Source organism: Gilliamella sp. B2717, from assembly GCF_026536675.1.
GTDB classification, from domain to species: Bacteria; Pseudomonadota; Gammaproteobacteria; order Enterobacterales; family Orbaceae; genus Gilliamella; species Gilliamella apicola_I.
On sequence record NZ_JAFNNQ010000040.1, the window covers coordinates 1 to 181,482 of the forward strand.

A 181,482-nucleotide genomic window follows, 5' to 3' on the forward strand; every position below is an offset into this window, starting at 1 on the left:
GATGAAGCAAAACGTGATGCATATGTTAGTAAGATGGACGCAAGCGAACAAGAATCAATAAAATAAGGCTTAGAACAAGAAAAAATATTAACGCTTTGCTAAAGACGAGTTCCCTGTATACACAGGGATACATCATCAACAAAATCAATAAATTCTATAATTAACTATTTTGATGCAACAATAAAAGGTTATTTTTAGCTTGTAATCACTCTTAATGATTAACCCTTTTTATTCTGCAAATTTATTTTTGTGATCGTAACGATCATAGTGAACATCATCGCTAATCAAATATTGATAAATATCATCCACAATTTCGATCCCATTTTTAATATAATCTGCTTCCCGTTTTTTTCCTCTTTCACCAGGGAAGAATACTTCACTATTGCCTTTTGCAGGTTTTACCTGTTTCAATTGATCTAACATCGCAGACATGCTTTTTTTGAATACTTCAAGCCCAACAAAGTATTCTGGGTTAATGACAATATGTAAATGCCCTAGATCACGTCCTTTGGATAAATCGGCATACATCGAAGACACGTTTTTACCAAATGGTACACCAAGCAAAATTCCAGATAACACATCAACCATCATCATTAATCCATATCCTTTTGCATCTGCAATAGGTAATAAGGCATTGACTTTATAAGGATCGGTAGTGGCTTCACCTTGCTCATCAACAGCCCAAGTAGGGGGGATTGCTGCACCTTTAGAGCGAGCATACAATACTTTACCCCAAGCTTGTACAGTCGTTGCCATATCAAATGATACGACTCTTTCATCAGCAGAAGGGGCGGCAAAGGCGATAGGATTAGTGCCAAAAAATTCTTCGGCACCGCCAAAAGGTACCGCCATCGGATCAGATTGACACATTGAGATAGCAACAAGATTATGAGCGGCTGCCATTTCAGTAAAATAACATAATGAACCACTGTGTGACATGCGTCGAATACCGACAACGGCAACGCCATTTTTTTTGGCTAGTTCAATCGCTTTATCCATACCAATTTTTGCGCCAACCAAACCACATCCATTATCAAAATCGAGAATCGCACTAGCTGGCCCGGTTTCTTTATAGGTCATATTGGGATTTGTGGTCATGCCGCCTTTGGCTATCCGCTCAGAATAGTATTCAACTCTTACCGCTCCATGTGAGTGTATTCCCCTTGCATCAGCAAAGGCTAGTGCATCGGCAGCAATATCAGCATGTTCTTTGCTTAATCCTGCTTTATGTAGTTTTTTCGCAATTAAATTATGTAATGTTTTTCGGTCTACTCTCATGTTTGTACTCCTCTGAATGGATTCTATTTATCCATGGAATGGTTTTTTATTACGGTTCCTTTTTGACCTTTTAATAAGGATTCAATATCTGTTAGGGTACCGATATAAGCTGTATTCCCTGTTTTTTCGACAAATTCAATGACGGATTTGACTTTAGGGCCAATAGCACCATCATCGATAGCAAGCGGTTTTAGGCGTTCAGTATCAACATGATCAAGTGCTTTTTGTTGTGGTGACCCCCAGTTTTCATAAACGGCATCAGCATCGGTTAATATCATTAGGTGATCAGCTTGTAGCTGTATGGCTAATTGCGCAGCAGACAGATCTTTATCAATGACCGCTTCCACTCCTTGGTAGCCATGGTCAGTGCTGATAACAGGAATACCACCACCCCCATTACAGATCACGATAGTATTGTCATTCAGCAATTTTTGAATGGTTGCAATTTCCAAAATTTTTTTGGGTTTAGGGGAGGGGACTACCCGTCGAATGTATTGACCGTCTTGTTTAAATATCCAACCATATTGTTGTTTGAGTTGATTTTGTTGTTCGGGTGGATAGACTGGCCCTATAAATTTTGTCGGGTGAGTAAACGAAGGATCATATTTATCAACTTCCACTTGCGTAAGTAACGTGACCACCTGGGTAACATTAGGTTGTTGCTGTAAACTTTGACCTATCATATATCCTAGCATGCCTTGAGTTTGCGCAACTAATATATCAAGCGGATAAGCCGGTACCTTTGAATAAGCTGCATTTTGCAAGGCTAAAAGTCCCACTTGCGGACCATTACCATGTACAATGACTAATCGATATTTACCTGCTAATTTGGCAATTAATTTGGTTGTAGAATGAATATTTTGATATTGATTCTCAACCGATAAAGGTTCATTACGTTTGGCAATTGCATTACCACCTAAAGCAATGACAATCAGTTCCATATGGTTTCCTTGATCATTTGTTAAAGTTATTGGATTTATCCGTTTTTAAGTTTACGTTGTCTTATTATCGATTGATTAGATAGCAACGTCTCGATGACAATCTTTAGAATAGATATAACTTAAAGGCACTTTACCAACGGCATAACAGGCTTGTAAGGCATAGGCACCCATAAAAATATAGTCATCTTTCTTAACGGGGATCCATTCATTATCAAGTAGGTACATCCCTTCACCACTTAGCAGATAAGCACCATGTTCTTGGACATGGGTTTCAATGTACCCATGACTGGCGCCGGGATTGAAGGTTAAAATATGGAAATTCATATCAAATCCAAGTTCTTTAGGTAATAAGTCTTGGATAAATACGTTATCCATATTTTCATAATTTAAGCTTTCTAACTGCTGAACGTGATTGGAAATAATGCGAGTTTGATAATCTGCTAAGGGGATATAACGTCTTTTGTAGAGAAATAATCGTGAACTTTCGGCATGATTGTGTAGATATAATTTTACCCCAGCAGGACAATATAAATAGCCACCAGTCTTTAATCTAAACGATTGACTATCTGCGGTGGCGGTAATATATCCACTAAGGACATAAACAAAAAGTTCAATCCCTTCGTTGCCAAAACCTTGTACATTTTTTGCGTCTTGATGCATGGTGACAAGATAATCTACGAAGGATGCACCTAACTTAGGTGTCGATAAGATAGTGATATCACAATTTTCGAATCCCGGAATGACATTTTTGACTAATCCATCAGGTGGAATAAGCGCATAATTTTGTCGTTTGATGATGGCTCTGGAAGCCAGCAAATCTTTTGGATAACCAGTATTGTGATTGAAGTACCCCATATTTATCTCCTTGAAAAATAATAATCTTATACTTTGCTGTTCGTTTTTTTTTTAGGGTAAAAGGCAACTAGCCTGTAAAACAGCATCGTTTTAAAGCAATATAGTTATTGCCGACTACCGCAATGGATCGGCAATGATTGATTTGTTAATTGGTGATATGTTTACGCATGTTGATTAGGAAAAAAAGCAGCGTAGCGATGATTAAAATGCCGATTGCCACGTAAAATCCTGTCATTTTTGTTCCGGTCAGATCAGCTAAATAACCGGTTAATGGCGGTGCAATTACCGATGAACTCATACCAAAAAAGTTAAATACTCCAAACGAAGTGCCATAATTTGTTTTCGGTGCTGTATCAGCCACGTGTGAGATGAGGATAGGCTCTACCGCCAATTTACCAAACAGTCCATAAAAAATGAGCCCACCTAGCAATAACGTGATGGTTGTTGCTTGTACGGTCGTTAACAGGGTCGCTGCTGCAATTAACTCAAGTACAATAATGAAAAACAGCCGTTTATTTTGGTATTTATCTGATATTTTACTGATGATTAACGCCCCGGGTATGGCAGCAAAGGCAACCAAAGACGATGCAGATCCAATGTTTCCACCCGTAAAGCCACGCTCGGTTTCGAGAAAGTTAGGTAACCAACTAACTATCATGTAATACCCATAGCAGGTTGCAAAATACATAATATAAGAAGCCACCATTTGACTACTAAAAAATCGGTGTTTGGCGTTCGGTTCGTCAGCGGATGTGACCGCTTCTTTTGCTGACGATGATTGACTTTGATTTTGTTTTTGTTTTGGCGTTTCCTTAATAATCAGGGCAAACCCTGCCACTAAACAAAGTAATAAGGCTGCAATGATGTATAGCATATACTCCCAAGGCATTCCCCATGATTTGACCAAAAAGCTGGTGGCAAGTAGACTGATCCCCATTCCTAATGCTGAACCAGTATTAATAATGGCAGAAGCAAAACCGCGATGTTGCGAAGGAATGTTTTCAGCAGAAAGTGACCAAGCTGATCCATAATAAGAGCCACATCCTAATCCAGCCAATAAGCTACCGACATAAATCATCATAATTGAATGTGCATTACCAATGATTAATGCCGCTATGGTAAAGAGTAAAAATCCTGGAATCACCACGGCTTTTTTACCGAATCGATCGACAAGAATGCCTGCCGGAATTTGCATTGCGGTGTAAGCAAAAAAATAGCAACTTGCAATAAGTCCAAGTTCTGTATTGGATTGAGGGCCTATAGTTTGTTGAACTTCAGGAAAGATAGCGGTTAGCACAGGGCGATAGATCCACATCACTGTCCAACCCAGACATAATAATACGACGATTTTATGCCAATATTGAATACCGCCTGTTTTTTCTGTCGTGGTCATATTGATTCCTCTTACTCTTGATAAGCTAGTTTATATAAGGCATAAGTGAGCGCTTTAATGCCTTCAACTAAATCTTCGGTTTTGGTATCTTCGGCAATATTGTGACTAATGCCTTTTATACTCGGCACAAATAGCATTGCTGTTGGAACACGAGGCGCGAAAATCTGTGAGTCATGACCTGCACCGCTATGCATTACCCGATAACTTAATCCTTCTTGATCACAAATTTCTTCTAGCAGATGAATTAATTTAGTGTCCATAGGAATGGGATCTTCATCCATCCAGCGATTGATTTCGATCTCAAGATTAAGTTGATGGGCGATTCGAATCATATCTGCTTCAATCTCTTCGGTGAAGGCGACGAGTTCCGCTTTATTGGTATGGCGACAATCCATCGTGAATAGCACTTCACCCGGCACGACGTTTACAACATTCGGTTTAGGTTCAACGTGCCCAAAAGTCAGGACTAAGGGATCACCCACTTTTATGGCTTTATTAATTGATTGATAACAGATTTGACTAAAGGCATAAACTGCGTCTTTACGATAACCCATTGGTGTTGTGCCGGCATGGTTAGCTTCGCCAATTAAGCGGATGTTATAACGGCGCTGACCAACTATGCTTGTCACCACACCGATACTTTTTTGTTCTTTTTCAAGCACGCCACCTTGTTCGATATGAATTTCTAGAAAAGCTTTAATGTCGGTGCGTGCAGGCTGAGTTTTGAAATTAAATCCACATGCTTTCATGGCATCAACAAATTTGATTCCGTCACTATCTTCAATGTCATTAACATCACGATGATCGGCAATGGCAAACACATTTTTACTTCCCCAAAAAACATACGGAAAACGGCTACCTTCTTCTTCTGCCATTGAGATGAGTTCTAGTGTTCGTAACGGTTGACCATAATGTTGATGTAAGTATTGCATGGCAAGTAACGCAGCAATAATACCAAGTTGCCCGTCAAGTTTGCCACCGTTAACAACGGTATCAACATGCGATCCAGACATAATGACTTCATCCGGATATTTGCTACCTTTGAATCGTCCATAAAGATTGCCTATTTCATCAAAGTCGCTTTCCATACCGAATTGCGTCATTCTGTCTTTTAAGGCATTTTGGGCGGTCAGCCATTCTGGTGTATATAGCAGTCGGGTGGTACCGCCTTGTTCAAGCCCGCCAAAACTTGATATCCATTTAACTGCATTAGCCACATCATCATACAAGATATTCATAAGCATTTACCTGTCATTAACCATTCTTTTAGAAAAATTGCTTTAACTCTTTTTAACTATTCGTTTTTAATTAGTTTTTTAGTTCTGGAACAAATTCGATAATTGTTTATTTGCCGTTTAGACTATCTATTAATAGCAGAGAATAATGTGATCAAACTAACTATTTTAGATTTATAAAATTTAATTAAATTAATGGGTTATTATTATAAAAAATTTTTTAATAATAATTTATCTTCATGATTATATTCATATTTATTTAATGATATAGATGATTGTTTTGTGACTTATGACCTATTTATTCCGCTTTTTTTACGTAATATATAAATATAGTCTGATAGTTAGATTTAATAGGTTAACGCAATATTGTTGTTGTAAAACAGATTCAAAGCGGATAGTAGGGTATGACTGAGTAGGATAATTTATCGCGTCAATGAAAATGTCTTTTAACATCTAGCAAGCGCATATCTATTTATTTCCAATTACCATTACAGCATTTATTACAATAATTTAATAACTGAGAGGTCCAATTCTCATGATTCAATCTTTCATAAAAAAAGGTAGTTTTCAGGATTCTGTTAGCCTCATGTTGATATCTAAAAAGCTGAGTAACCTTGAAGAAGTCGATGAAGTTTCCGTTATGATGGGAACACCAGCCAATAAATCATTGCTTGTAGCCACGGGATTTTGGAGTGATACTTTCAATCAAGCAACGCCTAATGATATCTGTGTAGCAATTAAAACGCATGATGATGCTAGCGATGCCATAGATTTAATTCGTTCACAACTTGAAGAAGCTTTAAAAAATATTGCTCAGCAACAGCAAGGGGGCAGTAAATTACTAAAAGCAAGACGTTTGGCAACCGCTAATCGAAAACTGCCTGATGCTAATTTGGTGCTTATTTCAATTGCCGGTGAATATGCAGCAGAATTGGCAGAACAAGCGTTAGATGAAAATAAAAATGTCATGATATTTTCCGATAATGTGTCGCTTGAAGATGAAATCCGTTTGAAAAAAAGCGCAGCAGCAAAAGATCTTATTGTCATGGGGCCGGATTGTGGAACGGCAATCATCGCTGGGGCGCCATTGGCATTTTCTAACGTGATACCTAAGGGTAATATTGGGGTGATTGGGGCATCGGGAACCGGCATTCAAGAAGTGATTTCACAAATTGCATTACTCAATCAGGGAATTACACAAGCAATTGGACTTGGCGGACGTGATTTATCGCAAGCAGTAGGGGGGATTAGCGCATTAACCGCATTAACTATGCTAGCGGCTGATAAGCAAACGCAAGTCATTACTTTTATTTCCAAACCGCCAGCTGAAAGTGTCCGTATAAAAGTGATTAATGCAATGAAGCAAATAGCTAAACCTATTGTGGCGCTCTTTTTAGGTTCCCGTATTGATAAACGGCAAGACGATAATATTTTTTTTGCCAGCACGTTAGATGAAGCAGCTAGATTAGCTTGTTTATTAGCCAAAGTTGAAAGTGCGATGAGCACGTTGCCTAGTGTGGATCATCAAACCATTATGGGATTATATACCGGTGGTACATTAGCATCGGAAGCCGCAATGTTGCTGGCTAATCAACTCAATCTTTTGCTCAGTGATAACCACGACAAAGGTATCATGTTCGATCAGCAAGGTCATAAAATTATCGATCTGGGCGATGACTTTTATACCGTTGGGCGCCCACATTCCATGATTGACCCATCCATACGTGAACATGCAATAGCACAATTGGGCGAGCAAACAGGGGTGGGGGTATTGTTACTGGATCTGGTCATAGGCTATGGCGCAAATGCGAATCCGGCTGAATCAATAATCTCAGGTTACAACAAGGCTATCGCTCAACGATCTTCTCATCATCCCTTAATTGCTATTGCCACGGTGACAGGATCTGAATCCGATCCACAATGTCGTAGTAAGCAAATTGCAGCACTTCAATCGGCAGGTATTACCGTAATGGATAATTTACCTGAAGCCATTTTATTAGCCACAAAATTAATTACGCCAGCAAATAAGATTGATTGCTTAAAACCTTACCCTTTACTTGATCATATCAGTGTGATTAATGCCGGTTTGCGGAGTTTTGCTGAAGATCTGCAATCATCAAATATTCCTGTGGTGCATTATCAATGGGCACCGATAGCTGGTGGCAATCAAAAATTAGCGGCTATTTTGAAAAAATTAAACTAAGAGGTTGTAACAATGAACTCATCAATTAATGAAGCAAATCAGGCCATTATTGAAATAATTAAAGTGGCAAGACCGCATTGGGTTGGTGTTATTGCTGCTAAAGAAGCGATCCCGACTTTGGCACAAGGTTACAAATTATTACATGCAGGCCCACCGATTATATGGCCGGACATGACTGGACCAATGCAAGGTGCCTGTATTGGTGCCTGTTTATTTGAAGGCTGGGCGCAAAATGAAGAACAGGCACTAGCTTTGCTAACGACAGGTAAAGTGGAATTTATACCTTGTCATTCGGTTCATGCTGTTGGCCCTATGGGTGGGATTACTTCGGCAAATATGCCTGTTGTTGTGGTTGAAAATATTACTCATGGCAACCGAGCTTACTGCAATTTGAATGAAGGTATTGGGAAAGTCATGCGTTTTGGTGCCTATGGGCAAGAGGTGTTAAATCGTCATCACTGGATGAAAACGTCATTAGCGCCGGCGCTTAATGAAGCATTAAAATTATTTGAAAAAGGAATCGACTTAACCGCACTGATGGCTCAAGCCATTTCAATGGGGGATGAGTTTCATCAACGCAATATTGCTGCATCGGCATTATTACTTCGTACCTTATCACCTAAATTAGCTCTGCTTAATCGTAGTAAAGAAGAAATGGCGAAGATTTTTGATTTTTTAAGTGTCACCGACCAATTCTTTTTGAATTTGGCCATGGCATATTGTAAATCAGTTATGGATAGCGCAGCACAGATCCAAGCCGGCACTATTATTACTGCGATGACACGTAATGGTAAAGATTTTGGCATTAAAGTCAGTGGACTGGGTGATGAATGGTTTACTGCACCCGTTAACACACCACAAGGACTTTTCTTTACCGGATACTCCCAAAAGGATGCGAACCCCGATATCGGTGATAGTGCAATTACGGAAACATTTGGTATTGGTGGGGCGGCAATGGTTGCTGCACCAGGTGTAACCCGTTTTGTTGGCGCAGGTGGCGCGGATGTTGCATATGAAGTATCAGAAGAGATGAGCGAAATCTTTTTAGAACATAATATGCAACTACAAATACCGTCTTGGAACTTTCAAGGATGTTGTATGGGATTAGATCTACGTCTGATTGTAGAAACCGGTATTACGCCCTTAATTAATACAGGAATTGCCCATAAACAAGCAGGTGTGGGTCAAATTGGTGCAGGAACGGTGCGTGCGCCGTTAGCCTGTTTTGAAAAAGCGCTTGAGGCATTAGCGATAAAATTGAAAGTGTAATTTATGAATCAGGAACTTGCAGATTGTCATCGTACCGATAAACAAGCTGAAAATCAGCAATGGCTCTCACCATTCTCTGCCGATTTTAATCGGCAGGGAGTTTGCCATACATCAAAACGTATTACGCAATCTATAAAGCCATTGCTTAAAAGTGCCCATGTACCAATTACTGTGAGTGATTTAACACTATTTAGTCTGCATGAACATACCATTAATCTGATTAATAATGCAAAGCAGCTTATCACTTTACACCGTTATGGTCACGGTTTGTCGCCAATGGGTTGGGTACTAAAAAGTGCTCAATTTGATTTAATCAAACAGACACTAACTCAACGTCATAAACCAATCGAACAATTAGCAACGGGTGACTTAATTATCGGACATATTCAAATTAGTGCAAAAACACACATCTGCTCTTTGCAATTACTTCCTTATCCGCTTACCAATTATGATAAAAATGGCGTTGCTCAATTATTCAAGCAGATCAATAATCCTACAGGATTGTTTGGCGAGTTAAGACAAAATATTACTGAAAAAAGGGCGCCTGAATTGTGCCAGTTTTGTGACAAAATTGACGCATTATTAAATGGATATTCTGATGATATTACCCCTTTTATTGGTCTAGGAGCAGGATTAACCCCCAGCTTTGATGATATTTTGATTGGCATGATTGCAGTACTATTAAGTGATCAGCGTTTTTATCGTCGATGTAACTTGTTACAACGTGCCATACTTAAGCTTGATCTGGATTCTTTAACGACAACTATTAGTGCGACTTTTTTACGTCATGCCCTGCAAGGAAGATTTTCATTACAAGTACTGCAAGTTATAACCGCACTCAATCAACAAAAATATCAACATCGATCTTTGGCTGAGATATCAAATTATGGTCATACTTCAGGGGCTGATCTGTTGCTTGGTATTTGGCTTGGTATCGATCGTTTTGTCATAAGGGATTGAAGTATGTTAGATACAGAAACCATGCGCACTTTTACTAAAGTTGTTGAGTGTAACAGTTTTTCTAAAGCCGCAAAGTTATTATATAAAACCCCAGCCGCAATTAGCTATCGAATAAAATCATTAGAAGCTGAACTCAACACTCAGCTATTTGAACGAACCACTCGAACCGTTTCACTTACGCTTGCCGGTCAACACCTTTATGAGCACTGTAGTCAGTGGTTATTATGGTTAAATTCAATGCCCGAAGAGTTACAACAAATTCGTGATGGCGTTGAACGTAGAGTCAATTTAACCATTAATAACCTATTATATGACAGCGACGCTATTACAGAACTGCTAGATTATCTACTGGAAAAATTTCCTTTTACCCATTTTACGTTTAATCGCCAAGTTTATATGGGGGTGTGGGATTCATTGTTACATGGAGAATGTCATCTTGCTATTGGGGCAACAGGCACGGAATCACTGGATAATATGATTAATATCTTCCCATTAGGCGAAATAACTTGGGCATTTGTAGCAGCTAAGCATCATCCTATCACTCGTATAGATACTCCTTTATCAAATGATGCACTGCGTAAATATCCTGCAATCAATGTTGAAGACACCTCTATTCACATGAATAAACGTGTGGCATGGTTATTGCCAAGTCAGACCGAAATCATCGTACCGGATATTTCAACTAAATTGGCTTGTCATTTAAAAGGGCTTGGTATTGGATTTTTGCCTCGCTCTTTGTGTCAACCCTATTTGGAGACGGGGGAATTAATTGAATGCAAAGTGATTAATGAACGCAAACCCTCACCACTTTCGTTAGCATGGAAAAAATCGAATATGGGTAAAGTGATGAATGAAATCGTCAATTTGTTTAAATATCATCATCCTATTGCGCTACGTTTTTTAAAAAATATTGATAAAAAAAGGTAATCCAATTCGTTCTTAAAGTAGACATTGTTAATTAACAAATTTGATATTAATAAAGGAAAAATAATATGTTAGACCTAGATAAGTATGATCAAATTAATCCGCCAATGCGTTTACTCATGGGACCGGGGCCAATTAATGCCGATCCAAGAGTGACCCGTGCTATGGCTGCGCCATTAATTGGTCAATTTGATCCAGTTATGACGGATTATATGAATCAAACAATGGCACTGTATCGAGATATTTTCAAAACCACCAATGAGCAAACTTTTGTGATTGATGGCACAGCACGAGCAGGAATTGAAGCGGTCTTAATCTCAACTATTCGTCCGGGTGATAAAGTTTTGGTACCGGTTTTTGGTCGGTTTGGATTATTGCTATGCGAAATTGCCCATCGTTGTCGAGCACAAGTCCACACGATTGAAGTACCATGGGGTGAAGTGTTTGATCCTAATGTGATTGAAGATGCGATCAAAAAAGTGAAACCGAGATTATTACTTTGTGTTCAGGGCGATACTTCGACAACGTTACTTCAACCGCTTGATAAAATCGGTGAAATTTGTCGCCGACATGGTGTGTTGTCGTATGTTGATGCGACTGCTTCAATCGTCGGTAATACTTTGGAAGTGGATAAATGGCAACTCGATGGGGTATCAGTCAGTTTACAAAAATGTTTAAGTGGCCCACCGGGTGTTGCACCATTAACCTTAAGCCCGGCAATGGTCGACGTTATTCAAGCTCGCAAATGCGTTGAATTAGGCATTCGTGCAGAGGGTGATACCAGTGGTAATGACGAAATCATCTATTCTAACTATTTTGACATCGATATGATCATCCGCTATTGGGGGGCGGAACGCATTAATCATCATACAGAAGCTACTTCGATGCTTTACGCCGCAAGAGAGTGTGCCCGTATTGTATTACAAGAAGGACTAGATAATGTCGTTGAACGTCATCGTATTAATGGCGAGGCAATGGTCGCAGGTTTGCAAGCGATGGGGCTTAAACTTTTTGGCGATCTTAAATACAAAATGAATAATGTGGTTGGGGTTATGCGTCCTGAAAATATCGACGACCAACAAGTTCGTAACCTAATGCTGAATGATTTCGGTATCGAAATAGGGGCATCTTTTGGCCCACTTAAAGGGAATGTTTGGCGCATTGGCACAATGGGATATAACGCCAGAAAACAGTGTGTTTTACAAACCTTGACCGCATTTGAAGCCGTGTTAAACCGTCTTGGCTTTAAAACCATACAAGGTGCTGGTCTTCAAGCTGCCTGGAACATTTATCAAAATTCGTAATATATCGTCATCGTTATAAAGCTCACTAAGGTGAGCTGATCTTATGACTATTAAAAGTATTAGATACACCATTTATATCGAAAAGTAAGTTAGTTGTTATTGGTTGCAATAAAAGCAGATTATCAAATTAGCGTCTAAAAGCGTTGTGATTCGTTGCTCATTGATTTGAGTGATGGAGGACAATAGCCTAATTATACTTAAGGAAATGCTATGAGTATCTTAACAAATAATAAGCCGACATCGGGATATCATCCTAAAAAGTGGAAAGGTCGTTATAGTGTCCTGTTGTTATTATGGTCTGCTTGGTTAGTATCATTTCTCGATCGAATGGTGATGAATGTATCGCTTCCCTTTATAGGTGACGATTTAGGGTTGGATAAAATAGAACAAGCATCAATTATCAGTGCTTTTTTTATTGGTTATGCCCTTTTTCAAATACCGGGCGGGTATTTATCCGATAGATTTGGATCCCGTAAAGTCATGGCATTCGCCATCGTTTGGTGGTCAGTTTTTACTTTTTTCACAGGTTTAATCTATATTCTGCCTTTAATGTTATTAGTCAGATTTCTGTTTGGTCTAGGAGAAGGCGGGTTTCCTGCTTCATCATGGAAAACCATTGCCACTTATTTTCCTACTAAAGAACGAGGTCGAGCCACTGCGATTCAATCTTCTGTCAATACATTAGGGCCTGCTATTTCGGTCATCGTTGCGGTGACAATTATCGAATGGTTAGGTTGGCGTGCCGTTTTCATTCTGTTGAGCCTGCCCGGATTAGTATTAGGTTATCTTATCTACCGTTTGATACAGAATCATCCTGCTGAAAATCCCTTAATCAAGCCTGAAGAACTGCATGAACTACAAGAATGCAATGACAATTTTAATCCCCCTAATCATAACGTCAATTTGCGCAATAATAGCCAGTCGCTAGCGGATGTGTTGAAAATGCCTTTATTATGGAAGCTGTCGCTAATTTGGTTTTTATTTGATATTACTTTTTGGGGATTTACGACTTGGTTACCCAGTTATTTACTGGAAGCAAGAGGATTATCGTTATCCAAAACTGGGATATGGGCCGCTATCCCATTTTTATTTGGTGCAGTAGGTACCTTGATCGGTGGCTATCTTGCCGATAAATTTGTACAACGACTCAAAATTATTTATGGTGTTACCGCAATCTTATCTGCTAGTTTTTTATTTCTTATGTTTAACGTTGAAAATCTTGATGCAGCCATTGCTTTTCAATGTATTTCAGCGTTGTTTATGTTTATTGCCTTTGCTATTTTTTGGGGAATGTTAATGCAACTTATTCCAACGGTCATTATGGGTAAAGCTTCCAGTATCGTTAATTTTGGCGGACAAGTTGCCGGAATCATTTCACCCTTTATCATCGGTTTTTTAATTGAAAAATCAGATGGTGGATACCAAAGTGGTTTTTTATTTATGGTGCTATCACTGATTGCATCGGCAATTTTAACGCTATTCATTCAAAAAATAACACGTTAAAAAAGTAGAGCAATGCTCTGCTTTTTGTTATTGCTATTCAATTAATTAATATGGTTGCCATAAGGTTTGATTAAACAAGTGGAATAAAAATAGTCAGAATAACTAAGAAGAAATCTATACGATTAACCTAATCGAAAAAGTAAAATTATTTTATTTTCTCTAAAAATCATCGTATTGTAAAAGAGATAAAAGTATCTGCGAGATTTATTGATTACAATTTGATTCAAAAAAAGTCAGGTTAAAGTCACGCATTAATTAGTTAACCAATGAAAATAGGATAATTATAAAAGGAATGTTAGCGATATTTTTGAACGTGAATAAAAAAACCGTTCCAAAGAGAACGGTTTTTATTTAACTAAAACACTAGACTAAGCTTTATATTTTTTCATGACAATTGAAGCATTAGTCCCACCAAATCCAAAGCTATTCGACATGACTGTCGTTAATTCACGCTCGGTTGGTTCAGTGATAATGTTCATGCCAATAGCGGCTTCATCCAGTTCATCAATGTTAATACTTGGCGTAATAAAGCCATGTTCTAACATTAATAATGAATAAATTAATTCTTGTGCACCTGTCGCACTTAACGAGTGACCCGTCATTGATTTAGTGGATGAAATCGCCGGGATATTATCACCAAATACTTGCTTGATAGCCCATAGCTCTTTAACGTCACCAACAGGAGTTGAGGTACCGTGTGTATTGATATAATCAACAGGCACATCTAAATCTTGGATCGCAAGTTGCATACAACGCATTGCACCTTCACCAGATGGGGCTACCATGTCATAACCGTCAGATGTAGCAGCATAACCAACCAGTTCACCGTAGATATGGGCACCACGAGCAAGCGCATGCTCTAACTCTTCAACTACAACCATACCAGCACCGCCGGCAATCACAAATCCATCACGGTTGGCATCATAAGCACGAGATGCTTTTTCAGGTGTATCATTGTATTTAGTTGATAACGCACCCATTGCATCAAATTCACATGACATTTCCCAACAAAGTTCTTCACCACCACCAGCAAAAACAATATCTTGTTTACCGAGTTGAATCAGTTCAGCAGCATGACCAATACAGTGTACAGACGTTGCACAAGCTGACGTCATAGAATAGCTAATCCCTTTGATTTTAAATGGTGTTGCTAAACAAGCTGAAATGGCTGATGACATTGATTTTGTCACCGCATAAGGCCCCACGCCACGTAATCCCTTTTCTTTCATACCTGCAACGACGTTATATTGAGTTTTGGTTGAACCACCATAGCCCGCAATTAAACCAGTTCGAGGATTTGAGACTTGTTCAGGAGTCAATTTTGCATCGTCAATAGCTTGTTGTAGAGCAAGATAACCATAGATAGAAGCATCATTCATAAAGCGCACGATTTTGCGATCGATAAGCCCTGTAGTATCTAATTTAACATTACCGCAAACATGGCTTCGCATTCCGCTATCTTTCATTTCTTGAGAAAAAGTGATTCCACTACGACCCACTTTTAATGATTCTAAAACCTCTTTAGTATTGTTCCCAATACTCGAAAGAATACCTAATCCGGTAATAACAACTCGTTTCATGTAATATTCTGCTCCTAAATTAACTGGCTTCATAAGAAAAATTGATGTGATTATAGCGTACACTTGTAAGCTGAACAATACCTAACGAAGCTATTTTATTTATAATATTAAATCGAGTAATTTCGAAAGTAAAAAATATATCAATTATCCTTTAAATTATATTAATTATTATGTTTTATTAACAATAAACCTCATACTTTGTTAAGTACCTAAAATTACACTTTTCTGATTGTTTATTTACTTGCTAATTAAAAAGTGATTAGTATAATACTGTTTGTTTATACAGTATAAGGGGGTTAGCAATGAATGAAAAGATGATATCAAAGCTTGAAATATTAGCTGAATCAGCAAAGTATGATATTTCTTGTGCTTCAAGTGGCTCATCTCGAACTAATAAAAATAAAGGGATTGGCAGTGCGCATCGTTGTGGAATATGTCATTCATTCACTGCTGATGGGCGTTGTGTCTCTTTGCTTAAAATCATGTTAACCAACTATTGCATGTTTGATTGTGCTTATTGTATAAATCGCCAAAGCAATGATATTCCCAGAGCTGGATTTACGCCTAAAGAATTAGCTGATTTAACCATTGAATTTTATCGTCGTAACTATATTGAAGGACTTTTCTTAAGTTCTGGCATTGTCAGAAGCCCTGATCATACGATGGAAAAAATGATTAGAGTGGTAAAAATATTACGTAATGAACATGGATTTAATGGCTATATCCACATGAAAGCCATTCCTGGTGCCAGTAATGATCTTATTGTTCAGGCTGGTTTGTTGGTTGATCGAATGAGTGTGAACTTAGAGATCCCGACAGAAAAAAATCTAAAGTTATTAGCGCCCGATAAAGATCATCAAAGCATTTATCAACCAATGCGCCATATTCATCAAAACTTACTTGAAAACATAGAAGATCGAAAAAAAATTAAATCTACGCCAAAATTTGTACCAGCAGGGCAGAGCACTCAAGTCATTATTGGGGCGACAGATGAGACAGACAGCCAGATTTTACAACTAACGGCTAAACTCTATAAACGACCAAGCATGAAGCGTGTTTATTATTCAGGGTTTATTCCTGTTAATGGTTATGATAAAAGATTACCCGTATTGCAAGAAGTACCAAGAGTGCGAGAAAATCGCCTTTATCAAGCTGATTGGTTATTACGATTCTACGATTTTAGTGTCGACGAAATTGTCAATGATCAATATCCTGATCTTGATTTAACTGTTGATCCTAAACTGGCGTGGGCTATTCGAAATCCCCAATTCTTTCCGGTAGATATAAACCGTGATAGTTATCAAAAAATTTTACGGGTACCGGGTATTGGTGTTAAATCGGCAAAATTAATTGTTTTAGCAAGGCGACATCGTAAATTAAATTTAGAAGCTTTAAAACGAATAGGCGTTGTTCTAAAAAGAGCCCAATTTTTTATTATTTGCCATGAAATGCGAAAATTTAAATTATTAGACTCATCCGAGCAGTATATTCGGCTTTCTTTGCAAGAAAAACCGTTGATTGAAGTCAAAAATGATAATATTCCTCAGCAATTAGTGATGGGTTGGTAAATCATGTTAGCTTTTCAATATGATAAAAGTTTTGAAGGATTGCTATGCGCAGTGTTTGATGCGTTTGAGCAAAAAAAGATGCCCGATTGTTTGTTGGCGCATAATGATCTTGTGCCTTTGTTAGTACCCGATACGCATCATGTGGAAGTACGTAATAGTAAATATGAACGGGTTCAAGTAGCTTTGAATAAAAAGTTATCTCACGTTGCGCTTAATCAATTAAAGTATGTTTGGCTTTCTGAATTACCAGAAAGTGATTTCATTATTTTTCGTTATATCTGTAAAGTTTTCAAATCAAAGCATCCTATTGAAACGGATTTTGGTGATCCTGATGTACTAACCGTTCACGACATTGCTAAAAAAGTAAGTCGGGAACGGCATCATTTAATGCAATTTGTTCGTTTCAATACTATTGAAAACCCAATTGATAACACAAATGACGGACAAAATGAAAAGATCTATTTTTCGGTTATTGCTCCTATCTATAACGCATTGCCTTTAGTCTTAGATTTTTTTAAAGATCGTTATGCCGATCAGAAATGGGCGATTTATGATGAAAAACGTAAATATGGCTACTTTTATGATCTCGACAAACTTGAAAAAATTTCACTTGTTGATCATGAGGAGTTGATCGTAGATAACAAAGTCAATCAACGGTTTTTAACGAAAGATGAACAACTATTTCAAACCCTATGGCATCGTTACTTTAATGCTTTATCTATCAAAGAAAGAGAAAATCCTAAATTACAACGTCAACAGATGCCAAAACGGTTTTGGCACAATTTACCTGAAATGAAAGGCAAATAAAAAACCGCTATTGAAGCAGCGGTTTTTTATCTATAAATCATGATAAAACAAGTTATTGTGAATCGATATCATTAATAAAACTATTGATGCTTTCTTCACGTTGTTGCTGTTTCTTTTCATCGACTTTACCGCCAGAAGCAATAAAATCATTTCGTTGGAAATAAGCATTACGCATAAAGTTATAAGGATCGTCACTGTTTTTAATCAGATCTTCGTATTCAATCGCCACCGCACGAGCCTCAATACCGTCGAACACGCCTCGTACTAATGCCCATTTCCAATTTAACCAAGCTAAAGGTGGATAAAGCGTATCAACTAAGGCACCGCCTTCCTCTCTAAGCGTTGCTGAACCATAGAAAGGTAAAACCACATATGGACCATACGGTACGTCGTAGTGACCAAGCACATCACCAAAAGTATGCCTATTGCCTTTTTGTAATTGTGGGTCAGCTAAACTGGCAACATCAAATAATCCTGCAACACCAAAAACAGTGTTTAAAAAGAATCGTGCTAAGTGTTTTCCGGCTTGGTGGACATTTCCTTGTAAAAGATTATTCACCATCGAAGCAGGTTCAGAAAGGTTAGAAGAAAAGTTCACGACACCTTTACGAAGTGGTGTTGGTACATAATCTTTCCAAACGACAGCAGCTGGACGCAAAACATACGGATCTAATGCATAATAGTTAACATTAAACATTGCTTTATTGAATCCAGATAAAGGATCACTGTATGAATTGCTTTCAGGATCATATGAAGCGCAACTTGTTAGCGCCATAACAGAGAACAGCATACCAATTATTCTTTTTTTCATAGGATTTTCAACTAAACAAAATTCAGATTATTGATTTTTTAATTGTATCATGTTTACACATAATACAAAATTTTTCATTATTTAAATGGTATTATTTTTTTAAATTTATTAAAATGGGCGCCCCCGATGACCTCATAGTTAAATGGATATAACGAGCCCCTCCTAAGGGCTAGTTGCAGGTTCGATTCCTGCTGGGGTCGAATGATAATATATATTCCAGTCATACATAAATATAAATCATAGTCTAAAGAATATACCATTTTCAATCTTAGAATTTTTTGAGATACAAAAAAATTATCTGAATCTTGTGCATAATTTTCCTTAATTGACTTAACCACTACACTAAGACATTTTTAAATATAACTTTAAGTTATAAGCATCTAAATAATCGTTATTTATCCCCCCAATACTTTATTGATAAACTTAAAACCCTATTAAGTCCAAAGGGGGATAATAACAATGAAATTTTTTACTAAGTCACTGTCGGTAGCTGCATTAATCGGTTCATTATTGGTCGCAAGTTCGGTTTATGCTGATCGTCTTGATGATATCGAAAAAAAAGGGGTAATTAAAATTGCGGTATTTGATAGTAATCCACCCTTTGGATTTGTTGATGAAAAATCGCATAATATTGTTGGGTTAGATGTGGATTATGCCAATCAAATCGGTAAAGCTTTAAAGGTAAAGGTTGAACTTGTACCGACTAACCCTGCCAATCGTATACCATTATTAACTTCACAAAAAGCCGATTTAATTGTGGCTAATTTCACCGTAACTGAGGAGCGTGCCAAAGCGGTTGATTTTAGTTTGCCTTATTTTGCTACCGGACAAAAATTTGTGGCAAAAAAAGGGGTATTAACATCACCGGATGATTTGAAAAATCTTCGTATTGGAGCTGATAAAGGGACAGTAATGGAAATTACTCTACGTGAAAAATATCCTACCGCTAAAGTAATTTCGTATGATGATACGCCGTTTGCGTTTGCCGCTTTACGTAATGGGGTGGTGCAAGCTATTACGCAAGATGATGCTAAATTAATTGGTTTACTTGCCAACGTACCCGAAGAGCAACGTGCTATTTTTGAAATCTCACCCTTTAGTATTACCCAAGAATATCAAGCGGTTGGCATTCCTAAAGGCGAAACTCGTTTAAAAGATAAAGTGAATCAAATCTTGTTAAATCTTGAAACAGACGGTGAAGCGGTGACGATTTATAATCGTTGGTTTGGACCCGAAACGACGTCAGCAATGCCTCGTGGTGATTTTAAAATCGGTAAAGGTCAATAAATAGATGTTTGAGCAATTACTTGAACCACGATATTTGTGGTGGTTGTGGGACGGTTTTTTAGTGACGCTTGCGATTTCGTTATTCACCATAATATTGTCAACTGTGCTGGGTTTTTTGTTAGTGATTGCTCAACAAAGCCATATCAAAATCATAAAAGGTTTGGTGACATTCTATAATGCAATTTTTCGTTATTCGCCTTTACTGCCTCAACTGTTTTTTTGGTATTTTGGTGTCGGTAATTTATTACCAATTGAATTTAAAGTGTGGTTATTTAATGAACCCCAAATTCAACTCTTTTTTTTAACGTTAAAAATGCCTTCTTTTGAGTTTATTATTGGTTTGATTGCTTTAACGTTTTACTCCAGTGCTTTTATTGCTGAAGAGTTTCGGGCTGGTATTTTAGGTGTGGCGAAGGGACAACAACAAGCGTCTTTAGCGTTGGGGTTAACGTGGTGGCAAACTATGCGGTTTATCATTTTACCACAAAGTGTGCGCATCGCTTTTCCGCCATTAATTGGGCAATATATGAATATTATCAAAAATTCATCATTAACCATGGCTATTGGCGTGCTTGAACTTTCTTATGTTTCTCGGCAAGTCGAAACGGAATCCTTAAAGACGTTTCAAGATTTTGCTATTGCAACCTTGTTATATATTTTAGCCATTGTAATAGTAGGAACGGTTGGCAATATTTATCAAGCAAGTCGGTTGCAAATAAGTAAAGGTTAGTCAGTTATGGATCTTATGGGATTTGCTGTTATTTGGAATAATCTGGGTTACCTGATGTGGGGTAACTTTCCTGGTGGCATGTTTTTAACGTTATTAATGAGTGTTGTTGCAATTGTTTTTTCAACTATTTTAGGCATAGTAGCCGGTGTTGGTTTAACCGTGCTAAAAGGGGGAGTGCGTCAGTTACTCATCACGCTTCTTGCTTTTTTGCGAGCAATTCCAGTCATTATGTTAATTTTTTGGACTTATTTTCTATTACCCGTGATTTTTAATGTCGATGTACCGGCTGTTGCTACCGTGATCTTTGCTTTATCATTAATTGGAGCAGCTTATATTGGGCATTCTGTTCATGCCGGTATGAATGCAGTTGGTAAAGCTCAGTGGCAAGCGGCTTATTCATTGGGGCTGAATAAAGCGCAAGTGATTATCGCAATTATTTTACCACAAGCATTAAAGATGATGTTGCCGTCGTTTATTAATCAGTGGGTTTCACTCATTAAAGATACTTCCTTGGCCTACATTGTTGGTGTTGCCGAGTTTACCTTTGTGGCAACACAAATTAATAATCGTAGTATGGTTTATCCGACTGAGATTTTTTTATTTGTCATTGTGGTTTATTTTTTCATTTGTTGGTTGCTTGATATTACGGTTTCATTTTTGGCAAGATGTTGGTTGCATTATGGCATCGACCACAAATAAACATGTCTAACTTTTCAGTATTTAAATTAAACCCGTATAACGATAAGTCACTCATGTAAAATAGATTAAAGGGGTTATTAAGGTTTTTTTAAGGTTAATAGGTTACATTTTTGATATGAATAATTCAGTCTGTTCAACTTTTGATGTGGTATGATATTAATACTAAACTCTTTTTATTGATTAATGCTTCTGATCAAGCATCAAAATCTTTTATCTATTTTGCAATCTTTTGTGCTAATTATTTAATGTTTTTTCCAATTATCATGTTAGCTGGCTATTGGTTTTTGAAGCCCGATTATCGACAATCGATTGTTAAAATTATGGTTAGTTTAGTGTTAGCGCTATTGATTTCTTTTGTGATACGTCATCTATTTTATTCGCCTCGCCCTTTTGCGCTTGATGTTGGAACCCATTATCTGTATCACGAAACCAATAGTTCGTTGCCAAGCCAACATGCTGTTTTTGTATGGACACTGTTTTTTTCGATTTTTTTCAATACAAAGCAGCAAGTTAAAAAATTATATTATTGCTGTTTTATTGTTGCGTTATTGGTTTGTTGGAGCCGAATTTATTTAGGTATTCATTGGCCTTTAGATATTATTATCAGTTTTATTGTCAGTCTTTTATCGGCTTATTTTGTGTCTAAATCTTGGGTTGCTTTTCTTAAATGATTGAGTGTATTAATCGTTAATTCAATAAAGTTGAGTCAATAAATCCAGTAATTGAATTTTTTCGATATCACTATTTTTACGTTAATTAAGGAACATTTAATATGAATGTCCAATCGACAATAGGATAACATTTAATGAAAATACTTATTGTTGAAGATGATAGCCTTCTTCAAAAAGGACTCTATGATGGCATTACTTCTAACGGTTATGTGTGTGAAGTGGCATCTAATGGTAAACAAGCTGAGCAGTTTATTCAATTTGGTCAATTTAGTCTGATAATATTGGATCTGGGTTTACCTGATTGTGACGGTTTAGATTTGCTAACGCGTTGGCGTAAAAAACAGATAGATACCCCAGTGCTTATTTTAACCGCTCGAGATACCATTGAAGATCGAGTTGAAGGATTAGATCATGGTGCCGATGATTATCTTATTAAACCTTTTGCTTTAACTGAACTTTTAGCCAGAGTGAGAGCCTTAATTCGCCGTAATCAAGGCACTGCTGATAATCTTATTTGCTTTGGTTCAATTACCATTGATATTAAGCAACAAATTGTCACTCAACATCAGCGTGAAGTAACATTGACGCCTAAAGAGTTTATTGTTCTTTCTCGACTGATGTTAAAAGCCGGCGAAAAAGTACACCGTGATTTATTGCAAAATGATCTATATGATTGGCAAAGTGATCCAAGTTCTAATGTGCTTGAGGTTTATATTCATGGATTACGAACTAAATTAGGTAAAAGTTTAATCAAAACTGTACGGGGCTATGGTTATCAACTCAATAGCGACCATTAAATTATTATTTTTCTTTATTGAATGAAAAACATGATGATCTTTAAATCGTTAAATAATATTCGTCAAAGTATTCGTTGGAATCTTTTTTTTACTTTGGGGGCGATTATGCTCATTTGCCAGATCATTACGGTGTTATGGTTATGGCATGAAAGTAAAGAACAGATAGATGTATTGGTAAATTTGACCTTAAGTCAAAACAAAATTGATGAAGTGGTTGAACATGAAGAACTAGAAGCTATTTTTGCCTTATTTTGTTCTGCTTTTTCAATGATGTTAGTCACTTTATTCCTTGCGTATAAAGCCATTAAATGGATTACAAAACCCTTAGAAGTGTTAGAAAAAGATTTAAATGAACGAACCGAAGATAATCTGAGTCCTATTGATCCTATTAGTAATAAGCGAGAAATTAAATCCATTACCACCGTTTTAAATAAGTTGTTTGTCCGATTAAGTAGTACACTTGCTCAAGAGCGTCTTTTTACGGCTGATGTTGCGCATGAAATGCGAACACCATTAGCCGGTATCCGTTTGCATTTAGAGTTATTAGAAACAACACATCATATCGATTGTCATGAATTAATTGATCGTATTGATCGTTTAGTTAATACCGTCGAACAGTTATTAATGCTTGCCAGAGCTAGTCAAAAATTTACTGTTGGACACTATCAAAAAATTAATTTTCATGATGATATTATGTTGCCGCTTTTTGAAGAGTTATCCGAGCAAGCATTCCATAAGCAACAAGCGATTCAATGGAACATACCTGATAAAAAACTGATGTTTGAAGGAGATACCACTTTAATTAGATTATTGATTCGAAATTTGGTTGAAAATAGTAGTCGTTATAGTCCACCCAATACCAAAATTGTCGTTAATTGTTTTAAAGATGCCGAAGGCATTATTATTAATGTCGTCGATGAAGGTAGCGGTATTGATGAGTCTAAAAGCGAAAAATTAACTCAAGCCTTTTTCCGTATGGATCGAAAACATGATGGAATAGGGCTTGGATTAAGTATTGTGAATCGTATTTCAAAGTTGCATCATGGATCGTTCACTTTAGAAAATCGTCATGATCATCATCAAGGGACCGTTGCTCAACTACGTCTTACTGATTTACCTCATCAATTAAATTAGCCACCAGTGGATTATGCCAATTATCTTTGATGATTGATTTTAAAAAACGTTGCCATGTGCGCTCAATCTTCGATTTTGCAAAATAGGGTATATAGTTGGCAACCGGAATAAAGGTCGAATTACCAATATTATCTATAATGACAAGCCGATTTTTTTGTTCTGAAAGATGTTGAAATAATATATTTTTGCTTTTAATGGTCATCGTAATGATACGATTGTCAAGCAATGTCGATTTTAATGCTTTTAACAAAACAATTAATTCATCATAGTATTGTTGTGTTAATTGTTGGTCAGCAAGATATGTTTCGAGTGGTGTAGCGGTTTTGCCACCATAATTACGAATTAATTCGAAAAGATGACCTTCACCAAAATTTGTTTGCACAGGGCCATAATATTTGGCTAACGCATCCCACGAGATATTGCGTTTAATAAGATGTTTGTAATAGGCAATTTCGCGGTTAGTTTCTTGTTCTGCCCCATCATTATAGTTGACTTTAATACATTGATCGGGATTAGTCGGATGGTGATAGCACTTCCTATGTAAGCCTTTACTTATATAATCTTTATCGGTAAGTTGAATTATCTGAGTCATCTAAAATAATATGATTGAGTAAAATTAGTTTTAAGTTTAACAGCAAGCGTTTTTACTTGCTATAATTTTTTATGACAAAACCTAGCACTTTTACTATATTTCTGTATAATATTGCAACCCACGTTACAACAGTGTTCTTCCCAACACTGTTTTCGGTTGTCAAGGTTAATATAACAACTCGAAGGGGTTAGTTACTTAATCATTGCAATCAAAAAGTGTAAATAAATCGTTTGATTTATTAACGTGAGATTAATTAAAAATTGGATAAATACGAATGAGTACTTTTTCAGCTAAACCAGAAACAGTTAAACGCGACTGGTATGTTGTTGATGCAGCAGGTAAAACGTTAGGTCGTTTAGCTACTGAGATCGCAAGCCGTTTGCGTGGTAAACATAAAGCAGAATATACACCACATGTAGATACAGGTGATTATATTATCGTTATCAATGCAGAAAAAGTTGCTGTAACAGGCAAAAAACGCACTGATAAGATCTATTATCGTCATACTGGTTACATCGGTGGACTTAAAGAAGCGACTTTTAAAGAAATGATTGAACGTCATCCTGAACAAGTCATCGAGATTGCTGTAAAAGGCATGTTACCGAAAGGTCCTCTTGGTCGTGCAATGTACCGTAAACTTAAAGTTTATGCTGGTAGCGAGCACAATCATGCGGCACAACAACCGCAAGTATTAGATATTTAAGGGGATAGAAGATGGCTGATAATCAATATTACGGTACTGGTCGCCGCAAAAGTTCTGCTGCTCGTGTGTTTATCAAACCAGGTAGTGGAAACATCGTTATTAACAAACGTTCATTAGAGCAATACTTTGGTCGTGATACTGCTCGTATGGTTGTTATGCAACCTTTAGAGTTAGTTGAAATGACTGACAAACTTGATCTTTACATCACTGTTAAAGGTGGCGGTATTTCAGGTCAAGCGGGTGCAATTCGTCACGGTATTACTCGTGCATTAATGGAATATGATGAAACTTTACGCTCTTCATTACGTCAAGCGGGCTTTGTTACTCGTGATGCACGTCAAGTTGAACGTAAAAAAGTGGGTCTACGCAAAGCTCGTCGTCGTCCACAATTCAGCAAACGTTAATTGCAGACTTTACAAAAATATTTCAAAAACCCAGCACTGTCTGGGTTTTTTTTATGACTAAAATTTATCACACTTCCAATTACCAAAGTCTTTTTTTCATTTCATCGAATTATTTAATTGTGAGCCAACTGTTATTGATAAATTGTATCGGTTTTAATTGACTTAAACATGGTAAATTGTCAAAGTTTTTCACAATTAAAACGATTATTTGAAGAAAGATGATAAGAAAATTAATTTTTTTTAACAATTTTGTTATCCAATTTGCTAGAATAGAAACTCTCTAAACCTATTTTAAATTTTGCATATTTGGAGTGAACATGGTTGTTGCTGTTAATAAACGTTCTGTAATGACATTATTTTGTGATACAACAGATATCTATGGTCATCAGATCCGATTTGTGTTGGCAGAAAAAGGTGTGACTGCTGAAATTGAGTTTGTAACTGCTGATAATTTACCTCAGGAGTTACTGGATCTTAATCCTTATGGTTCAATTCCAACGTTGATTGATCGCGATTTAACACTGTATGAGCCTCATATAGCGTTAGAATATCTCGATGAACGTTTCCCTCATCCACCATTAATGCCTGTTTATCCGATTGTGCGTGCTAATTCTCGATTAACGATGTATCGCATTAAAAGAGAATGGTACAGTGCCTATGAAACCATTATCGCCGATCCAAATAGTGATGCCGCTAAAGTCGCACGTAAAAATCTTCTTGATGATTTAGTCTCAATTTCTGTCATGTTTAAAGAAAAAGACTTTTTTATGAGTGATGATTTTACGCTATGCGATTGTTATTTCGCACCTCTACTATGGCGATTGCCAATACTTGGTATAGAATTACCTAAAGTTGCGGAAAAAAATTATTTAGCCTACATGGCAAGAATTTTTGAACGCCCAGCTTTTATCAGTTCATTAACTGAAGATGAGAGAAAAATTAGAGTATAATAATTTATCTGCTCTAATTTATTATGTGATTTTAGAAGGTAATCTAAATGGATCCAAACCAAATGACTGCTCGACGCCCTTACTTATTTAGGGCGTTTTATGATTGGATTGTTGATAATGAACTTACTCCTTATATCGTGGTAAATGCTTCGGTATTCGGTGTTCTTGTACCGCAAGAGTTTGTGAAAGATAATCAGATCGTGTTAAATATTGCGCCACATTCCGTTGCGCAATATATGGCAACAAATGAAAAAATTGAATTTAATGCGAGATTTTCGGGTGTGCCACAACATATTATTGTGCCGATGTCAGCCGTAGAAGCCATTTATGCTCGTGAAAATGGCGTGGGCATGGGATTTGAAGACGAACCCGAATATAAACAGCAACGCGAAACCGATATTCAGCAATCTGATAAAACCGAGAAGAAATCAACAAACCCATTCCGAGTAGTGAAGTAATAATTTAACCTAAAACGTGATAATAAATTCAGTTGAACAGTTGGTTAACTATAGAAAGTGATGATCAACTGTTTATTCCCACCTAATAGTGTATATTTATTTCATTAATCGGGATATGATATAGCAAATTAAATCATATTCCCGTTTAAATTCATGAGTAATGAAATTGAGTTAAAATTCCAGATAAATAATTGTGACATTGCTGATCTACAATCTTTTTTAAACCAATGGGCAAGTAGTGATGAGCTTGAGTTTTCGAGCTTATCGAACAATCAGCGTACATTTTCAACCTTATCTTTGTGTAACTGTTACTATGACACAGCGGATAATTATTTGCGAAATCATCATTGTGGATTAAGACTTAGAGTAACTGAAAGCAACGAAAGTAAACAGTACGAAATGACGTTAAAACGTGATAGTCATGCTATCGCCGGTTTGCATGAACGCACTGAATATAATGTTGATTTAAGTTGTCCACAACTCGATTTATCTCTATTTCCTGTAGGCGTATTTCCTAACAATTGTGACATCGAAAAGTTACAGAAAAATTTACAACCACTTTTTACTACTAACTTTACCCGTCAAGTGTGGTTAATCTCGTTTGCGAATAGCGAAATTGAAGTTGCTTTAGATTTAGGCAAAATAACCTCAAATGGTAAATTTAAACCAATACAAGAAGTTGAACTCGAAATAAAACAAGGCAATAAACAAGATTTGATTAACTTTGCGATTGAATTAAGTCGTTTTAACTTACATCTTTTTTCGCAGAGTAAGGCCTCAAGAGGTTACCGTTTATTATTAAATAAACCTGTTACTTCTGAACTCTTTTCTGCACAAATTGAACAAGATTTACCAAATTTACTCAACTTTTGGCAACAAAATGAAGAATATGCTTTAGAAAATAATGATTTCATTTATTATAAACAGTTACTTATTCAAATAAACGAAGTATTAATAAACCTAAATCTTCAAATTGAGCCAGATTTTGAGCAGTGGCAAATGGCGATACAACGTATTGACTCGATTGCAAAGTTTGCTTATAGCGAGGTAAACACAAAACTTAAACTTAAACTAATTTCTGAAATAAATGGAATATAGGTATAACAATGAAATTGGACAGGACTTTTTTTAAACTACCACTATTATTAGTTTTATTTTATTGGTTATTTAATATTTTATATATCATAGTCTATGTTACTGGATTTGATGATTATCCTTTATTGTCAGATATGACAAATAATCAATTTATTCGGTATGTAACTAGGCAAGTCGTAATCAACTTCTTCTTCCAAATACCTTGTTCGATTGTTTTATTTGTTGTTTCCATCGTATTATTTAATAAATACTCCATTCATCAAGTCAATTCGAGAAATATTATTAATACTTTACTTGTTGCTATTTTATTTGCCTCAATGGAGGTTGCAGGACGATCGCTTTTCTACAGTGATATCTTTTTATGGGTTAGATCTAAACTTAATTATTCAAATTCTGTTATCTCTTCTTCGTCTCTAACTTATGAATTGATTAATTTTGTTAACATATTAATTAGTTATATTTTTATAACACTGTGGACTTATCTTAGTATCAAATTGTTTAATAAAAATTTTATTCGCAGCAATGACGTATTAACTCAATCTGAAAGTCAGCGGTTACATTTTGGGTTATTTATTTCGCTTTATAATTGTTATTTCAGCACGTTGTTATTTCCTCTAATTTTTTTCGGTTATTATCACAGTTTAACAAGTTCAATTATTAATCTAACAATTTTAGTTCTATTTTTATTCATGACTAATTTGATAGGCTATTTTTTGTTGAGAAAATGTTTTACAGGCGTAACAGAAATTTTAAACCTGAAAAAACTTATATTTAGTTCGATATGTATATTTATTTTCAATTGTATCTTGGTTGCAATAATTTTTTGGGTATCTGTTTTTCTGTATGAATATTTACAAGCATTCTATAGATTCTCCAATAACTTTTTATTGTGTTATACATGGATAACGATAGCAATGGTGTTTATTTTAAGTTCGATACTGGTTAGAATTATGACTAAACTGTTATTTGATTCAAAAAAATAACATTAATATCACGCCATAATACAAGTTGTTATAGATGTATTGGTGAAAATGAGTTTTAAAGTAATATATAGATTATGTTTTCGGTTATAGTAAATGGCGTTGATGCAATGATCTAACAAATCAAACCCGATAATACCTTGTGTGAGACAGAAAAATGCCCCAATCTAATCTTTTTAAAGATCAAAAGCAAAGCGTTATCAATCAGCTTCAACATTGCGATCCAGTACTGGTACAAGCAAACCTTGATATTTTAGTGCAAAGTAATTTTCTTGTTGAGGCATTTTCTCGTTTTCCACATTGGCTTGCTGATTTTGTACAAAACCCACCACTGGCAGATGAAAGACAATATTATCAATCTTGGTTGAATGAACAGTTAGTTTCAGTCATAGATGAAGCCTCGTTAATGAAAATATTAAGGCAATTTCGCCATAAAATGCTAATTCGTCTGGCATGGTCTCAATTAATAAAGGCAAGCAGTGATGAACAGATTTTGTTACAACTCAGTGAATTGGCAGAAATAATTGTTGTAACGGCTCGTGATTGGCTCTATTCATTAAGTTGTCAAGAATGGGGAACGCCAAGCAATATGCAAGGTAAACCCCAACCGTTATTGATTTTAGGTATGGGTAAATTGGGTGGCGGCGAGCTAAACTTTTCGTCTGATATTGATTTGATTTTCACTTATCCAGAACATGGACAGACACAAGGCGGACGTCGAGAATTAGATAATGCGGTTTTTTTTACGCGTTTAGGACAACGTTTAATTAAAACGCTTGATCAGATTACTGAAGATGGATTTGTTTACCGTGTTGATATGCGTTTACGCCCTTTAGGGGATGGTGGTCCATTGGTTCTTAGCTTTTCTTCTATGGAAGATTATTATCAAGAACAAGGTCGAGATTGGGAACGTTATGCAATGGTGAAAGCAAAGGTATTAGGTGATCAGCATGATACTTATACCCAAGAACTCTATCAAATGCTTAAACCTTTTATTTATCGCCGTTATATCGATTTTAGTGTTCTACAATCACTGCGAAACATGAAAAGTATGATTGAACGTGAAGTCCGTCGTCGTGGCTTAAAAAACAATATTAAACTTGGCGCTGGTGGCATTCGGGAAATTGAGTTTATCGTTCAAGTCTTTCAACTTATTCGAGGTGGTCGAGTGGTTGGATTGCAGACACGTTCGTTATTAAGTGCTTTGCAGGTTATTGAACAAGAATCATTACTGAAACTCAGTGAAGTGATTTTACTTCGAGAAAATTATCTTTTTTTACGTCGTTGTGAAAACCTTTTACAAGCGATTAATGATGAGCAAACCCAAACTTTGCCAGACAATGAACTAGATCAAATGCGTTTAGCAATCAGTATGGGGTTTGACAATTGGGAAAATTTTGAACAAGACTTGGCAAAAAGAATGTTGATCAACCGTGAAATATTCAATGAATTAATCGGTGATGAACAGTCCGAATCCATCCAGTCTAAACAATATAATGATAAGTTTGATGATTTATGGGTACCAGACTTAGAATTAAGTGATGTCAAAGCGGTGTTACCTAACTATTCTGATCAAACGGCAAATCAGCTTTGTCAATTGTTGTTACAATTTCGCAATGATATTGGTAAACGGACAATAGGTGTGCGTGGGCGAGAAATCCTCGATCAACTTATGCCGAGATTATTAGAAATACTCTGCAATGAAAAAAATGCCTTAATTGTGTTAGCAAGAATTTTTCCTTTGTTAGTCAATATTGTTAGCCGTACCACCTATTTAGAATTATTACTTGAATATCCTACCGCATTGAAGCAGTTAATTCGGTTGTGTAGTGCTTCCCCGATGATTAGTGATCAGTTGGCACATTATCCGATCTTGTTAGATGAACTCATCGATATTCATTCACTTTATCAAACGGTTGCCCCTAACGAATATAAAAGTGAACTTTACCAATATTTGCTTCGCATTCAAGTTGATGATGAAGAACAACAACTTGAAGCGCTCCGCCAGTTCAAGCAGATGCAGTTATTGCATATCGCTGCTGCTGATGTGGCGCATGTTTTAACCACCATGAAAGTCAGTGATCATTTAACGTTTGTGGCCGAAGCTCTCCTTGATTTTGTTGTTCAAATGGCATGGAATCAAATGATAGCTCGATATGGCAAGCCAGAACATCTTACTGATGATCATAAAGGTTTAGTGGTTATTGCGTATGGTAAGTTGGGCGGTTGGGAGCTGGGTTATGGGTCGGATTTAGATTTAGTTTTTTTACATGACTGCCCTGTTAACAGTATGACTACGGGTGAAAAACAGATAGATAGTCGTCAATTCTATCTTCGCTTAGTTCAGCGTATAATCCATTTATTCAATGTACGTACCAGTTTTGGTATTTTGTATGAAGTTGACATTCGTTTACGTCCGCAAGGGGAAGCGGGTTTATTAGCTTGTAGTTTAGCTGCTTTTGAGGACTATCAAATGCATGAAGCATGGACTTGGGAGCATCAAGCATTAGTCCGCGCCAGAGCCATTTATGGCGAAGTTGAACTTATTGAGCATTTTAAACAAATCCGACATAAAGTACTTTGTAAAGTACGTGATGAACATCAATTAAAAACCGAAGTTAGAGAAATGCGTGAAAAAATGCGTACTCATTTGGGGTCAACTCAACCAGATTTATTTAATTTAAAAATTGATCAGGGTGGAATAGGGGATATTGAATTTTTATCACAGTATCTTGTGCTTAATTACGCACATCATTATCCTAAAATGACAACTTGGAGCGATAATGTTCGGATATTAGAATTAGCCGCTAATTATCAGATTATGGAACAGGATGAAGCCCAAAAGCTCACTCAAGCTTATATAGATATGCGTAACGAAATTCATCAATTATCATTACAACTATTACCCAGCACGGTTGATAACTCCTGTTTTGTTGAGGAAAAACAAATCGTCAATCAGAGTTGGTCTAAATGGTTAATAAATTGAAAAATATTAATGTTGATAATCAATTTAAAATTTATCGATCGAGTAATCGATTGAATGTTATCAGTGAGTTAACGCTATCAAAATTGACGCAAAAATGATATTTTAGATTTGTTATCCCACTAAAGTGTTTAGTGGGATAATTTTACAAGATAGCGATAATATATAGATTTATTTAACTTCTTTCCATAAGATCATGTCTTGATCTTCAAGGTCGGATGCATCAAATCCAATCGGTTGGGGCATATCTTCATGATCAAATGCTATATCTCCTCCATCAATTACATGATCCCCCTTTTTAATTCCTTTGAAATCAAAAAGTGAGGTATCACAAAGATGCGATAGAGTAATATTTTGGGTTGCACGGAACATGGTTTCAATGCGTCCGGGATATTTTTTATCCCATTCATTAAGCATCTCTTTAATCACTTGACGTTGTAAATTGGGCTGTGAACCACAAAGGTTACAAGGAATTATTGGAAATTGCTTAATTTCAGCATATTTTGCAATGTCTTTTTCTTTGCAATACGCAAGCGGACGAATGATGATATGCTCACCTGAATCATTCATTAATTTGGGTGGCATTGCTTTTAGTTTACCGCCGTAGAACATATTTAAAAACAAGGTTTCTAAAATATCGTCACGATGATGACCTAAGGCAATTTTTGTGGCGCCCAGTTCGGTTGCGGTGCGATATAAAATTCCACGGCGCAGACGTGAACAAAGCGAACAAGTTGTTTTACCTTCTGGTATTTTTTCTTTGACAATACCATAGGTATTTTCTTGAACTATTTTATATTCAATGCCTAACGACTCAAGGTATTGCGGTAATACATGCTCAGGAAATCCCGGTTGCTTTTGATCTAAATTAACGGCAATAAGATCAAAATTAATAGGCGCACTGATCTTTAAATTTAATAAAATATCAAGCAAGGTATAACTATCTTTACCGCCTGATAAACAGACCATAATACGATCGCCTTCTTCGATCATATTAAAATCAGCGATCGCTTCACCAGTAAGGCGACGCAATCGTTTATGGAGTTTGTTTTGATTATAGGTTTTCATGACAAATTAATACGTTATTCTGATCGTCCCATATAACGACGTTCGGCGATATGAATTTTGACCTTTTCATTGTTATCAATATATTCTGGAACTTGAATAACAAGTCCTGTTGATAATGTAGCTGGTTTAGTGCGAGCACTTGCTGATGCCCCTTTGATACTTGGTGAGGTCTCAATAATTTCTAGATCAACCGTTTGTGGTAATTCCAATGCAACGACTTCGCCATCAGCCATGAGTACTTGAATGCCGTTCATGCCACCTTCTGGAATAAAAAGAAGTTCTTCTTCAATTTGTGCTTTTTTGAAAATAAATGGCGTATAGTCTTCATTGTCCATAAAGACATATTCATCACCATCGATATAGGAAAAGCTGACTGGACGTCGAAAAAGTTCAATGGTTTCGATAATATCGTCACCTTTAAATCGCTCTTCAACTTTACCGCCTGTCTTGACATCGGTAAAACGCATTTTATAGAGTGTACTTGCACCACGGGCACTTGGACTTTGAACATCAATGTCTTTAACCAGTAATAATTTGCCATTATAAGTGACGGCATCGCCACGTTTTATTTCATTTGCTTTTGCCATAATAGTTTCTTTGTAAGGTTTTAAAATTGAATTTAAAATTTAGCTCGCTATTTTACCGCTATCTTGCTATTGTCACCATCAAAATTTATCGATGTTCCTTAAATTAAAGGAATCTTATGACAGAATTGGTTAAATGTCGTCAAAATTGTGGGGCCTGCTGTATTGCACCTTCGATCTCGTCCATTATTCCCGGAATGCCCAATGGCAAGCCTGCCGGCGTGCCCTGTATCCATTTAGATAGTCGTTTTCAATGTCAACTCTTTGGACAATCCTCCAGACCAAAGGTTTGTTGTCGATTAAAGCCATGTATGGAAATGTGTGGCAATGATCGTGAACAAGCTTTAGATTATTTAACTCAATTAGAACAGGTCACTAGCGCCTAAATATTGCTAATATTTAACAAACTTGCGCTATTATTAGAATTATTTATCTCGTGTTGTTTTTTTTTTGATACACTTCACCGCATTTCATTATTTAATGATAAATATACACAATAATTAAGATAAATAGTGTTTTCTATCAATTTGTTAAAATAACCGATTGGAAACTGAAGTTTTCTTAATTACCTTTACTCTCTTTAAAAGAAGATTTTTGTTATGAAAAATAAATTAAAACGGGATTTAAAGGCTCGCCATTTAGCCATGATTGCAATCGGTGGTTCAATTGGGACAGGGCTTTTTGTTGCATCCGGTGCGACAGTTGCACAGGCAGGGCCTGGCGGTGCTTTGCTTTCCTATGCCATTATTGGTGTAATGGTGTACTTTTTAATGACCAGCCTTGGTGAACTTGCAGCATATTTACCTGTATCTGGGACATTTGCGACTTATGGCGCGCGTTATGTTGACGAGGCGTTCGGATTTGCGATTGGTTGGAATTATTGGTACAACTGGGCAATTACCGTCGCGGTCGATCTGGTTGCTGCGCAGTTGGTGATTTCGTATTGGTTTGATGCCGGAGCGTATAGTTGGCTTTGGAGTTTGCTATTCTTAAGCATTATCTTCTGTTTAAATTATATTTCTGTCAAAGGTTTTGGCGAAGCTGAGTTCTGGTTCTCATTAATTAAAGTTGTGACTGTTATCATTTTTATTGCAGTTGGCTTATTAATGATTGTCGGTATTTTACGTGGGAGTGAAAGCACTGGTTGGCAAAATTGGACTGTTGGTGATGCGCCTTTTGTTGGTGGCTTTTCTTCGATGATTGGTGTTGCTATGGTGGTTGGTTTTTCATTCCAAGGCACAGAACTCATTGGTATTGCAGCCGGTGAATCAAAAGATCCTGAAAAAAATATTCCTAAAGCCATGAAACAAGTTTTTTGGCGTATTTTGCTATTTTATATTTTTGCAATTTTAGTCATCAGTTTAATTATTCCTTATACCGATCCTAATTTACTTCGTAATGAGGAGACCGATATTAGTGTCAGCCCATTTACATTAGTATTCCAACATGCGGGCTTATTATCGGCAGCAGCCATAATGAATGCGGTTATTTTAACGTCAGTCTTATCCGCAGGTAATTCTGGTCTATATGCCTCGACACGTATGCTATATGCCTTAGCAAAAGAAGGAAAAGCACCTAAAATCTTTTCAAGATTATCTTCAACGGGGGTGCCTCGATTTGCATTATTAGCCACAACATTTGTTGCTATGTTATGTTTTTTAACATCAATGTATAAAGATCAAGAAGTTTATTTATGGCTTCTTAATATGTCGGGGATGACCGGATTTATTGCTTGGCTTGGGATTGCGATTAGTCATTATCGATTCAGAAAAGGATATATGGCTCAAGGTTTTGATGTGAATAAATTACCTTATCGTTCAAGTTGTTTCCCTTTTGGCCCTATATTTGCTTTTGTACTTTGTCTCACCATCACCCTTGGGCAAAACTATGAAGCATTTTTACAAGATACCATTGATTGGAATGGTGTAATAGCGACTTATGTTGGTATCCCGTTATTCTTTATTATTTATTTGGGTTATAAGATTGTGAAGAAAACTAAATGGGTGAAATACGAAGATATGGATTTTTCTCAAACGGATTAGTTTGAGAAAGTTGGTTAAAATTTTCTCTTCCGTCGACATTTATGTCGACGGAATTTTATTAAAAAAGAGAAAAATAACCCATAAGGTTAATTAATTTTTAAATAACAAGTTTGATAACGATATTAGCGACTACGGAAGATGATACGTGCTTTAGAAAGATCGTAAGGCGTCATTTCAACAGTAACTTTATCGCCAGTTAAAATACGAATATAGTTTTTTCGCATTTTGCCAGAAATATGTGCAGTAACGACATGACCATTTTCAAGTTCAACACGAAACATCGTGTTAGGAAGAGTATCAAGTATGGTACCTTGCATTTCAATGTTATCTTCTTTTGCCATTGGGGCCTCTTAATAATAAAAACAAATTAACTATACACAACTCGTTTATGATATCCCTTTTATTTTTGAGGGAAAGAAAAGTCAACTTTGGATGCTTTTCTTAAATGACTAGTTCAGTATTTTATCATAAGATAAAATGATAGTGTGTATAAACATAAAAAAGCTCAACTTACAACATATAAGTATCGCCGCAAAATAATGCCGAAAAAACTCCCAGAAGTAAAGTCATTTCTAAATTTTCTTTGTCTGGTAAAGACCTTGTTGGTGGATATATTGCCAAACTTTTAGTGGTAATAGACCTTCACAACTTTGTTGATTCTTAATTTTTTGCCTGATTTGCGTTGCTGAAATATTTTCTAAAGGCGTATCAGAAAAATAGATACATCCTTGAGCAGAATCATGCAAATTTTTTATATTAGTCGTACGATTTTTATCAATCCATTGTTGAAATTCAACGTTATCAGTTCTTGCGGCATAATTTGGTCGCTGACAAATAATCAAATGGCAATAATCGAGTAATGATTGCCATTTATACCAACTGGGCAAATTCAGTAATGAATCTTGCCCCATAATGAATGCAAGTGATGCGGTTTTCCCGTTTTCATGACGCCATTGCTTTAAAGTATCGATGGTATAAGAAGGTCGATTTACAGTGCTAGGAACAATTTCACGGTTGTCAATGGTAAACAAAGGTAAATCTTCAATGGCTAATGCTAACATTGCCAGACGCTGTTGTGTGGTTGCTTCTGGTTGCGCTTTATGTGGTGGTATTTTATTGGGTAATAAAACTATCTGTGTCAAACCCACTTCTTGCGCTAATGAAATTGCAGTGCGTAGATGACCATAATGGATAGGATCGAACGTGCCACCAAATAAAGCGGTTAGCATTGATTTAATCCCATAAATTGCATCATTAAACTGGTCAAATTGTCCCAAATTTGCAATTGGCTATCGTGCTTTAAACCGATCTCAATATCGGTCAATTTTGCCAAAGTGGTAAATAAATTTTTGATATCACAACGCGTTAAATAGGCGGTATATAAAGCTCTTTTGTTTTGCCATATTTTATATTCATCAAACGCTTGTTTAAGCGATTTTTTTTCTGAAGATTTTTTTAAATTAATAAGTAGAATTAGCTCTCGTTGAAAAATTCGCATTAAAATCAGTGGTTCCAAATCATTCATTTTTAGTTGGTGTAATATATGTGTTGCACGTTTAGATTTATTGGCAACCATGGCATCAATCCAATGATAAGGCGTAAATACAGCCGAATCATTAATGTTATTTTCAACTTGATCATAACTAATGGTATGATTTGGATATAGTAATTTTAATTGTTCAATAATTTGTGTTAATGCGAGTAAATTACCTTCATAATAATAACAAAGTAGTTCAATCGCTTGTGGTTCGATGCTTATTTGTCTGTGCTGAAGATGACTTTTTATCCAATGAGGTAATTGTAAGGTATCGGGCGTGACGCAATTAACGACAACAAGTTTATCGTTTAACGCTTTATACCATGTTGCGTTTTCCTGGGTTTTAGTGATTTTGTTTAAACTGATTATTAGCGCAATTTCAGGGGTTAAAACGTCACTTAGTGTATTAAGCTTTGTTACTAAGGCTGTATTTAATGCATTATCACCAAAATCAAGAAAGATAAGCGTGTTATTCGAAAATAGATTTAATGCCTGACAACTGTCATAAATTGCTGACCAATCGGTTTGATTGTCTATCGTATATGTCAGTTGCTCATCGAATCCTTTCTGTTTAAAAGTATGACGCAATTGAGTTTGTGCATAATGTTGCAGATAGGGATCACTTCCTACTAATAAATAATAGGGTGATCCTAGGTGATTAGTAATTTGATCAGCATTGATTTTAATCATAACATCGTTATTTTTTGGCATCTACAGATTTTAATTTACCTATAATCTGTTTTGCTGCTTGCCTATACATTTCGTCTTCGATTAAATTTTGCTCTGCTGTTTTGGATAATGGCGTTGACGGATTATCAAAGAATGTACGGAATATCCGTACATTAATTGGATATATTTGCTTACCATTGATTACGGCTTGAGCATGGACGGTTAAAACTAATTGATATTCAGCAGCTTTACCGTCTTGATAAATCGATATGGTATTACGATCAATATTTTCATTGGTGATATTCAGTGTCGGATATTTGCCTGAAGCATCATCATTGACTAGTGTGATATGATTATCATGCAAGAGTTCTTTAACATATCTTGATAATTTACCGTAAGGATCATAACTTACGTAAGACATGGTTTTAAATCGTGCAGGAATTTCAGTTTCATTTTGCAAATGAAATCCACACCCTGTCAGTGATATTGCCATTAGCATGATTAAGACGATATATTTTTTCATAAGTATTACCACCAATTTTCGTTATTAACAATATTAACCAACAACCAAATTCAATAATTTACCTGGTACATAAATGACTTTACGAATAGTCACATCTGCCAAATATTTTTGTATATTAGGTTCTTGTTTAGCTTGTTCTACAACAAAATCTTGCTCAGCATTAGCAGGTACAGTGAATTTGCCCCGAACTTTACCATTAATTTGTACTACGATAAGTTTTTCATCTTCAATCATCGCTGATTCATCAGCAATCGGCCATGTTGCATCATCGATTGATTCACTATGCCCTAATGCTTGCCACATAATAAAACAGACATGCGGAATCATTGGATAAAGTAAACGAACAATCGCGTTTAAAGCTTCGTTCATTAATGCATAATCTTGATCGTTTTCTAAAGGTGCTTTTTGTAGACGATTCATAAACTCCATGACAGCAGCAATTGCCGTATTAAATGTTTGTCGACGTCCAATATCATCACTGACTTTGGCAATGGTTTTATGAAGTTCACGACGCAATGTTTTTTGTTCAGAATTCAATTGTGTCACATCTAATTTGACACTTTTACCTTGCTGCGCATATTCATACACTAAACGCCAAACACGTTTAATAAAACGGTTAGCCCCTTCAACACCTGATTCTTGCCATTCAAGCGTCATATCAGCAGGCGAGGCAAACATCATAAATAATCGAACTGTGTCAGCACCATATTTTTCAACCATTTCTTGTGGATCGATGCCGTTATTTTTCGATTTCGACATTTTAGTCATACCTGCATGCACAAGTTCATTGCCTTTGCTGTCGATTGCTTTACAAATGCGACCTTTTTCATCACGTTCAATGGTGACTTCGGTCGGTGATACCCAAATGCGTTCGTTTGTTGGACTGGTATAATAAAATGCATCAGCAAGTACCATGCCTTGACAAAGTAATCGTTTAGCTGGTTCATCAGAGCTGACTAAGCCAAAATCACGCATTAATTTATGGAAGAATCTAAAATAAAGTAAATGCATAATGGCATGTTCAATACCACCAACGTATTGATCGACAGGTAACCAGTAATTCGCTGCTTTTTCATCTAACATGCCCTTGTCATAGTGCGGACAAGTATAACGTGCGTAATACCATGATGATTCCATAAAGGTATCAAAGGTATCGGTTTCTCGTAATGCCGCTTGACCATTAACAGTCGTTTTTGCCCAATTTGGATCGGCTTTAATTGGACTGGTTATTCCATTCATTTCGACGTCTTCAGGTAAAATAACCGGTAATTGGTCTTCTGGCGTCGGAATGGTGGTTCCATCTTCAAGGGTGACCATTGGAATTGGTGCGCCCCAATAACGTTGACGGGAAACACCCCAATCACGCAAGCGATAATTGACTTTACGCTCACCAATACCCAATGCAGTCAATTTGTCGGCGATCGCATTGAATGCTTGCTCAAAATTAAGTCCATCAAATTCACCCGAGTTAAATAGCTTACCATGTTCTGTATAAGCATTTTCAGACAGGTCAGGAGCTTGCCCATCTTGATTTAAGATAACTGGTTTAATTGGCAGATTATATTTTGATGCAAACTCATAATCTCGCTCATCATGTCCCGGTACAGCCATCACAGCACCAGTGCCATATTCAATTAAGACAAAGTTGGCAATCCATACCGGCACTTTATTACCCGTTAACGGGTGAATAGCATAAAATCCAGTAGCGATGCCTTTTTTCTCCATTGTTGCCATATCGGCTTCTGCCGTTTTGGTATTTTTGCATTCTGCAATAAATTCAGCAATTTTCGGATTATTTTTCGCTGCTAAATGTGCTAGTGGGTGCTCAGCGGCAACTGAGACAAAACTTACGCCCATTAAGGTATCAGGGCGAGTTGTATAAACACGCAATTTATCATTGTAGTTTTCTACAGCAAAATCAAATTCGACCCCTTCAGAACGACCAATCCAGTTTCGTTGCATTGTTTTAACTTGTTCTGGCCAATCCTCAAGCGTATCTAAATCATTGAGTAGCTCTTCGGCATAGTCAGTAATTTTGATAAACCATTGTGGGATCTCTTTACGCTCGACAGGGGTATTACAGCGCCAACAGCAACCTTCAACGACTTGTTCGTTCGCCAGTACAGTTTGATCGTTAGGGCACCAGTTAACTGCTGAAGTCTTTTTGTAAACTAAACCTTTTTCATAAAGTTTAGTAAAAAACCATTGTTCCCATTTGTAGTATTCCGGTCGGCAAGTGGTGACTTCACGATCCCAATCATAACCAAAACCTAATAATTGTAATTGCTTTTTCATGTAAGCAATATTTTCGTAAGTCCATTTTGCTGGTGCGGTATTGTTTTTTACTGCCGCCCCCTCAGCGGGTAAACCGAAAGCATCCCAACCTATTGGTTGTAATACATTTTTACCATTTAGACGTTGATAACGTGAGATCGTATCACCGATTGTATAATTACGGACATGACCAAGATGCAAACGACCTGAAGGATAAGGAAGCATTGACAAGCAGTAATACTTCTCTTTAGATGCATCTTCAGTAACGTGAAATGTTTTGTTCTCTAGCCAATGTTGTTGAACTTTGGCTTCAATCTCATCTGGGCGATATTGTTCTTGCATGACGAATTAATGTCCTATCTATTATTGCTAATAAAAAATAATTTGCTAATTGTATTGGTTATTGGCACGTTTTACAAACGATATATGAAACAAGGAGAATGATTTGATACCAATATTTATAAGAATTAAAATCAATAGAGTTAACAAAATAAAAGAAATAAATCTTTGCTTCTCAATATATTTAAAAAAACTTAAGATATATTTCTAAAAAATATAAGGAATAGCTTATGGAAAATCGTACATTTGGATTTCGTTGTTTCACTCGTCGCTCATTTATTGTTTTAGTTATATCAGTTATTAGCTTTGCTTCATTTGTCGCAGGTTATCTCATTTTTTTATTTACCTCTGATGCTGTCATGCCTTTGATCCCCAAACAATATTTTATGGAGATTCTTTTTGGTGGAATCCTTGTGTTGAGCTTACTTTCTGGCGTTTTGTTTGCTATAAGTATTGTGAGTTTATTCCGTAAAAAAATGACGTTTAATGTCAATTCATATTCGATTAATATTGATGACCATAAAAAATTGAATCAAATGTTTCAATGGTCAGCATTACAAAAAGTAATAATGTTTAAAGTCGAAAACGCTGTTTGGATTAATCAGACACTTATCCTGGAATTTGACAATGAGCGTATTAATATGCAGATAGTAAAGGGAAGAATTCCACTATTATCCAAAAAAGATATCGATCAATTTTTTGAATTTACACAATATCTTCATGAACAAGTTCTCAAACCAGATTTTACATTATTCTCGGTGGATAAAACTTTATCATCTAAAACAGCTGAATTTCTAGTGGATGTTTCACATGATTTAGAATATCGTTACCTTTATATCAGAAAGTAGCTAATGCGCATATGTTGTTTGTAAATTAGTGATAAAACAATGGCTATTGAATGGTTAAATAGCCATCAACTGTTTTGATAAACGTTAACTGTCTTTTAATTGGTCAATATAATAGCTATCATTAAACACACTTAAGATACGAGAAAGAATGATTTTTCTCTTCAACCGGTATATTTTCGAAATTGGTTTAAATAAGTTCATCGACTTTTGGGGCTTCAATCTCATCTAGGCAATATTGTTCTTACGTGATGAATATATGTCCTATCTATTATTGCTAATAAAAAATAATTTGGTAACTCTATTGGCACGTTTTATAAACGATGTAAGAAACAAGAAGAATGATTTGATACCAATATTTATATGAATTAAACACAATAAAGTTAACAATATAAATAAAAAGAAATAAATCTTTTCTTCTCAAAGTATTTAAAAAAAACTTAAGATATATTTCTAAAAAAATATAAGGAATAGCTTATGGAAAATCGTACATTTGAATTTCGTTGTTTTACTCAGCGCTCATTTAAAAATTTAATGATACTCATTTGTTGCTTTGGTGTTTTAGTCCTTGGTTGTCTCATGTATTTATTTTTCTCTGATGCGATCATGCCGATGATTCCCAACCGGTACTTTGAGGTCATTTTTATTGTTGGACTGCTTGTTCCGGAATTATTTTCTATCTTTCTATTTGCTATATGTATTGCTCGCTTGTTTCGTAAAAAAATGACGATTAATGTCAATTCATATTCGATTAGTATTGATGACCATAAAACATTGAATCAAACGTTTCAATGGTCAGCATTAAAAACAGTAATAATGTATAAAAGTACCGTAGTGCTATATCAAACGATTATTTTGGAGTTTAACAATAAGCTTATTAATATGATGATGGCAAAAAGTATATATTTATCCAAAAAAGATATTGATCAATTTCTTCAATTTATACAATATGTCGAAGAACAAATTATAAAGCCAGATTTTACATTATCCTCATCGGATACAACTTTATCAACTAAACTTACCCAAGAACTAACAAAAGCATTAACAAATATAAATGATGATCATGGAGTATACCGTTATTTATATGTCAGAAGATAACGAGGCAATGTTTCTTGATCATAAAATACTAATATGGCTATTTAAACAATTAAATAGCCATACTCGATTTTATACAAATTTGGATATGAAGTGATTAATGGTTAATTAGCCGCCATTAAAGACGCTAGTAAACCGTGAAAAGAATGACTTTTGTTGCTCTTTGGGTATGTTTTCAAGATTAGCTTGAATAAGTTTATCAACATTTTCGACTTCTGCCGTTAAGCCTAATTCTTGATAAGCATTGCGCATTAACAAGAGAGCAGATTTTGTTGAATCTGTATCGGGAAATAGGGATAGCATTTGTGTCACACGATTAATGACAGCGACATACGCCCCACGTTTGGTGTAAAATTCAGCCACTTTTAACTGATAACGTGCTATTCTATTTTTTAAAAAAACTAATCGTTTTTGTGCATCAGCGGCATAATAACTTGATGGAAAACTGGAAACGAGGTAGGAAAAATCTTTAAAAGCCGTGATCGCATATTGGGAATCGCGATCTGAACGATCAACATTGAACCAACCCTGAATCATATTGTCATCTTGAGCCATATTAGATAGGCCACGCATATATATCACCCAATCAACATTTGGATGAGTCGGATTCAATTTTAAAAAACGGTCTATTAAGGCTACAGCTAGTGGTAAATCTGCAGTTTTGTAATATGCATAAATTAAATCAAGTTGAACTTGTTGAGAATAGGGACCAAAAGGGTAACTTTTATCCAATGCTTCTAAAACAGTAATACTTGATTTTAAATTACCACTATTAAGTGCATCTTGTGCTTTACTATGGAGTTCAACCTCTGATACATTTTCAACATCAGGCTTTGTTGATGTACAACCAATAAGCACACCACTTAATGCGATAGCCAATAACGAGTGTAAGCGTAATTTCATTCAGTTTCCAATCCAAAAAATAAACAATAACCGTTATGATTAGTATATAATACTCTAAAACATATCAGCTTAAAATAGATAAATTACATATGCAAGAATTAAAATTATCAAATCAAATTGAGTCAACTCAACTTGGGATGCGTTTAGACCAAGCATTATCAGAACTTTTCCCCGATTATTCTCGCTCAAGAATTAAAGACTGGATTATCAATAATAAAGTATTAGTAAACGATGTGATAGTTAATAAACCCAAAGAGAAAGTATTGGGTGGTGAAAAAATTATTATTCATACTGAGATTGAAGAAGAGACTTATCATCAACCAGAAGATATTAAATTAAATATTGTTTATGAAGATGATGATATTTTAGTGATAAATAAACCACGAGATTTAGTTGTTCACCCAGGTGCAGGTAATCCAAATGGCACAGTATTAAATGCGTTATTACATTACTGCCCTGAAATTGCTCGCGTTCCACGTGCAGGTATTGTTCATCGGTTGGATAAAGACACGACCGGTTTGATGGTCGTTGCTAAAACTATCGTTGCCCAAACGCATTTAGTCGAATCGCTACAATTAAGAGAAATAACCCGTGAGTATGAAGCGGTAGCTATGGGTATTATTACGGCGGGAGGAACGATAGATCAGCCGATTACCAGACACCCTACCAAACGAACTCATATGGCTGTGTTTCCGACAGGAAAACCTGCTGTAACACATTATCGTGTTTTAGAAAAATATCGATTGCATACAAGATTGCGTTTACGATTAGAAACTGGACGAACACACCAAATTCGAGTACATTTAGCACATATTGCTCATCCTTTGGTCGGTGATCCTCTTTATGGCGGACGTCCAAGACCACCAAAAGGGGCCAGCGAAACACTTATTAACACATTACGAGAATTTGATAGGCAAGCATTACATGCAACCATGTTAAGGTTATATCATCCAATAACGGGTGAGCAAATGGAATGGCATGCGCCTATACCACAAGATATGCAAAGACTAGTTGAAGCATTACAAGAAGATACAGAATTATATAAACATGAGCTGGATTGGTGAAAGAAAAATGATTAAATCGATTTATCCTTACTGGTTTGCGCCGAAAAATGTTCGAGCGTTGACCACAACACGAATGGGCGGTGTCAGTATGCCGCCATTTGAAAGTTTAAATATGGGAGGGCGTACCGGTGATAATATAAATGATGTTGCAGAAAACCGAAAACGCTTAATTACCGCTGAACAAATACCCAGCGAACCTTATTGGCTTAATCAAACTCATAGTACTGTCGCCCTTGATATTTCACAAATAAAATTACAACCCCCCACTGGAATCGTTAATAATAAACAAATATTTGAAGCTGATGCGGCTTATACTCATCAAGCAAAGCAAGTGTGTGTTGTGTTAACAGCCGATTGCATGCCTTTATTATTTTGCTCTTCGAAAGGCGATGAGGTCGCGGCAGCGCATGCGGGGTGGCGAGGATTGTGCAATGGAATTTTAGAAGAAACTGTTAAAAAATTCTCCTGTAAACCATCCGAAATTATGGTTTGGATGGGACCAGCCATAAGTGCCAAAAAATATGAAGTAGGGGAAGAAATAAAAAAACAATTTGAGGCCATCGATCCAGAAGCAAAAAGTGCATTTAAATTAATCAATATACCAGAGCAAAAATATTTGGCCGATCTCTACTTAATTGCCAAACAACGTTTGAATTCAATAGGTGTAAATAAAATATTTGGTGGTGATTATTGTACTTATACAGAACAAGATAAATTCTTTTCTTATCGACGAGAAAACCGAACAGGAAGAATGGCATCAATGATTTGGTTTGAGTGATATTTAAAAAAATGGTGCAAACATTCTCAGATTAGCTGGCAAATAAAGAAACCAATCATGACGTTCCTCAGTTATTCTATTTTGGTGACTTAAAATATAAAACTTCTCTTCTGCCAGCTAAATAATCATTCTTACGTGTTTAACTTAGTGAAGTTAAGTTAATTTTCATTAAAAATTTATCTTTCATGTTTTGAGCAAGTTAATCTTGGCTAATAGTATGCAAAGTTCAAACATGTTATTCTTATTTTCGTAACAAAAACTTTATTAAATTATTAAGTTATATAACTATCACAATCGTTCAGGGCAAAATTATGAGCCGTTAACGGTAAACAGATGTGCTTTTTCGTGATTAATTATTCAATATTAGCAAATTTATGCGTTTGAATATTCAGTAACCATTTATTTTCAATACGATTTTGATTAATTTGTCCAAGTAATATGATTGTGTCATGCATGTTAAACTCGCCATTTCTTTCACAAGGCGATAAGTAATAGCGTTTAGCTTGAATATTTTGTTCAATATATTGGCAAAACGAAATGAAGTCAGGATGATTTTCAGCAACGATTTTCACTTCATTAGCAATTGACTGAACTATTTTTTGATAACGTGATTGATAGCAAAACTTAGGACTGAGAGCGATATAGTCAATTAAAGCATCGACTTTACCTAAACCATTACTTTCAATAGCAATAAAATAACCCGCTTGTTTAAGGGGTAAGAGTAATTTAGATAGATCTTTAACTAAGGTTGGCTCGCCACCCGTAATAATGATATTTTTGCTTTTATACTGTTTCACTTTGTCGAGAAGTTGATCTAATGTGAAACGGGTATATTGGCGAAAATTGGTATCACACCAACAACAATTTAGATTACAACCTGCCAAGCGAATAAAAATGGCGGGCATACCGGTATTATAACCTTCGCCTTGCAGTGATTCGAAGATTTCAACAATACGAAACTCAAGCATAGTTAACCCCGTTGATACTCGCAGTATGAGCTTGGGGTTTCCCACAGTTTAATCTTGGATATGGGTAAATAGTTCGATAAACAATCAAAAATGTATTGACTCATTCCTTCAGCGGTTGTTCGACACGGAAAAGCAAATGTTTTTCGATCCATTTCTTGCAATAAGTTAGCAATACGGCATTCATTAACATTATTTTGGTGGTAAAGATAAGCATGATCGAGCGGATCAATAATATGTTTTTTTACAATGGATTTGAGATCAGCGTAATCCATTACCATATCTTCGCTGGAACCCTTATTAATGAGTTCACCACTAATTTCGACGACTAATCGGTAAGTATGACCATGCAGGTTATGACATTTTTTGTTATGCCCGTCTAACATGTGACAAGCATCAAATTGGAACTCTTTGGCAATTTTGAACATTTTACATTCCTAGTTTTTTTTCGTGGGATGGATCACGAACCACGGTTAGATAACCTAACAAAAGAAAGCGGTTAATATAATAGATATCAAGTTATTTGTCACCTTTCAATGATTATCTGAAACTAGATATTCTATTTAGGATGCGATTGTAAATATATTTAAATTTATCATTTTTAGGTCTAAAATGTTTTGCGCAAGTTAATTTTTATTATCTGTAAAAAAATTCTTGACAAGCTCTTGAAATTTTTCCTTCCACACTCATTTAGTCATTATGCAAATGGAATAAGTGTTTAATCATTTATGCCAAATTTATTGCTAAGGAGATAGATAATATGAGGTTAGATAAACTCACAGACAAATTTCAACAAGCTTTAGCTGATGCGCAGTCTTTAGCATTAGGTAAAGATAATCAATATATAGAGCCTATTCATGTACTCTCAGCAATGCTTAATCAAGAAGGCAGTAGTGTTAATCCATTATTGGCAGCTGCTGGGGCAAATAATGCCATTTTACAACAAGAATTAAATCAATCCATTGACCGATTACCTCAAGTGCAGGGTGTCGGTGGCGAAGTTATCCCTTCTCAAGATTTAATTAAAGTTTTAAATTTATGCGATAAATTATCTCAAAAAAATGGAGATAGTTATATCTCTTCAGAGCTATTTATATTAGCTGCATTAGACGAAAAAGGGAGCCTTGGCGATATCCTAAAAAAATCGGGTGTCACTAAAGATAAATTTCTTCAAGCAGTCAATCAATTAAGAGGAAGCGACAACGTGAATGATCCAAATGCAGAAGATCAACGTGGTGCGTTGAAAAAATACACTATTGATTTAACACAGCGTGCAGAACAAGGTAAACTCGACCCGGTTATTGGACGTGATGAAGAGATTCGCCGTACGATACAAGTGTTACAACGTCGTACCAAAAATAACCCTGTGTTAATTGGTGAACCGGGTGTGGGTAAAACTGCGATTGTTGAAGGATTAGCACAACGTATTGTGAATCGTGAAGTTCCCGAGGGATTACGTAATAAACGTGTCTTATCCTTGGATATGGGCGCCTTAATTGCTGGTGCTAAATATCGTGGTGAGTTCGAAGAGCGTTTGAAAGCTGTCCTTAAAGACATCGCTAAAGAAGAAGGTCGTATTATTCTGTTTATCGACGAAATTCACACTATGGTCGGTGCAGGTAAAGGCGATGGAGCTATGGATGCCGGAAACATGTTAAAACCAGCATTAGCTCGGGGTGAATTACACTGCGTTGGGGCAACAACACTTGACGAATATCGTCAATATATTGAAAAAGATCCTGCATTGGAACGTCGTTTTCAAAAAGTTTATGTGGCTGAACCGACTGTTGAAGACACCATTGCCATTTTGCGTGGTTTGAAAGAGCGTTATGAATTGCATCATCATGTTCAAATTACCGATCCAGCCATTGTGGCTGCAGCAACCTTATCGCATCGTTATATTTCAGATCGTATGTTGCCAGATAAAGCCATTGACTTGATTGATGAAGCTGCATCGAGTATTCGTATGCAAATGGATTCTAAACCAGAATCATTAGATCGTCTTGAAAGACGTATCATTCAACTTAAACTTGAGCAACAAGCGCTTAAAAAAGAGTCGGATGATGCCAGTAAAAAACGACTTGAGATGTTAAATAATGAACTTGCTGAAAAAGAAAAGGATTATGCGTCACTTGAAGAAGAGTGGAAATCAGAGAAAGCTGCACTTTCGGGTACTCAGAATATCAAAGCAGAGTTGGAAAAAGCTCGCACTGAGATAGAACAAGCTCGTCGAGCTGGGGATTTAAACAAGATGTCGGAATTGCAATATGGCAAAATTCCGGAACTTGAAAAGAAACTCGCAACAGCTACGCAATTAGAAGGTAAAACCATGAAATTATTGCGTAACAAAGTGACCGATAACGAGATTGCCGAAGTATTATCGAAAGCGACGGGTATTCCTGTTTCGAGAATGCTTGAAAGCGAAAAAGATAAATTATTACACATGGAAGACGCTTTACATAAACGTGTTATTGGGCAAGATGAAGCCGTTGTCGCTGTAGCAAATGCTATTCGTCGTAGCCGTGCTGGTCTTTCTGATCCGAATAAACCGATTGGGTCTTTCTTATTCTTAGGTCCAACAGGTGTGGGTAAAACCGAACTTTGTAAAGCATTGGCAAACTTTATGTTTGATAGTGAAGATGCAATGGTACGGATTGATATGTCTGAATTTATGGAAAAACATTCCGTTGCTCGCTTAATTGGTGCGCCTCCTGGTTATGTTGGTTATGAAGAGGGCGGATATTTAACCGAAGCCGTACGACGTCGACCTTATTCAGTAATTTTACTGGATGAAGTGGAAAAAGCGCATCCGGATGTCTTTAATATTTTATTACAAGTCTTAGATGATGGTCGCTTAACTGACGGACAAGGTCGTACAGTGGATTTCCGCAATACGGTTATCATCATGACATCTAACTTGGGTTCTGATTTAATTCAAGGACAAGTTGAGCTTAGTTATGACGAAATGAAAGCATTAGTTATGACCGTGGTAACTAAACATTTTAGACCTGAATTTATCAACCGTATTGATGAAACGGTGGTCTTCCATCCACTGGGTCAAGAAAACATCAAAGCGATTGCTAGAATTCAATTGGCACATGTTGAAAAACGCTTAGATGAGCGAGGTTATGAAATGGATATTTCTGATGCAGCGTTAGAACATCTTGCTAAAGTTGGTTTCGATCCAATTTATGGTGCAAGACCGTTAAAACGCGCTATTCAACAAGAAATTGAAAACCCATTAGCACAACAAATATTGTCCGGTAAATTAGTACCAGGTAAAACCATTCATTTGGATTTAGTGGGTGATAATATCGAAGCTAAACAGTAATCAACAAATAAACCGACCTTAATGGTCGGTTTTTTTTATTATACCGATCCGTCACTTTAACAGTGTATATTGCGGTAGATAAGTCATCGTCAATTTTAGATCTCTCAATAATCAATCGATCCATTTTCGTTTTAACTCATTTGCATTAATAATAACTTTAACATATTAATAATATTGAGTATTTCCTAATAGAAAAACATCAATAGAATTTAAATGACTTCATTTTTTGTGATCATGATCTCATCCTGAACGATTACAATATTGCCAAATCGATCATAAAGCATCATAATCAATCATATCTTGATTGATTAAATAAAATGGCAATGAGAAAGGATAATAAAATGATTAAATTGATCATAAGTGATCTAGATGGGACATTTTTAAATAGCCAAGGTGATTATGACCGTCAGCTATTTTCTCAAGTGTATGCGCTTATGGCTGAGCAACAAATTCATTTTGTCGCTTGTACCGGTAAACAATGTGAACGGGTTGAAGAGCTATTTGGTGATTACAGCGACAAAATCTGGATAGTCGGTGATAGCGCAACGACCATAAAACATAAGGGTGAATTTATTTATCGTTCATTCATACCTAACGAATTAGGACAGCGTATGATAAAAACCTTGGAACAAGTTAGTAAAGCGCACGTTATCATTGCTTGTACTGCTCAAGGAGCCGTCATCAAAGCCCATTTACCTGAACGATTAAAAGCTAAAGTCCGAGGTTCATATGCAACAATAATTGAAGTGGATGATCATGCTCTTATTGGTGATGACTTTATTAAAATCACTGTATATGATGAAAAAGGGCAATGTTTACAAACTCGACAGCATTTAACTCCTTTTGAAAACCAAGCTTATATTGTGGTGTCTGAAGCTTCATGGATTGATATCACTCAGCATGATGTTCATAAAGGGAATACTATCAAAAAATTACAACAGCTACTTAAGGTAAATTATCATGAAACCATGGCATTTGGTGACGGTTACAACGACATAGAATTACTTGAACAAGCGGAGTATAGTTTTGCAATGCGTAATGCATTTGAAGAAACCAAAGCTGTCGCTAAATTTATCACCGGTTTCAATGATGATAGTGCGGTACTGAATACGATAAAGCAACTAATTGAATTGCAAAGCAAATGATGGCATGCTCAGATTGAGTTGATGACAGCTGAATCTATTAAGCGATTTTTATTTTGAGATTAAAATCTTCAAAGCCCTCAATTTTGCTATCTCGACTAGCGATAATGATATCTATATCTTCACAAGTGGCAACTTTATAGCGAGCAACTTGTTGCATTTTGTCGGCAATCACTGCGGCTATAACCTCATTGCTTTGCGTAATGACTTCTTTTTTGAAGCAGGCATCATCATAATAAACTGCGCTTAACCCCGCATGCGGGTCAAGTCCACAAACGCCAATAAAGGTTTGATCAAAGACCATATTTCGGATTTGATTAACGGTATCAGCGCCCATTGTTCCCCCCGTTAACGGATTAACTTTGCCACCTAATAAAATGAGCTCGCCATTGGTACGGCTACTTAAGACCGAAGCAATTTGAGGAGAATTGGTGACAATCGTTAATGTCAAATTTTGTGGGATATAACTTGCCATTGCTAAATAGGTGGAACCAGTATCAATAAAAATGCAGGAATTATTTTTGATTAATTTTGCACATTTTATTGCTACTGAAGATTTTTCGTCTACACATTGATTAATACGAGTTTCAAATGTGGCTGATTGTTTTAAATGGCTAACTGCTCCACCATATACACGCTTGCAAACACCGTCACGGGCTAGTTTTTGTAAATCTCGACGAATCGTGTGTTCTGAAACCCCTAACAATTTAATTAAATCAGCACTGACAACACGCCCTTTTTCAGTCAAAAGCTGCCGGATAAAAGATTGGCGTTGTTCAGGGAATGCATTATAATCAATCATCTAATATCCTTTAAAAAATTATGCTGATTTCTAAAAATATCTTTAATGATCATACCGTTTTTAAGCGAATTATCCTATGATTTTTTAAAAGGATAAATTACTTATGCCCCCGAATTTTTTAATTAACTTATTGATTGTGTGGTTTTTTTGTATTAAAACTTGATTAACCTTTCATATTTTATTTGTTATTATTTAGAACAGAAATTAAAATATCTTTTTTTACCTGAGTTAGGTTGGAAGTAATGTCTATTGCTGTCGTTAATGTTAATCGTCAAGCTATTCTGCATAATATTGAGTATGTGAGACGAAATTCACCTAATAGCTCCTTAATGGCTATTCTTAAAGCAAATGCTTATGGTCATGGGATTGCTGGCATTGCTCAATTATTATCCGATAAGGTCGACTACTTTGGGGTTGCAAGACTTTCTGAAGCGCTTTTGTTACGGCAAATTGGGATTATTACCCCCATTGTTTTGTTGGAAGGTTTTTTTCCACATGATGAAATAACGGATTTAATTGATTTTAATTTGCAAACTGTGGTTCATTCAAGTTGGCAAATTGATGCGTTAAATGCGATTAAAATTGAAAATCAAATCACAGCTTGGTTCAAAATTGACACAGGTATGCATCGTTTAGGGTTTCGGTTTGATGAGGCTCAAGGTGAATTTAATCGATTAGCAAGTTGTTGCGTTGTGCGTAAACCATTAAATATTATCAGTCATTTTAGTTCTGCTGATGATTTTTCTTCCAACCAAACGTCAAATCAATGTTTGCTGTTGGACGAATTTGTTGAATCAATTTCTAACAAATCATTGCTTGATAAGCAATCTATTGCTGCTTCTGGCGGTATTCTTGCTTGGCCAAATTCACATCGTGATGTGATTCGATTAGGTATTGCTTTGTATGGCGTTTCTCCTTTTGAGAATCCCATTGCCGAATTACACCCAGCTATGACGTTTAAGTCAGAGCTAATTGCAGTAAGAAAGCATAAAAAGGGTGAATCTGTGGGCTACGGGCAAATTTGGACAAGTCATAAAGAGACAAAATTAGGTGTTGTTGCAATGGGGTATGGTGATGGATATCCTCGCGGTATACCCGAAAATACGCCTGTGTTAATTAATGGTAGACGTGTTCCTATTGTGGGGCGTGTTTCAATGGACATGATTATTGTTGATCTGGGACTGAATAGTTCGGATAAACCAGGCGACGAAGTCATTTTTTGGGGAAAGGAGTTGCCGGTAGAAGAAATTGCTAAATATACAGGTATCAGTGCATATGAATTATTAACGCGCTTAACTACACGAGCTAAGGTTCACTATATAGATAAATAAGTTATGATTAAAAAAATATTTTTATACACGTTTTTGGCAATAATTTTAGTTGTCACCGCTTCGCTTGCGTTGGGTTACTATTTTTTACAACAGTTTTCTAAACAGCATATTCATGTTAACGATGATAATAAAGTGTTTATTATCAAAAAAGGAACGTCAATACATCAGTTAGTTGAACAAATAGATCAAGCAAATTTAATGGATAGGGCTTATCTACTTCCTTATTTGTATAAATTAAATCCTGAATTAAGTTCTATTAAAGCAGGGGGATATAAGTTAGAACCCCATATGACTGTTGATGAGTTTCTAAAATTATTAGTGTCAGGGAAAGAAAGCAGTTTTACGCTAAGATTTGTAGAAGGGAAGCGAGCCAATGATTGGTTAAATACCATGAAAAATACTCCTTACATTCAACAAACTTTGGTTGATAAATCAAGCGATGATATTGCAAAAATTTTAGGTATTGAGGGGCCTCTTGAAGGGTGGCTTTCGCCAAATACTTATCTTTATACGGTCGATACCTTAGATATTAATATTTTAAAACGTGCTCATCTCACTATGAAAAATAACCTGCAAAGAGTGTGGGAAAATCGTGATAGTGGGCTGCCATATAGCACGCCGTATGAATTACTTATTATTGCCTCAATTATTGAAAAAGAGACTAGTCTTAGTTCTGAACGTGCGAATGTCGCATCTGTTTTTGTTAATCGATTAAAAGCAAAAATGAAGCTGCAAACCGATCCTACAATTATTTATGGTTTAGGTGATAAATATACGGGTAAAATTAGACGTATTGATATGACCGATAAGACTAATCCTTATAATACCTATGTCATTAATGGTTTACCACCTACGCCTATTTCAATGCCAAGTTTAGCGTCGTTAGAAGCTGCGGCACACCCTGCTGATACCAAATATCTGTTTTTTGTCGCTAATGGTAAGGGCGGACATACGTTTACGACGAATTATAATAGCCATTTAAAAGCGGTCAATGAGTATCGAAATAAGTTAAAAAAATAAAAATTGTATTTTTTATTAAATTACCGCGGGCAGAACGCGGTAATTAACTTCTCAGATCTATTCAATATCACTTTTTCATATGTTTAAGCCACCATTAACTATTTGGATTGGGTCAATTCATCAAGTTGTTTTATCAGATCTAACAAATGGTCAATATTTTTCTCTGACTCTTTTAACGCTTCTTCAAAATAGGGGTGTAACGCAAAGGGGGGAATAACCGAATTGGCATCAATTATAGCTCGAATTCGGGGTATAAAAATCCATTGTAGCCATTCGTATGACTTCATGGTATCAAGAGCAAAAGGTTGTTGACTTAAAAAAGCATCCTGACTGGGTGGCAAGGCTTGCCATAAATCTATTTTTTTTAACGCTTGCTCAATTCGTTCTAATTGATCTTTAATTAAGTTAGCTTGCATTTTATTAGCAAGCAAATGCCTATAATATTGCCAATCAAAATAAGGCCCAGGATCTGTTTTACGTTCTGGTGCAATGTCACTGTGTCCGGTGATATTGTTAAGTGGATAAGTTTGTTGTAGTAGAAGGGTGACTTTTGCCAGTTGTTGATATTGCACTTCGGTAAATTTTTCACTATCACATCCTTCCAATTCGATTCCTATTGAAAAATCATTACAATTTTCTTGTTCTTCAAATGCTGATATACCTGCATGCCATGCTCGTTTATCAAAAGCTACAAATTGAATTATCTCACCGTCACGACGAATAAATAGGTGACTTGATACCTGCATTTGATAGATATCGGCAAAATAAGGGTGTTCATTTGGATCAAGCTGACCTGTGAACAGCTGTTCTACATAAGGGCCACCAAATTGATTGGGCGGAAGGCTTATATTATGAATCACTAATAATGAAATTGGTTTATCACTTGGTCGATCATTATAAAATGGTGAAATGACCTGTTTTACACCTTGTAACCAACCATTAACTATCTTTAAGGACATATCGACTCCTTATCTTATAAAACTTTGTTATCAAATGACTGATTTGTGATTTGACTTCCAATAATTTAAATAATGATGAAATCAGAAAAACAATTATTGTTATCCTTTTTCCATACTTGGCATACCGTTATTATTTCATTTTTTTTAAACGCTATAAAGTTGCTTGTGTTTCGTTAGCAATTTAATAACAGAGAATGAATATGAACAAACAATCGGGATTTTCCTTATTTGAACTCATGATAGCAATTATAGTAATTGCTATTTTAACGGCAATTGGTTTGCCTGCTTATCAAGGTTATGTAAAAAAAGCAGCCATGACCGATATGCTACAAGCCATGACCGCTTACAAAACAGCGGTAGAAATATGTGTAATTGAGCAAGGTGGATTAGCAAATTGTAATAATGCAAATAATGGTATTCCAATGACTAAATCAACCAATTATGTCACCTCAGTGACAGTCACAAATGGGATGATTGAATTAGTTGGACAAAATGCCTTATCTGGCTTAACAGTAACGATGACACCGACGCTGAATATAACCCATGGTAGTGTTGATTGGTCACGTACCTGTGTAACTAATCCTGTTGATGTAAGCTTAAATAGTGTATGTGAAGATATCTTTAAATTTTAAATTAATGCAACAATAAAATGGTTTTAGTCATGCAAGAAGATCAACTAGTCGACAGTATTGATAAATTATTGCTTAGAGCTTTAAAAAAACGTGCTTCGGATATTCATTTTGAACCTTATCAACAAAGTTATCGCATTCGTATGCGGATTGACGGTGTATTGCATACCATACTGGCTCCTCCTTTAACACTGGCAAAGCAAATCGTTGCCAGATTGAAAATAATGGCAAAGTTGAATATTGCAGAACAGCGATTACCCCAGGATGGGCAATTAGTAATAGATCGTTATGCTATGCGGATTTCAACCTTACCGGTTATGAATGGTGAAAAAGTGGTGTTACGCGTACTCGATAATCATGATTCACCGCTGTCAATTCACGATTTAGGATTAACGGATCGGGATCTTGCTCAGTTTCAACAAATATTAAATTACCCACAAGGACTAATATTAGTTACAGGACCGACAGGCAGCGGTAAAACGGTAACGCTTTATAGTGGACTAAAAACATTAAACTTGCCTCATTGTAATATCTGTAGCGTGGAAGATCCGATAGAAATACCGGTTGAAGGCATTAATCAAACATCTGTAAATATGAAAATTGGGTTAAGTTTTGCAACCATTTTACGTGCTTTGTTAAGGCAAGATCCTGACGTGATGATGATTGGTGAAATTCGTGATCATGAAACAGCAGAAATAGCCATTCAAGCTGCACAAACCGGACATTTAGTCCTGTCTACCTTACATACTAATTCAAGTATAGAAGCAATAACACGTTTGAATCAAATGGGAATAGAACGATATCTCATCTCTGCTAGTGTTAAATTAATCATCGCTCAACGATTAGTACGTAAGTTATGTTGTCATTGTAAAGTGGTGGCGAGCGAGCTGATTAGGCTAGGACAAAAGCCGATTCCACATTATGTCGCAATCGGATGTGAGAACTGTGTAGGTGGTTACTCAGGACGAATAGGGTTATATGAATTTTTAATTATCACCCCTGAAATTCAACACCAAATTTTAAATCAACAGGTTATAACACCTTCAAATCAAATTTCTTTAAGGCAATCAGCTGAACAATTAATACAGCAAGGGATAACGACCTTAGCAGAAATAAATAGAGTATTAGGTGAAACATGAAAAGGCTCTATTATTGGTACGACATCAATTTTGTAGAACATAAAATTATAGCGGCTTCACAAAACGATGCGCGACGGCAATTATTATTGCAAGGTGATATCGCCATAAAATTCAAGGCAGGTCACTATGTATTTTCAAGTGGTTTTAAGCGTATTGAATTATTTATCTTGACAAAACAACTGGCTACCATGCTAAAAGCTGGGTTACCTTTGCTTGAAATTTTGCATTTACTTGCGCATGAACACCCTAAACAGCATTGGCAATGTTTATTGACGGAAATTGCAGGGCAACTAGCTAAAGGAGAACGACTATCAACAGTACTAACTCAACATCAATCTGTCTTTCCACCACTTTATGCTGAAATTATTGCAACAGGGGAATTAACAGGACAACTTGATTTGAGTTTTGAACAATTGGCTTTTCAAATAGAGGCATCAATTAATTTACAAAAACGACTAAAAAAAGCATTGCGTTATCCATTATTCCTTTTGTTTATGTCAGTTGTTGTAACACTAATTATGTTATTGATAGTATTACCTAAATTTGTAGATATTTATCAAAGTTTTGAAGCTGAACTTCCCTTTTTTACATTATTAATTATTGATTTGTCTTACTATATTCAGAATAACTATGGGAAATGGGTCGGCATGATTGGTTTGTTTTGGCTTATTTATCATTATCACTTAAAAAAATCTTACGCCCCAAAAATGGATAAATTAATATTGAAATTACCATTCTTGAATTCGTTAATTCATACTTTGCATTTAACCCAAATATTTCAGACTCTTTCTATAACTCAAATAGCAGGTATTCCTATATTGAGTGGGTTGAATGCGGTTGCAACAATTATGCAAAATTACCATTATCGTCATGTTATTTATCAAATTATCGCCGGAATTGAACAAGGCTATTCATTCAGTGCTGTTATCGAGCAGCAAAGTTTATTACCTCCATTGTGCAGTCAATTGATCTTGGTTGGTGAAGAGTCAGGTACATTAGATTTGATGCTACAACAACTAGCAGAATATTATCAGGAACAACATCAAACGCTGACTGATAATATGATACAGCTGTTTGAACCGCTATTGATGTTAATTCTAGGTTTGATTATTGGTGGCTTAATTATTGCCATGTATTTACCGATTTTCCAATTGGGGGATGTTATTCATTGATGATTTGGTTAATTATTGGATTGGGAATGTGTTTGGGAAGCTTCATTCATGTGGCTTACTGTCGTTTTAAGCCTATCTATTCAGGGTATGAATATTTAATTGCTATTTCTTTTCATCGCTCTCGTTGTCCACATTGTCACAAACAACTTAGATTTTGGCAACTGTTTCCTGTTTTTTCATGGCTATTACTGAAGGGACAATGCTGGGCGTGCAAAGGGAAAATTCATTATCGCTATATCGTATTTGAGATTTTATTTGCGGTTATTTTTGCTATTCTATTTTTGACAAAAGGCTGGACTTTGAATACGATTTTATTAATGATATTAGCGTGTTATTTTGTCTTATTGGCAATGATAGATCTAAAATATTATTTATTGCCAGATCTATTTACTCAACCCCTACTATGGTTAGGGATTTTAGCTGGCTATTTTAATCTGTTTGGCATTACGTTAAATAAAGCGATCACTGGCATTATTTGGGGTTATTTTTTATTAATTGTCCCTAAAGAATTATTTTATTTGCTGACCAAAAAACAGGGACTAGGGCAGGGTGATGTTAAGTTATTGGCTGCTTTAGGCGCATGGATATCTTATGAAGATCTTCCCTTGTTGTTAGTTTTTTCATCATTTTTAGCTATCGTTTATTATCTTATTTTGCGTTATGAATTAAGTGATCAATCAATAACTGTAATTCCATTTGGTCCGTTTTTGTTAATGTCGGGTTATTTGATTTTGTATTACTATGTGTGAGTTTTTTCAGTTATATACTGTTTTCAAAGCCGTTTTAATGTTTGATTGAAAATAGAGGCGTTTAACTAGTTTTAAATGTGAAACTTATAACCAAAATTAATAATCATAGTAAAATTAGTTATTTTTATTAAGAATGATATCGTATTATAGTTGCTATTAATTCGAGGTATAACTGGTAAATCAATTAGTCAGAAAGGAATAATTAATGGACTCAATTACACAACTAAAAAATGAGATGATCTCATGGCGTCACTATATTCACTCTCATCCCGAAACTGCATTTGAAGAAACTAATACCACTCAATTTATCATTGAAAAGTTGAAATCATTTGGTATATCAGAATTATACACTGACTTTGCACCCACAGGGGTTGTTGGCATCATAAAAGGTAATAAAGAAGGGCGGATGATTGCTTTACGAGCTGACATTGATGCCTTGGATATTACCGAAGTGAATAATATTGATTATTGTTCAACAATACACGGAAAAATGCACGCTTGTGGTCATGATGGTCATACAGCAACGTTATTGGGAACGGCAAAATATTTGAGCCAGCATCGTGATTTTAGTGGAACGGTAGTTGTCATCTTCCAACCAGCCGAAGAAAACGAAGGAGGTGGCCGTGTAATGGCGGAAAATGGGCTATTTGATAAATTGCCTATTGAAGCAGTATATGGAATTCACAATCAGCCCAATATGGCATTAAATCATTTCTATATTAATCACGGTGCAATAATGGCATCTTATGATGTCTTTGAAATTAATGTGACAGGTGTTGGCTCACATGCAGCGGCACCGCATCTGGGTAAAGATACAATTTTAACTGCAACACAAATCGTCAATGGATTACAAAGTATTGTGAGCCGTAATGCCGATCCTCTTAGCTCCTTAGTTGTCAGCGTAACACAAATTCATAGTGGTGATACTTGGAATGTATTACCTCAACAAGCTGTAATTCGAGGAACGGTTAGAGCATTTAGTTCCGATGTTCAGGACATGGCTGAATCAAGAATCAAACAGATAGCGCAGTGCATCGCATCAACTTTTGACGCCAAAGTGGAAGTCAGTTATCAGCGCCGATATCCTGCTACCATAAACTATGCTAAGCAGGCGGATATAGCCATTAGCGCTGCAAGAAAAGTGGTGGGCGATGATAATGTAACGATTGATCCTCCTCCTTCAATGGGATCTGAAGATTTTGCCTTTATGTTACAAAAGGTTCCTGGTGCTTATGTTTGGTTAGGTGCAGGGCAAGGAGCAAATTTGCATAATCCTGCTTATAATTTTAATGATGAGCTATTAACAACGGGTGTAAACTATTTTGTGCAAATTGTTTATCAAGAGTTAGGTAAGGGATAATTAAAGATTTCATTGATAGCTAGAACATATTTATCTATATTCTAGCTATTCTTATCAATTCAAATTGTTTAATTTTAATGAATATAAATTGAAAAATCGATATCGTTTTTAATTGGAATGATTAATAGCAACTAATTAATCAATGAAAATTTAGCTTGCTTGTTGATTGTCCTTTAATTCTAAAGTCAGTATTGATATCTATACCATTAGGTAGTACAACTTGTACATACACATCATGATTTTGATTAAGTTTTAGTGCTGCTAACACTTTCCCCCCTTCTCGCCAATTTCCTTCTATTTGATATTCTATCGTATCACCAATGATAGGTAGTACATCACTTTTGCCAGATAATAGATAAAGTCCACGTTTATTAGTGCCACGAAATTGCGCTCTAGCAACCATTTCTTGTCCGCAATAACAACCTTTATCAAAACTAATGGCATTATAGAGTTGTAAATTACACGCTTGCGGTAATAAACTTTCTGTATTTTCACTATCAATAATGGCATAGCCTGCTTCTAAATCAAGTTGTAACCATTTATTGCTTGGTTGTAAATGACTTTCAATAGGCTGTGGTGTAATGACAATGATTCGGGGGTGAGGTAACATTAATTTAATATAAGTAGTGTCATTATCATTAACACAATTATCATCATTGAATTTTGATAGTATTTGCGCTGGTAATGCATCAGCCATAATCCCATACATATTTAAATCTTGTTCCTTTTCAATCGTCACTTTGGAAAAAATAGCATATTTTTTTAGTTCGGTAATTTGCTTTTCTGCAACACTTTTACGCAATAAATAATATATCTCAGCACCGCGCATAAATAATAATAGATTACTCCACATTCTCCCTTTAGCATCACAATGAGCAGCAAACAATGCTGAGTGCTCGGAAAGATTTTTCATATCAATAGTCACTTGACCTTGTAAATATTTAAGATTGTCTTCTCCTGTCACTTTTACTAATTGCCAATCAGTAAGCGAGATAGGTTCCAAAGAATAATTGCTCATGATAATACCTTTTAGGAATAATATGTCGGGTTTAGATAAGACTTAAATAGACTTTTCCAAAGTGTATAGAAAAAACATAAAAATAACAATAAAACACAAAAATTATATTTTGCGTTAAATTTTTTAACAATATGTTTTATATTGACTTTTATTAGCATTTGTTAACGCTGTTATCGTATAAAGAAAATTAATAACCTTATACAGTTTATTGATTTAATGTAGTAGTTAATGCAAAATAAATGACTAATTTGTAATATTGGAGGCAACAACGATGGCAAAACTGTCAGGCGCAGAAATGGTCATTCAATCTTTGATTGATCAAGGAGTAAAACAGATATTTGGTTATCCCGGTGGTAGTGTTCTTGATATCTACGATGCAATTCATACTTTAGGTGGCATAGAGCATATATTAGTTCGTCATGAACAAGCCGCTGTACATATGGCTGATGGTTATGCTAGGGCTACAGGTGATGTTGGTGTTGTACTCGTAACATCAGGGCCTGGAGCGACCAATACCATTACTGGTATTGCGACTGCCTACATGGATTCTGTGCCATTGGTTGTTATTTCGGGTCAGGTAGCAAGTAACTTGATTGGCAATGATGCCTTCCAAGAGTGCGACATGGTCGGTATATCACGCCCGATAGTCAAACATAGTTTTCTAATAAAAGACAGTAAAGACATTCCTGAAATTATTAAGAAAGCTTTCTATATTGCGTCAACAGGTAGACCTGGCCCGGTTGTGATTGATCTGCCAAAAGATATTGTTAATCCTGCAAATAAATATAATTACCATTATCCTAAATCTGTCTCAATGCGTTCATATAATCCAACTATTCAAGGACATAAAGGACAAATTAAAAAAGCATTAACGACATTATTGGCAGCTAAAAAACCCGTTTTGTTTATTGGTGGCGGAGTAATTAGCGCCGGTGCAAGTGATGCAATTAAACGTTTAGCCGAAAAATTGAATCTCCCTGTTGCGTCAACATTAATGGGGATAAGTGCTTTTCCTGGTACAGATAAACACTATTTAGGCATGATTGGAATGCATGGGGTGTATGAAGCCAATATGGCGATGCATAATGCCGATGTAATATTTGCTGTTGGTGCCAGATTTGATGATAGAACAACCAATAATGTTGAAAAATATTGTCCGAAAGCAAAAATAATACATATTGATATTGATCCAACATCAATTTCAAAAACAATTTCTGCCACTATTCCTGTTGTGGGTGATGCTAAAGTAGTGGTTGAAACGATGTTATCCGAACTTAATGAATTGCAAGCTGATCGTGATCTTGATGCATTAGTGGATTGGTGGAAACAAATTGATCATTGGCGTTCACGTCACTGTTTAGCTTATAGTCATGAAGGTGAAAGCATCAAACCACAAGAAGCAATCGAAGTTTTATATAAATTGACTCAAGGTAACGCATTTGTCACTACTGATGTAGGTCAACATCAAATGTTTACTGCTTTGTATTATCCATTTGATAAACCTCGTCATTTTATTACTTCTGGTGGTCTAGGTACCATGGGGTTTGGTCTTCCGGCTGCGCTTGGGGTGAAACTTGCTTTTCCAGATCAATGTGTCGTTTGTGTAACCGGTGATGGTAGTATTCAAATGAATATTCAAGAACTTTCTACCGCTTTACAATATGGTTTACCGGTTATTGTTTTAAATCTGAATAACCGTTTTTTAGGCATGGTTAAACAGTGGCAAGATATGATTTATGCTGGGCGACATTCTTGTTCGTATATGGAATCATTGCCTGATTTTGCAAAAATAGCGGAAGCTTATGGTCATGTTGGTATGGTCATTACCAAGCGTGAAGATCTGGAAACAAAACTTAAAAAAGCCTTGTCAATTAAAGATCGATTAGTCTTTATTGATGTCATGACCGATGCAACTGAACATGTCTACCCAATGCAAATACGTGGTGGAGCAATGAACGAAATGTGGCTGAGTAAAACGGAGAGAACCTAATGCGATATATTTTATCAATTTTAACAGAAAATGAACCCGGGGCTTTATCTCGAATTATTGGTCTGTTCTCACAACGTGGTTTTAATATTGAAACCATTACGACAGCACCGACAGAAGATCCGACCATGCACAGAATGACCATTCAAACAACAGGTGATGAACATGTACTAGAGCAGATTCAAAAGCAGCTTCATAAACTTGTCAATGTTTACCGTGTACATGATTTAACCGAAGGGCCTCATGTTGAACGAGAAATTATGTTAGTGAAAGTGGCTGCTAAAGGGTCTGATGCACGAGATGAAGTTAAACGTTGTGCCGATATTTTTAGAGGCTCGATTGTCGATGTTACCGCAACGCATTACATTGTTCAATTATCGGGTACAAGTGAAAAACTAGATTCTTTCTTAGCGTCGATACGTGAAACTTGTCATATTGTCGAAATGGTTCGATCGGGAATTATTGGATTATCGCGTAGTGAAAAAACAGCAAATCACTAAATAAAAGAATCAGATTGACCAATTTTATCAGTTAAATATAACTATAATAATGTTTCATAAGGAATAAGTCACAAAATGAATATATTTGGTTTAATATTAGTCATTCACATTTTGGTTTTGATCGTTTCGTCGATTAGAAAAAACTTCAAAAGTAACAAAAAAAAGAAAAAGTTAATTGAAAAAAACTATATTGTTGATCTTAGGCCTATTAGGCAATTGTCCACACTAGAAGAACGTCTTATAACACCTTATCTAAAAACAACAAAACATTTATCTTCAGAGGTAAAAGAATCGTCATTAATAAATTCAGATGTAATATCAATATCTGGCAAATTAGTCAAACAAAATATCAATCACTATGTTGGCGAAACACTTTTTTATAAAATTAATAATATTGATGTCATTATCCCCTATGATATGGATCGTTTTATCTTAGATGATAATGTGGCTGAAGTAGTTTTCACTGAAGATTATGCCATTGTGATTAGGTTAAATGATCACGATATTCGTTATGCAGCGCATCAAAATATCATCAATGAAAAAAAATTAGAAAAAGATGATATGGAGTATTGGGCAAGTGAATTGTTTGATGTTCAACATCCAGAAAATTATAATCATAATCATGACAATGAGACTATAAACAATCGCATTGAAAATCAACAAAAATTTGGTTATGAAATTTTAATGACACGGCAAGAAACACCGTTAGAATCAGCGTATCGGAATAAAAATAATAAAGGGATAGTTGCGGTATTTTTTTGCTTTTTAACAATTAATTATTTTTTAGATTATTGGCAAAGTAATGAACTATTTGATCTGTTTTTATTTGGCATAAATTTACTAGCAGTTATCTATTTTTATTGTCGTAAACCAAAGTCTAAAGTAAAAATTCAATTTGTTAATCGAATAAGAGGAAAAGTTAAAAATAAAAACGCTAAAACGAAACAAATTACTGTTGGTCATAATTCTATTTTAAATTATCCTGATAATTGGCAAGCATATATACCCGAACATACATTAACTAATGTTGAGCTTGATGTTACTTTTGAGGATAAAAAAATAATTCGTTATGGTTATACATTGTCAGTTTCGAAAGAGATTGAAAATTTTGGACCACCAAAGTTTGCGGGACGTAATTTATGGCTTTTTCTTGTAGGTATTATTTTGACATTTATTGTTTATGCAAAATCCAATGTTAAAGATAATATCTTTTATATGTATCACTTTGCTAATCATGACCTGAAAAGTTGGAATTTTGATGATAGTTCACAATTATTAACCAACAATCTAAAAGAGGGCGATTGGGTAAATGTTACCACGGAAGGGGCACTTTGTGATAAATATAACAAAAAGGTGAATAGTAAGTGCGGAAAAGTAGAAATCCATAATCAAACCGATAATGTTTCTTTCTTCATTACGCTGAAAAATAAGTTTTTTAACGAAACAGATAGCAAAGACCAAGAGGATTTAGAATCTAATCGGGTTTCGAATTCAACTTTTCAAAATAGTTTGAATAGCCAATCGGGGCGAGTCAATTTTTCTGGATTAGTCTCAGATATTTATTATCGAGATGATAATTCTATCTCAGGATTTACGATTAATCCTGACATTAGATATCAAATTAATGAACAAGACAGGTGGTTACCCATTATTTTAAGTATCTCTTTATTTGCTTTTTTTGCATTAAGTACGATTTTTAATGGTTTAATTTTCATTTGGAAACGGATACAAAATCGAGTTCGAAAAAGTAAGATTAATAACTTTTATGCTAATCTTACAGTTTAGATTGATTGTCGAAGATAATTCTGTTTTCAAATTAAAGTTGATTAGATTGAGTAGCATTAAATCTATCTAATCAGCTTAATTAAAACATCTGTTAAAGATAATTATTCAATTGTGAGCAAGGTCAGATTCTGTTATACTATTTTCCCGTCTGATTTATCGTATATTGTGTTGCTTTTATCGTTTGAAAACGACGCAATATTGTTCTTATAAATTAATAATGGTCTGGTATTAATGGTCACGAATTATATTTTTGTTACAGGCGGTGTCGTTTCTTCTCTTGGTAAAGGCATTGCCGCAGCATCACTCGCTGCAATTTTAGAAGCCCGCAATTTAAAAGTCACCATGTTAAAACTTGATCCCTATATTAATGTCGATCCGGGTACAATGAGCCCGATTCAGCATGGTGAAGTTTTTGTGACGGAAGATGGGGCAGAAACGGATCTTGATTTAGGTCATTATGAGCGTTTTATTCGCACTAAAATGACTCGCAAAAATAACTTCACAACAGGGCGTATCTATTCCGATGTATTACGCAAAGAACGTCGTGGGGATTATTTAGGTGCAACTGTTCAAGTCATTCCCCATATTACCAATGAGATTAAATCTCGCGTTATTGCAGGAGCTAAAGGCTTCGATGTTGCTATTGTTGAAATCGGTGGCACAGTTGGGGATATTGAATCACTTCCATTTTTAGAAGCGATTCGTCAATTAGCGGTTGATGTAGGTCGAGAACATACCTTATTTATGCATTTAACCCTAGTGCCATATTTAGCTTCTGCTGGAGAAGTTAAAACAAAACCTACACAACACTCAGTCAAAGAGTTGTTATCTATTGGTATTCAACCTGATGTGTTAATCTGTCGTTCAGATCGTATCATTCCAGCTAATGAGCGAGCAAAAATTGCACTATTTTGTAATGTGCCTGAACGTGCAGTTATTTCATTAAAAGATGTCGATTCAATTTATAAAATACCTGCTCTTTTAAAATCACAAAATTTAGATACTTTTGTCTGCAATCGATTCCACCTTGATTGCGTTGAAGCAGATCTATCAGAGTGGGAACAAGTGATTTATGAAGAGGCCAATCCTGTTGGTGAAGTCACAATAGGTATGGTGGGTAAATACACTGAATTACCCGATGCTTATAAGTCTGTAAACGAAGCATTAAAACATGGCGGGTTGAAAAACCGTTTAACTGTTCATATTCGTTATATCGATTCTGAAGATCTCGAATCGCGTGGTACGGATTTACTTTCAGGCTTAGACGCAATACTTATTCCGGGTGGATTTGGGTATCGTGGCGTTGAGGGTAAAATCATTGCTGCACGCTATGCGCGTGAAAACCAAATACCTTATTTAGGTATTTGTCTTGGAATGCAAGTTGCCATGATTGAATATGCTCGTAATGTGGCTGGAATTAAAGACGCAAATTCTACAGAATTTGTTAAAGATTGTGCGAATCCAATCATTGCGTTAATCACTGAATGGAGTGATGAATCGGGTAATGTTGTGCAACGTAATGAAAATAGTGATTTAGGTGGTACTATGCGACTTGGTTCTCAGATATGTCATTTAGAACCAGACTCATTAGTATTTGATATGTATAAAAAAGAGTCAATCACTGAGCGTCATCGTCATCGTTACGAAGTGAATAATAATTTATTACCTGAAATTGTAAAAGCAGGATTAAAAGTAACAGGACTTTCAACTGATAGAAAATTAGTCGAGATTATTGAGGTTCCTAATCATCCATGGTTTGTTGCTTGTCAATTCCATCCGGAATTTACCTCGACACCACGAGATGGGCATCCACTGTTTAGTAGTTTTATAAAAGCTGCCAAGGAGTATCAGCAGCTACAACAAAAATAGTTTTAAAGTTTTACATTTGTAATATATCTGTCATATAGAGGAAAATAACATGGCAAAAATCGTTAAAGTACATGGTCGTGAAGTCATCGACTCTCGTGGGAACCCTACAGTTGAAGCTGAAGTTCATTTAGAAGGTGGTTTTGTTGGTCTAGCAATCGTTCCATCTGGTGCATCAACTGGTTCGCGTGAAGCATTAGAACTTCGTGATGGTGACAAATCTCGCTTTTTAGGAAAAGGTGTTTTAAAAGCAGTTGAAAACGTAAATGGACCAATTGCGAAAGCAGTTGTGGGTAAAGATGCGTTAGATCAAGCGGCTATCGACCAAATCATGCTTGATTTAGATGGAACTGATTTTAAATCTAACTTGGGTGCAAACTCAATTCTTGCAGTATCATTAGCCAATGCTAAAGCAGCAGCAGCAGCAAAAGGTGTTCCACTATATCAACATATTGCTGATTTGAATGGTACGCCAGGTCAATATTCAATGCCATTACCGATGATGAACATCATCAATGGTGGTGAACATGCGGATAATAACATCGATTTACAAGAATTTATGATTCAACCAGTTGGCGCGAAAACAGTACGTGAAGCAATCCGTATGGGTTCTGAAGTATTCCATAACTTAGCGAAAGTTTTACATGCTAAAGGTATGAATACTGCTGTAGGCGATGAAGGTGGTTTTGCCCCTAATTTAGATTCAAATGCTGAAGCATTAGCTTGTATCAAAGAAGCTGTAGAAAAAGCGGGTTATGTACTAGGTAAAGATATTACTTTAGCGATGGACTGTGCTGCTTCTGAATTCTATAACAAAGAAACAGGTAAATATGTATTAAAAGGTGAAGGTAATAAAGAGTTTACTGCTCAAGAATTTACTCACTATTTAGAAGGTTTAACTGAACAATATCCTATCGTATCAATCGAAGATGGTTTAGATGAAAGCGATTGGGACGGTTGGGCATACCAAACTAAAGCATTAGGTCACAAAATCCAATTAGTGGGTGACGATCTGTTTGTAACTAACACCAAAATCTTCAAACAAGGTATTGAAAAAGGCATCGCTAACTCAATCCTAGTTAAAGTTAACCAAATCGGTACATTAACTGAATCTATCGCAGCGGTTAAAATGGCAAAAGATGCAGGTTATACTGCTGTTATCTCTCACCGTAGTGGTGAAACTGAAGATTCAACTATTGCTGATTTAGCTGTTGGTTTAGCTGCTGGTCAAATCAAAACGGGTTCTATGAGCCGTTCTGATCGTGTTGCTAAATACAATCAATTAATCCGTATTGAAGAAGCATTAGGTGCTAAGGCTCCATTCAACGGACTTAAAGAAGTGAAAGGACAATAATTGAGTTTATAAAAACTGAATAATTGTTTAATAAGAAACGGTGACCAGTTCACCGTTTTTTATTTTCTTTTCTTATAGAATAAGATGGCAAAGGTTGCGTTGATTTATGTTGTATTGTACTCTTTAAAGTTGGTATTTATGACTAATCTTTGATATCTATTGATATTTTATAATTTAGCCACATATAAATTTTTTATAAATTAACTAACTCAAATTTATTTTTTCTGCTTATGAATAATATTACGAATATGTCCCAGCCAAAAAGCAAATGGCAACTTTTTAACTGGCTATGTACCGGTAAACTTCCGCTAAATGAACTTTGGCTTAATCCGACTTATCGTTATAAATTTTTTTTTAGAACCTTATTTTTAAGTCCTATTACACTAAAATGGTTGGATAAATTAAGACAATATCCATTACTTGGCTACTATTTTTCTTGCCAAACCAATTTACCGTGTAAATTACAAAGACCGTATTTATCATCAAGTTTGTCGCAACAAGAGCGTTTTGATGCGTTAGCATATCACTATGATTTTTTAGCGAATCAGCCTGATAGCATGACTAAGGCTTTTTATAATCCTAAAACTCCATATGTATTGGCTAACCTAACAGCAAAAAATGAAGCTAATATTCAAATTGCGATTCAAGCGCGTAACAAGTTTGCTCGAGAAGGCGAAATAAGCCTTTATTTTTATGATAATGACGGTATTGATTTAGCAACATTAACTTTTTCAATCATTCAATATCAACAAAAAACGACTTTATTTATTGCAGGGTTGCAAGGTACCGGTCATCATGAAGCGCGAGTTCGGGTACAAAAAGCGACTAAGCAATGTTATGGATTATTTCCAAAACGAGTCGCCGTTGAGGCAGCATTAATCATTGCGCATTATTTTCAGCTTGAGCAAATTGTGGCGGTTGGAAATAAAACGCATGTGTATAACAATTGGCGTTATAACAGCAGACAAGAACGCATTTTGTCTGATTATGATGATTTTTGGTTAACAATCGATGGTCAACAAGATGATCGTGAGTTATTTATTTTACCCACTGAGATTACACGTAAATCGTTAGAAGATATAGCAAGTAAAAAACGTTCTGAATACCGTAATCGTTATGCTTTGTTAGATCAACTCAAACTGAATATTGAAACACAATTAGCATCATTAATATAATATACTAAAGGTAATGATTATTTACCTAATGTAGTGTCAAATTATCAAAATTGATTACAATCGATATTCAACTTGTTGTTTATCGATTTTTTTAATTAAAGCTCAATAAAATAATTGTCTTAAATTAATTAGTAGGGAATGAAATATGTATTTTGGTATTCTAATAGCACTTGTGCCTTTGTGCATTGGTTATTTAATTAAATGCAAACAAGAAAAATGGATAGCTAAAATTAACCAAATTCTAAGTTGGATGGTTTATTTTATTCTTTTTATTATGGGCGCAGAACTTGCTCATTTAGATAACCTTGCGACTAATTTGCAAAATATTCTATTTTATACTGCTATTATTTTTATCTGTACTTTTGGCGGGAATTTTATTTTTCTAATGTTATTTGACCTATTTTTACCGTGGAAAGCTTCAAGTGTTAATCAAACCTTTGGTTCACGCGTAAAAATGATATTGGAATCATTGCGTGTCTTTATTGCACTTGTTTTGGGATTTATAGTCGGACTTTTTCCATTGTTTGTATGGCAATATACCGAAAACATTATTCAGGTTGTTTTAGTTTTTTTACTCTTGTTAATTGGTATTCAGTTAAGAAGTAATAATATTTCACTTAAACAAATTTTACTTAACAAAGTTGGTATTGCAACAACGCTAATTGTCATTATAAGCACTTTTATTGGTGGAATGGTAGCCGCTTTACTATTAGATCTTCCTTTGCGTATAGGATTAGGTATGTCATCTGGATTTGGTTGGTATTCTTTGTCAGGCATTTTAATGACTGAAGCGCATGGGGCAATTATTGGCAGTGCCACATTTTTAAATGATATATTACGTGAACTTTTTGCCATTATACTTATTCCAACATTAATAAAACGGTATAAATTAACAACACTGGGTTTATGTGGTGCAACGTCTATGGATTTTACTTTGCCTATGTTACAGAAAGGAGCAGGAATAATGATAGTGCCACCGGCTATCGTGCAAGGTTTTTTGCTTACATTGCTAATGCCAATATTTATGACGTTATTTAATTATGGATGATAGATTATCCATTACTTGAGTCAAAAATCATATATTGATGAATTGAACAAAATTGCCTGGATTGCAAATTGGCAATATGATTACCTTATGTTACACTGCCAAAATCCGAATGGTTTGAGTGAATTATGAATACTGGATCGATTGATTATTGTGCGATAGGTCAGCGTTTACGGGCGTATCGTATAGCGGCTTCCTTAAAAGCAGAAGACATAGCACAAAATCTTAGAATTTCAAGAGCTGCGGTTTACCGTCTTGAAAAGGGTGAAATTATCAAAATCGAAACATTAGGACGTTTAGCGACTTTGTTAGATACATCCTTAGCAAGCTTGCTTGGTATTGATACTGAATATTATTCAAGTGGTGAAGGTTTTTTTGAACGTATGCGCCAACTTGAAGAACAATCAACACATATTTATTCTCATTTTGATCCTTTTTCTTTTTTACTCACTTCACCAGATTATCTTTCTCATCTTGCTATGATGCTAGATGAATCGGGCGATTCAATTAATTTAAAAAAATATGCAACAACGTTAGCCATTTTAAAAGAACGACAAACACAATTCTATCAATCAGCGCCTAAAGTCATTAATTTAATTAGTTTACGCAATGTAGAACGTTTTTTACATATTGGTTTAGTCGGTAATTTAAATCTTTCACCGGGTAAAAAGTCTGAACGCATGCTATTAGCTCGCAAAGAAGTCTATCACTTAATTGAATTAATTGAACAACAAACTTATTCGCCAACCATTGCTATTACAGAGCATGCAATTCCATCTATTGCTTTTCAACTATTTTATCAAAATGAAAACCCGATTTCGTTAGCAATGAGCCCGTTTCGATTAGGTGAATTACCGAATGTGACCACAGGGATTGCTTCTATTACCTCTTCTCACGATGCGATTAAGCGATACCGGTTGTTATTTGATAAATTGTGGCAAAATAGTGCTAAAGATAAACAAGCGATTGAATTGTTGAAAGCAACTTTAGATAAATTTTAAAAATCTTAAAAATATAAAGAGAACTATCATGTTATCCCTAACATTACAACCGATAAAAAGATTTAATGGTACGATAAACTTACCGGGTTCAAAAAGTGTGTCTAATCGGGCGCTACTTTTGTCTGCATTGAGTCAAGGTAATACACGTTTAACAAATTTATTAGACAGCGATGATGTCCGTTATATGCTTGATGCTCTTAAAGCATTAGGTGTTACGTATCAATTATCGAATGATCGCACGATTTGTGATATTCAGGGTGTCGGCGGAAAATTACATTCATCCCATGCATTAGAGCTTTTTTTAGGGAATGCCGGTACGGCGATGCGTCCTTTAACTGCTGCGTTATGTCTTGGTGAAAATAATATTGTGCTTACGGGCGAACCACGTATGAAAGAGCGTCCAATAGGGCATTTAGTTGATGCGCTTCGTCAAGGTGGGGCTAACATAGAATATCTTGAAAATGAAGGTTATCCACCACTGCATATTCATGGGGGCTTTATTGGCGGTAATATTCAGGTTGATGGCTCTGTTTCAAGTCAATTTTTAACGGCGCTATTAATGGCATCCCCACTTGCTGATAACGATACTGAAATTACTATTTTAGGGGATTTAGTCTCTAAACCGTATATTGATATCACGATCAAAATGATGGCGATATTTGGGGTGTCGGTCATCAATGATAATTATCAAAAATTTGTTATTAAAGCAAAGCAAACTTATAAGTCACCGGGTACTTATTTGGTTGAAGGTGATGCTTCATCCGCTTCATATTTTTTAGCTGCAGCGGCGATTAAAGGGGGCACTGTTCGCGTCACAGGTGTTGGTAAAAAAAGCTTACAAGGTGATACCCAATTTGCCCATGTACTTGAAAATATGGGTGCTAAAGTAACGTGGGCTGATGATTATATCGAGTGTAGCCGAGGGGAACTTAACGGTATTGATATGGATATGAATCATATCCCTGATGCGGCGATGACAATAGCAACAACCGCTTTGTTTGCCAAAGGATCCACAACTATTCGTAATATCTATAACTGGCGAGTTAAAGAAACTGACCGCTTATCTGCTATGGCAACTGAATTGCGTAAAATAGGGGCAGAGGTTGAAGAAGGTAACGATTATATAACGATTATCCCCCCTAAATCTTTAACACATGCTGAAATAAAAACCTATAACGATCATCGTATGGCAATGTGTTTTTCATTAGTGGCATTATCCGATACGCCCGTGACTATATTAGATCCTAAATGTACAATGAAAACATTTCCTGACTATTTTGAACAATTTAAACGATTGAGTGAATACTAAATGAATACATTAGTTCCTGTTATTGCTGTCGATGGCCCTAGTGGTGTGGGGAAGGGCACGTTGTGTCAAGCGTTAGCTAATCATTTCAATTGGCATCTTTTAGACTCTGGCGCGATTTATCGTGTGCTTGCGTTGTCGGCGCTTAATCATCACATTGCGCTGAATGATGAACTACAATTAACACAATTAGCATTAAATTTACCTTTAACTTTTGATACCCATCATGGCGAAGTCAAAGTGCTATTAAATGGCGTCGATGTCTCTAAAGATATTCGTACTGAAGAGACTGGGGGCGCTGCTTCTAAAGTGGCTTCGCTAAATCAAGTTCGGGCAGCATTATTGCAACGACAAAGAGATTTCAGGCAATTGCCGGGGTTAATTGCGGATGGGCGAGATATGGGGACAGTTGTGTTTACTGATGCACCAGTAAAAATTTTTCTGGATGCTAGCCCGCACTCAAGAGCAGAAAGAAGAATGAAACAGTTGCAAGATAAGCAAAAACATGCTAAATTCGCCGAAATTTTGCAGGAGATAACTGCGCGTGATGAGCGAGATCGTAATCGAGCCGTTGCCCCATTAAAACCTGCAACAGATGCACTAATAATTGATACCACATCACTCTCTATTCAAGATGTATTTAATCAATCTATTACGTATATAAACGAAAAACTTGCGTTGTAAATTTATTTATAACGTGAACAAAGCTCCATTATAAGGACGAGTGGAGTATCATAAACAACCCCACAAGACATGATGTAATGTGGACGTTAATATTAATTTAAGTATATAAATATGACTGAATCTTTTGCTCAACTCTTTGAAGAGTCTTTAAATCAACTAGACACTCGTTCTGGTAACATGATCCGTGGTACTGTCGTTGCAATCGACAAAGATGTTGTTTTAGTTGATGCTGGTTTAAAATCCGAATCAGCAATTCCAGTAGAGCAGTTTAAAAATGCCCAAGGCGAATTAGAAGTTAAAGTTGGCGACGTTGTTGATGTCGTACTTGACTCAATTGAAGATGGCTTTGGTGAAACCATTCTATCTCGTGAAAAAGCTAAACGTCATGAAGCGTGGCTTACATTAGAAAAAGCAGTTGAAGATGCTGCAACAGTTTTAGGTGTTATCAATGGTAAAGTGAAAGGTGGCTTTACGGTTGATCTTAATGGCGTTCGTGCGTTCCTTCCTGGTTCGCTTGTTGATGTACGTCCATTACGCGATACTTCTCATATTGAAAATAGAGAAATCGAATTAAAAGTTATTAAATTAGATCAAAAACGTAACAACGTTGTTGTTTCTCGTCGTGCAGTAATTGAATCTGAAAATAGCGCAGAAAGAGAACAACTTCTTGAAAATCTTCAAGAAGGTTCTGAAGTTAAAGGTATCATCAAAAATCTTACTGATTACGGTGCATTCGTTGACCTTGGTGGTGTTGATGGTTTACTTCATATTACTGATATGGCTTGGAAACGTGTTAAACACCCAAGTGAAGTGGTTGAAGTGGGTCAAGAATTACTTGTTAAAGTTCTTAAATTTGATAAAGACCGTTCACGTGTATCTCTTGGCTTAAAACAATTAGGCGAAGATCCATGGGTTTCAATTGCTAAACGTTACCCAGAAGGCACTAAAGTAACTGGTAAAGTAACTAACTTAACTGATTACGGTTGTTTCGTAGAAATTGAAACTGGCGTTGAAGGTTTAGTTCACGTTTCTGAAATGGATTGGACTAACAAAAACATTCACCCATCTAAAGTGGTTAGCTTAGGTGATGAAGTTGAAGTTATTGTTCTTGAAATTGATGAAGAACGTCGTCGTATTTCTCTTGGTCTTAAACAATGTAAACCTAACCCATGGTTACAATTTGCTGAATCACACAATAAAGGTGATAAAGTTAGCGGTAAGATCAAATCAATCACTGATTTCGGTATCTTCATCGGTTTAGATGGTGGTATTGACGGTTTAGTTCATCTTTCTGATATCTCTTGGAATATGCCAGGTGAAGAAGCAGTTAAAGCTTATAAGAAAGGTGATGATATCGAAGCGGTTGTATTACAAGTTGATGCAGAACGTGAGCGTATCTCTTTAGGTATTAAACAACTTGAAGATGATCCATTTAGTAGCTTTGCTTCAAACTTCAAAAAAGGTTCAATTGTTAAAGGTCATGTAACAGCTGTTGATGCTAAAGGCGCAACAATTGAAATCGCAGAAGGCATTGAAGGTTACTTAAAAGCTCAAGATATCGCACGTGAACGTATTGAAGATGCAACAACTGCATTAAAAGTTGGTGATGAAGTCGAGGCTAAGATTGTTAATATCGATCGTAAAACTCGCGCAATTTCATTATCTGTACGTGCTAAAGATGAAGCTGACGAAAAAGAAGCGCTTGCTGCTGTAAATAATACTTCAACTCAAGAAGAAGCATCATTTACTAATGCAATGGCTGAAGCATTCAAAGCTGCATCAAAAACCGAGTAAAAAATATTCAACTAAAAAGTAAAGAGGGCTTGCCCTCTTTTTCTTTTGTGGTATAAAATGAACAAATTATATATCACATACATAACTTAGGAGTGACCATGAACAGATCAGATTTAGTGGAAAAGATAGTCAACTGGCGGGCACACCTTCCTGTGCAACTTGTTGATGATGCTGTAAGAGATATTATTGAACAGATCGCTTTAGCTATGGAAAGCAACGATCGTGTAGAAATTCGAGGATTTGGTAGTTTCAGCTTAAATTATCGTGCACCACGTAAAGCGAGAAACCCAAGAACTGGTGGTAATGTTGAGGTGAAACATAAATACATTCCTCACTTTAAACCAGGTAAAGAATTACGTGAAAGAGTAAATAATGCCGCTAAAGCATAATATCTAAAATAGTATTTAGTTTAAAAGCCTTTGAGTTAACTCAAAGGCTTTTTTATTAATCCCTCAATTAATATATTGATTAAACATTAAAAAGTTATTTAAAAATAATTAAAAAGTTTGATGACTATTTAAAGTAATTTTAGTCTTAACACCTATCAAAATACATTTATAAATGTTCTTATCATAATGATCGATTTTTAACAAATGCGAATTAAGATTGGAACCAAGATCGCAATATCTATAAAAAGTTTCTGAGCATAATTTGTTGACAGGTTATGCTAACTTATTGTTAATTCGATAGCCTAATTTGAGTCAATGCGGCAAATTTATTCACATGATTTACTTATAATTACATTTTCATTAGGCTGCTTGCCATTAATGTTTATGTCTAAATTACTTTCAAACATATTTTGGTATGCGACAGCTTTTGGCGTGTTGATTATTGTCATTGCGAGTAAATTTCTATTTAGAAAAACGTTGTTACTTATTAGTATATTTATGTTAAGTTTCTTATGGTCGACGGCATATTCTAAACAGTATTTAATCAATATCGATCCTTACATTGACAAAACACTCGTCGTCAAAGCAAAAGTCGAAAGTATCAATATCCGGCATCCATCTCAGCAAATGAATCCTTACTATCTGCAATGGACTATTCTTGAAAGTAATCACCAAGCATCATCAACTCCTATCCCAATTTCAATTTATTGGGATAATGTTAATGTACCTAAAATAGGTCAAATTTGGCAATTAACGATAAAAACGAAAGTAATTCATAGTTATTTAAATGAAGGAGGATTTGATAGTCAGCGTTTTGCTATAGCCAATCGGACATTATTATCTGCAAAAATCAATAATGCTAAATTATTAAAAGATAAAAATGATATTAGACAAACTATTGTTGATCATGCTTTGCCTTATATGTATTTGTTTCATTACCGTGGGATATTATTTGCATTGGCTTTTGGTGATCGCTCTCAACTTGATCATCATTATCGGCAAATTATGATGAATACCGGCGTTGCTCACTTAATGGCGATATCAGGTATGCATATTTTGTTGGTCTTTGGTATGTGTTACAGTCTCGTCAAATTAATGTTATTTTTTATTCCACAGCGATTCAATAATTTATATGTCCCAATCATAATCGGATGGTTATGCGCCTGTTTTTATGCTTGGTTAACAGGATTCAATCCTCCTGCTTTACGTGCAATAATGGCATTAGGGATATGGATTTATTTACGCTGTCAAAACCAACATATCAGCGCATGGCAGAAAATTAATCGAATAATAGCCTTATTATTATTAACCGATCCGTTGATGATTTTGTCTGAAAGTTTTTGGCTATCTTGTTATGCTGTTGTTAGCTTAATATTTTTATATCAATGGGTACCATTATCAAAAAAGATTCAAAATAACAAAACGTGTTACCTAGTTAAATTAATACATCTACAATTAGGTTTAACAGCGTTATTGTTACCAATACAATTATTTGTTTTTCAAGGTGTCAGTACTATGGCTCTTTTGGCAAATTTAATTGCGATTCCAATCATATCGTTACTGACTTTTCCATCAATCTTGATAGCACTCTGTTTTAGTTTTTTTGATTGTTTCTATTTAGCATTATGGTTTTGGTTTATTGCTGAACAGTCACTTGATTATTTATTTTACTGTCTGAAGCTGATTGATTTCCCTTGGTTTACTACTTCATCTGATTTTTATTTATTAAGTATTATTGGATGGCTGGCCATAATTACTCTTAAAACGGAATTTTGGCGTCGTCATACTATAACCCTCTGCATTTTACTCATGATAATAGTGAGTCCATTTTTTAAAAAACAGCATTATCTATGGCGAATGGATATGTTAGATGTCGGTCATGGTCTGGCAATTGTCATACATGATGGGAAATCCGCAATATTGTATGATACGGGGGCGCAGTGGCAAAATAGTTCTGCCGCAGAACGTATAATCATTCCATTTTTACAATGGCACAATTTAGATGTAAAGGGAATTATTATTAGCCATCAACACAATGATCATATTGGTGGACTTTCTCTACTTCAACAACATTATCCCAATGCATGGCTGATGAGTTCATCAGTAAAATTAAAAAATCACTATCACTGTTTATCAGAAAATCATCTGACATGGAATAATCTAAGTTTAACTGTATTATGGCCAACTCATCTAGCCGAATATGCGCAAAACGAAGATTCATGTGTAATACACATTACAGATGGTCAATTTTCAGTATTATTATCAGGTGACTTAGAAAAAAATCAAGAGTATCAATTGATTGAAAAATATCGAAATACACTTAAATCAACAATTTTACAAATTCCTCATCATGGTAGTAACACGTCATCAAGCTATGCTTTTTTAAACGCTGTTAATCCTAGCGTGTCCCTTTTGTCGACTTCCCGTTATAATCCTTGGAAATTGCCTTCCAATAAAGTTATAGCACGTTACAAAGATCGACAATTAAATTTTTATACCACATCTAAATCAGGACAAATAAGTTTAGTTTTTTATCATCATAAATTGGAGTTAAAAACAATGAGGAATGAAATAAATCCGCGTTGGTATCATAATTGGTTTGGTCATTTGCCTGTATATTAACTAAATTTTCCTTTTGAAAAGGATAGATTAATTTCTCCAATCATCTTCTCAAAAAATCTAACACATAATATTTGCTAACGGGAATTCAACACAGTGACTTATTTGTTAATTTTCTGTAATAAAAGCAAACTTATTTTACAAAATAAATTTTTATGCTCTTCTATAAAATCTCAGTAATAGCTTATTTGGCTAATAATATAATTAACTTGAGGATATTGAACTTACTTAAGTAAGTTATTTAAAATGATTCGCCATAATTATTCATGGAATTTTAGGGCGTTAATCGGCGTAAAAAATTGATCTAAAAGTTTCTAATTTATAGTTTAATAAAAGTGCAACATTCATTAAAGCTAATAAAGATAATGGTTTATTATAGTTTTTTTAGATGTTTTTATTTCTAAATAATATTTATTTGGAAATTTTTGAATAAAAAGGTTTCAATTTTTTTAATCAGTATTATAATAAGAATTCATCATATTTTCGTTAAGAAGATTGATGAATATTAATTTTTTATAAAAAATTGGAAAATAAATATAGTTATACTAAATTATGAATGTTTTTATAATTTAGTTTAAGGATGGATAAAGTGAAGTTGAATTCTGTTAAACGATCGATAAGATTTATATTATTGATCCTCTTTGTAATAGTAATAGCTTATGCATATTTTTTTGATGATCTTTTAGAAGCTATTAATCATAATAAAATTATCAATACCGCTATTATTTCAATGCAAATTATTGGTGTAATTTATACTTTTATTGTTTCTGTTTCACTAATGAGTGGAATCAATAGCTGGAAAAAGTTTTTATCAGTAGCCTCAGAAAATCCCAATAATTTTGATAAATTAAATAACTTTCCTTTTAAAGGTGCAGTTAAAGGGTTAAGAGGGCGTGTATCTGATTTGGCACTTTCAGGTCCAGAAATCCGTAATTCTGTTCTAGACAAATTAAAAGATAGCTTTTCCCACCGTGTATCTGGCGCAGATTATTTATCAGGTTTATTAGTTGGTTTAGGGTTATTAGGTACGTTCATTGGATTAATCTTAACAATGGGCAGTATCCGTGAATCAATGGATATTGTTACTAATAATACCAGTGATATTTCAGCTTTACTTGGTGGTATTGCCGCACCTTTAGGTGGCATGTCAGCAGCATTTACTGCATCATTTCTTGGATTAATGGGTTCTTTAGTAATGGGCTTATTAGCGCATTTATTAGGCTCAATAGTTGATAATATCTATTTTTCAGTTGAAGATTGGGCTAAAACGAATGCTAATGATGTAGGCGTTTCTATATCAAGTGTAATTAATGGTTCTACTGAGTCTGCTCTTGCATCACCTTCGGACGTTAAATTGCAAACAACGAATTTAAATGCAGCTTTATTAGATTCATTTAATCAATTTCTTAATTATCAGAAAAAATTCGAAGATAATCAATTACAACAGATTGAAAGCACCAATAAATTATCTAATTATTTTGATAAGCTTATTCAACAGCAAGAGCAGAGTTTTGCCTCACAAAACCAAATATTCAATTCTATGCAATCTGTGTTGGGGCAAATACAAAGTGAGTTAGAAGGTGTCAATTCAATGCTTGCCTCTATTGATGGTCAACAACCTATTTTACGAAGTATTCAAGTCGAATTAGAAACAGCGAATAATGCGTTAAATGCAATTGATGAACATACGGTGAAAATTAATGAGGTTCAAAGTCAAACAATTGAAGTTATTGAAAATGTTTATACCTCAACAGATAGAAATCGTACTGCTCTAGTTGAAGCAATTGGTGGAATGAATGCGGATCGCATACAAATAGTTCAAACATTTAAAGAAGTAGCTGAAACACTGACATGTTTGCAATCTGAAATGGAAGGTGTTCGCCAACAGTTATTAACGATTGAATCCGTTGCTCGTATGAAAACAAGTGATTCCGAAGCAGTAGTACAAGTAGTGCGTCAACAAAATGAACTTTTGCAAGAATGTGTTAGTCAAATGACTACATTAAGAGCATCTGTTCAAAATTGAGTTAATACTTTGTGTAGCACAGTTAATTAACTCTATTTTATTAAAGATAAGATGGAGTTAATTATTTTTAAATAGTTATTTGTTATATGGATTATGTTGTGAAAAATAAAATTATCGTATTAAGTGTGCTTTCGTCCCTTATGATTGGTTGTACTGTTAAACATGAGCTACCAAATACCCAAAATACTTACGAAGCAAATGAAAATATTCTATTAGCTAATAAACAATTACCTAGTATATTGCAAAATGGTTTTGATATTGAATCAAGAGGATTATCTTTAGCAGAAGCCATAGAACTTGCTCAATATTACTCCTTGCGTACTGTTTCTGCGAACTCAAGATTAGAAGAAGCAGATGCAAGAATAGATGAAATGAAAGCAACATACTATCCTAAAGTTAATGTGTTAGCTAAAACTCGCGATAAAGCCTTCGATCGAATGAGCTCGATATCAAGGTCTAATGATGAATATGCTCAAGCTCAGGTCTCTTTTCAATATAACCTGCTTGATTTTGGTCGTACTCGTTATAGTGTAGATAGTGCAAAACAACTTCGTGAATCAGCTAAATATGTTGCTGATTATGAAAAGAATAAAGTTACGTTCAATGTAGTTAAAGCTTACTTTAATGTACGTCGTTACACTCAACAAAAAGATTACGCTCAAGATTATATAAAAGAAATGTCACAACTTGTAAATACTATTGGTGTACAAGTTACAGGAGGGCTTTCACCTCAGTCAGAATTAATCAGGGCACAATTAGCATTAACCAATGCACAAAATGCTTCTAAATCAATTGAACTTCAATTGAAAAAATCGATACAAGAGTTGAATTCTTTGTTGGGTCGTTCAGCGCCAACCCATCCTGTAAAATTGAAAGAAGTATTTATTACAAGTCAATTATATGACCAAATTTTGAATAATGTGTTGGAAAATAACCCTGATATTAAATCTTCTGAGGCTCAGTTAAACAGTGCTCGTTCAGAAATTGAGGTTGCAAAAAGTGCACGATATCCTTCAGTTGATGCTGTCGGATCGTATAGTAAACCTTTCCAACATCCAAGTGATAAAAATGGCAATTTCATCGGTGGTAAAGTGTCACTACAAGTTAGTATGCCTGTCTTAGATGGTGGTATTAATTCATCAAGAATCAGTCAAGCAGTAGCTCGATATAGTTATAGTATGGCTTCTTACAATCAACTGGTACGTGATATTAAAGAGGTTTCAAATAATTTGGTAGAAGATGCGCTTAACTCTACTGATACTTACCTAATACAATCGAAAGCCGAAGATGATGCAAGTAGAACTCGCAAATTATATATGGATGAATTCATTTTAGGTAAACGTAATCTAAACGATTTATTAACCGTAGAAACAGATTACTTTAGTGCGAAAGTAAGTCGATCATCAGCATTATATGATTATTATCTTTCTACACTCGGTTTATATTTACTTGCTGATAAGTTAGATGATGGAATGTTCAAACTTAGCTTAAAATAATGAAAAGAAAGGTATTTCTATGAAATCAAATTCACATTTCTGGCCAGCATATGTTGATATGATGACAGTATTATTACTTGTATATCTTCTAATCACGTTACTTTTTCAAATATTAATGATTATTGCTCAACAAAATGTTGGGATTAAATTGCGTGAGCGTAATCAATTAGTGACTAATGTTTATAAGTATGATCAGGGTGTCAATCCAAATGAATTACGTTTGGATTTTCAGGGGCCTAAAAATCGAAATTTCTTAACAGAAGCAAATAAAGAAAAATTGATTCAATGGATTGATGCGAATAAAGACCAAATCGAAGAAAAAGGTGCTGTTATTTTTGCTACTTCGTCAGATGACGCACAAGTTGGTTTTTCTTTAAGTCTACAATATCAACGAAGTTTAGAAGTGTTTAGTATTTTACAATCTCGAAAAGTTTCCGTTCAAAAAGTAAAAATAGAAAATGCTTCTGTTAATAGGAGTGATATTGGATTTGTATCTATCCGTATATTACGTGATGATGAAGTCAATGTGGTTGAAAATCAGCCTTCAGAGATTCAAAGTCAAAGAATGATACAGAACTAAAATATAGGCGCAATAAATTACTAGAACAGGTAAATTAAAGTGGTCATCGCTGCCAACTGATACCAACAAATTAATGACAATATTTGAATCAAAATGAAAGATAGATTTAGAGAAAAATTTCAAGATGGAGTGGTAGTTTTAAAAAAACTAGCTAACTATATGCCAACAGGAATAGCAGGTAGAACACTACTTGTTATCGTTCTATTTCTAATTTGGATTTCATTATTTAAAGTTGATGTGTTAGTTAAAGGTGTTGGTGTTATTCGTGTCGAAAGTCGAAATATCACTCTCCAACACCCTGAAGGTGGCGTTATTCAACAACTTTTGGTGCATGAAGGGCAGCATGTTACAAAAGGACAATTAATTGCGATTGTTGATAATAGCTATGTTAATGAAAGTTTTGCCAAAAATGAAATTGAACGCAAAGCTTTATTGGTCAGAATAGAACGACTTAATGCAGAATTAAGTAATGAAAAATTTGAACCTAAATTTACGGGTGAAAAATCATTAGATGAAATTATAACAAATGAATTGCATTTATTTGATTCAAGATCCGTAGCTTTACGGGCACAAAAACAAGTCATTAATGCTCAAGTAGAACAGAAGAAAGCGCAAATTTTAGAATTGGTCACTAAAATTGATGATCTTAGCAAACAAGCGGAGTTGGCTAAACAAGAAGTACAGCTTTACAAAAACATGGTAGCTAAGGGAGCAGCAGCACAAGGAGCTTTGCTTCAGAAAAAACTTGAAAATCAGCAAATACAAACCGCACTTAATGAGTCCAGATTAAGAGTACCACGATTAAATAGTGAACTTTCAGAATATGAAGCAAGATATGAACAGATTCAAGCTGACTTCATATCTGATGTTCAAAAACAACTAACTCAAGTTAATATCAATTTAAGCGATGTTGATAACTCGCGAACGCACAGTGAAGGACGACGAGAAAACTCAAAAATTGTCAGTCCTGCCGATGGCGTAGTTCAGCGTCTGTTTGTTGCTCATACAGGTGCAGTTATTCGAGCAGGGGGAGAAGTAGTTGAAATAGCACCTTCAGAAGTCCCTCTCATTGCTGAAGTAAAAGTAAGACCAGAAGATAGGGATCGTATTTGGGAAAAAATGGTTGCAAGATTGCATATCAGTGCTTTTGACGTTTCATATGCTAACACACTAGAGGGAAGAGTATCTGTTATCAGTGCAGATGCTGTTTCAGACGAAAATTTAGGTCGATATTACCTTGTTAGTATTGAAGTTCCTTCTGAGAAATATAATGTAACTATGTACCCAGGTATGAGTGTCGATGCATATTTGCTGACTGGAAAAAGGACATTACTGGAATACTTTTTAAAACCCTTATTGTCAAACAGTTCTCTTGTTTTTTCAGAACCTTAACTTATTTAGATGAATGGATATAAATAGATGTCACAATATAATGAATTACCAATGCCTGCATCATCAGAAACAGCTGTTGTTCCTGTTACCTATGCAGAAAACTATATACCCGTTAATTATAAAGATGTTGAATTATTAATTAATGGTACTGATTTGATTGTTCAGTCTGGTGATAAAAAATTAATATTACCATTAGCGGCTAAACTAGCATCATTAGACCCAAATATATTTACTTTTTCATTTAAAGATGGGGTTACAATCAATGCTAATGAGTTAATTTCCAAGTCTCAATCTATTAATACTGCGCCAAAGTTAACTGAAAATAATGAATCTGATGTTACTGAAAAAAATGAGATGAAGGGGCAAGATGAACATGAAGTTATCGAACCTGTCGCTAATGAATCTGTTGAAATTATCGTAGTCAATAATTTAGACAGTCAATTACAAAAAGATGAAGAGAGTGTTGAAGATCTTGAAAAGCTTATTTCAAAAAATTCTTCATCAACTATCAGTGATAATGATAACAATATTTCAGAAAATATCCCGTATCCATCAACATCCGATACAGCCGAATCTTCAAAGGAAAAATTTATTGCAGAATCGCATGAAATTATCGATATCAATGATAATAATAATAACAATAACGAAGATAGCTCTGATGAAATCGATATTCCTTCAATAAAGTTATTACAAATCAAATCGGTTGTTAATAACTCAAGTAAAATTTGGATAGCGGGTACCGGTAATGACGAAGCAGCTGAATCAGAAAATTTTAATATCCAATATGAAAATATTCATATAGATCTATCGGGAGAAACAGAAAATTGGACAATTTACGCTAATGATGAAACGAAGCTACCTATTGGGCAAATAGGGCGCGTTATAGAAATTAATGATGCAACAAGTGTCGTTTCTGTTACTGGTCAACTCGGAAATATGAAAATCATTACAGCTGATTCGGCACTCGGTAAAGAATTTGGATTAGCTGCAAATCAATTTTTAATTATTTATCCTGAAGGAATAAAATCGTCTTTTAGCCTTGCTTTAAGCTATATTGATAATCAAGGCAATACAGTAAATGAACAGGCTAATTTTGATATTACCGATCACCCAGCAATTATTGTTGATAATACTGGGCATTTTCAACTTTCATCAACCAAAAATAATGTTGATATCACCGCTGGTAGTGGGGATGATACCATTTTTGCAGGCAATCAAAATGGACATTATGATGGAGGTGCTGGTACAAATACAGTTAATTATAGTCAACTTAAAGAATCACTGGTTATTGATTTAAATAATGGAAAAACTGACGCCAAAAATACCCACCATACATTAAAAAATATTCAAAATGTAATTGGAAGTAATAATGGCGATACCATAATTGGGCATAGCCAAGAAAATAATATACTCACTGGCGGTGATGGTAATGATACGATTATGAGTGGTGGGGGTAACAACATTATTGATGGCGGTAAAGGTATCAATACCATTGCCTTTGAAAATGTGACTAGCGGTGTTCACGTTGATTTATCTGCAAATAAAGTTATTAATAACGGTAATGGTGGCACAGACTCTGTTAAAAATATTCAAAATATCACCGGTAGTGATTTTGATGATATTTTAATAGGCGATGATCAAGACAACCTCATTGTCGGTGGTAAAGGTAATGATACTTTATCAGGTCGAGGTGGAAATAATACACTCGATGGTGGTGAGGGAATTAACACCGCTGACTATTCAGACGCTGAATCTGGAATTGAAGTGGATTTAACAAAAGATAATAACCAAGTTGAAGATAATGGATTCGGTGGAAAAGATACACTAATTAATATCCAAGCTATTGTTGGAAGTGATTATGATGATAAATTCATAACAGGTGTTGGCACTACCATTATTGATGGTGGCGCTGGTGATGATCACTTTAAAGTTGGTGGTAATGAAGCGAGCATCACATTTTTAAGTGGAAATAGTGGTAATAACACCTATGAAGCAGGAGCAGGATTTAACAATTATTTAGGGGGAACAGGTTTTGACACCCTTAGTTATGTAAATGCAGCTTATGGAATTAGCATTGATTTCAATAAAAGTATTGTTTATGACAATGGCTTTTCAGGTATTGATATTTTAAAGGATATTAATAAAGTCATTGGAACTAATTTTGATGATTATTTCGTTTTAGGTAATGGCGATCATTCAGTCGATGGGGGTCTTGGTAATAATACAATCATAGCAGGTTCTGGCAACAATAAAATTGATGGAGGAAGTCAAGGCGCAGGTTTCATTAATACTGTTGATTACAGTAATGCAACTTCAGGTCTGGAAATGGATTTAGTAACGGGTGATGTTGCTAAAAATGGCTTTGGTGGTCAAGATAACATAACAAACATTCAAAAAATTATAGCGACTGATTTTGATGATGTAATCTACAGTAGTGCTAACGATCTAAGTATTTTAGCTGGGGCTGGAAATGATACAGTTTACGGCAATTATGGTAATGATATTCTTGATGGTGGAGAAGGTGTAAACACACTAAGATATGATGCTCTCAGTGACGGTGTTACTATCAATATGAGTAACGGCACTGTTACTAAAACCTCTGGTACAGATAATTTTACCAATTTCAATACTTTTATTGGTTCAAAAGGCAGTGATGTTTTCATCGCTGCAGCAGGCAATCAAACAATTGATGGTAGCTCAGGTCACGATGCCATAGATTATAGTGGTATGTCTGAAAGAATGGTGGCTCATCTTGATACTAATCAGATTGATGATGATGTTAAAGATAGACATTTATTTCATCACACCGTAAAAAATATTGATGAAGTTAGATTTTCAAATGCTTCAGGCAATGTTGGTTATACTAAAACATCGGGTTCAACAAAGTTTGTCGGCGGTTCATTAAATGATACCTTCTATATTTTAGGCGGAAATAATGAAATTTTTGGTGGAAGCGGCACAGATATAATCAGCTATCGATACTCTACTACTGGAAAAGGTGTTGTAGTAGAACTCAATCAAAGTGGTACAGGTTATGCAACACAAAATAGCTATGGTGGTAAAGACCATATTGTGGATGTCGAAACCGTTCATGGTACCGAATTCAATGACTATATTAAATCTTTCGCTGAAATGAGAGGATTTTCTGGTAACGATACACTAGAAGGCGTTGGTAAAAATGCGTGGGTTGATTATGGCGATGCATCAAATGTGGATATCGATTTAGAGAAAGGGATTGCTGTAAAAAGTGGTGGGAAAACCACAGGTACAGATAAACTAATCAATATCAATAAAGTTGTAACTGGTTCGGGTGATAGTATTGTTCGAGGCAATGATAACGACAATGTTATAACCGGACGATTTGGAAACGATACATTTTACGCTTCTACAGGAAACGATAGTTACAACGGCGATCGCGGTAATGATACGTTAATTTATAATGAATTAAATAATACTAAAATTGAAGTTAATCTTAATACTAACACAATTGTTAAAACCCATGATAATGGTAATCAAGGTGTGGACAACTATAAAAGTATTGAAAACATCATTGGAACCAATGGTAATGATATATTCAAAATTACCTCATTAGCAGATTTAAATGGCTATCAATGTATTGACGGAGGTCAAGGATTTGATGTTGTTAAAAAATCTGGTCAAACAGATAATTTCTTTTTTGGAAGTTCAACTATTTTTAAACATATAGACAGTTTTGATTTCAAAGACAATAGCATGGATAGAATTTCCATTGATTTATCGACCTTTTTTGATGCTTTGGATACAGATTCAGTTGAGTTTGTTTTAGATAGTAATGACAGTTTAGCATTAATAAATTCTTCTTCTTGGTCACATAGTGTAAATGGTTCAAAAGAAATTTGGACAGATGGCACACATGAATTAATCGTTGACCGAGTATAAATAGAGATAAGAAGTGAGACAAGTTTATGAGTAATACAAATACAGCCTTAACACCGATGGAGCCAGCTCTTTCAATTATTCCTTTTACTTATGAAGACAATAAAATTAATGCTTCATGGGAAAAAGATAAAGTATCTTTATCAATTAATGGTTCGGATTTAATCATTACTACAGGTGACAATCGTAAATTGATTTTAACGATGGGAGCTGAATTAGCTTCTTTAAATGGAGGCGTGCTTTCATTAGCATTTAATGATGGAAAAAAATTAAATTCATATGAAATTATGAGTTTAGCGAAAATTGAAGACATTACACCAGAGATAATTGAAACAAAAGCACCTGAACAACTTACCACTAAAGAGGATGACATCACTGTCGAAAGTGTCGAAGATAAAACGGTTGATCTCACGACAAACATGACAGACAATTTTATTGTTATTGATACAAGTGGTGGTGCGGACACGTCATCAAATGAAATTCAATCTTCACTTGAAAATATGATGGATTTAGACATGCAAGTGAAGCCTGCTAAACTTAAGTCACCTCATGCAGATATTGTTTTTAAGAAGAGTTCATCATCCAGTTCGGATTCAGAAAAGTTTCAATCAAGTATCGATGGCGAAGTTCCAATTGTTGAAAGTAAACCACCTGCAAGTATTACGCCAAAGATGCCTAATGTTAAACTTTATCAATGGGAAGGATTAATTGATAGTGCTCAACATGTTTACGACGTCGGTGGTGGTAATCTAACAGCAAGAACGGATGTTACAGCCAATGCGCAGTATTCAACAACACTGGTTGATCTTTCGCAAGAAAATGCTGATTGGACGGTTAACGTAGCTAATCAAAATTATATTGAAGAAGGTAAAATTCTTCGTATTGTCTCTTTTGATGATGCTCAATCAATAGGTAACATAACAGGGCTTCCTTCTGACTATGAAATTATTCGAGGCGGTACAGCGCAGGGTGATAAATATGGTTTATCGCTCAATGAAATCATTATTTTATATCCAAAAGGTCAGATTAATAAATTCTCGATTTCGGTAACATACACTGATTCAAATGGAAAAACTGTAACAGAAGACTTTAATTTTTCAGTTGTTGATTCCCCTTCATCACTTATTGATATCGATGGAAACATACTGTTATCAAGTTCCGCTAATAATGTTCATGTTGTTGGTGGTGCTGGAGATGATGTCATTATTGCTGGCACAACACAAGATATTTATGACGGTGGAGCTGGAATTAATACTGTAGATTATAGCCAAGTAAAAGGTGACTTAATTATTGATTTACATACGAAAACTGTTACAGGAGCTGTAAATCAACAGGTTGAAAATATTCAAAATATTATTGGTAACAATGGTGATAATACTTTTATCGGAAGCTTAACAGAAAGTAACAACTTGATTGGCGGTGATGGAAAGGATATCTTTTTTGTTGGTGGTGGCAAAGATAATCAGATAGATGGCAAAGGCGGTATTAATACAATAAGTTATGAAACCACTGATAACGGAGTCAATGTTGATTTAACTAAGGGCATTGTTACCGATGCATTTGGTCGAAACGACTCAATTCGAAATATTAATAACATTACTGGTACACATTTTGATGATGTCTTAATTGGAGATGATAAAGACAATATCATAATTGGTAATGGTGGTAATGATATCCTTGTAGGTATGGGGGGTAACAATACGCTAATAGGCGGTAATGGTGGAAATAGTACGGCCAGTTATCAAGAATCCGTAAAAGGAATTAATGTTGACCTTTCTAAAACAGATAAACAAGTTATCAATAATGGCTTTGATGGTTCGGATACTTTAACGAATATTCAATCAATTAAAGGTAGTCAACATGATGATATTTTTAAAACCGCCAAAGGTAGTATAACGATATATGGTGGTGAAGGTAATGATACTTTTTATATTGAAGGTGATGCAATTAGTCGAGCTGTAATTCACGGTGAAGCAGGTAATAATCTTTATGTTGCTGGGCAAGGTTATAACTCCTTTATTGGTGGTTCAGGAATTGACGTTGTAGATTATCATCTAGCGTCTTCGGCCATTGATGTAAATCTTAAAACACGACGTGCCTATTCAAATGGTTTTGGCGGTGCGGATCAGCTAACTAACATAAATGGCATTGTTGGAACTGATTTTGACGATCGTATTGAATTGGCTAATGATACTAATTATCTCATTAGTACAGGCGCTGGCGATGATTATCTTATTGTAGGCAAAGGCGGAATGTCTAATTATTATGATGGTGGAGATGGTGTCGATACTATCGATTATAGTAATGTCGCTAATGGCATTGAAATCAGCCTGAAAAATCAAGTAGCAACAAAGAACGGTACCAAAGATAGCAATGGTCTTGATGGTGTAGATAAGGTCTCAAATTTCGAAAATATTGTTGGTTCAGCTTTTGATGATATCATTGAAGGAAGCGATGCTGATAATATTATTCATGTTGGTGGCGGGTCGGAAAATATCATCTATGGTTCTTTGGGTAATGACCAAATTATCACTAAAGGTAATGGAACGAATACGTTAGATTATAGTCGTTATTCTATTGTTGCACAGAATTCTGGGATTGAGATAGACGCTACTAATGGAACAGTAATAAAAGATATCAACGGACAGACATATCAGGATAGTTTTACAGCGGGTGGATTCGCAAAATTTGTTGGTACGGAATATGATGATACATTCATTATAAACCAGAGTACAACATTTGTTGACGGTAGTGGTGGAACTAACTCGCTTATTTTAGATGAAACAATGCAAGGATCGTATATTGTTGATTTAGAAAACAATCGTATTACAGCTAATAATTATGATGCTGAAATAAAGAATATAAATAATGTGACCATTAAAAATGGTACTTTGCAGTTTTATGGAAACGAAACAGAAGGTAATACCGTTATTGCTGGTGCAGGTGATGATCATATCCATGCTAAAGGTGGTGATAATTTTATAGACGGTGGCGCTGGTAGTGACTGGCTCTATTACGATGATGGAATTCAAGGTGTGGTTGTTTCGTTAGATGCAAACGGTAATGGTACGGCGACTAATGGTTTTGGCGGAAAAGATACGATAAAAAATATCGAAAACATATATGGTTCACAATATGACGATATAATATCAGGAAAAGGAATTTTAATTGGTGGTGATGGAAACAATACATTAATTGGTATTGGCAATAATGCAGTTGTTCAATATAAATCACCAAATGGAATTAAAGCAAATCTTGACACAGGTATAGTAAGCGATAATGGGTATGGTAAAGAAGATCGTATCGTGAATATACACAAAATCATTGGAACTGATAAAGATGATGAATTTTATGGTAGTAGTGTAAGTGATGAAATTCATACTGGTGCTGGAAATGATATTGTTTACGGCAGTAGTGGTAATGATAGAATAGTGAATACTAGTGGTAATACGAAAATAGATTATACTAATTTAAGAGAAGGTATAAGAGTTTATATTACTAACAATAAAGATATGACAGTTTCTAAAGGTAATTGGGGGAGAGATACACTTACTTCCATTACCGATATTTCAGGAACTAATTTTAATGACGAGTTTCAATTCAGTTCGCTTACCGATTTCAATCGATATCACTCAATTGATGGTGGTTTAGGTATAGATAGTGTTACCAAAAAAGGAAGAGCTGGAACATTTGATTTTAGTGTCGTTAATAAAAATTTATTTAAACATATTGATATTTTCAATTTTAAAGATGGGGTCGCTGGTGATTTTATTCTCGTTAATTTAAGTGATTTATTTGAGAATATGGATAATAACAATATTCGATTTGATACCGATAGCACTGATTCATTACAAATTTTAGATAGTGCAGGTACTTGGGTACATTCTGAAATTTCACCGGGTGTTGATCAGTGGACAGATGGAACCCATACATTAACTTGGAATCATGTATAGGTATCAGATATCTTTATGAATAGTGAATTATCTACAAATTCTGGTGATATTTTTCAACTAAAGTCGGTCTTGTCAGAGGCCGCAAAAAAATTATCTTTACCTGTTGGTCAATGGGAATGGCAGGAGCAGATTGAAAAACTAGAGCAGACTGCTAACCGAGAAATGTTGTTTGAGTTGGCACAAAAATATCTTGGTATAGAATTATTTCCTTGTTCCGAAGAACATAATGCTGTCAATAAAGGGTTATACGTTGCTTTTGAAGAACAAACAGGATGGTCTCTGCTTACCGTTCATTCTAATAAGATAAAAAATGAAAAAAATGTTAAATTAGATAAACTGCCAAAGGAGACTTGGCGTGTCTTGCTAACTGAAAGAAAAAATAAATTAAGTTGGCGTTCATTGTTGGTTATGGGGCAAAAAGAAAATAGGATTATCAGTCGTCTTTTTTGGACAACTCTGATAATCAATCTCTTTATCATGCTCATTCCATTATATTTAAATGCAATATATGATCGAGTAATACCCGGGCAAGCTGACTCTTCACTTTGGACACTATCCTTAGGCGTAATGCTGGCTATTTTAGTTGAGTATTACTTTAGAATGGATAGAATAAAATTGGGGTGTGAATATTCATCTTTAGTACAATATCGTTTAGAGCCTAAAATTATTTCTGAACTTATTCAAGTTATGCCTAGCTTTAAAACTCAATGGGGACGCAAAGTAATTGAGGCAATGAACAACTGGAATGTGTTTAGAATGCAGTTTTTAACGTTCTTTTCAAGCACAGTATTAGATCTGGTTTTCAGTCTGCTTTATTTTATTGTTATTGCGATTGTTGCGGGTTGGTTAATAGTTGTTCCTATTTTTATTTTTATATGTGCAATCGTTCGTATTACGCTTTTTTATTTTGAAAATAAATCTATTCCAACGATAAATGCTCAAGTCCCTTTTTCACCGACAACTCTTGAATATTATCAGTCTTCGGTTTCTTATAAAGAAGCGACTTATACCTTTCTAGCCGGTAATGAAAAAGCGCAGCAAAATGAACAAAAACGCTATATTATTCATAACCGCTGTAGTTCTTTTTTAATGGGTTTAACTAGTTTACAAACTGTGCTTGCCGTGATTGTCGCTTTTTACCTAATACAGACAGGTCATATGTCGCCAGCAGGTTTATTTGCGACAATTATTATTGGTGGTCGTTTGAGTCAACCGTTTTTCTCGTTAATGCATATGTTACCCAATCTTGAACGTATGACTAACTCCATGAAACAGATTAATGCGCTTCTTGATAAAGAACAAAATGAAAACGGATTATTAAGTGGCTTCAACGGCCCTAAAAATGGTTGGGGGGCATCTAAAGTCAGTTTCAAATATCATCCTTCTTTACCTTGTTTAGACGATATCAGTTTGCAAATCAAGTCAGGTGAACGAATAGCGATAGTTGGTGGACCAGGATCAGGCAAAAGTACTCTATTAAAATTATTATTAGGTATTTTAGAAGCAGATGAAGGCAACATAACATGGAATGGTTTTATGTTAACTAAATCTATTGCGGATTCATTACGAAGTGAAACTCATTATCTATGGCAATATAGTGGTATTATCGGCGAAACAGTATACGAATATCTAACATTAAATAATAAACCTGACCAAATTTCGCATGATCGCGCTTTAGAAGTATTAAAACAAGTGAATTTGCAAAATTTGTTACCTTTTTTAAATAATGGACTTGATACTTACTGGCGCCAATTGCCTGTTCCGTTAACGATTTTACAACGTCAAAAGTTAGCTTTAGCTCGATTTATTTTATCTCCGCATAGCATATCATTTTTAGATAATCCTAGCGCCGAGTTAGATCCGAATACTGAGCAGTTATTGTTAGCACAACTTGATTTACGTGCAAAACAAGGACAAACAATGGTTATTGCAACAGACAGAACTAATCTTTTGAGCTTTGTTGATCGAGTTATTATGCTTAATGGTGGCAATATTGTTTTTGACGGAAATAAGCAAGATTTCCAACAATATTTGCAAAAGACAGCTCAAGATAAATAAATTTGATTGATTACTGATAATCAATTCATTTTTCAATGATAAAAAAGGATTTGATAAGAATCCTTTTTTATTTGTTGTTTCCCTTCTATATTAAAATTATTGTCAGTAATACTGAATGATTAAAAATTCTCAAATTTAAACTTTTAACATTGGTTTAATCGATTTTAAAATTATAAAATAGGGTAATTTTTTAAAAGGCTTACTTAACTATGCTTTGTTAGATTATTCTCATTGTCTAAATTAAAAATGACTAAAATGATTTGGATTAGTCAATAAACACCAGAATAGATTACAATAGCAAATTTAATATAAAAGCATAATTCAATGGTGAATAAACAATGATTGAAAAATTATGGTATGGTAAAACACATTTTTATTGGTTACTGATGCCATTATCATGGTTGTATGGATTAATAACATTGGTTAGACGCCAACTCTACAAAGCAGGAATATTAAAATCTTGGAAATCACCTGTACCTATCATCGTAATTGGAAACTTATCGGTAGGTGGGAATGGAAAAACTCCACTGGTAATAGGATTAATTGAAGCTTTAAAGACTAAAGGTTTAAAAATCGGTGTTGTTTCACGTGGATATGGTGGAAAAGCAGAAAGTTATCCGCTTATTTTAGATGAACAAACAACCACCGCACAAGCTGGGGATGAACCAATATTAATTTATCAACGAACACATGTGCCAGTTGCCGTTTCTCCCAATCGAAGTCAAGCGGTACAAGCTTTATTAGATAACTATCAATTAGATGCAATTTTAACTGATGATGGCTTACAACATTATGCATTAAAGCGAGATATTGAAATTGTGGTTGTTGACGGTAAACGCTTATTTGGTAACGGTTGGTGGATACCAGCAGGGCCAATGAGGGAGCGACAAAGTCGATTAAAATCTGTTGATATTATTATTATTAATGGCGAAACTAAAAGTCATTTAGCTGAAAAATTCCCCGAAAAAACTTATACAATGCAACTAAAACCGCAATATGCAGTAAATTTATTAACAAAAGAAAAAATAGAATTGCATTCATTAAAAAATATCTGTGCTATGGCCGGTATTGGTGATCCCAACCGTTTTTTTACAATGCTAAATACACTCAAAGCTGATGTGATCAAAACAGTATCATTTGCGGATCATCAAAATTATACTTTGCCATTGTTAGCGAATATTGCTACACAAGATCAAACCCTTTTAATGACAGAAAAAGATGCGGTAAAATGTTTTCAATTTACATTACCAAATTGGTGGTATTTACCCATAGAGGCAATATTGCCTAATCAGGTAACTAATCAAATCTGCTCATTGTTAGAAGAAATAAAATCTAAAAGAGAATAAAAAATGAAAGAAATCCTCCTTAAGGCGCTAGCTTGCCCTAAATGTCATGGTGAACTTCAATATGATACTGAACAAAATAGTCTAATATGTCCAAAGGATAAACTTGTTTATTTAATCAAAGATAATATTCCTGTGTTACTGGAAAACGAAGCGAAAACACTGAATTCTTCGATTTCAGTTCACGAATAGGTAAAAGGTTTTAATTATGAATTTTTCGGTTATTATTCCTGCGAGATATGCTTCAAGTCGTTTACCGGCTAAACCGCTTGCTGATATTCATGGTAAACCTATGATTGTGCGAGTGATGGAACAAGCCAAAAAGTCTTCAGCAAATCGGGTAATTATTGCAACTGATCATCAACAAGTATTCGATGTGCTGAAATCTTATGGCGGTGAAGTAATTTTGACTAGCAATAAACATAATTCGGGTACAGAACGATTAGCAGAAGTCATCAATGCCTATCAATTTTCCGATGATGAAATTATTGTGAACGTACAAGGTGACGAGCCGCTAATTCCACCAATCATCATTGATCAAGTTGCTGAAAACTTAGTACAGTATAAAACAGGAATGGCAACATTAGCTGTTCCAATCGATTCAGCAACAGAAGCATTTAATCCTGGTGCAGTGAAAGTTGTGACTGATAAAGATGGGTATGCACTCTACTTTTCTCGAGCAACCATTCCTTGGGAAAGGGATCGCTTTGCGAAATCTGAAGATCTTTTCAAACCAACAAGTATTGGTGATTTTTATCTTCGACATATCGGGATTTATGCCTATCGAGCTGGTTTCATTCGTCAATATATCAATTGGGCACCTTCTACACTTGAGCAGATTGAAATGTTAGAACAGTTACGTGTACTTTGGTATGGTGAAAAAATTCATGTGGCAGTTGCTAAACAGGCCCCTGCTATAGGGGTTGATACACAAGAAGACTTAGAAAAAGTCAGAAAGTTATTTAAGGATTAAAATATGGCACAATTTTCTGGTTTTACCCAAACAGGACTTAATTTTTTACAAGATGTATGGATTAATAATAGTAGAGCATGGTTTGACGAGCATCGATCAATCTATGATAATGAATTAATCAAACCATTCAGGCTGTTAGTAGAACAGTTAACTCCCAACATGCTGGAAATTGATGAATGGTTTGAAACAAAACCAGCTATTGGTAAAACGATATCTCGCATACATCGTGACACACGTTTTTCGAAAGATAAATCGTTATATCGTAGTCGTTTATGGTTGACATTTAAACGACCAAACCGAGATTGGAAAGAAGCGCCAGCTTATTTTTTTGAAATAGCACCAGATTGCTATCGTTATGGACTTGGCTATTATTGTGCATCAAAGCAGACAATGGATATTTTTCGTGAAGAAGTTCTTAATGACAGTGCAAAATTTTTAGACATGATTCGCTGTGTTAAAAAACCATTTGAACTTGTTGGTGAAAGTTATAAACGCCCACTAATTAAAGATCAAGATCCAAAAATAGCAACATGGTATAATCGAAAAAGTTTAGCAGCAATGGTTACAAACTCCAATATTGAAGATTTGCTAAATGGCGATCTACCTAACAAATTATCAAAGGGTTTTAAACAACTATTACCGCTTTATGATTATTTAATGCGGGTGGAAATGATAAAAAATATTCCCAAATTATGATTTAACACTGTGATTAAATGAGCTAGCCTAAGTAAACGACATTATTATTTATAAACAACTTTTTTAAAATGATTTAGTTTACTAAATATTGGGAAAGCTCATGATTAATTCTTTTACACCATTGATAATAAATTGAGTACCAACACAAACTAATAAGAACCCCATAATTCTTGAAGTCGCTTCAATTCCACTTTTTCCCATAAAACGCATAATACTGCCTGCACTTCGCATACAAAACCAAAGGATAATACACAATAAAAGCGGAACTAAGATTGAAGAAGTATAAACAACCCAACTTGAAATATCATAACCTCCACTTTTTACTGTTGAAGCCATACTGATAATCATTGCAATCGTTCCAGGACCTGCCGTACTTGGCATGGCTAGTGGTACAAAAGCAATATTATTCGATATTTCTTTCATTTTAGCATCGGCTTCTAACGTTCGATGAGAAGGTTGCTGAGGAAACAGCATTCTAAATCCAATAATACCAACAATCATACCACCAGCAATACGCAAACCTGGAATGGAAATACCAAACGTGCTCATCACTAGCTGTCCACCATAAAAAGAAACAACCATAATGATAAAAACGTAAATACAAGTCATCTTAGATTGGTAATTACGCTCTTCATTAGTCATATCACCCGACAAACCTAATAAAAGTACGACAGTAGTTAACGGATTAGTTAAAGGAATAAATAATATTAAGCCAAAGCCAACAGTTTGTATCAGTTCAAACATAACACTATAAAATGAATAAAATTGGTAGGTTATAAGTATAATTGAAATTAAAAAGATAAGAAATATGGGCGCTTAATTACGCCCAATATTTTAAATGGGAGAGAAAAATTAAAAAGGAATATCGTCATCAAAATCCATTGGTGGTTCAGGAGCTTTAGGTTGAGCAACGGGTGCGGCTTGTGGTGCTGGGCGAGCCGCAGCGGCAGGCGCAGTTGAAATATTATTAACACTTTGGCCCCAATTTTGTGAATTATCATCAAAGTTATCATTGCCATTTCGTGAACTTAAAATTTGTAATGTGCCACCGATTGGATTAACAACAACTTCTGTCGTATAACGGTCGTTACCTGTTTGATCTTGCCATTTACGGGTTTGTAATTGTCCTTCTAAATAAACTTGCGTGCCTTTCTTAATATATTCACCAGCAATTTCAGCTAATTTACCGAAAACAACCACACGATGCCATTCAGTACGATCGCGGTTTTCACCTGTTTGTTTATCTTTCCATGATTCCGAAGTTGCTACGCTAAAATTTGCAACAGCGCTTCCGTTTGGCATATAGCGAACTTCTGGATCCTGACCTAAATTACCCACCAAAATGACTTTATTTATTCCTCGGTTTGCCATTATATACTCCTAAAAATTGCTTAAATATTTAATTTGCGTATTGTAACATGAGACAACAGCAACATCACCGTTTTTAATTTAATTCTGGAATATTACTTCTATTTTTAACATTACAAAAATAACTTTAGACATAGGAATTTAAAGATATTACGAGTATAATGCGCCACATTTGTTAATAGAATGTTCTAGAAACTTTCCTGTAAGGGGGCCTTATGATTAATGCGTTTGGACTAAAGAACAAACAATTAGTAAAAGTTAATGAAGGCGACATCAATAATGCGGCTTGGATTGACTTAATTGAACCAGAAGAAGCCGATCGTGATTTTGTTTTAACTCATTTAGGACAAAATTTAGCAACCAGTATTGAGTTAGATGATATCGAGGCCTCTGCTCGTTTTTTTGAAGATAATGAAGGATTGCATGTTCACTCTTTCTTCTTTTATGAAGATGCTGAAGATCGGGCGGGAAATTCAACCGTTGCTTTTACCGTACACAATGGTCGATTATTTACTTTGCGTGAACGGGATCTGCCTGCTTTTCGTTTATATCGTATGCGATCTCGTTATCAAAGCATGGTTGATGGAAATCCTTATGAAATATTACTGGATTTATTTGAAGTCAAAGTTGAACAACTAGCCGATCAAATCGAAAGTATTTATAGCAAATTAGAAGAATTGAGCCAAGTAATTATGGATCGTTCTGCACAAGAGCAATACGACGAAGCAATGACATCGTTAGCTGAACTTGAAGATACGGCTTGGAAAGTAAGATTGTGCTTAATGGATAGCCAACGTGCGGTTAACTACCTTGTTCGCCGAGCAAAAATGCCGGCAGATCAACTTGAGCAAGCACGTGAAGTTATTCGCGATGTTGAATCATTGGTACCACATAATGAATCATTATTTCAAAAAGTTAATTTTTTAATGCAAGCAGCAACAAGCTTTATCAACATAGAACAAAGTCGAATTATTAAAATTTTCTCAGTGGTATCTGTTGTATTCTTACCACCAACTGTGGTTGCATCTGCATATGGTATGAACTTTGAAAATATGCCAGAACTGAAATGGGAATATGGTTATCCATTTTCATTATTACTCATGTTATTGGCTGGTGTTGCACCCTATATTTATTTTAAACTTAAAAAATGGTTATAAATACAGAAGTTGATTAGATGTTAACCTAGACTTTTAAGGTTGTGAATAAAAAAATGCGTTAATTTAAAAAGTTAACAAAGGGAACTGAGTAACTCCACGAATAACTAGGAGACAACGAGGTTGCCTTTTATGCTTTTTAATCTCAATTACCAAGTACAATAAGTATAGAAAGATATTGATTTTAGATCATTAGTAAAATTAGTTTGTCAAAAAAGGGAGTAACATGAGTCAGTACGCACTAGTCACCGACATCGGTGGAACCAATGCCCGTTTTGCATTGTTTAATTTAGTTACAAACGAGTTATCGGCAATCACAAAAATTCTCATTTCAAAAGAAGATATATTACTAACATTAATCAAAAATTATCTTCAAGCGCAATCCGTAAAAATTGAGATTGCGTGTATTGCCATCGCTTGTCCAATTGATGATGCTGACACTGTTACTATGACAAATAACAATTTGTCGTTTTCTCGCCGTGAATTAATCGAAGAACTCAAACTAAAAAAACTTGAGGTCATTAATGATTTTACTGCAGTCTCGACATCCATTCCAAGACTGTCACCGCAAGATTTGGTAAAAATTGGAGGGGATGAACCTAATCTAAATTATCCTATAGCAATTTATGGTGCGGGAACTGGGCTTGGTGTTTCACATTTGATAAAAGTTAATCAGCATTGGGTAAGTTTGTCCGGTGAAGGTGGGCATACAGAATTACCCATGATAAATGAAGAAGAAGATCGCATTTTGGTTCAGTTGCGTAAAAAATTTGGACGAGTTTCAGCCGAACGATTTTTATCCGGAAATGGTATTATTAACATTTATCAAGCCTTACAGCAAATTAATCATCAACCATTAACTGATATCACTCCAGATATCATTGTCAACAAAGCACTAACAAATAGTTGTGATTTATGTTTGCAAACCTTAAATTACTTTTGTACATTTATGGGAAGATTTGGCGGTAATTTGGCATTAACGCTAAATACTCAAGGGGGAGTATATATTGCCGGTGGTATTGTTCCTCGTTTTATTGACTTTTTTAAAGCTTCGCCGTTTAGATCTGCTTTTGAATATAAAGGGCGAATGTCTACGCTGGTCAAAAAAATTCCTGTATATGTGATTACACATGAAGATCCAGGGCTATTTGGTGCAGGTGTTTATTTACAAAATAGCCTTCTAAATATTGATTAAAGGTTTTATTTTATGATGTGGTGTTATATTTATCGTAGTCCAAAAAAAGAAAATTGTTACTTGTATATGAAAAATGAAAATGATTTTTCTGGAATACCTGAAAGAATACTCTCAATTTTTGGTTCTCCGATATTTGTTATGAAAGTATTATTAGATGGAAAAAGACGTTTTGTAGTTGGAACATCCGAAGAAATCGAAGAAAAGATTAAAACGGATGGGTTTTTCTTACAAATGTTAAAAGAAGATGATTTTAAAGCATGATTGAGCCATTTTGGAAAGGTAAGACATTAGATCAACTTAGCGATGACGAATGGGAGCTGCTATGTGATGGTTGTGGTCAATGTTGTCTGAACAAATTAATGGATGAGGACACTGACGAAATCTTATACACTAATGTAGCTTGCAATTTGCTCGACGCCAACACATGCCAATGTAAACATTACGTTAATCGATTCAAATATGAACCCGATTGTATTAAGCTCACTCGAGAAAATTTACTTACTATTGAATGGCTACCTTTGAGTTGTACTTATCGATATTTCCAAAAAAATGGGGATTTACCTGAATGGCATCCACTAATAGTGGGCAACAAAAAACTGATGCATGAATTAAAAATATCGGTTAAAAATCGAATTGTATATGAAAAAGATGTGATTTGTTGGGAAGATCATATCATTTAAAAAGGAGCAACAGCTCCTTTTTAAATCATCTAAAGAATGATCCACAGAGCACCAAAAATTTTGGTGGCAAAATAGTTCATAAACATTAGCACGACAGCCACAATAGCAAACGTAACATCGATCATGCCTATAGGAGGAATAAAACGACGAATTGGTGCCATTAATGGCTCTGTTAATTGGTAAAGAATTTCGTCAGGTACAGATTGCCCACGACTAATCCAACTCAAAACCGCTCTGAATAGCAATAACCAAAATAACAGGTAACCCATAGCATGCAAAATTGCGACCAAAGCAAACCATAAATAATCAACATTAAATGGTAAATTTATGGGGATAAAACTAAAAATAAACAAAATTTTAATTAAGGCAACTAAATACAAAAGTAGCCACGTTGCATAATCAAATTTTCCTACTGAAGGAATAAATCGGCGCAATGGTCCGATAATAGGTTGAGTAACTTTTACAATAAATTGAGTGATTGGATTATGAAAATTAATTCTGACTTGCTGCATCCACAAACGTAAAATTAAAACATACAGACAAAACGTTATAACCGTTTTGCCAAGAAAGTAGATCAATTCCATTGAAAACTCCTTAAATAAAAGTCATTGAGCCAATATATCATAAATACTTTCGCTCGCCAAAGATTGCCGTTCCAATACGAACCATTGTGCTACCAGCTAAAATCGCCGCTTTCATGTCTCCGCTCATTCCCATAGATAATGTATCGACATAAGGAATATCAATTTTTAATTGTTGTAAAAGCGCCGTCATTTTTGAAAAAATAGTGAATTGTTTATCGAAATCATCTTCGACTTCAGGGATAGCCATTAAACCACGTAAACAAAGGTTAGGTAATGTAATAATCTGGTGAGCTAAATCGAACACTTCTTCTGGTTTTACGCCGGATTTGGTAGCTTCTTGACTTATATTAACCTGAATAAGTACATTTAATTTAGCCATATTGGCAGGGCGCTGATCACTTAAGCGCTGAGCGATCTTGAAACGATCAATTGTATGCATCCAATCAAAGTGTTCTGCAACCAATTTGCTTTTATTCGACTGCAAAGGTCCAATAAAATGCCAAATAAGGGGACAATTTGGCATCGCTTTTTGAAAATAATTTATTTTTTCTACACCTTCTTGTACATAATTTTCACCAAATGCGAGCTGTCCTGCGTCTATCGCTTCTGTAATCAATGTAACTGGTTTGGTCTTACTTACCGCAATAAGTTCAATTGTTTTGGGATCTCGACCGCAATTTGAAGCTATTTTCTCAATATCTTTTTTTATAGCCATTAAATTGTCATGTACTGTATTCATGTTTATACCTAATTATCATTAGTATGTCTAAATTAATATTACATTCTTTATTATCGCTTAGTGTAACCCAAAAAGCATCCGATTTGCACCTATCTAGTGGCGAAGTGCCTTGTATGCGCATTAATGGACAACTGCAATTTTTGTCTGTTTCTCAACTATCAGCACAAGTTTTGGAAATAGAATTATTTAAATTACTCAATGATTCCCAGAAAAATCGATTACAACAAAATGGTCAAATTGATATCGCTTATCATCCCGCAGAAATAGGGCGATTTCGAGTAAATATATTTTATCAAATGCGAGGTATTTCAGCTGTCTTTCGTGTCATCAATCACCAAATTCCAAGTTTACAAGAAATTAATGCCCCCAAAATTCTACCTGAATTAACACGAACTCAAAGCGGGATTATTTTAGTTACCGGTGCAACTGGTAGCGGTAAATCAACAACGCTGGCGTCATTGATACAATATATCAATATGACAGCAACTAAACATATTATTGCTTTAGAAGATCCGATAGAATTTATTTATCAAAATAATAAATCGCTTATTCAACAACGCGAGATTTCTGATTTTGGCTCGGCAATTGATAGTATTTTAAGACAAGATCCCGATATTATCATGCTTGGCGAATTACGGCATAAACAATCTATTCAAGCTGCGTTAACCGCTGCTGAGACAGGACATCTAGTCTTTGCAACTTTACATACAAGCTCTGCAATTAAAAGTATCAACCGAATTATTGATGTCTTTGAAAATCATTCACATAATTTTATACGAGCACAATTATCGACAAGTTTAAAAGCGATTATTACCCAAAAATTAGTCACAAATAACCGGCAGCGTAAAGCGTTATTTGAAGTTTTGATTAATACGCCTGCGGTAAGCAACCTTATCAACGAAGGCAAAACTAAACAAATACTTTCATTAATGCAAACGGGTCAACAATATGGTATGCAAATAATGCAAAATGATGATTTGTAATGATCAGTAACACAATAAAATTATCATTATATTAAAATAAAAAATGATTGGATAAAATTTAAAGTTTTCTAAAAAAATAAATTATACTAGTGTTAAAAAGTTCAAATGAAAAAGGGGTAAATAATGGAACAACGCATTGGTTTAATTGGTTTAGGTAATATGGGTAATGCTATCTTACAAGGTATTTTATCAAGTAAAATTGTATCAGGTAATCAAATCAATATTTATGATACCCATCCAGAAAAAGGGATTTCACTTAATCAATCTTTTGGAATTAATAATTTAGATTCAGCCAGAAATGTAGCAAAAGAATCAGATATGGTTATTGTGGCTGTTAAACCCAATGCTATTATTGATGTTTTAAATGATATCCAAAAAGAGTTAAAAAAAAGTACTATTGTTATTTCTATTGCAGCAGGGGTTAGTATAAAAACGATTGCAAAATATGTGGGATATGAACAAAAAATTATAAGAGTCATGCCAAATACACCTGCCTTAGTCAATGCAGCGATGTGTTCAATCACGCCAAATACAGAAGTCACAGAAGAAGAATTAGCTACGGTTCAAACATTATTTAATTGTATTGGTGAAACTGAAATTGTACCTGAATATTTAATCGATGCTGTAGTCGGCGCAAGCGGATCCTCTCCTGCGTTTGTATTTATGTTTATTGAAGCTTTAGCTGATGGGGCAGTAAAAGGCGGTTTATCCAGAAAACAAGCCTATAAATTTGCTGCCCAAACAGTAATGGGATCTGCGAAGATGTTACTTGAAACGGGTAAGCATCCTGGTGAATTAAAAGATATGGTATGTTCACCAGCCGGTACGACCATTGAAGGCGTGCAAATGCTTGAAGAAAAGGGATTCAGAGCGGCGGTTATTGATGCTGTTGAAGCAACAATAAATAAGTCTCAAAGCATGAGTGAAAAATAACTTAGTCTCAAAATTTACATTTGGCAAAACTCTAAAATTAATTAAAACAAAAAAATTAAATTAATTTAACTAATGAATGTAAGTTAGGTTTTGCCTATTAAATAAATTTGTAAAACTTTACAAACAACACTTGCATTAACAATTAATATATGAGTTAATAGTTTACAGCATATAACGTGCAGATTTATTTAGTGACATCTTGATTTAAGCAGTTTGTAGTTTACTTTCTATTTACATTAGTATTAGTTCTCTTCAGCTTTCACGTTTCAGTGTTTATAAGTAGTCCAAGTTTTATGTTTTTTTTAAATTAGCCTTGTTGGCTTAAATTATTTTATAGGAAGATTATTATGTCTAAGAAAACTGGTCAAGTTAAGTGGTTCAACGAAAGTAAAGGTTATGGTTTCATTTCTCCTGCTGATGGTAGTAAAGATGTATTTGTACATTTTTCTGCAATCTCTGGTGAAGGTTTTAAAACTTTAGGTGAAGGTCAACAGGTTGAATTTTCAATTCAAGACAGTGAACGTGGCCCAGCTGCAGCAGATGTTGTTGTAATGTAATTCTGCACCCATCTTTATATTTTATCAGCATATTATAAATATGCTGATAATTTCCTACATCCTATAAAATATTTTATTTGCTTTTCCAAAATCTCTAATGTATTATTTTTTGCGATATTAGATGTGATAAATATACTAATATTATCAAAAAGATATTTTTTAAATCGAAAGGAAAAGTAAATAATGAAAAAAATACTAGTTTCTGCTGTACTTTTAAGCCTATCTTCAGTTGCGATGGCTGATTTATCTGATAGTTGTAAAACTTATTTTGAAAAAGTGGATAAATTAGTTGAATCTTTACCTAAAGATGCAGCAACAAAACAGCAAACTGATATGATGAAACAAAATTTAGAAGCAGGTAAAAAACAAGTTGCTGCTATGTCTTCAAGTGATCAAGAAACAGGTTGTAAACAAGGCTTAGATGCACTTAAACAATTAGAATCTCTTTATCCTGCTTTAAAATAAATTAATAAATTCTTGATGAAAAATCTATTTCTGATTTAAGCGTCGGAATTTCCATGGGGCTATTGGATTTTTATCTTTCCATAGTCCCTTTCTATTTTGTTTAGCTTGCGATTCAAAGGCTATTAATTGTTTATTTTTAGCCACACCTTTATAGCGATATACCCAAGCATATCCACTTGCAACCATTTTCTGATTGATATTAATGCCATTATAAAAAACGGTTCCTAATGTTCTGTTATAAATATCTTTGTTACTTTCTTTAATATAAACAGATTTTCCCGCGATGAGTGAAGCTAGGTATTTTCTAGATGCATTACCGTAGGCTTGTTTGCTTTCTGGTGCATCGATATCAAGTAAACGGATTCGGATTTTTTGTTTCACAGGGGTTAATACATCAATTGTGTCACCATCTATTACTTTAACGACTTTTCCACTGAAATTAGCATAGGCAAAGGTATTGAAAAAACAAGATAAAATAAAAAAAACAACAAAACGATTAAGTAAACTCATGATTAATAAAGACTATAAAAAATTTGCCTCATTATACCTTGAATAGCAAAAAATACGAATGAAAAATCATTAACCTAAAGAAATTTGTATTCAATAGTTAATTTTTTAAGACAATAAAACAGGTGAGAATATATTATTATACAAGGGATAAATGTATCATCAGAAACTGCTTGGATAATCGATATTCAAGGTAGCCTTACCGAATAATGTGTAAGGCTAGTTAAAATCAAAAAAATTAAAATTCGCTGGTATCTTTGAATAACCCAACTTTAAGATCGGTAGCTTCGTAAATCAATTTACCATCTACATAAACTTCGCCATCACCGATTCCCATAATTAACTTACGGTTAATCACACGTTTAAAATGGATTTTATAGGTAACTTTTTTGTTTTTAGGTAATATTTGACCTTTTAATTTTAATTCTCCAACCCCAAGAGCTCGACCTTTACCCTTACCGCCAATCCAGCCAAGGTAAAATCCGACTAATTGCCATAAAGCATCAAGCCCAAGACAACCAGGCATGACAGGATCATTTTTAAAATGACATTTGAAAAACCACAAATCTGGATTGATATCAAGTTCCGCTTCCACATAACCTTTATTAAAGTTTCCACCTTCTTCATTCATTTCGATAACACGGTCCATCATAAGCATTAAATCTGATGGTAAAGGCGGTCCGTCATGACCAAAAAGTTCACTATTTCCTGATTTAATCAGATCTGCTTTATCGTACGAAGATTTACGTTCAAATGTCATAAAAAAACCTTTTATTTTCTGTCATTACTTACATGATTATAAAAATAATTATTCAATAAAATATTATGAATAACCAATACTGTAAAATCCTTTGCCGCTTACTAAAATGTTACATCTCAACCAAATTCGGCTTTCAAGTTTATTGGGTATTACTATTTTTTGCAATATCTTTGCCATTTTGCAAACCAACCATCTTGTTTTTTATCTTGTAATAGCATAGTTTGCATACGTGCATAAATAAGCTTATAAAGACTAATTGCATTATCATCTTTATAAGGAATTCCTGTTAATAAATAAAGTGCATCCGCAATATGTTCAACAGTCCAAATAGAAAACTTTTCTTGAGCTATTGCTTCAATCACATTATCACTCAAGCACAAATGGCGTTGATTAGATGCGGGAATAATAACGCCTTGCTGACCGGTTAACCCCTGATGCTGACAAACAGTAAAAAAACCTTCAATTTTTTCGTTGATACCACCAATTGATTGTACATGACCAAATTGATCTACCGATCCGGTAACAGCTAATTGTTGATCGATAGGCTGACCTGAAAGCGCACTAATAATTGCACATAACCCAGCAAGCGATGCGCTGTCTCCGTCAATTTCATTATAAGACTGTTCAAATACTAAAGAGGTTGAAAAAGGTAATTGATGATTAATAGCAAATTCTGACATAATAAAAGCCTGCATGATCATCATACCTTTAGAATGAATATTTCCTGCAAGTTCAGTTTTGCGCTCGATATCAATTAACTCACCGTCTCCAAAATGAACAAGGCAACTTAAACGCGTTGGCTCACCAATCGCTAAAGGATAGCCAGGATATTCAACAACAGATAAACCATTAATTTGACCAACAACCTGATCTTGAGTATTAATCATGATCTGTTTATTAAAAAACTCTTCATGAAATCGTTTTTTAAGATAATCTTCACGCCATAATTTATTCTTAGTCGATGAAGCCACTGATAACTCATCAATAACCTCATTTTTGGCATAATAACTAGCGTTAACTAATAAACCATGAACCCAATTAATCGCAAGGGGAAGATAAAACTGATCGCCTGTAAAACGCACCGCTTCTTGATATATTTTGTTAAAGGCGGATGGAGCAATACTTGGCAAATGAAATTTATCAGCAATAAATTGTAAATAATCTAGCCACGTAGTGAGCTTGTCAGATGAGGTAATCTGCAATTCATTTTCAAATTCAGCATAGATAGACGTATTATAAAATTCTGGATCAAAATCCTGTAATTCAGCTAAACTTAGCCGATCACCAACCAATATAATTCTTAAATCCAGTGGCACTGAAGGAATAGATAACGGCAATGGATGCGACTCATCAGCTGAAAACCAGTCGAATTCCTGTTTAAATACCATCTGCTTTAATTTAATCAATAAAGTAGGTTGGCTTAATAAAGATCGTAAACCTAAAATTAAAACCCCACCATTAGCCTGATGCACTAAACCTGGATCGAGTTTAATTGGGCTATTTTCTGGTTGTCGAACACAACCAAATAATTTCTCGCCATCAACATAACTTGATGCTAAACAATCATCTAAAATGGCAAAGTTATCCTGCTTGCTTTTGGCCTCAGTCAAAGTGACTTTATTATCATTAATAAAATAGCTGTAACCCAACGTTGAAGAGGACGCATGTAATTTAACTGCTTGTTTTAACAAATCAAAAAATAGTTCACTTTCTGACGCTTTCAGTAACATAAAACGAGGGTGATAACTTGCTCTTTTACTCGGGCATAACATGGATAATGCAGACGAAATCCGAGGTTGCCAAGAAAGAATATTATTTGACTTTTCTATCACAGATTCAGTTTCTGCTTTATTATGGTTAACAAGCGCACTAATCTGAGACAAATCAGGTTGGATTTGATGTATTTTAAGTTGTGAGATAGCCAAAATTATTATCTTTGTTGTTAGCGAATTTAATCCTTAAATTATAACAAGTATCGATTATAACGCCAAGATCATACCAAAATCTTTATGCTAACAAATAAAAAAATTACAGAAAGATTTTTCAAAATCAGGTAAACTGTAAAGTATCTTACAGTAAATATTCTTCATTACTATCGTTACCAATAATAAATATGCTCAAACTCAAAAATAATCATATCAAAGATACCCAATCCTCACAAATTGTAAGCTGGGGACACTGGTTTACATTATTTAATATTTTTGTTGTTATATCTTTGGGTAGCCAATATTTAATCATTGCAGACTGGCCAAGAACATTTATGGGGCGGTTTTATGCAATCATTAGTGCAATTGGGCATTTTAGCTTTTTAACGTTTATTACCTACCTCATATTACTTTTTCCATTAAGCTTTTTTATTCACTCAGCGCGTTGGCATCGAATATTAGCAACCATAATTGCCACATTAGGAATCGCATTACTTTTAGTTGATATTGATATCTTCTCGCATTTTAGAATGCACTTAAATTTATCCATATGGCAGTTATTTACAGCGCAAAACGCCACTTTTTTAAGTAGTGCGTTTATAATCATTCCATTTATTTTATTAATTGAAATATTATTTGCATTATGGAGTTGGAAAAAATTACGCAGCTTAAATAAGCGTAAACGTTATGCAAAACCAGTCGTGGTTATATTTATTCTTTGTTTTGTCTTTTCGCATCTGATTCATATTTGGGCCGACGCAAATTTTTATCGCCCAATAACCATGCAACGTTCAAGCTTACCATTATCCTATCCATTGACCGCAAGACATTTCCTTGAACGATATGGATTTATGCCAGAAAATGATTACCGAACTCGGGTCAGCCAAGAAGGTAATCCTTTTGCTATTGCTATAGAATATCCTCTTGCACGGCTGAGTTATGATGAAAAACAAGCAACCCAAAATATACTAATGATAGTTATTGACGGATGGAATAGTCGTTTATTAAACGACAACATGCCATGGTTAAATGAATTTGCGAAAGAAAACCTTAAATTTACGGATCATTACTCTGCAAGTAACCAAACAAATATTAATAAATTTTCATTATTTTATGGACTCGATCCCAACTATTACAACAGCATATTAGCGGGTCATAAACCTTCAGTACTATTTGATGCTATTAATTATCGTCATTACAACTTAGGGATGTTTTCGTACGATGGATTTGATGAACCATTGTATCGATATGCATTGCTATCCAATTTTTCAATACCGCCGGCAAAAAAAATGACTAATAAACAGGTTACTGATAATTGGATGGCGTGGCATGATGAACAAAATAAATTAGAAAATCATGCACCACTATTTTCACTGGTACAATACTCACTCGGCGTAAAACATAAAAATATACCGCTAAAAGAACTTGAAACAGAAGCAAGAAAATTAGATCAATATCTTGAATCATTAATAGCGTATTTAAGACTAACCAATACCTACGAAAACACCGTAATTGTCATTACCGGAACCAATGACATCACTATAAAAGAAGCGAAAAAAACAGCGATACGTAATGACGACATTAATTACAGCCGAGAATCGCTTAATGTGCCACTGATTATCTCATGGCCAAATAAAGAACCCGCTCAAATCAGCCGACTAACATCGCAAACTGATATTATGCGCACCTTAATGCAAGATGTGCTTTATGTTAACACCTCACCACATTTATATAATCAAGGTGAAAACTTATTTAATAGCAAGTCACGGCAATGGATAGTGGCGGGGAACGAAAAAGAAATCGCTGCACTATACAATGATAAAACAATTGTTTTAGATGGATTTGGACGATCTAAAATTTACGATATCAATAATACACTACAAAAAGAAGAAAAAATAAGTCTTCCTATATTTTTACAAATTGTCACGGCAAACCGTCGATTTATGGTGGTGTCTAATTAATTTAACGACTTAAAACACTAATGTTTAAAGTAGTGGACTTAAAATAAGAATATAACAGTATGATCATCTTTAATGATTGATATTTTTTCTATACAGCACATGTATAACATAGCTACCACAAATTAAAATGGCTAGAAATATCGCTCAAATTTGTTAAACACTAACTATCAATTTTTAACGGCTGGATAAAATCATTCAAATTGGCTTTATTCAGCGCAATAAAAAACCAATAACTCTTCATACAGAACATCTAAAAAAGTAAATTTTTCTAGATGATATTGTCACTTTCTAAACAAAAAATAAAACTCACTCATCCCAACCCCTAAAAAAACCAAATTTACCTAAAATTACTGATTATTTATAATCATAATAAAAAATAAATAAAAATGTTGACTGTTTAAACAAAAGCCCCTATTTTGTAAACTTTAAATTTAATTTATAAAAAATTTACAAAACTTATAAAAAATACATTATAGAGTAAAGAATCAAAAGTAAGGATTTGTGGCATGAATATAATGGATAAGTTGACAAATAGTATTTCTTCACTTAGTGAAAATTTGCCTTTTGCTAGCTCTGCACTGAATAACTATTCCCTTTCAATTGAACGAATTGATGCTTCATCAAATATTTCAATATTATCGATTGAAGGAAAGGAACAAATCAATCAACCATGGCGATACATCATCAATTTAACAAGCCAAAATAAACAGATATCAATTAATTCAGTATTAAGCCAGGCAGCATCGTTGACTTTCCATCCACGGGGTAAATCACTTGAATTAAAACAAATAAGTTCACAAGACATTCATGATAAGCCCAGAACAATTTACGGGGTAATTACCGAATTTAGCTTAGTATCCATGAGCGAAGATCAAGCGCAATATCGAGTAGTGCTTGAACCAAGAATTGCACTACTATCTAACAATTATCAAAGTGCTATTTTTCAGAATAAAAGTGTAGTGAATGTTGTTGAAGAAGTATTACGAAATCATGGATTAACCGGTATTGATTTTCGATTTGAACTAAACGAAACCTATCCAGCTCGTGAATTTATAACTCAATGGCAAGAATCCGATTTAGTCTTTATCCAAAGGCTGCTTGCTGATGTAGGTATTTGGTTCTATTTTGAAACCCATCCAGAACATCACTGTGATGTCATGGTAATTAGTGATTACGAACAAGGGTTTGATAATGCGGGTAGCATCATTATTAGACAACCAAGTGGCTTAAATGATAAGCAATCTCATAGTGTATGGGATCTACAGTTCAGCAGTAAAACAAAACCAAATCAAGTAAGTGTCAATGATTACAACTACCGTATAGCAAACAACTCTCTACATGGTATAGCCAACAGTCAACCCAAAGATATCACAACGCGTGGTGATGATTATCGTTACGAAGAACATCATAAAACACTGGGTGACAAACACACAGTAGAAAGTGGACAATGGTATGCGAATATACGACATCAACACTACATATCTGAACAATTATTTATTTACGGTAAATGCAATAATTACACATTAGTACCCGGTCAACGCATTATCATTGAAGGATGCCCAATTAATGATATAAAAGATGGTATTATCATTCTGACTACAGAGTGTCAGGGTGATCGAACAAATTCATACCAAACTCATTTTACAGCAATCCCCTATGACGTATTAAAACCTTATCGCCCAGCCCCCCTTAAATGGCCTCAAGTTACGGGTACATTACCTGCACGAGTAACGAGCCCGGATGATGACACCTATGGATACATAGATACTAAAGGGCGTTATCGCATCAAATTCAATTTTGACTTAAAAAACTGGAAAAAAGGCGAAGAAAGTTTATGGGTAAGGCTTGCAAAACCTTATTCAGGTAATACTTATGGCTTCCACTTTCCGCTTATTGACTCAACCGAAGTCGCTGTAGCTTTTACCAATGGTAATCCAGACAGACCTTACATTGCTCACGCAATGCATGACAGTACCCATCCAGACCACGTTACGACGATTAACAAACACCGAAATGTTATTCGAACACCAGCTAACAACAAATTACGCATGGATGACAAACGAGGGCAAGAACATATCAAGCTGGCGACTGAATACGGTAAAACTCAGCTAAATATTGGTCATCTTGTCAATGAAAAGAAAGAAAAACGTGGCGAAGGTTTTGAACTACGAACAGATGAATGGGGAGCGATACGTTCGGGAAAAGGGCTATACATAACCACTGAAGAACAAGTTAAAGCCGGTAAAACTCAACTTGAAATGGGTAGCGCAATTGAATCATTACAACAAGCAAGTGAAATGGTCAAACGGCTTAATGAGCTGGCTGAAGCGGCCGAAGCTGAACTAGCTGATTTATCGACGCAAAAAAAACTATTAGAGCAAAGTTTAAATGAATTAAAAGAACCGGCAATTTTAAATTATGCACCTTCCGGTATTGCACACACAACACCAAGTTCAATCCAGCACAGTGCAGGTGAAAACATCATCCAAACAGCACAAAACACGGTAGACATCAATGCTTTCAAGCGTTTTATGGTGACTGCGGGCAATATGATCAGCCTATTTGCAAATAAAATGGGGATTAAAATATTTGCTTCAAAAGGGAATGTCGATATACAAGCGCAAAACGAAGAAATGCATTTAACTTCTAAACAAGATATGAAAATCACAAGTACAGACAGTGAAGTCATCGTATCGGCGAACAAAAAACTGACCTTAAGCTGTAATGGTGTTGCCATCGTATTAGAAAATGGCGAAATAAACTTTTATGCACCAGGTGATGTTAAAGTGAATGCTGCTAGTTTTGGCTTAATCAGTCCAGCGACATTATCCGTTGATCAAACAGCGTTACCATCAGGCAGTACATGTAAGGAAAATGCTTAATGAAACAGCAATTATTAAACCTATTAAATAGTGAAAGCAATCAACAATATTATCGATATTTACTCTTAGATCCACTTGTAGCCGTAAGCGAATTGGATTTTATCAGCCTCAATAATATTAAAGATCATTATGGTGAACAAGCGGTTACCCCTGTAATAAGAACAGACTTAGCCTACGATCTTGATGCGTGTCCACAGCTTGTAATACTTGGAAAACCTGAGCAACCGATTGAAGAACGATTATTAAAATTTAGTTTAATAGAAGCCGAAAGTGAATTATTACAAAGCAAGCGTTATGTCTGTAGTTGGCTAGTGAGCCAACATCCACCGAATATAATAGCTCAAATATTAGCTGACATAGGTAAATATTTAACTCAATTTATTGGCACAAAATTTGTTCCTTTTTATGAACCATTCCGCATGCAGTTATTACATCAAGGTAACATGATATGTACTGAATTTTTAGCGGATGTATTTAACAGTCTAATCAGTTACAGCTATTTAACCACTAATAAAACCATTTCGACAATCAATCGGTTAAATTACAAACCCGATTCATATAGTATTTTTCTTAGTGAGGAAGCAAAATTTTATCAACAACATATAAAAGTCATATTCGACATCTACTTATCTCAAGTTAATATTTATACCAAACTGGGCAAAGATGTGACGCAAATCAACTTAATTCAATTAGCTAATACCTATCAAAAAGCGTGTCAGTATGGATTAACAGATTTAAATGACCAAAAGATTTTTGTATTGATGTCATTACGTTATGGTGATTTGCTTAGTGTCAGCAAAATAAAAAATGCAATCGACCAAGCAAAACAAGATAAAGGAAGTCTGGCAGAAAGATTTCAAGCAATCGATAGGCAACAATTTTTATCAATAAAGCAATAAGATAGATAAATACAGGAATAGAAAAATGGAAAAGCAAGAAACAAACAAAACCACAGAAGAAGAACAACAAAAAAAACGAAAAGAAGAACAAGCCGCTGAACTCGAAGATCGCATTATTTATGCCGAAGCAAACAAAGATGGTAAAGACTCCCGTTCAGCTTTAGCAAATGGCGGTTGTGGCGTTTGTGAACGTAAAGGATTTCCCATTTTTCTAGTTCGAAAAGCCCCGATTAGTACAAGCTTTAGCTTAGCCCAACAAATGGGAGAAGCTATTAAATTTACCGATACAAAGCGTGAGCCACAAGTTGACTTGCTTACCCATAAATACGTTTATCGAACGTTACGAGTTGGTTACGTTTATATCTTAGTGAAACATAAAACCAAAGGATGGGAATTTTTAGGATACGAAGTGACACCATCAGGGGTATTTCGTCATAAAACCATTACTGACTTAAAAGAGCGAAACGTTAAAGAGATCCCCGCAGCGTGTACCAAAGACGGTAATAATCACCATATACCTGGATCCTTTATCAATATTGACATCACGGTATACGAAGGCGAAGCCTACATTGCCTATACCCGTCGAGCATGGTCTCAAGGTGAAAACAGTGCGGTAGAAAAGTACCTAAAATTGATGAATGAATCCTCGATCACAATTGATTTACCATCCAAACAAAATCAAGGAAATGATTCATCACAAAATGGGCAAAATAGTAATACCGAATCAGCAAAACGCAATACCAAAACTATCGATTTAGATACGGCGTTAAAACGGTTTACCAAAATCAATTTAAATCAGGCAGCTTATAAAGATCCCAACCAACTCACTGAAGGGGGTAAACGAAGTTTTGAATTCAATAAATTATTATCAGATAATTCATTATTAGAATTAGCCGCAAAACCGACAACCATCGTGCATAATGAAGGAAATGATGATGAAAATGATAATGATGATAAACAACTAATTGAAAATAAAAATACCTTTATTACAGCTCATAAATTCAACTCGTTACGAGATCGCCATAAAGCAAACAAAAAAGAGTATTTAGATTCTTGCGATGTATTAAAAAACCAAATTAATACATTTGAAAAAGATAAGCGTTTTGTCGTGCCAGTTGTAGTGATTGAAGATCCGTTTGGTATTGCAGAAGAGCTAAGCTTACAAAGACAGCTAAAAATCGAACCCATCACGCAGTTAATTATTCAATCGGAAGAAATCTATGCTAAGAAAATCGATGAAAATTACAAAAAAATCATTGAAGCAAACAAACGATTAGATGAAAAATACAATGCGATATTAAACAATAAAGAGCCTGCACATGATAAAAGTATCTTTGATGACATTAACGAACATCAATATTATGACACCTACCACTCGTTGAGTTCAAATATTATCAGTAAAGAATATTTTAAAGAAGAAAGATTGCATAAACGCAAAACTTTAGCGTTAATAAATGAATACCGCAACCAAATTATCTCGTCTGAAACAGCAAAAGCGAAGGATAAGGTATTTTATGACTATCATATCCTCAGAAACTTATCAGAAGGCTTTCCAATTATTGAAGATTTTCCTAAATCAGAAGGTTATTTAAAGCAAGGCTTTGTCGAAATAGCCATGAGCAAAGAGGAAAAAAGTAAACATTTAGAAAAATTTAAAGGTTTAATGGGCATAACATATCTTGATGTTAGAGCTTTCAGGCAAAATAACACTGCTGAACAAGCCGCAAATGAAAACATAGAAAAACAATTAGAAAAATACAACAGTTTAATCAACACGTCAGAAGAGCAAAATTTTATAGCGAAAGAACAAGCGGACTATAACAAGTTAGTTGGATCAATTGTTAAGCTTTCTCAAGACTACTTTTATTACTTAACCTGGTTATTTGGTTTCAATGGATGTTCACAATATGCCCCTTCGGCAATTAATCAATACAATGATTGTGAATTTTGGTTAATCGAGTGTGATACTAACTGTTCCAATAATCATGTTGGCTACCTAACCGATTTTATAAAACTGATTGATTTTACTTGTCTGGGTAATGTAAAAATGGAAGAACAATCAGCGGTATGGGATACCCTGCTTAACAATGCAGACAGTCTTTTTTATCACCTGATTGACGGTCAACAAGGCAGTTTTTGGGAGTTAGTTTTCAATAAACGCCTGGATATTATGCAAGACGAACTGGCATCACATTCGAGTTTTGCACCACAATTAACGAATAAAACCGAAGATCAAATTAAAGCTTATTTGCAACAGCAGTATGATAACGAACAAGCAGCGAAGCAAAAGCGTGTAGAGCAAACGAAAGTTCTTTTACAAGAACTGGAAGAAGATTTAGGGCAAGGCAAGTTAGCGAATAACTTTTTTGCCGAAAAAGGTGAACTTATGCTAAATCTCTATTTCATGCTATTTGCGCGTGTTTCAGCAGGATTGGCAAACCGCCCGCCAATGCAATCTCAAACCAACCAGAAGCAAGGTACAAAACAAGCTGACGGCTTGCAATTAAAAGTCATGCCATTAATTATTCAGAGTAATCTGGTCATTCATGGTTACTTAATGCTGTATATTAAGCTGCAAAATATCCCGGTTGCAAAATTATCTGAAGTTTTGAATTACTGGGAACCATTTGAAAGCAGTGACCAAGAACTGTCTTATAAAAATTACACCCTGACGGATGATATCCAAGACAGTACCATCGATTGGGATTTGGTGTCTACGTATGCCGATTATGCATCATTCGGATTACAAATAATCGAAATTGGCGCCAATAAAAAGATATTAGAAAATGGTATAGCGCTGTTTTATGCGATTAAAGAGTCGTTAACATTTGCATTAAATCGAGATTGGTTTAATGCAGCATTATCGTTTGGATTTGCCCAAAGCCGAAGCTTAAATATCGTCAACCAGATCAAAATTGATTTTTGTACGAGTATTTTGAAAAATATTAAAGAAACCCGCATAAGTACTCGTTTACCAAAAACAGCCGATATAGCAATCGGTATCGGTAATATGGCAGTCGCTGGCGTACAGTCTTGGGTGGCTCATACGCAATATTTGGAAAATTTGAAAAAATTAGACGATCCCACATTAAGTGAAACCGTTCGCTTTGAAATAAAACGTGATGTGCAATTTGGCTTATGTAAAGTAGCTGCAAACCACGCATCAACAGTTAGTGAAGTGTTATTGTTTCTGAATAAAACACTACCAAGAGTTTGGCGAAGAACATTAAGATTCAATAAAAGTATGAGATTGATTAGCAATAGTGTTCTTAAAGGTTCGGTAGGGGTAACAGCGGTATTAGGCTCAATAACCAGTTTTATCACTATACTCGAAGGGGGCATATTATTTTTAAAAGGTTATGCCAAAGGGGGCGAAGTAGGCACAGCCTATATGATTGCAGGTGGCTTGCAAATGTTCTCGGGTTTTGTTTTTTTGATTCAATCAGTTGGATTATTAGGATTATTTTCTGGCCCGATTGGTGCAGCAATATTTATCCTAGGACTAGTTGCGGGTGTTGCTGCTGCAATTATACAAATGATCTATAAAGATGAAACCGATGACTGGGATAAAATGCAAATCTGGTTTAATTACTGCCTATTTGGATTACAAAAACCAAGTGATAAAGGCGTACCTTATTTAGCCAACTTTGACAGCATGGCATTAGCCATCAATGACTTTATGGTGGCAAGAACAGGACTCTATGCGGTGCTTCAGTTCGACAATAACAAAATATACTATATGGACGAAATGAGGAAAGTAAAAGAAATCATAGAATTACAAAATCAAATGCCAAAAGTTGACGTCGGTTCCTATCCAATAGGCGGTTACGTAAATAATACACCTTTTTGTAAGGAAATATATCTTTCGGTGGGGTTACCTAATTTTGATACCAACATCAGTGATTATGAAGGAAAAATTCGATTTTTAGATAAACATACGCAAGAATTGGTGACGTTAAATATTAGTAATGGTGAAGAGTATCCGATTCTTACCTTTACGCAGGATTCGGTTGAAGATTTACTCATTAAACGAAAGGATCCTTTAAATCCAGTGACAATAAAAAGTAAGTTAGAGAAAAGTAAAGTTGGAAAAGTGGAATCTTACAATGATGCAATAGATGAAGATCAAAAAAAATTGGGTTACTTTCAAATCTTCTATAAAACGGGTGAATGCTATTTTTCGGCTAATAACGAAATCAATTTACAACTCTACTATTGGCCAACGGGCAGAACCACCAAAGATAATCAAGGCAATACAGTCGATGCCAATCCAATTATCATTTCGGATACATATAAAAGGTGATCATTTATGAAGCAAAAAAACAGTAAATTCATCAAACTATTAGCCCTATTGATTGCTGGCAGTAGTTTAGTTGGTTGCTATAATAAAGAAGAATTTAAACGCATTATTCAAGACGGTTTTGACAATGCACGAGCCAAAACAAAAGTAAAAGGCGATTTTTGTTATTACTTAGGAGATCTTCGATTCCCTTATACTGATGAGCCGGTGAAGGAAGACGACACAAGAGGAATGATCTGGAATAAACGTAAGTTGTCAAGGTCATTACCCCTATTTGCCGAAATTGGTTTATTAAGTCGACAACCCGTTGAGGGTCAATCGGGACTGTATCATTATGACTTAACTGACTTAGGTCGAGAATATTGGCATCAATATATTGATAACAGAGGTATAAGAACTAAATACCACAATGAATTTTGTTATGGACCGATCGTGGTGGAACGAGTGACAGATGTCACCAAAAATGAGTACACTCGAGCACAGGGTTATAGCTATAACGAAGTCAATCTTGAAGTAGATTTTGATTATCATGTTATCGAAGTGCCAGATTGGGTAATAAACAATAAAGAAAAACTGAATTCGATATATCCACAATCAGATGTAATGTTACCAAATGAAAGTTATTCGCATACCATAAAATTTTATGTGGGTAAGGATGATAAATTGTATCAAGATAATCTTTCCTATTTTCAATTTAAACCATAAATTCTAAACCATAAATTCAAAGGTTTTAAAAAAGATGAGTAAACTCACCCAACTACTAGCCCTATTGATCGCTGGTAGTAGTTTAATTGGTTGCTATAATAAAGAAGAATTTAAACGCATTATTCAAGACGGTTATGACAAAGCACGAGCCAAAACAAAAGTAAAAGGCGATTTTTGCTATTATTTAGGGGTACTAAAATTCCCCTATACCGATCAGCCAAAATTAGACGAAGACAGTCGGTGGACAACTTGGAATAAAGAAGATCTTGCTGTAAGTTTACCCCTATTTGCCGAAATTGGCTTATTAAGTCGACAACCTGTTGAGGGTCAATCAGGACTGTATCATTATGACTTAACTGACTTAGGTCGAGAATATTTATATCAATATGTTGAAAAAGGTGTTTCAGGACCTCTTCATCATACTCAGTTTTGTTATGGGCCGATCGTGGTTGATCGGGTAACAGATGTCACCAAAAATGAGTACACCCGAGCACAAGGTTATAGCTACAACAAAGTCAATCTTGAAGTCTATTATGAATATCATGTTAACGAAATTCCCGATTGGGTAATAAACAATCAAGAAAAACTTAATGCGGTATATACTCAGATAAAAGCAAGACTACCTGAAAAAACCTATAAAGATATAGTTAAATTCTCTGTAGGAAAAGGTGATGCATTATACCAAAATAGTTTAGGTTATAAACAGTTTAAACCGTAGAAAAGAGACCATAAATAACAAATAAAAAATTTATGAAACAAAAAAATAGAAAATTGACCAAGCTATTAGCGCTATTGATCGCGGGTAGTAGTCTAGTTGGTTGTTATAACAAAGAAGAATTTAAACGCATTATTCAAGATGGTTATGACGAAGCACGCGCCAATACGAAAGTAAAAGGCGATTTTTGTTATTACTTAGGGGTACTAAAATTCCCCTATACCGATGAGCCAAAATTAGACAAAGACAGTCGGTGGACAACGTGGAATAAACGTAAATTATCAAAGTCGTTACCCCTCTTTGCCGAAATTGGTTTATTAAGTCGACAGCCCGTGGAAGGGCAATCAGGACTGTATCATTATGACTTAACCGACTTAGGTCGAGAATATTGGAATCAAGATGTTGAAAAAGGCGTTTCAGGGCCACTTTATCATAATCAATTTTGTTATGGACCGATTGTGGTAGATCGGGTGACAGATGTCACCAAAAAGGAATATACCCGAGCACAAGGTTATAGCTATAACGAAGTCAATCTTGAAGTAGATTATGAATATCATGTTATCGATGTGCCAGATTGGGTAATAAATAATCGAGAAAAATTGAATGCGGTATATAGACAAGGAGATGTGAGATTACCAAATAAAAGTTATGTGCAGACTATAAAATTTTATGTAGGTAAAGATGATAAATTATATCAAAATAGCCAGCCCTATTTTCAACTTAAACCCTCAAGTGAAACAATAGACAATAGCAAATAATTTATGAAGCAAAAAAACAGTAAATTGACTAAACTATTAGCCCTAATGATTGCCGGTAGTAGTTTAGTTGGTTGTTATAACAAAGAAGAATTTAAACGCATTATTCAAGACCGTTTTGACAAAGTACGTGCTAATACAAAAGTGAAAGGCGATTTTTGCTATTACTTAGGGGTACTAAAATTCCCTTATACCGATGAGCCAATACTAATGCTATAAAAGGCATTCAAACAGAAATCTAAGACAAATATGAACCCAATAATTGTATAAAAACTAATGGAATATTAATTAAAGATAATAACTTTAATTTGAATGTTAATTAGCTATAATTAGTTGCAGTATAAACAAATAAAAAAGTTAACAAAGGTAAATAAAAAAGGAATTAAAAATGACTAATTTACGAGGCGTTATTCGTTTAGGTGATGATACTAATCATGGCGGTAAAGTTATTACCGCGTCAACCACAATGAAAGTAATGGGTAAACCTGTTGCTCGAGTCGGTGATTTAGTTAGTTGCCCCATTCATAAGCATGGTGTCAATTCAATTATAGAAGGTGAACCAACAATGACAGATCAGGGTAAAAAAATTGCTTTAGATGGGCATAAAAGTGCTTGTGGTTGTTCGTTAATTTCATCTATCTCTAAAGTAGGAAAAAGCTAATGCCCGTTAATCTAAATGCTATCCCTGACTCACTGCCTAAACAGAAAAAAGGTAACTTTTGGCTTTGGCTTGGTTTTCTTATCTTGTCTGTCGCTTTAGGTGTATTGGGTACTTTAATTTACAGTGTTTTTTATAACCTTTCTAATTTTTGGTTTATTTGTTTTTCGATTATTTTTCCAGTCTCAATATGGATGTTTTGTTTTTTTTATAATCTTTATATTCGTTTTTGTAATGATATATATATTGAAAATTGGAATATTGATTGTGAAATCGAACGCCAAGAGCTAATTGAATTTGCAAGACGAGGTTTATACGTGTTAAGTCATTCTCTTGAAACGCATCATGGCAAACAGGGTAGTGGTGTCGGCGTGGCTAACAATAAAGTGTTATTAAGTTCGATGCCTGTTGTTAGTGGTAGAAAGTCTATTGCATATAGTTCATTAGCTATACCTGAAAGTTTGTTAGGTAACTATATTGAACAACGATTAAAAGCAAAATTTGATGAGTGGAAACTTGAATACCAAACAATATTTAATCGTCTTTCTCCAAAATTAAATATTCATGTACGATTGTTCATTGATTCAGAACCAAGTATTGATAATCTTGAAGATATTTGGACACAAACCTTAGGAAAATTAATTAAACCTACTAGTTTTGAAATAAAAAACCCTAAAAATAGTACTTTATTCACTGAGTCATGGTTGGATCATCGTGATCATGATTCTGATTTATTAATTGTCATTGCTGGTCATCTTTTTCAAATACCTTCTGAAAATGAAGGCGAATTTTTATCGTTCATGTTGTTTGCTGGTGAAGAAGCGATTAATGATCCTTGTCTTTCTGATTTTAGAGAATCAGCTATTAAAGTCTATCGTAGTGAACAAACTCAAACATTAGAAGAAACAATCGACAAGGCATTACTTTGGGGTGATGGTAAAGATAAAGATTATGACGGAATTTGGACAAGTTTTATCAGTGAAGATCAAAACAAAGCGGTATTAAATCATTTAAATATTATTGATTTTAAACCAAATAATTTTTTTAGTGTCGATAATTCAATTGGTAAATCAGGTAATTGTGCTTTATGGTTGGCAACGGGATTGGCTATTGAACAAGCGTTAGATAGTAAAAATAAGCAGTTTATCTTAATTGGTCAACCTGAATTAACTGCTTCTGTTGTTGCTTATCCTCAGCTCAGTTAAAAGTAATGAGTGATGAATGACTTAAAATGTTCTTCATTTAGGCAATGGTATACAGCTTCGAGACGTTTTAACAATTAAAATGAACATAATTGACATTAGTTATTGTTGATTCGCGTTTAAATTATTTAACCATAACATTATGGAATCTAGTTTAAACTTTTTCGAAGCTTTTTAAGCATTCAAGAAATATCCGTAGTTGAAAATTACCGTTTAAAAATGGCGTTACGGTTAAGTAATATAAACATTTAATTTGTCTAACTAGTTGTAATAATTAAAAGTTTGTATATACAGTGACCGCACCGCAAACTTTAACAAATCAATAACATTCGCATATCTATAAAGTCTATGTTTTAAAGCAGAAACGAACTGGTAGCGAAGTGTTAAAACATCTTAGAACCCATCTCCCGTTTTTTTCTTGTGCGAAAACGCCTTTTTTAGAACTGCAAAAACTTATATTTAGTCAAGATCATTTATTATTAATGACTAAAAATAGCAAACAAATTAATTCATATCGATATCAGTCTAAACCAGACGATCAAGATTATTTTGATGAAAATATGGAGTTAAAAAAGAGTTTAACGGAAGCATAAAAAGAGCCATGAAAAACCCATGCATAAAAAAAATTGGAATGCCTAGGCTACCATGTTCATACCTAACTGATACGAAAAAACTGTTTAGAATAAAAAATCATGACAATGTTAACGTCGAAATTCTAAATTTACCAACGATGTTACGCGGTAAAACAATCGACCTAATGGAAAAATTATAATTGATAGGGCTACTTTGAATGCCGTTCGGTAAATTGATTTAAGTTAGATTATTTGTGCTCAGGGTTATCGAGCGCAATAATATGTAGGACTATTTTGCTTAATTGCATTCTAATACTACTTACTATTACATATATTTGTCAAAAAATAAAAAAAAACATGAACATTTAAATAATTACTAATTGTGGCACGAACGAGCATGAGTTATTTAAACTGATTTACTCACGTCAACTATTAGTAAAATCGAGAAAGGAATCGACTATTGGAGCATGAAAACACTATTTTTAAATATTTGGATGGATGTAAATAGACGACGATTTTGTCAAATCCTATAACAAACATTGGTTATTGTAATAATTTTATAGCTATGTAATCTAATTGTTTTTTAGTAAATTATTGTCAATTAATAATATCCAGTGTATATTTAGTGGTCGTATTATTTGTAAATAATGATTGAGAATATTTAATTAGTGAAAGTGTTTGTAATAAATTTGAGTAGTGCAGTAAATAGACGGGATAGAATTTCTAATTTATGTAAAAAATTGAAAATGGATTTTGAAATTATTACAGCGATTGACGGGCGTGAATTAGATGAAAATTTTATTAATGACAATGTTTATGATTATAAAAATTGTTTTTTAACGAAAGGTGAAATTGGATGTGCCCTCAGTCATATAGGTGTGTATAAAGAAATTATAAATCGGAGGTTACCTTATGCACTAATTATTGAGGATGACGCAATCTTCGATAGTAGAACAGTAGATTTTATGAGTGCATTCGAAAAAAAACCAAAAAACGGAATTTTTTTGCTAACTGGTGACGTCGAATACGCAAAAAATAAAAAAATGAGACTTGGCGATTTTAATGTTTTCCCAATAGCTAAGGCTATTCGCGCTACAGGCTATATAATTACATTTAAAACAGCAAAAAAGATGGTTGAGTTTCTAATGCCTATCAGATACGAGGCAGATATGTTTGAAATTTTCAGAACGTGCGGAAATATAAAAACATACTTTACCCTACCACATCTCATTGAAACCAACGATCGCGATAAGAACGATTCCTCACTTGAAGCGGAGCGCAAATTGGTTGTTGCTAATCGAGAAAATTACCGAAAAAAATTATATAGCCTAGAGAAACGACCTAAAGTCAATTTTATTGTTTCGATACTGCAAATGTTTTCAAAAAAAACTAAATATAGGAATTATTTTGATTACTGATTGCTAAACAAACGGTATGAGTTTGCAATATCAACATTATTAACATTAATACGTACTAATAGTAATTGGTATTTTTTACAATTGTGTTCCCTATACATATGGGTATAGATATTTAATAACACAGATTAAATATCTATCCCTTGTCTTTTGAAAATACTTCCCATCAACATTTATCAACAAAATATTTCATCACCCGATTATCGTTAGATAGCTCGGGATGAAATGAGCAGACTAAAATATTATCTTGTTCTGCCATTACACAGTGATCATCAATAAATGCCAGTTGTTTTACTGGGTTACCTGCATGGATGATATAAGGAGCACGGATAAAGATGGCTGGAATGTGCTTGCCAATTGACGCTATATCTAAAAAGGTTTCAAAACTTGCTACTTGCCGACCAAACCCGTTGCGTTCAACGGTAATATCCATTAATTCAAGAAGTTCAACTTCATGATGAGTGGTTGTCATACCACAAAGAACTAAGCCGGCACAGGTGCCTAAAATACCTCTGCCTTGACGGGCAAATTCTTTAATGGGACCAAATAGTCCATTTTGTTTAATTAGTCGGCTAATTGCGGTAGATTCCCCGCCTGGAATAATTAAACCATCTAACCCCGCTAAATGGTCAGGTTTTTTTACTGTCACCGCAATCACATTTTCGATACTCAGCAACATGGTTATATGTTCACTAACTGCGCCTTGCAAGTTAAGCACGCCAATTTTTTTTAACCGTAAGGGTTTGAGTGATTGCATCGTTACCATCCTCGTTCTTGCATTCTTTCGGATTCAAACAATTTACTGATCTCAATACCTTTCATTGCCTCACCTAATCCTTTAGATAGTTCTGCTAAGCGTGGATAATCGTCATAATACGTCGTTGCCTGTACAATCGCTTTTGCAAATTTTTCAGGATGTTGCGATTTAAAAATACCCGAGCCAACAAAAACGCCGTCTGCGCCAAGTTGCATCATCAAGGCTGCATCGGCTGGGGTTGCAATGCCTCCGGCAGCAAAGTTAACAACAGGTAATTTACCCAACTGTTTGATTTGTATGACGAGTTCATAAGGCGCACCGATTTCTTTTGCCAATGTCATTAGTTCGTCTTTAGATTTACTGTTTACCAATCGAATTTGTTCGTTCACTCTGCGCATATGGCGTACTGCTTCAACGATATTACCTGTCCCCGGTTCACCTTTTGTGCGTAGCATGGATGCCCCTTCACCTATACGACGTAGTGCTTCGCCTAAATCACGACAACCACAAACAAAAGGTACGGTAAATTCATCTTTGAGTAAATGGTACTGTTCATCGGCAGGTGTTAATACTTCGCTTTCATCAATATAATCAATGCCCATTGATTCTAAAATACGGGCTTCAACAATATGACCAATACGCGCTTTTGCCATAACAGGAATTGTAACCGCATTCATGACAGCTTCAACAATAGTTGGATCTGCCATTCGGGCAACACCGCCAGCAGCACGAATATCTGATGGAACCCGTTCTAGTGCCATAACTGCGACAGCGCCAGCTTGTTCAGCGATTTTGGCTTGTTCTGCATTCACTACATCCATTATCACGCCACCTTTTTGCATTTGTGCCATACCCCGTTTTACGGTCTGTGTTCCGATAATTTTATTCATCACGTCTCCTGTTTTAAATTAATTAATGCTTAGTTATATATTATTTAAAATTAACGATAGGTAAGATACAGCCAATTGGACTATAATTAGGTCATCCAATTTTTTATGCGTTGTCTGGCAAGGTTTAAAATGTTGAGTAATCGATAACATGTGGAATCATCAGAAATTAAATGCCTATCAAGGCGCACTTTTTAATAAAGTAAGTCAACTAATTGAATATTATATTGAGCAAGGCATATTGATTGCAGGCGAACGATTACCATCAGAACGTGAACTTGCTAACATTTTAAACATCAATCGAACAACGGTGGTTCGTGCTTTGGATAATCTCTCTGAACGAGGACTTTTAATCCGCAGGCAAGGAAGTGGAACATTTGTTAATGATAAAAAATGGGGTGTTCAGGCGTATACTTCAATAAATTGGAGGTTACCAGCACGTTTTTACCAAAATAAACAATCTCGTTATCAACAAAAAGTCGAACTGATACGACGTCAGCAATCTAACATCATCGATCTTGCTAATGGGGACTTACCCACAATTTGGATGCCCAAATTGTTATTACCCAATATCAGCTCAGATGAGCTTATCATGCATGAAAAAAATAGTGACCAATTACAGTTAGGTTTGCCAGCACTAAAAACGCAAATAGCCAATTACATGCAACAACGTTTTGCTATGTCGGTAGAGACATCTCAAATACTTATTACATCAGGCACACAGCAATCACTATTTTTAATTACCCAGGGATTACTTAAATCAGGCGATGCAATTGCTATCGAATCGCCTTCTTATTTTTACTCTTTGCCACTTTTCCAAGCAGCAGGGTTACGCTTATATGGGATTGAGTGCGATAATGAGGGTATTACCTTAGACAGTTTAAGTAAAGTCGTTAGTCAGCAACCCATAAAATGGCTGTTTCTCAATCCTATCTTTCAAAATCCATTAGGTTTTGTGATGAGTGATAAACGCAAAAAAGCAATATTAGCATTTTGTCGTTCGCAATGTATTGGTATCGTTGAAGATGATGCTTATAGTGGTTTAGCATTTAATTCTCAATTATCCATTTCACCCATTAAAAAGTTTGACCATCATAATCAAGTTATCTATTTAGGATCGCTTTCTAAATACATTGGTCGAAATATACGGGTGGGGTGGATGATAGCACCTCGTAATATTATTGAAAATCTAGCGAATATTCGTCAACATATCGATTCTGGGTTGAGTATTTTGCCGCAATTATTGGCAGAAGAATATCTAAAAAATCATTATTTCACTCATCAACACTTTTTGAGTGATCAGCTCAATTTTAAAGCGAATCAATTAATGGTATGGCTCAATAATTATTTTGATGACACAATAAATTATCAAAAACCTTTAGGTGGTTTTCATTTATATGCCCAATTACCTGTTAAATCATCACAACAAGAAATCGCTATTTTAAATCAATTGCTTGCTCAAAATATTATCGTATCACAAGGAAGTGATTATGGTGATAAATTAGGGTGGATACGTTTAAGCTATGGACATTTCAATCAGAATTTGGTTTGATCTTAAAAAATTACTATTATTTTTATGTTATGCAATATTCAACAAAACGCTCAATATCAACCAAAAAACTTTTATTTATTGCCGGTACAGGCTGGCTGTTTGATGCGATGGATGTCGGATTACTGTCGTTTATACTCGCCGCCTTAAAACAAGATTGGGGATTAAGTCCTGAACAACTTAGCTTAATTGGCAGTGTCAATTCTATCGGTATGGCGATAGGCGCTTTTCTGTTTGGGATCTATGCGGATAAAAAAGGACGTAAATCGGCATTTTTATTTACTTTATTAATGTTTAGTATTGCCAGCGGATTAAGTGCATTTGCTTGGGGACTGGCAAGTTTAGTTATTTTACGTTTTTTTATTGGTATGGGATTAGGCGGTGAATTACCGGTTGCTTCTACTTTAGTAAGCGAAAGTGTCGAGCCTGAACATCGGGGTCGAATTGTTGTATTACTTGAAAGTTTTTGGGCTGTCGGTTGGATTTTAGCTGCTTTAATCGCTTATTTTCTTATTCCTATTCCGGCAATAGGTTGGCGAGGAGCGATGATTATTTGCGCTATCCCTGCGTTTTATGCGCTTTACTTACGTTTTAACTTACCCGATTCATCGGCTTTTAATAGTTTGAATGCAAACTCTAAAAATGATTCGGTAATTAAAAAAGTTAATTCATTACTCACTTCAGAGTTTCGCCGTTCGACCATCATGTTATGGATAGTATGGTTTTGTGTGGTTTTTTCATATTATGGCATGTTTTTATGGTTACCTAGTGTCATGATGATAAAAGGATTTTCCATGATAAAAAGCTTTCAATATATTTTAATTATGACATTTGCTCAGTTACCGGGGTATTTTTCGGTTGCTTGGTTGATTGAGCGAGTAGGGCGTAAATGGGTGCTAATCACCTATTTATTAGGTACATTAATTAGTGCCTATTTATTTGGTGAGGCTAAATCTGTTAATCATTTACTCGTGTATGGTGCTTTTTTATCATTTTTCAATTTAGGTGCTTGGGGTGCTATGTACGCTTATACTCCAGAGCAATATCCTACCAATATTCGTGCAACAGGTTCAGGTATTGCTGCTTCGGTTGGACGTATAGGGGGAATATTAGGCCCTCTCATGGTTGGTTTTTTAATGGCTAAAGATATTCGTTTAAGTGTGATTTTTGGGTTATTTAGCTTATCTATTTTAATGGCAATAATGGCTATTGTCCTATTAGGTAAAGAAACAAAGCAAACACCATTAACCTAACTGTTTCCTAAAATGTGAGTTGTATAAATTCAGCGTTGACCTATACTAGTAAAGTCATCCGGTCGCTTCGTGTGATAAATAAATGATAAACATGAAGCGATAACACTGAATTTAACTTTAACGTTGATACCGTTGCTCAAATCTTTTCGTTCTTTATTAATTAATCTTTAGTCATGAATGAGTTTTATACCATTTAAACGTTTTCATTCAAAATGATGAGTATTGCAGTTATCAACATTATCGATTTAACTAATCATTAGGAGGTCATTTTGTATCTTTCAGCAAAAGCTTTCCATTATCTGGGTATTATTGCAACCATTGCTTCACTGGGTATGTACATTTCTTACATTCCACAAATCATTGATAATTTACAAGGTATGAAATCGAATCCTACTCAGCCATTAGCGGCAGCAATCAACTGTTCCTTATGGGTCAGTTATGGTCTTTTACGTGAAAAAAAGGATTGGCCTATTGCGATAGCGAATTCACCGGGGGTGATTTTTGGTCTTATCGCTTTTTTTACCGCCTTATAATTGTCAATGAAAGCGGAAGTATTTGCTTCTGCTCATTTATCTGAAGTCTTTTTTCGTCTATTTAATCCGTCTTAATTTAGCCTAATTTTAACAATTTAATACTTGATTTTTTCTTTAAAATAATATCATTTTTGAGGTCGTTTATTATTTAATCTGAATGATAAATTATTAATAATTAATAAGATAAAGAGTTATCAACAGGTTTGTTAAATACTTATCAAATAGTACAGTGCATAATTTTGATGTTACTCACAGCATCAATAATTATGTTTAAAAGTTTCCGCCTGTTCGATTATTCGTGTACCTATTTGAAAAGGGTATTTGAGTTTATTTGTCTTAAAATCTGCTAAGATAAATATTTGTGCCGATATTGCTGAAAAAATTGAAAATAATGGTGTAAAAACGTCTGACTGTATATTAAAAATTTCACCCACCGATATTGCCGATCAAGTTGAAGGTAAAATTGTCGGATTCTGTGAAGCCGGACAGAAAAAAATTATTTATCTTCGGTTAAATCATGTCTCAGCGGAATTTTTAGATTTATCATCAGAACATCATTCAAGGGTCATTGAATGTACAAAAAGAAGGTGATTTAAAGCAAAGTACAGAAAACAAAATTGAATGAACAGCGTGAATAATTGAAGAAGGATAAAGTTACGTTATGCGGTGATTTAAGCAGGTCATTTTTCTAGTCAGAAGTGAGTAATATCTCTTCTACCATGAAAATAGAAGAGATAATCATTACATTATAATAAATTAGTGTAATTTTGATGAGTTACATCGTTCCAAACACTTGATTGTACTTGCCCAATATGTTTTTGTTGTAAAAGTAGCATCGCTAAACGAGATTGACCAATTCCACCCCCTATAGTTTGAAGTAGATCACCATCCACTAAAGCTTTATGCCACGCATATTGTAAACGATCTTCATCATTGGTTGCTTTTAATTGGCGTTTTAAAGCTTCTGGATTAACTCGAATTCCCATAGAAGAAATTTCAAACGCACTATTTAAAATTGGATTCCAAACTAAAATATCGCCATTTAAACCTTTTGAACCCATTTCATTATCGCTACTCCAATCATCATAGTCGGGTGCACGTACATCGTGTTTTTCATTATTAGACAAATCACCCCCTATACCGATCAGGAACACAGCGCCAAGCTCTTTTGTGATGGCATTTTCACGTTCTTTAGGTGATAAATTAGGATAACGTTTTAATAATTGCTCACTATCGATAAATGTGATCGATTCGGGTAAAAATCGTGATAGATGATATTTATCGGATACTGCACTTTCAGTCGCTTTGATGGCGGCATAGATCTTTTCGACAGTTTGCTTTAAATACCCTAAATTACGATCTTCTGGTCGCATTACTTTTTCCCAATCCCATTGGTCAACATAAACAGAGTGAATAGGGGAGAGATGATCTTCGTCGGGGCGTAATGCTTTCATATTCGTATACACGCCTTCGCCGACAGGAAAATGATGCATACTTAATATTTTTCGTTTCCATTTTGCCAGCGAATGAACAACTTCAAATTGTGATTGAGGAATAGCTTTAACTTTAACTTGAACGGCTTTTTCAGTTCCCGATAAATTGTCTTGTATCCCATCACCTACTTGACTTAATATGGGGGCTTGCACTTCAATAAGCGATAAGTTTTTTGCTAATTGTTCAGCAAAAAATTGTTTTACAAAACTGATACGTTGTTGTTGTTCTTTAAATGATATCGTCATGTTTACTCTTCAATTATTAGTTAATCCAGATAGCTAAATTAAACTAGAAAATAAAAATATGCAAGTTAGAACATATCGGCACTTTTTCAAAAATACTAAGCAAAATAGTTAACGAGTTTACTTTGGACTTTTCATCAATGATAGGAGCCGATATTAAATGTAAAAACTAAAAATTAAAACGCCTAATAAGACAAGATATTAGGCAATATTTTAATAACACCAGAAAAAGATAAATGGGTTAATTATTGATTAATATAGGTGGTAATAATATTCGCTAAATTTGGTTTTTGCCATTTTGCGGTCAGCACAAAATTAGGCACTTTAAATGGATATCGTTTATTTTCAGTAGTCGTAAATTCAAATTTGCTGTTAATCCAACCTTTTTTGAATGTCATATTTGAAATTGATGTCATCGGTATTTGGAGAACATTATAGGTAAAATCTCCTGTTACAGTTAAACCTATTAAAATAATTTTATTGGAATCAAAATAAATAAGGAAATGTTTAATATCTAAAACAGCTAATTCCTGATAAAGTGCAAATTTCCAAAATTTTGGGTTGATACAACCATAAATTACTGATGAGCTGTTAAAATTGGGTAATTCAAATTTTTCAAATAATGCGTTAATGTTTTCTAACTTTAAGCCTTCGTTCATGTTAATATTCCTTATGTATCGAGAATTTATTTTTAGTTATTATTAAAAAAAATTATTTTTTAGTTTATATACTGTTTAATGTTGGTTCTAAGGATTTTCGTATTTTACTCTAATGAAATTTTTCATGATATTACAAAGTAGTGAAATAATTGTTTTATCTTCCGTTTTTCGTCATAGGTAATATTCTTTTTTTCAAAAAAATTTTGCAACGATTTTATAGCAAAAGTTTTAGATTCTGAATCTGTTTTAAAATCATCTTCCATTTCGGCACAATATAACCCGTTTTTTTAAATTTATTATTTCACTTCTTTACCCATAGCCTGTAAATCAGCATGATACGATGAACGGACAAAGGGGCCACATGCGGCATGAGTAAATCCCATATTTAAGGCAATTTGTTTTAATTCATCAAATTCTGATGGTGATACATAACGCTCAACAGGAAGATGATATTTACTTGGTTGTAAATATTGCCCTAAGGTTAACATTGTCACACCATGACTACGTAAATCTTTTAAGACTTGAATAAGTTCTTCATTTGTTTCACCCAAACCAACCATTAAGCCCGATTTTGTTGGAATATCCGGATGTTTTTCTTTAAAGGCTTCTAATAACTTTAAAGAGCCTTCATAGCTAGCACCGGGGCGTATTTTTTTGTATAAACGAGGAATATTTTCAAGATTATGATTGAAAACATCGGGCGGGTTTTGACTTAAAACTTCGACAGCTTCATTTATGCAGCCTCGAAAGTCTGGTGTTAAGGTTTCGACTTTAATAGTCGGGCTTAATGCGCGAATCTCTTTTGTACATGCTGCAAAATGACTTGCACCACCATCTTTTAAGTCGTCTCGGTCAACCGAGGTAATAACCACATAGCGTAATCTCATATCTTGAATCGTTTTAGCAAGTTTAATGGGTTCTTCATGGTCTGGTGGTAATGGTCTACCGTGCGCAACATCACAAAATGGGCAACGGCGTGTACATATATCACCTAAAATCATAAAAGTAGCCGTTCCGTGATTAAAACATTCCGCTAAATTTGGACAAGACGCTTCTTCACAAACCGAATGTAAACCATGTTTACGCATAGTATTTTTTATATGGGCAATATTATCACTGTTAGCGGATAATTTAATTCTCATCCATTCAGGTTTTTTTAAGGGGGCAGAATCTTCCACCGTAATAGTTGGAATTAAACGTGTTTTATCTGCATCACGGTATTTTGAGCTTCGGATTATTGGTTCATCATTTTGCATAATTTTATCTTATTGATTTTGTAACTGGCTAATAAAGTTATCCGTTAATTGTTGTTTAATAACTTTGCGATCGATTGAAGAGACATATTCTTTTAATTGTGTCATTTGCAATCCAGCATAGCCACAAGGATTAATATAAGTAAAAGGAGTGAGATCCATATCAATATTTAAAGCAAGTCCATGCAATGTGCAACCACGTTGAATGTGCAAACCAAGTGAACAGATTTTTTTTGTATCAATATAGACGCCAGGTGCATCAGGTTTGGCATAGGCTATGATATCATAATTAGCTAAAGTTTGTATGATACTGTTTTCCAGATAACTGACCATATCACGAATGCCAAGTTTTGCTCTTTTTAAGTCAAACAAAATATACATAATTTGCTGACCGGGAGCATGGTAGGTGATTTGTCCACCTCGATCAGTTTGTACGAAAGGAATATTGGTTTGTTTAAGTAAGTGTTCAGGTTTACCCACTTTACCTTGAGTAAAAACAGCACTATGTTCGACAAGCCAAATTTGATCTGGCGATTGATTATCACGACGTTGAGTATACTCATGCATAGCTTGATACGTTTGCATGTAAGGTTGTAGGTTCAAATCTTTGATAATGATGTCTTTCTTAGTCATGCTTGTTTTTTTCAATCTCTACGTTGCATTGCTTTAAAATTTACATTTATATATCAGATTTTACTATAGCTTGACAACCTATGCTTGAACAAGGTATAACCATATAAATAATTCTTTAGTTTTTCACTTCTTAAAAACTCTTTTATATCAATAGAATATGTGTTGAAAGTTATATTTATTGGAATAGTTGATTAATTTGATAGGAATTAACATTCTTTTCTAAACTCAGGTTTACTTTACTTTTTTTGTGAAAATGGCAGACTGATATTAGTAAAGCTCCATAGTGCAGAATTGAAGCTAATATATTTAGTTATGCTTTTGTGATAGCTAAGGATAGCAAAAACTGCATTTTTTTTAACAAAAAAGAGGTTTTTATATGTCGGACATGCAAATGAATGATATCGATCCATTTGAAACGCAAGATTGGCTTAAAAGTATCGAGTCAATTATCCGTGAAGAAGGTATCGAACGTGCTCAGTACATTATCGAACAAATAGTCAACAAAGCGAGAGATGGTGGTGTTCCACTACTTTTCGGTTCTTCAACAAGTAATTATATCAATACCATTCCAGTAGAAGAACAACCTGCTTATCCAGGGGACTGGGAGATTGAAAGGCGCATTCGTTCAATTGTTCGTTGGAATGCTATCATGATGGTATTACGAGCATCTAAAAAGGATTTAGAGCTTGGCGGTCATATGGCTTCATTCCAATCGGCAGCCACTTTTTATGAAGTCTGTTTTAACCACTTCTTCCGTGCACGTAATGATAAAGATGGTGGGGATTTGGTCTACTTCCAAGGTCACATTTCACCGGGTATCTATTCTCGTGCTTTCATCGAAGGACGTTTGACTGAAGAACAATTAGATAATTTCCGTCAAGAAATTCATGGTAAAGGTTTACCATCTTATCCGCACCCTAAATTGTTACCAGAATTTTGGCAATTCCCAACCGTATCAATGGGATTAGGGCCGGTAAGTGCTATTTATCAAGCTCGCTTCTTAAAATATTTAAATCATCGTGGACTAAAAGATACCTCTGAACAAACCGTTTACGCTTTCTTAGGTGATGGTGAAATGGATGAGCCAGAATCTAAAGGTGCAATTACGGTGGCAACCCGTGAAAAACTGGATAATCTAGTATTTGTTGTCAACTGTAACTTACAAAGACTTGATGGCCCAGTAACAGGTAATGGTAAGATTATCAACGAACTTGAAGGGATTTTTGCTGGCGCAGGTTGGAATGTTATTAAAGTGCTTTGGGGTGATCGTTGGGATAAATTATTACAAAAAGATAAATCAGGTAAATTGATTCGTTTAATGAACGAAACCCTTGACGGTGACTATCAAACTTTCAAATCAAAAGATGGTGCTTATGTGCGTGAGCATTTCTTTGGTAAATATCCTGAAACGGCTGAATTAGTAAAAGACATGAGCGATGAAGAAATTTTCAGACTCAACCGCGGTGGTCAAGATCCAGAGAAGATGTTTGCTGCCTTTAGTCGTGCTAAAGAGACTAAAGATCGTCCTACCGTGATATTAGCACATACTATCAAAGGCTATGGTATGGGTGAAGCCGCTGAAGGTAAAAATATTGCTCACCAAGTGAAAAAAATGAATATGGACGGCGTTCGTCATGTTCGTGATTTCTTTAACATCCCGGTTAATGATGAATCACTTGAAAAATTACCTTACATTAAATTTGAAGAACATACACCAGAATATAAATATATTCATGAACGTCGCCAAGCATTACATGGTTATGTACCTTCACGATTAACTAAATTCTCAGGCACAGTGTCAATTCCATCGTTAAGTGAATTTGCACCACTTCTTGAAGAGCAATCAAAAGAAATTTCGACCACTATTGCTTTTGTTCGTGCGCTTAACATCATGCTTAAAGATAAAGATCTTGCACCACGTTTAGTGCCAATTTTAGCAGATGAAGCAAGAACATTTGGTATGGAAGGTTTATTCCGTCAAATTGGTATTTATAATCCACACGGTCAACAATATACGCCACAAGACAAAGAACAAGTGGCTTATTATCGTGAAGACGAAAAAGGGCAAATTCTACAAGAAGGTATTAATGAATGTGGTGCAACCGCTTCATGGCTTGCAGCCGCAACATCTTACAGTACCAACGACTTGCCAATGATTCCATTTTATATTTACTACTCAATGTTTGGTTTCCAACGTATCGGTGACTTAATGTGGGCTGCTGGGGATCAACAAGCACGTGGATTTATGATTGGTGGGACTTCAGGACGAACAACGTTAAATGGTGAAGGTCTACAACACCAAGACGGTCACAGTCATATTCAATCTTTAACTATTCCTAACTGTATTTCATATGATCCAGCTTACGCTTATGAAGTAGCAGTAATTATGCAAGATGGCTTACGCCGTATGTATGGTGAGCAAGAAAATGTTTACTATTACATTACCACATTGAATGAAAACTATGCACAACCTGCAATGCCAGAAGGTGTTGAAGACGGTATTCGTCGTGGTATCTATAAACTCGATACGGTTAAAGGTAAAAAAGGTAGTCCAACTGTTCAATTATTAGGTTCAGGGGCAATTTTACGTCATGTTCGTGAAGCGGCAGAAATTTTGGCTAAAGATTACGGCATTGGATCCGATGTATATAGTGTTACTTCGTTCACTGAATTGGCTCGTGAAGGTCAAGATTGTGAGCGTTATAACATGTTACATCCAAGTGAAAAACCAAAAGTACCTTATGTAACACAAATTATGAATAATAACCCAGCCGTGGTTTCAACAGACTATATGAAACTGTTTGCTGAGCAAATCCGTGCCTTTGTACCTGCTGAAAGTTACAGAGTACTTGGTACTGATGGTTTTGGTCGCAGTGATAGCCGTGAAAACTTACGCCATCATTTTGAAGTGGATGCATCTTATGTTGTTGTTGCAGCATTAGGTGAGCTTGCTAAACGTGGTGATATTAAAGCCAGCGTTGTTGATGAAGCGATTAAAAAGTTTGAAATCAATGCTGACAAATTAAACCCACGTATTGCATAAGAGGTAACCAACATGAGTATTGAAATTAAATTACCTGACATTGGCAGTGATGAAGTCGAAGTCACCGAAATCCTTGTAAAAGTGGGAGACAAGGTAGAAGTCGATCAATCATTATTAACGGTTGAAGGCGATAAAGCCTCAATGGAAATCCCTGCGCCACAAGCAGGGATCGTAAAATCTATCTCAGTCAAAGTCGGCGATAAAGTTAAAACTGGTGTCGATATTATGGTATTTGATACCGAGAATGGCGCAGAATCTGCGCCAGCTCAAGCAGAGTCTGCCCCGAAAGTCGATGTTGCTCCAGCGGCTGCAACCGTAAGTCAAACAGTCGATGTTAATGTGCCAGATATTGGCGGTGACGAAGTCGAAGTGACCGAAATTTTAGTGAAAGTCGGTGATACTATATCGGTAGATGATTCACTTATTACTGTTGAAGGCGATAAAGCCTCAATGGAAATACCTGCCTCTATCGCAGGTGTGGTTAAAACGATAACAGTTAAAGTTGGCGATAAAGTGAAGACAGGTTCCAAAATTATGGAATTTGAAACGGCATCCAGCAGTGCGCCAGCTAACGCTGCAACTGCAACGCCAGCGCCGACAGCACCAGAAAAATCAGCTTCAGTTGCTGCACCGGTGAGTAATGTTTCTACTCCTGCTGCAACGGCTTCTACAACGGCAAGTAATGATTTTGTTGAAAATGATGCATATGCACATGCAACACCTTCTGTTCGTCGTTTAGCGCGTGAATTTGGCGTGAATCTGGCTAAAGTATCACCAACAGGGCCTAAAAACCGAATCCTACGTGAAGATATTCAAGCTTACGTTAAAAATGCGGTTAAACAAGTTGAAAGTGGTGCAACAGGCGGAGCATTACCGGGATTATTACCATGGCCGAAAGTTGATTTTAGCAAATTTGGTGAAACTGAAACTTTACCATTAACTAAAATCCAAAAAGTGTCAGGAGCAAATTTACATCGTAACTGGGTCATGATTCCTCATGTTACTGAATTTGACGAAACCGATATTACGGATTTAGAAGCATTCCGTAAACAACAAAATGCCGAAGCAGAGAAGAAAAAACTTGATCTTAAGATCACGCCATTAGTGTTTATTATGAAAGCGGTGGCAAGTGCATTAACTGCTTATCCACGTTTTAATAGTTCATTATCGGAAGATGCGCAAACCTTGATTATCAAAAAATACATCAATATTGGTGTCGCAGTTGATACGCCAAACGGTTTAGTCGTACCGGTATTTAAAGATGTCAATAAAAAAGGCATCGTTGAGTTATCTCGTGAACTTGCCGAAATCTCGAAAAAAGCTCGTGAAGGTAAATTAACTGGTGCGGATATGCAGGGCGGATGTTTTACAATTTCAAGTTTAGGTGGTATTGGTACAACTTCATTTACCCCAATTGTGAATGCACCTGAAGTTGGTATTTTAGGGGTGTCACGCTCAAGTATGAAACCTGTTTGGAATGGTAAAGAGTTTACGCCACGTTTAATGTTACCTTTATCTCTGTCATTTGATCATCGTGTGATTGATGGTGCAGACGGTGCACGCTTCTTAAGCCATATTGTTAACGTCTTATCTGACTTACGTCGATTAGTGATGTAGTTTAGGAGAATAAATTATGAGTCAAGAAGTTAAAACACAAGTGGTGGTTTTAGGTGCTGGTCCAGCAGGTTATTCTGCTGCGTTCCGTGCCGCCGATCTTGGATTAGACGTAACGTTAGTTGAACGCTATTCTACATTGGGTGGCGTATGCTTAAATGTGGGATGTATTCCTTCTAAAGCACTTTTGCATGTAGCTAAAGTCATGGACGAAGCCAAATCACTGACAGAACATGGAATTCATTTTGGTACACCTAAACTTGAACTGGATAAAGTTCGAGGTTGGAAAGAGAAGGTCATTAATCAGTTAACTAATGGATTAGCAGGTATGGCTAAAATGCGTAAAGTCAATGTTATTCAGGGCGAAGCGCAATTTACCGGTAGTCATACTATGGATGTGACATCTGCAAAAGGTATTACTAAAATTACGTTTGATAATGCTATTATTGCAGCTGGGTCTCGACCAATTAAATTACCTTTTATTCCGCATGATGATCCTCGTATTTGGGATTCCACAGATGCGCTTGCTTTGACAACCATTCCTAAAAAATTATTATTAATGGGTGGGGGAATTATTGGGCTTGAAATGGGCACGGTTTATCATGCCTTAGGTTCAGAAGTTGATGTGGTTGAAATGTTTGATCAGGTCATTCCTGCTGCTGATAAAGATGTGATCAAAGTCTTTACAAAACAGATTCAGGATAAATTCACCTTACGTCTTGAAACAAAAGTAACGACGGTTGAAGCAAAACATGATGCGATTTACGTCACTATGGAGAAAAAAGACGGAACCACTGAAACACACACTTATGATGCCGTATTAGTGGCAATTGGACGTTCGCCAAATGGAAAACTAATTAGTGCTGAAAAAGCCGGCGTGAACGTTACTGATCGTGGTTTTATTGAAGTCGATAAACAAATGCGCACCAATGTTCCACATATCTATGCTATAGGTGATATTGTTGGTCAACCAATGCTTGCGCACAAGGGCGTTCACGAAGGACATGTGGCTGCTGAAGTGATTGCGGGCAAAAAACACTATTTTGATCCAAAAACGATTCCTTCTATTGCTTATACTGAGCCAGAGGTTGCTTGGGTTGGTTTAACCGAAAAAGAAGCGAAAGAAAAGGGTATCGATTATGAAGTGTCTATCTTCCCATGGGCAGCATCTGGGCGAGCTATCGCATCGGATTGTTCACAAGGGATGACTAAGCTGATCTTCAATAAAGCAGATAATCGCCTTTTAGGTGGCGCAGTCGTTGGTGCTAATGGCGGTGAATTGCTTGGAGAGATTACCCTTGCGGTTGAAATGGGGTGTGATGCCGAAGATATAGCCTTAACTATTCATGCGCATCCAACACTTCATGAATCAATTGGACTTGCTGCTGAAATTTATGAAGGAACGGTAACTGATTTACCGAATCCGAAAGCAGTAAAAAAATAGTTTATATTCAGTCATTCTATCTATCTTAAAATTTATGCCGTCAATGATTGACGGCTTTTTTTTAATCACTCACTTTTGCAAAACATCCTTTCCCACTATAACTATAATATTTGGCATGATACGCAATAAACACCGATTCCCCTTTATTTAAAGTGAGTACTTCATGTTTTGTTGTTAATGTAATAGCGCCATTTGCACAAAATAGGATTTGAGGGCTGTTGACTTTTTCTTTTCTTAATTGAAGATCACTTTGAATGATTTCAAATTTAAAATCATTAACGGGAACAGGAAAATCAATTTTATTATGATTAATTAACGGATTAATTAGCAATTCACTAGCATCAATACTGCTAAAGTTCGTATTCGCTATTAATGCGTCAATATCAATAAACTTATGGGTTAAACCTGCTCTTAAAACATTATCTGAATTTGCCATCACTTCAAAACCGGTTCCCGATAAATAACAATGCGGTGTTTGGGCATGTAAAAACATCGCTTGAGATGGCTTGAGTTCAATCACATTTAAAATTAAAGGCATAAACAAACCAATATCGTTAGGATAATCTTTTACCAGTGTATGAATGGTTAAAAAAGGCTCTTGATTGAAACTTCTAGTACAGGCTAATAATTGATGAATAGCTTGTAATTTTTGGTCTGGAGAAAGATTCAACAAGAATTGAAAAAAGTGTTTCAGTTGTTTTGGATGAGGATTATTTTGTAATTGTGCTAATTCATGGTTAAAGATAGGGATAGTTATTTGCGAAAAAAATGATAATATTTGCTCAATCGGTCGAAACGAATTCATGGCTTTAAATGGCGTGAGTGCATACAATAATTCTGGTTTATGATTGGGATCTTTAAAATTTCGGTTTGGTGAATGAAGATCGATACCTAATTTATTTTCTTTTTCAAAACCTTTTTGAGCATCAGCTTTAGTCGGATGAACCTGAATTGAAAGGGGTTTATTTGCTGCGAGTACTTTGAATAAATAGGGAAGAGTACCGAAAAGTTGATAAGTATTTTTACCCAAAATCTGCAATGGGTTTTGATTGATAAGCGCATTAAGATTTATCTTTTCGCCATTTAAACCGATAATCTTTGAACAACCCAGAGGATGTATACCCATCCATATTTCAGCCATCGGCTTTTGGCTTGGGTTTTTAATACCAAATAAAGTCGTAATACTATCGATACTTCCCCAATCATAATCTTTAATACAATTTTCAAGTTTCCATATCGTTTGCTTCATATTATCAACCTGTAAAAGAGTGAATGTGATGCGAATATTGATATTTAAGCTTATTCCTTCTTAATAAACGTTATTTAACAGTAAAATCTGTGCCTTAAACCGATCATTTAACATATTTTTAGTTATCTTTTCCTGTATTCATAAAAAGCGTTGAATAAAGTAAAGACCTTTTAACAAAGTAATCAATCAACTGAATTATAGTAACGACTAAGCAAATTTTTGAAAAGATTAAAAAGTGATTTTTGTGAAATGAATAACACTTTTTGAATGTCGGTATTTAAAATAAAATTCTGAGATATTTCACAGCATTATTAATAGTTGCAAGGATGAAAAAGTAGGGAAACTGTATTTTAAAGGCGATTAAGTATATAATGCCCCGCAAATTCATTTATTCACGATTAAAAATAGACTTTTATATGAAACCCTCAATTATCAGTAAGTTAGAAACTTTGCAAGAGCGCTACGAAGAGGTTCAAGCGTTATTGTCTGATGCCTCGGTGATTGCCGATCAAAATCGATTCCGTACTCTTTCTAAAGAATATGCGCAATTAACGGGTGTGGTGAAATGTTTTACAAGTTGGAAGCAGACTCAAGAAGATATTGAAACTGCTAAAATGATGCTTGCCGATCCTGAAATGAGTGAAATGGCTCAAGAAGAGTTAAATGAAGCGTTAAACCGTATCGAAGAGCAAGAAAAGCAGTTACAAGTTTTATTATTACCTAAAGATCCCAATGATGATTATAACTGCTTTGTTGAAGTTCGAGCTGGAACAGGTGGAGATGAAGCAGCAATATTCGCTGGCGATCTTGCAAGAATGTATACAAGATATGCAGAATCCCGTCATTGGCGAGTTGAAATTATGAGTGCCAATGAGGGTGAGCATGGTGGCTATAAAGAAGTCATTATGTTAGTCAGTGGCGACGGCGTTTATGGTAACTTAAAATTTGAATCGGGTGGTCATCGTGTGCAGCGTGTACCTGAAACAGAATCGCAAGGTCGTATTCATACATCTGCATGTACGGTAGCGGTGTTACCTGAAATTCCAGAAGCAGAAATGCCTGAAATTAATCCCGCTGACTTAAAAATTGATACTTATCGTTCGTCTGGGGCAGGGGGTCAGCACGTTAATACAACCGATTCAGCTATTCGTATTACGCATATTCCAACAGGAATTGTGGTTGAATGTCAGGATGAACGTTCTCAACATAAAAATAAAGCTAAAGCGATGTCGGTGTTAGCTGCACGAATCCAAGACGCTGAAACCCGAAAACGCCAACAAGAAGAGGCGTCGACCAGACGTAACCTTTTAGGTACTGGTGATCGTTCAGATCGTATTCGAACCTATAACTATCCACAAGGACGAGTAACAGATCATCGTATCAATTTGACGATTTATCGCTTAGATGAAGTTATGGAAGGCAAGTTAGAAATGTTGATTGATCCAATTGTACAAGAATATCAGGCAGACCAGCTTGCTGCATTATCGGAACAAGATGAATGACTTATTTAGAGTGGCTTAAATATGCATCTCAAACTTTAAGTGAAAGTGAAAGTCCCAAGCGTGATGCGGAAATACTATTAAGTTTTGTGACGCACAAAACACGAACATTTTTAATGGCGTTTAGTGAAACTTCATTATCAGACGATGAGTTAACGCGCCTCAATGCATATTTAGCTCGTCGGCAAGCGGGTGAACCGATTGCTTACATTACTGGGGAAAAAGAGTTTTGGTCTTTAAAATTTAATGTGTCGGACTGTACCTTGATTCCAAGACCAGATACCGAAAAATTAGTTGAGCTGGGATTAGAATACCTACCTAAAATTCCCTGTGAAGTTTTAGATCTTGGAACAGGTACAGGAGCCATAGCCATTGCTATGGCAACAGAACGCCGAGACTGTCTTTTTACTGCTGTTGAAAAAAATCGAGATGCGCTAATATTAGCTCAACAAAATGCGACACAAATCGGTGTAAATAATGTTTATTTTTTACAAGGTGATTGGTATAAACCACTCAAAACCCGTAAATTTTCGATGATAACATCCAACCCGCCTTATATTGAGCCAACAGATATTCATCTATCTCAAGGTGACGTTCGTTATGAGCCAAGAACAGCACTTGTGTCAGACGACGATGGACTTGCGGATATAAAGTTAATTGTCAAAGGGGCTACCAAACATCTGAATCAATATGGTTGGTTACTGATCGAGCATGGTTGGAAGCAAGGCTCTGCAGTACAAACGATTTTCAAACAACATGGATTTCAATTAGTTGAAACCTTCACAGACTATAGTGGCAATGATCGAGTGACGCTTGGTCGTTGGTTCAAACCTTAACTAGGAAACAATTTATGATGAAGCAAAAACAAGTAAAAGTCAGGGATATTACGGTCGCAAATGATCTTCCATTTGTGTTATTTGGTGGTATGAATGTGCTTGAATCACGTGATTTGGCAATGAAAATTTGCGAGCACTTTGTGACGGTCACGGATAAACTCAACATCCCTTATATTTTCAAAGCTTCGTTTGATAAAGCGAATCGTTCTTCTGTTCATTCCTATCGAGGCCCTGGTTTGGAAGAAGGCATGAAAATTTTTCAAGAATTAAAACAACAATTTGGCGTAAAAATCATTACTGATGTTCATACCGAACAACAGTGTCAACCCGTTGCCGATGTTGTTGACGTTATTCAACTACCGGCTTTTTTAGCCAGACAAACCGATCTCGTTGTGGCAATGGCGAAGACAGGTGCCGTCATTAACGTTAAAAAACCACAATTTGTTAGTCCCGGACAAATGGGCAATATAGTTGAAAAATTTGAGGAAGCAGGCAATGATCAAATTATTCTTTGTGATCGTGGTAGCTGCTTTGGTTATGATAATTTAGTGGTTGATATGCTTGGCTTTAATATCATGAAAAAAGCCAGCCATGGTTCACCGGTAATTTTTGATGTCACTCATGCCTTACAATGTCGTGATCCTATGGGAGCAGCATCTGGTGGACGTCGTGGACAAGTGACCGAACTTGCTCGTGCAGGCATGGCAGTGGGTATAGCAGGGCTATTTTTAGAATCACATCCTGATCCAAGCCATGCAAAATGTGATGGACCTTCAGCACTTCCATTAGCTAAACTTGAGCCATTTTTAAAACAGATGAAAGCTATTGATGAGCTAGTAAAAAGTTTTGATGAAATTAATACTGAAAATTAAAATTGATTGATGTGATTAAATCCCTATTAATAAATTAAATTTTATCAATAGGGTTTAATCTCAGTATTAGTAATAAGAATTTTTTGATTTTTCTTTTTTCCCCTCCCTATATTTTCATTTCTGACAAGCAAATTTATTTAAACATAGGATTTATACATCTGAATGCGTTAAGCGATCGTCTGGGTTAGTTCAAAACTTTATTAATCTTTTCTTATTTTTTAATATAAAAAAAGTTGTGATATTTATCGAAAAATTAGAAAAAAAAAGGGGTATTTTGGTGATTCGGATCACGATTTAACAACATTTAATTTGATAACCAAAATATGTTTATGCATTATGAAAACACCTTATTCACAGGAGTTTTAGATTAATTTAGTAAATTTAACCAATTGTTTGTACAGAAGATTGACATTAATTTTGTCGTATTTTATTGATTTTAGGTAGAAAATGATTTTTTGATCCATAAAGATAAGTTGTTAACGGACTAATCTGATCGTTGATTTAAAAAAGTCATTTCAAGGAAGCAGATATGAATTTTTATAACCCCCTATTAACCACTCGTTCACTCAGTCGTATCACTAAGCTCATTTTGTCTTGCTCCATTTTAATCAGTGCGTTGCCTGCACAAGCAGAATATACCCATCCCTTTGTTGAGGATGCTTCATTAACCGGTAATGTCTTTTTTTGGAATCGTGATCGGGAAAGAAAGAATGTCACTCAACATAAATATGAGAAAAACCTAAGGCATACTTCTTTCAATACCAATCTGGATTTTAAAACAGGTTATATAGCCGATATGCTTGCTTTAGAATTGGGCGGCTATGGTGCTTGGGAAGTCAGTAATGGTGGTAATGGTCATCCTAATGAAATCGGTTTTAGTGGTGCCAATAATCGTTGGGACGAAAATTGGAAAAAAGATATTAGTGGTCTTAGTTTCTATAAAGCCCAAATGAACTTCAAACTTGATGAACTATTTTGGCTCAAAGCGGGGTATATTCAACCGTCAGGACAAACGTTGCTTGCTCCACACTGGAGTTTATTACCAGGCACTTATCGAGGCGTTGAATTTGGTACAAAGCTTGATTTTGACTCTGCGGGGGTGTTATCTATGTCCTATATGTGGGCAGATAAATATAAAGCACCTTGGTATAAACGACTTTATGAATTTAGACAATGGCAAAAAGGAAGAAAGATCGATTACTTACATTCTGCTGGTTTGAAGTATGATTTTAAAAATAATGTCGTGCTAGAAGGCGCATTTGGTCAATCCCATAACTATATGAATCAGTTTTTTGGTAAAGCGTCTTATCAATTAGATATTTTGGATAACCCGTTAACAATGAGTTATCAATTTTATGGTGCGAAAGATCAGTCTCATAAGGGAGCTAAAGTATATGATGGTTTAGCATGGTTACAAGCTGCGACGTTAGGTTATCAAATGGGGCCAGTAGGGTTACGTCTTGAAGGTGTAGCAGTTAAAGCACAAGGTGAACAAGGATTCTTCTTACAACGAATGACGCCTGATTATGCTTCCTCAAATGGTCGTTTAGATGTCTGGTGGAATTCACGTTCAGATTTTAATGCCAATGGTGAAAAAGCATTATTTGCAGAAGTTACCTATGATTTAAGTCATCTATCACACTATTTATCTGGTTGGAGAACTGGCGCTTCGTATGCTTATGGCTGGGATGCTAAACCAAGTACTAATAAAGATTTTGACCAAAAAAGACGGTTGATTGAATCAGCGTATAACTTCGATTTAGGTTATACCGTACCACAAGGTTTTGCTAAAAACACCTCTTTCCAGTTACATTATACCAAATATAATAACCACTCAAAAATACCAAGCTGGAGTGAAGGTTATGGCAATATTTTCCAAGATGAACGAGATATCAAATTTATTGTTACCGTTCCATTCACTATATTTAATGCAAAACAAAAATAGGTAAAAAAATAATGAAAAAGCTTAAAACTGCAATACTTGCAACCTCGATAGCCTCTTTATTAAGTATAGGCGTTACACAATCAGCTTATGCAAATCAAAAGACAGTTGATTTAATGAGTGCTCAACTTAATGTTAAATATACTGTTAATGATAATCAGGCAAATGATCATGGTATCAATTGTGCTGCTTTAGGTGCGGACTGGGCTGCATGTAATAAAGTGACTATTTCGTTAACAAATAAAGGTTCAGCAATTAATGATAAAGATTGGGCAATTTATTTTAGTAGTATTCGTATGATTTTGTCCGTTGACAATGATCAGTTTAAAATTACACACCTAACAGGCGATCTTCATAAAATTGAGCCGACAGATAAATTTGTTGGTTTTCCTGCTAAAAGCACTATCGAAATTCCTATGATTGGTGAATATTGGATCTTGAGCGAAAGTGATATTATGCCTCGTTGGTATGTGACATCGACCAATGCAACCCCTAAAATTATAGCAAATACCAATACAGATTCTGATAATTTATCGGCATTTGTGTCGCCAATTAATCAACACTGGAAAAGAACGGCTGATGATCATAATATTTTAATGACACCCGTCAATCGTTTTCAATATAATGCCGATATTGAAAACTTATCGGCAGAAACATTACGTGGGCAAATCTTGCCAACACCAAGTAAAATATCCATTGGAAATGAAGATATAACGCTCGATTCGCAAGGGGTAAATTTAGTTTTAAATGGATTAAATCAAGACAGTTTAGCTGTTATACAGACTGAATTTAAAGCATTAAATATCCCGATTACTCAACAAGGCTTTAAAATACAAGCAACAATCGAACCTCAACAATTTTCCCAAAAGCAAGCAGGGGCTTATCAGTTAGTAATCAACAAAGACAAAGCAACCATTACAGCTTATGATGAGACTGGAATTTTTTACGCGATCCAATCCATTTTATCGACAATTTATGTCGATCATTCTCATACCATTCCAACACTTAATGTCATTGACTCGCCTCGATTTGAATATCGTGGTGTCATGCTTGATATTGGCCGTAATTTTAAATCTAAACAGGCCATTTTGCGTTTATTAGATCAAATGGCAAAATATAAAATGAATAAATTTCATTTTCATTTAAGTGATGATGAAGGTTGGCGAATTGAGATCCCAGGATTACCAGAACTCACCGAAATTGGTAGTAAACGTTGCCATGATCTTACTGAACAAACTTGTTTACTTCCTCAATTAGGATCTGGTCCTGACAGTAATACATCTGGCTCGGGATATTTAAGTCGTCAAGACTATATTGAAATTATTAAATACGCTAAAGCACGGTTTATTGAGGTCATCCCAGAGATTGATATGCCTGCTCATGCTAGAGCGGCGATTGTCTCTATGGAAGCACGTTATAACCGTTTAATGAAAGAAGGCAAAGAACAGCAAGCGAACGAATTTCGTTTAGTTGACCCAACGGATACTTCTAACACGACAACTGTTCAATTTTATAATCGATTAAGTTATTTAAACCCTTGTCTTGACTCGTCTAAACGGTTTGTAAATAAGATTATTGATGAAATAGCTAGCATGCACATCGAGGCAGGCCAACCTTTGACAACTTGGCATTTTGGTGGTGATGAAGCTAAAAATATCCATTTAGGATCTGGATACCAAGATTTACAGCTTAAAGAAAAAGTTGCTTTTAAAGGTATTATCGATCAAAGCAATGAAGACCATCCATGGGCTAAATCACAAGCATGCCAAGCTTTTATATCTAAAGGTATTGTCAAACAAATTGAACATCTACCAAGTTATTTTGCTGAGCAGGTTAGTACTATCATTAAGGAACATGGTATTGACCATATGCAGGCTTGGCAAGACGGCATGAAACATGCCGACAGTGCTAAATCTTTTGCTGTTGATAAAGTCACGGTGAATTTTTGGGATACTCTTTATTGGGGGGGGGCTGACTCAGTCAATGAATGGGCAAATAAAGGCTATCAAGTCATTATTTCGAATCCGGATTATGTCTATTTAGATATGCCATACGAAGTCAATCCTAAAGAAAGCGGTTATTATTGGGCTACACGTTACAATGATGAACGTAAAATATTTACTTTTGCGCCTGATAACTTACCTCAAAATGCTGAAACGTCGTTAGACCGCGACGGCAATCCATTTACCGCTAAAGGTACACTTAATTGGTCGGGCGCTTACGGATTATCTGCGCAAATTTGGACAGAAGATATTCGTAGCGATAATAAAATGGAATATATGGCATTTCCTCGTTTGCTAGCGGTGGCAGAAAGAGCGTGGCACCAAGCCGATTGGGAACTTAGTTATCAAAAAGATCGTGAATTCATACAAGGGAAAACACAGTATGTGGATCAACAAAAATTACGGCAAGATTGGGTACGTTTTGCTAACTTAGTTGGTCAGCGAGAATTAGCGAAATTGGATTTAATGGGAATAGATTATCGATTACCTATCCCAGGGGCTAAAATTGAGAACAATCAGCTCAATGCTAATATTGTTTTTCCGGGATTAATTATAGAATATTCGACGGATAATGGTAAAAATTGGCATCGCTATACTGATCCCGTGACAATTAAAAAAGGTGATGTTGTATCAGTACGTAGTCTTTCAGCTGATCGAAAAAGAATAAGTCGTATTGAGCAAGTTAACGAGTAATCGAAACAGTTTACCATTTTTATCCAATCACCATTGGATAAGAATGGTAAATAATTAGTTCAATGTTTCTAGGCTATTAATGTAACGTTTCATTGTCAAAAACGCTATCATCTAAAATATCGTCACTTCCGTCTTCAAAATAAGTGCCCCAACCGTCATAATTCACATTAAATTGGTGCGCCAACGTCATAATTTGGGCAATTTGTGCATTGATTAAATCAGCACTGAGGGGGCTTTCAGCGATGATATCAAAACCAATAATAACGTTACCAGAATCATCGACATCTTCATCAGGATCTGTTGCTTCATAACCTAATTTATAGGCTTCTACTGCAACTTTTTCAAGTTTATCAAAGTTTTCTGAAGAAATATGATGTTCTATCAAATACAGCGCATGGGGATCACTCCCATCTTCTAAAAGTTCATCAATAATTGATTGAGTATCTTGTTGGGCAAGCAGAATTTGATCTTTCATAATATACCTTTTAGTGGTCACGCAAATTGTGTGGTATATTACACGTTTAAAAATAATTTTCGAGAAAAAAGTGATCGTAGATTTGCATTCTCATACTATAGCCTCTGATGGTGTTCTATCACCAAGCGAGCTGGTTAAACGTGCTGTCGATAACCAAATTGACATATTAGCGATAACGGATCACGATACCATAAAAGGAATTCCTGAAGCGCAAAAGTTGATCTTAACTGAAAATCTTCCGGTTAAACTGGTGAGTGGAGTTGAAATATCAACCGCTTGGAAAAATAATGAAATTCATATTGTTGGATTGAATATTGATATTGAAAATCAACAATTATTAACATTGCTTCAAGCTCAAGAACAAGGTCGGATTGATCGCGCAATGGCAATTAGCTATAAATTGGGCAAGTTACATATTGATGATGCTTATGAACAAGCAAAGACTTTTTCAAAGGGGGATATTGTGTCACGTGCACACTTTGCTCGATTTCTTGTTGCTCAAGGTTTAGTCAAAGATGTGAAAACGGCATTTAAAAAATATCTTGGAAAAAGTGGATATGCTTATGTGCCAGCAAAATGGTGTAGTATTGAAGAGGCAATAACGGCGATTCATGTGGCAGGTGGACTTGCAGTATTAGCGCATCCGACTCGTTATGATTTAACTGGCACTAAATTAAAATTATTAATTAATGATTTCAAAACTTGGGGTGGTGATGCCATTGAAGTTTCGCAAAGCCGACAAACACAAGATGACTTACAGCGATTAGCTAAATTAGCCAACGAATTTGAACTGCTTGCTTCGCAAGGTTCGGATTTTCATGATCTGGTTAACTATTTAGATTTAGGAAAAACGCCCCCTTTGCCAGGCAGTGTCACACCGATTTGGCATAATTGGAAACTAAATTAATATGGACTAAAATTGCTTTAAGTTAACATGCTATCAACCTTCATGATAGCCAATCTGACATTGTAAAAAGTGTTTTAAATTTAATATTAATATAGAAGAACATTATGAGCCAAACTTTTTATATTCATCCGGACAATCCTCAAAATCGATTATTAGAACAAGTTGTTAAAATCTTAAAAGAGGGTGGCGTTATCGCTTTTCCTACTGATTCCGGTTATTCATTAGGTTGCTTGCTTGATAATAAAAATGGTGTTGAGCGTATTTGTAAAATACGACAGCTTGATAAATATCATAATTTTACGTTGATGTGTCGAGATTTATCGGAATTATCTTCCTATGCAATGGTCGATAATATTACGTTTCGACTGTTAAAAAATAATACGCCCGGTAAATACGTTTTTATTTTACCTGCAAGTAAAGAAGTACCACGTCGCTTGATGAATGACAAGCGAAAAACCATAGGGTTGCGTATACCGGACAACAAAATTGATTTAGCGTTACTGGATCTATTAGGGCAACCATTGATGACCACAACGTTAATTTTACCAAATGAAGAGGAAGCGCAATCCGATCCGGATGAAATTGAGGATAGAATTGGACATCTACTTGATGCTGTTGTCCATGGTGGTTATATAGGTCAACAACCTACAACCGTTATTGATTTAACAAATGATTACCCTGATATTATTCGTCAAGGAAGTGGTGATATAAAACCTTTTGAATCGTGATCAAATATTTCAAGAGCTCACTATTAAAAGCATCTGGATTATTTAATCATGGTAGCTATTTATTGGGTGTTTTTGAAATATTGAAGTTCAAATTATGGATAATCTAATGATTTTGTTTGGTAAACACTATCCATTTTTAAGTTAGTCAAGCTGAGCACTAACGTATTAATTGTAATGCTAGTAAAGCAATATGTGTAAATCGTCGTTTTTCACAAAACGAACAAAGATATAGTTAATCTGATACCTGTGAAGGTAGCGAGGAAAATATGAAAAAAGTAAATGACAATACTGAAAAGTTGCAAAAAGTGTTAGCTAATTTAGGTAATGGCTCACGTCGTGAAATTGAGGCGATGATAGCCGCAGGAAAAATTAGCGTTGACGGAAAAATTGCAACATTAGGTGATAGGGTTGATGTAAATGCTAACCCTAAAATTCGAATTAATGGACACTTAGTTCAGCTAAGAAGTAAAGAAAAAACGGTTTGTCGTGTATTAGCCTATTACAAACCTGAAGGGGAAATCTGTTCGCGAAGCGATCCACAAGGGCGAGCAACGGTTTTTGCTCGATTACCGCGTTTAAAAAATGCCCGTTGGATTAATATTGGACGATTGGATATTAATACTTCCGGTTTACTCCTTTTTACCACAGATGGTGAATTGGCTAATCGATTAATGCATCCTCGTCATGAAATAGAACGTGAATATGCGGTACGTGTATTTGGAAATGTGACTGATCAGCAAGTTAATCAATTACGCAAAGGGGTGCAACTTGAAGATGGCCCAGCTTCTTTTAAATCTGTAAAAGCGCAAGGTGGTGATGGTTTAAATCAGTGGTTTAATGTCGTCATAACTGAAGGGCGTAACCGTGAAGTGCGACGAATGTGGGAAGCGATTGATGTACAAGTAAGTCGTTTGCTGCGTATTCGTTATGGCAATATAACCTTGCCTAAAGGTTTATCACGAGGAACTTGGATGGAGTTAAGTATTGATTCGGTTAATTATCTACGTGATATTGTCGGATTAGCAAAAGAATCCAAATCATTCATTGACGCCAAAACGGATAAACGTAGTTTCAGACCAAAAAGAACTAAACTTAACAACTTGTCAAAATCATCAAGACAAGCCACAGCCAAAAAACCAACACGAATCTAAAAACTAAATCACATCCTCAATAAAAAACATCAATTTATTGGGGATATGATGACATCTATCCAATTTTTCTTACATAAACAGTAAACCACTTATCATTAACTTCACTGATTAAGTTGATAAACTTAATTTTAATTTATAAATTATTTGGTCACTCAATTGTTGTTTAGACCTTGTTATTGTTGTTGTAGATTTTCCAAATTTAGACTTAAATAACTTGAAATTAACAAATATAAATAAAGTAAAATGACTACGAAAACATTAACCGTCAAATGTTCACAATGAAGGTGTATTAAGCATATTTCATTAAGCTATATACAACTACCTATAAAAATAAACAATAAAAAATCTTTTTCGTACATTCATAATTAAAAGCCGACATAACGTCGGCTTTTTTGTTTCAATTACTTAATGGCATTAGCAACAATTTGTTGTGCTTCTTCTTGAAGTAAAGCTAAATGCTGATTGCTGATAAAACTTTCCGCATAAATTTTATACGCATCTTCAGTGCCAGAAGGTCGGGCTGCAAACCAGCCATTTTCAGTGATAACTTTCAATCCACCAATTGGGGCATGATTAGCTGGCGCAGAGGTTAAACATTGGGTAATTTTTTCACCCGCAAGTTGATCGGTTGTCAGTTGGCTTGCATCAAGTTTGGCTAGTTTTTGTTTTTCAGCAAATGATGCGGGTGCCTGGATTCTGCCATAATAAGAAACGCCAAATTTATCCTCAAGTTGTTGATATTGTTCTTGAGGGTTTTTGCCTATTTTGGCGGTCATTTCTGCTGCCAGTAGACATAAAATAATCCCATCTTTATCGGTTGACCAAACTTTACCATTCGTTCGTAAAAATGATGCGCCTGCACTTTCTTCACCGGCAAAGCCTAATTGACCATCATAAAGTCCTTGGGCATACCATTTAAAACCGACAGGGTATTCTAAAAATTTTCGGTTTAGACTGTTTGCAACGCGATCTATCATTGAACTTGTCACCACTGTTTTGCCAATGGCAACATCTTTATGCCACTCTGGACGGTGCTGAAATAAATAATTTACACAAGCTGAAAGATAAGCGTTTGGGTTCATTAATCCTTTTGGCGTAACGATCCCATGGCGATCAAAATCGGTGTCATTACCGAATGCTAGATCAAACTTGTCTTTTAAATTTAACAAACCATCCATTGCCCAGCGGCTGGAACAATCCATTCTGATCACTTCGTCGTGATCTAAATGCATAAAACTAAAGGTAGGATCAATTTTGTTATTTACAATATCAAGATTCAGACCATACTTTTCAGCAATTCGGGGCCAATAGGTAATACCTGCGCCACCTAATGGATCAACGCCTATTTTAAGCGATGAAGATTTAATCAATGCAAGATCAACAATGTTTTCCAGATCGTTAATATAATCAGTCTCATATTCTTTGGTATGAATAAATTGTGAATGAGTGGCTTTGTCTAATGAGACCCTTTTCACACCGTCTAATTGCTGTTTAAGGAGTTCATTTGCTCGATGTTCGATTTGTTTAGTGATGTCAGTATCAGCGGGGCCACCATTTGTTGGATTATATTTAATTCCACCATCTTCTGGGGGATTATGGGAAGGAGTAATGACAATACCATCAGCAAGCTGTGATTTTTTATCTTGATTATACGTTAAAATTGCATGTGAAATAACTGGAGTAGGGGTATATCCCCAATCATGTGCAATAACAACAGTCTGTTCGTTAGCAACGAACACTTCAAGCACTGATTTGAGCGCTAATTCAGATAAAGCATGCGTATCTTGACCAATAAAACAAGGACCAGTGATACCATGGGATTTACGGTATTCGGCAATAGCTTGAGCGATAGCGAGTATATGGGCTTCATTGAATGTGCCTTTATTTGAACTACCTCGATGTCCTGAAGTGCCGAAAATCACCAATTGGCTAATATTATCGGTATCGGGTTTAATTCGAAAATAGTTATCTTGTAAGGTTTCCACATTGATTAGATCAGAAGGTTTAGCTAATAATCCCGCTCGGCTATGGTTTGCCATTTTTCGCTCCTCTACATAATTTTTAATCATTTGATAATGGTTACAGCGCTTTTCTGATTAATATGTGACTACAGAAATTTTATTTCACTGATGTTGAAAACACATCTTTAATTTGGTTAATCGTATTTTCTGAAATCCCCATGTCGCTCATGATTGATTCAATGATATAAATTTTTCTTGCCGTATTGGTATTACTGATTACCCAATAAGGTGTGCCAATAATTTCACGAGGTTTAGTATTTTTACCCGAAATCTCTAAAGATTTTTTATCTTTGGCTAGATATTGGCGTTTACTACCATGAAGCGATGTCGCCGCAATGGCAAAAAGTGCTGGATTATAGTTATAAAGCGCAGCGAGTAATAATAAAAAACGACTGATAATCGATTTTTCATTCGTAAAGGTATCGCTGGTTAACAAATCATTGAACATCGAGTAATGACTTTCTAAATGAACTTTGGCGTTTGAGTTAACAGGATCCGCTTCTATTTTTAACAAACGTCGCAATATACTTGATGCATCTTCACCGATGTGTTTTGTTTGCCCTGCAATAAATTTATATAATTCGTCGTCAATTTCGATAGTTTTCATTATGTTAATTATGCCTATTAGATTATCTTACTGGACGCCCTTGTACAGCAATATTGTCAATTTTATGTAAGTTTTTTGTTACGCTATTATTTAAACAATCATTATGAACCTCATCTTGCGGCTTAATGTTTGTTATTACGTCATTTTTTTGTTGTTGATATGAATTATGACAGGCCGATATCATAACTGATAATAATAATTGAAAAAATAACCGTTTCATATACTTATTGTATGTCATATAAACTATTAACTTGAGTATACTCCAACTTAAATGTAAATTGTATTATCTATTGATAAAATAATGAAAAAGATATTGTTGTTATTGTAAAAGAATATTATGCTTAATCTGACAAAAAAAAGTATAACTTCAATAATATATATGGGGAATCAAATATGAAAAAAATTGTTTTGACAAGTATCATAGTTGCTATCCTTTCGGGATGTAGTAATAGTGATATCTATTCTGGCGATGTTTATACAACCGATCAAGCGAAACAAGTTCAACAAGTAAGTTATGGCACTGTTGTTTCAGTAAGACCAGTTAAAATTCAAACAAATGCATCTAATGGACGAAGTGAAAATGTGGTAGGTTCATTAGGTGGTGCTGTGATTGGTGGTGTACTTGGTAACACCATTGGTGATGGAGCCGGTAGAGCTTTAGCCGTTGCAACAGGTGCGATTGGTGGTGCGTTAATTGGTAACACAATCGAAGATAAAGCAAGCCAATCAAATGCGGTTGAATTAGAAATTAAGCAAGCAAATGGTGCAAATATTGTGATTGTGCAAAAAGGCACAACCAAAGAGTTTTATGTTGGTCAACAAGTTAGATTAGTGAGTAATGGAAGGCAGATAAGTGCTTCTCCTCGTTATACTACTTCAACACAATAGTTGTCATTAAAAGTTACTAACCCATTTATTATTAGTTTACATTCCAAGACTTTTGTTTATACCTTGTATAAATAAAAGTCTTTCTATCTATTTTATATGAAAGCGATTTCATACTCTACTTCATCTAAACTACTAAACGTTTTATCACTCGGTTGATAATGTTTTGCCTGCTATGACACCAAAAAAATTTGCGTCACTAAATATGAACATATAAACTCAATATTAATTTCACTAATAAAAAGGAATATTTTAGCAATGCGCATTTTACATACGATGATACGTGTAGGAGACTTACAACGTTCTATTGATTTTTATACTCAAGTTATGGGAATGAAAGTATTAAGAACAAGTGAAAATACAGAATACAAATATTCGTTAGCTTTCGTCGGTTATGATGATGAATCTGTCAGTTCCGTTATTGAGCTAACGTATAACTGGGGAACGCAAGAGTATGACCATGGTAATGCATTTGGTCATATTGCTATTGGTGTTGATGATGTCGCCAAAATGTGTGAAGATGTTAAACTTGCTGGTGGTAACGTAACCCGTGAAGCTGGTCCCGTGAAAGGTGGAACGACCATTATTGCCTTTGTTGAAGATCCCGACGGTTATAAGATAGAACTCATTCAGAATGATCAGGCTGATCAAGGACTAGGTAATTAACGCTAACGCTTTTATATATCGCCGATAACATCGGCGATATGTGTATTAAATAAGTATCAAATGATTAGTACTCAACTATATCAGCATGATTAATAATTATTGTGCGTTAAAAGTTTTGTGAAGAATGATTGATGAATGACTTCTTGTTTATCACGCTCTAAACTTGCAGCAATAATGATAGAATTAAGGGCGTTTAATGAAGTGTTAAAATCATCATTAATAATCACATAGTCATATTCATGATAATGTGAAATTTCAGCTTGTGCTTTTGCCATTCTTTTACGAATAACTTGTTCGGTATCTTGTCCTCGCTTAATAAGACGATGTTCAAGTTCTGCTAACGAGGGCGGTAAGATAAAAATACTTTTGGATTGTGGCATTTTTTCTCTAACTTGCTGTGCACCTTGCCAATCAATATCTAAAAATACGTTAACTCCTTGTAATAAGCTCTGCTCAATTTCTGCTTTCGAAGTACCATAATAGTGATCAAATACGTTTGCATATTCGACAAATGCCTGCTGACTAATCAATGACTCAAAATGGTCATGATCCACAAAATAATAATCTTCACCATGTTCTTCGCCTGGTCTTGGCGCTCGGGTGGTATGCGAAATTGAAACTTTTGCCGGATACTGATTTTTTTGCTCTAAATAAGCCCGAATCAAACTTGACTTTCCTGCTCCACTCGGAGCCGAAATAATAAAAAGTGTACCCGTATACTGGTTTGATATGTTATTTTTCATATAAAATCGATTTTGATTATCTTAAAAAACAATTTAAAGGATTATAACAAATTTACAGGCGGAGTGGTGCATAGTCGAACTATTTATCTTAATAATTACTATTAACCCGATCAAACTACATTACTGAGTGTAATTACGTTAATGTGATCCTTGTTAAAATAAGTGAATATTTTGCCTAGACTGAAAACGCATAACAAACTGGTCAATCATTTCATTTAAAATAAATTTTAAGATTAATCATTTATTGTTTGACAGTACCGTGTTAATAATTATGATGAAGTTTTTATCAAGAGAATGCGTTATGTCACTCACATTTAAAGATGGTGTTTATGCTTGTATTCCAACGTTATTAGGCTACGTTGGTATAGGTATTGCTGCTGGCGTTGTAGGAAAATCGGCAAATTTAACGATTTTAGAAGTAACTCTACTTGCTGTGATTGTTTATGCTGGAGCGGCTCAATTTATCATAGCTGGATTAATGTTAGTTGCTACACCCATTTCAGCCATTATTTTTACTGTTTTTCTGGTTAATTCCCGCCATTTTTTAATGAGCATGGCTACTGCGCCTTCTTTTCGCCGTTTTTCATTACTGGATAATATTGGTATTGGTAGTTTGCTCACAGATGAGAGTTTTGCAGTGGCCATGAATGCAATTGCCAATCATAAACCTGTCAACGCCGTATGGATGCATGGACTGAATGTCACCGCTTATATTGCTTGGATATTATCCTGCTTAATAGGTGCTTTAATCGGTGAGTGGTTACCCGATCCCACTATGTTTGGTCTGGATTATGCTTTAGTGGCTATGTTTATCGGTTTACTATATTTACAGTTGATAGGTGACAAAACAAAAAGTATGTATAACAAGATTCTTGTTATGCTCACTGTTTCAGTACTGCTGATCATCTTAATGCGATTTGTATCCCCTGAAATGGCAATATTAATTAGCACATTTGCTGGATGTTTTATGGGAATAGCGATGGAGCGTAAAGTATGACTACTTATAGTTTACTCATCATTATAGGATGTGGATTGGTAACATGGTTACCTCGAATTATTCCTTTTATACTTGTTAGAAAGTTACATTTGCCTGATATTGTGATTCGATTTTTATCGTATGTTCCACTTTGTATCTTAACGGCACTTTTTGTACAAAACCTATTTATTGCAAAACAAGGGCATTTTCCTGATTTTAAGATCGAATACTGTTTAGCTAGTCTTCCCACTATTTTAGTGGCTTTATTGACGAAAAATCTGATGTGCATTGTTGTGACAGGGATGTGCTTTATGGCGTTGATTCGATATTTTTTATAATACAAAATATTTTATACCTAAAAAAACAGGGCTTGTCGCCCTGTTTTTACGTTCTTTCTTGATCTTTAATTTTAGCCACTGATTCCAGCAATTTATCTGCTTCGACAGTTTGGCCAAGTTGTTTAAGGTAGTTAGCCATTGCTTTTTGATACGCAGTATTATTAAGTATTGCTTTTGGCTGTGATTTCCACCATTTAATTAATGCGAGCGGATCATTATCGGTTGATAACTGTTTGATTCGAGCAATATAAGCAGCTTGTTTAAACTGATCTAATTGAGAATCACTATATGTTTTTACTTTATACATAATAGGTAATAAATCAATAACAGCTTGATAATTACCCATTTCATAATAAAGTTGATCTGCAAGCCTTAATACTTCGGCATTACGTGGCTTTTCATTTAACAAACTTTCAATAATAGTATGAGCATTATCATATTCATGATTCTTAAGCTGTAAGCGAACTTGAACCAATTGGAAAGCAAATTTTTCGCTAGGTTGGCAAGTCGCTGCGGCTGCTTCGAGCATTTGGTTAGCTTGAATCAACTGATCATTATCAATATTCGCTTGTGCCGCTAATAAATAAGATAATGTTGTATTGGTTGCACCCTTAGCACTTTTCATGAAAAGTTTAGCTGCTTGTTGGTAGTTACCTTCAAGTAATAAAAATTGTGCTTGTTCAATTAATTTTTTTGCTTTATGCGGCGATTTTAAACGAAGCCAATTACCGAAAGCTGTTTTAGAATTGAAGATTTTTTTAAATAATCGATCAATCAAATAAAGACAAAAAAGCGCCAACAATAATAAAATAACAAAAGAATTGAAGGACATGCTAATTTTATAATTGGCGATGATAAATACAGCTGAACCTTGATTGAATTGCAATAAAGGCCCTAAAAAGAATCCCCCAACTAATGCTAAGAAAATAACTAATATTTTAATCATTATTATTCTCCTATTTAGCCAACATAGAACGAACACGAGTTTGCATTAACTTCTCAAGTTCACTTAAGCTAGCTAATCTGTCAGGAACACTTTTATTACTAATGGTTTGATTTTGCAAATTATCAAGATCACTTAGGAAGGCTTTAACACTTGGCGAATTATTATCAAAATAAGCATTAACCCAAACTGCAACATCATTAAGCGAACGTTGATAAATCAATTCTTGATGTCGAGGTACAGCTTGTGCGGCTATTAACAGACGGAAACGAATATTTTCACGAAGATACAGTGATTGTTCTAAATTTAGTGGGGTACTTAAAATATGGCATCTAACGATCTGTTTTTCATCTTTGCCTGCTTGTGACAAACAGGTCGCAAAGTTATTGTCATTTTTATCCAATTTTTCAATGGTAATAAATTTTTGCATAAAAGAATCAATGTTTGCCCATAAATTATGTGACCAATCAGAAATTGACGAAGTGACCACATTATCGGAACTTTTAGTTGGGTCAATTTTATTTTCTGAATCAGTATCTGAAGATGCGCTGTGAGAATCACCAACTGGCAAAGCATCATTATACTGCGTTAAGCCAAGATCAATATCATTATAATTCTCAACCAAAGGAAGATCGGTCAACGAATCCGAAAGACTAATTAAATTCAAAACAATACCGTCAGAATCGATAAAACTCAATTCAGAAAGCGAACTGATATCTTTATTAATGGCTTGTCTGGCAGGCAATAAACTGGGGTCATTTGTTTGTGCTAAACTTTCATCTGCATTTCTTAACAACAAACGGGCAGTGGTATAATCTTGATCACTCCAGATTTTTCGAGCGGCTAAATGGACTAAATAGTTAGCTTGCGATATCAGCCAAACATTATTATCAGTGCTCGACATTGCTGATAATCGTTCGTTAAAGTTATGAAGATCTTGTTCATTTAATCTAATTGTGTCATTAATTTGATTGGTTAACTGTTTTTGTAACTTTTGTTGCTCATTTAACTGATTAGTAACACGCTCTTCTAGCGAAGAAAACTGCTGGTCTTGTTTGGTTACTGCATCATTAATATTACTTTCTAAATCCTTAACAATACTCTGCTTGGTAGTTTGTTTTAAATTGGCTATTTCCATTTCGAGCATTGAAATAGTGCTATTTTGTTTTTCAAGTTGTTCATGGCCGTGATAAAAAACAAAGCCACCTAAGCCTAAAGTTAAAGCAATAGCTACAAGCGATAGTTTTGAAATGGGTGCTTTATTGACATTATTTTTGCTGGATGAAGAAGTCGATTTTTTTTCTGTTTTTGGACTTGAATTTGTTGTTATCGTATTTTTATCTTCTTTCATAATATTGTTCACTTGTGTTAGTGCATCGGTTGTAAAAGGTTTGCTAAATGAGGTGGTACTAATCGTTGAACTGGTTGCATTAGCTCCATAAAATCGAATCGGCATAGAAACCTCATTTAGATGATTTTATATAATTGATATTATTATGACATAGACTTATCATTGTTTTAAATAAAATTTGATTATTTGCGCTTTTGGCTAAAACAATATTTTGCCAGTTTAGGCGCTTAGCTTCCTCAAAAATTCTTAGACTGGTCACCACTAAACAAGCTTGTTTTTTATGTTCTGTTTGGCAATACAACTCAAGTTGATGTAAATGTTCAATACTGGTAATGATAACGAGCTGATGCTCAATGGAATTACTCAGTATGTCCAACGGATAGGATATAGCATGACGAGAATAACACTCTACCAGTTTGACTTGGGCTTGTTTGGCACTTAATGTATCGGCAATTAGCTGTCTTCCTGAATCACCGCGTAAAATTAAAACTCTTCGGTTTTTCACCATATCAGCATCAAATAAGGCAAGTAATCCTTCACTATTTTCTTGTTTTGGAAAACTTACCGATTTATGGACTAATTGACGAATCAGTTCCGCCGTTTTATTTCCTATGGCAAAATACTGTAAATGTTTAGGAAAATTAAGATGCGGATTAAATGTGGTAATAACATTTGCGACTTGTGGCGACACTGCAATAACAATATCATTTGGTAACAACTGGTTTAAATTATATTGTAAATTCAGCAGATCCTTACCTGCTGAAATCCTAAATAAAGGAAGATGGGTAGCCTGTAAATTGGCTTGATTTAATAATTTAGTCAATGCTTCACCTTGCGGTGAAGGGCGGGTGACGAAAATCATTCGCTATTCAATTCCTCTAAAATTGCTTTAGCACCAAGCATTAACAATTTATTAGCGACATCTCGTCCTAACTGTTCTGCTTGAGTAATGCTACCGGACAAAGGGACTTTGATTATTGTAGAACCATCTGTTTTGCCAACTAAACCCTTTAAAAATAGCTTGTCATCCAAAATTTGGCTATAACAAGCAATAGGAACTTGGCAACCACCTTGCAATTGTTGATTCATTGCTCTTTCAGCTTGTATGCAAATTCGACTATGTTGGTCATCTAAAGGGGCCAGTAAAGCTAAAATTTGCTTATCATTAGCACGTGTTTCAATACCAATTGCCCCTTGACCGACAGCAGGTAAGATTACATCAGTATCAATATATTGTTTAATACGGTCTTGCAATGATAAACGTTTTAATCCTACAGCGGCTAAAATAATTGCATCATATTCTTGATTGTCTAATTTTGCTAAACGGGTACCAATGTTGCCTCGCAAATCTTTAATATGCAAATGTGGGTAAAGCGCACGTAATTGACATTGTCGTCGTAAACTTGAAGTACCAACCACTGCACCAGAAGGTAACTGTGATAAATTTTCGTAGCGATTTGAAATAAATGCATCTCGGACATCATCCCGTTTGCAGATTGTTGCAAGTGTGAGTCCATCGGGAAAATGCACGGGAATATCTTTTATAGAATGCACTGCAATATCAGCTTCATTATTTAAAATGGCTTCTTCCAATTGTTTAACAAATAATCCTTTGCCACCTATTTTTGATAATGGGCTATCAAGTAATATATCACCTTTTGTCACCATAGGGATAAGCTCTACAGACAAATCAGGGTGAATGGCTAATAGCTGCTGTTTAACATAGTTAGCTTGCCAAAGAGCTAAAGGGCTTTTCCTTGTTGCAATGCGGATTTTCAATGGATGTTCCTATAAATACTTTTAATGTTATTTTATTATTGATGTCTTAAAGGTGAATAAGAATAACCGTTTGTTATTTAATCATAAATTGACATCATTCAATCATGTATTGTGATTCAATATAATCTGAAACATTATTCAATGATGTTTCAGATTATTAACCAACAAAAGATAATCAAAGTTTATCAATAAACGTTGATGCGTAACCAATATAGTTGGCTGGTGTTAACTGTTTCAAACGTGATTTTTCATTTTCTGGTAAATCTAACGAATCAATAAACTGCTTCATTCCTTCGGCATCGACACGTTTTCCTCGCGTCAATTCTTTTAGTTTCTCGTAAGGCTTTTCAATACCATAACGTCGCATCACTGTTTGAATGGGTTCAGCTAAGACTTCCCAGTTACGATTGAGCTCATCCAACAAGTACTCTTGATTCACTTCAAGTTTGCTTAATCCTTTTAAGGTTGATTGATAAGCAATGATTGCATAACCAATACCTACACCAAGATTACGTAAAATGGTTGAATCTGTTAAATCACGTTGAAAACGGGAAATTGGCAATTTGCTACCTAAATGATTCATAATGGCATTAGCTATGCCAAGGTTGCCTTCAGAGTTTTCAAAATCGATTGGATTGACTTTGTGTGGCATGGTTGACGATCCGATTTCGCCAGCTACCGTTTTTTGTTTAAAGTGATTTAGTGAAATATAACCCCAAATATCACGATTAAAGTCGATCATAATGGTATTAAACCGAGCAACACAATCAAAAAACTCGGCAATATAATCATGCGGTTCGATTTGAGTTGTAAATGGATTCCATTGTAAACCCAAAGAACAGACAAACTCTTCACTAAATTGATGCCAGTCAATATGAGGATAAGCCACAATATGCGCATTATAGTTACCGGTAGCCCCATTGATTTTACCCAGTATTTCTACCGATTGTAGCTGTTTTAATTGACGCTGTAAGCGATAAGCAACATTAGCAAATTCTTTACCAATCGTTGATGGAGTAGCTGGTTGACCATGAGTTCTGGAAAGTAAAGGTAAATCACGATACGCTTTAGCCTGATCAGTAATTTTATCAATTACTTTTTTCCAATACGGGATTAAAACACTTTCTTTCGCCGTTTTTAACATTAAAGCATATGATAAATTATTGATATCTTCGGATGTACATGCAAAATGAATAAACTCATTGACGGCATGCAACTCTTCATTCGTTTTCACTTTTTCTTTAAGAAAATACTCAACCGCTTTAACATCGTGATTGGTTGTTTTTTCGATCGCTTTAATACGTTTAGCATCATCTTCGTTAAACTGTTCAACAATTTGATTAAGATGCGCCAAGGCTGATTGGCTGAGTGCAGGCACTTCAATAATTTCGGGGTGTAAAGCTAATTTTTGTAACCAACGAACTTCGACTTGTACACGGTATTTTAATAAACCATATTCGCTAAAAATAGTACGTAATTCTGTCGTTTTATCTCCATATCGACCATCAATAGGCGAAAGGGCGGTAAGTGCAGATAATTCCATCGGGATAACTCCGTTACGATGTTAAAATAGTAATAAAAAATTAAAGTGAATTTGCTTTTTCAATTTCTTGCAAAAGCGCCTGAGCCGTTTTTATTAAGCGTTTTCGTTGAAAAAATAGCTGTAAACGGCTTCCTCCTACTTGGTACCATAAAATAGCAGAACGAATACAACCCAACAACGACGTTCTCACCTTTGCTTGAACTAAAGAATTTTGTAAATACTCAATTTTACCCATCACTTTAATTTTAGTGGTTAATGGGCTAATAATATCGGAATAAATACCGGCTAACGAATAAGACAGATCATCTACATGTGAACTAATCGTTTCTTCATTCATGATAGGATACAATCCCGAAATACGCGTTAAACGCTGGTCAATATTATTTAATGCATCATTATTTTTTATTAATCTACTGGTAATACTTAATGTTCTTAACAGATAGCGAACAACATCCAGTTGTTCTTTTTGCCCTGATGAAAACAGATAAACTAATGTTTGTAAACCCGTTTTAATATTCTGAATACCACCATACACTTCTTCGGTCGTTTGTGGTGAGGTAATAAAAAGGCTATGTATAGTTTGCTCATAAAGTGTTGAGCTACAGACCCCAGTATTGGCTAACTGGGGAACTAAAACAGAACTTTGTATCACACCGGCAAGGGCAATAGTAGTATGGTAATACTTATTCGTCACTCGAACTCTCCTTACTTCGAATAATACGTTCCTCAATAATGCCGCCACCTAGACACACTTCGTCTTGATAAAACACAGCAGATTGTCCAGGAGTGACTGCCGCTACAGGGTTAGCAAAAATCACTTCGATTTTGTCTTCTGATATTGGATTGACCTGGCATTGAATATCTTGTTGACGATAACGCGTTTTCACCGTACAAGTAAAAGGTTTGGTCACAGCTTTTCTATCAACCCAATGTAGTTGTTGTGCAATCAGACCATCTGAAAATAGCGCAGGGTGATCATGACCTTGAGCAACAATAAGTTCATTATTTTTAATATCTTTATCCACAACATACCATGGGGTATCATCGGCTTGCTTTAATCCACCAATTCCCAGCCCTTTACGTTGTCCTAAAGTATGATACATAAGCCCTTGATGTTTACCGATAACCTGTCCGTCCACCGTACGAATTGCGCCAGCTTGAGCCGGTAAATATCGAGCTAAAAAGTCACTAAACTTTCGTTCGCCAATAAAGCAAATTCCTGTAGAGTCTTTTTTAGATGCAGTAGCTAATCCTAGCTGCTCAGCGATTTTACGAACTTGAGGTTTTTCAAGTTCCCCAACAGGGAACAGACTTTGTCTAACTTGGTCTTCGCTTAACGTATATAAAAAGTAACTTTGGTCTTTATTATTATCTACCCCTCGCAATAATTCGACTTTATCGCCAGTGGTACGTTTACGAACATAATGACCAGTTGCAATATAATCGGCACCAAGATCTTGCGCTGCATACTCTAAAAATGCTTTAAATTTGATTTCTTTATTACATAAAATATCGGGATTAGGGGTTCGCCCTGCTTTATATTCTGATAAAAAATGTTCAAATACGTTATCCCAATATTCGGCTGCAAAATTAATAGTATAAAGTTTAATATTGAGTTTATCACAAACAGCTTGAGCATCGGCTAAGTCAACAGCCGCTGAACAGTATTCATCTGTGTCGTCTTCTTCCCAGTTTTTCATAAATAAACCAACAACTTGATAACCTTGTTGCTGAAGTAAATATGCAGAAACAGAAGAATCAACGCCACCAGACATACCGACGACAACTTTTGGGGAAGTATTCATATTTGGCATAATAACTAACATTGTCTATAAAAAAATAATAGCTAATTTTAGCATAAATGACCCCAAAAGCATAAATTTATGCCAATAAGAATTCTGATTGAGAACATTTTTTTTACTGGAACATAGACGGATACTTAAACATTTTTACGTTTTTTTACTCAGTAATCTTTCTAAAATCTAAAGAAAAAAAACGAGTGCCTAAATTTCTTAATAAGTGGTTCTATCAACATTAATCAACAAAACCACATATTTTATATGCCATAAAAAAATACAATCAATACACAATATTGTTAATAAAGATCCTTTAACAGATAAACGACATGACCAATAATTTTAAAATCTTGAGGTTCATTTTTGTCTACAGTTATAGACGGATATTTTTGATTATCACAGAGCAAAGCAATGTTAGAACCCTGATTTTGGATGCGTTTAATACTTATCTGATCATCATATTGCACGGCATAAAGATATCCATCAATCGGTTTGCTATGTGCAGTATTAATAATCAAAATATCATGATTGGATATCGTCGGCTCCATGCTATCACCTTTAGCCCAAACCGCCCGCAAGTCATCATTATCAAAAAGTTGATGTTTAATCAATGTGATATCAAACGGTATTGCCTCGATTTGTAAAAGTGACTTATTATTACCGAATTCATTTAATTTATAAAAAGGGATATAGACAAAACCACGACGTTCAGTATCGGGAAGTAACCGACACTCACCTTTACCTGTTGCTAACCACTCAATAGGGATATCACATTTTTGTGCGATAATTGCTAATCTATTAAGAGAAGGGTAAGTTTTACCAGATAAATAGTCACGAATAACGGCTTCAGACATTCCCACTTTTTTGGCAAAGGCATTACCCGATAAACTCTCTAAAACTAAGGTAAGTCGATGCTTAAAATCGATAACACCTGTTTCCTTAAGAATTCGTGTTTTTTCTTGATCTTCAGTTGTTTTTATGTTGCTTTCTTTCATTTTTATAATCCATTTTGCGTTATTTTTTATTTTTCTTGTTTTAATTCGTTTTTTTATGTGTTATTCTTTTGCTTGGAATTTACACCATGCTAGTGTTGTATACCGATAATCTTTTGGATAGCAATAAAAATAAACTTATAGAGGATCTCATAATGAGCGAACAAGATCAAGACTGGACTCCATCAAGAGTAGTAGGCGAAATTAAAATTAGAGGTGGAAATTTAAGAGGTCTATCTCGTGCGAGTGGCTTGCAAGCTGATACTCTACGAAACGCACTTTATCGTCATTGTCCTAAGTATGAACATATTATTTCAGAATATTTAAAAGTTCCTGCTGAAAAAATTTGGCCTTCTCGATATAACTCAAAATCAAATAAAGTTAAATATAAATAAATTATTTAAGTTTCTATTGAAAGACGCCAATCTGGCGTCTTTTATCTTATTGTTAAGTTTTAAAAAAATTAATTCTTTGCTTTTTCCGCTGCTTTAACAATAGCTGCAAATGCATCTGCTTTTAATGATGCGCCACCCACTAATGCACCATCAATATCTGGTTGAGTAAATAACTCAGCGGCATTTTTATCATTGACCGAACCACCGTATTGAATAATGACTTGTTCAGCTACTTTTGCATCTTGTTTTGCAATATGGTCACGAATAAATTTATGAACAGCTTGAGCTTGTGCAGGCGTCGCTGATTTGCCTGTACCAATTGCCCATACAGGTTCATAAGCAATAACTGCACCATTGAAAGCTTGAACACCTAATGCATTAATCACCGCATCAATCTGACGAGCACAAACAGTTTGAGTTTGACCCGCTTCGTTTTCGGCTTCGGTTTCACCAATACAAAGTACAGGAACTAAACCTGCTTCTTTAATGACTCCAAATTTTTTAGCGATAAATTCATCTGATTCTTTATGATAAGTACGACGTTCAGAATGACCAATAATAATATGCGTGACCCCAACTTCTTTTAGCATGTTGACAGATACTTCACCAGTATAAGCGCCAGATAAATTAATTCCGACATCTTGAGCGCCTAAAAGAATATTTGATCCACCTAATTGGTGTTTAACAAAATCTAAATAAACGACTGGTGGAGCGATCGCAACATCACATTCGACATCCGTTGATAGCTCATTTCTTAGTTCGGCAACTAAGTTTTTAGCCATTTCAATACTACCATTGAGTTTCCAGTTACCCATCACGAGAGGTTTACGCATAATTTTCTCCAACTTAAATTTTAAAAAGGTGTTGATTTTAGAATGAATTCGTTATAATAGTAGACATTATACACCAAGTAAATAAAGTCTGAGGAAAAATATGTCATTAGAAATATTGAATCAATTGGAAAATAAAATCCAACATACTGTGAATACTATCAGTACATTACAACAAGAGATTGCAACGTTAAAACAAGGAAATCAAGAATTAGAACAGTTGATTAATGACAGTTCAGACGAAATGAAAGCACTACGTGATGAAAACGAAAAATTAAAACAAGATCAACAAGTTTGGCAACAACGTATTCAAACTTTATTAAGTAAAATTGGTGAAATAGCACAGTAATATATTTAACTTACACAACGCGACTTAAGTCGCGTTTCTTTTATGCTTCATTAATCTCATTTTAAGATAAGTATAATGCGAGAAAAGTTAAAATCTTTATGGCTTGCTGAAACGATACGCTTGATTGAAAATGAATCAGGTCGATATGCCGATCAAGACATCAATCGAAAGGCAAGGGCTACACAATCATCATTATCCGATCGAATTATCCTACGAGCGGTGATGTTGTCTAAGCAAAATGGACTTTATACTGCACAAACGCTATTACTGCATGCGATAAAAATTTCTTTTGTTCTGCTCCTGTTACTTTCCGTTTTTTTAGGCGTGACATTAGCGTTTAGCGCACTCAATCAAAACCCTGTTAATTTATACTGGGCACTTTTCAGCTTATTAGGCGTTCACCTCATCACCTTTTTAATCTGGGTTTGTTCCTTTTTTTTCTTTTCCAATATGGGCGGAAGTATTCTTATCCATTGTTGGTTATGGTTAGCTAAAAAGCTATCTCAAAAAAAGACCATACAAGAACTGATTCCTGCTTTTGTACAACTGTTTGGGGGTAAAATCCGCTGGCTAATTGGGTTTGTCCTTAATCTTTTTTGGACAATCATATTAAGTTTTGCTCTTGTTGTACTGGTGGTTTTGTTTTCGACACAACATTACAGTTTTGAATGGAAATCAACCCTACTAAACCCCGATGCAATTATACAACTGACCCATTATCTAGGGTTGTTACCTTCAATATTTGGGTTTTCAATTCCGCAAGATGAGATTATTCGATACAGTGAACGCGCACTTAATGCTAGCGAAGTTCGATCTGCGTGGGCGATTTGGTTACTTGGCGTGTTTATTGTTTACGGATTAGCAGTACGTTTTATTTGCATGATCATTTGCGGTATTAACTGGATAGTCAGTTGCCGTAAAGTAAAATTGAATTTAAATTTACCTGAATATCAAATTTTGGCTAATGATTTACAACCGATTTCAATCCACGTTGTGGATGAAGATACGCATAAACAAGATCTTAATATTGATTTAACCAAACATTTTATAAACAATGGCGAAGGAATTTTTTTAGTTGCGGTAGATATTCCTGAAAGCTGGACACCGCCAGCATCTGTTACCTTTTTAGGTTTTGTAAATACGCGTGAACAGCGCAAACAAATTTTAGATTATCTTCAAATAAACCCAGCTAAAAAATTATTAATCGCTATTGATACCGACCGATCACCCGATCGAGGAGTATTAAATTTACTTAGTCAATTAACTGAAAAATCGCAACAAAACCGTATTTGGTTCATCAATCAAGGTCACCAACTTAACAACTGGCAATCTTTACCGTTTGAGTTTGCTCAACCCTCATGGTTAAAAGAGGAACTGTAAAATGTTAACAACATTAAAATTAGCCGTTGTTGGTCATGCTAATGTTGGTAAAACCTCATTATTACGGACATTAATTCGCAATAGTCATTTTGGTGAGGTTTCGAATAAACCTGGCACAACAAGGCATGTCGAATCTATAAAAATAAAACTAGGCAATCAAAAATCGATTATTTTTTATGATACACCTGGTTTAGAAGATAGCTTGGCTCTATACGACTACATTAATCAACTTTTGCCTACCAATCATAAACTTGACGGCATTGATAAATTAACGATTTTTTTACAAAGTCCAGAGGCAGAAAACCAATTTAACCAAGAAGCAAAAGTTATAAAACAACTCCTAAATAGTGATGCAGCTATCTATGTTATTGATGTGAGAGAGCCTATACTACCTAAATTTCATGATGAATTAGCTATCTTAGCCAATAGTGATAAACCTATTTTAGCGGTGTTAAATTTTACTGCACAACAAAATCAGAATGAAAAAGAATGGAAAATGTTACTTTCACGAGTCGGGATACATGCTATCATAAGGTTCGACGCGATCGTGCCACCATTGGACGGTGAAGAAAGATTGTACAAAAGCCTTGCGCTTATGACAGAGCCAGCTAAAGCTATTTTAGATGAATGGCTAAATAAGATAACCGAATTACGAGACTCTCGCAACCAAAGCGCTAACTTAATTATAGCAGAAACACTGGTTGATGTGACTGCATTTTATCAAATGGCGAAAACAGATGATAAACAAGCCATAGTTGATATGCAAAATAAAGTAAGAAAGCGAGAACAAAAAGCAATTGATGAATTATTATCGCTTTATCAATTTGATGCTGAGCACGAAAGCGAACAAGGTTTACCCTTAATTAAAGGGCGCTACAAAGCGGATCTTTTTAATATTGATGCGTTAAAAAGCATGGGCGTTCATTTAACCAAAGGTTTTGTATCGGGAGCCACTATCGGTGCAAGCATCGACTTAGCAACCGGAGGATTGACCTTCGGATCTGCTGCGTTAATTGGTGGTGCTGTAGGTACGCTAATGCAAACGGCCAAACATTACGGATCTAGAATGCGCTACCAGCTATCTGGATACAGTAAATTAAGTGTTGACGATGCAATTATCTGTTTTCTTTCATTGCGATTAATTCGTCTTAAAGAAAATTTGAATAATCGTAGTCATGCAAATACCGACCCGATTCAATTGTCTAATTTGGATAATAGCGAATGGGAAAAGGGTGTATTACCCAAAAGTCTAAAAGTTGCAAGACGTTATTCACAATGGTCAAACTTAAACAAGGGAACCAAAAGATATGACAAAAAAAGGCAATCAACGATACGTGACGTTGCTAAGCAGTTGTTTTAGTCTAAGGAAACGTTGTTTTATTCTCACGTTAATTTTATCTATGTTTATGCTATTTGGCTGTAGCAGTAGTCGGGGACAAGTGACCTCAAATACGCTCAGATCAGAAACGGCTATGTTAGCTAAAATAGAATCCCATTACAAAAAATGGCAAGGTACGCCATACCGTTATGGTGGAACAACCCTAGCCGGGAGCGATTGTTCAGCTTTAGTCATGAACTTCTTTAAAAATAAACTAGCTAAACGATTGCCAAGAAGTGCAGCTGAACAAGCTAAACTAGGTTATAAAGTGACGAAACCCAAAGCGGGAGATTTAGTCTTTTTCAAAACCGGTGGACGGGGTAGTGGATTACATGTCGGCATCTATTACACGGATGGAAAATTTTTACATGCCTCGACGTCGAAAGGTGTCATCTATTCCAATTTAAATGAGTCTTATTGGAAACAGCGCTATTGGATGGCAAGACGAATAAATGATATTTAAAAACGACTAAAATGCTCACTCATCACATCATGACAAGTGAGCATGATACTATCAGCACAATCAGTAATTTCAACTTAAATCAAAGACTGACTTTTCAAATTTCGCATAACATTTGCAACATAAAGCATTTCACTTGGTGTCCCTAATGATATTCGACACCAATTTGTGGCAGGCTCAAAATCTCGACCTATTAAAATAAAATTTTGTTTCATGAGTTCTCGATATTTTTTTAAATCAATGGGGCTTTTATGAAACAAAAAGTTCGTTTCAGATTTAAGATAATGTAAACCTAAATCTGACAAAGTCTTTTCCATAATCGTCCGTGACACATCAACCGCTTTTTTAGAATAAGTTAAAAACTGGACATCATCCATTGACGCTAAAGCCGCACAGACACCGCAATAATTTAACTTTTCGCCTGCAACATACTGAGCAATATGACGAATATTATCCGCTGAACTCACCACATAACCGACACGTAGACCAGCCATAGCATGAATTTTTGAAAACGTTTTCAGTAAAACAATATTATCAAACCCCTTTGAAATTAAGTAATCAACCGACTTAAAAGCTGGATCATTGACGAATTCGGCATAGGCTTCATCGACAATAAATACCGTATTTTTGGGTTTACTTGTTAACCATGATTCTATTTTGCTATTGGCAAATACAGTCGAAGTAGGATTATTAGGGTTGACTAAATAAACGATTGAAGAGCCTTGATAATCCTCAACCGCTTTTTGTAAGCCTTTAATATCAATTTGCCAATCGGCTAAGCAAGGCACTTTGGTTACCTTTAATTTAAAGATTTTAGCAAAATGTTCGCCGTCACTATAAGTTAATTCTGGTATCACTAACTGTGTATCCGGTTTCACATAAGCTGCTAATGAACTTCGAATACCTTCAGATGATCCTGCCGTTAGCAAAATGTGATCATCGCTTACATGATGATATTGAGCCAATCGTCTATTTAACAGGGGCATTTCAGCTTTAGCATAACGGTTTGCTTTAGGAATCGCATCAATGGCTGCTTGTTTAGCTGCGCCTGACATACCAAGCGCATTTTCATTAAAGTTCAGTCTAACGGGATTGTTAAGGTTAGGTATCACAACGTTATCTTGTATGGGTAACGAATATGACACTGTTTTTTGTTGTTCTAGCGCATGTGCTTTAGCCAGTAATTGATTAACCGTCAAACCTGCAATTGCAGCGGAAGACAACGTTAATAGTTTTCTACGGTTGATATTCAAATTTGCGACCATTTTTCACCTCTCGATTAATGATTTCTTTACAGGCTAATTAAACAGTGCAAAAAACATACCAAATATAATGATAATCATTAAAAGCGTATTGATACCCTAATTAGGGTCAATAATGGTCAATTTTGAAAATGATAACGATTAACTTGGTTAAAAAAACGCACTTAACTGGTGCTAGTTTGCACTAAAGCGCATCACGAATAAAAAGCCATTGCGTATGCTGCATAACATACGCAATGGTCTTAATTAAGATGATATGATTCTAATCACAACAGCGATTGATTAGCTGTCTGCGGGCGTTTCGATATCAGAATACGTCGATAACATTTGCAAGAACTTAAATTTAGCGTTTACCATTTTGGTTGAACGTTCATGCAAGGTATTGGCAATCACCGGTTCTAACGTTTCTAAACGTCTAAAACGCTGCTCTTTCAGTAAAATACTAGATAATAATTCACTATTTGGTGATTTAGAATCAAGCACCAGACCAGGTTTACCTTCTGCCGTACGTCGTGGATCATAACGATATAGCGGCCAGAATCCTGATTTAACTAAATCTTTCATCTGTTCATGCGATTTTGCTAAATCATAACCATGCTCTTCACAAGGGCTATAAGCAATCACTAAAGAAGGGCCGTCATAGGCTTCGGCTTCTTGCAGGGCTTTTAACGTTTGATTAAGCTGTGCACCTAATGCAATTTGCGCAACATAAACATGCCCATACATCATCACACTCACGCCTAAATCTTTACGTGCTTTATGTTTACCTAAATCGGCAAATTTAGACACGGCTCCCATTGGCGTTGCTTTAGATTGCTGACCACCAGTATTAGAATAGCATTGTGTATCTAATACCAAAATATTAACGTTATCGGTCAAACTCATTACATGATCCAGTCCACCAAAACCAATATCATATGCCCAACCGTCCCCACCAATTGCCCAAACTGACTTATCGATTAAATAATCCGCATCTTGAATTAACTCTTTTGCTTCAGGCGAGTCCAAATGAGCCAGTTGATCACGCAATAAAGCAACCTGCTTGCGTTTATCATCAATAGTAGAATCAAGGGACTGTAACGCAATGACAATTTCGGGCGAAATCTCACCCGCTACATGTTCAAGCAAACGTAACGCCCGTTTTTTATGTTGGTCATAAGTGATCCGATAACCTAAAGCAAACTCGGCATTATCTTCAAATAACGAATTTGCCCAAGCAGGGCCACGACCGTAACGATCAGTAGTATAAGGGGTTGAAGGTAAATTACCACCATAAATTGAAGAACAACCGGTTGCATTAGCTATGGCAAGATGATCACCATAAAGTTGCGTTAACAATTTAATGTAAGGGGTTTCACCACAGCCGGCACAAGCGCCCGAATACTCAAACAATGGTGTTAATAGCTGCGATGTGCGTACATCAATACGTTCAAGTGATTTAATATCACGATCAGGCAACTCATTAAAGAACGCAAAATTGGCGCGTTGCGTTTCTAAATTATCAATGCGTGATTGCATATTAATCGCTTTAATATCAAAATTATTACGATCCCGAGACGGACACACCTCAACACACAAATTACAACCCGTACAATCTTCCGGCGCAACTTGTAAAACGTAGCGTTGACCTCGCATATCGCGGGCTTTTACCTCGAGCGAACTCAATGAATCGGGTGCGTTTGCCAAATCGTCAGGTAATACCACTTTAGCTCGAATTGCCGCATGTGGACACGCAACCGCACAATGATTACATTGGGTACAAAGGTCGGGTTGCCAAATTGGAATCGCTTCGGCAATGTTTCGTTTTTCCCATTTTGTGGTGCCCGTTGGCCAAGTGCCGTCGGGTGGAAAGGCAGATACTGGCAAGTTATCGCCTAAACCGGCAAGCATTGATGCCGTCACTACTTTCACAAAGTCAGGCGCATTACTTGGTACTATAGAAGGGCGTGATGCGCTACTTTGATCGACACAACTTAACGGAATTTGCTCTAAAGAAGCAATCGCTAAATCAAGGGCTTTCCAGTTGTTTTCGACTAATTCTTGACCTTTGCTACTGTAACTTTTGGCTATCACTTCTTTAAGCTGTGTGATACTAAAATCATTTTTAAATATTTCAGAAAGATGAAAGAAAGCCGCTTGCATAACGGTATTAATACGGGCTCCTAAATTACATTCTCGGGCAATTTTAGCGGCATTAATAATATAAAAGTGTGCTCTTTTCTGGATTAATTGTACTTGAACTTCTTTCGGTAAACGATGCCAAATTTCATCTTTACTATAAGGTGTATTAAGTAAAAAGATCCCGTCATCTTTTAGTTTTTCAACAATCTGGTATTTATCGATAAATTGATCTTGATGACAGCCAATAAAATGTGCGCTAGTGATTAAATAAGGAGAATCAATAGGCTCCAAACTTACTCGTAAATGCGAAGTCGTTAAGCCACCGGCCTTTTTAGAGTCATAAACAAAATAGCCCTGCACATAAAAAGGTGAGCTATCACCAATAATTTTAATATTATTTTTAGTCGCCGAAACCGTACCGTCACTACCCAAACCATAAAATAATGCTTCAAGCGCAGATTTTTGTGGAATAGATTGTTCGGGTAATTTTAATGACAATCCAGTTACATCATCATAAATCCCAACCGTAAAGCGTGGTTTTGGTTTTTCTGCTAACAGCTCGTTAAAGATAGCCAAGACACAGCGAGGATCAAACTCTTTCGATGACAAACCATAACGTCCACCAACAATGGTTGGTAAACAATGGCGTTCACCTTGACTAAAGCTTTCGGCAAAAGCAGTCATAACATCTAAGTACAAAGGTTCGGCTTGGGCACCAGGTTCTTTTGTTCTATCTAAAACTGCTATTTTTTTAACAGAATCCGGAATGATCGTTAACAAATGTTTTGCAGAAAAAGGGCGGAATAATCTAACAATCACCACACCGACTTTTTCATGATTATCAAGCAGATAATCGACAACTTCTTTACAAGTACTCACGCCTGAGCCCATTATGACAATCACACGTTCGGCATCACTTGCCCCATAATATTCAAACGGTTGGTATTGTCTGCCTGTCTCTTTTTCAAATGCTTGCATCGCATCGACAACATGCTGATAAGTCTGATCATAATAAGAATTTACCGCTTCACGACATTGAAAATAGGTATCAGGATTAGCCGACGTGCCACGAATAACAGGATTATCGGGCGTCAAAGCACGGCTACGATAAGCTTTTATAGCATCATGCGGTAACAGGTTATGAATTTGTTCATCGCTTAAAGGATGAATTTTATTCACTTCATGGGATGTTCGAAAACCATCAAAAAAGTGGACAAAAGGCACACGACTATTCAATGTTGCCATTTGTGCAATTAGCGCAAAATCTTGGGCTTCTTGAACTGAACTTGAACACAGCATAGCAAAGCCCGTTTGTCTGATTGACATCACATCGGAATGATCACCAAAAATTGACAGCGCATGGGTGGCAACCGTACGAGCAGCGACATGTAACACAAAAGGCGTTAATTCACCGGCTATCTTATATAACGAAGGGATCATTAACAACAAGCCTTGCGATGATGTAAACGACGTCGCTAATGCGCCCGTCATTAAAGAACCATGCACAGTTGAAATAGCACCAGCTTCGGACTGCATTTCAACTACTTTTGGAATATCGCCAAAGACATTAGGCTTATTAAATTCAGCCCAAGTGCTTGCTTGCTCAGCCATGGTTGAGCTTGGCGTAATAGGATAAATTGCTATGACTTCATTGGCACGATAAGCAACGGATGACACCGCACTATTAGCATCAGATATGATCATTAAAAAACCTTGTGTTTTATAGTGTTACGACATTACTTCATTATTATAAATTTAGACTATTGTATCAGAAACCAAGATAGCTTTGAGTTATTTTTGAATTAAAAAATATTAATCATACTAAAAAATAGACAAAATTTATTGCGCTAATAAGCAATATGAATTAAGTTAACAACTTAAAAGAATAGTAAGCAAAAAGTAATCAAAAATAAAGCAATAATTAAAGCAATAAATAAAGCAATAAATAAACGAAGTGATGAAAAGATTTAAAATTAGGATGTAACTCATGAGTACCACAGAAAAAATTAAAAATTGTGGCTGTCAAAAAGACGGCCTTGCCATTTACCCTGTACGCTATACAGCCATTCCCACCTATACCAATCGTTACAAACCCTCATGGGCAAATTTAGAAGGGGTAACCGATGTCCCATTAAATGATGATTACCAATATCACATTAGACGATTAAGAGAAGGTTTTTTATATGTTTACCTGCCTTACATGAAACCCGTAAATGAAGACATAACGGTACATGATCTTGACCGATTTTGGAAAATATACAAAATTGATGAAGAAGCACGACTGTTAAAACTATTTTCTCGATATCAAGTTGACAACCCTAACGTAGAAGATTTTTTTCAATGTCCTAACCTTACAAAGAATCCAGACATTGTCACGTTTATTACTATTCCATACGCATCACTGCATGAAGAAGTCTATATTGCTTATAGTGAGTTTCCATGGACTGACGAAATGTTAATGGAATGTACTAATGAACCCGAGCCAAGAATGCAAAAAATTGATATTCAAGCATGGCTAGCGCAGAAACGGCATACCAGTGCCATTGAAGCAACTGAAGATTCTTTAAAGCAAGTCTTAGATTATGATTTTGATTTTATAAGTAAACGCTTTGATCTTTTGCCTGATAACCAGCTAGGTAACGAGATATACAACTCAATCGACGTAAAAAATGAAGAAGACCGTAAAAAAAAGGCGTTATTTTATAAAGAAGTAACGAAAGGGGTAGAATATCAAGATCGGCTAAATCCGATAGGCACGTCGGCAAAGGTGGTAAAAAAAATAAAATACATCTTTAACAAAGACAAGCTAAAACTCAATAGTACTCATCAGCCATGGACACCTTTTAAAACGCAATCATTTATGGTTGCGCAAGGCACAGATACAAAATCGCTACTTCTTGAGCAACATCAACAAAATTTAACTACGCTGCATAAAAATATGCAAAATTACAGTGCAGAACACGGAGCGCCAATGCTATTAGCGATTGAAGATGCACTTGGCGTGGCGCAAGATCTTAATGAATATTACAACGATATTTACGGTCATTTAGGACAGTTTAAGAAAGAAGCCGAAATGGAATGCGATGTTAAAGAGTTAATGACAAGAGTCCGAGCTTATGTCGAATCCGATGTAGCCAGAAAAGATTTTAATATTGTTGCGTATAAAGATGATTTTTATCTAGCATTAGATAAAGGTCTTGATACCGATGATTGTGATTATCAAAAGCAAGTTATCAATTCAGAATATGAGCGACGGTATAAAGGGGTTATTTCTTATACTCCTAATCTAGACAAGCTAGCTAGCATACTAAATATTGATAAGAACTCACTTAAAGCCCCAATGAAACGTCAATTTTACCCCATGGTAAAATCCTTTATAGTGTTAGTCAAAGACTACTTTTATGGAAAACCATTTGGGCATCTTTATTATGAAAAATTTATGCATTATCTAAAATATGATAGTGACACAAACGAAGAATATCGAAAGTCGCAAAGACTTAATATTGGTGTATCAGCATTAAAAGATTATTCCCCCAACTCTATTTATGCCAAATTTGTTCAACACTCGACGTTCAGAAGCGATGCAACGCATGAAGAAACCAAAGCCACCGCACTGGCTTTACACAATGTATATCAAGATTTAGTCGATGAATACGAAAGTAAACAAAAACAATTAAAAACCGAATTCGACCAAAAAGTCGATAAAGCACTCGAAAAATACACCCAACGTTTAGATACCAAAGATTTTGATATTCTTTTTAAACAAGTGAACAACGAAATTGATCGCATTGCGAATGAACGTGCCAAACAATTAATTACCTGGCTTGAAAAAAGCCATTATTTAATGACCATTAATGATTTAGGATACGAAGACCGTATTGAAATTGAAGATGACAGTGAAATATGGAAAAAATACCAAGCATTAATCGATCAGGAATTAAAACAAGCATTAGAACAAAAAGAAATTAACGAAAATCAATTTGAACAGCTTAAAAGTATTAATCTTAATGCATTTCATCTTCGAATGGTGTATGAACGCTCAACCCACGGGCTAGAAAATTGCGAAACAGGGCAACAGTTTAATCAAAAAATGTTTAATTTAGACAACCTAAAAAACATCGATTTTGATTCGCACGCCTATATTAAACTGCGCAAAACTCACTTGATCATTTTAGGTTTGCGTGCCCAATTTGGCGATTTAAACACCACCTTAAAAGTACTGCAAAACATTTCAGATATTGTGTCCACTAATAGTGGAGCTGACTACGACGAGGATCTTTTAAAAGAGCTTGAGATAAAAGGGCTATCTTATGTAACCACACTCTTTCGGCAGGCAACCTTAATTTATGAATATATTTTTGAGTTGCAAGAGCTACAAAAAAAAGCACAACGTCGAAACTTTACCTTAAATACCAGTTACGGTAAAACCCTGAAGTTGCAACGGTTGCTTACTAATTATCAATCACCAGGGCTTTTTCCGGGGCCGATTTTAAAGATTCACGATCAGTTAATTAAACGTTGTAAACCAATAGGTGATGGGCTATACAGCTTAGGCGCCATGATTGCCGAAGCCGCCTCGCTGGCACTATCAGGCGTCATCTGGCAGACCTGTACCCTTTATGCCCACTGTAAATATCAGCTTTTACAAGCTTGGACAAACTTTAAAGCAGCCACTTTTCCGGGGGTTGATGCCGGTGGTGGGCTAAAATTAATATCAAGTGCCTATTCGGCCGAAGTCAAAAAACTGATTAAAAAGCTGCGAGACAATTTAAACACCGTAATTGAAAATATTGACAAGCGTTTTGCTAGGCAATTAGTTGAATTTGATCATGTGTTCAAAAAAACGCTCAACATTACCTTTAAAATGTTTGAAGGCACGACCATGAAAGAGATGACGCGTGAAAAGCTACACCTTCGAAGTGCACGATTAGCGTTTTTAGTCGGTGCGCTTGAAGTCTATAATTGGCAATATGTGATGGACAAAAAGCCCAACCTGTTTGCCGATGATGTCGATATTTTAATGGAAAAATCGATTGCCACCAGCGCATTAATTGCCGCCGCCGCCGATTTTACCGCTTATGCCAACCGTGTTTTGCGGGGGCGGGCATCGGTATTTGTCTATTCCAAAGTGGTCTTTGGTGTTTTTACCGGTATGGTCAGTTTTTTGTTCGCCGGCCAAATGGTCAAAAATCTTTCGCAAGATTGGGAACTCGGCAACCTGTTATCGCTTTTTTACGGTTCTTTAGCCTTGACCGGTTATACCTTATCAGCATCGGTGTTTTCGTTAGCGTGTTTAAGTCATCGCTATGCTTGGGTAAAAACCTTTATTGATCGTAAAATTATTCCCGTTTCCGAAAAAATTGCCACGCGCTTGGCAGGTAATGGGATCCAAAAAGCGTTTGATCTGTTTGCCATGCGTACCATATTATTCCGTTTTGCTGGTATTGCTGGCATTATAGCGTTTGTGCTAGAAATGTTATATGACTATTTTGCTGACGATGATATTCAAGTCTGGATCACCTATTCTGCGCTGGGTATCCGTAAAGGCGAACTCCGTTTTAGAATGAGCTTTGATCAACGACAAGCATTTGAACAGCTCAATATGTTTGTTGAAAAAATGCAAGAAAAAACCGGCGTCAATATTGCCG

152 protein-coding genes, 1 tRNA gene, 3 pseudogenes and 1 riboswitch are annotated in these 181,482 nt (G+C 35.3%); of the genes and pseudogenes, 105 read left to right on the forward strand and 51 right to left on the reverse strand.

Annotated elements, in window-relative coordinates:
* Positions 1-228: 228 nt before the first annotated feature.
* From allD to allC, 5 genes are all read right to left on the reverse strand, one after another.
* Positions 229-1,278 (reverse strand): ureidoglycolate dehydrogenase, encoded by a 1,050-nt coding sequence (gene allD / locus J3U35_RS05675; protein ID WP_267360130.1) that lies wholly within the window; start codon positions 1,276-1,278, stop codon positions 229-231.
* 23 nt (positions 1,279-1,301) lie between these two features.
* Positions 1,302-2,219, reverse strand: a complete 918-nt coding sequence (locus J3U35_RS05680; protein WP_267360131.1) for a carbamate kinase — start codon at positions 2,217-2,219, stop codon at positions 1,302-1,304.
* 75 nt (positions 2,220-2,294) lie between these two features.
* A complete protein-coding gene (allE, locus tag J3U35_RS05685) occupies positions 2,295-3,074 on the reverse strand; it encodes a (S)-ureidoglycine aminohydrolase (protein ID WP_267360132.1) in 780 nt (259 codons plus the stop codon).
* Between the two features lie 145 nt (positions 3,075-3,219).
* Positions 3,220-4,467, reverse strand: a complete 1,248-nt coding sequence (locus J3U35_RS05690; protein ID WP_220216985.1) for an MFS transporter — start codon at positions 4,465-4,467, stop codon at positions 3,220-3,222.
* 11 nt (positions 4,468-4,478) lie between these two features.
* The gene (allC, locus tag J3U35_RS05695) at positions 4,479-5,705 is read right to left on the reverse strand and encodes an allantoate deiminase (protein ID WP_267360133.1); all 1,227 of its coding nucleotides are present in this window, start codon (positions 5,703-5,705) and stop codon (positions 4,479-4,481) included.
* Between the two features lie 532 nt (positions 5,706-6,237).
* Here allC and fdrA point away from each other — a divergent pair.
* The 6 genes from fdrA to J3U35_RS05725 all read left to right on the forward strand — a co-directional run bounded on the left by fdrA (position 6,238) and on the right by J3U35_RS05725 (position 13,865).
* The gene (gene fdrA / locus J3U35_RS05700) at positions 6,238-7,905 is read left to right on the forward strand and encodes an acyl-CoA synthetase FdrA (protein WP_267360134.1); all 1,668 of its coding nucleotides are present in this window, start codon (positions 6,238-6,240) and stop codon (positions 7,903-7,905) included.
* Positions 7,906-7,917: 12 nt separating this feature from the next.
* On the forward strand, positions 7,918-9,174 hold the full coding sequence (locus J3U35_RS05705; protein WP_267360135.1) for a DUF1116 domain-containing protein: 1,257 nt from the start codon (positions 7,918-7,920) through the stop codon (positions 9,172-9,174).
* 3 nt (positions 9,175-9,177) lie between these two features.
* Entirely contained in the window at positions 9,178-10,134 is a 957-nt protein-coding gene (locus J3U35_RS05710; RefSeq protein WP_267360136.1) for a DUF2877 domain-containing protein, read from the forward strand.
* Between the two features lie 3 nt (positions 10,135-10,137).
* A complete protein-coding gene (gene allS / locus J3U35_RS05715) occupies positions 10,138-11,061 on the forward strand; it encodes an HTH-type transcriptional activator AllS (RefSeq protein ID WP_267360137.1) in 924 nt (307 codons plus the stop codon).
* A gap of 65 nt (positions 11,062-11,126) precedes the next feature.
* Positions 11,127-12,362 (forward strand): pyridoxal-phosphate-dependent aminotransferase family protein, encoded by a 1,236-nt coding sequence (locus J3U35_RS05720; protein WP_267360138.1) that lies wholly within the window; start codon positions 11,127-11,129, stop codon positions 12,360-12,362.
* 210 nt (positions 12,363-12,572) lie between these two features.
* On the forward strand, positions 12,573-13,865 hold the full coding sequence (locus J3U35_RS05725) for an MFS transporter (RefSeq protein ID WP_267360140.1): 1,293 nt from the start codon (positions 12,573-12,575) through the stop codon (positions 13,863-13,865).
* A gap of 368 nt (positions 13,866-14,233) precedes the next feature.
* Here the strand turns inward: J3U35_RS05725 and fabB are convergent, their stop codons facing one another.
* On the reverse strand, positions 14,234-15,445 hold the full coding sequence (fabB, locus tag J3U35_RS05730; RefSeq protein WP_065559433.1) for a beta-ketoacyl-ACP synthase I: 1,212 nt from the start codon (positions 15,443-15,445) through the stop codon (positions 14,234-14,236).
* A gap of 302 nt (positions 15,446-15,747) precedes the next feature.
* Here fabB and J3U35_RS05735 point away from each other — a divergent pair, with 302 nt between their 5' ends.
* Positions 15,748-17,013 (forward strand): putative DNA modification/repair radical SAM protein, encoded by a 1,266-nt coding sequence (locus J3U35_RS05735; protein ID WP_267360142.1) that lies wholly within the window; start codon positions 15,748-15,750, stop codon positions 17,011-17,013.
* A gap of 3 nt (positions 17,014-17,016) precedes the next feature.
* Positions 17,017-17,820, forward strand: a complete 804-nt coding sequence (locus J3U35_RS05740) for a TIGR03915 family putative DNA repair protein (protein ID WP_267360144.1) — start codon at positions 17,017-17,019, stop codon at positions 17,818-17,820.
* A 52-nt stretch (positions 17,821-17,872) separates the two neighbouring features.
* On the opposite strand, the gene J3U35_RS05745 is transcribed toward J3U35_RS05740, so the two are convergent.
* Positions 17,873-18,631 carry an MlaA family lipoprotein gene (locus J3U35_RS05745; RefSeq protein ID WP_267360146.1) on the reverse strand — a complete coding sequence of 253 codons (759 nt, stop codon included), beginning with the start codon at positions 18,629-18,631 and terminating at the stop codon, positions 17,873-17,875.
* Between the two features lie 128 nt (positions 18,632-18,759).
* Here J3U35_RS05745 and J3U35_RS05750 point away from each other — a divergent pair.
* The 7 genes from J3U35_RS05750 (at position 18,760) to pmrB (ending at position 23,949) form a co-directional block, all read left to right on the forward strand.
* A tRNA-Arg gene (locus J3U35_RS05750) sits at positions 18,760-18,831 on the forward strand.
* 259 nt (positions 18,832-19,090) lie between these two features.
* The gene (locus J3U35_RS05755; RefSeq protein ID WP_267360147.1) at positions 19,091-19,918 is read left to right on the forward strand and encodes an ABC transporter substrate-binding protein; all 828 of its coding nucleotides are present in this window, start codon (positions 19,091-19,093) and stop codon (positions 19,916-19,918) included.
* 4 nt (positions 19,919-19,922) lie between these two features.
* Positions 19,923-20,648: an amino acid ABC transporter permease gene (locus tag J3U35_RS05760; RefSeq protein ID WP_267360148.1), complete on the forward strand. Its 726-nt coding sequence runs from the start codon at positions 19,923-19,925 to the stop codon at positions 20,646-20,648.
* 15 nt (positions 20,649-20,663) lie between these two features.
* Positions 20,664-21,347: an amino acid ABC transporter permease gene (locus tag J3U35_RS05765; RefSeq protein ID WP_416380687.1), complete on the forward strand. Its 684-nt coding sequence runs from the start codon at positions 20,664-20,666 to the stop codon at positions 21,345-21,347.
* A 143-nt stretch (positions 21,348-21,490) separates the two neighbouring features.
* Positions 21,491-22,018: an undecaprenyl-diphosphatase gene (locus J3U35_RS05770; RefSeq protein WP_267352451.1), complete on the forward strand. Its 528-nt coding sequence runs from the start codon at positions 21,491-21,493 to the stop codon at positions 22,016-22,018.
* A gap of 134 nt (positions 22,019-22,152) precedes the next feature.
* On the forward strand, positions 22,153-22,815 hold the full coding sequence (gene pmrA / locus J3U35_RS05775; protein ID WP_267360152.1) for a two-component system response regulator PmrA: 663 nt from the start codon (positions 22,153-22,155) through the stop codon (positions 22,813-22,815).
* Between the two features lie 30 nt (positions 22,816-22,845).
* Positions 22,846-23,949, forward strand: a complete 1,104-nt coding sequence (gene pmrB, locus J3U35_RS05780; RefSeq protein ID WP_267360153.1) for a two-component system sensor histidine kinase PmrB — start codon at positions 22,846-22,848, stop codon at positions 23,947-23,949.
* On the opposite strand, the gene J3U35_RS05785 is transcribed toward pmrB, so the two are convergent.
* Positions 23,921-24,541: a YrbL family protein gene (locus tag J3U35_RS05785; protein WP_267360155.1), complete on the reverse strand. Its 621-nt coding sequence runs from the start codon at positions 24,539-24,541 to the stop codon at positions 23,921-23,923. The genes pmrB and J3U35_RS05785 overlap by 29 nt on opposite strands.
* Positions 24,542-24,815: 274 nt before the next feature.
* Here J3U35_RS05785 and rplM point away from each other — a divergent pair, with 274 nt between their 5' ends.
* The 6 genes from rplM to glnE all read left to right on the forward strand — a co-directional run bounded on the left by rplM (position 24,816) and on the right by glnE (position 32,117).
* Positions 24,816-25,244: a 50S ribosomal protein L13 gene (gene rplM / locus J3U35_RS05790; protein WP_034901369.1), complete on the forward strand. Its 429-nt coding sequence runs from the start codon at positions 24,816-24,818 to the stop codon at positions 25,242-25,244.
* An 11-nt stretch (positions 25,245-25,255) separates the two neighbouring features.
* Positions 25,256-25,648 carry a 30S ribosomal protein S9 gene (gene rpsI / locus J3U35_RS05795; RefSeq protein WP_034901366.1) on the forward strand — a complete coding sequence of 131 codons (393 nt, stop codon included), beginning with the start codon at positions 25,256-25,258 and terminating at the stop codon, positions 25,646-25,648.
* 317 nt (positions 25,649-25,965) lie between these two features.
* A complete protein-coding gene (locus tag J3U35_RS05800; RefSeq protein WP_267352456.1) occupies positions 25,966-26,598 on the forward strand; it encodes a glutathione S-transferase N-terminal domain-containing protein in 633 nt (210 codons plus the stop codon).
* Positions 26,599-26,645: 47 nt separating this feature from the next.
* Positions 26,646-27,056 carry a ClpXP protease specificity-enhancing factor gene (locus J3U35_RS05805; RefSeq protein WP_267360157.1) on the forward strand — a complete coding sequence of 137 codons (411 nt, stop codon included), beginning with the start codon at positions 26,646-26,648 and terminating at the stop codon, positions 27,054-27,056.
* 153 nt (positions 27,057-27,209) lie between these two features.
* Positions 27,210-28,154, forward strand: coding sequence for an inorganic triphosphatase (locus J3U35_RS05810; RefSeq protein ID WP_267360159.1), 945 nt, complete (start codon positions 27,210-27,212; stop codon positions 28,152-28,154).
* Between the two features lie 1,134 nt (positions 28,155-29,288).
* A complete protein-coding gene (glnE, locus tag J3U35_RS05815) occupies positions 29,289-32,117 on the forward strand; it encodes a bifunctional [glutamate--ammonia ligase]-adenylyl-L-tyrosine phosphorylase/[glutamate--ammonia-ligase] adenylyltransferase (protein ID WP_267360161.1) in 2,829 nt (942 codons plus the stop codon).
* A gap of 168 nt (positions 32,118-32,285) precedes the next feature.
* Here glnE and ttcA read toward each other — a convergent pair whose 3' ends face one another.
* Positions 32,286-33,182, reverse strand: coding sequence for a tRNA 2-thiocytidine(32) synthetase TtcA (gene ttcA / locus J3U35_RS05820; RefSeq protein ID WP_267360163.1), 897 nt, complete (start codon positions 33,180-33,182; stop codon positions 32,286-32,288).
* A 14-nt stretch (positions 33,183-33,196) separates the two neighbouring features.
* Positions 33,197-33,769: an elongation factor P-like protein YeiP gene (gene yeiP, locus J3U35_RS05825; protein ID WP_220216846.1), complete on the reverse strand. Its 573-nt coding sequence runs from the start codon at positions 33,767-33,769 to the stop codon at positions 33,197-33,199.
* Between the two features lie 116 nt (positions 33,770-33,885).
* Here yeiP and J3U35_RS05830 point away from each other — a divergent pair, with 116 nt between their 5' ends.
* Together J3U35_RS05830 and J3U35_RS05835 are read left to right on the forward strand one after the other, a co-directional pair.
* Positions 33,886-34,152, forward strand: coding sequence for a YkgJ family cysteine cluster protein (locus tag J3U35_RS05830; protein WP_267360165.1), 267 nt, complete (start codon positions 33,886-33,888; stop codon positions 34,150-34,152).
* A gap of 213 nt (positions 34,153-34,365) precedes the next feature.
* Positions 34,366-35,808: an amino acid permease gene (locus tag J3U35_RS05835; RefSeq protein WP_267360167.1), complete on the forward strand. Its 1,443-nt coding sequence runs from the start codon at positions 34,366-34,368 to the stop codon at positions 35,806-35,808.
* 122 nt (positions 35,809-35,930) lie between these two features.
* Here the strand turns inward: J3U35_RS05835 and infA are convergent, their stop codons facing one another.
* The 5 genes from infA to leuS all read right to left on the reverse strand — a co-directional run bounded on the left by infA (position 35,931) and on the right by leuS (position 41,153).
* Positions 35,931-36,149 (reverse strand): translation initiation factor IF-1, encoded by a 219-nt coding sequence (gene infA, locus J3U35_RS05840; protein ID WP_025315083.1) that lies wholly within the window; start codon positions 36,147-36,149, stop codon positions 35,931-35,933.
* 231 nt (positions 36,150-36,380) lie between these two features.
* Positions 36,381-37,037 (reverse strand): nicotinate-nucleotide adenylyltransferase, encoded by a 657-nt coding sequence (gene nadD, locus J3U35_RS05845; protein ID WP_267360169.1) that lies wholly within the window; start codon positions 37,035-37,037, stop codon positions 36,381-36,383.
* Positions 37,031-38,035 carry a DNA polymerase III subunit delta gene (holA, locus tag J3U35_RS05850; RefSeq protein ID WP_267360171.1) on the reverse strand — a complete coding sequence of 335 codons (1,005 nt, stop codon included), beginning with the start codon at positions 38,033-38,035 and terminating at the stop codon, positions 37,031-37,033. The genes nadD and holA overlap by 7 nt, the downstream gene beginning before the upstream one ends.
* A gap of 7 nt (positions 38,036-38,042) precedes the next feature.
* Positions 38,043-38,537 (reverse strand): LPS assembly lipoprotein LptE, encoded by a 495-nt coding sequence (gene lptE / locus J3U35_RS05855; RefSeq protein ID WP_267352465.1) that lies wholly within the window; start codon positions 38,535-38,537, stop codon positions 38,043-38,045.
* 33 nt (positions 38,538-38,570) lie between these two features.
* A complete protein-coding gene (leuS, locus tag J3U35_RS05860; protein WP_267360173.1) occupies positions 38,571-41,153 on the reverse strand; it encodes a leucine--tRNA ligase in 2,583 nt (860 codons plus the stop codon).
* A gap of 227 nt (positions 41,154-41,380) precedes the next feature.
* Between leuS and J3U35_RS05865 the strand changes: the two genes are divergently transcribed.
* Together J3U35_RS05865 and J3U35_RS05870 are read left to right on the forward strand one after the other, a co-directional pair.
* Positions 41,381-41,998 (forward strand): hypothetical protein, encoded by a 618-nt coding sequence (locus tag J3U35_RS05865; protein WP_267360175.1) that lies wholly within the window; start codon positions 41,381-41,383, stop codon positions 41,996-41,998.
* 474 nt (positions 41,999-42,472) lie between these two features.
* Positions 42,473-43,093 (forward strand): hypothetical protein, encoded by a 621-nt coding sequence (locus tag J3U35_RS05870; protein WP_065559308.1) that lies wholly within the window; start codon positions 42,473-42,475, stop codon positions 43,091-43,093.
* Between the two features lie 177 nt (positions 43,094-43,270).
* On the opposite strand, the pseudogene bamD reads toward J3U35_RS05870, so the two are convergent.
* A pseudogene (gene bamD / locus J3U35_RS05875) lies at positions 43,271-43,993 on the reverse strand (outer membrane protein assembly factor BamD); the annotation flags it as partial.
* A gap of 89 nt (positions 43,994-44,082) precedes the next feature.
* Here bamD and rluD point away from each other — a divergent pair.
* Entirely contained in the window at positions 44,083-45,057 is a 975-nt protein-coding gene (rluD, locus tag J3U35_RS05880) for a 23S rRNA pseudouridine(1911/1915/1917) synthase RluD (RefSeq protein ID WP_267360177.1), read from the forward strand.
* A gap of 10 nt (positions 45,058-45,067) precedes the next feature.
* Entirely contained in the window at positions 45,068-45,835 is a 768-nt protein-coding gene (gene pgeF, locus J3U35_RS05885) for a peptidoglycan editing factor PgeF (RefSeq protein ID WP_411596889.1), read from the forward strand.
* Positions 45,836-46,188: 353 nt separating this feature from the next.
* Here pgeF and J3U35_RS05890 read toward each other — a convergent pair whose 3' ends face one another.
* On the reverse strand, positions 46,189-46,803 hold the full coding sequence (locus tag J3U35_RS05890) for a 7-carboxy-7-deazaguanine synthase QueE (protein ID WP_267360181.1): 615 nt from the start codon (positions 46,801-46,803) through the stop codon (positions 46,189-46,191).
* Positions 46,804-46,805: 2 nt separating this feature from the next.
* Positions 46,806-47,228 (reverse strand): 6-carboxytetrahydropterin synthase QueD, encoded by a 423-nt coding sequence (gene queD / locus J3U35_RS05895; RefSeq protein WP_267360182.1) that lies wholly within the window; start codon positions 47,226-47,228, stop codon positions 46,806-46,808.
* A gap of 3 nt (positions 47,229-47,231) precedes the next feature.
* Positions 47,232-47,277, reverse strand: a riboswitch (PreQ1 riboswitch).
* A 283-nt stretch (positions 47,278-47,560) separates the two neighbouring features.
* Here queD and clpB point away from each other — a divergent pair.
* Together clpB and J3U35_RS05905 are read left to right on the forward strand one after the other, a co-directional pair.
* The gene (gene clpB / locus J3U35_RS05900) at positions 47,561-50,131 is read left to right on the forward strand and encodes an ATP-dependent chaperone ClpB (RefSeq protein ID WP_267360184.1); all 2,571 of its coding nucleotides are present in this window, start codon (positions 47,561-47,563) and stop codon (positions 50,129-50,131) included.
* 341 nt (positions 50,132-50,472) lie between these two features.
* Positions 50,473-51,276, forward strand: a complete 804-nt coding sequence (locus J3U35_RS05905) for a Cof-type HAD-IIB family hydrolase (RefSeq protein WP_267360186.1) — start codon at positions 50,473-50,475, stop codon at positions 51,274-51,276.
* A 37-nt stretch (positions 51,277-51,313) separates the two neighbouring features.
* Here the strand turns inward: J3U35_RS05905 and J3U35_RS05910 are convergent, their stop codons facing one another.
* Complete coding sequence (locus tag J3U35_RS05910; protein ID WP_267360188.1) at positions 51,314-52,075, reverse strand: DeoR/GlpR family DNA-binding transcription regulator; 762 nt, start codon at positions 52,073-52,075, stop codon at positions 51,314-51,316.
* Positions 52,076-52,317: 242 nt separating this feature from the next.
* On the opposite strand from J3U35_RS05910, the gene alr reads away from it, so the two are divergent.
* A complete protein-coding gene (gene alr / locus J3U35_RS05915) occupies positions 52,318-53,406 on the forward strand; it encodes an alanine racemase (protein ID WP_267352477.1) in 1,089 nt (362 codons plus the stop codon).
* Positions 53,407-53,412: 6 nt separating this feature from the next.
* The gene (gene mltG / locus J3U35_RS05920) at positions 53,413-54,426 is read left to right on the forward strand and encodes an endolytic transglycosylase MltG (protein ID WP_411590563.1); all 1,014 of its coding nucleotides are present in this window, start codon (positions 53,413-53,415) and stop codon (positions 54,424-54,426) included.
* Positions 54,427-54,524: 98 nt separating this feature from the next.
* Here mltG and J3U35_RS11605 read toward each other — a convergent pair whose 3' ends face one another.
* Positions 54,525-54,842 carry a YqcC family protein gene (locus J3U35_RS11605; RefSeq protein WP_411590564.1) on the reverse strand — a complete coding sequence of 106 codons (318 nt, stop codon included), beginning with the start codon at positions 54,840-54,842 and terminating at the stop codon, positions 54,525-54,527.
* A pseudogene (gene ampD / locus J3U35_RS11610) lies at positions 54,843-55,385 on the reverse strand (1,6-anhydro-N-acetylmuramyl-L-alanine amidase AmpD); the annotation flags it as partial. It lies immediately after the preceding gene.
* Between the two features lie 200 nt (positions 55,386-55,585).
* On the opposite strand from ampD, the gene ppdD reads away from it, so the two are divergent.
* The 5 genes and pseudogenes from ppdD (at position 55,586) to J3U35_RS05950 (ending at position 60,434) form a co-directional block, all read left to right on the forward strand.
* On the forward strand, positions 55,586-56,017 hold the full coding sequence (gene ppdD / locus J3U35_RS05930; RefSeq protein WP_267352480.1) for a prepilin peptidase-dependent pilin: 432 nt from the start codon (positions 55,586-55,588) through the stop codon (positions 56,015-56,017).
* 44 nt (positions 56,018-56,061) lie between these two features.
* A pseudogene (locus J3U35_RS05935) lies at positions 56,062-57,153 on the forward strand (GspE/PulE family protein); the annotation flags it as partial.
* A complete protein-coding gene (hofC, locus tag J3U35_RS05940; protein ID WP_267360194.1) occupies positions 57,150-58,325 on the forward strand; it encodes a protein transport protein HofC in 1,176 nt (391 codons plus the stop codon). The pseudogene J3U35_RS05935 and the gene hofC, both read left to right, overlap by 4 nt.
* Positions 58,325-59,074 (forward strand): prepilin peptidase, encoded by a 750-nt coding sequence (locus J3U35_RS05945; protein WP_267360196.1) that lies wholly within the window; start codon positions 58,325-58,327, stop codon positions 59,072-59,074. The genes hofC and J3U35_RS05945 overlap by 1 nt, the downstream gene beginning before the upstream one ends.
* Before the next feature lie 205 nt (positions 59,075-59,279).
* Positions 59,280-60,434 (forward strand): M20 aminoacylase family protein, encoded by a 1,155-nt coding sequence (locus J3U35_RS05950; RefSeq protein ID WP_267360198.1) that lies wholly within the window; start codon positions 59,280-59,282, stop codon positions 60,432-60,434.
* A gap of 139 nt (positions 60,435-60,573) precedes the next feature.
* On the opposite strand, the gene ygfZ is transcribed toward J3U35_RS05950, so the two are convergent.
* Complete coding sequence (gene ygfZ, locus J3U35_RS05955) at positions 60,574-61,452, reverse strand: tRNA-modifying protein YgfZ (protein ID WP_267360200.1); 879 nt, start codon at positions 61,450-61,452, stop codon at positions 60,574-60,576.
* 271 nt (positions 61,453-61,723) lie between these two features.
* On the opposite strand from ygfZ, the gene ilvI reads away from it, so the two are divergent.
* From ilvI to J3U35_RS06075, 24 genes are all read left to right on the forward strand, one after another.
* The gene (gene ilvI / locus J3U35_RS05960) at positions 61,724-63,442 is read left to right on the forward strand and encodes an acetolactate synthase 3 large subunit (protein WP_267352486.1); all 1,719 of its coding nucleotides are present in this window, start codon (positions 61,724-61,726) and stop codon (positions 63,440-63,442) included.
* Positions 63,442-63,939 carry an acetolactate synthase small subunit gene (gene ilvN / locus J3U35_RS05965; RefSeq protein WP_267352487.1) on the forward strand — a complete coding sequence of 166 codons (498 nt, stop codon included), beginning with the start codon at positions 63,442-63,444 and terminating at the stop codon, positions 63,937-63,939. The genes ilvI and ilvN overlap by 1 nt, the downstream gene beginning before the upstream one ends.
* A gap of 75 nt (positions 63,940-64,014) precedes the next feature.
* Complete coding sequence (locus J3U35_RS05970; RefSeq protein ID WP_267360202.1) at positions 64,015-65,724, forward strand: IgaA/UmoB family intracellular growth attenuator; 1,710 nt, start codon at positions 64,015-64,017, stop codon at positions 65,722-65,724.
* Positions 65,725-65,955: 231 nt separating this feature from the next.
* Positions 65,956-67,593 (forward strand): glutamine hydrolyzing CTP synthase, encoded by a 1,638-nt coding sequence (gene pyrG / locus J3U35_RS05975; protein WP_267352489.1) that lies wholly within the window; start codon positions 65,956-65,958, stop codon positions 67,591-67,593.
* Positions 67,594-67,642: 49 nt separating this feature from the next.
* On the forward strand, positions 67,643-68,944 hold the full coding sequence (gene eno, locus J3U35_RS05980) for a phosphopyruvate hydratase (RefSeq protein ID WP_065559328.1): 1,302 nt from the start codon (positions 67,643-67,645) through the stop codon (positions 68,942-68,944).
* Between the two features lie 248 nt (positions 68,945-69,192).
* Positions 69,193-70,119, forward strand: a complete 927-nt coding sequence (locus tag J3U35_RS05985; protein ID WP_267360204.1) for a VirK/YbjX family protein — start codon at positions 69,193-69,195, stop codon at positions 70,117-70,119.
* A gap of 145 nt (positions 70,120-70,264) precedes the next feature.
* On the forward strand, positions 70,265-71,167 hold the full coding sequence (locus J3U35_RS05990) for a lysine exporter LysO family protein (protein ID WP_267360206.1): 903 nt from the start codon (positions 70,265-70,267) through the stop codon (positions 71,165-71,167).
* 125 nt (positions 71,168-71,292) lie between these two features.
* Positions 71,293-72,165: a helix-turn-helix domain-containing protein gene (locus tag J3U35_RS05995; RefSeq protein ID WP_267360208.1), complete on the forward strand. Its 873-nt coding sequence runs from the start codon at positions 71,293-71,295 to the stop codon at positions 72,163-72,165.
* Between the two features lie 25 nt (positions 72,166-72,190).
* On the forward strand, positions 72,191-73,474 hold the full coding sequence (gene aroA, locus J3U35_RS06000; protein WP_411590566.1) for a 3-phosphoshikimate 1-carboxyvinyltransferase: 1,284 nt from the start codon (positions 72,191-72,193) through the stop codon (positions 73,472-73,474).
* On the forward strand, positions 73,475-74,155 hold the full coding sequence (gene cmk, locus J3U35_RS06005) for a (d)CMP kinase (RefSeq protein ID WP_267352494.1): 681 nt from the start codon (positions 73,475-73,477) through the stop codon (positions 74,153-74,155). It begins immediately after the preceding gene.
* 111 nt (positions 74,156-74,266) lie between these two features.
* Positions 74,267-75,949, forward strand: a complete 1,683-nt coding sequence (rpsA, locus tag J3U35_RS06010) for a 30S ribosomal protein S1 (protein WP_267352495.1) — start codon at positions 74,267-74,269, stop codon at positions 75,947-75,949.
* A gap of 98 nt (positions 75,950-76,047) precedes the next feature.
* The gene (ihfB, locus tag J3U35_RS06015) at positions 76,048-76,338 is read left to right on the forward strand and encodes an integration host factor subunit beta (RefSeq protein ID WP_065559335.1); all 291 of its coding nucleotides are present in this window, start codon (positions 76,048-76,050) and stop codon (positions 76,336-76,338) included.
* A gap of 384 nt (positions 76,339-76,722) precedes the next feature.
* The gene (locus tag J3U35_RS06020) at positions 76,723-78,960 is read left to right on the forward strand and encodes a DNA internalization-related competence protein ComEC/Rec2 (protein ID WP_267360212.1); all 2,238 of its coding nucleotides are present in this window, start codon (positions 76,723-76,725) and stop codon (positions 78,958-78,960) included.
* Positions 78,961-79,546: 586 nt separating this feature from the next.
* Positions 79,547-80,983 carry a MotA/TolQ/ExbB proton channel family protein gene (locus J3U35_RS06025; protein ID WP_267360214.1) on the forward strand — a complete coding sequence of 479 codons (1,437 nt, stop codon included), beginning with the start codon at positions 79,547-79,549 and terminating at the stop codon, positions 80,981-80,983.
* A gap of 98 nt (positions 80,984-81,081) precedes the next feature.
* The gene (locus J3U35_RS06030) at positions 81,082-82,479 is read left to right on the forward strand and encodes a TolC family protein (RefSeq protein ID WP_179855830.1); all 1,398 of its coding nucleotides are present in this window, start codon (positions 81,082-81,084) and stop codon (positions 82,477-82,479) included.
* A gap of 19 nt (positions 82,480-82,498) precedes the next feature.
* Positions 82,499-83,059: a hypothetical protein gene (locus J3U35_RS06035; RefSeq protein WP_267352498.1), complete on the forward strand. Its 561-nt coding sequence runs from the start codon at positions 82,499-82,501 to the stop codon at positions 83,057-83,059.
* A 93-nt stretch (positions 83,060-83,152) separates the two neighbouring features.
* A complete protein-coding gene (locus J3U35_RS06040) occupies positions 83,153-84,451 on the forward strand; it encodes an HlyD family type I secretion periplasmic adaptor subunit (RefSeq protein ID WP_267352499.1) in 1,299 nt (432 codons plus the stop codon).
* 27 nt (positions 84,452-84,478) lie between these two features.
* Positions 84,479-88,369 carry a beta strand repeat-containing protein gene (locus tag J3U35_RS06045; protein ID WP_267360216.1) on the forward strand — a complete coding sequence of 1,297 codons (3,891 nt, stop codon included), beginning with the start codon at positions 84,479-84,481 and terminating at the stop codon, positions 88,367-88,369.
* A gap of 26 nt (positions 88,370-88,395) precedes the next feature.
* The gene (locus J3U35_RS06050) at positions 88,396-92,319 is read left to right on the forward strand and encodes a beta strand repeat-containing protein (RefSeq protein ID WP_267352501.1); all 3,924 of its coding nucleotides are present in this window, start codon (positions 88,396-88,398) and stop codon (positions 92,317-92,319) included.
* Positions 92,320-92,334: 15 nt separating this feature from the next.
* Positions 92,335-94,377 carry an ATP-binding cassette domain-containing protein gene (locus J3U35_RS06055; RefSeq protein WP_267352502.1) on the forward strand — a complete coding sequence of 681 codons (2,043 nt, stop codon included), beginning with the start codon at positions 92,335-92,337 and terminating at the stop codon, positions 94,375-94,377.
* Between the two features lie 338 nt (positions 94,378-94,715).
* Positions 94,716-95,723, forward strand: coding sequence for a tetraacyldisaccharide 4'-kinase (lpxK, locus tag J3U35_RS06060; RefSeq protein ID WP_267360218.1), 1,008 nt, complete (start codon positions 94,716-94,718; stop codon positions 95,721-95,723).
* A 3-nt stretch (positions 95,724-95,726) separates the two neighbouring features.
* Complete coding sequence (locus tag J3U35_RS06065; protein WP_267352504.1) at positions 95,727-95,912, forward strand: Trm112 family protein; 186 nt, start codon at positions 95,727-95,729, stop codon at positions 95,910-95,912.
* 16 nt (positions 95,913-95,928) lie between these two features.
* Complete coding sequence (gene kdsB, locus J3U35_RS06070; protein WP_267360220.1) at positions 95,929-96,693, forward strand: 3-deoxy-manno-octulosonate cytidylyltransferase; 765 nt, start codon at positions 95,929-95,931, stop codon at positions 96,691-96,693.
* Positions 96,694-96,696: 3 nt separating this feature from the next.
* On the forward strand, positions 96,697-97,389 hold the full coding sequence (locus J3U35_RS06075; protein ID WP_267360222.1) for a DUF2461 domain-containing protein: 693 nt from the start codon (positions 96,697-96,699) through the stop codon (positions 97,387-97,389).
* An 81-nt stretch (positions 97,390-97,470) separates the two neighbouring features.
* Here J3U35_RS06075 and J3U35_RS06080 read toward each other — a convergent pair whose 3' ends face one another.
* Entirely contained in the window at positions 97,471-98,133 is a 663-nt protein-coding gene (locus J3U35_RS06080) for a MarC family NAAT transporter (protein ID WP_267360224.1), read from the reverse strand.
* Between the two features lie 108 nt (positions 98,134-98,241).
* A complete protein-coding gene (gene ssb, locus J3U35_RS06085) occupies positions 98,242-98,760 on the reverse strand; it encodes a single-stranded DNA-binding protein (protein ID WP_267360226.1) in 519 nt (172 codons plus the stop codon).
* A 212-nt stretch (positions 98,761-98,972) separates the two neighbouring features.
* Between ssb and corA the strand changes: the two genes are divergently transcribed.
* The 4 genes from corA (at position 98,973) to J3U35_RS06105 (ending at position 101,786) form a co-directional block, all read left to right on the forward strand.
* The gene (gene corA, locus J3U35_RS06090) at positions 98,973-99,914 is read left to right on the forward strand and encodes a magnesium/cobalt transporter CorA (protein WP_267352509.1); all 942 of its coding nucleotides are present in this window, start codon (positions 98,973-98,975) and stop codon (positions 99,912-99,914) included.
* Between the two features lie 223 nt (positions 99,915-100,137).
* A complete protein-coding gene (locus J3U35_RS06095; protein WP_267360228.1) occupies positions 100,138-101,106 on the forward strand; it encodes a glucokinase in 969 nt (322 codons plus the stop codon).
* A gap of 12 nt (positions 101,107-101,118) precedes the next feature.
* On the forward strand, positions 101,119-101,367 hold the full coding sequence (locus tag J3U35_RS06100) for a YcgL domain-containing protein (RefSeq protein WP_081299176.1): 249 nt from the start codon (positions 101,119-101,121) through the stop codon (positions 101,365-101,367).
* Positions 101,364-101,786, forward strand: a complete 423-nt coding sequence (locus tag J3U35_RS06105; protein WP_267360230.1) for a YcgN family cysteine cluster protein — start codon at positions 101,364-101,366, stop codon at positions 101,784-101,786. Before J3U35_RS06100 ends, J3U35_RS06105 begins: the two co-directional genes overlap by 4 nt.
* 29 nt (positions 101,787-101,815) lie before the next feature.
* Here the strand turns inward: J3U35_RS06105 and J3U35_RS06110 are convergent, their stop codons facing one another.
* Positions 101,816-102,370, reverse strand: a complete 555-nt coding sequence (locus J3U35_RS06110; protein WP_267360232.1) for a YggT family protein — start codon at positions 102,368-102,370, stop codon at positions 101,816-101,818.
* A gap of 37 nt (positions 102,371-102,407) precedes the next feature.
* Positions 102,408-103,109 carry a YggS family pyridoxal phosphate-dependent enzyme gene (locus J3U35_RS06115; RefSeq protein WP_267360234.1) on the reverse strand — a complete coding sequence of 234 codons (702 nt, stop codon included), beginning with the start codon at positions 103,107-103,109 and terminating at the stop codon, positions 102,408-102,410.
* Between the two features lie 23 nt (positions 103,110-103,132).
* Between J3U35_RS06115 and J3U35_RS06120 the strand changes: the two genes are divergently transcribed.
* The 4 genes from J3U35_RS06120 (at position 103,133) to J3U35_RS06135 (ending at position 106,047) form a co-directional block, all read left to right on the forward strand.
* Entirely contained in the window at positions 103,133-104,092 is a 960-nt protein-coding gene (locus J3U35_RS06120) for a type IV pilus twitching motility protein PilT (RefSeq protein ID WP_267360236.1), read from the forward strand.
* A 123-nt stretch (positions 104,093-104,215) separates the two neighbouring features.
* Positions 104,216-105,025: a pyrroline-5-carboxylate reductase gene (gene proC / locus J3U35_RS06125; protein ID WP_267360238.1), complete on the forward strand. Its 810-nt coding sequence runs from the start codon at positions 104,216-104,218 to the stop codon at positions 105,023-105,025.
* Between the two features lie 347 nt (positions 105,026-105,372).
* Positions 105,373-105,582 carry a cold shock domain-containing protein gene (locus J3U35_RS06130; protein WP_065559356.1) on the forward strand — a complete coding sequence of 70 codons (210 nt, stop codon included), beginning with the start codon at positions 105,373-105,375 and terminating at the stop codon, positions 105,580-105,582.
* A gap of 183 nt (positions 105,583-105,765) precedes the next feature.
* On the forward strand, positions 105,766-106,047 hold the full coding sequence (locus J3U35_RS06135) for a DUF5339 domain-containing protein (RefSeq protein WP_267360240.1): 282 nt from the start codon (positions 105,766-105,768) through the stop codon (positions 106,045-106,047).
* A 24-nt stretch (positions 106,048-106,071) separates the two neighbouring features.
* Here J3U35_RS06135 and J3U35_RS06140 read toward each other — a convergent pair whose 3' ends face one another.
* From J3U35_RS06140 to J3U35_RS06150, 3 genes are all read right to left on the reverse strand, one after another.
* Entirely contained in the window at positions 106,072-106,557 is a 486-nt protein-coding gene (locus J3U35_RS06140) for a thermonuclease family protein (protein WP_267360242.1), read from the reverse strand.
* Positions 106,558-106,792: 235 nt separating this feature from the next.
* Positions 106,793-107,314, reverse strand: coding sequence for a bifunctional 3-hydroxydecanoyl-ACP dehydratase/trans-2-decenoyl-ACP isomerase (gene fabA, locus J3U35_RS06145; protein WP_267352518.1), 522 nt, complete (start codon positions 107,312-107,314; stop codon positions 106,793-106,795).
* Positions 107,315-107,466: 152 nt separating this feature from the next.
* On the reverse strand, positions 107,467-109,239 hold the full coding sequence (locus J3U35_RS06150; protein WP_267360244.1) for a Lon protease family protein: 1,773 nt from the start codon (positions 109,237-109,239) through the stop codon (positions 107,467-107,469).
* 188 nt (positions 109,240-109,427) lie between these two features.
* On the opposite strand from J3U35_RS06150, the gene J3U35_RS06155 reads away from it, so the two are divergent.
* From J3U35_RS06155 to J3U35_RS06210, 12 genes are all read left to right on the forward strand, one after another.
* The gene (locus tag J3U35_RS06155) at positions 109,428-111,200 is read left to right on the forward strand and encodes a DUF3413 domain-containing protein (protein WP_267352520.1); all 1,773 of its coding nucleotides are present in this window, start codon (positions 109,428-109,430) and stop codon (positions 111,198-111,200) included.
* Between the two features lie 506 nt (positions 111,201-111,706).
* Complete coding sequence (locus J3U35_RS06160) at positions 111,707-114,082, forward strand: type VI secretion system Vgr family protein (protein WP_267360245.1); 2,376 nt, start codon at positions 111,707-111,709, stop codon at positions 114,080-114,082.
* Positions 114,082-114,981 (forward strand): hypothetical protein, encoded by a 900-nt coding sequence (locus J3U35_RS06165; RefSeq protein ID WP_267352522.1) that lies wholly within the window; start codon positions 114,082-114,084, stop codon positions 114,979-114,981. Before J3U35_RS06160 ends, J3U35_RS06165 begins: the two co-directional genes overlap by 1 nt.
* Positions 114,982-115,006: 25 nt before the next feature.
* Positions 115,007-119,284 carry a toxin VasX gene (locus J3U35_RS06170; RefSeq protein WP_267360247.1) on the forward strand — a complete coding sequence of 1,426 codons (4,278 nt, stop codon included), beginning with the start codon at positions 115,007-115,009 and terminating at the stop codon, positions 119,282-119,284.
* A gap of 6 nt (positions 119,285-119,290) precedes the next feature.
* On the forward strand, positions 119,291-119,986 hold the full coding sequence (locus J3U35_RS06175) for a hypothetical protein (RefSeq protein WP_267360248.1): 696 nt from the start codon (positions 119,291-119,293) through the stop codon (positions 119,984-119,986).
* A 34-nt stretch (positions 119,987-120,020) separates the two neighbouring features.
* Positions 120,021-120,704, forward strand: coding sequence for a hypothetical protein (locus J3U35_RS06180; RefSeq protein WP_267360250.1), 684 nt, complete (start codon positions 120,021-120,023; stop codon positions 120,702-120,704).
* Positions 120,705-120,736: 32 nt separating this feature from the next.
* Positions 120,737-121,459, forward strand: coding sequence for a hypothetical protein (locus J3U35_RS06185; RefSeq protein ID WP_267360252.1), 723 nt, complete (start codon positions 120,737-120,739; stop codon positions 121,457-121,459).
* Positions 121,460-121,462: 3 nt separating this feature from the next.
* A complete protein-coding gene (locus J3U35_RS06190; RefSeq protein ID WP_267360254.1) occupies positions 121,463-121,675 on the forward strand; it encodes a hypothetical protein in 213 nt (70 codons plus the stop codon).
* A 169-nt stretch (positions 121,676-121,844) separates the two neighbouring features.
* Entirely contained in the window at positions 121,845-122,117 is a 273-nt protein-coding gene (locus J3U35_RS06195; protein ID WP_267352526.1) for a PAAR domain-containing protein, read from the forward strand.
* On the forward strand, positions 122,117-123,319 hold the full coding sequence (locus J3U35_RS06200; protein WP_267360256.1) for a hypothetical protein: 1,203 nt from the start codon (positions 122,117-122,119) through the stop codon (positions 123,317-123,319). Before J3U35_RS06195 ends, J3U35_RS06200 begins: the two co-directional genes overlap by 1 nt.
* Positions 123,320-123,696: 377 nt before the next feature.
* Entirely contained in the window at positions 123,697-123,909 is a 213-nt protein-coding gene (locus J3U35_RS06205; protein ID WP_267360258.1) for a hypothetical protein, read from the forward strand.
* 647 nt (positions 123,910-124,556) lie between these two features.
* A complete protein-coding gene (locus J3U35_RS06210; protein WP_267360260.1) occupies positions 124,557-125,306 on the forward strand; it encodes a glycosyltransferase family 25 protein in 750 nt (249 codons plus the stop codon).
* A gap of 163 nt (positions 125,307-125,469) precedes the next feature.
* Here the strand turns inward: J3U35_RS06210 and pdxT are convergent, their stop codons facing one another.
* Together pdxT and pdxS are read right to left on the reverse strand one after the other, a co-directional pair.
* Positions 125,470-126,060 carry a pyridoxal 5'-phosphate synthase glutaminase subunit PdxT gene (gene pdxT / locus J3U35_RS06215; protein ID WP_267360262.1) on the reverse strand — a complete coding sequence of 197 codons (591 nt, stop codon included), beginning with the start codon at positions 126,058-126,060 and terminating at the stop codon, positions 125,470-125,472.
* Between the two features lie 2 nt (positions 126,061-126,062).
* Entirely contained in the window at positions 126,063-126,950 is an 888-nt protein-coding gene (gene pdxS, locus J3U35_RS06220; protein ID WP_267360263.1) for a pyridoxal 5'-phosphate synthase lyase subunit PdxS, read from the reverse strand.
* A 148-nt stretch (positions 126,951-127,098) separates the two neighbouring features.
* Between pdxS and J3U35_RS06225 the strand changes: the two genes are divergently transcribed.
* The 4 genes from J3U35_RS06225 (at position 127,099) to J3U35_RS06240 (ending at position 130,873) form a co-directional block, all read left to right on the forward strand.
* Entirely contained in the window at positions 127,099-128,499 is a 1,401-nt protein-coding gene (locus tag J3U35_RS06225) for a PLP-dependent aminotransferase family protein (RefSeq protein WP_267360265.1), read from the forward strand.
* A 29-nt stretch (positions 128,500-128,528) separates the two neighbouring features.
* Entirely contained in the window at positions 128,529-129,749 is a 1,221-nt protein-coding gene (locus tag J3U35_RS06230; RefSeq protein WP_267352587.1) for an MFS transporter, read from the forward strand.
* Between the two features lie 269 nt (positions 129,750-130,018).
* A complete protein-coding gene (locus J3U35_RS06235; RefSeq protein WP_081299178.1) occupies positions 130,019-130,282 on the forward strand; it encodes a SemiSWEET family transporter in 264 nt (87 codons plus the stop codon).
* A 321-nt stretch (positions 130,283-130,603) separates the two neighbouring features.
* The gene (locus tag J3U35_RS06240) at positions 130,604-130,873 is read left to right on the forward strand and encodes a DUF1161 domain-containing protein (protein ID WP_267360266.1); all 270 of its coding nucleotides are present in this window, start codon (positions 130,604-130,606) and stop codon (positions 130,871-130,873) included.
* Positions 130,874-131,028: 155 nt separating this feature from the next.
* Here J3U35_RS06240 and asnA read toward each other — a convergent pair whose 3' ends face one another.
* The 4 genes from asnA to lipB all read right to left on the reverse strand — a co-directional run bounded on the left by asnA (position 131,029) and on the right by lipB (position 134,563).
* Complete coding sequence (gene asnA, locus J3U35_RS06245) at positions 131,029-132,021, reverse strand: aspartate--ammonia ligase (RefSeq protein WP_267360267.1); 993 nt, start codon at positions 132,019-132,021, stop codon at positions 131,029-131,031.
* Between the two features lie 242 nt (positions 132,022-132,263).
* Positions 132,264-132,677, reverse strand: coding sequence for a hypothetical protein (locus tag J3U35_RS06250; RefSeq protein ID WP_267360268.1), 414 nt, complete (start codon positions 132,675-132,677; stop codon positions 132,264-132,266).
* 296 nt (positions 132,678-132,973) lie between these two features.
* Entirely contained in the window at positions 132,974-133,933 is a 960-nt protein-coding gene (gene lipA / locus J3U35_RS06255; protein WP_267360270.1) for a lipoyl synthase, read from the reverse strand.
* Positions 133,934-133,942: 9 nt separating this feature from the next.
* Positions 133,943-134,563, reverse strand: a complete 621-nt coding sequence (gene lipB, locus J3U35_RS06260; protein ID WP_267360272.1) for a lipoyl(octanoyl) transferase LipB — start codon at positions 134,561-134,563, stop codon at positions 133,943-133,945.
* A 376-nt stretch (positions 134,564-134,939) separates the two neighbouring features.
* Between lipB and aceE the strand changes: the two genes are divergently transcribed.
* Genes aceE through lpdA form a run of 3 tightly spaced genes read left to right on the forward strand, consistent with a single transcriptional unit; the run spans position 134,940 to position 140,664 of the window.
* The gene (aceE, locus tag J3U35_RS06265; RefSeq protein ID WP_267360274.1) at positions 134,940-137,606 is read left to right on the forward strand and encodes a pyruvate dehydrogenase (acetyl-transferring), homodimeric type; all 2,667 of its coding nucleotides are present in this window, start codon (positions 134,940-134,942) and stop codon (positions 137,604-137,606) included.
* A 12-nt stretch (positions 137,607-137,618) separates the two neighbouring features.
* Positions 137,619-139,223, forward strand: coding sequence for a pyruvate dehydrogenase complex dihydrolipoyllysine-residue acetyltransferase (gene aceF, locus J3U35_RS06270; RefSeq protein WP_416380686.1), 1,605 nt, complete (start codon positions 137,619-137,621; stop codon positions 139,221-139,223).
* A 16-nt stretch (positions 139,224-139,239) separates the two neighbouring features.
* Positions 139,240-140,664, forward strand: a complete 1,425-nt coding sequence (gene lpdA, locus J3U35_RS06275; protein WP_065559371.1) for a dihydrolipoyl dehydrogenase — start codon at positions 139,240-139,242, stop codon at positions 140,662-140,664.
* Positions 140,665-140,725: 61 nt separating this feature from the next.
* On the opposite strand, the gene manA is transcribed toward lpdA, so the two are convergent.
* A complete protein-coding gene (gene manA / locus J3U35_RS06280; RefSeq protein ID WP_267360276.1) occupies positions 140,726-141,913 on the reverse strand; it encodes a mannose-6-phosphate isomerase, class I in 1,188 nt (395 codons plus the stop codon).
* A 416-nt stretch (positions 141,914-142,329) separates the two neighbouring features.
* On the opposite strand from manA, the gene prfA reads away from it, so the two are divergent.
* The 5 genes from prfA (at position 142,330) to J3U35_RS06305 (ending at position 149,758) form a co-directional block, all read left to right on the forward strand.
* Positions 142,330-143,415: a peptide chain release factor 1 gene (gene prfA / locus J3U35_RS06285; protein ID WP_267352540.1), complete on the forward strand. Its 1,086-nt coding sequence runs from the start codon at positions 142,330-142,332 to the stop codon at positions 143,413-143,415.
* Positions 143,412-144,248 carry a peptide chain release factor N(5)-glutamine methyltransferase gene (gene prmC / locus J3U35_RS06290; RefSeq protein WP_267352541.1) on the forward strand — a complete coding sequence of 279 codons (837 nt, stop codon included), beginning with the start codon at positions 143,412-143,414 and terminating at the stop codon, positions 144,246-144,248. The genes prfA and prmC overlap by 4 nt, the downstream gene beginning before the upstream one ends.
* A 17-nt stretch (positions 144,249-144,265) precedes the next feature.
* On the forward strand, positions 144,266-145,120 hold the full coding sequence (gene kdsA / locus J3U35_RS06295; RefSeq protein ID WP_324123836.1) for a 3-deoxy-8-phosphooctulonate synthase: 855 nt from the start codon (positions 144,266-144,268) through the stop codon (positions 145,118-145,120).
* A gap of 529 nt (positions 145,121-145,649) precedes the next feature.
* A complete protein-coding gene (locus tag J3U35_RS06300) occupies positions 145,650-147,065 on the forward strand; it encodes an OprD family outer membrane porin (RefSeq protein ID WP_267360279.1) in 1,416 nt (471 codons plus the stop codon).
* 11 nt (positions 147,066-147,076) lie between these two features.
* Positions 147,077-149,758 (forward strand): beta-N-acetylhexosaminidase, encoded by a 2,682-nt coding sequence (locus J3U35_RS06305; RefSeq protein ID WP_267360281.1) that lies wholly within the window; start codon positions 147,077-147,079, stop codon positions 149,756-149,758.
* A gap of 76 nt (positions 149,759-149,834) precedes the next feature.
* Here the strand turns inward: J3U35_RS06305 and rraB are convergent, their stop codons facing one another.
* Positions 149,835-150,233 carry a ribonuclease E inhibitor RraB gene (rraB, locus tag J3U35_RS06310; protein ID WP_267352545.1) on the reverse strand — a complete coding sequence of 133 codons (399 nt, stop codon included), beginning with the start codon at positions 150,231-150,233 and terminating at the stop codon, positions 149,835-149,837.
* Positions 150,234-150,303: 70 nt separating this feature from the next.
* Here rraB and rnm point away from each other — a divergent pair, with 70 nt between their 5' ends.
* The 3 genes from rnm to rluB all read left to right on the forward strand — a co-directional run bounded on the left by rnm (position 150,304) and on the right by rluB (position 153,019).
* The gene (gene rnm / locus J3U35_RS06315; RefSeq protein ID WP_267360283.1) at positions 150,304-151,140 is read left to right on the forward strand and encodes an RNase RNM; all 837 of its coding nucleotides are present in this window, start codon (positions 150,304-150,306) and stop codon (positions 151,138-151,140) included.
* 104 nt (positions 151,141-151,244) lie between these two features.
* Positions 151,245-151,868 carry an L-threonylcarbamoyladenylate synthase gene (locus J3U35_RS06320; protein ID WP_267352547.1) on the forward strand — a complete coding sequence of 208 codons (624 nt, stop codon included), beginning with the start codon at positions 151,245-151,247 and terminating at the stop codon, positions 151,866-151,868.
* Between the two features lie 266 nt (positions 151,869-152,134).
* Entirely contained in the window at positions 152,135-153,019 is an 885-nt protein-coding gene (gene rluB / locus J3U35_RS06325) for a 23S rRNA pseudouridine(2605) synthase RluB (RefSeq protein ID WP_267360285.1), read from the forward strand.
* A 401-nt stretch (positions 153,020-153,420) separates the two neighbouring features.
* Here the strand turns inward: rluB and pgm are convergent, their stop codons facing one another.
* A complete protein-coding gene (gene pgm / locus J3U35_RS06330; RefSeq protein WP_267352549.1) occupies positions 153,421-155,058 on the reverse strand; it encodes a phosphoglucomutase (alpha-D-glucose-1,6-bisphosphate-dependent) in 1,638 nt (545 codons plus the stop codon).
* 79 nt (positions 155,059-155,137) lie between these two features.
* Complete coding sequence (locus tag J3U35_RS06335) at positions 155,138-155,647, reverse strand: hypothetical protein (RefSeq protein WP_065559380.1); 510 nt, start codon at positions 155,645-155,647, stop codon at positions 155,138-155,140.
* Between the two features lie 393 nt (positions 155,648-156,040).
* On the opposite strand from J3U35_RS06335, the gene J3U35_RS06340 reads away from it, so the two are divergent.
* Together J3U35_RS06340 and gloA are read left to right on the forward strand one after the other, a co-directional pair.
* Entirely contained in the window at positions 156,041-156,535 is a 495-nt protein-coding gene (locus tag J3U35_RS06340; protein WP_267352550.1) for a glycine zipper 2TM domain-containing protein, read from the forward strand.
* 255 nt (positions 156,536-156,790) lie between these two features.
* The gene (gene gloA / locus J3U35_RS06345) at positions 156,791-157,198 is read left to right on the forward strand and encodes a lactoylglutathione lyase (RefSeq protein ID WP_267352551.1); all 408 of its coding nucleotides are present in this window, start codon (positions 156,791-156,793) and stop codon (positions 157,196-157,198) included.
* A gap of 89 nt (positions 157,199-157,287) precedes the next feature.
* On the opposite strand, the gene gmk is transcribed toward gloA, so the two are convergent.
* A complete protein-coding gene (gene gmk / locus J3U35_RS06350) occupies positions 157,288-157,941 on the reverse strand; it encodes a guanylate kinase (protein ID WP_267352552.1) in 654 nt (217 codons plus the stop codon).
* Between the two features lie 301 nt (positions 157,942-158,242).
* On the opposite strand from gmk, the gene J3U35_RS06355 reads away from it, so the two are divergent.
* Positions 158,243-158,938, forward strand: a complete 696-nt coding sequence (locus J3U35_RS06355) for an AzlC family ABC transporter permease (RefSeq protein WP_267352553.1) — start codon at positions 158,243-158,245, stop codon at positions 158,936-158,938.
* Positions 158,935-159,255, forward strand: coding sequence for an AzlD domain-containing protein (locus J3U35_RS06360; RefSeq protein ID WP_267352554.1), 321 nt, complete (start codon positions 158,935-158,937; stop codon positions 159,253-159,255). Before J3U35_RS06355 ends, J3U35_RS06360 begins: the two co-directional genes overlap by 4 nt.
* Before the next feature lie 46 nt (positions 159,256-159,301).
* Here J3U35_RS06360 and J3U35_RS06365 read toward each other — a convergent pair whose 3' ends face one another.
* From J3U35_RS06365 to J3U35_RS06400, 8 genes are all read right to left on the reverse strand, one after another.
* Entirely contained in the window at positions 159,302-160,201 is a 900-nt protein-coding gene (locus J3U35_RS06365; protein WP_065559387.1) for a heme biosynthesis HemY N-terminal domain-containing protein, read from the reverse strand.
* Positions 160,202-160,211: 10 nt separating this feature from the next.
* Positions 160,212-161,654 (reverse strand): uroporphyrinogen-III C-methyltransferase, encoded by a 1,443-nt coding sequence (locus tag J3U35_RS06370; RefSeq protein WP_267360288.1) that lies wholly within the window; start codon positions 161,652-161,654, stop codon positions 160,212-160,214.
* 7 nt (positions 161,655-161,661) lie between these two features.
* Positions 161,662-162,411: a uroporphyrinogen-III synthase gene (locus J3U35_RS06375; protein ID WP_267360290.1), complete on the reverse strand. Its 750-nt coding sequence runs from the start codon at positions 162,409-162,411 to the stop codon at positions 161,662-161,664.
* Complete coding sequence (gene hemC, locus J3U35_RS06380; protein ID WP_267352558.1) at positions 162,408-163,328, reverse strand: hydroxymethylbilane synthase; 921 nt, start codon at positions 163,326-163,328, stop codon at positions 162,408-162,410. Before hemC ends, J3U35_RS06375 begins: the two co-directional genes overlap by 4 nt.
* Positions 163,329-163,503: 175 nt before the next feature.
* On the reverse strand, positions 163,504-164,871 hold the full coding sequence (purB, locus tag J3U35_RS06385; RefSeq protein WP_267360292.1) for an adenylosuccinate lyase: 1,368 nt from the start codon (positions 164,869-164,871) through the stop codon (positions 163,504-163,506).
* Positions 164,872-164,911: 40 nt separating this feature from the next.
* Positions 164,912-165,565 (reverse strand): high frequency lysogenization protein HflD, encoded by a 654-nt coding sequence (gene hflD, locus J3U35_RS06390; protein WP_267352560.1) that lies wholly within the window; start codon positions 165,563-165,565, stop codon positions 164,912-164,914.
* On the reverse strand, positions 165,555-166,685 hold the full coding sequence (gene mnmA / locus J3U35_RS06395) for a tRNA 2-thiouridine(34) synthase MnmA (RefSeq protein WP_324123835.1): 1,131 nt from the start codon (positions 166,683-166,685) through the stop codon (positions 165,555-165,557). The genes hflD and mnmA overlap by 11 nt, the downstream gene beginning before the upstream one ends.
* Before the next feature lie 281 nt (positions 166,686-166,966).
* Positions 166,967-167,662 (reverse strand): LexA family transcriptional regulator, encoded by a 696-nt coding sequence (locus J3U35_RS06400; protein ID WP_267352562.1) that lies wholly within the window; start codon positions 167,660-167,662, stop codon positions 166,967-166,969.
* 152 nt (positions 167,663-167,814) lie between these two features.
* Here J3U35_RS06400 and J3U35_RS06405 point away from each other — a divergent pair, with 152 nt between their 5' ends.
* Positions 167,815-168,054: a helix-turn-helix domain-containing protein gene (locus J3U35_RS06405; protein WP_267352563.1), complete on the forward strand. Its 240-nt coding sequence runs from the start codon at positions 167,815-167,817 to the stop codon at positions 168,052-168,054.
* Between the two features lie 68 nt (positions 168,055-168,122).
* Here J3U35_RS06405 and tpiA read toward each other — a convergent pair whose 3' ends face one another.
* Positions 168,123-168,887: a triose-phosphate isomerase gene (tpiA, locus tag J3U35_RS06410; RefSeq protein WP_267360294.1), complete on the reverse strand. Its 765-nt coding sequence runs from the start codon at positions 168,885-168,887 to the stop codon at positions 168,123-168,125.
* A 100-nt stretch (positions 168,888-168,987) separates the two neighbouring features.
* On the opposite strand from tpiA, the gene zapB reads away from it, so the two are divergent.
* The 4 genes from zapB (at position 168,988) to J3U35_RS06430 (ending at position 172,454) form a co-directional block, all read left to right on the forward strand.
* Positions 168,988-169,233: a cell division protein ZapB gene (zapB, locus tag J3U35_RS06415; protein ID WP_267352565.1), complete on the forward strand. Its 246-nt coding sequence runs from the start codon at positions 168,988-168,990 to the stop codon at positions 169,231-169,233.
* Between the two features lie 75 nt (positions 169,234-169,308).
* The gene (locus J3U35_RS06420; protein WP_267352566.1) at positions 169,309-170,613 is read left to right on the forward strand and encodes a DUF2868 domain-containing protein; all 1,305 of its coding nucleotides are present in this window, start codon (positions 169,309-169,311) and stop codon (positions 170,611-170,613) included.
* A gap of 1 nt (position 170,614) precedes the next feature.
* Positions 170,615-171,973 (forward strand): GTPase/DUF3482 domain-containing protein, encoded by a 1,359-nt coding sequence (locus tag J3U35_RS06425; protein WP_267360296.1) that lies wholly within the window; start codon positions 170,615-170,617, stop codon positions 171,971-171,973.
* 112 nt (positions 171,974-172,085) lie between these two features.
* Positions 172,086-172,454: a C40 family peptidase gene (locus J3U35_RS06430; protein WP_267360298.1), complete on the forward strand. Its 369-nt coding sequence runs from the start codon at positions 172,086-172,088 to the stop codon at positions 172,452-172,454.
* Between the two features lie 74 nt (positions 172,455-172,528).
* Here J3U35_RS06430 and J3U35_RS06435 read toward each other — a convergent pair whose 3' ends face one another.
* Both J3U35_RS06435 and nifJ read right to left on the reverse strand, forming a co-directional pair.
* Positions 172,529-173,716, reverse strand: a complete 1,188-nt coding sequence (locus J3U35_RS06435; RefSeq protein WP_267360300.1) for a pyridoxal phosphate-dependent aminotransferase — start codon at positions 173,714-173,716, stop codon at positions 172,529-172,531.
* A gap of 279 nt (positions 173,717-173,995) precedes the next feature.
* Positions 173,996-177,538, reverse strand: coding sequence for a pyruvate:ferredoxin (flavodoxin) oxidoreductase (gene nifJ, locus J3U35_RS06440; protein WP_267360302.1), 3,543 nt, complete (start codon positions 177,536-177,538; stop codon positions 173,996-173,998).
* Positions 177,539-177,821: 283 nt separating this feature from the next.
* Here nifJ and J3U35_RS06445 point away from each other — a divergent pair.
* The coding region (locus J3U35_RS06445) for a T6SS effector BTH_I2691 family protein (protein WP_267360304.1) at positions 177,822-181,482 on the forward strand (3,661 nt) is incomplete at its 3' end.

Coding starts and splice junctions, on each gene's coding strand:
- kdsB (WP_267360220.1), top strand. CDS start 95,929: ATGAATTTTTCGGTTATTATTCCTGCGAGATATGCTTCAAGTCGTTTA.
- allD (WP_267360130.1), bottom strand. CDS start 1,278: ATGAGAGTAGACCGAAAAACATTACATAATTTAATTGCGAAAAAACTA.
- J3U35_RS06175 (WP_267360248.1), top strand. CDS start 119,291: ATGAAGCAAAAAAACAGTAAATTCATCAAACTATTAGCCCTATTGATT.
- lipB (WP_267360272.1), bottom strand. CDS start 134,563: ATGACTAAGAAAGACATCATTATCAAAGATTTGAACCTACAACCTTAC.
- J3U35_RS06400 (WP_267352562.1), bottom strand. CDS start 167,662: ATGAAAGAAAGCAACATAAAAACAACTGAAGATCAAGAAAAAACACGA.
- rpsI (WP_034901366.1), top strand. CDS start 25,256: ATGGCTGATAATCAATATTACGGTACTGGTCGCCGCAAAAGTTCTGCT.
- J3U35_RS06185 (WP_267360252.1), top strand. CDS start 120,737: ATGAAACAAAAAAATAGAAAATTGACCAAGCTATTAGCGCTATTGATC.
- rluB (WP_267360285.1), top strand. CDS start 152,135: ATGAAAAAAGTAAATGACAATACTGAAAAGTTGCAAAAAGTGTTAGCT.
- pmrB (WP_267360153.1), top strand. CDS start 22,846: ATGATGATCTTTAAATCGTTAAATAATATTCGTCAAAGTATTCGTTGG.
- allE (WP_267360132.1), bottom strand. CDS start 3,074: ATGGGGTACTTCAATCACAATACTGGTTATCCAAAAGATTTGCTGGCT.
- allS (WP_267360137.1), top strand. CDS start 10,138: ATGTTAGATACAGAAACCATGCGCACTTTTACTAAAGTTGTTGAGTGT.
- J3U35_RS06365 (WP_065559387.1), bottom strand. CDS start 160,201: ATGATTAAAATATTAGTTATTTTCTTAGCATTAGTTGGGGGATTCTTT.
- J3U35_RS05905 (WP_267360186.1), top strand. CDS start 50,473: ATGATTAAATTGATCATAAGTGATCTAGATGGGACATTTTTAAATAGC.
- J3U35_RS06095 (WP_267360228.1), top strand. CDS start 100,138: ATGAGTCAGTACGCACTAGTCACCGACATCGGTGGAACCAATGCCCGT.
- J3U35_RS05690 (WP_220216985.1), bottom strand. CDS start 4,467: ATGACCACGACAGAAAAAACAGGCGGTATTCAATATTGGCATAAAATC.
- J3U35_RS05950 (WP_267360198.1), top strand. CDS start 59,280: ATGGACTCAATTACACAACTAAAAAATGAGATGATCTCATGGCGTCAC.
- J3U35_RS06035 (WP_267352498.1), top strand. CDS start 82,499: ATGAAATCAAATTCACATTTCTGGCCAGCATATGTTGATATGATGACA.
- kdsA (WP_324123836.1), top strand. CDS start 144,266: ATGAAGCAAAAACAAGTAAAAGTCAGGGATATTACGGTCGCAAATGAT.
- J3U35_RS05985 (WP_267360204.1), top strand. CDS start 69,193: ATGTCCCAGCCAAAAAGCAAATGGCAACTTTTTAACTGGCTATGTACC.
- corA (WP_267352509.1), top strand. CDS start 98,973: ATGATTAATGCGTTTGGACTAAAGAACAAACAATTAGTAAAAGTTAAT.
- pgm (WP_267352549.1), bottom strand. CDS start 155,058: ATGGCAAACCATAGCCGAGCGGGATTATTAGCTAAACCTTCTGATCTA.
- J3U35_RS06225 (WP_267360265.1), top strand. CDS start 127,099: ATGTGGAATCATCAGAAATTAAATGCCTATCAAGGCGCACTTTTTAAT.
- J3U35_RS06435 (WP_267360300.1), bottom strand. CDS start 173,716: ATGGTCGCAAATTTGAATATCAACCGTAGAAAACTATTAACGTTGTCT.
- rpsA (WP_267352495.1), top strand. CDS start 74,267: ATGACTGAATCTTTTGCTCAACTCTTTGAAGAGTCTTTAAATCAACTA.
- cmk (WP_267352494.1), top strand. CDS start 73,475: ATGAATACATTAGTTCCTGTTATTGCTGTCGATGGCCCTAGTGGTGTG.
- fabA (WP_267352518.1), bottom strand. CDS start 107,314: ATGACATTTGAACGTAAATCTTCGTACGATAAAGCAGATCTGATTAAA.
- manA (WP_267360276.1), bottom strand. CDS start 141,913: ATGAAGCAAACGATATGGAAACTTGAAAATTGTATTAAAGATTATGAT.
- alr (WP_267352477.1), top strand. CDS start 52,318: ATGTCTATTGCTGTCGTTAATGTTAATCGTCAAGCTATTCTGCATAAT.
- J3U35_RS05740 (WP_267360144.1), top strand. CDS start 17,017: ATGTTAGCTTTTCAATATGATAAAAGTTTTGAAGGATTGCTATGCGCA.
- J3U35_RS06375 (WP_267360290.1), bottom strand. CDS start 162,411: ATGATTTTCGTCACCCGCCCTTCACCGCAAGGTGAAGCATTGACTAAA.
- J3U35_RS05805 (WP_267360157.1), top strand. CDS start 26,646: ATGGATCCAAACCAAATGACTGCTCGACGCCCTTACTTATTTAGGGCG.
- J3U35_RS06340 (WP_267352550.1), top strand. CDS start 156,041: ATGAAAAAAATTGTTTTGACAAGTATCATAGTTGCTATCCTTTCGGGA.
- J3U35_RS05720 (WP_267360138.1), top strand. CDS start 11,127: ATGTTAGACCTAGATAAGTATGATCAAATTAATCCGCCAATGCGTTTA.
- J3U35_RS06230 (WP_267352587.1), top strand. CDS start 128,529: ATGCAATATTCAACAAAACGCTCAATATCAACCAAAAAACTTTTATTT.
- J3U35_RS05865 (WP_267360175.1), top strand. CDS start 41,381: ATGGAAAATCGTACATTTGGATTTCGTTGTTTCACTCGTCGCTCATTT.
- rplM (WP_034901369.1), top strand. CDS start 24,816: ATGAGTACTTTTTCAGCTAAACCAGAAACAGTTAAACGCGACTGGTAT.
- J3U35_RS11605 (WP_411590564.1), bottom strand. CDS start 54,842: ATGCAAGCTAACTTAATTAAAGATCAATTAGAACGAATTGAGCAAGCG.
- tpiA (WP_267360294.1), bottom strand. CDS start 168,887: ATGCGTAAACCTCTCGTGATGGGTAACTGGAAACTCAATGGTAGTATT.
- clpB (WP_267360184.1), top strand. CDS start 47,561: ATGAGGTTAGATAAACTCACAGACAAATTTCAACAAGCTTTAGCTGAT.
- prfA (WP_267352540.1), top strand. CDS start 142,330: ATGAAACCCTCAATTATCAGTAAGTTAGAAACTTTGCAAGAGCGCTAC.
- J3U35_RS06140 (WP_267360242.1), bottom strand. CDS start 106,557: ATGAGTTTACTTAATCGTTTTGTTGTTTTTTTTATTTTATCTTGTTTT.
- J3U35_RS06160 (WP_267360245.1), top strand. CDS start 111,707: ATGAATATAATGGATAAGTTGACAAATAGTATTTCTTCACTTAGTGAA.
- J3U35_RS06360 (WP_267352554.1), top strand. CDS start 158,935: ATGACTACTTATAGTTTACTCATCATTATAGGATGTGGATTGGTAACA.
- J3U35_RS06130 (WP_065559356.1), top strand. CDS start 105,373: ATGTCTAAGAAAACTGGTCAAGTTAAGTGGTTCAACGAAAGTAAAGGT.
- J3U35_RS06040 (WP_267352499.1), top strand. CDS start 83,153: ATGAAAGATAGATTTAGAGAAAAATTTCAAGATGGAGTGGTAGTTTTA.
- pyrG (WP_267352489.1), top strand. CDS start 65,956: ATGGTCACGAATTATATTTTTGTTACAGGCGGTGTCGTTTCTTCTCTT.
- J3U35_RS06425 (WP_267360296.1), top strand. CDS start 170,615: ATGTTAACAACATTAAAATTAGCCGTTGTTGGTCATGCTAATGTTGGT.
- gloA (WP_267352551.1), top strand. CDS start 156,791: ATGCGCATTTTACATACGATGATACGTGTAGGAGACTTACAACGTTCT.
- J3U35_RS05945 (WP_267360196.1), top strand. CDS start 58,325: ATGATTTGGTTAATTATTGGATTGGGAATGTGTTTGGGAAGCTTCATT.
- J3U35_RS05810 (WP_267360159.1), top strand. CDS start 27,210: ATGAGTAATGAAATTGAGTTAAAATTCCAGATAAATAATTGTGACATT.
- J3U35_RS06355 (WP_267352553.1), top strand. CDS start 158,243: ATGTCACTCACATTTAAAGATGGTGTTTATGCTTGTATTCCAACGTTA.
- J3U35_RS05725 (WP_267360140.1), top strand. CDS start 12,573: ATGAGTATCTTAACAAATAATAAGCCGACATCGGGATATCATCCTAAA.
- nifJ (WP_267360302.1), bottom strand. CDS start 177,538: ATGATCATATCTGATGCTAATAGTGCGGTGTCATCCGTTGCTTATCGT.
- J3U35_RS06370 (WP_267360288.1), bottom strand. CDS start 161,654: ATGCCGATTCGATTTTATGGAGCTAATGCAACCAGTTCAACGATTAGT.
- queD (WP_267360182.1), bottom strand. CDS start 47,228: ATGTTCAAAATTGCCAAAGAGTTCCAATTTGATGCTTGTCACATGTTA.
- J3U35_RS06305 (WP_267360281.1), top strand. CDS start 147,077: ATGAAAAAGCTTAAAACTGCAATACTTGCAACCTCGATAGCCTCTTTA.
- asnA (WP_267360267.1), bottom strand. CDS start 132,021: ATGACGATATCATTTAAAGAACAACAACAACGTATCAGTTTTGTAAAA.
- J3U35_RS06180 (WP_267360250.1), top strand. CDS start 120,021: ATGAGTAAACTCACCCAACTACTAGCCCTATTGATCGCTGGTAGTAGT.
- fdrA (WP_267360134.1), top strand. CDS start 6,238: ATGATTCAATCTTTCATAAAAAAAGGTAGTTTTCAGGATTCTGTTAGC.
- prmC (WP_267352541.1), top strand. CDS start 143,412: ATGACTTATTTAGAGTGGCTTAAATATGCATCTCAAACTTTAAGTGAA.
- J3U35_RS06300 (WP_267360279.1), top strand. CDS start 145,650: ATGAATTTTTATAACCCCCTATTAACCACTCGTTCACTCAGTCGTATC.
- J3U35_RS06105 (WP_267360230.1), top strand. CDS start 101,364: ATGATTGAGCCATTTTGGAAAGGTAAGACATTAGATCAACTTAGCGAT.
- J3U35_RS06065 (WP_267352504.1), top strand. CDS start 95,727: ATGAAAGAAATCCTCCTTAAGGCGCTAGCTTGCCCTAAATGTCATGGT.
- J3U35_RS05870 (WP_065559308.1), top strand. CDS start 42,473: ATGGAAAATCGTACATTTGAATTTCGTTGTTTTACTCAGCGCTCATTT.
- J3U35_RS06170 (WP_267360247.1), top strand. CDS start 115,007: ATGGAAAAGCAAGAAACAAACAAAACCACAGAAGAAGAACAACAAAAA.
- ssb (WP_267360226.1), bottom strand. CDS start 98,760: ATGGCAAACCGAGGAATAAATAAAGTCATTTTGGTGGGTAATTTAGGT.
- J3U35_RS06200 (WP_267360256.1), top strand. CDS start 122,117: ATGCCCGTTAATCTAAATGCTATCCCTGACTCACTGCCTAAACAGAAA.
- J3U35_RS06430 (WP_267360298.1), top strand. CDS start 172,086: ATGTTAGCTAAAATAGAATCCCATTACAAAAAATGGCAAGGTACGCCA.
- J3U35_RS05835 (WP_267360167.1), top strand. CDS start 34,366: ATGAAAAATAAATTAAAACGGGATTTAAAGGCTCGCCATTTAGCCATG.
- ppdD (WP_267352480.1), top strand. CDS start 55,586: ATGAACAAACAATCGGGATTTTCCTTATTTGAACTCATGATAGCAATT.
- J3U35_RS06195 (WP_267352526.1), top strand. CDS start 121,845: ATGACTAATTTACGAGGCGTTATTCGTTTAGGTGATGATACTAATCAT.
- holA (WP_267360171.1), bottom strand. CDS start 38,035: ATGATTAAAATCAATGCTGATCAAATTACTAATCACCTAGGATCACCC.
- J3U35_RS06320 (WP_267352547.1), top strand. CDS start 151,245: ATGAGCCAAACTTTTTATATTCATCCGGACAATCCTCAAAATCGATTA.
- J3U35_RS06100 (WP_081299176.1), top strand. CDS start 101,119: ATGATGTGGTGTTATATTTATCGTAGTCCAAAAAAAGAAAATTGTTAC.
- J3U35_RS06135 (WP_267360240.1), top strand. CDS start 105,766: ATGAAAAAAATACTAGTTTCTGCTGTACTTTTAAGCCTATCTTCAGTT.
- purB (WP_267360292.1), bottom strand. CDS start 164,871: ATGGAATTATCTGCACTTACCGCCCTTTCGCCTATTGATGGTCGATAT.
- rluD (WP_267360177.1), top strand. CDS start 44,083: ATGCAAGAATTAAAATTATCAAATCAAATTGAGTCAACTCAACTTGGG.
- nadD (WP_267360169.1), bottom strand. CDS start 37,037: ATGCTAACCGCTTTATTTGGTGGCACGTTCGATCCTATCCATTATGGT.
- ilvN (WP_267352487.1), top strand. CDS start 63,442: ATGCGATATATTTTATCAATTTTAACAGAAAATGAACCCGGGGCTTTA.
- ihfB (WP_065559335.1), top strand. CDS start 76,048: ATGAACAGATCAGATTTAGTGGAAAAGATAGTCAACTGGCGGGCACAC.
- J3U35_RS06250 (WP_267360268.1), bottom strand. CDS start 132,677: ATGAACGAAGGCTTAAAGTTAGAAAACATTAACGCATTATTTGAAAAA.
- J3U35_RS05990 (WP_267360206.1), top strand. CDS start 70,265: ATGTATTTTGGTATTCTAATAGCACTTGTGCCTTTGTGCATTGGTTAT.
- yeiP (WP_220216846.1), bottom strand. CDS start 33,769: ATGGCAAAAGCAAATGAAATAAAACGTGGCGATGCCGTCACTTATAAT.
- aceE (WP_267360274.1), top strand. CDS start 134,940: ATGTCGGACATGCAAATGAATGATATCGATCCATTTGAAACGCAAGAT.
- J3U35_RS05910 (WP_267360188.1), bottom strand. CDS start 52,075: ATGATTGATTATAATGCATTCCCTGAACAACGCCAATCTTTTATCCGG.
- rraB (WP_267352545.1), bottom strand. CDS start 150,233: ATGAAAGATCAAATTCTGCTTGCCCAACAAGATACTCAATCAATTATT.
- J3U35_RS06405 (WP_267352563.1), top strand. CDS start 167,815: ATGAGCGAACAAGATCAAGACTGGACTCCATCAAGAGTAGTAGGCGAA.
- proC (WP_267360238.1), top strand. CDS start 104,216: ATGGAACAACGCATTGGTTTAATTGGTTTAGGTAATATGGGTAATGCT.
- glnE (WP_267360161.1), top strand. CDS start 29,289: ATGCCCCAATCTAATCTTTTTAAAGATCAAAAGCAAAGCGTTATCAAT.
- J3U35_RS06155 (WP_267352520.1), top strand. CDS start 109,428: ATGCTCAAACTCAAAAATAATCATATCAAAGATACCCAATCCTCACAA.
- leuS (WP_267360173.1), bottom strand. CDS start 41,153: ATGCAAGAACAATATCGCCCAGATGAGATTGAAGCCAAAGTTCAACAA.
- ygfZ (WP_267360200.1), bottom strand. CDS start 61,452: ATGAGCAATTATTCTTTGGAACCTATCTCGCTTACTGATTGGCAATTA.
- J3U35_RS05800 (WP_267352456.1), top strand. CDS start 25,966: ATGGTTGTTGCTGTTAATAAACGTTCTGTAATGACATTATTTTGTGAT.
- J3U35_RS06055 (WP_267352502.1), top strand. CDS start 92,335: ATGAATAGTGAATTATCTACAAATTCTGGTGATATTTTTCAACTAAAG.
- J3U35_RS06420 (WP_267352566.1), top strand. CDS start 169,309: ATGCGAGAAAAGTTAAAATCTTTATGGCTTGCTGAAACGATACGCTTG.
- zapB (WP_267352565.1), top strand. CDS start 168,988: ATGTCATTAGAAATATTGAATCAATTGGAAAATAAAATCCAACATACT.
- J3U35_RS06045 (WP_267360216.1), top strand. CDS start 84,479: ATGTCACAATATAATGAATTACCAATGCCTGCATCATCAGAAACAGCT.
- lpxK (WP_267360218.1), top strand. CDS start 94,716: ATGATTGAAAAATTATGGTATGGTAAAACACATTTTTATTGGTTACTG.
- J3U35_RS05830 (WP_267360165.1), top strand. CDS start 33,886: ATGACAGAATTGGTTAAATGTCGTCAAAATTGTGGGGCCTGCTGTATT.
- J3U35_RS05970 (WP_267360202.1), top strand. CDS start 64,015: ATGAATATATTTGGTTTAATATTAGTCATTCACATTTTGGTTTTGATC.
- J3U35_RS05745 (WP_267360146.1), bottom strand. CDS start 18,631: ATGAAAAAAAGAATAATTGGTATGCTGTTCTCTGTTATGGCGCTAACA.
- lipA (WP_267360270.1), bottom strand. CDS start 133,933: ATGCAAAATGATGAACCAATAATCCGAAGCTCAAAATACCGTGATGCA.
- J3U35_RS06075 (WP_267360222.1), top strand. CDS start 96,697: ATGGCACAATTTTCTGGTTTTACCCAAACAGGACTTAATTTTTTACAA.
- J3U35_RS05995 (WP_267360208.1), top strand. CDS start 71,293: ATGAATACTGGATCGATTGATTATTGTGCGATAGGTCAGCGTTTACGG.
- J3U35_RS05760 (WP_267360148.1), top strand. CDS start 19,923: ATGTTTGAGCAATTACTTGAACCACGATATTTGTGGTGGTTGTGGGAC.
- J3U35_RS05705 (WP_267360135.1), top strand. CDS start 7,918: ATGAACTCATCAATTAATGAAGCAAATCAGGCCATTATTGAAATAATT.
- gmk (WP_267352552.1), bottom strand. CDS start 157,941: ATGAAAAATAACATATCAAACCAGTATACGGGTACACTTTTTATTATT.
- lptE (WP_267352465.1), bottom strand. CDS start 38,537: ATGAAAAAATATATCGTCTTAATCATGCTAATGGCAATATCACTGACA.
- ttcA (WP_267360163.1), bottom strand. CDS start 33,182: ATGAAAACCTATAATCAAAACAAACTCCATAAACGATTGCGTCGCCTT.
- J3U35_RS05765 (WP_416380687.1), top strand. CDS start 20,664: ATGGGATTTGCTGTTATTTGGAATAATCTGGGTTACCTGATGTGGGGT.
- J3U35_RS05770 (WP_267352451.1), top strand. CDS start 21,491: ATGTGGTATGATATTAATACTAAACTCTTTTTATTGATTAATGCTTCT.
- infA (WP_025315083.1), bottom strand. CDS start 36,149: ATGGCAAAAGAAGATAACATTGAAATGCAAGGTACCATACTTGATACT.
- J3U35_RS06335 (WP_065559380.1), bottom strand. CDS start 155,647: ATGAAAACTATCGAAATTGACGACGAATTATATAAATTTATTGCAGGG.
- mnmA (WP_324123835.1), bottom strand. CDS start 166,685: ATGCCAAATATGAATACTTCCCCAAAAGTTGTCGTCGGTATGTCTGGT.
- lpdA (WP_065559371.1), top strand. CDS start 139,240: ATGAGTCAAGAAGTTAAAACACAAGTGGTGGTTTTAGGTGCTGGTCCA.
- J3U35_RS06120 (WP_267360236.1), top strand. CDS start 103,133: ATGTCTAAATTAATATTACATTCTTTATTATCGCTTAGTGTAACCCAA.
- J3U35_RS06020 (WP_267360212.1), top strand. CDS start 76,723: ATGTCTAAATTACTTTCAAACATATTTTGGTATGCGACAGCTTTTGGC.
- fabB (WP_065559433.1), bottom strand. CDS start 15,445: ATGAAACGAGTTGTTATTACCGGATTAGGTATTCTTTCGAGTATTGGG.
- J3U35_RS06190 (WP_267360254.1), top strand. CDS start 121,463: ATGAAGCAAAAAAACAGTAAATTGACTAAACTATTAGCCCTAATGATT.
- pmrA (WP_267360152.1), top strand. CDS start 22,153: ATGAAAATACTTATTGTTGAAGATGATAGCCTTCTTCAAAAAGGACTC.
- aceF (WP_416380686.1), top strand. CDS start 137,619: ATGAGTATTGAAATTAAATTACCTGACATTGGCAGTGATGAAGTCGAA.
- eno (WP_065559328.1), top strand. CDS start 67,643: ATGGCAAAAATCGTTAAAGTACATGGTCGTGAAGTCATCGACTCTCGT.
- allC (WP_267360133.1), bottom strand. CDS start 5,705: ATGAATATCTTGTATGATGATGTGGCTAATGCAGTTAAATGGATATCA.
- J3U35_RS05735 (WP_267360142.1), top strand. CDS start 15,748: ATGAATGAAAAGATGATATCAAAGCTTGAAATATTAGCTGAATCAGCA.
- pdxS (WP_267360263.1), bottom strand. CDS start 126,950: ATGAATAAAATTATCGGAACACAGACCGTAAAACGGGGTATGGCACAA.
- J3U35_RS05755 (WP_267360147.1), top strand. CDS start 19,091: ATGAAATTTTTTACTAAGTCACTGTCGGTAGCTGCATTAATCGGTTCA.
- J3U35_RS05785 (WP_267360155.1), bottom strand. CDS start 24,541: ATGACTCAGATAATTCAACTTACCGATAAAGATTATATAAGTAAAGGC.
- J3U35_RS06165 (WP_267352522.1), top strand. CDS start 114,082: ATGAAACAGCAATTATTAAACCTATTAAATAGTGAAAGCAATCAACAA.
- J3U35_RS06080 (WP_267360224.1), bottom strand. CDS start 98,133: ATGTTTGAACTGATACAAACTGTTGGCTTTGGCTTAATATTATTTATT.
- ilvI (WP_267352486.1), top strand. CDS start 61,724: ATGGCAAAACTGTCAGGCGCAGAAATGGTCATTCAATCTTTGATTGAT.
- J3U35_RS05710 (WP_267360136.1), top strand. CDS start 9,178: ATGAATCAGGAACTTGCAGATTGTCATCGTACCGATAAACAAGCTGAA.
- J3U35_RS06110 (WP_267360232.1), bottom strand. CDS start 102,370: ATGGAATTGATCTACTTTCTTGGCAAAACGGTTATAACGTTTTGTCTG.
- J3U35_RS05890 (WP_267360181.1), bottom strand. CDS start 46,803: ATGCTTGAGTTTCGTATTGTTGAAATCTTCGAATCACTGCAAGGCGAA.
- hofC (WP_267360194.1), top strand. CDS start 57,150: ATGAAAAGGCTCTATTATTGGTACGACATCAATTTTGTAGAACATAAA.
- J3U35_RS05680 (WP_267360131.1), bottom strand. CDS start 2,219: ATGGAACTGATTGTCATTGCTTTAGGTGGTAATGCAATTGCCAAACGT.
- J3U35_RS06050 (WP_267352501.1), top strand. CDS start 88,396: ATGAGTAATACAAATACAGCCTTAACACCGATGGAGCCAGCTCTTTCA.
- J3U35_RS06115 (WP_267360234.1), bottom strand. CDS start 103,109: ATGAATACAGTACATGACAATTTAATGGCTATAAAAAAAGATATTGAG.
- pdxT (WP_267360262.1), bottom strand. CDS start 126,060: ATGCAATCACTCAAACCCTTACGGTTAAAAAAAATTGGCGTGCTTAAC.